The organism is Mesorhizobium sp. f-mel, from assembly GCF_053850215.1.
Window position 1 is genome coordinate 341509 of the sequence record NZ_JBSPTO010000001.1, and the last position, 230686, is coordinate 572194.

The following is a 230686-nucleotide window of genomic DNA, read 5'->3' on the forward strand; positions in this document are numbered from 1 at the left end:
TCGGCATCGACGGAATCAGCGCGCTCTTTGTATTCCTGACTGCGTTACTGGGCTGGATCTGCGTGCTCGCCTCGTGGGTCGCGATCGACCGCAAGGTGAAGGAGTTCATGGTCAGCCTGCTGGCCATGCAGGCGCTGATGCTGGGGGTGTTCTGCGCGCTCGACCTGTTCCTGTTCTACGTCTTCTGGGAGGCGATGCTGATCCCGATGTACGTGATCATCGGCGTCTGGGGTGGCGACGGCCGGGTCTATGCGGCGTTCAAATTCTTCCTCTACACGCTGGCGGGCAGCCTTCTGTTCCTGATCGGTGTCATCGTGCTCTATTTCCACGGCGGCGAGACTTTCGACATCCTCGCCCTGACGGCGCAGGATTTGCCGTTCCGGGTTCAGTCCTGGCTGTTCTTTGCCTTCCTGGCCGCCTTCGCAGTCAAGGTGCCGATGGTCCCGGTCCATACCTGGCTACCGGACGCCCATGTGCAGGCGCCGACGGCGGGCAGCATCATCCTCGCCGGAGTGCTCCTGAAGATGGGCGCCTACGGGTTCCTGCGATTCTCGCTACCGATGCTGCCGGAGGCGTCGCTGCATTATTCGACGCTAATGCTGGCCCTTTCGGCGCTTGCGATCGTCTATGGCGGGTTGCTTGCCTTGGCGCAGGATGACCTCAAGAAGCTGGTTGCCTATTCCAGCATCAGCCACATGGGCTTCGTGACGCTGGGAATTTTCACGTTGAACCTCCGTGGGCTCGAGGGCGGCATCCTGCAAATGTTCAATCATGGCGTAACGACGGGCGCGTTGTTCCTGTTCGTCGGTCTGATCTACGAGCGGACCCATACCCGCAGCATCGCGGATTATGGCGGGCTGATGAAGGCGGCGCCGGTCTATACCGCGTTTCTTGCGCTGTTCACCCTGTCGTCGATGGCGCTGCCGGGAACGAATTCGTTCGTGGGCGAGTTGCTGGTGCTGTCGGGCGCGTTTGCGGCCAATCTGGCTGTCGGCGCCGCCGCCGTTGTGGGTGCTCTGCTGGGCGCGGCCTACCTGCTTGGCATGTACAGGAAAGTCGCGCTCGGTCCGGCCAGCGTCGGCGCGCGGTTCAAGATACGCGACGTGAACGCCCGCGAGATGGTGGCGATCCTGCCACTGGCCGCCTTTGTGCTCTGGGTCGGGCTCTATCCGAAACCCTTTCTCGACATCATCGACGCATCGGCGAAGCATCTGCTGGCGCAGGTGCACGGCAGGGGGGACGGCCCATGACCGACGCCGCGCTCTACCAGTCGATCCTTGCGAGCCTGCCCGAGATCGTCGTGGTCACCGGCGCCTGCAGCCTCCTGATCCTGGGTCAGATTGTGCCAAAGGGGCCGGGGCATTTCCTCGTCTGGGCTTCCGCTGCAACCGTGCTGGTTGCGGCCCTGGCGACACTGTTACTGGCGGGCGAGGTGCGGCCGGCCTATTCGGGCATGTTTATCGCCGACCGCTTCGCGGTCTTCTTCAAGATGGTGTTCTACCTTTCGACCATCCTGACGTTCCTCCTGTCGCGAAAATATGCCGAGATCGAGGAGATCGCGTTGAGCGAATACTATGTCCTGCTGCTCTTTGCGCTTTCCGGCATGATGATCATGGCCTCGGCAACCGATCTTCTGTCGATCTATGTCGGCCTTGAGCTGATGGCGCTCTCGACCTATGTGCTTACCGGCTTCCTCAGGAAGGAGCGGCGGTCGAACGAGGCGGCGCTGAAATACGTGGTTCTCGGCGGGGTCTCGACAGGAATCTTCCTCTACGGCGTCTCACTGATCTATGGGATCACCGGTACGACGCAGCTGGACGGGATGGCTGCGGCGGTGATCGGCGACCCGCTCGATCCCGGATTGCTCCTGGCGGTGGTCTTCATCGTCGCGGGGCTGGTCTTCAAGGTCGGCGCGGTGCCGTTCCACATGTGGGTGCCGGACGTCTATGAAGGCGCGCCGACGACAATCACGGCCTTCATGTCGGTCGCCCCCAAGGCGGCGGGGTTCGCGGTGATCCTGCGCGTGTTCCTCAACCCGCTGGTCGCCGCTTCCGACGCCTGGATCATCGTCGCGGTGATCGCGGTGGTGACGATGGCGCTCGGCAGCTTCGTGGCGCTGGTGCAGGACAATTTCAAGCGCCTGCTCGCCTATTCCAGCATCGCCCATGCGGGCTTCGCGCTCTTCGGCGTGGTGGCGGGTGGCGCCGACGGGATTGCCGGCGTGATGCTCTACCTGCTGATCTACGCCTTCATGAATCTCGGTATCTTCGGCATCGTCATCATGATGCGGAATGGCGATTTCTCCGGCGAGGTCATCGAGGACTACGCCGGCTTCGCCAAGTCGCATCGCGGGTTGGCGCTTCTGATGCTGCTCTACCTGTTCTCGCTCGCCGGCATTCCGCCGACAGCCGGGTTCTTCGCCAAGTTCTACGTGCTGGTGGCGCTCGTCGAGCGGGGTTTCGTCACGCTGGCGGTGATCGCGGTGCTGCTGAGCGCCGTCGCCGCCTACTTCTACATCCGCATCGTCATGGTGATCTACATGCGCGAGCCGGAGCGCGCGTTCGAGCCTGCCCTGACGCCGTCCGTCCGCGCCACGCTCGCCTTGACCGCCGCCGGCACCATCGGCATCGGACTGTTTCCGGCGTGGTTTCTGAGGCTTGCCCAGAGTTCCGTGTTCGGCGGTTGACTACGATTGGATTTGCAATGAACCGGCCAACCGAATACTCTTGGCGCTACGAAAGGATGCCCTAGTCGCTGCACGAGGGCCGCACCGCCGGCCAGAAGATTGGTCGGTCGCAGCTTGAGCAAGCCCTCGGTGGGTGACCGGGGCAGCGCGACATGACTGGAATGGAATTCCTGCCGGTTCTCTTCATGGTCGCCGGAATTGTCCTGGTGGCCGTGGCGACGCTGTTCGTCTCCTCGCTCCTGCGCCCGTCCAACCCCTATCCCGCGAAGAACATGCCCTATGAGTGCGGTATGGACCCGGCCGGCGAGGCCGCCGGGGGCCGCTTTAGGGTGCAGTTCTTCATCCTAGCAATCCTGCTGGTGGTGTTCGACGTCGAGGCGATGTTCCTGTTTCCCTGGGCCGTCGTGCTGAAGGAGATCGGGCTCGTCGGCTATGTCGAGATGTTTGTCTTCATGCTGCTGCTTATCGTGGGCTTCGCCTACGCCTGGCTGAAAGGAGCGCTGGAATGGGAGGAGTAGGCGAAACGATTCGCGACAGCGTGCTGTTCACCACCGCCGACAGCGTCATCAGCTGGAGCCGGCGGTCGGCGCTCTGGCCCGAGACCTTCGGGATTGCCTGCTGCGCCATCGAGATGATTTCGGCCGGCTGCGCCCGCTACGACCTCGACCGCTTCGGCGTGGTGTTTCGGCCTTCGCCGCGCCAGTCCGACGTGATGATCATCGCCGGCACGGTGACGCGGAAGTTCGCTCCGGTCGTGCGCCGGCTCTTCGACCAGATGCCGGAGCCACGCTGGGTCATCGCCATGGGCACCTGCGCGATCTCGGGCGGGGTCTACAACACTTACGCCGTGGTGCAGGGGGCGGAGACTTTCGTGCCGGTGGACGTGCATGTGCCCGGCTGCCCGCCGCGGCCCGAGGCACTGATGCATGGCATCCTTCTGCTCCAAGAGAAGATCAAGAGGTCCCGCGCGCTGGCCGGGACGCCTCTGGATCGGGTTGCAGCCTCATGAGCGTGGAGACGTCCCTCATCCGCACCCTGATCGCGGAACGTTTCGGGGGGGAAATCGAGGAGCTTGGCTTCTCGCATGGGGTTCACGCTTTCGCCTCACCGCCTGACATGATCGTCGAGCTTTGCCAATTCCTGAAGGGCCATCGGGCGCTGCGGTTCGATTTCCTGTCCGACATCTGCGGGGTCGACCATTATCCCGAAACGCTGCGCTACGAGGCGGTGTACCACCTCTATTCGCTGCCGAACAAATGGCGCGTTCGGATCAAATGCCGCCTCGGCGATCCGCCGCGGGTCCCGTCGGTGACGGGGGTCTGGCGGACCGCCAACTGGCACGAGCGCGAGGCCTGGGACATGTATGGCATCCAGTTCGAGGGCCATCCCGACCTGCGCCGGATCTACATGTGGGAAGGCTTCGAGGGCTTTCCGCAGCGCAAGGACTTTCCGCTCCGGGGCTACAAGGATACGCTGAACCCGTTTGGCGCGGAAGGCCCGCCGCCGACGCAGCCCGATCTCGCCACCAAGGACATTCCATAGGGAGGCCGTTCGACGCCGGGAAGTGAGATGACCGAAGTCACGGAACTGAGCAGGCCGGCAGGTGAAGCGCTCGACACAAAGGAGGTGCTTCTCAACCTCGGCCCGCAGCATCCCAGCACGCATGGGGTGCTGCGGCTCGTCCTTGAGCTGGACGGCGAGTATGTCGCGCGCGTGGACCCACACATCGGCTACCTCCACCGCGGCACCGAAAAGCTGGCCGAGAGCTTCACTTACACCCAGATTTTTCCGCTAACCGACCGGCTCGACTACCTCTGCCCGCCCTCGAACAACCTCGCTTTCGCTCTAGCGGTGGAGAAGCTCCTGGGCATCGAAGCGCCGATCCGCGCGCAATATATCCGCGTGCTGATGGCCGAACTCGCGCGGATCTCCGGTCACCTCCTGATCACCGGTGCGTTGCCGATGGACCTGGGCGCCATGACCGCGTTGGTTTACGCCATGCGCGAGCGTGAAATGATCATGGACCTGTTGGAGATGATCAGCGGGGCGCGGATGCACACCTCCTTCTGCCGCGTCGGGGGTGTGCGCGAGGACCTGCCCGGCGGGTTCTTCCCCAAGATCAGGGAGTTCTGCGGCATCTTCCCGAACCGGATCCGCGACTATGAACGGCTGGTCGAGAACAACCGGGTGTTCCTGAAGCGCACGCAGGGGATCGGCGTGATCTCAGCCGAGGACGGTATCGACCTTGGCCTGAGTGGCCCGAACCTGCGGGCCTCGGGCGTCGACTGGGACATCCGCCGCGACGAGCCTTACGAGATTTACGACCGGCTGGCTTTCAACGTCATTACCCGCGATGAGGGTGATTGCTACGCGCGCTGGCGATGCCGCGTCGAGGAGATGCGCGAGAGCGTCCGGATCATCGAACAGTGCCTCGACCAGATGCCCGAGGGGCCGTTCCAGATCGACATGCCGACAATCGCTTTCCCGGTGGACAAGGACAAAGTGCACTGCTCGATGGAGGCGCTGATCCAGCATTTCGACCTCTCGGCCTATGGCTTCAAGGTGCCGAAGGGCGAGGTCTATTCGGCGATCGAGGCGCCAAAGGGCGAACTCGGGTTCTACATCATCAGCGACGGGTCGCAAAAACCGTTCCGGATGAAAGTGCGGGCGCCGTCATTCGTCAACCTTCAGGGACTGTTCGGGGTCAGCAATGCCCGCTACCTGGCGGACATGATCGCCGTGCTGGGCAGCTTCGACCCTGTGATGGCCGAGGTAGACAAGTAGCAGGGGATTTGACGCGATGAACATGCGCGAAAAGATCGAGGCGGCGGCGGCGCGGTATCCCGACCGGCGCTCGGCGATCATGCCCGCGCTTCTGATCGCGCAGAAGGAACATGGCCACCTGCCCGGCCCGGTGTTGGAAGAGGTCTCCGACATCCTCGGTGTCGAGCGGGTCTGGGTCTACGAATTGGCGACCTTCTACACCCTCTTCCACACCGAGCCGGTGGGCCTGTTCCACCTGCAACTCTGCGACAACCTCTCCTGCATGCTGTGCCGATCCGAGGACCTGCTGAGGCATCTGGAGACTGTGCTGGGGATCGAAAAGGGCGGCACGACCCCGGACGGGCTGTTCACGCTTTCGACCGTCGAATGCCTCGGCGCTTGCGAGATGGCCCCGGTGATGCAGGTCGGCGACGACTATCACGGCGACCTCGACATTGCGCGGATCGACGCGCTCTTGGACAGGCTGCGCGCGGCGGCGGGGCAAACGACTGGCGCCGAACTCGCCGCCGCAGGACCGCCGGGTGAGTAGCCGCCATGTTCGAACCGGTCCTTCTCAGAAACATGGACGTGCCGGATGGCCATCTGCTTTCGAGCTATGAGGCCGGCGGCGGCTACCAGGCGCTGGCGAAGGCGCTGCGCGAGCACACGCCCGACGAGATCATCGACCTCGTCAAGCAATCGAACCTGCGCGGTCGCGGCGGCGCCGGATTCCCGACCGGGTTGAAATGGAGCTTCGTGCCGAAACGGGCCGACAAGCCGAAATACCTGTGCTGCAACGCCGATGAGGGCGAGCCCGGCACGTTCAAGGACCGGATCATCATGGAGCGTGATCCGCACCAACTGATCGAGGGCATGGTGATCAGCGCCTACGCGATCGGGGCGGAAACCGCCTATGTCTACATCCGCGGGGAATACGTGCTGGCGATCCACCGGCTGAAGCAGGCGATCGCCGAGGCCCATGCGAAGGGTTATCTGGGAACACGGATTCTGGGCTCGGATTTTAATTTCGTCGTGCACATCCATTGCGGCGCCGGCGCATATATCTGCGGCGAGGAGACGGCGATGCTCGACTCGCTCGAAGGCAAGCGGGCGCAGCCCCGTCTGAAACCGCCATTTCCGGCGGTCGCGGGGCTCTACGCCAGCCCGACCGTGATCAACAATGTCGAGACGCTGGTCTGCGTGCCGCATATCGTGGCGCGGGGGCCGGACTGGTTTCGCAGCATCGGCCCTGACAAGAGCCCCGGTCCGAAGCTTTATTGCCTCAGCGGGCACGTGCGGAACCCGGGCCTTTACGAACTGCCGATGGGCATATCGCTGCGTGAACTGGTCGAGGACCGCGCCGGCGGGCCGCCGCCGGGGCGCAGGATCAAGGCGGTGATCCCCGGCGGGGTCTCGGCGCCGCTGATCCCGGAGCGCGGGCTGGATGTCGGGATGGACTTCGACTCGCTGGCTGCGGTCGGCTCGATGCTTGGCTCGGCTGGAGTGATCGTGATCGACGACTCGACCTGCATGGTCAAGGTCGCCACCCGGATCATCGAGTTCTTCCACCACGAGTCCTGCGGGAAATGCACGCCTTGCCGCGAAGGGCTGAACTGGGTGGTGAAAGTGCTGCGCCGGGTCGAGGCAGGGCAGGGCGCGCCGGACGATCTGGAACAGCTGGAAGCGCTCTGCAAGGGCATTTTCGGCAACACGTTCTGCGCTCTGGGCGACGGCGCGGCTATGGGGCTGCGGGCGGCACTGGCGCATTTCGAGCATGAATTCGTCGCCCATATCGAGGAGGGCAGGTGCTCGTTTCACTAAGGAGCGCGCAGGGAGAAGGCCGCAAGAAGTCATGGTTAGCGTCACGATCGATGAACAAACGCTGGAAGTGGACGCAGGCTCTACGGTGCTGCAGGCTGCCGAGCGTTTGGGCATCGAAATCCCGACCTTCTGCTATCTGAAGCGGCTGCCGGCGCTGGCCTCCTGCCGCATGTGCCTAGTGGAGATCGAAGGGCAGCGGCGGCTGCAGCCTTCCTGCGCCACCGCGGTCACCGACGGCATGGTGGTGCGGACTAACACGCCGCTGATCGACGAAACGCGCTCTTCCATGCTCGACATGCTGCTTGCCAACCACCCCCTCGACTGCCCGATCTGTGACAAGGGCGGCGAGTGCGAGCTTCAGGACATGGTGATGGCATACGGGCCCCGGGAAAGCCGATTCCGCGATGCCAAACGTGTGTTCCACTCCGAGGACATCCGTCTCAGCCCCGTCATCATCATGAACGTCAACCGCTGCATCCAGTGCCAGCGCTGCGTCCGGATGTGCGAGGACGTGGTCGGAGCGGTCGCCTTGGGCACCATCGAAAAAGGCATGGATACCGCCGTCACCGGCTTCGAGGGCAGTCTCGCGAGTTGCGACCAGTGCGGCAATTGCGTCGAGGTCTGCCCGGTCGGCGCGCTGATGAGCTTCCCCTATCGCTACAAGGCACGGCCCTGGGATCTGGTCGAGACCGACACGGTCTGCCCGCATTGCGGCACCGGCTGCCAGCTCACCGTCGGCGCGCGCAAGGGCGAGTTCATGCGGGTCCGCTCGAAGTGGGAGCATGGCGTCAATCGCGAAACGCTCTGCGTGCGGGGGCGCTTCGGCCTCGACTTCGTCGGGAGCCGGGACCGGATCAAGCGGCCGATGATCCGTCGTGACGGCGCACTGGTTCCGGTTTCCTGGGACGAAGCCGGGGACTACCTGCGCCGGCGCCTGTCGGCCGTCGAGAGCAAGGCTGCGGGCGGGCTGGCCTCGCCGCGCCTGCCCAACGAGGTGCTTTATCAGTTCCAGAAGCTGATGCGGACGGTATTCCGGACCAACAACATCGACTGCTCGTCGCGCTGGTCCACGCCCTTCGAGACGCTCGGCCCGTTGGTGGCGGGCTTCTACAGCCGCGCGCCGCTGGAGGAGGTGATCGGCAACGACTGCGTGCTTGTCGTCGGTGGCAACGTGACCGACGAGAACCCGGTCACTGAATACCTGCTGCGAGACGCGGCGCGGCGGAGGCAGACCAGGTTGCTCATGCTCTCGGCGAGGCCATCCCGGCTGGACACCGATGCCCGAGCGGTCGTTCGTGTTGCTCCGGGCGCTGAGGCTGCGGCCCTTGCCGCAGTGGTGGCCGGTCTCGTGGCGGCGGCCGGCCAAGCCTTGCCGAGCGAGGTTCTTGCGGGCGTCGGCGCGGCAACCGGCTGGGCACCAGCGACTACCGGCAGCGACGGGCCGGACCGTCTAGCCGCTGCGCTGCTGGACGGCGGGAGCGTCGCTGTGCTTGTCAGCGCCGACCTCCTGAGGCTTTCCGAAGCGCGCGCAACGCTGCAGCAGCTCACCAACCTGCTGCGGGTTCTCCGCGTGCTCGGCAAGGGCCCGGCGATGCAGTTCCTCTTCGACCGAGCCAACCAGCTGGGCGCCTGGGACATGGGGGTTCTGCCGGCGGCCCTGCCGGGGCTGCGCCCGGTCGGCGATCACACGGCGCGCACAGCTCTCATACGGGCCTGGGGCGCCGAAATTCCGCCTGAGCCGGGCGCGGATCTCGACGCAATGCTGGCGCTTTGTGACAAGGGGCGGGTAGGCGCGCTTTATATCGTCGGAAGCGACCCCCTGATGACCTATCCCGACCGGGGATTCGTCAAGCGGGCGCTTGATGCCACCGATCTCCTGATCGTGCAGGACACCTTCCTCACCGATACCGTGGGTCTGGCCGATGTCGTCCTGCCTGCGGCGGGTTATGGAGAGGAATCCGGCACCTTCACCAACAACGAGGGCCGGATCCAGGCGGTCCGCAAGTTCCGCGAACCCGCCTTCGAGGCGCGGGGCAATCTGGCGATCTTGGACTTCGTCGCAGCGCTCCGCAACCAGGCAATGCAACCGTCGATGCAAGGCGAAATCTTCCGCGAGATTGCCCGGCTGGTTCCGGCCTACCAAGGGCTGACGCAGGACGGGCTTGGCGCTGACGGAGCATTCACCACGGCGGACCCGACGCCGCCGGCTGGCGAGTTCTTCGCCCCTCCGCCTAACCCGAATGCGGCCGACCGGCTCATGTTGGTCACCGGCAACTGCCTGTTCCACAATGGATATCTTTCCGAACGCTCGGAGATCCTAAATACGGTGGCGGATGACCCGTATGTTGAGATGAGCGCGTGGGACGCCGCGCAGCTTGGCCTTTCGGATCGCGATCAGGTGATCGTACGATCCACCCAGGGCGAACTGAGGGCGCAGCTCAAGGTCAATAGGCATTTTCCCGGGGGGCTCGTGTTCGTGCCGGAAAACTATAGAGACCTGCGTCTCAACAGCCTTATGCGGCGGGGCGAATACCCTTGTCCGGTGGAGGTTCAAAAGGCGCACGCTGCCTTCGCCACCGGAGTCGAGGCGCGCCCTGAAAGTCGCGGCCGAGGCATTGCCGAGCTTCCGGGCAGTTCACCCTAATCGGCTCCCCCGGGTTTGTATCCTCAGTGATAAGGGGTCCCGGCAATGTAATCGCTCAACGCTTGCTCGGTACGGAGCAATTCGTCGAGCCGGTGCTTGACCACGTCGCCGATGCTCACCACGCCGACAGAAGCGTCGCCGTCCATGACCAACACATGGCGCGTGCGTCGGTCGGTCATGAGCGACATCACAAAGGGCAGCAAATCCTGTGTCGAACAGGTCACCACACTGCGGTTCATGATGTCGGCGACCCGCATTGTGGGCGCCTCGATTCCGTATTCAGCCACCGCATAGCAGCAGTCCCGCTCCGACAGCGTGCCCAGGCATTCCCCGGGCGAACTGCTGACGACCACGAATCCGATGTTGTTGTCCCGAAACAGCCGCAGGACTTCTACGACCGTCTGATCTGGTGTGACCGAGATGAGCTCGGGAGATTTGGTCTTCAAGATTTGGCAGACAAGCATCTGAGCCTCCTGTGCTCCGGCTTGACGGCTACCGCGCGTTCACGTTCGGCGGATATTCCGCCACCAGTTGTATCCCTGCGGCTCACTCGTCTCGACCAGCACGTCCTGTTCGGTGTTCAGACGCGCCGCGACCACACCGCCGCCGGTCGTCGCCTTGCCCGGTTTGCCGAGCAGATCGTCACGTCCGACCACCAGGTCACGCGAGGAAAAACTCGAGAATTCGTACTCTTGGCCAAGCGCGATCGCGTCGGCCGGGCAGGCGTCCTCGCACAGCCCGCAGAACAGGCAGCGGGCCATGTCGATCTCGAATTTTGCTGGATGCCGGTTGCCCTTCTCGTCCTCGTAGGGAATGACTTCGATACAGTCGCAGGGACAAATCCGCGCGCAGAGCTCGCAGGCCACGCACTTGATCTCGCCCTCTTCGTCGCGCGTCAGGAAGTGATGCCCGCGGTAACGCGAATAGGGCAACCATTTTTCCTTGTCAGGATACTGCATGGTCACGGATCTGGAGAACATGTAGCCGAAGGTCAGCGCCAAGGCGCCCGCTAGATCGGCGAAGAATGCCCAGCCGATCCATGTTCCACGTATGTGCAGTGCGCGCGACATCGCCGCCTCGCTTGGAGTGGCCCTCAAAGGAAAGCAACTCCTGTTACTATTATGTTCGCCAGTGACAGTGGAAGCAAGACTTTCCACCCGATCGCCATCAGTTGGTCGTATCGATAGCGCGGGAAGGTGAAGCGGAACCACATAAACACATAGAGAAAGAACGCGACCTTGAGCGCAAACCAGAGGAGCGGCGGCAACGGGATCAGCACGCCGTTCCAGCCGCCGAAGAACAGGATGACCGACAGGACCGACACCAGCAGCATGACGGCGTATTCGCTGACCATGAAGAACGCAAAGCGGATGCCGCTGTATTCGGTATGGAACCCGGCCCCCAGATCGCCTTCCGCCTCCGCCAGGTCGAATGGAATGCGCTGCGCTTCGGCCAGCCCGGCGACGAAGAATACGAAAAACCCGACCGGTTGGTAGACGATGTTCCAGACATCGGCCTGCGCCCGTACGATCTCGAGCAGGCTCATGGATTGCGCCAGCATTACCACGCCGATGACCGCGAACCCCATGGGGATCTCGTAGCTGATCATCTGCGCGCAAGTCCTGAGGCTGCCCAGGACCGCGTATTTGCTGTTCGCGGCCCAGCCGCCGAAGATGACGCCATAGACCTCGATCCCGATCACCGCGAAGACGAAAAGGAGCGCCACGTTCATGTTGGAGACGTAGAGCGTGATCTCGGCGCCGAGGACCGAGACGCTTTCGCCGAAGGGGATCGCGACGAACACCACGAAGGGCGGGGCGAGCGCCAGGATCGGCGCCAGTTTGAACAGGAAGCGGTCGGCTTCGGCCGGGATGTGGTCCTCTTTGGTCAAGAGCTTGATGCCGTCCGCCACCGGCTGCAGCAGCCCGTGCCACCCCACGCGCATCGGCCCCATCCGCTGCTGGATGTGCCCGGCGATCTTGCGTTCCACCCAGGTCAGCGGCAAAGGCAGCAGCAGCAGGATCGCAATCAGCAACGCGACCTTGAAGGCGATCAGGCCAAGGGCGACGACAAGTTCCATAATCCGCGGCTACTTGTTCATCGGGTTGAGACTTACGATACTGAGCACTGCGCTTGTCCGGCTTCGCGGAAACGACAGTCTGCCGGCGGCGACGCAACTTGTGCAATGGTATCACAGTCTTACCGTTGCTGGCCATGGTGTGTGTCGCTTGGCGCTCAAACGGGCCCGCACATCGAGCAATGGCACGCAACGACGGGACCAGATGGCCCCAGCGCCTAATACTGAACGCCTCCACAAACAGCCCCCTTCTTACCGTTCAACAACGGCATTCGGCACGAGACACATTCCTAAGGGCCAGAACGCAGGGCACTGAACCGCTTAATCGGTGCAGGTGACGCTCCCCCACTAAAGGGCAATCCGAACGAGTTGCCGCCCGCCCGGCCAAAAAGAGACCGACAACGCAGACGAGAAATGGGGAAATCTCGGCAGCGCCATCGGTCCAACGGACCAAAGGCGAGGAGGGTTTGGTGCATTGTCGATGCTATCGGTCATTTCCTGACTGACGACCCGCTTCCTCAGCCGCGATGGGAACAAAAGCCGCGCTACAGCCCATCGACCCGTCAGAGCACAAAAACCCGGTTGGCAAGCAGCACGATCCCGAGCTAACGATCTGACAGGCATCCCTACAGCAGAGGCCAACAGAAAGATGGTATCTCAGGACACTGCACGGCCGTGCGGCGATCGGCGGTGTTTCGGATACTGCGAGGTGCTCCGTCGCAGATTTGGATTTAAGCCATTTTGTGACGGTATTGTTGACGGTATTCGAAGGAACGCCAATTAGAATTCTATCGCATAATCAATAAGCTATGAGGGCAGTAGACAATCGAGTGGGAGTAGGGGCAAACGGCGGCGATAGCGCAGATTCGGCGCCCAGTTGGTCTCCGTTCGATGTTGGCTGCTCTTACGGCTCTCATCTTCCTGTCCAGCGACTAGACTATCTCGAGCCCGGTCGGAGCCGGGTGTAAAGAGGCATTACCGTCGTGGGGGAGCTACGGCGTACTCTGGCGTGCAAATCGGCTGATTTGGTCTGCGCCAAAGCCGCTTGGCGAGTCCTGCTTGAGGTCTCGACATGACCCGCTCCGGACCTTTGTGTCGATTCGTCGGAAGGGCTGCAATAAAGTGGATAGCGGACTTGCAGGCAGGTAACCGCGAGGTCCCTGGCACCGTGAAGGATGCATAATGCAGTCAGGCTGCTTGCCGTCCCATTTGCGGTCGCCGCCTGAGGCGGAAGACGCCTTCTGACGCACCACCAATCTCCAACGGGGTTGATCCGGACCTGGTGCCGCGACATGTTTGGTGTGAGATCGGAGCGGCGTTTGCTTCAAAAGCCGCCGCCTTCGTTCTCGACGTCGTGGGCCAGGAGAGGTTCATGAGTGCTCTAGCCCAGTGCCGAGCGTTGCTGGCCGCGTTTCTCGCGAGTGTCGCCGCCTTCGTTTCGACATCGGCGCCCGCCCAGGACCGCGCAGCCGAGCGTGCGGCCATGATCGAGACGATAAAGGGACACGCCCGCTCCGCGGCATACAGTATCGATCCGGCGGTGCTCAAGACAATGGGAACCGTGCCGCGCGACCGTTTCGTACCCGAGGCGCAGCGCGGCGCGGCCTATCATGACCGGCCCCTGCCGATCGGGCACGGTCAGACGATCTCGCAGCCCTTTATCGTCGCGCTTATGACCGACCTGATCAATGTCCGGCCTGGCGACACCGTCCTCGAGATCGGCACCGGCTCAGGCTATCAGGCAGCCGTCCTGTCGCCCCTCGCCGCCAAGGTTTACTCGATCGAAATTATCCCGGAACTGGGCAAGAGGGCAGCGGCACGACTTGCGGTGCCCCGCTTCGACAACGTTCAGGTGAAGGTGGACGACGGCTATTACGGCTGGCCTGAGCACGCGCCCTTCGACGGCATCGTAGTGACCGCGGCTGCCAGCCATATCCCGCCGCCGCTTGTCGAGCAGCTCGCTGAAGGAGGTCGGATGGTCATCCCCGTGGGAGGCCCCTTTGCAACCCAGTTTCTCATGCTCGTCGAGAAGCGACTAGGCGGAGGCATCACGACCCGGCAGCTTCTGCCGGTGAGCTTCGTTCCGCTGCGGGGAGGTCCCTCCCGGTGAGAGCGGGCCGCATGCTACCAGTCGGTCTCATTTCGGCAGCGGTTCTCGGTTACGAATTGCTGCTGATGCGATTGTTTTCGATCGTTCAATGGCACCATTTTGCCTACATGATCATCAGCATCGCGCTCTTGGGCTTCGGCGCGAGCGGTACGTTCATTGCGCTCGCCCAGCGCTGGCTAGTGGAGCGGTACCCGGCTGCTTTCGCGGCGTCGGCAGCGCTGTTCGGCATGACCGCGGTAGCCAGCTTCGCCATCGCCGAACGTCTGCCGTTCAACGCGCTCGAGATCATCTGGGATCCGCGGCAGCTCGGTTGGCTCGCGGCCAGCTATGCGCTTCTGATCCTGCCGTTCTTCTTTGGCGCGACCTGCGTCGGCCTTGCTTTCTGCCGCCATCCCGGACAGATCGGACGCGTCTACGCCTTCGACTTGGCCGGCGCAGGGATCGGTGCGCTGGGTATCGTCGGGCTCCTGTTCCTGGTCTTCCCATCTACGGCGCTGCGTTTCGTTGCAGCACTGGCATTCGCGGCGGCTGCCCTTGCCGCGTTCGGCATGGTCCGCCATCGGTGGCTCGCAGCGGGCGGCCTTGGATTGGCAGCGGCGTTCGTTGCAGTATCGCTACCGCCGTCCTGGGTGGCCCCCGAGCCGCATATGTCGCAGTATAAGGGCCTCCGCATGGCCCTGGAGGTTCCGAACGCGCGGGTGATCGAGGAGCGGTCGAGCCCGCTCGGGTTGCTGACGGTTGTCGAGAGTCCGACCGTCCCCTTCCGTTACGCGCCTGGCCTCAGCCTAGCCAACACCCAAGAGCCGCCTGCGCAACTCGCCGTCTTCACCGATGGCGACAGTATTGCGGCGATTACCGCCTATGGAGGCGATCCGGCGAAGGTCGCCTATCTCGACCGGACAACGGCGGCGCTGCCGTACCGCATCCTCGAGCGGCCGCGGGTACTAATCCTCGGCGCCGGGGGCGGCGAGCAGGTGCTGCTGGCGCTGCGCGCCGGGGCCGATACGGTGGATGCGGTAGAGGTCAACCCGCAAATGATCGACTTGGCTCGGAATCGCTTCGCCGACTTCGCTGGCGGTATCTTCAGCCGACCGAACCTGCGCTTGCATTTGGCCGAGGCGCGCGCTTTCGCTGCGACTGCCGGCGAGCGCTATGACCTGATCCAGATGCCGCTCCTTGACTCCTTCAGCGCGGCCGCGGCCGGCGTGCAGAGCTTGCATGAAAACTACACCTATACCGTGGAGGCAATGCGGGATTACCTCGCAATTCTCAGACCAGATGGTGTCGTCGCTATCACACGATGGCTGCGCGTGCCGCCGCGTGACAGCCTTAAGCTGTTCGCCACCGCCATAGCAGCGCTCGAGGCGGAAGGCGTGGCCGAGCCGGGCCGGCACCTGGCGCTGATCCGGAGCTGGAATACCGCTACTTTGCTCGTCGCCAAGTCGCCCGTCAAAGGCGAAGACATTGCGGCCATTCGCAGCTTCGCGGCCGAGAACTTCTTCGACATCTCTTGGATGCCAGGCATCTCCGCGAGCGATGTGAACCACTTCAACCAGCTCGATCAGGAATATCTCTACGAGGGAGCCCTCGCCCTCCTCGGCCCTGAGTGCGCCGACTTCATCGAGCGCTACAAGTTCGCCATCGCACCGGCCACCGACAATCGGCCCTATTTCTTCGACTTCTTCCGCTGGCGCGCCCTGCCTGAACTCCTAGCCCTGCGCACCCAGGGCGGGGCAGCGATGCTCGACTGGAGCTACCTGATCCTCGTGACGACTCTGGTCCAGGCTGCCATCCTCAGCGCCGTCCTGATCCTCCTGCCGCTATGGATTCGCAGACACGCGCTCGGGAAAGCTTTGCACCGGCTGCGTTTCGGGCTCTACTTCCTTGTTTTGGGGCTAGCCTTCCTCTTCATCGAAATCGCCTTCATCCAGCGCTTTGTGCTGTTCCTCGGTCATCCGTTCTACGCTGTCGCTGTCGTGCTTGCGGGCTTCCTCGCCTTCGCCGGTCTCGGTAGCGCCGTTGCCGCACGCTGGGCAGCGGCTGTCGGGCGCGGATCGGCGGTGCGCGGCATCGCCCTCGCTGTCGGGGTTATCGCGGTCCTGGCTGCCACCTACCTTCTCGCGCTACCCTCAGTATTCGAAAGGCTGCTGGCGTTCCCGGACGCCGCGAAGATCGCGATCGCGCTCCTTCTCATAGCGCCGCTCGCTCTTTTTATGGGCATGCCGTTTCCACTCGGCCTCGGGCATGTCGGCGCGCGTTCGGAAACATTCATTCCCTGGGCGTGGGGAATCAACGGCTGTGCGTCCGTGCTGAGCGCGATTCTCGCCACGCTGCTTGCAATGCATATCGGGTTCTCCGGCGTCGTGATGATCGCCATGGTCCTTTATCTTGTCGCCCCAGCCTTGCTTGCAAATCGGTTCCGAACCACGATCCCTTTCCGGTCGTGAAGTTCTTCACGCCTAACCGGGGCGCCATCGACGATCTACGCACTTGACCCCGAATTGGTTGCCGAGGTGCTCGCCTTCGTCCCGACGGCATAACGCTGGTCACTCAATGCAATGCGTTTCGCCAGCCGCGCCGTCCTTCATGAAGGCCGCATCCACGAGATCGGCCCGCCCGGCAAGGTCTTCGCCAGCTCTAACACGCCCGAGCGCCGCCCACTTCCTCGGCGTCAATTAACCCGGTTCACTCAAGCAGGGCAGGGCTTGACCCAACCCCAGTTGTTACTCGATTTCGACCTCAATATCGCAACAGGTGGCGGAAGCGGATCTTGACCGGGCTGGATGCGTGTCGTCTATCTGGCCCGCTCGATACGCTGAGCCTGGCGCTACCTTCCCGGCAGGCTCAAAACAAGGGTGGGGCCTATTCGGAGCTCGCCACGGGTGCGACCAGCGGCGTGATGCGGCGGATCGCGACGCGCCGGTTCTCGCGTTCGGGCTCCTGGGTTTCAACCTTCAGGTACTGCTCGCCATAGCCCTGCGTCTCCATGTTCTCGGGCGCTATGTCGAAGACGTTGGTCAGCGCGGTCGCCACCGCCTCGGCCCGCTGGTCCGACAGCGCCAGGTTCGCCACCTCCGCCCCGACCGCATCGGTGTGACCCTCGATCAGGAAGGTCTCGCCCGGGTTCTCCTTGAGCAGGCGCTGCATGGCCTCGGCGACGCCTTCGAGCTTGCCGATCTCGCTCTCCGGGATCTGGGCCGAGCCGAACTCGAAATTGATGATATCGAGATCGATGCGCCTGACCTTGTCGCGGATGCGCGCCGAACGCCGGACCTCGTCAAGCGAGTAGGTGCGCTCCACCTGCTCGACCGGCGGCTGGTCGAGGAATGTATAGTAGTCTTCGGGGTCCTCAACCCATTCCGCGTCCAGTATGTAGTCGCGAACCGGAATGTCGAGGTCGAGGGGCGGCAGGTCGAGGCCGGGATCGCGCCATTCCAGCACCTCGTCGTAATAGTCGTCTTCGACATAGACGAGGACGATCTCGCGATCGTCGGGCAGGATCTTCACACGGCGGACGACATCTCCCCAGCGGTTGCGGATCGTGACGATCCGCGTCCCGTCGGGACGGACCACAACCTCGCGCTGCCGGCTGCGCGGCAGTTCCTCGTAGTAGACCTCGCGCGCGTCGATGATGAAGCGCTCCTCGCGGGGCCGCTCTATGAAATAGGTGTTGTCGGTTCGGAAGATGAAGCGGTTGTTGACCTCGCGCACGAGTTCCGCGCTCTGCGGAACCTCGGGACGCTCCCTGCGCGGGCGTTCGATGCGGCGGCCTTCCTCGGAGATGACGGAGCCGATTTGCACTGGATCTCTCAAGGCTCGCGCCTGCGCCGCGGCGTCGCTTTCGGGCAGCCGCTCGGCCCTGGCCCGAGCGGGCTGATCCGGCTCGGCGCCGCCCGGCTTGCGCCTCACCGGCTTTTCCTTGGCGCTGTCGAAGAGCCTGGCGGCGTTTTCGGGACGACGCATCGCCGCTTCGCGCTCCTTGCGCCGCTTCACGCGCTCCTCGGTGATCGCCGGCTCGGGTTCGGCGTTGCGTTGTCTGGCGGCTTCGCGCTCCTTGCGCCGCTTCTGGCGTTCCGTGGTGATCGCCGGCTCGGGTTCGGCGGCACGCTGTCTGGCGGCCTCGCGCTCCTTGCGCCGCTTCTGGCGTTCCTCGGTGATCGCCGGCTCGGGTTCGGCGGCAGGCCGTCTGGCGGCCTCGCGATCCTTGCGCCGCTTCTGGCGTTCCTCGGTGATCGCGGGCTCGGGTTCGGCGGCACGCCGTTTGACGGCTTCGCGCTCCTTGCGCCGCTTCTGGCGTTCCTCGGTGATCGCCGGCTCGGGTTCGGCGGCACGCCGTTTGACGGTTTCGCGCTCCTTGCGCCGCTTCTGGCGTTCCTCGGTGATCGCGGGCTCAGGTTCGGCGGCACGCCGTTTGACGGTTTCGCGCTCCTTGCGCCGCTTCTGGCGTTCCTCGGTGATCGCGGGCTCAGGTTCGGCGGCACGCCGTTTGATGGCTTCGCGCTCCCGCGCCGCAGGTCGCTTGGCCCGCTCGCGCTGCGCCGGCCTTTCTGCCTGGGGAGTCCGCTGCTCGTCGCGTTTGGCCCCCTTTCTCTTCTTCCTGCGCAGCAGCTCTTCCTCTTCGGACGACTGGGCTTGGGCCAGAATGACGGGTGCCGCGAGCGGCTGGGCGTCGCGCGAAAGTGCGGGAAGCGGAGCAGGTGTCAATGTGAGGCCGACCGTGGCACCGACAAGAATCCGAAAATGGCGTTTCATCTGGACAATGATTCCGTAGAACAGTCCCTTGCGCATCCCCAACCTTGAAACAGGTAAGATTGTTCCCAATCGGTCGGTTGCCGGGCGCTTCGAGGCGTTTTTCCGTCGAGAATATGTCCAGGGCGCGGCGCTTCATCGGCCGCAGCCGGGAATGGCGAGAAGCGCGACACTTTTGATGAGTTTCACGGGACCGCTGTCGATGATCATCGATCGTCAAGAACGAAAAACAATGTTGGACCTCTGCGTACGGCATCGCGGGCGACACTGGAAAATGCCAATCTCGCACCCACGTCCAAGCGACCTTTGTATTTCAGGAAGCTCGATGACGGTCAGATCTTTGATAATGATCGGCCGACCCCGTTCTATTATGTTCGCCCGCAGCGACGTCGAACCGCTAACCCCTGTGTGGTCCTTGCAGCGAAGCAACACGAAGGCCTGCCAACGGGTCGGAGAGGCGACCGACAGGGTCACCCCGATGTTGGTCCGGAATTGGCGCTCGTTGCTCTTTCCGATTGACCTCCTAAAAATCGGCGCGGGAAGGTCGCAGAAGAGTGGATAGCTGCAGTCCGCTTAGGCCGGCTATGTATCGTCTGAGGTCAGCTGGAAGGCGGACCTTAGTCTCTTAGACCGAAACGCCAAGAGTTATCGAATGAGGGCAACAGCCGCGTTCAGGCGAGGTTGAGGATGTCATCGCGGTGCGGCAAGCGTGCGGCTCTCATGTACAACTTCAGGGCTCCGAATCCGGGTTAACGGCGTAGTTCGCCGAGGATTGCGGCGAGGTAGTCAGTGCTCCACCCTGCCTTTTTGCGTCTGAGTTTGATGGAGCGCTTGTCGCTGACGGCTCTGACCAGGTTGAGAGCGAAATGGCGCACGATCGCCATGTTGAGAGCGCCGTAGCCTTTTCTGAGACGCGACTGGTCGTCGTTGAAGACGACGTCGAGGGTCCAGTGCAAAGCGTTCTCGACCAGCCAGTGGCCGCGCACGGCATGAGCGGCCCGTTCGGCCGTCAGTTCGGCGGAGGCGATACAGTATCGCGTGTCGAAGCGGCTTTTGTCCTTCAGCCCGATGCGCGAGCTGACGCGCACGATGGTTGTGGCGCCTGGCAGGCGCAGTTCGCCGGGAAAGCGGCGCTGGCCTTCGAGTCAGCCAGTCTCGCGCGAGACGGTGACGGTGCGCTCCTCGATGTCGCCATGGCCATTGTCGAGATCGACGAAGCCCCATGGAATCAGATCAACCGCAATCCCTAAAGCCCGTTAACCCGAGTTCGCAGCCCTGTGTCCAACTTCCCCGAGATTGCTCCCAGCGGTTGTCGGTGCTAAATTTGGTAGAAGCAGCCGCACTGATGTGTCCGAGTGCGCCGCCCGCCGCCGCCGATGTGTTCTTGGAGTGGCCTAAAGAGTGGCAGGGTTTGGAGACCGGGACGATGAGCTTGACGCGCCGCGATGTCTTGATCGCCGGGAGTGTAGGGTTTGCCGGGGTTTCGCTCTTCTCGCTGCAGAGCGCGCGTGCGAACGATGAAGCGCTGGATCTCGTCGAACAGCTCACCGGACGGACGGCCACGGTGTCGGATCGCCTGCACCTGATAATGCCGACGGACTTCCCGACCGGCTATACCGTGCCCATGAGCCTTTACATCGACAGCCCAATGACTGAGGCCGACCATGTGAGGCAAATGCGCGTGTTCGCGCCGCGGAACCCGCTTATCGAAGTCGCCAGTTTCCATTTCGTCCCCCAGCGCAGTCTACCTCGCGTGTCGACACGCATCCGTCTTGCCAGACCGCAACATGTCGTCGCTGTTGCCGAAATGAATGACGGCAATTTGCTGATGACCACGACGTGGGTCCGTGTCGCCACGGATGGATGTGCCTGAGATCGGAGAGAGACAGTGACCACCCCGACACCACGCGTGATCGTGCCGAGCGCCGCGGCGAAGGGAGAGATTTTTCAGGTCAAGACCATCATCAGCCATGAGATGGAAACGGGGCTACGCCATGATGATCAAGGCAATGTAATCCCGCGCAGGATCATCAACAAGTTTGTCTGCCGCTACAACGAAACCGTGGTGTTCAGTGTCGATCTTCACGAGGCGATTTCGGCCAACCCATTCTTCGAATTTTCCTTGCGCGCGACGGAGAGCGGCCGGCTCGATTTTGTCTGGGAAGAAGACGGCGGTGCCGTCTATATGTTGTCGCACCAGTTCACGGTCGGTTGAGGTGGCGACGCAATCGAGCTGCGCGAATTATGGCGTGACAAGTTGAGTGGGAGCGTGACCGGAAAACTGCGAAACAGACGGGTATTCAGCATGCGCCCCGTCGCGAGATCTGCGATTGCCACGGGCCTCGTGCTGCTCTTCAGCCAATCCGACGCGGCGGCGGGGGCCGATCAAGGCGCTCAACTCGCCGCGACCTGTGCGTCCTGCCATCGCCTCGATGGCGGCGGCACAGGCATTCCCAGCATCATCGGGCTTGGTGAGGAGAGGCTCACCAACGCCCTGCTTGCCTACCGGGCGAGCGAGAGTCCAAATCATATCATGCACGCTATCGCGCTGTCGCTCAACGACGAGGAGATCGCGAGCGTCGCGCGCTATGTCGCAGCGCAGGGAAAGTAACGCGCCATGAAATCCTGGACGCGTCGCGAGTTCGGCCGCCTCACCGGAGCAGCGTTGCTAACGGCGCTCAACCAGCCGAAGGCGCGGGGCCAGGCCAAGGCACGTGTCGTCGTGATCGGCGGCGGCATCGGCGGCGCAACGGTCGCCAAATATCTCGCCGCCAGCGCCACGGCTATCGAAGTGACCCTGGTTGAACCGCGGCAGAGCTACGCGACCTGTTTCTTCAGCAATCTCTATCTCGCCGGGCTGCGCCCGTTCGAATCGCTCAGTCATGGTTATGAAGCGCTGGCAAGACAATATGGCATCACCGTCATTCATGAGTCCGCCGCGGCGATTCACCCGGCGGCGAAAACCGTTGCGCTGAACAACGGTTCGAAGCTCAGCTACGACCGTCTCGTTGTTGCGCCAGGCATCGCATTCAGGGATCGGGCGCTTAAGGGCTATGACGAAGCGGCGATGGAGATCATGCCGCACGCCTGGAATGCAGGGCAGCAAACCAGGCTGTTGCGCCAGCAACTGGAAAGCATGGAGGACGGCGGGCTATTCGTCATCGTCGTTCCGCCAAACCCGTTTCGCTGTCCGCCCGCCCCCTATGAACGCGCTTCGCTCGTCGCATCATATTTCCGGCTGAGCAAACCCAAAGCCAAAATCCTGATCCTCGATGCGAAAGACAGCTTCAATGCGCAGGACCTGTTCCAAGACGCTTGGAACCGCCACTATCCGGGAATGATCGAATGGCTGCCGGCCCAGTTCACTGGCGGGGTCACGGCGGTCGACGCGAAGACCCGGTCGGTGATCACCGCGGGAGCAATATTCAAGGCCGCGGTGGCCAATGTCATCCCGGCGCAAATGGCCGGGCGCTTGGCGCAGCAGGCAGGGCTCGCCAATCAGTCGGGCTGGTGTCCGGTCGATCCGGTCACCTTCGAATCGGCGCTGCAGCCCGGCGTCCATCTGGTCGGCGACGCGATCATCGGCGGGGATATGCCGAAATCCGCCTTCTGCGCCAACAGCCAGGCCAAAGCCTGCGCCTTTGCCATCGCGGCCGATCTCACCGGATCAGCGCGTTTCCCGGCGCATTTGTTCAACACCTGCTACACCTATCTCGCCCCCGACGATGCGTTCAGCAACGCCATCAGCTTCAAGCCCGTCGACGGGAAGCTCAAGAGCGTCATCAGCTTCGTCAGCAAGGTCGAGGAAAGCGCCGAGGTCCGCCGGCAGGCTGCGCGCGCGGCGGAAGGCTGGTATGACGCGTTCACGCACGACGTGTTTGGCTGAAACGAAACTCAACTCCGCTCGACGGCCGGGCCGGCCATTGCGGAAATGCCGGCACCATTCTGGGTACGCTCCGCCTTGGCGCCGTATCGTTGCTCCGGGATCAGCGCTGGAACAGGATCGGGCAGCCGCTCCAGCCGCAGCGAATTCACCACCACGAGGATGCTCGAGCCGGCCATGACCGCCGCCGCAAGGATTGGCTGCAGAAGTCCGAATGCTGCGAACGTCAGCGCGACGAGGTTGTAGCCGAACGCCCACATAAGGTTGGTCAAGATGGTCCTGCGGACCGCGCGGGCCACGTCGACGATCCAGGGTAGCATCCACAATCCGTCCGCAGGCAGCACGAGCCCCGCAGTCTCGCGGGCGAGATCGGTGGCGGAGCCGACGGCGATACCGACATCTGCGGCGGCCAGGACCGGCCCGTCATTCAGTCCATCGCCGACCATCGCCACCGAACCGTGGTCTTGGCGGAGCCGATCCAGGGCCAGCCGTTTGGCCTCCGGCGAATGGCCCGCTTGGACGTCCTTGATCCCAACCAGGGCCGCGATCCGCTCCGCCGCTTGCGCCAAGTCGCCGGTCAACAGCGTGGCGTCGAACCCGCGCTCACGCAGGGCCGCGATCGCGGCCTGCGCCTCGGGAAGCGGTGAATCATCGAGCGACAGCACGGCGTGAACCTGCTCGCCCCAACCGACATAGACTACTGAATGACCGCTCGCCTCCAGCGACCGCGCACGCTCGGCCAGCGACGGGGGAAGCGGCCAGCCCAGATCATTCATCAATCTGCCGTTCCCTGCCGCCACGGGCCGGCCTTCGGCGCTGCCGCGGACGCCACGGCCGGGAACCGTTCGGACATCGCGGGTGACGAGCGGCGTGATGCCCCGCTGAGCGGCGGCTGCCGCGATGGCCCGCGCCAGACCATGCTCGGAAAGGCGCTCCAGACCGGCGGCGCGCGCCAGTACTTCGTCGATGCCGACCTTCTCGCAGTCGACGCCGACGAGACGCGCTTTGCCCGCCGTCAGAGTGCCGGTCTTGTCGAAGGCGAGCAGCCGGACACGCGCGAGGGTCTCGAGCACGCCGGGGTCGCGGACGAGGCAGCCGTGCCGCGCCAGCCGGCCGATGCCGAGTGATGTCGCCATCGGAGCAGCGAGGCCGACGGCACAAGGACAGGCAACCACCAGTACCGAGAGGCCAATCAGCAACGCCCGATCGAACGGCAACGACTGCGCCCAGTAAACGATCGTCAGCCCGCCGAGGGCGAGGACGAGCGGCACGGACACGCCAACGACACGATCGGCAAGGCGCTGGGTTGGACTGCGACGGCCCAGCGCTTCGCGCACCGACCGGCAAATCCGCGCCCAGCGGGTTGCGGTTCCGTCACCGCTGCTTTGGATCAGGAGCGGGCCGTCGATATTGATGCTGCCGGCGATCACCTTGGAGCCGGCGCCCTTTGTCACTTGCCGGCTTTCTCCGGTAATCACGGCTTCATCGGTGTTCGATTCGCCCTCGACAACCACGCCGTCGACCGGAATGCGCTCGCCTGGCCGCACCCGCACCAGCATGCCGGCCGATACCTCCCGCACCGGACGGCGGATCTCTGCCGCGCCATCGACCACGGTCGCGCTCTCGCTTTCTGCGGCCAGAAGAGGTTCGAGGTCGCGCGCCGCCCTGGCGCGGCCAACAGCCTCAAGATAGCGGCCAACGGTGAATAGCATCAGCACCATCACGGCGGTGTCGAAATAGACATGCGTGCTGCCCTCGAACACGGCAAATGCCGAATAGAGGTAAGCGGCAGCGACGCCAAGCACGATGAGTGCCGACGACGTCACTCGTCCCTGAATGCCATTGAGCCACATTTCGCGCAGATAGGGTCCGCCGAGAATCACCACCGCCGGCGTCGCGAAGATCCAGAGCAAAAGGTGAATCCACGGCAGCACGCCCGCATCGACGCCGGTGAACGCGTCCGAATAGAGGAGGAGGCTGAACATCATGATATTCATGGAGAGAAATCCTCCCACGCCGAGCTGGATCAGAAGCCAGGCGGCTTCCCACTCTTCGTGTCTGCCGCTCTTCACCTGAAAGGCGATGCAACAGCCGTAGCAGCAGAACGCGCAAGCCTCACCGTTGAGCCTGCGCTCCATCGGGCGCAGGCCGACGGGCAGCGAACAATGGCTACAGAGGATATCGCCATGCGCAGTCATGCGGGATGTCCGCCCAGCCAGGCGAGGCCGATATGCGCGTCGGAAGGCAGGAGACCACGGCCGAGCGTGATGAGACCGAACAAAAGAATAAAGCCGCCGGCCAGCCGCACGCCACGCCGCCGCCAGGCTGGCCCGAGTATCCGGCCGACGCCGCCCATCATCAACATCGCGGGAAAGGTTCCCAGTCCGAACGAGGCCATGATGAGAAACCCGGGAAGCGCTCCGGCGGTGCTCGCCGCCTGGGCGGCGAAGGCATAGACCAGGGGACATGGCAGGAAGCCGTTGAAAACGCCAAAGGCGAGCGGTGCGGCGCTGCTCGGTGCCGTCAACAGAGCGCGCAGGGACAATGCAAATGTGCTGCCGCCAAATCCGATCGCAAGGCGATGAAAGACCTGCAGCAAACCGAAGAACTGCAACGCCATGGCGATCATGAGCAGGCCCGCGACGATCGCGAGAATTCGTTGGGCGATGTCGAGGGAGCCGTTCAAGAGCGGCGCCGCCGTTAGACCTTGCGTGGTGCAGATAACCTGACCGATCGCACCAGCGAGCCCGCCCAGAAAGCAATAGGTTGTCAATCGGCCGGTATTATAGAGCAGGTGGCGAAGGGCGGTTGCGCCTCCGCCTCGCTGATCGCGGCCCAGCGCGCAGGCGAAGCCGCCGCACATGCCGATGCAATGAAAGCTGCCTGCAAATCCAGCGGCGAAGATCACGAGGTAGTAGATCATTGGCGTTTTCGCAGCGCCGCGTCCGCGCCGCTATTGCCGCACAAGATAGACAAGATAGATGATAAAGCCGACGGTGCAGCCGCCATAGATGAGGAAGCCGAGCATCTGCGGCAAGCCGGCGTCAGCGAGCTTGAAGATGGTGTCCTGTAGCATCCGCTGCTCCTATGTCAGCCGAAATAAAGACGAAGCACGTTTGTCGCCATCTCGAAGGCCAGGAAAAGGAGGTTCAATGCGGCGACTCCAAGAAGAATTCTGGCTACCAACATCTCCATCACTCCTGCCTTACCAGCCTTGCGACAGTCTTCTTAGAACAGACGGCCGGGACCGAGCCCGCCCCAATAGACATACATGTAATACAGCCCCCAGGCGAACAGCAGGCAGTAGACGACGAGAAGCCATATGGGAATGAATCCCACACGCGCCTGTATCAGGCCGCCGGCATAGTCCTCCAGTTCAGGATGCGAGCTTTGACGCACTTCCAGTTCCGGATGCGTCGGGCTCTCCGGATCGCTGCTCTGCAGATCGCTCATTTTCCATTTCCCTTTCAAAAAACCCGTTGGCGGCTTTGTCGGTGCCGCTCAACGCGCCGGATAGGACGCCCCAGATGAACAAGAACAGGGCCGCCAGGCTCATCATCATGGCGCCCGCATAGGGTCCGGTGACTTCAAAACCGAGCATGGCTATCCTCCTGCGGGTGCCTGTTCCTCGCCAGGTGGCGCTGGCGGGCCGGACGCCGGCACCGACGGATCGGGCACATAGGCTCGCTCAGGCTTGTCAGCGACCAGTTCCAAATCGTTCAGCGCCGCGCGGGCCTCCTTCTTGATCGAGAGCGGCTGCAGCGAGAGCGGGTCTTTATAGGCGGAAAGCGCCACCACGAAATAGGAAAGCGCCCACCGGTCCTCGTCCGGAAAGGAATCCCGATAGGACGGCATCGGCGTGCCGCTGAGGCCGGTAGTTATCGTCCGGAAGATGTCTTCGACGGCCGGGCCAGACTTGAACTGGCCGCTGGTGAGGTCGGCCGGCACGATGGCGAACCCGGTATCATCCTTGAGGCCGGCAGCCTTCTCGCCGTCGCCCTTGCCACCTTGGCCGTGGCACTCCCAGCACTTCGCCACCTGCCAAACCTCCTTGCCACGGTCCAGCATCGTCTGCGACGGGGTCGGCGGGCGCCCGATATACAACGGTGGGCCAGGCGGTTCCTCGACGAAGAAAGCGTAAGGACTGGCGGGATCGGAACGGTCAACCGCTAGCTCATACTTGATGTACTGGATCACCGCCAGCCGATCGTTGAGCGGCAGTTCGTACCAAGGGGGCATTGCCGTGCCGCGAATGCCGCGAGTAATGGTGCGCAGCATGTCGCCGTCCGTGGGCAGGGGCTCCTTTGTCAACCTGAACTTGAAGACTGCTGAGGTGAAGTCCCTGGGCCGCTGGTTAAACATAAAGGTGGCGGCCGGCCCGTTGCCGTCGCCTTTGGCACCGTGGCAACCGATGCAGCGGCGCTCATAGACTTCCTTGCCATAAGCAATCCATTCCTCGGAGCGCGGCATCGTCGCATCCATGACCTCCAGGCTTTGCGGCTCGAAAAGATCGCGCCATTTACCCCGGTTCGTGCCGAGCTTCTGGACGTAGGAAACGAGCGCCGCCACCGATTCCGTCTCCGCCGCGATGCTGACGGTTTCTCCTGTGTATTCGTCGTTCGGCGTCAGGATGATCGGCTTTCTTTCGCGCGCCTTCAGCGGCACGAACAGCAACCCGTACGCATTCGGCGTCAGCTGGATCGCTTGCTGGCTGTCGAAGTCGAACAGGTCTTTGGTGACCTCTGTCCTTTCCAGGGTCCGATTGCCAGCGCCGTCGTCAACGATACGGACGGCTGCATCGGGTTCGTGGAAGAGGCCGCGATACGGCGCCATTATCGAGTCCGGCACCAGCATCCGCGGATTGTAGAAGTGCGCCAGGTGCCATTCGTCGCTGTATTTCAGGCCGACGCGCGTCAGGTCCGGTCCAATCCGGCGTGTGCCTAACAGGTGCGGCACGTCATAGGCGTATTCGCCCGCCTCGCTGACCGGTCCCCAGCGGCGGATCTCGCCGGTCACTGGCCGCACGAATTGCGAATGGCAGTACCAGCAGCCTTCGCGCAGGTAAATGCTGCGGCCGCGACGCTGCTGCTCGGTGTAGTCCGTCGCCTCTGAAACCGTCCATTTCAGCTGGCCAAAATCCGTGCGCACCACCGAGGTCACGCGCGTAGTTCGCGAGGACGGCTCCACGAAGGGCAGCACGCCCTGCGTGATCACCGCAAGGGTGATGCAGAAGACGCCGGCGAACAGCGCGAAGAAGCGAACGTTCACTGCGCGGGCCCTCCCGCCGGGGCCGGGATAGGCGCCTCCACCGGCCCGCGGACGCGTCGCGCCTCAGCCGCCGGGCTGGTCAGTGCGGTCAGCATCAGATTCACCACCAGCAGCGACATACCGATATCCATGCTGATGCCTGCCAGGGTCCGCGCCAGCCAGTAGGGCTTCACCCAGACGAGCGAGTCGAGCCATTCGACCCCATTCATCCATTGATAACCCTGCTGCAGCCCGCCCGCTGTGAGGACCAGGCCCATGGTCGCGATGCCGACGGTGATCAGCCAGAACGACCAGTTGCCGAGCTTGAAGGACCAGAGTTCGCGCCCGAACAGCCGCGGCCAAGTATAGACGAGGCCCCCCATCGCCCAGACGACGAAGGTGCCGAACACGGTGAGATGCGAATGCGAGATGACGAAATCGGTGAAATGGGTCGGCTGCTGCAGCTGCCGCAGCGCCTCGGTCGAGCCCTGGAAGCAGCCGACGAGATACATGAGCGAGCCCATGATCAGGAACTTCGCCGGCAAGTTCCTGCCGAACTCATGCCACTTGCCCATCATGGTGCCGAAGAAGTTCACCAGCACCGTCCACACCGGAATGATCAGCAGCATCGACGTGACGACGGCCAAGGTCTCGGCCCAGTCCGCGATCGGGCTGTAGAGGTAATGGTGGATGCCGACGAACGGGTAGAACAGTGCCAGGGACCAGAAGCCTACCAGCGAGAGCTTATGGGCATAGAGCGGATTTCGCGCGCTGATCGGCAGGAAATAGTAGATGATCACGTAGCCCGCGGGCGTTAGCCATAGCCCGACGATGTAGTGGAGATAGAGGCCATGGAAGGCGGCGCTGTTGATGCCCGAGATCGTGTACGGCAGGATGAAGCTTCCAAGCACGAAGTTCATCGTCGTCCACACGAAAGTAGCGATCAAGTACCATAGCGCGACATAGATCGCCGGCTCGAGTCTTCGACTGATCGTGATCAGGAACTGCGCGGTAGCAACAGCCACCACGATGAAGAATGCGACCTTCGCGTAGAGCGGAAGCTCTCCGGCTTCCAAACCGTCACTGTCGCCGATCAGCAAGCCGATCAAACCGGCGAGGGTTGCGACGTTCCAGACCCATGCGAGAAGAACCGACCACTCCGACCATATCACCCGCACCCCCGACAGACGCGGCACGAGATAGTAGCAAAGGCCGATGAAAAGCGTCGAGAAGGCGCCGAAGATGACACCGTTGACGTGGACCGGGCGCAGCCGGCCGAAGGTGAGCTCGAGGTTTCCCGATCCAAGATAGTCGGGATAGTTGAAGGTGCTCGAGATCAGCACGCCGACGGATGGCGTCACCGTCAGCCAGAACATGCCGAAATAAAGCCAGGTCCGCACGACCCGGTTGTCGACCAGCGCATCCAGGTCCACATTCGCGAAGTTGCCGCGCAGCTTCATCCCCGTCTCTGGCAACGCATAGACCTCCCCGCGCGGTTCCCGGGCCGCACGACTGCTTCAACCCCACCCATCGAGGTGTCATCCCGATGGACGCGCTCCCGTGAAGCCGATGCCCCGGCTATCGACGAGACTAGTACTTGCCTGGCACCAACACCGAGCCGGTGTTCGACCAGGTGATGTACGCCTCGAGCGCCTTCATCGCCTCCGATTCGGGATCGATCTTCTCGCCCTGGTTCGGTTTCTCGATGCACCAGTTGATCATGTCGCGCAGTGTCGCGAACTTGGCCATCGACTGCTGGAACTTCGGGAACGCCTGCGGGTGGGTATTGGAGGCCATCGGATGGCACATGGCGCAGGCCCACCCGGTGGTCGATAGCTTGACGCCCAACTGCTCCGCCATCGCCGCATCACCGTGGAACAGGAGGTCTCCCTTCCTGACCTCCTCCATGAACGCTTCTTGATAGAGTTTCAGCTGCTTTGGCGTCACCGGGTCCTTGTTGGCACTGGCCGGCCCGACGACGACGGCAGCTGCGACGGCTGCTCCGGCGACGGTGGAACGCCTCAGAATGCACAGGAATGTCGATGTGTTTATCATAGCCACCACCCTTTATGGATTTGCCCACGGGTATTGATTGTCGGCGATGCGTGGCCGTATGACCTCCTCAATGCTCTTGTCGTGGTCCTCCGGCGACTGGACGAACACCTCCTTGCGCCCCCACATGATGTACTCGACATCGACCTTGTCGTCGGCGTTGACGTTCACGGTTTCCCAACCGACCCCGTCGAACGGATCGCCCGGATCGACACGGATCATCGGCTTGGTCAGCTTTGGCACGCCTTCCGGCGCATACGGCCAGGGCCAGGAGGTCGCCAGCATGCCGATCGAGCGCATGCTGCCGATCTCGTTGTAGAGCACCTGGTGCACGTGACCGTGGATGTTGGTGACCTTTGTATAAGGCTTCAGCACGTCATTCACTTCGCGCCAGTCGCGTACCCAGAAATTCCAGGGCGGGTAGTACTCGTACAGCGGATTGTGGCTGAAGATGACGATCGGCTTGGACTTATCCCAGTCGGCGAGTGTCTTCTGCATCCAGTCGAGTTGCTCGCGGCCGACACCGGCCCACGCGCCGGCAACCGTGCCGTCGAGGGTAGCCATGTGGCCCATGCGCTCCTCTGGCGTCATCTTCTTCGCTGTCCAGTAGTCCGGTCCCCGGCTGACCGTATCGAGCCCGATGAAGCGCACGCCTTTGTGATCGAAGGTCCAGTTGGGTTGGCCGAACAACTCGCCCCACTTCTTGCCCATATCCAGATACCAGTCATGCTCGCCCGGGATGTAGTACTTCTTGATCTTCAGATCCTTGAGGAGCTCAACGCCAAGCTCAAGTTCCTCGATCTTTCCGAGCTGGGCCAGGTCGCCGCCGAAGATCAGGAAGTCGGCCGGCGGATCCATGGCCTGGACCTCTTGCACCGCGCGCACCACCTTGTCGACGAAGCGCGTGTTGAGGGATCTTTCATAGAGATGGGTGTCCGAAATCCAGGCAAACTTGAAGGGCGCTTCGGCGGCGTGAGCGACGTCGATAGTGTTGAGCAGCGGCCACCACGCGAAGGTCTGGCCGACGGAAGCAGCGCCGAACAGCAGCGATCTGTGAATGAAGGTGCGGCGGGTGATTTGGAGCGAGTCGTCGGGGCGAACTCCAGGCGGCTGCAGCACCGCATGCATTTCGCGCCGAATGCGGTCAAGCTCGTCAGACATCACGGTTCCTCCTCAGTGCAGACCGTTTCTTAAAGCGTCGGTCTTCTCGCAGGAGCGCGACCCTGTTGAATCAGTGGGTCGCAAATTTTCTTTATTTTTTCAGTTCAACCGTCAGACTGGTGGCCTTATTCTCCTCTACCTTTACGGGCTGCTCGATGGGCCCGGTGAAGGGGTGGATCGCCACGAGTTTGTAGTCGCCCGGCGGAACATCGGTTATGCTGAACTTGCCATCGGCGCCGGTGACCGCGTAATAGGGATTGTCCACCACATAGACCCAGCCTTCCATCCAGCCATGCGCGTCGCAGTCGACGCGGACAGTGCCGGCCCGCTTCAGTTCGACGGGTATCCGCTGGCCCTTATTGGGTAGCGCCAGGTTGAAGGCGGTTCGCTTGCCATAATAGCCGTGGGTGTTGTGGAGCGTTGGGTCGCTGTTGATCACCTCCAGCGAACCGGCGGGTATCATCTGAACCGCGGGCTCAAAGCGACATTTGAGGTTGTTAAGCTCAGGCGGCTTTCCGGGTTCCGGCCAGGCCTTTCCCTGTGCCACGTCGACCAGCTGCACCGCCGCGTTCAGCACGGCCTGATCGCTGCCGACTTCGATCAGCGGCTCTTCGCGGGGGTCGCCGCACACCTCGATATCCTTGGTGGGGATGATCTTTGTTGTCGGCACGTCGCCGCGGTAGACGATCGTACCCTCGATCGTTCCGCCTCCCGTGACCGGACCCACTTCGTAGGCTTGCGCAGGCGCGGACATCATCGCAACGACAGCGATCGCCGCCAGCCCGCTCATCAATTCGCGAATGGTCATAGACGCCACCTCCTTCATTAGGTTGAGGGGCAACTTTTAAAAATAGGGCCAAACCAGCACCATGTCTAGCCATTCAGCAAAAAAATATGATATGGTTCGGCAGTTTAGGCGAGTTTGCTAGTTGCAAACGTCGCGGGGTTTGGAGCGTCTTTCTCGAGGTACCGGAGGTACTTGATGAGCCGACGGCATGAACTCCTCGCTCCGGGCCTACGGTCCCCGATATCCCGGTTCTGCATCATATTCGCAGCGGCCCTGTCGATCTGCCAACCGCTCGCGCGGAGTGACACGCCCGTGACGGTCGGCGGCTCATTCACGCTTACGGCGCCGGACGGAACGACGGTCACCGATGAGACTTATCGCGGCAAATGGCTGCTGGTTTTCTTCGGCTATACTTCTTGTCCCGACATCTGTCCGACGACGCTGTCATCAATCGCCGCCGCGATTGAGGAACTCGGCCCCGACGCCGCAAAACTGCAACCGCTCTTCATCACTGTCGATCCCGAACGCGACACGCCTGAGGTGATGGGAAGCTTTACCGCGGCTTTCGATCCGCGCATCGTGGGACTGACCGGCAGCCCGCAACAGATCGCTGCGGTTTCGGAGGCATATGGCGCCTACGGTGTGGCGCGCCAGGACGAGGCGGGCGGTGACGACTACCTAATGGATCACGGCACCCACATCTACATCATGAACCCACAGGGGCAATTCGTGGAGGGGCTAGACTCTGACACACCAAGCAGCGGCATTGCCGCTACGTTGGGTGAACTGGTGCGATGACACCAGCCCTGGGATGACGGAGATCATGGTTATGCAGTTGATCGATCCATAGAAAGTTGTCATCCGGAAGGAGAGCGACCATGCAAAGACATACAAAGGAAGCTTCGGAGCTTAAGGCATTGATCCTCGGGGATCTTCATAAGGAGCCGGGATGCGAGCACGTCACTGATTTTGTGATTCAGCGGCTCGAAACCAAGGAGAACGGGGCAAACTGGACTGTCAAATATCTGGATCCTAATCAAGATAAGGTCTGTGAGACGATTCTGATAAACATAGCGCGAATGTTGCAGCTCAACTTCGACCTTCCTGAACGCGGGTCGTGAGGAACGATGCGAGCGGGATCGGCGCGCATCGCGCTTTGAAGTAATTCGTATGCAAGCAGGGGAATCGGGCGATGGCGGAACTCACAGCGTTGCACACCGGCAAACTTGGCGGCGTAAAGAACGTCATTGCGTCGCGGCGATTTGGACCTCCGATGACCGGAGATGCCGGCGATATGGCCGATGGGCAAGGCCGTATCTTGGAGCCAGGCAATATGAGGTATGACGGTTTCTTTGCAGATGCGATCGCGCGTCTGCAGGAGGAACGGCGCTACCGTGTGTTCGCGGACCTTGAGCGCCTCGCCGGACGCTTTCCCCATGCCGTGTGGCATTCCCCGCATGGACCGAAGGACGTCGTGATCTGGTGCTCCAACGACTATCTCGGGATGGGACAACACCCAAAAGTGGTCGCCGCCATGGTGGAGACTGCTACCCGCCTGGGAACGGGGGCCGGCGGGACGCGCAATATCTCCGGTACCAGCCATCCGCTCCTAGAGCTCGAGAGCGAGCTTGCCGATCTTCACGGCAAGGAGGCGGCGCTGGTCTTTACGTCCGGCTATGTTTCGAATCAGACTGGCATCTCGACCATCGCCAAGCTGATCCCCGGTTGTCTGATCCTGTCCGATGCGCTCAACCACAATTCGATGATCGAGGGCATCCGCCAGTCCGGTACGGAGAAGAGCATCTTCCGCCACAACGACGTCGATCATCTCGAGGAATTGTTGAAGGCGGCGGGTCCGGACCGGCCAAAACTCATCGTCTTCGAAAGTCTCTATTCGATGGGCGGCGACGTCGCGCCAATCAATCGCATTTGCGAAATCGCCGATCGTTACGGCGCAATGACCTATCTCGACGAAGTCCATGCTGTGGGCATGTACGGCCCTCGCGGCGCCGGCATCGCCGCGCGCGAGGGCGCCATGAACCGGATCGATGTGATCGAAGGCACGCTCGCCAAGGCCTTCGGCTGCCTCGGCGGCTATATCACGGGAAGTGCTGTGCTGATCGATGCGGTTCGTTCCTATGCTCCGGGTTTCATCTTCACCACCGCGTTGCCGCCGGCGATCTGCGCCGCGGCCACAGCGGCGATCCGGCATCTGAAAACCTCGCAGTGGGAGCGCAAGCGCCAGCAGGACCGCGTCCGGCGGGTCAAGGCGGCGCTGGGTGCCGCTGCGCTGCCGGTCATCCTGAGCGACACCCATATCGTTCCTGTGGCAGTCGGCGATCCGGCGCATTGCAAAGCGGCGAGCGACCTGCTGCTGAGCGATCACGACATCTATATCCAGCCGATCAATTATCCGACCGTGGCGAAGGGTACTGAGCGGCTGCGCATCACGCCGACACCTTGTCATGAGGACATCATGATTGATCGGCTCGCGGCAGCTTTGTTCGATGTCTGGAATCGGCTCGGGCTGCCACGGGGCAATCTCGCCTGAGCGGCCGAATGAAGCTTCGCCGTTCCCCGAAGATTAGGTCTTAAGGATCAAGGAAATGGCTGCCAAGGAGATCATGTTTTCGTTCGAGGCTCGCGACAGAATGCTGCGCGGCATTGACACCCTGGCGAATGCGGTGAGCGTCACGCTTGGCCCGCGGGGGCGCAACGTCGCGATCGGCAGGGAGCACGGCGCGCCGCGGGTCACGAAGGACGGCGTGACCGTCGCCAGGGAAATCGAACTCGACAACAAGTTCGAGAACATGGGCGCCCAGATGGTGCGCGAGATTGCAACAAAAACCTCCTATCAGGCCGGCGACGGCACGACCACCGCCGTCGTGCTCGCGCATGCGATCGCCCGGGAGGGCGCCAAGGCGGTGGCCGCTGGCATGAATCCCATGGACCTGAAGCGCGGCATCGATCTCGCGGTCGAAGCCGTCGTCGCGGAACTCAAAAACAATGCCACGAAGGTCACCTCGAACGTCGAGATTGCGCAAGTCGGCACCATCTCGGCCAACGGCGACAGGGAGATCGGCCGCTGCCTCGCCGACGCCATGAAGAGGGTCGGCAATGACGGCGTGATCACTGTCGAGGACGGGACGTCGCTCGAAACCGAACTCGAATTCGTCGAGGGCATGCAGTTCGACCGCGGCTATATCTCGCCCCATTTCATCACCAATCGCGCAAAGATGCGGGTCGAGATGCAGGATGCCTATGTCCTCATCAGCGAGAAGAAACTGTCCAGTCTGATCGAAATACTGCCGCTGCTGGAGAAGGTGGTGCAGGCCGGCAAGCCGCTGCTCATCATCGCCGAGGATGTCGAGAGTGAGGTGATGGCGGCGCTGGTGGTCAACAAGTTGCGCGGCGCTCTCAAGGTTGCAGCCGTGAAGGCGCCGGCCTACGGAGACCGCCGCAAGGCGATGCTGCAGGATCTCGCGCTGATGACCGGCGCAACGGTGATCTCGGAGGATTTGGGCATCAAGCTCGAGCATGCTTCCCTCGATATGCTCGGGCGCACCAAGAAGGTGATGATCGACAAGGCAAACACCACGATCGTCGGCGGCGCCGGCAAGCGGGAAAGGATCGAGGCCCGCATCGCCGAGATCAAGCTCGAGCTTGCGGAAACCACCTCCGATTTCGACCGCGAGAAGCTCCAGGAGCGGCTGGCCAGGCTCGCCGGTGGCGTCGCCGTTATCTGGGTCGGCGGTGCAACCGAAGTCGAGGTCAGAGAGAAGAAGGATCGCATCGATGACGCGATGAACGCGACAAGAGCCGCGGTTGCAGAGGGCATTCTCCCCGGCGGTGGGGTCGCCTTGCTGCGCGCCGGCAGGGCGCTCAAGAAGCTCAAGGGCAGCAACGAGGACCAGCAGGTCGGCATCGCGATCGTCAGGAAGGCGATCACCTGGCCGGCTCGGCAAATCGCGATCAATGCCGGCCTGGAAGGCTCGGTCGTCATCGCCGGGATCCTCGAAAACGACGATAACGCCTATGGCTACGATGCCCAATCGGGCGTGTACGGGGATCTGGTGTCAAAGGGCATCATCGACCCGGCCAAAGTGGTGCGAACGGCGCTCCAGGGCGCAGCCTCGGTGGCAGGCCTCCTCATCATGACGGAGGCCATGGTGGCCGAAGTGCCTGGCCCGCCGCCGCCGGAGCTTCCCGGTCACGAGCATCATCATCACGATATGGATTTGGATTTTTGACCGCTTCGCGGTCGTAATCTGGGCTCGCGGCAATCAACAATGATCTCGTCCGCTATCGAGGTGAGACAAATCGTCGAGGATCACGGTATCCAAGGTCGGCTCATGGCGCGAAGTTGCCGACCGAGATGGGTCAAAGTGGCACAATTTGCCATCTGGAGCCGGAGCGAAGTCAACAGAAATGCGGCCATTGAGAGGAATATCTCTAGGTCGCAACCACCGTGACAACTTATATCATTTCTCGGTGATGCGGCCTTATATCCGAGGTTTTGTAACAATTTGCCCGTCTCCCAACAATCGGAGCCAATTGCAGATCTGTCTCGTTGGCCAAACTCAGTTAATGCCCGAGACTATCGCGCTTGAACATGACGCGATAGCTTCTGGCTGCCTTTACTAAATATCCGGCTGCTGCGCTTTCACCGGCCGGACTTTCCGCTGACGGAGGTCAGGGCCATGAGCAAGCTTCGCGCGTCCGGCCAGATATGTCTGTCGGCGCTGCTCGGCAATTCACCTCGTTTCTCCATCTCATAGATCGTGCTGTCAGCGAATGGGACGATCAACCTGAGTTCATGCCGCCTTATGGTCCGTGGCAGGCCCGTCAGAACCGTTGCGGGACCGGAGCAGCCCACCGGATCGCTGTCCTCATCCTCGTGATTGGGCATCAATCGAGTGGGAGTAAGGGGCAATCGGTCGGCGCTATTCGGCGAGCAAGGCCAGATCATTGCAGTCGGCTGTTGTGTCGCAGCACGAGGCCGACTGCGCCCAGCAATGCGTCGTTCTCTGTGTGCTTGCCCACAATTATCCGCGTGCGCAGGGCGGGCGCGACATCGCGGGACTTGATGAGCGTGTGGCGTTCATATGACGCGATCAGCGGTGCCAGGAGAATATCGCCCGCCAAAGCCATGCGGCCCCCGATAATGATGAGTGGCGGATTGATCACCGAGCCGATCAAGCCAAGACCACGGCCGGCGAACTCGGCGGTGTCCTCGATCATCCGCAGCGCCCCGACGTCGCCCTGTTCGGCCATCATGATCACCTCGTCCATCGTGACCGGCCGCCGCACGATGCGCGAAATCTGCTCGAGCGGCCGGGCAAAGCTCGCATAAAGCTCGAGGCATCCGCGATTGCCGCACCGGCAAAGATCGCCGCTGGGATCAACGCTGATGTGCCCGAATTCACCGGCGCCGCCGGCGATGCCAGTCACCAGCCGGCCATGCTGGACAATGGCCCCGCCGACGCCCAGATCGATCTTGAACAGCACGAAATCATCTTGGCCGACAGCCGCGCCCCACATCAGCTCCGCAATGGCCGAGCAGTTGCTCTCGTTATCGGCGAAAATCGGCTGTTCGAGAACCGGCCCGAACACATCGCGGATGTTGACCCCGGCCCAGGTCGGAACAATACTCGCACGCTGCACCACTCCTTCGCGGCTGACAGGGCCCGAGACGGAAACCCCAACCCCCAGGAGCCCCGCCATCGGCAGACCGTTCTCTTCGTAGCATTGGGCAATTGCTGACTTGGCGAGCTGGGCCGCCTGTTGCGGTTGGTAGTCCAGACCCATGGGGATAGTTTGTTCGGTAATGACAGAATGCGAGACGTCGGCGACGACGCACCGCATCTCATCGAGGCCTAGGTGGATCCCGATGCAGGTGCCCGCAGCGGGATTGAGTGTCAATGTCGTCGCAGGCCTGCCGATACCCCTGATCCCATCATGGTGGGTCGAGGATTCGATCACCATTCCGGACTTTCTCAAGCCATTGAGCGCGGTTGAAACCGTCGACCGCGCCAAACCGGTGATGCGGGTAATTTGCGACGCAGAAAGCACGCCGCGCTCACGTAGACATAGAACGATCAGGCTCTCCGGTGATGCGGAGGGTCTGTCGATCAGCCAACTTCTAAGCGAAGGTTTGTTCATGATGAGCACAAAGGACGTTGACTGATAGCTCAAATATGTCATCTTGGAAAGAACGGAGATTACTGCATCTCCGTCTGCGACGAGCTCAAATTGCGTCCACAGGCGGTCGATACGAACCGTAACATCACATGGGAGTGAAACGATGGAATACCTGAGGACGGCCCTTGCGGCCGCTACGGCGTACACCTTTGTTGCGGGAGCCGCGTTCGCAGAGCCCAAGACCAACCTGTTGCATCAATGGGCGACCGGATCGGACGCCCAGGCTATCGCCAAGCTCGGCGAGATGTTTACCGCCAAGGGTGGCACCTGGCAGCAGACCTCCATCGCGGGCCACACGGCCAACACGCTGGCGAAATTGCGCGCCGACGTGATCGCCGGCAATGCACCCCCCGCGGTGCAGCTCAAGGGACCCGAGATCGCCGAATGGAACGAGACCGGCATCACAGCCAATCTCGACGAACTGGCGACAGCGGAAAATTGGGAGAAGGTCGTCGCTCCCGAATTGCTGCCGGTGATGAAGCCGACCGGCAGCTGGGTAGCGGCGCCGATGAACATCCATCGCATCAACTGGCTGTGGGCATCGCCGAAGGTCATGCAGGAAGCAGGCGTCGCCGAAGTGCCGAAGACATGGACAGACTTCAACGCCGCCTGCGACAAGATCGTGGCGTCAGGCAAAATCTGCATCTCGCACTCGACCGCCGACTGGACCGATTCGACGGTCTTCGAGGTCGTGGTCTACGGAATGGATCTCGATCTCTTCAAGAAGGCCTTCGTCGAGGGTGACGTCGAGGCAATGCGCAGCGACGGCATGGTCAAGGCCTTCGAGCAGTTCCGCACGATGACGACGAAATATATGGACCCCGGCATGAACGGGCGCGACTGGGATACCATGTCGCATCTGGTCGGCCGCGGCGAGGCCGCTTTTCACATCATGGGCGACTGGACGCTCGGCCTGCTCACGGCCGGCGGCTTCAAGGAGGGCACCGACTATGTCTGCGCCCAGGCGCCGACTGATTGGGGCAAGCCGGGCTTCATCCTGAATTCCGACTCGGTCGTGTTCTTCCAGCAGAAGGATCCGGACTATGTCGAGGGGCAGAAACTGCTCGCCAGCACCATCCTATCGCCCGAGTTCCAGACGATTTTCAATCAGACCAAGGGCTCGATCCCGGCCCGTCTCGACGTCGATCTTTCGAACGGCTTCAACCCCTGCCAGCAGCTCTCCCAGAAGGACCTGCAGGCATCGATCGATGGCGGCACGCTTGTCCGTTCGATGGCGCATAACATGACGATCCCGCAGAAGGTGCGCGGTGCGATCATGGATACCGTCACTGAATTCGTCGCGACGCCGGATATGACCGCGCAGGACGCAGCTAGTGCCATGGCTGATGCGGCCGAAGCGCAGATGTGAAGAAGCTGCCGATGATGGCCGGGCGCCGGCGCGCCCGGCCTGACTTCGCCGGAGCAGCCGATGTCCACACATGACCTGACTGTACCGGTTGCGTCTCCCGCAACCCCGTGGCGGGAGCGCCTGGGCACGATGGTGCCCATTCTGGTGCTGGCGCCGTCGCTTGCGGCGAGTTTCATCTACGTCTTCGTCTTCACGATTTGGACGCTGTATCTCTCGCTCTCCAACTCGTCGCTGATGCCGACCTATTTGTTCGTCGGTCTGGACAATTATGCTTCGCTCTGGGCGAACCGGCGCTGGAACATCGCCTATACCAACCTCTTCCTGTTCAGCGGCTTCTATATTGTCGGCTCGATGGCCATCGGACTGCTTCTGGCGATCCTGATCGACCAGCGCGTTCGCGGCGAGGCGGTTTGGCGTACCATCTTCCTCTACCCGCTGGCGGTGTCCTTCATCGTCACCGGTACGGTGTGGAGCTGGCTCTACAATCCCGTCGACGGCATCCAAGCCTTCGTGCGGGGGCTCGGCTGGACCGACTTCAGCTTCGCCCTGACGGCCAACCGCAACACCGCGATCTATGCGGTGATCATAACCGGTATCTGGCAGTCGTCCGGCTTCGCAATGGCGCTTTTCCTGGCTGGCCTGCGGTCGGTCGATCCGGATCTCGTCAAAGCAGCCCAGATCGACGGTGCGTCGGTTTCCCGAACCTATCGGAAGGTCATCCTGCCGACGATCGCCCCGATTTTTTTGGCGGTGGCGGTCATTCAAATCCAGTTCGCCATCAAAACATTCGACCTGGTGGCGGCGTTGACGCGGGGCGGGCCAGGTGTGTCCACTACATTCCCGGCGATCTACGTCTACGACCTGATGTTCCAGCGCGGGCAGATCGGCGAGGGTGCCGCTGCGGCGATGATGATGCTCGCCGCCCTTGCGGTTGTGCTGGTGCCCTATTCCTTGTGGATCGTTTGGCGCAGGCGGGCGGAGGGCCGCAATGGCTGAAATTGCCCCCAACCCCCGGCATGATCCCGAAGCGGCCGCGGCTACGCGGCGATATTTCTGGAACCGCTTTCTTACCTATGCGGTGCTGACGCTTTTCGCTGTCATCTACCTGGCACCGCTGCTGGTCGTGGTCTTCAACTCGTTGCGGGAGCAGTCGGAGATTGCCCGCAACGGCCTCATCTCGCTGCCGCGCAGCTTCCGCCTCGACGCGTGGGCGGAGGCTTGGGGTACCTACTGCGTCAGCGGCACCTGCGAAGGCATGAAGCGCAATTTCTTCAACTCGCTCTGGATGACGATTCCCGCGACGGTCATCTCCACGCTTCTCGGCGCCATGAACGGCTATGTGCTGTCGAAATGGCGCTTCAAGGGCTCGGAAATTCTGTTCAATCTGATGCTGCTCGGCGTCTTCATGCCCGGCCAGATCTCGCTGATGCCGTGGGCGTTCCTGCTCGGCAAACTCGGCCTAACCAATTCGACATACGGGCTGGTCTTGATTCACGTCGTCCAGGGCATTTCGTTCACGACCCTGTTCTGCCGCAATTTCTACGTCAGCATACCGGACGACCTCATCAAGGCGGCACGCATCGACGGCGCCGGCTTCTGGCGGATTTTCCGCAAGATCATCCTGCCCCTGTCGCCGCCGATTTTGATCGTCACCGTCATCTGGCAATTCACGGGCATCTGGAACGAGTATCTGTTCGGGGTCGTCTTCACCTCCGGCCAGCAGCAGCCGATTACGGCGGCATTGGTCGCGCTCACTGCCGGCGGCACGACCGCCCGTGCTTACGATGTGATGAGCGCAGCCGTGCTGATCGGCGCGCTGCCGCCGTTGCTGATCTACCTGTTCGGTGGAAAATACTTCGTGCGCGGCCTGACGCAGGGCGCCATCAAATGAGGCATCGCCCATGTCCGCGCTGATGATCCGCGACCTTCACAAGAGCTATGGCGGCCTCGAGATTCTGGCCGGGATCAATCTCGAGGCGCGGACCGGGGAATTCATCGCCCTTGTCGGTCCCTCCGGCTGCGGCAAGTCAACCTTGCTCGCCATGATCGCCGGCCTGGAAACCGTCACGTCGGGTGAGATCTGGATTGGCGACCGGCTGGTGAACTCCGTGCAGCCCAAGGACCGCGACATAGCGATGGTGTTCCAGTCATACGCCCTATATCCCACCATGACGGTGCGCCAGAACATCACCTTCGGCATGGAAAGCCGAGGCGTGCCCAAAGCGGAGCAGGCAGAAGCGGTAAAGCGGGTTGCCGCACTCCTGCAGATCGAGCAGTTGCTCAACCGCAAGCCCGGGCAATTGTCGGGTGGCCAGCGGCAGCGCGTTGCGATGGGGCGCGCCCTGGTACGCGACCCGAAGCTGTTTTTGTTTGATGAGCCCTTGTCCAACCTCGACGCCAAGCTGCGCGTGGACATGCGCACCGAAATCAAGAAGCTTCACCACCGCGTCGGCAAGACGACTGTGTACGTCACCCACGATCAGGTCGAGGCGATGACGCTCGCGTCCCGCATTGCGGTGATGAACCAGGGCTCGGTGCAGCAGTTCGACACGCCGAAGCGGATCTATGACCGGCCGACCAACATGTTCGTAGCCGGGTTCATGGGATCGCCGGCGATGAATTTCATCCCCGCCCGGCTTACCGGCACAACCAGCATCGCGGTGCGCGCTGCTGACGGCAGCGACGCCACTCTTGCCCTTGCCGCTCCGCTGCCTGTCGGTGCGCCAAAGGACGTGGTGCTGGGTGTTCGGCCCGAACACATCTACCGCTTCACGACCGACTTGAAGTCGCGCAAACCGGCTGTGCAGTCGATGCAGGCGCCCGTCGAACTGGTCGAACCGACCGGGGCCGAGACACTTGCCGTCCTCAGGCTAGGCGACCTGGAGATCACTGGCCGTTTCGAGCCGGATGACGCTCCCATCATGGGCGAGACGATAACGCTCGGCATCGACATGTCGCGCGCCTGTCTGTTCGATCCAACAACCAAGGCGCTTCTGTGATCTGATGTCCAAACAATTCGCGACTTATCCGAGCTTGACCGATCGCGTCGTGCTGATCTCCGGCGGTGCCTCCGGGATCGGGGCCGATATGGTCCGTGCTTTCGTGGCGAATGGCGCCCGCGTGGGCTTTCTCGATGTGCAGGATGAACCCGCGGAGGCATTGGTGCGTGAGCTCAGCGGTGCCGGCGGGCGAGCTCCGGTGTACCTCCATTGCGATGTGACAGACGTCGCTGCGCTGCAGGCGTCGGTAGAAGGCGTGCGCGCGCGGCTTGGTCCGGTCGCCGTTCTGGTAAACAACGCTGCCGATGATCAGCGCCATGCTGTTAACGCGGTGACAGCCGAATATTGGGATCGCAGCTTCGACGTCAATCTCCGGCATCACTTCTTCGCCGCGCAGGCGGTGCATTCGCATATGAAGGAACTCGGCTTCGGCTCGATCATAAATTTCTCTTCCATCGCATGGCGTTTCGGGGCGGACCAGATGGTGGCTTATGCCACCGCCAAGGGCGCTGTGGTGGCGCTGACGCGCGCGCTGGCGCGGTCGTTCGGATCCGACAACATCCGCGTCAATGCAGTCGAGCCCGGCGCTGTCATCACCGAGCGGCAGCGGGAGTTGTGGTTCAAGACGCAGGACGCGATCGACCAGACGGTGCAGCGGCAATTGATCCGCCGCGTACTGCTGGGCGAAGAGATTGCACGGACCGTGCTCTTCCTTGCCGCCGATGACAGCCGCATGATCACGAAGCAGTCCATCGCAGTGGATGCGGGTCTGCGCTGATGCGATCGCTTCCACATCTTTCAAAGGGACTACCAAATTGATTCTTCGTCTCGGCCTCAATCCTTACGGACTGACCTACCATCTCGGCTTGCAGGGCCGCGGTACGCCGCGGCACAATCCGGATGGGGCGGGGCTGGAAGGCTTCATAGCGCTCGCGCAGGAACTCGGCGCACGCACGCTCGAGATCTACGAACCGTGGTTGACCGATTTGCCGGACGCCGAGGTCGTCGAACTGCGCAGGCGTCTGACCGCGCTAGACATCGTCCCGGTGGTAAGTGGCGGACTTCTCGTGGCAGGTCCGTTGGACAACGCATTTCGGGCTGCGCGCCTGCTCGAGGCGACAACGATCCGTATCGCACTGACCCCAGTCCTGTGCGGCGACCGCAACGTCTGGGGCGCGAAATGGAGCGAGTTCAACGCGACGATCCGCGCTGCCTTGACGGAATGGGGACCGCGTGCGGCGGCTGAGGGCCGCGTGCTCGGCATCGAGAACCATCAGGATTTCGGCAGCGACGAACTGGTCGCGTTCTGCGAACTCGGCGGGCCCGGTGTGGGCATCACCTACGATACAGGCAACGCGTTCCCTGTCGGCGAGGCACCGCTTTCCTTCACCCGGCGGATCGCGCCGCATGTCCGCCACGTTCACCTCAAGGACTATCGCGTGCAGTTCACGGATGAGGGCTACCGTCTGGTCCGCTGCGCGATCGGCGATGGCGCCGTGCCATTCGCCGAACTGGCAGCCATCCTCGCCGAGCACCATGATACGCTGACGGCCGTGCTCGAGCCAGGCGCGCTGGAGGCCCGTCACGTTCGCTGTCTCACCGACGACTGGTGGAACGGATATGCGCCGAAGACCGCGCGCGAGTTCGCGGCCTGCCTGAGTGCTGCGCGCGTGAACCGTCTTGCGGACGACGCCGACTACCGGACGCCATGGGAGCGCGACGATGACGGCGCGCTCGTTTCGTATGAGCTCGACATGATCCGGCGCAGCGCCGCCAACATGAAGAAGTTCGATTTCATTGCAATGGAGAAATCAGCATGACTGCCCGAGAACTCAGCGGCCTGACTGCCTTCGTGACTGGCTCGGGACGCGGCCTCGGCCGTGTGATGGCCGAACGCTTGGCCGAACTTGGCGCAAACGTCGCGATTCACGATCTCGATTGGACCCGGCCATCCCAATATGGCGAATTCGCAGACCTCGGCGAATCCGCCAGGGGTTTGGAAAAGCATGGGACACGAGTGACCGCGGTCACAGGCAACATCGGCGACAAGCAAGCCGTCGCCGAAATGAAGAGGAAGATCGAGGCGGACCTCGGCGATGTGCATGTTCTGGTCAACTGCGCCGGCGGCGACATCGGCGCCAAGGGGGTAAAGCCCAGTCCCAACAACGCGCTCGACATCGACTATGATGACATCAAGGTTCTGACCGAGAACAATCTTATCGGTACGATGCTGGTCTGCCAGGCGTTCATTCCGCCTATGGTCAAGCGCGGCTCAGGCTCGGTGATCAACATTGCCTCGGCGGCAGCGCATATCGGATGCTCGCCGGAGGTGGTCTACTCCACGCTTAAGGCTGCCGTCGTCCATTATACGCGCTGCCTCGCCAAGGAATTGATCGACGATGGCGTGCGCATCAATGCGGTGAGCCCCGGCGCCACCAAGACGGCACGCTTCCAGGCGAGCCGCGTCGTCGATCCGGAGCGTATGGACTCAAGCAAGAAATCGCTGAACCGATATGCCGAGCCCGAAGAGATCGCCGAAGCGGTCGCCTTCCTCGCCGGTCCGCGCGCGCGCTTCATCAATGGGCAGGTCATTCGCGTCGATGGCGGTTTCACCATCTTCCCAGGTTAAAGCGCGGCCGTTCACACCGCGAACTGTCGGGCTGAGCGCACCCCAATGAACAGGGCCACGACGGCCCATTGCCGACCTTACTTCGCCGCTGGGTTGCGACGTGCTCGCGGAGCCCAGGGATCGACGGTGAATTTCGGCAACACGACAATTCTCTTGGCGACACGCTGACGTTACAGCCCGCCTGTATGCACCCACGCAATGGCTCAGATTTGTCTGGGTTCGGTCTACTCGGCGCCCTGAGAAGGCGAAGATTTCCGGATCGAGGCGCTTGGGCCACCGTGCGCCTGGGCAGAGCGAACCGGTGCGGTCTTTAAGCTCAAGAGGCGCAACATTAGAGGTTGGGGGAACAGATGAGGCAAGAGAACGACATTCAGAAGTTGGTGCGCACGCTGCGTGCTCGAGCACCTGATGATGCGGCTGAATTGCTTGCCGGAGAGCCTCCCGAGTTCATCCGGGACGCACTAAGGTTGTTGCCGGATGGGCACGCCCGGAAGGTGGCGGAGCATTTGCCACCGCAAATGAGGCCTATCAAACCCCATACCGACGGAAAGGATCTCGCGATCCCCGAGGCCATCGTCGAGCTGATGGACCCGATCCCCGCCAGCGTTGCTGTCGGGACGACGGTAGCCGCCGCGGTCGAGGCCGTCAGGCGCGCGCAGGTGCCGACCGAGTTGACTTACCTCTACATCACGGACGAGGGCGATAAATTGGTTGGCCTGGTGGTCTTGCGCGATCTGATGCTGAGCGAGGCCGACGCGACGGTGGATCAGATCATGCTGGCAAGTCCGTTCGCCCTTCACGTCGATATGCCTTTGAGCGAAGCCTGCAAGGCGGCGGTACGCCGTCACTACCCTGTCTATCCTGTGGTGGACGCGGAGAACCGGCTGCTCGGGCAGGTTCGCGGCTGGCGGCTGTTCGAGCAGCAAATCATCGAGATTTCTGCCCAGCCTGGCCAGATGGTGGGTGTCCAGAAGGAGGAGCGTTCTTTCACGCCGCTGTTTTCAGCCTTCTTGAAACGTCATCCGTGGCTGCAGCTCAACCTGCTGACGGCCTTCATGGCGGCTTTCGTGGTCAGTTCGTTCACAGGCACGATCGAGAAGATCGTCGCATTGGCGGCGTTCCTCCCGGTGCTGGCCGGGCAGAGCGGAAACACCGGCTGCCAGGCGCTGGCTATTACGCTGCGTGGTCTCGCCCTGGGGGATGTGGACAAACGACCGAAGCTGCACTTGATTCTGAGGGAGGGGGTGCTCGGGATCGCCAACGGCTTGCTCGTCGGTCTGGTGGCGGCTGCGGCCATGTGGTTCTACGCCTCGCAGCAACCGGAGTCGGCATCCCAGGCGCCGATGCTGGCACTTGTGATCCTGCTCGCCATGTCCGGATCGTGCCTCATGTCCGGGATCTCCGGCGTGCTGATCCCGTTGGGCCTGCGGCGGATCGGCGCCGATCCGGCCGTGGCTTCCGCGATCTTCCTTACCACGGTGACCGATATTGTAGGCATGGGCCTGATGCTGGGGCTGGCCACTACGCTCGTGCTGTAGTGGGTCGCGCCCGCGGACGCGTGCCGACATGAAGGATGGCGTTGGCGGGATCACCGCCGTGAGGTTGTAGGGGCTTTGAATGGTGGTTGAGCAGGTTGGGACACAGACGGATTTTGCGCGCCGCTTGAGCGCCGGGCTGGGCGTTCTGGCCCAGGAACTGACCGCAGGTGTGACGACGGCTGGCGTAGCGCTGCCAATGTGCATCTCCTCCGGCGTCCTTGCCCTTTCGCCGCTCGGCGAGGATCGGGTGGCGGAAGGCGCGCTTGCCGGCGTCATCGCGGCCATTGTCGGCGGCATCGTCGCTTCCGTGTTTCAACGGTCGTCCTTCGTGACGACCATGCCCAGCAACTCACTGATCCAGGCCAGCCTGCTGGGATCCCTGCTCGTCGCTCTCGACGGCAACACGACCCAGGCGCTGCTTGCCTTCGTCGGATGCGTGATGCTGGCCGGCTTCTGGATGATCTTCATCGGGGCGACCGGACTCGCCCGAATCGTCAAGCTTGCCCCCCACCCGGTTGTCGCCGGGTTCATCTCGGGCGTTGGCATCCTGATCATCAAGAGTCAGACCCCGGTGCTTCTCGCGGTCTCGTCCTGGAGTGGGGTCGCAGCGGCAGATTTCAGCCTCGCCACTCTGACAAGACTTCCCTTCGGTCTTGCGCTGATCGCGACCATGGTGGTGATCACGCGACATGCACCTAGGATTCCGGCGCTGCTTGCCGGCCTGCTGATCGGCTATCTGATCTACCATGCTGCCCGTCTGTGGGCGCCCGGCATTGAGCTCGGCCCCGTTGTCGGCACGATCGATCTGGGCGGTTGGGCGCCGATAGGCCTACACGACGCTGCCATCGCACTCCGGCTCGGGTTCGGAGATGTCTGGTGGACCCTGATCGCCGGCTCGTTGACCCTGGCGATCGTGGGAACGCTTGACACGGTCTTCACCCTGCGCACGGCGCGCAATCTGGCTGACATTCAGATCGGTCCGGACCGCGCCCTTGTCGGGCTGGGCATCGCCAACCTTGTCTCCCCTATTATGGGCGGGCTGTTCGTCTCCACGTCAGCCTCGCTGACTGCCGCCAACCATCGTGCCGGTGGGCGCACGCGCGCCTCGACATTTGCGAGCCGGGCGGTGCTGCTTGCGGCCATCCTTGCGTTCCCGGGTCTGATCTTCTCGATGCCGCTGGTTGTGCTGGCCGCCATTCTGGTTTTCGTTGGCATCAATACCATAGACCGTTGGGCGCTGCGGACCGCGCGCCAGGCACTCTTCGGCAAGGATGCGACGGGCCGCATCCAGGCACAGCGCAATATCGGCGTAGTCGCTACGGTGGCGCTCGCCACAGTGCTTGGCCAACCCGTTGTCGGCGCCGTGGTCGGCGTGGCGCTGGCCTGCATCGTCTTCATGATCGAAATGAACCGGCCCGTGGTGCGGCGAAAGGAGATAGTCGGCAAGACGCGCTCCAGGCGCATCCGTTCCACAGCTCAGAACGAGTTGCTGGCGGCCCACGAGCGGGAGCTTGCAGTCTTCGAGCTGCAGGGGGTGCTATTCTTTGGCAATGCCGATGAGCTCGCGGAGGAGATCGACCGGCTGCCCATCGCCGTGCGGGTGATCATTCTCGATTTCCGCGCCGTCAGCGACATCGACGCCTCCGGCGCATTGACATTGCAGCAGATCGCCGCTCGGTGCGCCAGGCGTGGTCAGCGGTTGTTCTTCAGTGACCTCAAGGATGCCCAGGTTCTGGAGGAGTGCACGTCGCAACCTAATGGACCGAATATCTACCCCGACCTCGAAACAGCGCTGGAGCGCTTCGAAGAGGAAATCGTGCAGCGGACCGACAGTGCAGCCCGCTCCGTGATAGAGGTGCCACTCGAACGCACCGATTTCGGCATGACCACGCAGCCGGAAGATTTGAAGGTGCTGATGAGCTATCTCGACCACGTCGAATTCCCGAAGGGCGCAGTGCTGTGCCGCGCTGGCGATCCGGCGGACCGACTATGGATGCTGACGCGCGGCTGTATCAGCGTCTGGGTAATTACGCCTGGCGGGCGGCGCCGGCTGGCGAGCATCGGGGCTGGATGCACAGTGGGCGAAATGGGTTTCCTGACCGAGCGACCACGCTCGACGGACGTGATCGCCGACGAGGATGTTGTTGCCTATAAGCTGACCTCGTCGGCGTTCAACAAGATAACAAAGGCTAGGCCGCACATTGCGCAGGCCGTCCTGAGAAGCATCGCCCGCCAGCTCTCCGACCGCTTGCGCAACGCGACGGAAGACCTTCGGATGAGCTACATGTGACACTTGATGCGTCAGGCGGCGACCAGATATGCGCAGAATCGCGCAAACAATATTGATCTTGTCGGCTGCGCGATCCACGGCTGATTATGATTTGGCTTAGTTGCCGTTTGTAGCGAATACTTGCTCGAAGTCCAGCAACGCTGAGAAGATGCTTGGCCAACCAGGGTAGCCGAAATGCGAATGAACCCGATAGTTTGTTGCGCAGCTGCAACAGCTGCTGAAGACTCGGAAGGTTTTGTGACAGTTCTGTCGCTTTTTTTCGTGCAGGCGTGCTAGATCGCTGCACTAGTCGGGTTGGGGTGGGTTTCTCGGCATGCATTCCTCGTTTTCAATGATCTTCGGCTTCGCCGCGGCGCTGCTTTGCACCGGCATATCGCCGGCCGGCGCACAAGGTCTCTATCCGGCCTATGACGATGCTTTTTCAGCCCGCATCGCCAGTCCGGCCGACAACGGAACGCTCGCCCAGTTCGTCACGGTTGCCGTCAACGCCGGGCAGTACGATCAGGCGATCTCGTCGGTCGAGCAGTATCTCATCAAATATCCCCGCGATGCCCGCGCCCGGCTTGCGGCCAGCCGGTTGTACTATCATGTCGGCTCCTATGAATTGGCCCGGCGGCAGGTGCAGTACGGCATCGAGGTCGGGGGCCTGTCCGCGGCTGAGCAGCAGGAAGCTGTTCGCCTGCTTGCCCGCATCGAGCGCGCGTTGCGTGGCGTCACCTGGGAACTCGCCCTGACCGGCGGCGTGTTCAGCGCATTCACCGATTTTGAGCCCGGCGGGGCCCAGGACGACGACAGCTTCGTCTCGCCCTATGGGCGGGCGGAAGGCTTTGTGCGATGGGACCTCGGCACGCCAAGTGCCGACGCTCTCGTTCTTTCAGGGTCGTTGACGGCGACACAGCGTTTTTTCACGCCAGACCTGTCGGTTCCGGGTAGCAAGGAGACTTTCATCCACGGCAACGCCGCGATCACCTGGGACAAGGGGCTGCCCAACAGTGGGATCGATTCGCTGCGCCTGCTGCTTTCGGCCTTTACCGTTACAGATCGTTTCGACAGCGATATCCACGAAACCGGCATCGGCCTCAGTGGACGCTTTCTTGTGCGCCCGACCGTCGAGACGACGCTTTTTGCAGGCGGCGGCTACATCGATCTAAGCGCCTCGCAAGGCATTTTCGCCGATAGCAGGGTCTTCTATGAGGCAGGCGGCAGCTACCGCTTCCGCAATGGCCAGGCGCTCGGATTGCGCCTGGTCGGCTCGAATGACTTCGCCTCCGGATCTGGCGAAATCGGCCACAGCTACATGGGCGAGATCCGCTACGGCGGCCTGTTGATGAACGTACCGGATCTTTTCGCATGGTCGCACCAGGTCGCCTTCTCGGCCGGCCACAGCGACACTCCCGATCTGTCCGTTGGCATCGGCACAAATATCAAGAGCGACTTCTGGCGCATTGCCTCGGAAAGCGATTTTCAGCTCACGGAGTCGCAGAAGATCAGCGTCGATCTCGCCTATCGCGAAATCAACTTCGACATTGCCAGCCGCGACCGAAAATCGTTCGAAATGCTCATGAGCTACACGTTGACGCTCAATTGAAAGAGGCCGCGATGAGGACCCCGTACCGTCAGATCGCCATTTTTGTCGCCTGCCTTGGCTTTGCGGCACCATCCGCCGCTGAAACGATCGGGTCGATGACGGCCTACCAGACCAACATCGTCCGTAATGACAGCGGGACGATGAGTGTCGGTGCCGGCGTCGAACTCGGCGATCAGTTGCGCAGCAATCCCACTGGTCTTGGAATGTTGGTGTTCCGGGACGAATCGAGCGCCAAGATTGGTCCGAACACCAGCCTGACGATCGATGAATTCGTCTACAATCCGGGCTCCGGATCGGGAAAGATCGACGTCGGGATGAACAGCGGCCTGGCCCGTTTTTATGGCGGCCAGATTTCCAAAGGCGGCGTCATGCAGGTTGCGACGCCGCATATGGTGCTCGGGGCCAGAGGCGGCATCATCGAAGTGCTGGTGGCAGCCGGCCAGACCGTCGGCATACTGCGCGCCGGCCGCATGACCTGCACGATGAATGGCAAACGGCTGGTCATCACCAACCCGGGCTACGCCTGCACATCGGAAAATGGCAAGCTGCTGACCGGCTACGGCGGAATCGACACGTTCCCGATATTGGACAGCATCGACCGGATAGCCGGCACCGGTCTGCCAGGCGCACCGGGTCCTGGATTGGACGTAAGCGCGATTTGTGCGTCGGCACTCGGCGGCTCGCTCAAAGCCTGCGAGTCCACTAACGGCGCATTGCCAGGCGTGGTCATGGAGTTCCCCGACAGCCTAACGCCACCCGTGGGCGGCGGCGGGGATAACGGTGGGTGTGAGGGTGAGGGTTGCTGCTATCCAGACTGCAGGTAGACCCGCCCGACCGGCATGAGCCCCGTGTTCGATTGGCGGCAAGCTGCCAGGCGCAAAATATCCGGTCTCGTGGTCGTGCTCTTGCTGCTCGCTTGCCATTTGGCTTTCGACGGGCCGCTGTCGCGCCTGCGCGAACGCACGTACGACTTCTACCAGTTTCTCGCCCCGCGCCAGGCGACGAGCAATCCTGTCGTGATCGTCTCGATAGACGACGCCAGCCTCAAGGCACATGGGCGATGGCCTTGGAACCGTGGCCTTTTGGCTGATCTGGTCGATGGCATCAGCGGGTCTGGTGCCGCGGTGATCGGGCTTGCGCTGGTGCTGCCCGAGGCCGACACCTCGCCTGACGGTATCGCCGGAGACAAGCGCCTGGCAACGGCGCTGTCGAAAAACCGGACGGCGCTTGCCGTCAGCCTGGGCAACGAGGCGACGGTTTCAGAAGCAGTGCCCAAAGCCGGCTGGTCGATTGTCGGGCAAGTACCCGACACACTTCCCGGCTTCACCGGCCTGACCGGCTCGCTTGCCGAATTCTCGAGCGCCGCTGCGGGTCTCGGCGTAATTCGCACCTTGCCCGATACCGACGGCGTACTACGCCATGTGCCGCTGCTCTGGCTCCGAAATACGGCTCAAGGCGTTCAGCTCTGGCCGTCCTTCGCGCTCGAACTCCTGCGCCTCTACGCCGGAGAGAACGGCTACGTAGCCCGGATGAATGCCGCCGGGTTTGACGCGCTCAGGATGGCCGGGACCATCGTGCCACTCGAGCCGCAGGGCAGCATCCGCCTCTGGGAAACCGACACCAATACGCCGCGCATATCTGCCGGTAGTATTCTTTCGGGCCGCGGCGATCCGCTGCTGCGGAACGCCATCGCCATTGTCGACCTGTCGGCCGTGGGATTGACGCAGTACCTGCCAACCCCGACGCGTCCGGCGCGACCAGGCGTGGACATCCACGCTGATGCAATCGGCCAGATGCTTGCCGCGCGCTTTCTTGCAGAGCCAACGCAAGCGCGTACGCTGGAGCGGCTGTGGTTGGTCCTCAGTGGCATCGTTTTCATCGGACTTTCGGGAGTTCTCGCCCAGCGTGTCATGCTTGGCGCCCTCGCTCTGGCGCTCCTTGTTGCTATGCCCTTCGCGTTCGGCGCTCTCGAATTCAGCCTGCAGGGTAAGCTCTACGACCCACTACAGCCGGCGCTTGCGACGATCCTCTTAGCAGGCTTCGAAGGCTATGTCCTCTACAGGCGCAGCGAGCAGCGCCGGTCCACCCTGGCTCGGCAGTTTTCCCAATATCTGTCGCCCTCCGTGGTGCAGCGCCTCGCAAATTCGGATACCGAAGCGATCCTGTCCGGAGAGAAGCGCGAGATCACAATCCTGCTGAGTGACATACGCGGCTTCACGGCGATGAGCGAACAACTCGATGCACAAGAAATCGCAAAGGTGGTCAATCACTTCCTCGGCCTCGCGACCGATGAGATACTCAAGCGCGACGGGACCATCGATAAGTTCATGGGCGATGCCGTGCTAGCCTTCTGGAACGCGCCGCTTGACCAGCCAGATCATCGCGAGCGTGCGCTCGAAGCGGGGCTTGCCCTGATCGAACGGGTGAAGCGCGAAAACGCCGCGTTCACCGCGCGCGGGCACCCCTCTATCCAAATCGGCGTCGCCATCGAGACTGGCATCTGCTCCGTAGGGAATTTCGGCTCCGAACGGCGCTTCGATTACACCGCGATCGGCTCGCCGGTGAACCGCGCGGCACGGCTCGAGTCAACCACCAAAAAGCTGAGGATCCCTCTGGTGCTTGGTCCCGGATTTGCGCAAGGAGCATCGATGCCGGTTGTGCAGGCAGGCGCCTTTGAACTCCAAGGCTTCAAGGGCGAGGTGTCGATTTTCACCGTTCCGGAGATACACCCCTCGTCACAATCCGCCAAGGAAGTCGTGTGATGTTTGGCACCGGTTCAACTCGCCATCTCATTGGCCGGCGAGCGAAAGCCAAGGGCGGCGGAAATACGATGGGCGGCCCGGGCTACCATATCGCCCAGTTCGCTTATGCGCTCTTCCGGCACCCGGTTTTCCGGGGCAGCGATGTTCAGCGCCGCGATTATCTTGCCCGGTGCCACGAACACCGGTGCGGTGATCGAAATCAGATCGTCGTTGATCTCGCCGCGACTGACGAAAAACTTCGCCTTGCGGATTTGCTCGAGCCCGCCCCTTAGAAGCCGAGGATCGGTCACAGTTTTCTTGGTGAAGCGCTTCAACGGGCCGGAAAGAATAGCCTCGCGCTCCTCATCATCCATATGGGCCAGGAACGCCTTGCTCGAACCGGCATGTAGCGGACGCCGGCGGCCGACAATCGCATTGACGCGAAGGTCCCGCTTCGGCTCCCATTTGGCGACGCAAAGGCTTTCCTGGTCATCGCGGATTCGCAGCTGGGTGGTTTCGCCGATCTCCTGACCGAGTTCTTCCAGAACAGGGTTTGCAATGCGGATCAGGTCCATCTGTTCGCTGGCGGCGTGGCCGAGCATCAGCGCGGCGAGGCCGAGACGATAGCCTTTTCCATCCGATGACCGCGCCAGCAGACCGCGTCGCACCAGCGTCTGCAAAAGCCGGAAAGCACGTGCCTTGCTGTCGCCGGAACGCCGCGCGATTTCGGAAACGCCAAGATCGGCCTCTCCGGCCACAGTCTGCAGCAAGCTGATCGCGCGATCGACGGAATCGACTGTGTACCGGGTGTCTGCCTGATCGGTCATTTCTCGTTTCCTCGCCAAAACTCTCATGCTGAAGCCTAAACGAGAAAATTTGTCTCGTCTAGTGAAACAACGGTTTATCTGTATTGACAAGCGGAGGAGCTTTAGTTTCAACTCGCCGTCAGGAAGGAGGCCGGCACCGTCAGCGGATCCTAGGCTGGGCTCGATGATGGCAAGCGGCAGCAGAAAAGAACTCCTCCGACGGACCTATCCAGAGTGGACACGGAGAGAACCAATGATGAACCGGACAATATCGCGCCGTGCGCTGATGCAATGGGCGCTCGGGGGTGCCGCTGTCTTGCAAGGCATTAGCTGGACGGGGCTTGCCCAGGCCGCGGCAAATGGCCAGCTGCGGATCGGCATGGCTGCTCCGCCGACGACGCTAGACCCGCATCTGAAGAGCAATGCGCCGAACAACGCGCTTGCCACCCACATCTACGACACGCTTGTCATCAACGACGAAAAATCGATCTCCAGACCGGGGCTCGCGACGGCCTGGCGCGTGGTCGACGACACCCATTGGGAGTTCGACCTGCGGCCCGACGTGCGCTTCAGCGACGGCGAGCCGCTCACCGTAGACGACATCGTCGTCTCATTCGACCGGGCCAACACCATCGAAAGCACGGCGTCGTTCCGGACCTACACGCGCAACATCAACTCGATCACCTCGCCCCAACCCGGCAAGCTTCTCATCGAAACCAAACAGCCGGAGCCGCTTCTGCCCAACTCCCTCAGTCGCATTCGCATCATCCGCGCCAAGTTCAAGGATACCCCTAGCGATCAGTTCAACAACGGCACCGCGGCGATCGGCACGGGCCCGTATGTGCTGAAGGAATATGTTTCCGGCAACCGTGTCGCGCTTTCCGCCAATCCAAACTACTGGGGACCGAAGCCTGCTTTGCCGGACGTCGAGCTCCGCATCGTCACCGATGCCGGCGCGCGGCTTGCCAACCTGCTCGCCGGCGATCTCGACCTCGTTGAACAGGTGCCCTACGAGGGTGTTGCTCGCGTCGAAAAAGACGAGCGCTTTCACATCATTCGCGGCGTCTCGAGCCGGGTCGTCTTCTTCTCGTTGGACACGTTCCGGGACGTCACGCCCTTCATCACTGGCAAGGACGGCAAGCCGCTCGACCGCAACCCGCTGAAGGATCTGCGCGTGCGGCAGGCGCTGTCCATGGCGATCGACCGCAGCGCCATTGTGGAGCGCTTGATGCAGGGCAATGCCATTGTCGCTTCGCAGTTTCTGCCTGCCGGAGCCCCGGGCACCTCGGCTGCTATCAAACCCGTTCCATTCGACGCTGCAAAAGCCAAGGCCCTGCTCGCCGAGGCTGGCTACCCCGAGGGCTTCCGACTGACGATCCACGGGCCCAATGATCGTATCGTCAACGATTCGAAGATCGTGCAGGCCGTGGCCCAGATGTTCTCCCGCATCGGCCTGGAAGTCAGCGTCGAGGTCATGCCCTGGTCGGTTTATGCCGACAAGGCGGATGCCCATGAGTTCAGCATCAATCTGGACTCCTGGGGCGTCAACACGGGCGAAACCTCTAACCCGATGACAGCGCTGGTCGCGACGCAGAACCCGGATGCCGGTATGGGTATTGCCAATTCGGGCCGCTACTCCAACCCCGATCTCGATGCCAAACTGGCTGTGGCGAAGCGGACGCTGGACGATGCCAAACGCGAAAAGATGCTCTCGGAGCTCAGCGAGATCGTCTTCAACGACGTCGCTGTGATTCCGATGCACCACGAGGTCCTCGTCGTGGCTGCCCGGAAGGACCTTCAGTTCACGACGCGGGCCGACCAGTATACGCTGGCGATGAATGCCAAGACTGTCTGAGGAGTTGTAGACTTGACGAGCATCGCCACGGGATCCGTCGCGGATCGCGGTCGCGCTACATACGATCTTGGCGCGACCGCCATCTTTGCTTCCAAATCAGACCCACGCTTCCACTATTGCCTTTATGTACCGCCCGCGGTTGGGGAAGGCGCCCAAGTCGACCTGCTGGTGGCCGTCCATGGCACTGGCCGCACCTCGTTCCTGGGTTTCCGCGACGCGTTCGCCGAGTTCGGACGCTGGAACGACTGCGCCATCTTGTGCCCGGTGTTTCCAATGGGCGTTCTCGGCGACGACGCCCGCAGCGGATACAAATACATGATCGAGGGCGACATCCGCTACGATCAGGTGCTGCTCGCCATAGTCGAGGAAGTTGTCGCGAAATACCGTCAGGACTGGACCCGCTTCGCCATGTTCGGATTTTCCGGCGGCGGGCACTTCACCCATCGCTTCGCCATCCTCCATCCCGACAGGCTCTGGGCGGCGTCGATCGGTGCGCCAGGCTCGGTGACCTTGCTCGATCCCACGCGGGACTGGTGGGTGGGCATTCGCGACCTGGCGGAGAAGTTCGGCATTACCTTCGACGCCGCAGCGCTGGCAAAAGTGCCGGTCCAGATGATCGTCGGTGATGCCGACCTGGAGACCTGGGAAATCACGCATGTCCAAGGCAGCACCCATTGGATGCCGGGCGCCAACGATGCAGGACAAACGAGGCCGGAACGCCTCAGGACGTTGTGTCGATCGTTCGAGGAAGCCGGTGTGCGCGTACGCTTTGATTTGTTGCCCGGGGTATCCCACGAACGCGACGCGGTTCTCGATCCGGTCAAGGATTTCCTGGCCCAGGCGCTCAAGGAACGACGGAACGCCTCAAGATGAACGCAATGATCGTTGCGCCGCAGCCGGAGGCGGTCGAGGCGGGCGCGCTGGTGCTCAAACGCGGCGGCAACGCCGTCGATGCGGCGATCGCCTGCGCTTTCATGCAAGGCGTCGTCGACCCTCAAATGGCCGGCATCGGGGGGTTTGGCTCGATGCAGGTCTACATGCCGCGACGCGGCGTGCATGAGGTGCTTGAATTTTACGCCAGGGCGCCGCTCAAAGCATCGCCCGAAATGTGGAGCGACCTCCTGGTCGGCCAGTCTCGCGATGGCTTCGCCTTTCTGCTGGAAGGCGGCATCAGCGAGATCGGCTACCTCGCCGTCTGCACGCCGGGCAGTATCAAGGGTTATGCCGAGGCGCTGGGGAGATATGGCACTTTTGAATGGGCCGACGTCGTCGCACCCGCCGCCACGCAGGCCAGGCGAGGCTTCATGGTCCGCCCGCATGTCCACTGGTATTGGTCGCAGGACGGCGTCGATACCGGCGAAGTGCGGACACTTGACAAGCTGCGCTTCAGCAACACGGGGCGCGCAATCTATTTTCGCTCTGACGGCACGGTGAAGCTGCCAGGTGACGTCGTCGTCAACACCGATCTCGCTCAAACGCTCGAGCGCATCGCGGCGGCCGGTCCGGACATTTTCTACAAGGGCGAGATCGCCGAAGAAATCGCCGCCGACATGGCCGCCAACCGAGGCCTCATCGGGACGGATGATCTGGCGTGCTACGAGCTCTCTACCGCGCAACCGCTCTGGGGCGAGTATCGCGGCTACGATATCGCGACCAGCCCGCCGCCCGCCAGCGGCATATCCATGCTGCAATTGCTCCACATCCTCACACATTTTGATGTTGGAGCCATGGAGCATGGCGGTGCCGAGCACATCGTCCTGCTGGCAGAGGCGATGAAGCGCATGACCATCGACAAGGACCGCCACCTCGGCGATCCTGCCTATGTTGACGTGCCGGTCGGGCGGTTGCTGTCCCGCGATTATTGCGGCGGGCTTGCCGCCGAGATTAAGGCTGGGCTGCGCGCCAGGATCGAGCGCGTCGACGACCGGTCGCCGCGCGAGACGACTCATATTTCGGTAGTCGACCGGGAGGGCAACGCCGTCGCCTTGACCCACACGCTGGGCAGTCCTTCGGGGGCGATCACCGATGGCTTGGGTTTCATGTACAACGGAACGATGAGCCGCTTCGACCCAAGGCCGGGCAGGGCCGGATCGCTGGCTCCCGGCAAGCGGCGGGCCAGCTCTGCGGCGCCCACCATCGTCTTCAAGGACGACCGGCCCGTGATCGTCATGGGAGCGCCCGGCGGCAGCTATATCGCGCCGTCCATGGCGCAGGGCCTGATGAACCTCATTGATTTCGATATGAGCATGCCGGAAGCGGTGGCCGCCCCGAGGATCGTGGCGGTGTCGAATACAATCGACGTCTCCAATCGCATTCCGCGCTATGTCACTGAAGAAATCGAGGGCAGGGGCTACGAGGTGAAGCGCTCCTGGCAAAGTTACGCTTTTGCCGCCCTTCACGGCATCCAGATCGAAGACGGAGTTTGCCGCGGCGGTGCCGATCCGCAGCGCGACGGCATGGCGATGGCGGTGCCGGCGTGATGTGCCGCGCACAGACGACCGACGAGCCTTTCCGGCAATCAGGCTGGAGAGCGATGCCATGACCGCAGCCGTCGTGCGCCGGCTGCTCCAGGCCGTGATGGTCATGTTCGCCATGACGGTCATCGTCTTCATCGCGATCAACGTCATCGGCGACCCCGTCGACATTCTGATCTCTCCCGACGCCGACCAGATCGAGCGCGCGCGCGTCGTCCAGGCCCTCGGGCTCGACCTGCCGCTTTGGCAGCAGTATCTCCGCTTCCTCTGGGCGGCGCTGCATGGCGACCTTGGCGAGAGCTACGTCTACAACGAGCCGGCGATCAGGGTGATCCTGGAGCGACTGCCGGCGACGCTTGAGCTGGCCGTCGCTGCCATCCTCATCGCCATCGTCGTCGGCGTGCCGCTCGGGCTTTATGCCGGGCTGCGGCCGGACGGCATCTTGAGCCGCGTCATCATGACCGTCAGCATCCTCGGCTTCTCGCTGCCGACCTTCTGGGTCGGGCTGGTGCTGATCATGTTTTTCGGCGTGCAACTCGGCTGGTTGCCGAGTGGTGGGCGCGGCCAGACCGCCGAACTGTTCGGCGTCCAATGGGCGTTCCTGACCAAAGACGGCCTTGCCCACCTGATCCTACCGGCGGTGAACCTCGCCTTGTTCGACGCCTGCCTCATTCTACGCCTGACGCGCGCCGGCGTCGCCGAAGTCCTGCCGCTCGATTTCGTCAAGTTCGCACGGGCCAAGGGCCTCAAAGAAACGCGCGTGATCGGCGTCCACGTCTCGAAGAACATCATGATCCCGGTGGTGACCATCATCGGCCTGGAGTTCGGCTCTATCGTCGCCTTCTCGGTTGTCACCGAAAGCGTCTTCAGCTGGCCGGGCATGGGCAAGTTGATCATCGACAGCATCAACGTGCTGGACCGTCCGATCATCACTGCTTACCTGATGGCGATCGTCGCCTTCTTCGTCATCATCAATCTCGTCGTCGACCTGACCTATACGGCACTCGACCCGCGGGTGCGGCTCCAGGGCGAGGGATCGTGAGATGAGCATCGACACCTTGCCGCCGCCGATGCCGGTCGAGGCCGAAAAGGGTGACGAGGCGCCGTTTCAAGTGCTCGTGCGGGCATTCTTCCGCTCGCCCGCCGCCGTTACCGGTTTCGTGCTGCTGACCGCGATCATCGGGCTGGCGCTGCTTGCGCCGCTTATAGCGCCGCAAAATCCCTACGACCTGAACCAGCTCGACATCATGGACAGTCGCCTGCCGCCCGGCTCGCAATCGATGACGGGCATGACGTTCTGGCTCGGCACCGACGACCAGGGTCGTGACATGCTTTCCGGCATCATCTATGGCCTGCGCATATCGCTCGGCGTCGGCGTCAGCTCGGCGCTTTTCGCAGCGCTGTTCGGCGCCTCGTTGGGCCTGCTCGCCGCCTATGTCGGCGGTCGGACCGAGACGGCGATCATGCGCATCGTCGATCTGCAACTCTCCTTCCCCTCCGTTCTCGTTGCGCTGATGATCCTCGCCTTTCTCGGCAAAGGAATCCTCAACGTTGTACTCGCTCTGGTGATCGTCGAATGGGCGACCTACGCGCGTGCCGCGCGCGGCACGGCGCTGGTGGAGCGGCGCAAGGAATACATGGAAGCAGCGGAGTCGCTCGCTATTCCACGATGGCGCATTCTGTTCGTCCATCTGCTGCCCAACTGCCTGCCGCCGCTGATCGTGATCGCGACGGTGCAGGTGGCGCGCGCCATCTCGCTGGAGGCGACCTTGTCCTTCCTTGGCCTGGGTGTGCCGATCACCGAGCCCAGTCTCGGCCTGCTGGTCGCCAACGGCTACCAGTACATGCTCTCCGGCATGACCTGGATCAGCTTCTATCCGGGCGTAGCGCTGCTGATTACCGTGGTTGCGATCAACCTCGTCGGTGATCGGCTGCGCGACGTGCTCAACCCGCGGGGGCGCGAATGAATGAGACCGTACTCGAAGTCCGCGATCTCAGGACCCATTTCGGACAAGCAAAAGCCGTCGACGGCGTCTCGTTCAGCGTCGCGCGCGGCGAGGTTCTGGGTCTCGTTGGCGAAAGCGGGTCCGGCAAGTCGGTCACTGGCTTTTCCATCATCGGCCTGGTCGATCCGCCCGGGATGATCGTCGGCGGTCAGATCTTCTTCAACGGCCGCGACCTCACCCGCTCCAGCCGCGAGGAGATGCGAGCGCTGCGCGGCCGCCGCATGGCCATGATCTTCCAGGATCCGATGATGACGTTGAACCCGGTCCTGCGCATCGATACGCAGATGATCGAGGCGGTGCAGGCGCATGAAAACGTCTCGCGCACCGAGGCCAGGGCGCGGGCGCGCGACGCGCTCGGTATGGTCGGGATTCCGAGCCCGGACGAGCGGCTGCAGGCCTATCCGCATCAGTTTTCCGGCGGCATGCGCCAGCGCGTCGTTATCGCTATCGCGCTGCTGCACCAGCCGGACTTCATCATTGCCGACGAGCCGACCACCGCGCTCGATGTGACGATCCAGGCGCAGATTCTCGCCGAGATGCAAAAGCTCGTGGCGCAGAACAACACGTCGCTGATCTGGATCACGCATGATCTCGCCGTCGTCTCGCGGCTCGCCGACCGGATCGCCGTGATGTATGCGGGCCGCATCGTCGAATCCGGTCCGGTGTCGGACGTTCTCGCCCGTCCGCTGCACCCTTATACCGCAGGTCTGATCGACTCCATTCCCAGCCGCAACCAGCGCGGCGAGCGGCTTCGGCAGATCCCCGGAATGGCGCCCAGTGTTGCGCGGCTGCCGACCGGATGCGCTTTCGCCCCGCGCTGCGCACGTGCCGATGCGGTGTGTGCCCAGGCGGTGCCGCTGTTCGCTGCTGGCCCGCGCGAGCACCGTTGCGTCCATCCCTTGCCGGAGCTCCGCGTATGATCTCCTCGACTCCGGTTGCGGCAAACATTCAAAGCTCCTCACCGGGTTCTGGCGGGATGGCGCCGCTGATCGAACTGAACGAGATTTCTCACAGCTTCGGCACGCGGCCCGATCTCGCTGCTCGTTTGGCGATCTCGCTCAAACTTGCCAAACCGGCGGCAAGGGTGCAGGCGATCGACGGTGTCAGTCTCGCCGTTCGCAGGGGTGAGGTTCTGGGCCTCGTTGGCGAGTCGGGATGCGGCAAGTCCACGCTGGGGCGGATCGTCGCCGGCATTGTGTCGCCTACCAGGGGATCGGTATCGTGGCGCGGCAAGGATATGAAGGCGCTCCCGCCGTCCGAGCGGCGTGAAGCCAAGCTGCGCGTGCAGATGATATTCCAGAACCCCTATGCCTCGCTCAATCCGCGCCGCAAAGCGGCCGATATCGTCGGCGAGGCCCCGCGCGTTCACGGGCTGGTCGGCGGCGATCTCGGCACCTTTGTCGATGAACAGTTCCGACGTGCCGGCCTCGATCCGGCGTTGAAGCACCGCTTTCCGCATCAGTTTTCCGGCGGTCAGCGCCAGCGGATCGGCATTGCGCGCGCGCTCGCCGTGCAGCCGGAATTTCTCGTCTGCGATGAGGCCGTTGCCGCTCTGGACGTCTCGATCCAAGCGCAAATCCTCAATCTCTTCATGGACCTGCGCGAGAGGCTGAACCTCACCTACCTGTTCATCAGCCACGATCTCGGGGTGGTCGAGCACATCTCCGATCGGGTGGCGATCATGTATCTCGGCCGCATCGTCGAAGAGGCCCCGTCCGAGGAGATATTTGCCCGGGCCAACCATCCCTACACGCAGGCGCTTCTCGCCGAGGTGCCGCGGATCGAAACCACCAAACGCGGCTTTGCCGCGATCAAGGGTGAATTGCCGAGCCCGCTCTCGCCGCCGAGCGGCTGTCATTTCCACCCGCGCTGCCCGCACGCGATGCCTCGTTGCCGGACCGAAGCGCCGCGACTGAAGGTGGTTGCTGCCGGACACAAGAGCGCATGCCACCTCAATGACGCTGCCGTCTGAACGCCTTGGAATTTTTAGAGATGACCGACCTCCAGGCGTTCCAGTCCGTGACCGATGACATGGTCCTCTGCCGCGACGTCATGGTGACGATGCGCGATGGGGTAAGACTGGCGACCGACATCTACCGACCGGCAAGGGGAGGCCGCGCGCTGGACCGGCCAGCTCCCGTCATCATTGAGCGGACGCCTTATGGCAAGGCGATGGCGTCGCGCGCCGAGCTCGAGGTCGGTATGACCGAACCGATGGATCGCGCGACGGTCGCCGAGCATTTCGTGCGCCATGGTTACATCGTCGTTTATCAGGACTGCCGCGGCCGCTACGGCTCGGAAGGCGAGTTCGTCAAATATCGCTCCGAAGGTCCGGACGGCTACGACACGCTTGCATGGATCGCAGCCCAGCCCTGGTGCAACGGCCGGATCGGCACGATGGGCCTTTCCTATGCCGCACATACCCAAATGGCGGCGGCGTGCCTTGCGCCACCGGCTCTTGCTACCATGATCCTCGATTCCGGCGGGTTCTCAAATGCCTTCACCTGCGGCATCCGCCAAGGCGGTGCGTTCGAGCTGAAACAGGCGACCTGGGCCTACCGGGAAGCCCGCGAGAGCGCCGTTGCCGCCGGCGACGAGTTGGGCCAAAAGGCGCTCGAAGCGGAAAACCTGCATCGCTGGTTCGGCAAAATGCCGTGGTCGGAGGGACGTTCGCCGCTCCGCTGGGCTCCGCAATACGAGGCCTATCTGCTCGAGCAGTGGCGGCACGAGACCTTCGACGATTTCTGGAAGCAGGTCGGCATTCATGCGGCGGGCTTCTACGATGCCATTCCCAACATTCCGATCGCTCTGATGTCGAGCTGGTTCGACGTCTATGTCCCGACGACGTTCGAAAATCTGGCTGGCCTTGCCAGCAATGGCAAACGGCCGCTCGCCTTGATCATGGGTCCGGGCTTGCACGGCGACCGCAATCTGACCTTTGCCGGCGACGTCGATTTCGGACCGACCGCTCCGCTCGGCGGCAATGTGGCGGCGAGCTGGCTGGAGTTTCGTCGCCGCTGGTTCGATCGCTGGCTGAAGAGCGGGCCGGAGGGCGATCTCGACGAGGAGCCGATCCGCCTTTTTGTCATGGGCGGGGGAAAGGGCACGAAAAATGAAACGGGCCGTCTCGATCACGGCGGCCGCTGGATCAAAGCCAAGCGGTGGCCGCTGCCCGAGGGGACGGAGCAAAGCTATTATCTGCACCCCAACGGCAGGCTCTCGGAGGCCTTTCCTGCGGCCGACGCCGTCGCGCTGACCTATGATTTCGATCCCGCCGATCCCGTCCCGACCATCGGCGGGGCGCTGACCAGCGGTCAGCCGATCTTCGCCGGCGGCGGCTTCGACCAGAGAGAGGACCACAGGTTCTTCGGCTGCCGCAATTTTGGCTTGCCGCTTTCCGCCCGTCTCGATGTCCTCTCCTTCGAGACCGAGCCGCTTGCCGACGATTTGACCGTGCTCGGACTGGTGGCGGTGGAGCTCTGGGCGGCGACCGATGCAACCGACACCGACTTCACGGCCAAACTGATCGACGTCTATCCACCGAGCGCAGACTATCCGACGGGCTTTGCCCTGAACCTGACAGACGGGATTTTCCGCTGCCGTTTCCGGCATTCATTCGAAAGAGCCGAGCTCGTGAAGCCTGGGGAGATCATGCGGCTTCGCATCGAGTTATTTGCGACCGCCAATCTGTTCCGTGCCGGCCATCGGCTGCGGCTGGACATCTCTTCGAGCAATTTTCCGAAGTTCGACGTCAATCCGAATACCGGTGCGCCGGCTGGCCTCGGCCGTAGCCGGCAAGTGGCGCGCAACACGGTTTTTCTCGATGGGACGCGGCCATCGCGGCTGATCGTGGAGAGATTATGAGCAAATCGGGCGGCTCTAAGCCCTGCACAATAAGCTTGCGCAAAGATAGGCTGCTGTGGGGGTATGGACCTCAGTCGTATCTGGCCAGAAAGCGTCCGACGGCGGCGAGGCAATCGTCCTTCTCCTCGACATGCGGCATGTGGCTGGAATTCGGGAAGACCATACCTTCGACGTCGGGAATATGATCGAGAAAGGGCTGGACGCAGGCTTCGGTCGCTTCGTCGTAAAATCCGCGGAACGCCAAGGTCGGCGCCTCGATCAGATGCAGGCGGTCGACGATGGTCCAGTTCCGCATGGTACCGATGACGTGAAATTCATTGGGCCCGTTCATGGTGTGATAAACCGTCGGATCCGCGTCGATGGCCGCAAATGTCCGGGCGACCTCCGGCGGCGTCGGAAGGACACGGCAGACGTGGCGATCATAGAAGGCTTTGGTTGCCGCAACATAATCCGGGTGATCGGTGGTTCCGGCTGCCTCGTGCCGGTCAAGCGCACTTTGCACATCGGCCGGCAGCCCGGCGCGCAATTGCAGCGCGCCATCCACCCATAGCGCCATTGAGGCCAGCGAATTGGCCAGGATCAACGCCTTGAGCCCGGCGGGGCGTCGCACGGCATGTTCGGCCGAGAGTATGCCGCCCCAGGATTGGCCGAGCAGGGCGTAACGGTCGGCAATGCCAATGTGAGCGAGCAGCGCATCGAGTTCGCCCAAAAAGAAATCGACGGTCCAGAAGTCGCCGCCCTTGTCGGGCAGATGGGTCGATTTGCCGTTACCGATCTGATCGTAGTGGATGACGGCCCGCCCGGTATCGGCAAGCTCCTTGAACGAATCAACATAGTCATGGGTGCAACCCGGCCCGCCGTGAGCGACGACCAATGGCAACTTGCCCGAGTCGAGATCTCCGATTACGCGGTACCAGGTGCGGTAGCCCTTGTAGTCGCTAAATCCTACGGTGGTCGCATGTGTCGTCACAGTTCCAAGCTCCGCGTCATGGCGCGGCAGGAACCAAAGTGACGGACCCTCCCAAGCCTTATTTTGCGGCCGACGGTACTAAGTGGCCCGGTGCATTTACAGCTAGCACTATTTATAGGTTTGCCCTGGCAGGGGCCGGTGGCCCTCAGGCGGAGAGCCTCAATGCTCTGGCTCCAGCAGCCGGTAGTGGGCAGCCAGCGCGATGGCGTGGAAGCGGTTGCGCGCGCCAAGCTTGCGTGTCGCCGCGTTGAGATGCAGCGTTGCAGTCGGCACCGCGCGGCCAATCTCGCGCGCGACCTGCTTGGCCGTCAGTCCGGCGGCGGCGAGGCGCAGGCACTGACGCTCGCGCGACGTCAGATGGACATATTGGCAGGTGCGGATTCCGGCATCGAAACCGGCATAGACGGAGTCATGCAAAAGATGGCCCAGATCGCCGATTTCGGCGATGAACTGCCTTGCTTCGGCCTCGAACCCGGTCTCGGGGTCGGCGCGGATCGCGGTGAAGGTGGCCAGGTCCCCGCCGGCAAGACGGATGGGCACGGTGACACCGCAGGTCATCCTGGTGTCGAGCAGATAGCTGATCACGGGATCATGCTTGGACCGAAGCACGTGCTGCATGACGGTGCTCTGAACGCCTTTGTGTGACCAGAGGAACGGCCTCGATACGGCGAGCGCTGCTTCCTGCACGGGGTCAAGCTGATAATACCCGCCTTTGCACCAGAGATCCTGCATGTCGAGCGGCACGTTGTGCAGAGCCATCAGCGAGGGCGTGATCAGGTCGCCCTCATGGCTGACGGGCACAGGCGTATAGTCATAGATAAATGAGGTGAAACCGACGGGCTCCAGCACATCGGTCGCCACCGCCATGGCAGCGTCGATGCTCATTCCTGTTCGGAACCGGCTCTCTAGATCGCCTGAAAAGCCCTGCATCGGGCAAGCTTACTCGCTGGCCATTGCTTGTCAAATAGCCATGTCGTTCGAGTGCTCAACAAATAGGCTTAAGGCTGGCCTCTCCGACCTATCTATCTTAATAGCTATCCTGTCTGGCTTCGCTGGCCGTAGTCTTTTGCGATTGGGCGAAGTAGTGCAGACCACCCGCAACCCAAGATCATTTCCAGCCACGCCGCGGTCGATGATTGCGTCTAGCCTGGCAAGTCGACACGCTTTCCACGAGGAACACAACCATGCGACCCCAAAAGGCACTTGCAGCGTTGATACCCGGCCTGGCTCTGCTCGGCATGACAATAGTGTCACCGCCGAGCAGTGCCTTGGCCGCGGAAGGCAAGCCCGGCGGCACGCTGCGCTTGCTGGCCAACGCCGCCGCCGGCACCGCCGATCCGCACATCAATTACACGCTGCAGTATTTCCAGATGACCTATATCCTCTACGATGGTCTCGTGACCTACAAAAAGGCCGGGGACAAGACCGGCTTCGAGGTTGTCGCGGATCTCGCCGAAACCCTGCCGCAGGTCGAAAACGGCGGCAAGACCTATGTCTTCAAGCTGCGCAAAGGCATCAAGTTCGCCGACGGATCGGACGTCACCAGCAAGGATGTGGTGGCTTCGTTCCAGCGCATCTTCAAGATCAGCGGGCCGACGGCTGGGACCTTCTACAACGGCATCATCGGCGCCGATGCGTGTTTGAAAACTCCCGCCACATGCACCCTCGATGGCGGCCTGTCGGTTGACGACACAGCCGGAACGATCACCTTCAATCTGGTTCAGCCGGATGCCGAGTTCCTGCAGAAGATCGCCATTCCGCACGCGGCGATCCTGCCGGCGGGCGCGCCGCTCAAAGATGCCGGCACTGATCCGATCCCGGGCACCGGGCCGTACATGATCGCGAGCTATGACCCGAACAGGCTGATGAAAATGGTACGCAACCCTCACTTCAAGGAATGGAGCAAGGAAGCCCAGCCGGCAGGGTATCCGGACGAGATCGACTACGAGTTCGGCCTCACCGACGAAGCGGCGGTGACTGCGGTCGAGAACGGGCAGGCGGACTGGATGTTCGATCCGCCGCCGGCGGATCGTCTTGCCGAACTCGGCACCAAATATGCCAAGCAGGTCACGGTTCATCCGCTGACGGCGATGTGGTATGCGCCGATGAACAACAATCTGGCGCCGTTCAACGACATCCGTGTTCGCCAGGCGGTGAACTTCGCCATCGATCGCGCCGCGATCGTCAAGCTCTTTGGCGGCAGCAATCTGGCGCAGCCGGCCTGCCAGATCCTGCCGCCGGGCTTCCCGTCATTTGCGCCTTATTGCCCATTCACCGCCACTCCGGGCGAAAAGTGGTCGGCGCCGGATATGGATAAGGCCAAACAATTGGTTGCTGAATCGGGAACTGCAGGTCAGGAGGTAACGATCATCGCCGAGGACACCACCGTCTCGAAGGCGATCGGGGTCTATCTGCAGGACGTGCTCAACCAGCTCGGCTACAAGACATCGGTCAAGCCGATCTCGCAGAATATCCAGTTCACCTACATCCAGAATACCAACAACAAGGTGCAGATCTCGATCTCGCAATGGTTTCAGGATTACCCGGCGCCATCTAATTTTCTGGAAGTATTGTTCAGCTGTGCCTCGTTCACGCCGGGCTCGGACGCTTCGGTCAACATTTCCGGGTTCTGCGACAAATCGATCGACGCAGCGATGGCCGAAGCAGAGACTGCCACCATCGCCGATCCGGCCAAGGGCGCAACACTCTGGACCGCTATCGACAAGGCGGTAACGGACAAGGCCCCGGTCGCCGTGCTGTTCACACCAAAGCGGGTCGATCTCGTCTCTTCCAGGGTGAAGAACTTCACCTTCAGCCCGCAGTTCTACTGGATCGTCAGCCAGTCCTGGGTGGAATGATCTCCTAGAGCCAATGCGACGGAGCGCCACCGGCTCTCCGTCGCATTTCCTTTTCCGCCGGATCAGCGCATCTTTCAGGTTGAGATTTTTCCTAGGCAATCCTGTTCATGGTCAATGTCATTGCGGACCAGCCTGCCGCCCCGGTCCGCCAGACCGCCGATGGCCCATGGCGCACGGCATGGCGCAAGCTTAAAGCCGATCGTTCGGCAATAGCGGCGTTCGGTGTGCTCGTCGTGATTGTGATCGCCTCGCTGGCGGCGCCGCTTTATGCGCAATATGTCGCCCACACCGATCCGTTTGTGACCAATCTCAACGGCGAGATCCTCGTCGATGGGATGACCCAGCCGGTGTTACAGCCTTCCACCGAAGGCCTTGGGCTCGGCATGACGCCGATTGGGCCTACCTGGCGCATCGGCCCGTACCTGCTCGGCGCCGACAATCAGGGCCGTGACGTCGCGGCGCGACTGCTTTACGGCGGGCGGGATTCGCTGTTGATCTCGGGTGCTGCAGCGGTGCTGTGCCTCGTCCTGGCGACCTTTCTGGGGGTTGTTTCCGGGTTCTTCGGCGGCATTGTCGATGTCTGCCTGTCGCGTATTCTCGACGTGCTCTGGGCGTTCCCGGTTTTCCTGTTGGCGATTTCGCTGTCTATCGTCCTGATTGCGCAGAGCATCCAGATTGGTCCGTTCGAAATCCGCTCCGGCAGCCTGTGGCTGCCGGTGTTTATCATCGGCATCGTCTATGTGCCCTATGTGGCACGGCCGATCCGTGGCCATGTCCTGACCTTGATGCAGGCCGAATTCGTGGCCGCGGCGATCGGGCTTGGCGCGTCGCCCTGGCGCATTCTGCTGCGAGACATCATGCCAAATGTAGTGACGCGCATCATCGTTTTCGTGCCGTTGATCCTGGCACTCAATATGATGACGGAATCCTCGCTGTCGTTCCTGTCGATCGGCGTGCAACCGCCGGATGCCAGCTGGGGCACGATCATCCAGGACGGTCAGGGCCCGCTCTATTCCAGGCCGATCGTGGCGCTGGCACCCGGGCTTGCCATTGTCATCACCGTACTTGCTCTCAACATTCTGGGCGACGGCGTGCGCGACGCGCTCGATCCAAAATCCTCGCCGAGGGGCATCTAGTGCTTGCCGCGCTGAGTTTCCGGCTCGGCCAGATGGTGCTGGTCATGTTCGGCATCAGCGTCGTCGCGTTCCTGATCTTCTTTGCCACGCCCGGCGCCGATCCCTCGGCCCGCATTGCCGGCCGCAATGCTTCCCAGGAGACGTTGGTTCAGGTCCGCCACGATTTCGGTCTCGACCGGCCATTGCCAGTGCAATACGGGCTGATGATGAACCGGCTTTTCGTCAGCCGCGATCTCACCTCCTTCGTCAATCGCGGGCAGCGCGTAATTCCCGCGGTGATAAGCGCCATTCCGGTTACGCTGTCGTTGGTTGGCGGCGCCGCGGTGCTGTGGGTGCTCGGCGGACTGATTGTCGGGGTGATCGCCGGGGCGACGCGCGGCACATTCATCGACCGGGCGCTGATGATCTTGAGCCTGATTGGAGTGTCCATTCCGGTCTTCTGGCTCGGCGAGGTCGCCAATCTTCTGACACAGAGCCGTTGGCACGAGACCTGGCTGTTTTCCTGGGTTCCTCCGCTCGGCTACATCCCCCTGACAAAGGATCCCTGGGGCTGGTTCAAGGCGCTCATTATTCCGTGGTTCACGCTGGCAACCCTTTATGTTGGCCTCTACGGACGGGTGCTGCGGGCAAGCCTGATCGAGATGATGCAGGAGGATTTCATCCGCACCGCGCGGGCCAAGGGGATCGGCGAGCGGCGGGTGTTGCTGCATCACGGCCTCAGAACCTCACTAGTGGCATTCGTCACCATGTTCGGCCTCGATTTCGGTGCGCTGGTCGGTGGCGGTGCGCTGTTGACAGAAGTGGTCTTCGGATTGCAGGGCGTCGGAAAATTGACTTATGAGGCACTGCAGACCCTCGATCTGCCTATGATCCTTGCCACGGTGATCTACGCCTCCTTTTTCGTGGTCATGGCAAACTTCGTCGTCGATACCGTCTTTGTCTTTATCGACCCGAGGGCCCGCGATGTCCGTTGACGCTCCCCTTCTCGTCGTCGAGGGTCTCACGGTATCCTTCCGCAGCGACGCGGGCCTGGTACGGGCAGTGGCAGGCGTCTCGTTTGCCGTCGAGCAGCGGGAGATCATTGGGGTCGTCGGTGAGTCCGGTTCCGGCAAAAGCCAGACCTTGCTCGCCATCATGGGGCTGATCGACAGCCCCAATGCCGTTGTCTCCGGTTCAATCCGTTTCATGGGACAGGAACTCATCGGGCTCAACCGGCGTGCACTCGATGCCATTCGCGGCCGTCAGATCGCCATGATCTTCCAGGATCCGATGTCAGCGCTCACCCCGGTGCACACGATCGGCAACCAGATCGACGAGCAGGTGCGCGCGCATGAGAAAGTGTCGGCGCGGGCGGCGCGGGCGAGGGCGGTGCAGTTGCTGGACGCTGTCGGCATTGCGAACCCTGATCGGGTCGTCGACTGCTATCCGCACCAGCTCTCCGGAGGCATGCGCCAGCGTGCGGTGATTGCGATGGCGCTTTCGTGCAATCCGGCGCTGCTCGTCGCGGATGAGCCGACCACGGCCCTCGACGTGACCGTGCAGGCGCAGATCCTCGAACTGATCGAACGGCTGCGCGACCAGTTCGGCTCGGCGGTAATCCTGGTCACACACGATCTTGGCGTCGTTGCCCAAGTCGCGGATAGGGTCTTGGTCATGTATGGCGGACGCTTCGTCGAGGAGGGCCGCAAGAGCAGCGTGTTCCAGACGCCACTGCATCCCTACACATGGGGACTGTTCGGCTCGATCCCGCCGATGGATGGCGAGCGTCCGGCACGGCTCGCCGCCATTCCGGGAGCTCCCCCGTCCCTCTCCAACCTGCCGAAAGGCTGCGCCTTCGGGCCTCGTTGCGCCTTTCACCACGATGCCTGCATTGTCCAGCCCCCGCTTGTCGGCGGGAACGGCCATCGTGCTGCTTGCGCATTGCCGGAAACCAGCCGCAAACGATTCCATATACGCGAGGTTGCCAGCATCGAGACGCCAGTATGAGCGGCGTGCTGCGGGAGCGCCCGCTGCTCCGGACCAGCGACCTTTCTAAACACTATCGCGTCGGCCGCTCGATCTTCCCGGCGCAGCGCCGGACGGTCCAGGCGGTCGACACGGTATCGCTCGATATCTGGCCCGGGGAAACGCTTGGCATCGTCGGGGAGTCCGGTTGTGGCAAATCCACTCTCGGCCGATGCCTGGTGCGCCTGACCGACATCACCTCCGGTTCGCTGGAGTTCGAGGGCCGCGACATTACCGACGCGTCCCAGCGCCAACTCCGTCCGTTGCGGCGGCAGATGCAGATGGTCTTTCAGGATCCGAGCGCCTCGCTCAATCCGCGCCGGCGCGTCGGCGATCTGCTGGCCGACCCGTTCCGCATCCATGAGCGCCTCTCGGCCATCCGAAATGGCGGACCGCGTCGCCGAGCTTCTGCGCCGGGTTGAATTGTCCCCCGAGCACGCGTCGCGCTATCCCCACGAATTCTCGGGCGGCCAGCGCCAGCGTATCGGCATTGCTCGCGCGCTGGCGCTCCGGCCACAGTTGATCGTGGCCGACGAGCCGGTCTCGGCGCTCGACGTTTCGATCCAGGCCCAGATCGTCAATCTGCTCGCCGATCTGCGCGAGGAGTTCAACCTGACCTATGTATTCATCGCCCATGACCTCTCCGTGGTGCGTCAGATTTCGACGCGAGTGGCCGTCATGTATCTGGGATCGATCGTGGAAAGCGGGCCGACCGATCTGGTCTTTGCGACACCCAGGCACCACTACACTGCGGCACTCCGTTCCGCGGTGCCGATACCTAGTGTCGATCGGGCGCGGCGTGGGCGGCTCGTCCTGAAGGGTGACCTGCCGAGCCCTATGAACCCACCCTCCGGGTGCCGGTTCCACACCCGTTGCCCGGCCTCTACCTCCACGTGCCGCAACGAGCGGCCGCTTCTGCAGAGCACGGGAGACGGTCGCCTGGTTGCTTGCCACCATCCAGGGGGCGGGTAAGGCGCGGGATCTCGGCGGGAAAACAGGTGGAAGGCTGGGACCCCGAAGAGTCCGACGGCGATTGTGTTTGAGGAACAAATTGTCCCTCAAAAACAATCGACTGGGAGTGATTTTTGCCCGTCCGGGCGTTCCGCAAGCACGCTATAGCGCCACGTAACCCACTGATTTAGAATAAATCCGGGAGAACGGCGGGCGAACCGAGCAATGGCTCGGCGAGAGAAGGAGGCCTGCGATGATCCGGCACTATCTTCGTGTCATGGGCGGAAGCCGTCTCGCGGTGGATGTCGGAGGGGATCCCTCCAGTCCCGCCCTATTGCTGCTGCACGGCTTTCCCAGTTCAGCGCGCACGTTCCGGCGTCTGGCCCCGATGCTCCTCGACGACCTGTTCGTCATCGCTCCCGATCTTCCGGGGTTCGGGGAGTCCGATGTCCTCGCCTCGACCTCCTTCGAAGCAATGGGGAAGGCAATCCTCGAAGTCCTCGACCACTTCTCCGTCGGTCCCCGCTTCATCTATCTTCACGATTTCGGCGCGCCAGTCGGCTTTCATGTCGCGATGTATGCGCCCGCGCTGGTGACGGGTCTGATCATCCAGAATGCCAATGCTCATACCAGTGGGTTCGGCCGCCAATGGGCAGATACCATCGCCTATTGGTCGAACCCCACCGCGGAGAATGAGGCCGCCGCCACCGCTCATCTGACCTGGGAAGGGATGCGGTATCAGTATGTCGGGGGCCTGCCCGACGATATTGCAAAGTCCATCGCTGCCGAAAACTGGGATGAGGACTGGCGCGTGATGAGCCTGCCGGGACGGCTCGAGGCACAACGTGCCCTCGTGGCGGACTATGGAAACTATGTGCGCCGCTTCGCAGAGATCCAGAGCTATCTGCAAACCTACCAGCCGCCTGCACTGATGGTGTGGGGTCGCCATGACCCCTTCTTCGAACTCGCCGAAACCATGAGTTGGATCGAGGCGCTTCCCCGTATGGACGCCCACATCCTCGACGCTGGTCATCTCCTGCTCGAAACCCGTGCGGAAGCGGCAGCTCACCTGATCCTTGATTTCATCAACAGGGAAAAGGGCCGGTCCAGGTGAATGGGTCACGGTGTCGGACTTGACCGCCGTCAGCAAATTTATTTGTTTTGGTTTCAATACTAAGCAGGCGCGGCAGTGCCGAGAGCTACGGCCAGGACATCAGCAAGGCCACGGCCGGCGCTGCCGTCGATGTCGAGGCGCGGATTGTAGATGGCGACCTCGAGCCCGACCGCCTTTCCGCTCGCCAGGATGATCCGGAGCGCCGCCGACAGTTCGTCCCACGACAGCCCGCCCGGTACGCGGAAATCGACCGCCGGCATAATCGCATCGTCGAGACAATCGGCGTCGAGATGGATGAAGAAGCCGTCGAGTTCCGCCCGCGTCAGGTGGCCAACGGCCGCCCGGGCGGCGGCTTCGACGCCCAGGCGGCGGATGGCGTGCAGATCGTAGGCCATGAGCTCCGCTGGCAAAGGCTGGCTGCCGAATTCGGCCTGGTCTTCGTGGTCGCGAAATGCGAGGGCGACAGCGTCCTCGGGTCGCACCAACGGGCGGCGACCCTCCAGGTCGGTCAGCAGCGCCGGCCCGTAGCCGGTGACGAAGGCCAGGTCCATGGACGCGCCTTCGCCATTCGGCTCGGCCTCGGGCTGGAAGAAGTCGGCGTGGCCGTCGATGAAGAACAGGCCGTAGCGGCCGCGCCGGCGCAGCGCGAGCATCGGGCCCAGCACGATCGTACAGTCGCCGCCCAGCACCACCGGGAATTCGCGCGCATCCAGCACCTCCTCCACGGCGTCGGCGAGCTTGGGCGACCACGCCGCGATCGCGTTGGCATTCAGCGTCAGGGTGGCAGGGTCGGGCTTCGGGTCTTTCGGCGGGACGGCCAGTCGCCCGGCATGGCGCGCATGGATGCGGTCGGCGAGGCCCAGTTCCAGCAGCCGACCGGGCAAGGCCTCGACGCCGTCGGTCGCGAGACCCAGCGAAGAAGGCGCTTCAAGGATGGCATAGGGTCGGGTCGGCATCAGATGCTCCAGATATGGCGAATAAGAACCGGCGCTAGGCCGGCGGTCTCTGCCACTGAGCGCTGCGTGCCGAGGCTGCCCGTCTCACGGCCACATAAGCGATGCTTTTGCGGCCAAAACTCACCTCGCAGCCGACGTAGCCTCGGTACGCAACACCTCTCGGTACGCTTCAGGCGCCACGCTCTTCGACGTTGTCTCCGGCACCGCTGACGGTATTTTTCTCGTCAGTTCGATCGCGTTGTTTTCGCCGGAAGTCGCACCACTCGGGCAATTGATACCGAAAGTGGACAAAGCCGAGGAAATTTCAACCCGCCCAATTCCCTTTTGTCAAAACCGCAAATTCTGACTGTGGAAGACAGTTCTTGGTGCGTCGACGTGGTGTTGCTGCAGCATGTGGCGATGAACATCTCGGACCTGGCGAGGCCCTAGCGCGAGTTACGCCGTGCTGAAGTCAACTGTCGTCTATCAGGCTGGAAACAGAAATGCGGCAGCGGGATCGAAAAAAATCTGCTGTCTGCTCGAGGCGATGCTTTCCTGTGCTTCCGCCATGTCGGATGTCGGCCTGACGTCGATCTCCTGACCGGCGGCCGTTCGCGCGATGACGCGTCGCCGCTCGCCGAAGAAAGCGGTGTCGACGAATTCGACCGCAAGCCCGGCAGTGGCCGGGCCGGGTCTCAGCCGAAACGCTTCCGGCCGCACCATCAGCCTGGTCTTCTGGCCATGGCTGAAGTCCTGATCGATCCTGACGCCCGAGACAACCGAGCCATCGGCCAGGCGGATCGTGGCGGAGCCGTTGATGGTTTCAAGATGCTCGGCTGGCAGGAAATTGGAATTTCCGATGAAGCTGGCCACGAATTCGCTCGCCGGTCTCAGATAGAGGTCCTCACCGGTGCCGATCTGCTCGATGCGCCCTTCCCGAAACAGGGCGATGCGATCCGAAAGATGCAGGGCCTCGTCCTGATCGTGGGTGACGTAAAGGATCGTTACGCCGGTTTCGCGATGGATGCGTCGTATTTCGGCCTGGATTTCCTCGCGCAGCTTCTTGTCGAGCGCCGAAAGCGGCTCGTCCATCAGAAGGATCGGCGGATCGTAGGCCAGCGCCCGGGCAAGCGCCACGCGCTGCTGCTGTCCGCCGGAAAGCGCGCCAGGATATCGGCCGCCGAAACTCTCCAGCCGCACCAGCGACAGCATCTCGGCGACTTTTCGTTTGACCTCGGCGTCCGGCCGGCGGCGCACGCGCAACGGAAAGGCAACGTTCTCGGCGACGGTGAGATGCTGGAACAGCGTGTAGCGCTGGAACACCATGCCGATATTGCGCTTGTGCGACGGCACCGACAGCAGCGACCTGCCCTTGAAAAGAACGTCGCCGGATGTCGGATGCTGAAAGCCGGCGATTGCGTAGAGCGTCGTCGACTTGCCAGAGCCGGATGGGCCGAGAAAGGTCAGGAATTGGCCCCTGGGTATATCGATCGTGACATCGTGCACGGCGACGAAGCTGCCGAACGCCTTGCGCAGGTCGCGAATGGAGAGGAAGGGTTCGGTCATTTCGACAATTTCCGCCGAATGAGTGCGGTTACGATCATCAGGCTCAGCGTCAGGAAAACGAGGAGGCTGGAGGCCGCGGCGATGACCGGGCTCAGATCCTGGCGCAGGCTGCCCCAGATCTTGACCGGCAAGGTCTGCAAGGTGGGGCTGGCCATGAAGATCGCGACCACCACCTCGTCCCATGAGGCGAGGAAGGCGAAGATCGCCGCCGAGAAAATCCCGATCTTGATCGCCGGCAAAGTGACCCGGAGCTTTGCTTCGAATGGGCTTGCGCCGCAGACGATCGCCGCATCCTCGATGGATTTGTCAAACCCTTCGAGTGCCGCGGCGATGGGAATGATGGCGAAGGGGAGTGCCAGGACTGTGTGTGCGATGACGAAGCCTGCCGTGGTGCCGCCAAGCCCGATCCGCAGGAAGAATGCATAGATGGCGATGGCGAAGACCACGACCGGCAGCACCATTGGCGTCAGCAGAAGGCCGCGAAGCGTGTTGCGCCCGCGAAACTGTCCCCTGACCAGGGCGAAAGACGCCAGGAGCCCGATGGCGACGGCAAGGATCGCAGCCATAGTAGCAATGCGCGCACTGGTCAGCGCCGCTTCGAGCCAGGCCGGATCGGCGAAGAGCTCCTCATACCATTTCAGCGTCCAGCCGGGCGGCGGAAAAGCCAGCCACCGCGACGATCCGAACGACAGAAGCACAATGAAGACCACCGGCAGTAGCAGAAACGCGGCAACCAGGCCGGTGAAACCGAGAAGTGCTGCACGCAGCCAGCCCAGCCGGTCGTAGTCGAGCAGCATCTCAGATGCCTCCTGTCATGCGCTTGGCGCCGACGAGGCGCAGCTGCAGCGCGTAGAGCGCCATGGTAACCAAAAGCAGGATGAAAGCCGCCGCGCTTCCGAGCCCCCAGTTGAGCAAGGACTGGATCATCTGGGCGATCATTGCGGCGAGCATCATGTTGGAAGTGCCGCCGAGCAGCGTCGGTGTCACGAAATAGCCGAGCGACATGACGAAAACCATCAGGCCGCCTGCAGCTATTCCCGGAAGCGACAATGGCAGCAGGATGCGGCGGAAGGCCTCGAAGGGGCTCGCACCGCACAGAGCGGCGGCGCGCAGCGTCATCGGATCAATAGCGCGCAGGGTTCCGACCAGTGGCAGTATCATGAAGGGCAGCATGATGTAGACCATGCCGATGGTGACGCCGGTCAGGTTATTGATCAGCGGCAGCGGCTCGCTGATCAGGCCGATATCCATCAGCGTCCGGTTGATGACGCCGGTGCGTTGAAGCAGCACCATCCAGGCATAGGTGCGGGTGAGCAGATTGGTCCACATCGACAGGATGATGATGCCGAAGACGATCGAGCCGAGGGCAGGCGGCATGATCGCCAGCATCCAGGCGACTGGAAACGCCACGATCACGGTGACGGCGGTGACGACGGTGGCGACCAGAAACGTATTGAAGAAGACTCGCGCATAGGTGCCGTCGCCAAACAGGATTGCGTAGTTCTGCAGGCCCGGTACGGGTTCGGTTACGCTGCGCAACAGCAGCGCAACAACCGGCACCACGAAGAACAGGGTGATGAGGGTCAGCGCTGGCACGGCGCCGCCGACGCCATCTGGCCTTCGGAGGATTGGCTGTCGATGAAGCAAATTGCCCGACATGGCGATGATCCCGCAGCTCAGGCGGGACGCCTAGCGACGCCCCGCCGGTTCATGGGTGAGGTCGGCGGCTATTTGGCCTGCCAGGCGTACCAACGCTCCGCGATCGTGTCGCGGTTTTCAGCCCAGTAGTTCATGTCGAGGTTGATCTGCCCGTCGACATAGGCGTCCGGCAACGACTTGACGACATCGGCCGGCATTTCGGCCTTGGCTGCCTTGTTGATGGGTGCGTAGCCGCTTGCTTCAGCAAACATTGCCTGGCTTTTCGGGCTTGTCGCTGTGGCCAGGAATTTCATGGCGCTCGCCTTGTTCTTCGAACCCTTGGGGATGACGAGCACGTCGGCGGCGGTCATGTTCTGATTCCAGGATGCGCCGACATCGGCGCCGTCCTGCTTGAGGGCGAAGACACGTCCGTTCCAGAGCTGCCCGAAGGCCGCTTCACCGGAGGCGATCAGCTGTTGCGACTGCGCGCCGCTATCCCACCAGACGATTTCCGACTTGATCGTGTCGAGTTTCTTGAACGCCCGGTCGAGGTCGAGGGGATAGAGCTTGTCTGCCGGCACGCCGTCGGCCAGCAGTGCGATTTCGATGACGCCCGGCGCCGACCATTTATAGAACGTGCGTTTGCCGGGAAATTTCGTCAGGTCGAACATGTCGGCCCAGCCCGTTGGTTCGCCCGACACTGCCCCTTTGTTCCAGGCAAGAACGAAGGAGTAGTAGAAGCTGCCGACCGCATGGTCGGTGGTGAAGCGAGGATCGAGATCGGCTTTCGGCACGACGTTGAAATCGATCGGCTCCAGCAGGCCGTCCTTGGCCGCCTTGATGGCGAAATCCATTTCGACATCGACGACATCCCAGGCGACGCTGCCGCCTTCCACCATGGCCTTCAGCTTGCCGTAGTCCGTCGGGCCGTCCTGCAGGACCTTGATGCCGGAACTCGCTTCGAACGGAGCAGCCCAGGATTTGGTCTGCGCTTCCTGGGTGGTTCCGCCCCAGCTGGTGAACACCATCTCATCGGCGTGCGCGGCAGTGGCTGCCAAGAATCCGGCCAAAATGCCGGTCAAAATCAGTTTCATGTCATTCTCCTCTGTTGGTTGCTTGGTTTCTTGTTGTTATGAAATTGCGCGATCGCGGCGCTGCCTCATCGCATGACGAACGGATCCGGGATCGGCTCGTCGGATATCCGTATCCAGACGGATTTCGAACGCGTGTAATCGCGGATGGCGTCGAGCCCGCCCTCACGGCCGAGCCCCGACTGACCATAGCCGCCGAACGGCACGAGCGGCGAAACGGCGCGGTATGTGTTGACCCAGACGACGCCGGCATGGATGTCGCGCGCCATGCGGTGCGCCTTGGCGAGATTGGTGGTGAAAACGCCTGAGGCCAGGCCGAACGGCGTATCGTTGGCAAGCGCCAGGGCTTCAGCTTCCGTGTCGAAGGTGAGAACGCTGAGCACCGGACCGAACAATTCCTCCCGCACGCAAGGCAGTCCTGTGTCCTCGGCGTCGATAATGGTCGGTGCGTAGTAGAAACCGCGCGGATGCTCGTCGGGCCTTTTTCCGCCGGTGACCAGCGTCCCGCCCTTGGCGAGGCTCTCGGCAACGATCTTCTCGATCCATTCCCGCTGGCGTGGCGTGGCCAGTGGTCCCATTTCGGTGGCCGGATCCTGCGGATCGCCGATTCTGATGGCCTCGGCCTTGTGCTTCAGCCTGTCCAGGAACTCGCTCTTTATCGACCGCTCGACAAGCAGTCGGGAGCCGGCGACGCAGCTTTGTCCAGAAGCCGCGAAAATCCCGGCCACGACCGCGTTTGCCGTACTGTCCAGGTCTGCGTCGGCGAAAACGACAACAGGGCTTTTCCCGCCCAACTCCAGCGTCGTGTAGGCGAGATTATCCGCCGTGTTGCGGACGACCGCACGAGCGGTCGAAGGGCCGCCGGTGAAGGCGACGCGTGAAACCAGTGGATGACTTGTCAGGCGCCGGCCGCAATCGTGCCCGAACCCGGTCAGTATGTTGACGCTTCCGGCGGGAAATCCGGCCTCGTGAACGAGTTCCGCGAAGGCCAGCAGCGGCGCTGGGCCGTCTTCCGAAGCTTTCAGGACGACCGTGCAGCCGGCCGCCAGCGCCGGGCCGAGCTTGACGGCCGAAAGGAAGAGTTGCGAGTTCCATGGCACGACGGCAGCGACGACACCGATCGGCTCGCGGCGGATGGTGACATCCATATCAGCCTTGTCGATAGGCACATGCGAGCCTTCATGCTTATCGGCAAGCCCGCCATAGTAACGGTAGTAGTCGCCGACATAGGCGATCTGGGCGCGGGTCTCGCGGATGATCTTGCCGGTGTCGCGCGTCTCCAGTTCCGCCAGGCGGCCGGCATTGGCGACGACCAGCTCGCCGAGGCGCACCAGCAGCTTGCCGCGCGCCGTCGCCGTCAGCGATGTCCACGCGGCGGAGCGCAGCGTCCGGTGCGCCGCCTCGACGGCGCGGTCAACATCGGCCTCGGTTGCGGCGGGCATCGTCGCCCAGGGCGCTCCGGTGGATGGATCAATGCTTTCAAAGGTGGCTGTCGGCGTATCGAACGCCCCATCTATGAAGTTCCTGAAGGCCGCAAGGGTCATTGCGGCCTCCCATGCCGGAAGGCCGGCATCACCCTGTCGACAAACAGCTGCAGCGACTTTTTCTTGCGCTCGTGTGGCAGGCCGCTGTCGATCCAGATCGAATATTGGTCGTAGCCGAGCGCCTCGTACGCCTTCAGCCGGGTGATCACCTCTTCGGCTTCGCCGATAACCAGGTGCTGTCGGATCTTGTCCGGCGCATATTGCGGCATGGCTGCGATCTCGTCGTCGGTGAGCGCCTCCAATATGCCTTGACGAACAGGCTTCTTGTTCTGGAACCAGGCGCCGAACTGGCAGTAGAACAGCGACAGGTCCTTCGTCAGCTGCTCCGCATCGGCGGCGTCCTCGGCAACGAATGTGTGCATCAGCAGCATGATGTCGGGGCGGGCCATGTCCGGATGCGCTGCGCACGCCGCGTTGAAGCGTTCCATCAGGCTGGTGACTTCGCCATCGCCGGAGGCGAGCGGCGTCACCTGGACATTGCAGCCGTTGGACACGGCGAAGTCGTGCGAGTTGGGATCGCGCGCCGCCACCCAGATCGGCGGGTGCGGTTTTTGCACGGGCTTGGGCGACGAGGTGGTCGATGGAAACGACCAGAACTCCCCGGACATCTCGAAGTCGCCTTGCCAGAGGCCCTGGATAGCGGGGATGATCTCGCGCAGGCGCTGGCCCGCGCCCCAGGCGTCGAGCCCCGGGAACAGGCGTTGGTATTCATAGCTGTAGGCGCCGCGCGCGATACCGATGTCGAGCCGGCCGCCCGTGATGACGTCGGTCATGGCTGCTTCGCCGGCAAGCTTGATCGGATGCCAGAACGGCGCGATGACCGTTCCTGTGCCGAGCCGGATGCGCTTCGTCCTGGCGCCGAGATAGGCGATGTTGATGAACGGGTTTGGCGAGATGGTGAACTCCATGCCGTGGTGTTCGCCGATCCAGGCCGTCTCGAAGCCTGCCGCCTCGGCCATCAGGACCAGTTCCTCAAGCTCGTCGATGAGCTCGGCATGCGGCTTTGCCGAGTCCGAGCGTTCCATATGGACGAAGAGCGAGAACTTCATATCTGTTCACCCGGATTAGAAGTGTTCATGGGTGCCGGCTTGGCGAGCGGACGGACTTCACCTTCGACCTCGTTGCCGACATAGACTCCAAACGCATCCTCCCGACATTCGCGAACGTAGCGGGCAAGCATCGAGCGCACAGCAGCGTCGGCGATGTTCAGTCCGGCAATCCTGTCGATGTCGACGAGCTGGACCTGGCCATCGCTGGAGTGGGGCGTGTCTGCCGTGCCGCGGTAGTAGACATGCGTTCGCGATGGGCTTGCTGCGTCGTCCCAGACCGCAAACAGGAACCCGAGATGAGCCTCGATGGCCTGCGCAGCGAGGCGTCCCCTAAGGCTTCGTGTATCGCCGGACGTCCCCAGTCCTCGGCCCGCCGGCAATTCGAAAAAGCCATCGACAGTTTCGAAGAACAGCACGCGGCCTTCATCTTCGAGGATAGCGCCGACCTCCATGTCGGGTGGCGCGGCCGCCAGCGCTTCCTGGCTGAGACCGGGCGAGACATAGGCGCCACGGCAATAGCCGAGGGGCTGCGATGAATTGTGGGAAAATTCGCGAACGCGGCCGATCAGGATCGAATGATCGCCGGCGTCGACCAATTGCTCCATGTCACAGTCGAACGTCGCCACCGATCCACCGAGCAGCGGGCTGCCGGTCGGGCCGAAGCGCCATTCGACAGCCGAGAACTTATCCTGCGATTTTGAAGCGAAGACGCCGGACGCGGCTCTCTGTTCCTCCGAGAGCACGTTGATGGCGAAGCACTTCGACGTCGAAAATACAGGATGACCCAGCGCTTTCTTGGCGATGCAGACCAGGACAAGCGGCGGATCGAGCGAAACGGATGTAAACGAATTGGCAGTAAAGCCTCGAGGCTCCCCTTCCGGCCCGATCGCAGTGACGATGGTAACGCCGGTCAGGAAGGAACCGAGCGCCCGCCTGAATTCGCCCGCGTCGAAGGCTGTGTCCATCGCCGGTAGCTCTGATGTGCTTGTGCTGTCGTTGCTCTCGAGAAAATCGACAATGCGCCGTGTGACCGCGTCAGGCGAGGCTATGGCCATCATGTGTCGTTCGCCCTCCAGAACGACGCAGCGACCGCGCGGCGCGAGGCGGGCCATCGCTGCCGACATCGCAGGTGAAGAATTCCTGTCCTGCGAGCCGGTCATGAACAGGGCCGGCACCGCGAGACCCGAGAGACGGTCGCCATGCGCCGCATCCGCATGGGCGAAAAGTCGATATGTGCGCGCATAGCCTTCGCGGTTGACGCTTTGCAGTGCCGCGCGCGTCGTCCTTGCGGCCTCTGCCAAGCTGTCGGGGACCGGATTGCCGAACCAGCGCGCGATCGTTGCGTCCGTTCCTGACGGGTTTTTCGCGCCGTTTAATTCGGCGGCGCGTTCGCGCACCGCCTGCGCAAGGGCCGCCGGGCGGCGAAAGACCGCGTTGAGCGACACGAGGCTGCGGACCCGTTCGGGGGCACCGAGAGCGATTTCCTGCCCGACCAGCGCCCCCATTGAATGGCCAACGATTGAGACGGCATCCAGGCCAAGGTGATCAAGAAGCCGGATCGCCTGTTCGGCATAGTCGGCAAGGCTGGCGTTCTCGGGCGGTAGCGGCGACCGGCCGTGTCCCAGCATGTCGATCGCGATCACATCCCATTTGCCCCTCATCAGCTCGATCTGGGCGCCCCAGGTCGCCGCGTTCATGCCGACGCCGTGAATGAGGAGGACCGGCGCGCCGGATCCGGCACGGATGAAGCCGGTGCCGTCAGGCGCCGTTCCGCGATGCCAGCCAGGCTCCGTCAGCTCAGCCATGCAGGTCGCCGACCTCCTTGAGATCCTGGTAGCGGTCACCGATGCGATGATGCGGTCGTCCGCCGATCGAGGCGCCAAGCGCCACCACCAGCTCGTCCGGCGCCGGTGCATCGCCGATCTGGAAATGCACTGTCAGGTAGTGCGAACGTAGGCCTTCATCGTTCTTGTCCATGAGCGGGATCATGATGGGTGTGTTCGGCCCGCCACGGAGGTTGGTGAAGGCAAGATAGGTCTTGGCGCCGACGGCACGCCGATAGTGGTTGCCGAAATGCAGCGTGTGGATGAGCGCGGAGGCATGCTCGATCTCGCCCGAAGTGCCGCATATTGCGGCCTTGCCGTAGCCTTCGATCGCTTCGCCGGATCCCGCGACCGCGAGAATTTCATGGGTCAGCATCTCCCCCAAAACCGGCGCATAGGCGCGGATCTCGGGAGAAAGGTCCTCGGTGAAACCGCGCCCGGCCCAGGGATTGTCGAGCACTGCCGCCACGCCGATCAGGCGCAGCGCTCGGGGAGCCACCTTGCCGCCTTCAATCAGCGTGTTCTCGACATAGGTGACGATCTTTCGGATGGCCGGCTTCATCGAATCCTCGGTGGTGGATCGGGTCGAGACATCCGGAAAAGTTCCTTTTGCCTCGGCAATCTTATGGTATACCATACTACTGAAAACCAAATCCCTTGTCAACGGATCGTCGAATCTGTTTCTTTGCGGATACTGGGAGTAGAAGAATTGGCCGACGACACGCTCAGGATCGAACGATCCACCAAGACGCTCAGAACACTGGCGCTGGAGCGCATGCGAGACGCGATCATGGGGTTTCACTTCCAGCCCGGCGAAAGATTGGTCGAACGGCCGCTTTGCGACCAGCTCGGCGTCAGTCGCTCGGTGGTGCGCGAAGTTCTGCGGCAGTTGGAGACCGAGGGGCTTGTCCAGATGATACCTGGCCACGGACCTGCCGTGGCCCGGCCAGATCTCAGCCGCACCGACGAGATTTACGAACTGCGCGCTCTGATGGAGGGCATCGCAGCGCGCGCCTGTGCGCTCACGGCGACGCAGGACCAGATCGCCGCGCTTGAGGGCGCATTGGATGTGCTGCTCACGGCGTGGGCCTCAGCCAATCCGATCGAGGTGATGCGGGCGACTACAAAATTCTATGAAGTGCTTTTCGATGCCGCCGACAAGCGCATCGCCTGGGAGATCGTCCAGGGTTTGAACGTCCGCATCAACCAACTGCGTTCCATGACCATCGCTTCGGTGAATCGTCGCGATGCCGCAATCGCTGAAATGACCGACATCATGAACGCGATCAAGTCGCGCAACGGCGATGATGCCGAAGCCGCGGCCCGGCGGCATGTGGAGCAGGCGTGGCGAATTGCGCAACAGACCCTTCGCGATAGCTGAGGCAGAAACTTCACATTAGGGAATCGCCCGTCGCCCTCGCATTGACGCACTGCAGGCATTCCAACACGCATCCAACCCGATGACATAGCAGCAACAATGGCGTTGTTCCTGATAGCGCACTCTGGGTTTGCTGGTGTGGATGCTATTTCGAGCGTATTCTCTTCCTTAGGAACAAGCCAGGTCGACCTCGATTGGCGGTCGCTTGCGCTCGGCCGCTCCGCTCGGGAGGAGCCTCTGATTGCGATGGCGCGCTTTGCTCACCTTGCCCTTCTCGCCGTCGCCTTGGCATTATTGCCTGGAATTGCGCTGGCTGGGGAGCCTTTCGTCCCGAGCTGGATCAAGAACGATCCTGCAGCCAAGACAGTGGCCATAGAGATTGTTGCCGATTGGAACCAAGTCGAGCGGTATCGCAGGGACAACATCCGGACCGACATTATTGACTTCAACGGTTACTGGGGCGGCAATCTCACCATCGTCGTGCCAGCAGAATGGTCGGTAGAGATCGAGTTCATCAATGGCTCCTCGTCTTTCCGGCACAGCCTGATGGTGACCAGGGTCTACGCTCAGTCAGAGATGCCAGTGAAGTTGACGGCCGAGGATGCTATCTGGGGGGTGTACACCGATCCGCCGGAGGGAATTAAAATCAATGAGCGGAGGCAACTCAACTTTGTTGCGCAGCAGGCCGGGAACTATTTCCTCGCCTGTGCCAGACAAACGCATCTGATGGACGGACACTGGATCGGTTTCGAGGTGAGAGACAGCATCGAACAGGCCGTGGCAATCATAGACGAAACCAATTTTCCGCAGGAGCAGCCTCTAGGGCGCCCTTAGGGGCTATGCGAGCTAGCCGCGCATTATGGCGTGGTCGTGGAGATCAATGCAAATCCAAGGCGGCTTATCTGGAAACTCGAGAGTATTGGCGTGCCCGAGCAGGTTAGAACTGCTTCTGCTTGCCAAGCCACCAGCGAGGCAGCGCTTTCGTCACTACTTCAGCTGCCCTATGCCACAAGGGCAATTCTGTACGGCCTGGTCGTTCTGGGCGCTGTCATGGCGCTGCGCGAACGGCGGCTGCAATGAGAAAGGACGGGACGATGAGTGCGACGGCGATAAGTAAAGGGGCGCCGACATCGGCGGACGATTTTCTGACCGGGCTGAAGGGGCAGCGCGTGCTGGTGACGGCAGGTGCCGGCGGTATCGGCTTGGCCATTGCCGACACGCTGTCGCGGCTCGGCGCGCGCATCGTCGTTTGCGACGTTTCGGACGAGGCTCTGGCCGCTGCTCCGGACAAGATCGCCCTAGTTGCCGCAGTCAAGGCCGATGTCTCGCGCGAAGACGACGTCGACCGGCTGTTCGAGACCGTGAAGGAAAAGTTCGGCGGCCTCGACGCGCTGATCAACAATGCCGGCATCGCCGGGCCGACCGGCGGCGTCGATGAAATCGATCCGGCGGACTGGCGGCGCTGCATCGACATCTGCCTGACCGGCCAGTTCCTGTGCGCCCGGCGTGCCGTGCCGCTGATCAAGGCGGCGGGCGGCGGCTCGATCGTCTCGATGTCATCCGCCGCCGGCCGCCACGGCTACGCTTTCCGCACCCCCTATTCGGCGGCCAAGTTCGGCGTCATCGGTTTCACGCAAAGTCTCGCCAAGGAACTCGGGCCGCACGGCATAAGGGTCAACGCCATCCTGCCCGGCATTATCGAGGGACCACGCATCGACAAGGTCATCGCCGACCGGGCCAGGCAGCTCGGGGTTTCGAACGAGGAGATGACGCAGCGCTATCTCCAGAACATCTCGCTGCGTCGCATGACCAGCCCCTATGATGTCGCCGCGATGGTCGCCTTCCTGCTGTCCGATGCGGGCATCAACATTTCCGGCCAGTCGCTCGGCGTCGACGGCAATGTCGAAACGCTTTGAGGAACGGACATGATGAAGGTAGCAATTGTCGGCAGCGGGTTCATCGGACGGGCCTGGGCGATCAGCTTCGCCCGCGCCGGCCATGATGTGCGGATGTGGGACCAGTCGCCGGCCGCGACGGCCGGCGCGCACGATTACATCGCCGGCGTGCTGGGCGACCTCGCCGCGAACGATCTGCTGCGGGGACAGGCAATCGACGCCGTGCTTGATCGCATCGCCGTGGTGGCGGAACTGGGCGAGGCGCTGGCCGATGCGGTCCATATCCAGGAGAACACGCCCGAAAACCTCGACGTGAAGCGCGAGGTGTTCTCCCTGATCGACGCACTGGCCGGTCCGCACGCGGTGATCGCCAGTTCCACCTCGGCGTTGCTGCCGTCAAAATTCACCGACCATCTGCAAGGGCGGCATCGCTGCGTGGTCGTGCATCCGATCAATCCGCCCTATCTCATCCCGGCCGCTGAAGTCGTGCCGGCGCCATGGACCTCCCCCGAAGCGGTCGAAAGGACTCGCGCCTTCCTCGTCGCCGCGGGCCACGCGCCGCTTGTGATGAAGCACGAGCTCGACGGTTTCATCATGAACCGCCTGCAGGGCGCGCTTCTGGAGGAAGCTTTTCGACTTGTCGCCGACGGCTTTGCCAGCGTCGAGGATGTCGATATCGGCATTCGCGATGGGCTGGCGCTGCGCTGGTCGTTCATGGGTCCGTTCGAGACCATCGACCTCAATGCGCCGGGCGGCGTGCGCGACTATGTCGAGCGCTATCAGACGATCTATGCCAACATCTTTCCGCAGATGCTGCGTCGCGTCGACTGGGCGGGCGAGGTCATGGCAACCGTCGAGGCCGACCGCCGCAAGCGGCTGCCGCGGGAAGAACTCGTCGAACGGCAGGTATGGCGCGACCGCCGGCTGATGGCGCTGGCAGCGCACAAGAAAAAATCGGATCAGGAGTTTGGAAGATGACGGAAACAAGCCGCAAGCCCGGCGCCCAGCAGACCAAAGGCAAGGTGATCATCACCTGTGCGGTGACCGGGGCGATTCACACGCCGACCATGTCGCCCTTTCTGCCGATCACCCCGGACCAGATCGCCTCCGAGGCGATCGCGGCGGCGGAGGCGGGTGCGGCGATCCTGCACCTGCATGCCCGCGACCCCGAGACCGGCAAGCCAGACCAGACGCCTCAGGCCTTCGCCCGCTTCCTGCCGCGCATCAAGCAGGCCACCAACGCCGCCATCAACATCACCACCGGCGGCAGTCCCTACATGAAGGTCGAGGAGCGCGTGCGCCCGGCCGCCGAGTTCAAGCCCGAGGTCGCCTCGCTCAACATGGGTTCGATCAATTTCGGGCTCTACCACCTCGTCGACAAATACGAGACCTTCAAGTTCGACTGGGAAAAGCCGCATCTGGAAGCGACGCGCGACCTTGTCTTTCGCAACTCGTTCAAGGATATCGAATACATATTGGCAACCTGCTACGACAACGGCACGCGCTTCGAGTTCGAGTGCTACGACATTGCCCATCTCTACAATCTCTCGCACTTCGCCGATCGCGGGCTGGTGAAGCCGCCGTTCTTCGTGCAGTCGGTGTTCGGGCTGCTTGGCGGCATCGGCACCCACCCCGAGGACGTCGCCCATATGAAGCGCACCGCCGACCGGCTGTTCGGCGACCAGTTCCGTTGGTCGGTGCTCGGCGCCGGCGCCAGCCAGCTTCGCATCGCTGCGCAGTCGGCAGCCCTTGGTGGCAACATCAGGGTTGGCCTGGAGGACAGCCTGTGGGCCGGCAAGGGTAAGCTTGCCAAATCGAACGCCGAGCAGGTGGTACTTGCCCGCAAGATCATCGAAGGCCTCGGCATGGAGGTGGCGACGCCCGACGAGGCGCGCGAGATCCTGTCATTGAAGGGCGGCGACAAGGTCGCGTTCTGAGGCGGCTCGCCTGTCGCCGCATGGTGGCGCCGCTGGGGTCAACCGTCGATGCAGAAGGCTTTCCCTGGAATGCCCTCGTCTACGACGGCCGGCTGGTGCGTTATGCGCCCGACGGCAGCGTCGATCGGATCATCGACATGCCCGTCAAGAAGATCACCAGCGTCATGTTCGGCGGACCGAAGCTCGACACCCTTTACGTGACCTCGATGGCGAAACCGCCGCTGCCGCGCTTCCCCGGCGACGGCGTTCTGCGCGGCAGCCTGTTCGCCATAACCGGCCTTGGCATCAAAGGCGTCGCGGAACCGCGCTTCGCCGGATGACGGCGGCAGCAAAAGAGGATAGAGGCGAACAAAGAAACGAGCGCTTGCTCGATTTCTACATGTTGACGCAATGCGTTTCGGCGATCTCGTCCATGGGTCGATGGCGGCCACCTCGTTTCATCGCTGTGAGGTTTCCATGAATTTCGACATTCCCGCCCGCACCGAAGATTACCGTGTCCGCATTGCCGACTTCGTCGAGCAGGAGATCCTGCCGCTCGAGACCGACAAGGCATCCTATGACGCGCACGGAAATATCGCCTTGCCGCTGCTGGAGGCACTCCGCGCCAAGGCGCGGATGGCGGGCCTGTGGTGCCTGCAGCTCAAGCCCGAAACCGGCGGAGCCGGTCTTGGCAAGATGGACATGGCGGTCTGCTACGAGGAGATGAACCGGTCGATCTTCGGACCCGTGGTGTTCAATTCGGCAGCGCCCGACGATGGCAACATGATGGTTCTGGAGGCGCTCGGCACACCGGCGCAAAAGCAAAAATGGCTGAAGCCGATTGTCGAGGGCAAGGTGCGCTCGGCCTTTGCCATGACCGAACCGCACCCCGGCGGCGGCTCTGATCCTTCGATGATTATGACGCGTGCTGAACGGCGCCGCGACAAATATGTCGTGACCGGCCGCAAATGGTTCATCACCGGCGCGGAGGAGGCCAGCCATTTCATCCTGATCGCGCGAACCTCGGACGACCCGCGCCATGGTCTGTCGGCCCTGATGTTCCACAAGGACCAACCGGGCTGGCGCATCACGCGCCGCATCGAGATCATGGGCCCGGAGGAGCATGGCGGGCATTGCGAGCTGGAATTTGACGGGCTCGAAATCCCTGTCGAAGACATGCTGGCCGGCGAGGGCAGGGGCATGAAGGTGACGCAGGTGCGGCTCGGCCCGGCGCGGCTTACCCACTGCATGCGCTGGCTCGGATTGTCCAAGCGCTGCGTCGAGATCGCGCGCGCCTACGCTGCCGAGCGCCATAGTTTCGGCCAGCGCCTCGCCGACCGCGAAAGTGTCCAGCTGAAGCTCGGCGACCTCGCAATGCGCATCGAGATCGGCCGCATCCTGGTGATGAAGGCAGCGTGGGAGCTGGACCGCGGTGGCTTTGCCCGCAAGGACGTGTCGATGGCCAAGGTCCAGGTCGCCAACGTGCTGCATGACGCGGCCGATGTGGCGATCCAGATCAATGGCGCGCGGGGCTATTCCAAGGACACGGTGCTCGAATGGATTTACCGCTATGCTCGCCAGGCGCGGCTGGTCGATGGTGCCGATGAGGTCCACAAGATGGTGCTGAACCGTTTCCTCAACGAGGAAGAGAGGGGCTTCTGGCGCTGGACTGTCGAAGGCGAGGCATAAGGGACGCGCGCTCAGGAGGAAAGATGGCGCAGCCGTTGAATGCGGACTTCGATCCTGCGGCATTGAAGGGTTTTCTCGCGAGCCGCTTCGGCGATGCCGCAATGTCGCTCGAGCGGATCGGCGGCGGACAGTCCAATCCTACCTATTTCGTGGACTATGGTGCGCATCGCATGGTGCTGCGCAAGAAGCCGGCCGGGCCGATCCTGCGCGGGGCGCATGCCGTCGATCGCGAATTCCGCGTGCTTGAAGCGCTGGCACCGACCAACGTCCCCGTGCCCGGGCCGGTGCTCTATCACGACGGTGCCGAGTTGCTCGGCACGCCCTTCTACCTGATGGAGCGGCTGGATGGTCGCGTCTTCCACGATTGTTCGCTGCCTGGCCTTTCGCCCGCCGAGCGACGCGGCATCTATTTCGGCATGGCAGAAGCGATGGCCAAATTGCACGCCGTCCGTCCCGACGAGGTCGGTCTCGGCGACTACGGCCGGCCCGGCAACTATTTCGAGCGCCAGATTGGCCGCTGGACCAGGCAGCTCAGGGAATCGCCGAGCGACACAATTCCGGCACTCGAAGCGGTCGCCGACTGGCTGCCGCAGCATATGCCCGCGGATGATGGGCGCGTGTCGATCGCCCATGGCGACTTCCGCCTCGGAAATCTGCTGTTCCATCCCGACAAGCCGCAGGTGATCGGCATTCTCGATTGGGAGCTGTCGACGATCGGCCATCCGCTCGCCGATCTCGGCTTTTGCTCGATGACCTGGCATTCGGCCCCGGACGAATATGGCGGTATCCTCGGCCTCGATCACGAGGCACTCGGCATCCCCAGCCAGCGCGAATTCCTCGACCATTATTTCGCCCATGCCGTGCCCACCGCGCCCCTGCAACGCTTCCACCTGGTTTTTTCGCTGTTCCGTTTTGCCGTGATCTTCGTCGGCATCGCCGACCGGGCGCGGGAAGGCAGCGCGGCGTCGGCCGATGCCGCCAGCACGTCGCCTCTCGCCGGCCGCTTTGCCGTACGCGCTCAAGAGATTATCGACGGGGCAAGACCGTGGAGCGCCGCCTGAGAGGAGCGTCCGGGCCCAGGTCCTTTTCCTACACGCGGTGTCAGCAATCCAATCCCAGAGGCTTTGCGAACGCTGGATCACGACCGGCGGACAGCGCTTCGTCGGCTGGCGACCAGCTTCAGCCAAGGCGCCAAATGGAAGGCGCTCATCAGCAAGTACATCATGACCATTCCGCTCAGCGGCGACGCATCTTGCGCCGCCGAGCAGATCATGTCCGCATCACCGGTGACGGCCGTCAGCAGCGCCATCATTGCGAAGGTTGGCGCGGCTGCCAGGGATAGCCAGTCGGCCGCGCCGCGGGCGGCGACATTGTCGCTTGGGAAATCGGCAGATCCGCTGCCTGCGGGCGGCATCTTCTGCGTGTGGTTGGAGTGCAGTGTCATCGGACGTCAGCCCTGGCCGTACTCGTCGTGGCGGCGCCACCACACGCCCGTTTCGTTACGCCCTCGGGGCGCGCGGTCGAGCCACTGATACATGCCCCAGAGGCCGTCCAATCCGCGCGCATAGGTGGAATAAGCGTGATAGACGACGCCGTCCTCGATCACGAACGCGCTCATGCCTGGCCTCTCGCGCGTGTACGTGGCCATGTCTGTTCCGCTCATTGCAGCGAACGTCTCGGAGCCGTCGGCAGTCGTACGCGAGGGTATCTTTGCGAGAGGTGCCTCGCGGACATAGTTGTATTCGATGCCTTCCTCGCGCTGCTGCTCCTCGGTGAACGAAACGTCGAAGTCGAAATTGAAGTCGCTGCCGTGTGAGGACGCCCAGGGGAACGTCCATCCCATTCGCCGCTTGTACGCCTGCAGCTTCGCGAGCGGTGCCCGCGATACCGCCGAAAGCGTGACGTCGTGGTTGGCCAAGTGGAGGACGAAGCCGTCGAATCCATCCGCGATCGCTGAGCAGGCCGGACAGCCCGCCGTGTAATCGGGCCCGAACATGAAGTGGTAGACGAGGAGCTGCGAGCGTCCCCTGAAAAGGTCTGCCAGTGAGGCGCTGCCTTTATCGGTCTCGAATCGGTAATCCTTGTCGATCCGAACCCAAGGCAATGCCTGCCGCCGCCGCGCCACCTCATCGCTTTGGCGCGTGAGCTCCTTCTCCGCCTTGAGCAGATCAAGCCGCGCCGCCAGCCACTCCTCACGTGTTCCGCTTCTGTGTGTCGGCATCGTTCGTCTCCTTCCTCGATGTTCGCACCGTTTTCGATACGGCGCGTTTCGATACAGCGCGCTGGCTGTTGGTCCTGAGATAGATTAGGACCGGACATCGAATGGTGAGAGTTACAAACGTGACGGGATTCCGATGGACTCGCTGATCACCGCTGCGGCGCGCGCCCTCGCAACGGGTGATCCCCTCGGCGCTTTGAAGCGGGTCGCCCTGCGTGACGATGCGCCTGCGCTTGCTCTGCGCGGCATCGCGATGGCGCAGCTCGGCGACCTCGTTCGAGCAAAGGCTCTTCTCAAAAGTGCTGCGCGCGCCTTCGGTCCGAAAGAAGCCGTCGCTCGCGCGAGGTGCGTCGTCGCCGAAGCCGAGATCGCGCTCGTCTCGCGCGACCTCGGGTGGCCGGCGAAGGCACTCGACGCCGCGCGGGCGACGCTTGAAAAGCACGGCGACCGCTTTAATGCCGCGCATGCGCGCAATCTCGAGGCTCGGCGCCTGCTCCTGATCGGACGCCTCGATGAGGCCGAGAGCAGGCTGGCCGGGTTCGACCCGACAACGCTCCCACCCGCGTCGAGGGCCGCCCACGAGCTGGTGATTGCGGGGCTCGCGATTCGACGCCTCCGGACCAAGGCGGCGCGCGTTGCGCTCGCGCGGGCCGAGCATGCCGCCCGCGAGGCGGACATCCCGGCGCTGACGGCAGAGGTCGAAAGCGCATCCCTCGTGATGAACACGCCCGCGGCGCGCCTGATCGCGCGTGGTGAGGAGCACCCGCTCCTGCTTGAGGAGGTCGAAGCGCTGCTGGCGTCGGGAGCGCTCGTCGTCGACGCCTGCCGCAATGTCGTGCGGGACGCCGGCATTATCGTCCCGCTCGCGACGCGCCCGGTCTTGTTCGCGCTTGCCCGCACGCTGGGCGAAGCCTGGCCCGCGGACGTGCCGCGGAGCACGCTCGTCGCCCGCGCGTTCGGCGGCAAGCACGCCGATGAATCGCATCGCGCCCGGTTGCGGGTCGAAGTCGGTCGGCTTCGCGTGGAGCTGCGGTCACTGGCGGATGTGAGCGCGACCAAGCGAGGCTTTGCGCTTAAGCCGCGCCGCCCACGCGATGTGGTGGTTCTGGCACCGCCCGTCGATGAGCAGCATGCAGCGGTGCTCGCCTTCCTCGCTGATGGCGAGTCGTGGTCGAGCTCGGCGCTCGCAATTGCGCTCGGAGCCAGCTCGCGCACCGTGCAGCGATCGCTCGAGCAGCTTGCGGCAGCAGGCAAGGTGCAATCGTTCGGTCGCGGGCGAGCGCGCCGTTGGATGACCCCGCCCGTGCCGGGATTCCCGACAATCTTGTTACTCCCCGGCTCACTATCTGGCTACTAGTGTCGGGATAATTCAACAGATCTGAGCCTGGAGGAGAAGCATGAAACGATCTGCAGCCGAAGTCCTCCGCGAATATGGACCCTTTCCGGGTGTCGACCAGGTGGCTGGGGTTACGTTCGACGGTCAGCATGTCTGGTTTGCGTCCGGAGACAGGCTGAACGCCTTGGATCCTGCGAGCGGGAAAGTGGTTCGCGCGATTGAGGTCGCCGCGCACGCAGGAACGGCCTTCGACGGTCAGCACCTGTTCCAGATCGCCGAAGATCGCATCCAGAAGATCGATCCCAACACAGGCCGCGTGCTCGCCACGATTCCGGCGCCAGGTGGCGGCGGCGACTCCGGGCTCGCCTGGGCCGAAGGCTCACTTTGGGTGGGGCAGAATCGCGGTCGCAAAATCCATCAGATCGACCCGCAGACAGGGGCAGTTCTTCGCACAATCGATTCCAACCGGATCGTCACAGGGGTCACCTGGATCGACGGCGAACTCTGGCACGGCACCTGGGAAGGTGACGAGAGCGACGTCAGGCGGATAGATCCTGAAACCGGAAAGGTCCTGGAGAAGCTTGATATGCCCCCTGGAACAGGCGTGTCGGGGCTGGAGTCCGATGGTGGCGATCAGTTCTTCTGCGGCGGTGGAAACAGCGGCAAGGTGAGAGCCATCCGCCGGCCCAGGCGAGGCTCCGAGGAGCGTTCATGAAGCTGAGCCCACCGTTGCAACAGTTCGACGATGAAGCTGAGGACATCCCGCGGCAGGGAAAACCATGATCAGAAAGCAGCATCCGCTGAAAGGGCCGAACAGGTTCAAGCTCGGCGTCTTCTCGATGAACGCCGATGGCGGCCTGGCAATGACCACCGTTCCCGAGCGCTGGCGCGCCCGCTGGGAAGACAACCTCAATGCTGCCTGCATCGCCGATCGCGCCGGCCTGGAGTTTCTGCTGCCGATCGCGCGCTGGCGCGGCTTCGGCGGTTTGACGCATGTGCGGGAATGGTCGTTTGAAACTTTCACCTGGGCGGCGGGTCTCGCCGTCGCGACGGAGAACATCGGTCTGTTCATGACGGTGCATGTGCCGCTGGTTCATCCGCTGCAGGCTGCAAAGGCGCTGGCGACCGTCGACCACATCTCCAACGGGCGTGCCGGCTTGAACATTGTCTGCGGCTGGAACCCGGACGAGTTCGCCATGTTCGGGCAGACGGTCGGCGACCGGAGCTACGATCAGGCCGAAGAATGGATCAACATCATCGAGCGTGCCTACCAATCCAGGGAGCCGTTCGACTTCGGCGGAGAGTTCTATGATCTGAAGGGGGTTGTCAGCCGCCCGCCAAGCCTGCAGGCGCCGCGCCCGGTGACCATGAACGCCGCCTTCGGCGCACCGGGGCGCAACTATGCGGCGCGCCACTGCGACTATTTGTTTTCGACTTTTTCCGAAATTGCCGATGGCCGCGCGCATGTGGTCGACATCACCAACCGAGCAGCTGAAGTTGGACGCGAAGTCGGCGTCTATACGGTCTGCCACGTCGTCTGCCGCGAGACCCAGCAAGAAGCCGAGGATTATTACCGGCACTACGCGCTGGAATGCGCGGACGAAGGCGCGGTCGACGAGCATATGCGCAAGAAGAAGGAATTCGCGAACTCCCACGACGCGAAGGCCTTCACTGAGTATCGGCAAAGGTTCGCCGGCGGTGCTGGAACGTTTCCGCTCATCGGCACACCGGAAAAAATCGTCGACGATCTCACTGAAATCATGGACCAGGGTTATTCCGGCGCCGCCCTCACATTCGTCAACTACACCTACGAATTGCCCTTCTTCTGTGACCGCGTGCTGCCGCTGATGCGCCAGGCCGGGCTTCGCGTAAATTGACGCCGGCGGCCGCCACTCCGACGACATGGGCGGATGGGCACGACGCCATCAATCCGCGCGCCTTCAAGCAGGCGATGCGGGCGGTGGCGGGCCCGGTCGCCATCCCCGCGTCGGAGCACGACGGGATCGGCTTTTGCGGCATCACGGCGACGGCCGTCCTGGTCAGTCCACACGCGGCGCACTACTCGACCCAGTCTTACGCTGAGGTTCGCAACAAGGTGTTTGCCGATGTCGCATCCGTCCTGCGCGGCGGGAAGCCGCTATATCCGGTCAACCGGATATGACTGCTCTGCAATTAGCTCAGCCCGGCTTCGGCTTGTCGCGGCGCTCGACGATGTAGATGTGGTCGGCCGCCAGCACCACATCGCCATGCTGGTTGATCACCTCGCAGCGCTCGATGACGCGACCCGACTCCAGCCGCTTCGGGTCGTCTTCCTTGGCCGAGATGGTCGTGCGGGTCCTGATCGTGTCGCCGATGAACACCGGCTTGATGAAGCGCAACCTGTCGTAGCCATAGGAGAAGGCGACTGGATTGACGACGCTTGCCGTCAGTCCGACGCCGACCGAAAAGACCAGCGTGCCATGGGCGATGCGCTGGCCGAACGGCGTCGTCTTCATGAATTCGGCGTCCATATGGTGTGGAAAAAAATCGCCGGTATGGCCGGCATGAACGACGAAGTCGGTCTCGGTGATGGTGCGCCCGCTGGTCATGCGCGACGAACCGATCTGATAGTCTTCGAAATAGACAGTCTGCTCCATGTCAGGGCCTCGCCGCGATTGGTGTTGCCGGCGCCGCGCTCGATTGGTAGGCGGCCTCGACCAGCGCCATCGTGCTCCAGCCGTCTTCGACGGAACTGACGAGCTCGGTGTCCTCGCCTGATGCATAGCGCTGCACATTGGCCATGCGGCCGACGAAGGCGTCGGGAAACCATTCGCCGATGAGTGGCACAGCAACCCAGTCGGAGCCGCCCTTCGGATAGATTTCAAGGATGTCAGGCTCGCCGCGCGGATAGTCGAGATTGAGCCCGAGTTTGAGATAGGCGGCGCCCTCGGTGCCGCAGATGCGGAATTCGCAGGCCTGATGTTTTCGGCCGAATTTGTGATCGTGGTTGATCGACAGCGCGCATCGCACAATGTCGCCATAGTCGAGGATCGCGCTGGTGCGCGTTTGCGCGACCTTGTGGCCGGGATGGCCGAGCGTCTTGGCGTGAACGCCCCGGGGATCGCCGAGCAATTGCCGGATCAGGTCGAGATAATGGATCGAATGCATGGCGATCTCGACGCGCGGCGCCTTCACCAGAAACTCCCAGAGTTGCCACGGCGTCGCCAATGCCAGCCATGCATCGAAATCGACCACGTCGCCCAGCCAACCCTTGGCGATCGCATCCTTCAGCGCCAGCATCATCGGCGCGAAGCGGAGCTGGAAGTTCACCGCCGCCTTCAGTTTTTTGGAGCGGCAGATTTCGAGGATTTCGGTCGCCTCGCTGAGATCGCTGCCCATCGGCTTCTGGATCAGCGCCACTGCACCATCTGGCAACGCCCTGAGCACGCCGGCATGATGAGCCGGCGGCGTCGCCAGGTCGAAGACGGCGTCCTTGATCGCTGCGGCTTCCCCGACCGACCGGTAAGTGGCGACGCCCCATTTCTGCGCCAGTCTTTCCGCCTTGGTATGGTCGGGATCGAAAAGCCCGGCGACCGGAAAGCCGGCTTTTCCATAGGCCGGGAAATGCGCATCGCCGGCGATCGAGCCGGCGCCGAAAATCACGATCGGCCTCGGCTTCGATGGCTTCGCCCAGGACTGGGAGAGCGAGTGAGGATCGAAAACGCCGTCAGTCATGATGGAAGACTTCGTCCATCGATGCCCACCACTCGCCCTCCTTGCGGGTCGGCAGCGGCTCCTGGCAAGGCATGCACAGCGCCCACCATTCCTGCGTCTTGGGATCGGCGGCCATCTTCGCCATGTCGGCGGCATAATCGGTGCCGTGGTATTCGAAAGTGCTGAACAAAAGGTGCTCCGGCTCCTTAAGATAGATCGAATAATTCCTGATGTTGCAGGCGGAAATCATGGCAAGCACGTCAGGCCATACGGCAGCGTGAAGCCGCACATACTCGGTGACCTTTTCCGGCTTGAGGCCGAGCACCATTCCCATCCGCTGCATGTCCGGCTCCCTATTTTGTTATTTCGGTGGTGAATTCCGCAATGCTCTTCGCCATGACGGCATTCCAATCCCAGTCGATGCCGATGCCGGGCTCGTCCGGTGCCAGTGCTTGGCCGTCCTCGATGCGCATTTTCTTGCCAGTTAGTTCATCGAGCTGGGGAATATACTCGACATATCGGCCGTTCTGAATGGCGCAGGTCAGGCTGACATGCAGTTCCATCAGGAAATGCGGGCAGACCGGGATATCGAATGCCTCGGCCGCATGCGCGACCTTGAGCCACGGCGTGATGCCGCCGATGCGGCCGACATCGACCTGCACGATCGAGCAGCCGCCTTTTTGCATGTATTCGCGGAAATGCCGGATCGAATAGAGCGACTCGCCGATGGCGATCGGCGTCGACGTCGCATTCGACAGCCGCACATGGCCATCGATGTCGTCGGCCGGCAGCGGCTCCTCGATCCAGGCGAGGTCGAGATCGCGCAGTCGCTCCGCCCGGCGGATCGCCTCGTCGACAGAAAAGCCCTGGTTGCAGTCGGTCATGATCTCGTAGGATGAGCCGACTGCTTGGCGCACCGCGGTCAGCCGGGCGAGATCCTCGGAGCCGTGCGGCTTGCCGATCTTGACCTTAGAACCGCGAAAACCCTTTGCCTTGGCGGCGAGCGCGTCCTCGACCAGCGCCTCGGTCTCGATATGCAGCCAGCCGCCCTCTGTGGTGTAGAGCGGGCAGCGGTCCTTGGCGCCGCCGGCCAGCTTCCACAGCGGCAGGCCGAGCTTCTTTGCCCTGAGATCCCACAGCGCCGTGTCGATGGCCGCCAGCGCGATTGCCGTGATGGCACCGATCGTCGTCGCGTGGGTGGCGAATTCGAGCTCGTGCCAGATCGCCTCGATCATGTCGGCGTCGCGGCCGATCAGCCGCGGCGCAAGGTGGTCGGCCAGGAGCCGCATCACCGAGGAGCCGCCGGTGCCGATCGTGTAGCTGTAGCCGGTGCCGACCGCGCCGTCGGCGTCGGTGATGGTGACGATCGGCGTTTCCTGGCTGACAAAACTCTGGATCGCATCAGTGCGCTTGACCTTCGGCACCAGGTCGACCATCCGCAGTTCGGCTTTTTCGATCTTTGCCATGACGTTAACCTCGCAATGTCCTGCCGGTATCGGCAGAAAACAGATGGGCCTGCGACAGGTCCAGGCTCATTTTCACGCGGTCGCCCGCCTTTAACTGTTTTGGATTGACCATACGCGATACCCAGACACCGCCGTTGAATTCGGCGAACACCAGCGTCTCGTTGCCGAGCGGTTCGGTGACGATCATCGGCAACTCCGGCTGATGACGTCATCGAACTTGCGTGACAGATCGGCAGCAGAAGAATCGCCTGCATCAATTGCGAGCAGCGCCACACCGGCTGATAAGCCGTAACAGCCTGTCATTTGATTCCTCTCGAGGGTGCGTCCGGGACTCGTACCGATCCAGTTGAGCTTTATTCATATATAAACAAAATATTCATGAAGGCGTCAAGTTGAAAGTTCTTCCGGAAGCAGGTCATTGTGCATATATGAAAGGCGAAATTCACCGGGAAGTGACTATGGCAGGCGACGAGGACGACGACCGTTATCGCGCCCCGGCGCTCGACAAGGGGCTCGACATCCTCGAGCTTCTGGCCGGCGTCGACGGCGGCCTGACGCAGGCGGAAATCGCCAAGAAACTCGATCGCAGCCCCAACGAATTCTATCGCATGCTCGACCGGCTGGTGCGACGCGGCTACGTCACGCGGCCAGACGGCGACCGTTATTCGCTGACCCTCAAGCTGTTTGGCCTAGCGCAGCTGCACGCGCCGGTGCGGCGGCTGGTTTCCTATGCGACGCCGCTGATGCGTGAACTTGCCGAAACCTCGCAGCAGGCAAACCAGCTCGTCGTCTTCGACCGCGGTTCCGCAGTGGTGATCGCACAGCAGGAAGCGCCGGACTACTGGGGCATTTCGATTCGCGTCGGCTCGCATATCAGCCTGTTCGACACGGGATCCGGACATGTGCTGCTGGCGTTCCGCTCGCCGGAAGAGCGGCAGATGATGATCTCCGAGCATCTGCGCAGCACCGACAAGCCGCCTCAATCGCCGGAATTCTTTGCCCGCCTCGACCAGATACGTGAACGCGGCTACGAAATGATGGCGTCAATGCAGACCGCCGGCGTATTCAACCTGTCGACCCCCGTTCTCGGTTCGGACGGCAAGGCAATCGCAGCACTATCGATCCCCTACATAACCCTGGTCAACGCACCCAAGGCGCCCGATATCACCAGGACGATAGAGCTGTTGCTGGCGGCGACCGAAAAGCTGTCGCAACTGGCGGGATCAACGGTCAAGCAGGCGAAGTAAATTCTTATTTGAATGAAAAATTTCTCCGTGAGATGATTCGAAACGCCGGAGGAGGAGAGCGTTGTCATGATCTTCGACACCCATCTGCACCTGATCGACCAGTCGGCGCTGCGCTATCCCTGGCTCTCCGGCGTGCCGGCACTAAACCGCGATTTTTCCCACGACGAATATGCAGTCCAAGCTCGCCGGGCCGGCATAGAGGGCGCATTGCACATGGAAGTCGATGTCGATCCGGCCGATATCGAGGCTGAGACCAGCCATGTGAAGGCGCTGTCGCAACAGAAGGACAGTTTGCTGAGAGGGGCGATCGCATCGTGCCGTCCGGAAGAGCCGGACTTTGCCGCCTATCTCGAGCGTCAGAAAGCCAATCCCTTCGTCAAGGGTTTTCGGCGCGTACTCCACGTCATGCCGGACGAGCTTTCGGAAGGCGCGCTGTTTCGCGAAAACCTCAAGCGGCTTGCTGGCACCGGGCTGACATTCGATCTCGTTGTCCTGCCGCATCAAATCCCTAAAGCGATCGCACTCGCCGATCTCGCGCCTGGCGTCCAGTTCGTGCTCGACCATTGCGGCGTGCCCGACATCAAGGGCAGCAGTGAGCATCCCTGGCGCGAGCATATGGCGGAGATTGCGCGGCGCCCGAACGTCGTCGGCAAAATTTCCGGTGTGGTCGCCTATGCGGAGGCTGGATCGTGGACTGTCGAAACGCTGCGTTCCTATGTGGAGCACACCATCGAATGCTTCGGCTGGGACCGCGTCGTGTGGGGCAGCGACTGGCCGGTCTGCACGCTTGGCGGCGGGCTTGCGACCTGGGTGGCGGCGACGCACGCGCTGCTTGCCGGTGCAAGCATCGATGAGCGGCAAAAGCTGCTCTCCGGCAATGCGAAGCGGCTTTGGAGTTTGTAAGCGGCTTCAGATCGTCGCCGACATGTGCCTCTCGCGGCCATAGAGCGACACAAGCAGCACGATGACCAGGCCAAGTGCCGTCTGCACGGTCGAGGGCCGGAAGCCGAGGCCGATCAGCAGCGTGAGTTGCCGCGGATCAGGCTGTTCATGTTCTCCTCCATTTAAGCTGTTTCAGGCTCCTCAACCGGCAGCGCCGGGTGCCGGGAAACTCTCCAGAAACAGGCGATTGAGATCGGCGACGACACGGCCGGCATGGTGCTTTTCGGCCAGGCCGAGATTGATGCGATCGGACGCGGCCTGCTGGAAGGCCATGTAGCCGTCGTGCCGTGGCCTGACCCAGGAACCTTCGAGGGTGGCGCGGGTGTTCATGTAGAAATTACCGGCGGCTGCGTTGACGGCTGCATCGTCCCAGGCTGCGGCATGGCCGGGCTGGCCGCCGGCCGACGCATAGGGGCCGCGCTGCACCTCGCCGCTGGCGATCCAGTAGGCAAAGTCGATGGCCGCCTGCTTCGCCTTCGAAAAGGCCGACACGGCAATGCCGGTTCCGCCGAGCGCCGAGCCGACCGGACCGGCATTGCCCTCAGCCGGAATGTCCGCGAAGGCAAGGCGGTTGCTCCGAAAGCCGGCGATGGCATAGGAGACATAGCCATAGATCAGCGGCGCGCAGGCGATCCGTGAGCCGGACCTGGCCATTTGCTCCAGGATGTCGATCGGGTCCATGCCAAGGCAGGCCGGATCGACGAGAGCCGCGACCTCGCGCATCATCTCGAAAACGCGGCTGCCCATGTCAGGATTTACGTGGCCGCCAGGCTCTTCGACGGCGGGCCGGCCGAAATTGCCGGATAGCGTGTAGAACACCATCAGCGAATGCGGCGGCCTCATCGGCAACAGGACACGACCTTGTCGCGCCAACTCGAGCATCTCGGCCCAGTTCGCCGGGGCGGCAGAAAGCATGTCGGGCCGCCACGCCTGCACCTGACTCGCCGTGTCGATCGGAAACGCCCACTGCCGGCCTTGCCAGTTGTAACTCGGATAGGAGCGGCCGACGCTCCCCGCCGCCAGCGCCGCGCGCTCCGCTTCGCGGCCAACGATATCGAGCGGCGCCAAACAATTATCGGCGGTGATCTGGCCGACATGCGGGTGATCGATGACGATCAAATCGTAGGCACGGGCCAGTTCCTCGACCGGAAAGGATTCGAAATCCTGCAGCGAGCGCTTATCCCATTCTATGTTGACGCCGGTGCGGTGCTTCCACAGCGCCGAACAGGCGATCATCGGATCGTAGCCGCGCGGGTGACTCCAGGTCATGCCTTCGAGCATCACGTCGCTCACAATCCGAACTCCTTGCGGATCTTTGCGCTGTGCTCGCCGATGCGTGGCGCAGCCCGCTCGACCTTGGCGCGGACGCCATCGACCCTGAGCGGCGAGCGCGTGGTGAGGATCGAGACGTCATCCTCGCGCGTCACTGTCTGCAGCATCTCGAGCACCTGAAAGCCTTCGCTGGCCATCATTTCCGGCCAGGTCAGCACCTTGGCGCACCAGATATCGGCGGGCTCGAGGATGGCAAGCCATTCGTCGACCGTCTTCGTCGCGATTTTTTGCGCGATGATTGCCTTGATCTCGTCGCGGGCGGTGAACCAGGTCGACGGCTGATCGCGATAGGGCGCAAGCTCTTCGAGCCCCAGCAGATCGGCGAGCTTCGAGATCGGCGACATCGCGATCGCCAAATAGCCGTCCTTCGCCGGATAGACGCCGTAGGGCGCCGACAGATAGGCGTGGGCGCTACGGAAGGCTGATCGCCGCGGAAGGCGGCGGCCGTCATTGAGATGCGTGGTCAGCACCTCGAACTGGAAATCGACCAGCGCTTCGAGCAGGCTGGTCTCGACATGGCTGCCAGTGCCGGTCACGCCGCGCCGCACCAGTGCGGCAAGGATGCCTTGCGCGGCGGCGGAGCCCGCCAGCATGTCGGCAATCGCCAGGCCGAAGGGCACCGGCCCCTGGTCCTCGTCGCCGTTCAGCCACATCACGCCGGAGCGGGCTTGCGCCAGCAGATCCTGCCCGGGCCGCTTGACCCAGGGGCCTTCCTCGCCATAGCCGCTGATCGAGGCATAGACCAGGCGCGGATTGATTTTGCGCACCGCCTCAAAGTCGAGGCCCAGGCGCTCGATGACGCCGGGGCGGAAATTCTGGATCAGCACGTCGGCCTTGGCCAGCAGGCCGCGCAGCGCCGCAAGGTCGGCCTCGTCCTTGAGGTCGATGGCAAAGCTTTCCTTGGCGCGGTTGATGGCGTGGAAGATTGTAGAGTCGCCGCCGATCTCGGTGTCGCTGAGATAAAGCCGGCGCGACAGGTCACCGCCATCCGGCCGCTCGATCTTGATGACGCGGGCGCCAAGGTCGAGCAACCTCAGCGAGCAGTAGGGCCCGGACAGGAACTGGCTCATGTCGACGACGACGAGCCCGGTCAGCGGCAATTCGGCAGTGGCGGCCATCGCCTATTTCTCCGTCTTCCCGGCGAAATCGGCCGGATTGCTGTAATTCACCGTCTGCAGGTGCTCGCAATAAAGCACAAGCTCTCCTTCGCGATCGCCAGTGCCGACGTACCGTGGAACAGCGAATTGCATGATCTATCCTCGCGTCAATCTTCTTTTGTAAATATACTTTTCACATATGGGATTGCCTTGCAAGCGTGAACAGGCGAAATTTCGCGCGAATCCGCGGCGGCCAATGCCGGCGGAACAAGGGAGAATTTATGCGGAATGCCTGTCTGGTTTTCGTTGGCAGCCCCAACCGCGAGGCGCCTTATTTTCGCGGCGCGCGGCGTCGGACTCTACAGTTTCGACGAGGAGACGCTGGAGACGAGGAAACTGACTGGGACGGGCGACGTCGACAAACCGACCTTTCTGTCGGTGACGCCGAACGGCTCCCACATCTATGCCAACTCCGAAGTATTCGCCTGGCGCGAGGGCGTGGTTCTCGGCCTACCGCTTCGACAGGCCAACCGCCGCGCTTTCCTACATCAACAAGCAGCCGACCCTCGGCAGCATCACGGCGCACAACACCATCGCGCGACGGGACGAGGCTCCTGGTCGCCAATTACGGCATGGGCGAAGGCGGTTCCGATCGCTCGGTCGTGGTCTATGGGCTGCGCGAGGATGGCGGCCTGACCGCGCCGTTGTCGAGCGTCGCCCACAAGGCGGGCCTGACACAGCCCGTCAAGAACGCCCTCATGCTCACAGCGTCACCGAGACGATCGACGGTGGCGTGGCGATTGTCGCCGATCTCGGCATCGATCGGCTTGTCTCGTACCGCATCGGGCCTGATGGCAGTCTGACCAGACTGGCGGAGCAGGCGCTTGCGCCCGGCGCCGGCCCGCGCCATGTGGCGCTGCATCCGCTCGGGCGCTTCGTGTTCGTCATGAACGAACTGGATTCAACGATCGTGTCGCTTGCGCTCGACGATGTGCCAGGAAGGCTCTCGGTCATCGACACGAAACCGGCCGTGCCGGCCGCGGCGCGCGACGGCAATCATTGCGCCGACATCCAGATCTCGCCTGACGGCCGCTTCCTCTACGGTTCCAACCGCGGCCATGTCAGCGTTGCGGTGTTTTCGGTTGACCAGGAAACAGGCACGCTTGCGCTAGTCGATCACACGCCCTGTAGGGGTGCCACGCCGCGCAATCTGGCGCTGACGCCCTCGGGCCGCCACCTCCTCTCCGCCAACCAAAATGCCGATCGCATCAATATTTTTGCCCGCGACGCCGCCACGGGCCGGCTGGCCGACACCGGGCGATCCATCGATATCGGCACGCCCATGTGTGTGAAGATCGTGCGTTGAAAGCCATCGGTCTCGTTCCAGCAGCGAAGGGCTGCACGATCCTGTGATTTCGGCTGAGCCATCAGCGTGATAGCTTCCAGTTGTTTCCGCTGCGGAGTCGTCATGCGTACCAAGCTGCTAGAAATCACCCTTGCTATGCTACTGCTGTCCGGCAGCGTTCCAGCCAGCCATGCGGAAGTGGCCGAGCGGCCGTCGCCTTCGGGTGGGGTTCTGTCTCTGCTTCCGCCTCCCCAGATCTCTGATCATTCGATCGTAATCGCGGGACGTACGCTGAACTATCAGGCAAAGGCCGGCACTCTCTCGTTGCTATCCGGTAAGGGCGACGTCACGGCGGAAATTTTTCATGTCGCCTACACGCTACGTCCCGAGCCAAGCCGGGAACCTAAGCCCCGGCGTCCCGTTACCTTCGTATTCAATGGAGGTCCAGGAGCGGCTTCCGCCTATCTGCATCTCGGCGCGCTCGGTCCCCGCGTGATGGCGACGGCGGATAATGGAAGTTTTCTCCCATCGCCGCAGAGGCTTTTGGACAACCCGAACACATGGCTCGACATGACCGACCTGGTCTTTGTCGACCCCGTCGGAACGGGTTACAGCCGCGAAGCACCCGGGACCGAGGCGCGCAGCTTCTGGGGCGTCAACCAGGACGCCGCCTCGATGGGTGCCTTTATTCGCTTCTATCTGGCACAGGCGGGCCGCACGGCGTCACCGGTGTTTCTTGCTGGCGAAAGCTATGGCGGGTTTCGGGCTGCACTGCTCGCCAAGACGCTTCAGGATGATATCGGCGTCAGTCCTCGCGGCATCGTGCTCATCTCGCCGGCGCTCGAATTCACGCTCGTGCGCCCAGACGAGTTCCAGCCGCTCCACTGGGCGCTTGAGCTCCCGTCGCTGGCGGCGGTGCGCCTGCGCAGCGAAGGCGTCACCGGTTCCGAGCTGCACGAGCGATTGGCCGATGTCGAACGCTATGCCCTCGGCGACTATCTTGTCGCGCTTGCCAGCGGGCTGGAACAGGGTGGGCGCCTGGCGAGCCCGCGCGTGGCCGAAATCACCGGCCTGCCGCTCGAACTCGTCAAACGAAACTTTGCACGCATTCCCACCGAACTCTTCGCCAAGGAGTTTGCGCGGGCAAGGGGCAATGTTCTCAGCGCCTATGACGGCACGATCGAAACGGCGGACATCGCCCCGGAAAGTCCAAGGCCTCGCGGTCCTGATCCGGTCCTCGACCGAAGCGTGCCGGTGCTCACTTCCGCCTTTGTCAGCTATGTGCGTGAGGAATTGAAATTCCGCACTGATATAAGCTACCGTCTTCTCAACCGTGAAGTCAGCGGCAATTGGGATTACGGGACGAGCCCGACGCGTCAGGGCTATGTCGGCGTGATGGATGACCTCCAGCAGGCGCGAGCGCTAAACCCCGGCCTCGGCGTTTTGATCGTCAACGGCTACACCGACCTGGTGACACCCTATTTGGCATCCCGCTACCTTGTCGGCCAGATTCCTTCGCTTCCTGGCGCAAAGCCGATCCGCATTGACCTGCTGGAAGGCGGCCACATGATGTATTTCAGGCCAGAGAGCCGGCGCGCGCTGAGAGAGGCCGCGTCCGAGCTTTATCAAGTGCCGAAATGAAACGGTTGAACCCGCGTACAATGGTCCAGATGAGGGCGTAGCCGCCTCGACGGATAACGCAACACGAACCGGAGAGGCGAGCAACGATGACATCTCAGGATGCAGAACTGACCTGGCTCAACCCGCCACCGCATCATGCTTTTGCCGACAGCACCGTGCATGTGCGCACCGGCAAGGAAACCGATTTCTGGCGTGAGACGTTCTACGGCTTCTGGCGCGACAATGGCCACCTCCTGTACCAGCAGGTCGAGGGCGACTTCAGCGCCGAGGTCACCGTCAAGGGGGACTACAAGGTGCTCTATGATCAGGCCGGTTTGATGGTCCGGCTGAGCGAGACGCACTGGGTCAAGGCCGGCATCGAGTTCACCGACGGGCTGGCGTATTTTTCTGTCGTCGTCACCAATGATGCTTCCGACTGGTCGTTGGTCAGCATCCCGGCTGGTCCGGACGGCGTCAGGATCCGGCTGACCCGCCATGCCGAGACAATCCGTGTTCAGTATCTTGATGCCTCCGACCATCACTGGAAGCCGGTGCGGCTCGCCTATTTCCCGCCCTCGAAAACAGTCGATATCGGCATGATGTGCTGTTCGCCGCAACGTGAAGGTTTCGAAGTCACATTCAGCGATTTTTCGGTCGGCCCGGCGATCTCGAGGGAACTCCATGACTGATGCGTCCCAGGGCATGCGGGCCAATCCGACTTTTACGATCTGACGGTCTGCCTCAGAACACGAATGGTAGGGCCTGAATCGCCAATCCGCCGCACTAGAATCCGTACCACACCAGAATCCGTAAGGGAGAAGCTCCATGACATCAGACGTGGCAGTTATCGCAGGAGCAGGGCTGGGGCTGAGCGCCTCGCTTGCACGTCTTCTCACCAAGGAGGGCTTTCGCGTGGTCCTGGCTGCCCGCAACCTCGGCAAGCTGAGCACGCTGGTCGACGAGACCGGCGCGCTGGCGGTCGAAACGGACGTTGCCGATGTCGCGTCGGTCGAAAACCTGTTCGACGTCGCCGACAAAGCCGGTCCTCTGTCGCTTGTGGTTTTCAACGCCAGCGGCCGCGCCCGAGGACCGATCGCCGACCTCGATCCCGAATCGGTCAAGCAGGCGTTGCTAGTCGGCGCCTATGGCGGGTTCCTGGTCGGCCAGCAGGCTGCGCGCCGGTTGCTTTCCCGCGGCTCCGGCTCGATCCTGTTCACCGGCGCCACCGCCAGCGTCAAGGGGTTTTCGGGTTCGGCCGGCTTTGCCATGCCAAAGTTCGGCCTGCGCGGACTGGCCCAATCCATGGCCCGCGAACTTGCCCCGAAAAACATCCATGTCGCGCATTTCATCGTCGACGGCGTGATCGCGCCGAACGAGCCCGGCCAGAATAGGCCCGGACAGGCCAGCGAACCCGACCGGCAGGACCGCCGGCTATCTCCGGATGCGATCGCCGAAACCTATCTCGCAATCCACCGGCAGCATCGCAGCGCCTGGACTTGGGAGCTCGAACTCAGGCCATGGATCGAGAATTTCTGAGCGTCGGCCGCACTGCAATTCGCGTATATGATTGCCATGATGCCTTCGTGCCATGGAACACCCGTTCGGACGTTATTTGCCTGCCGGCCGCCAAACGCAGCGCTGACTTTCTTCCATTGGCGTCGAGATTGGATCGACCATTGCTTTGATCGCAACGACCTGCGTGTCACCGTAAGGCCTGATCCAAGCCTTGAGGCAGGAGGAGGTTGACCATGGCCAGGATTGTACCCGTGCTCGATCTCAGCCGTCTCGAACAGGGCGCGTCGCAGCGTCGGACCTTTCTGTTCGACCTGCGCACGGCGGCCCGCGATGTCGGCTTCTTCTATCTCAGCGGGCATGGAATTTCGGCTGTTGAGATCGACGAGGTGCTCGACGCCTCGCGTCGGTTCTTTGCCTTGCCGGAAGCCGACAAGCTGGCCATCGAAATGGTCAAATCCCCGCAATTCCGCGGCTACACGCGCAGCGGTGGCGAACTGACAAAGGGCAAGGCCGATTGGCGCGAACAACTCGACATCGGCGTCGAGCGTCGACCCATACCACAGGGGCCGGGCATTCCTGCCTGGACGCGGCTGCAAGGGCCGAACCAATGGCCTTCGGCCCTGCCGGAACTCGAGCCGGCGCTGCTGGCATGGCAGGCCAAGGCGACGGCGGTGGCGATCCGCCTGCTGAAGGCTTTCGCGCTGTCGCTCAACCAGGCCGAGGACGCTTTCGATCCGATCTATAGCGGTGAGCCCAACCATCGCATGAAGATCGTGCGCTATCCCGGACGCGACGCAACCGGTGGTGACCAGGGCGTCGGCGCGCACAAGGACGGCGGCTTCCTGACGCTCCTGCTCCAGGACGACAACCGGGGGGCTGCAGGTCGAATATGACGAAAGCTGGGTGAATGTGGATCCCATTCCCGGAACGCTGGTGGTCAACATCGGCGAGCTCCTCGAACTGGCATCGAACGGTTATCTCAGGGCGACCGTCCATCGTGTCGTCACACCGCCGGCCGGTGTCGAGCGAATATCCGTTCCTTTCTTCTTCAGCGCCCGGCTCGATGCGACGATCCCGCTGCTCACACTGCCTGAAGAACTGGCTGCCGAGGCGCGCGGACCGGCGAGCGATCCGGACAACCCGCTGTTTCGCGACGCCGGAACCAACGTGCTGAAAAGTCGCCTGCGCTCGCACCCCGACGTGGCGCGCCGATATTATGCCGATCTCCTTGAGACGAGGGCGTCATCTGTCTGAAAACGTCAGAGCAAATAGAACAGGAATTTTCGTCATCCCGCCGGCTTTTGGAATTTTGTTCGTCGCCAACACGCCCAAACAAGCTCAAACAGGTAAGACCGTTCGACGGTTTCCTCCCATTCCGCTGAACGGCGTTCCCCTCTGAAGGTTGTAACCTTCATTTTGGCCGGGCCGATTCGAGCCCGGCCTTTTTTCCGCGCTCTCTTGGCGAATGCGTCAGGGCCGATTCTTCAAAAATTAGCTTCCCGCCAACGACAATCCACGGGCGCGTTCGCACAGCAGGGCAAGCAACTCGCTGCGCCGCGTTTCCGCTGTGTCGACTGGCAATACGAAGCAAAGGGTCTTGTTGATGGCGCCGTGGCCGTCGCGGATAGGCGCGGCCATGCACCACGTGAAGCGGTCGGCCAGAGCAGCGGTCTCGCTGAAACCTTGCTGGCGGGCCAGGGCGACATCGCTGAAGAATTCGGCTGGCGCAATGACGCGGCCGTCAGGCAGCTTGTAGTCGCCAGGCGGGATGAAGTCCTTCACCTCTTCCTCACTCATATGGCCAAGCAAGAGCCGCCCGGATGCCGTCCACGGGATCGGCACCTCGACCCCGACATCGCTTGAAATCCGGAAAGGGCCGGAAGAGTCACGACAATCGAGAACGATGTATTTGTTCCCGCGCAGGCCGCACAGCTGCACGGTCTCGCCTGTCTCAGCGGCCATCTTGTCCAGCGTCTCGATGATGCGCCGGTAGTGGGCGTTGTGATGCGAGTAGGCCCAGCCGAACAGATGCATAGCCCGCCCGAAATAGACGTAGCCTTCCGTCCCGACATTTTCGAGCATTTCGGCTTCGAGCAGGCTGTTGACGATTTCGTAGGTGGTCGAACGCGGTGCGCCGATCATCTTGGCGATGTCGCCAACGCGCATCGGCGCGCGGTGTCGTAAAAGCGCTTCCAGCAGCATGATGACGCGGTCGATGCCGCGGCGCCGTTCGCCATTACGCCGCTGGGCGCCGGCTTCCGTTTCGATCAGACCAGTGGCGCTATCGCTCATGTCGGCCGCATCCGCGTAAAAATCAATTCGGCCCTCGTCTCAAGACGCTTGAAAGATGTCAAGGCTCAGTCTAGCATCCGATTTGTCCGATATACAGACATGCTGTCTGAAATATCAGACAATAACGAGCCAGGCGCAGAAATTCTGACGAAAAAACAGGCGGTTTCCGGATGCGGCAACCGGCGAGCTTTTTCGTCCGGACCCCGCACGTCCAGGCCTAACCTCAGAAGGGAACAATCATGACGAAATTATCGTTTTTCGCATCCGCCAGCGCCCTTTGCTTCGGTCTCCTCCTGAGCCTCGGCGCCGGCTCGCAGGCCAATGCGGCCGCCAAATGCATCAAGGGCGACCGCAAGGCGCCGTACACGATCGGCTGGGCCAACATTTATTCAGTGCCGACCTGGATGAAGCAGACACAGGGCACTATCGAAGCCGAAGTCGAGGCGTTGAAGAAGCAAGGACTGGTCGACAAGCTTGTCGTGACCGACGCCCAGGGCGACGCCAACGTTCAGATCCAGCAGATCCAGTCGATGATCGATTCCGACGTCGACGCCATCATCCTGATTGCCGGCTCGTCGACCGCGCCGGCGCGTGTGCTGGCGGACGCTTGCGCCAAGGGCATCGCCATCATCAACTTCGATAGCCTCGTCGACACCGACCAGGTGACCGCCAAGGTCAACACCGATTCCGCCCAGTGGGGCGATCAGGCGGCCAAGTTCCTGATCGACGCGATCGGCGGCAAGGGCAAGATTCTGATCCTCAACGGCCCGGCCGGCGTTTCGGTTAGCGACGATCGGCGCAAAGGCGCTGACGCGGCGCTTAAGGCCCATCCTGACGTGACGGTCCTTGCCGAGACCAACACGCCCTACAACGTCGCGCCTGCACAGGAAGCCGTCACCAGCCTGCTGTTCGCCAATTCCGAGATCGACGGAATTCTGTCGCTCGGCGGCGCCTTGTCGGCGGGTGCGGTACTAGCCCTCGACAAGCAGGGCCGCGAACAGGTGCCGATCACCGGCGAGAATGCCCGTCAGTTTCTCGAACTCTGGAAGGAAAAGGACCTCAAGAGCTGGGCGACTATGCAGCCGAACTGGCTCGGCGCCTTCGCCGCCTACACCGCCGTCCAGGCGCTGGAGGGCAAGGACGTGCCGGCTTTCGTCAAGATCCCGCTGCCGGTGATCGACAATTCCAACATCGATCAGTACCTCGGCCGGGCGGCCGATTTTCCGGCCGACGGCTACATCTATTCGCCCTACGACGAGGAGCTGTTCAAGAAGCTGCTGGCTGAACAATAAGCCTGAAAGGTCGCAGAAATTGGTGGCCACGGCTCCGCTTCTTGCCGCGCGGGGGGTGTCGAAGTCCTTCTTCGGCAACCCCGTCCTGCGCGACGTGTCCATCGCTCTCCAGCCGGGCCGCGTGCATGCGCTGCTCGGCGAGAACGGCGCCGGAAAGTCGACGCTGATCAACCTCTTGTCCGGTGCCTTGCGCCCGGACGGGGGGGTGATCGAGGTCGATGGCCGCCCGGTGTCGCGCATGACTCCCGCCTATGCGCAACAGGCGGGGATCGCGGTTGTCCAGCAGGAACTCAGCGTGACGGCCAGCCTCTCCATTGCCGAGAACATCGGCCTTGGCGCCTATCCGCGCCGGTTCGGTTTGCTCGACTATCCCGAACTCGCCGTGCGGGCCAGGGCAGCATGCGATCTTGTCGGGCTTCACGAACCGCTCTCGATACCGGTCGGACATTTGTCGCTTGGCCGCCGGCAGATGGTGGAGATAGCCAAGGCGCTTTACCGCCGGCCGCGCGTGCTCATTCTCGACGAACCCACTTCGTCGCTTTCGGCAACCGAAACGAAAGTCCTGACGCAGTTGCTGGAGAGGCTGCGCGGCGAGGGCATCGCTATTCTCTACATTTCGCACCGGCTGAACGAAGTTATGGCGCTGTGCCAGCATGTCACTGTCCTGAAGGACGGCACCTGCACGGCGGACCGCACGCTGGAAGGAACCGACGCCAGCGGACTGGTACGGCTGATGGTCGGCCGCGATCCCGGCGACCTCTTTCCGCATTGGCAGCCTTCGGCATCGGCTGCCAGCGCCATCTCGGTTCGCAATTTTTCGGCCGGCCTGATGCGCGATGTCGATCTCGACATCAGGACGGGCGAGGTGCTCGGCATCGGAGGCTTGGTTGGGCAAGGGCAAGAAGATTTGCTGCTCGGCCTCTACGGTGCCATTCCGGCGAGGACGGCATCCGCGACCGTCAACGGTGCTTCGGGTCTGCCCGCCGGTGTGCCGAAGGCCAACGCGCTTGGCCTCGCCTATGTCCCGGCCGACCGCAAGCGCGAAGGCCTGCACCTGATCCATTCCATCATCACCAACATGATGCTGCCCGCTTTCGCAAGACTGCCGGCGCTGAAGCTGCGCAGCCGCCGTGCCGAGCGTGAGACGGCAAGAGGTCTTGCCGTCCAGCTTGCCATCAAGGGCGACCTCGGCCGGCCGGCACAGGCCCTGTCGGGCGGCAACCAGCAGAAGGTCGCGCTGGCGAAATGGATGCCGCACGACCCGCTTGTGCTTCTCCTCAATGACCCGACACGCGGCGTCGATGTCGAGACCAAGCGCGAAATCTATATGATGCTTCGCAACTTCGCCGCCGCCGGCAAGGCGGTCGTGCTGCTCAGTTCCGACACACCCGAACTGGTGCACCTTTGCGACCGCGTCGCGGTGGTCCGGGAGGGCCACATCGTGGCCATGCTCGAGCGAGGCGCACTGAGCGAGGAAGCGATCGTTTCCGCCGCGATGGGCGCCGAACAGCGCAAGGTGGCGGCATGAGTACGGTGGGCTCCTCAAGGCAAACCGGCGCTCTCTACTGGCCGGTTCAGCTGCGCCGCAATGTCGGCGTGCGGGGCCTGTTCGCCGTGGTCATGGCATTCCTCGTCGCCTATGGCGTCCTCTTTCCCGGCCTCTTGACCGGTTCCGGCTTCGCCAAATTCACCCAGAGCTGGTTTCCGCTGGCGCTGGTCGCCATGGCCCAGGCGATCCTCATGCTTACCGGCGGCATCAGCCTAGCCATCGGCGCAATGGTCAGCCTGGGCGCGGTGATCGCCGCGACGATAATGACTGGGCCGCTGGGCGTAGCCGGCGGTGCCGTTGCGGTGGCGCTGACCGGTCTCGGCATCGGTGCCGCGACCGGGTTGATCGTCGTAAAACTTCGGTTGCCGGCGATCGTGGTGACGCTCGCCGGCTCCTTCATCATCGGCGGTGCTGCGCTGCTCATCCTGCCGAGACCCGGCGGCGCCATTCCGGAGTGGCTGTCGGACCTGCTTGCCGGCAACACGCCCGCGGCCTTCGTGCTGCTGGTGCTCATCGTCCTTCTGTGGAAGCTCTATCTCGCCACGCCGCTTGGTTTGAGCCTCTATGCCGCCGGCGAGAATCCGGTCGGCGCCTACCGCTCCGGCGTGCCGGTCGACGGTGCCCGGATCGCCGCCTACGCGATCAGCGGTCTGCTTTGCACAGGCGCCGGCCTGTTCGTCGCCGCGCAAACGGGTTCGGGCGATCCGGTCATCGGCACGGCGTTCACGCTGAATTCCATCGCCGCCGCCGTGCTCGGCGGCATCGGTTTCCTCGGCGGGCAAGGCACGATGCGCGGCGCTCTTGCCGGCAGCCTGCTGCTCAGCCTGATGATCAGTGTCATGTTCTTCCTCGGCTTCACGCCGGTCGCCCAGTATGTCGCCCAGGGCCTCATCATCATCGGGGCGGTCGCCATCCCGCAATTCCGCAAGGTGCAGCAATGACAGCATGGAAAGAGACCGTTGGCGGCAGACGCGCCCTGACAATCCTGCGCAGCCGGCCCTTCCTCACCGTCGCCATCGTAGCAGGGGTGTGGATCGCTGCGAGCTTCGCTTCACGTGGCTTCGGCGCCTATGGCCATTTGCGCTATCTGGTCGAACTGGCCGCGGTCATCGGCCTGGTTGCGGCGGGCCAGACCTTTGTAATTATCGCCGGCGGCATCGACCTTTCCGTCGCGGCGATCGTCACAGTGAGCGCCGTCAGCCTGCCGCTGCTGTCGTGGCAGGCGGATCCGACCGGGCTCACCGCCGTCCTTGCCGTCCTTGCGTTGACGACGACCATCGGTCTGGTGAACGGGCTAGGGGTGGCGCTGTTGCGCGTTCATCCGATGATCATGACCCTGGCAATGGCGACATTCCTGCAGGGTCTGCTGATCATCATCGCCGGCGGCAGCGCCGTGACCGCCGAAAACCCGCTGGTTCGATGGCTCGGCAATGCGCGGCCGGCCGGTATTCCCGCAGGTGTGCTCTTGTGGTTGGCCTTCTCCGTGATCGTACTGACCGCAATGCATGCCACATCCTTTGGAGCACGGCTCTTCGCCATGGGCGCCAACCCACTCGCCGCGGCACTCTCCGGCGTTCCCGTCGCCTCGACCACCCTGGCGGTCTACGGCATCAGCGGCTTCACTTCAGGGCTTGCGGGCGTGCTGGTGCTCGGCATGAACGGACAGGGCTATGTCGGGATCGGCGATCCCTATCTCCTCGCCTCGATTGCCGCCGTGGTTCTCGGCGGCACCTCGATCCTTGGCGGGCTCGGCACCTATGCCGGCACCGTCCCCGGCGCCATCCTGCTGGTCACAATCACGGCTCTGATCACCGTCGTCAACGCATCGCCCGGCTGGCGCAGCATTCTGTTCGGTTCGCTGATCCTTGGGCTGCTGCTTCTCTCAGGCAGGGAGCAGGCCCGCCGATGACATACCGTCCAGCCGGTAGATGCGCCTTGCATTGCCGAAGAACAGCGCCGTCTGCTCGTCTGCGGAAAGCTCGCAGGCAATGGCCTTGAAGCTGTCATATACCGCATCGAACGACGCGTGCAGACCGGCCACCGGGAAGTCACTGCCGAACATCGCGCGCCGCGTGCCGAAACAGTCTATGCAATGCATGACAACCGGCTTCAGGCTGTCGAGCGTCCAGTCATGATCGTAGGCGACCAGATCCGATATCTTGATGGCGACGTTGTCACACTGGGACAAACGCCGAACTCCTTCGCGCCACGCCCGCATTCCGTCGGAATCGCGATCGATCGGGCTGCCGCAGTGGTTGAGGACAAAGAACTGGTCCGGATAGGCCGCTGCAAGGCGCGCCGAACCGGCGAGCTGGCGCGGAAACACCATCAGATCGAAAACCAGCCGATGGCCGGCAAGCAGGGACAGGCCGGCCCGCCAGCCCGGATCGTCCATGATGCCGTCACGGGCAGCGAAACGGCGGGCAGGGTCAGGATCCCAGCTCAGTATGTCGCGCACGCCGACGACACGGTCGAATGCCGCCTGCGCCTCGACCAGTGCCGGCGCATGGCGGTTCGCCAGCGGGACGTGAACGACGTAGCGGGCGGCCACGCCACGCGACTTGTCGAGCGTTTCAAGCCACCGCGTTTCGCCGACGCAGTCATCCCCGGCCCAACCGGCTTCGACATGGATGGTGGCGACGACATTGTGCCGGCTGGCGTCGCGCAAATAATCCTCTGGAAGATAGTTTCGCCGCAAGGGGCCAACCTCGCCCAGGCCGCCGCGTTCGCCAGCCGTTGTAGCGAGCCAGGGGTGCCGGCCGAGGCCGAGATCCCAAAGATGATGGTGGGCATCGATGATCGGTCCGGAGTAAAGCTTTGGCACGCATCTCTCTCATGCTGTGGCCGGCATCGGAAATCGATCCGGACTTCATCCTGCGAACGCGAAAGGACTAGCATCGGATGACCGAAAACTCACCCGTACTGTCGCTCGCGACCCGTGAAAAGTTCCTGCTTGATGATTGCATCCGCGGCGTGCCGCCCGGCACCTTCGGGCTGGACAGCAGCCTTGTCGCATCTGAGCGCTGGCATCCGGCTGATGGGCGCATGTCGCTGCCGGTGCTGACCCTCGACGAGGAGGCCTTCATCGCCAATCGTGACCTGTTTCTGCGCTATGCAGGTGAACATGGTGCCATGATCGCGCCGCATGCCAAGACCCCGATGGCGCCGGACCTTGCTCGATCGTTGGTAGAGGCCGGAGCATGGGGCACGACCGTCGCGGATATCAGACAAGCCGCGGTGATGCTCAGGGCCGGCCTCACACGGCTGATCATCGCCAACGAGGTTGGTGGATCAGGCGGTGCGAACCGGCTCGCCGCGCTGGTTGGCGCCTGGCCAAGCGTCGAGCTCTTCGTCTTCGCCGACTCTGCCGTCGCCGTGAATGCGCTCGCCGAAGCCTGGCGGTCCAATGCGATGCTGCCGCCGTTGCGCGTGCTCGTCGAACTCGGTGCGGGGAGGGCAGGCGCGCGGACTACTGGCGAAGCTGAGGCGATCGCCGATGCAGTTGATGCAGCCGGCGGACGACTGCTGATTGCCGGTGTCGCAACCTACGAAGGTGCCGCGGCGCAACCCGACTCCGGCCGCGCCGAGGAGGTGATCTCCGACTTGTTGGCGATGACCGCCGACATGTTGCTGCGGCTTCGCGCCCGCGTCGGCGGCGCTGCGCCGCTGGTCGTCACGGCCGGCGGCTCGGTGTTCTTCGACAAAGTGGTCGCCGCGCTTTCGCCCGCCGTTTCCAGGGACGGCAATGCGACGCTGGTGTTGCGCAGCGGCGCCATCTTCTTCCACGACCATGGCATCTATGATCGCTCGCTTAGCGCACTCGATGCTCGCAAGGGCTTTGCAGTCGGCGGCGTTGGTGTTTCCGCACGAAACTCGTTTCGTCCGGCTTTGCGCCTATGGGCCGAAGTGCTGTCGCGGCCGGAGCCTGGCCTCGCGATATGCGGCATGGGTATGCGCGACGTGTCGTTCGATCAGGGTTTCCGATGGTGCTCGCGGTCTTCCGGGCCGGCAAGCCGCTGCCGGTACCGCACGCCGAGGTCTTCAAGCTCAACGACCAGCACGCCTTCCTGTCGATTGCACCCAGCGACGACATTGCCGTTGGCGACATCATTGAATTCGGCATCTCCCATCCCTGCACCTGCCTCGATCGCTATCGCGTGATCTTCGGCGTCGACGCGGCCGGCCATGTCCGCCACGCCTTTCCCACCTATTTCGGCTGACCGGATCTTGCGGCGGCCCCAAGAGAACCTCGAAAGGATCCAATATGATCAAGTATTTCCAGTCCGGCTCCCGCATGTCGCAGGCGGTCGTCTATGGTGGCCTCGTCCACATCGCAGGCCAAGTGGCTGACAATCGCAAGGCCGGTATCGAAGGCCAGACCAGCGATGTGCTCTCAAAGATCGAGGCGCTCTTAGTCGAGGCCGGCAGCAGCAAGTCGAAGCTTGTGGCGGTCAACATCTTCCTGCCGCAGATCGGCGACTTCGACGCCATGAACAGCATCTACGATGCCTGGGTGGATCCTCAACGCCTGCCGGCGCGGGCTTGCGTCGAGGCCCGTCTCGCCGACCCCGATCTCCGTATCGAGGTCACCGCGGTTGCCGCCGTCTGAGTTGTCGCCATGCACACCGGCCTCACCCATACGCTCGACTTCGACCGGGACGGCAAGACATCAGGCCATCTCAGCATTCCCTTCTCGATAGACCGTTCGCCCTATTTCCAGGTCAAAGTCCCGATCTGCCTCATTCGCAACGGCGAAGGTCCGTCACTGCTTCTGATGGCCGGCAATCACGGCGACGAATATGAGGGCGAGCTGTCGCTGGCAAAGCTGATCCGCCGGCTCGATCCCAAGCAGATCAAGGGCCGCGTTACCATTCTGCCGATGGCGAACGCACCGGCGGTCATGGCCGCCAAACGCTGTTCGCCGCTTGACGGCGGCAATCTCAATCGCGCCTTTCCCGGCGATCCGTTGGGCACCCCGACAAGCCGGCTTGCCAATTTCCTGGAGACGGAACTGTTTCCCCGCCACGACGTCATCTTCGATATTCATTCGGGCGGCACCTCGATGGAGCATCTTCCCACGGCGCTTGTCGAGCGCAATACCGATCCCGACCGGCAGGGTCGCGGGGTTGAGCTGATGCGGGCGCTCGGCATGCCGTATGGGTTCGTGGCCGACAACGGCCGGGCCTCGCCGACCTCCATGGGCGCAGCCCGCCGGGCCGGTGCCATTGGCGTCAGCGGCGAGTTCGGCGGCGGCGGCACCGCCACAGTCGACACGATGGCGATTACCGCTCGCGCGATCGACAGTCTGATGATTACCCTCGGCGTGGTCGAAGCGCCGGTCCTTGCGCCTGAGTCAAAGCCTTCGGCGCCGACGCGACTGCTCTCGCTTTCCCGGCACAGTCAGGGCCTGTACGCCACCCGCCGCGGCTGGTTCGAACCCGCCGTCAGGCTCGGCGACGGCGTGACCGCCGGACAATTGGCCGGCTGGTATCACGACTTCGAACGGCTCGATCTTGCCGAGGAAGCCCTGCATTTCGCCGAAAGCGGTATCGTACTTTCGCGCCGGCTGCACACGATGTGCGAGGCGGGAGACTGCCTCTTGCAAGTCGCCGAACCGGTGGAAGGCTGACGGGAGCCCAATCGGCGTCTTCACGGCGCCATTGCAAAAACTGAGGATATTTCATGCAGCTTTCGATGTGGACCTATCCCTGGGATGTCCAGGATTTGGGCTTGGAGATGGTCGAACGCGATCTGTTCGAGCGTGCCGGGCTCAACATGATCAGCTTGGCGACCTCCTATCATGCCGGTCGGTTCCTGCAGCCGCGCAGCCCGCGCCGCAAAGCCTATTTCCCGGAGGACGGCACGATCTACTTCAAACCAACCACCGCGCGATGGGCCGATCTCGTGATCCAGCCCAAGGTGGCGGACGTGATCACGGAAGGTGGCGACGTTCTGGCCGAACTTGTCCAACGGCGCGAGGCAGGTGGCCTCCAGGTGTCGTGCTGGACGGTCTGCCTGCACAATACCCGCCTCGGCATGCTTTATCCGCAGGCCGTCACTCGCAACGCCTTTGGCGACCCCAATTATTACAATCTCTGCCCATCGCATCCGGATGCTCGCGCCTACGTCCGCGCGCTGGCCGCGGATATCACGCATACTTACAAGCCGGACAGAATCGAACTTGAAAGCCCGTCCTTCATGGGCTTTGCCCATGAATACCATCACGAGAAGGACGGTGTCGGGCTGACGCCGGAAGACGATTTCCTTCTGTCGCTGTGCTTCTGTCCGTCCTGCCTCGCGCGTGCGGCCGGTGCCGGCATCGAAGGCGAGGCGGCGCGTGAGCTCGTCAAGCAGTGGATTGCCGAGGCGTGCGAGCGCGCGGTTCCTGAACGGCGCTTTCCAGAATTTCCCGCAAGTGGCCTCGACACCTTTCTGCCCTGGCCGCAACTCCATGCCTATCTGTTGTGGCGGTTCGAGCCGGTGACCAGTCTTGTCGCCGAGCTGCGCGAGGTTGCCGACCCGGAGACACGTGTCCTCATCATCGACCTCAAAGACGGCTGGCTCGGCGGCTGCGATCTGGCAGCGCTCGGCAAGGTCTGTGACGGGGCGATCCTGTGTGCCTACGACATGCAGGCCGGCGATGTCGCAGGCCTGATGGCGGCCGGCCGTACCGCGCTCGGAGCAGAGAAATTCCTCGGCGCCGGCTATCGGCTCTTCTATCCGGAAATGGCGGGCCCTGAAATCCTCGCCGCCAAGGTGAAACCGGCGCTGGCGCCGGACGTCGACGGTATCAATGTTTACAATTACGGCCTTGTTCCCGCCGCAAGACTCGATTGGGTGCGTGCAGCACGAGCTGTTTGAAGAATCGATCCGTGTGCCGCAGTCTAGCTGTCAATCCAGGTCCGGTCCTCGAACCGTGAACCTGGGAGCGGGACTGCCGGCTTTGCCGTAAGCGATCCATATGCGCCTGCCTCCCCCCTACGTCGCGTGGGCGGCAGATGCAGAAGGGTGCGGGACCGAAAAGCCAGGTGGCGTCACATGACAGCCGACGCCCTGTTGTCGCCGGCAGCGGAATCCGGCTTCGTGTTCGGCCTCGGGCTTATCTTTTCCCTCGGCCCCCAGAACCTCATGTTGATCCAGGCGGGGCTGACCCGCAGCCACCCCTTTACGGTCGCTTCCACCGGATACGTCTCGGAAATCGCTTTGGTCACCATGGGAATTGGCGGGCTTGGAACGCTGCTGACGCACCATCCCGCAATCTCCAGTGTGCTGCAGGCGGTAAGCGCCATATTCCTCGCCTGGTGGGGCGCGCGCACCTTGCTCAACATCAGCCGGAAACGCAGGACGGCGGCCGCCACAACAGGCGGCAAGTCCCGATCTCGGGCGATCGGATCGATGCTTGCCGTTACCTGGCTCAATCCTCTGGTTTGGCTCGAGGCGATGTTTCTCGTCGGCATTCTCTCGTTCAGCTACGGCAGCGAGGAACAGGCGGGGTTCGCTGCCGGGTTCCTCACGGCTTCCCCAATCAAGTTCTATGGCTGGAGCCTGGCCGGGGTGAGCCTGTCTCGCCGCTTAGACCGCCCGATCTACCGCAAGCGGATGGACGCGATCGCCGGTCTCGTTCTGATCCTGGCAGCCCTTCTCCTGGCCGCAAACATCCTGAACGGAGCTTGAGCGATGACCGTCAGACCGACTATAGCGCCGTGTTTCGCCAGACAGCACAACGCATCGTCTTCAGCGCATATGCCGCACAAGATAGGGTTCGACCAGGGCGCGTATTTCCGCAGCGGGCGCCGCTTCTCCGGCAGCACGCAGCGCCCGTTCGTAGCGCGCATAGTCGTCGACCGCGCATTCGAAATCACGGCGCGACAGCCCCTCCTTGATCAGCGCCCTGCAGACGGGTCCGGCATCCGGATAGAGGTCCAACGTCCTCAGATAAATCGAGCGCGCTTCATGGGCGTTAGTAGCCTCCAGCCTCTGGCCGATCCGCAACGCGAGATCGATCAGATCGCGACGCACTTTTTCAGCGGCGGCGAGCGACCAGAAGCTGGCTCGCTCATGCAGAAACAGCGGACCGGGGAATGCGAGGAAGAGCGCCTCCGCGTCCGGGCGCAGTCCCGCCGCCTCGCCATTGGCTGTCGTGACGGCCTTGAGCCGCGCATCCCAGTCGGCGAGGTCGACCCAGACCTTGTCCGACGCGAGGCGAAGCTTGCCTTCCCGCTGAACAATGAGGTCGATCCGCCCGAGCAGCTTGCGCAGCCGATGCAGCGCCTGCTCGCACGCCGCCCGCGCCTGGTCGCCGTCGAGGTCGGGCCACAGCCAGTCCTGAAGGGTCTCCAGCGAGCAGGTGTTGTCTTTCGAGATTGCCAGCACCCGCAGGATGTCGAGCGCCTTCGTCGGTGGCTTGGCGCCGAGATTAAGAGGGTTTCCATCGAGTTCGAGCCGAAAGCCTCCGAGAACGTGGACCTTGAGCGGCCATGGCCAGGCCGCGGGCCGCCGCTGCGGCGAGTCCAACCGGCGTTCCGCGATCAGCGACCGGCAAAGCTTGGGCTCGATGCCGCGCTCAAGCGCATCGCCAAGCAGTTCGGCGAGCAACTCCGGAAAATTGAGGAGCACCATTGGCCAGCTGATGTCGCGCAGCGCCTCCATGAAGACTTTCAGCCGGTCGCCATAGTGTGAATCCCCGTCCCACAGGCTCTCCAGCGCGGCCGCGGCCAGGATGCATATCTCCGTACGCTTGCGGGCGCCGCCCTCCAGCCGCGGTAGCAGGTCCCTGAGTAGCGCGGCGGCTTCGCGCGGCTTCCTGTCGGCCAGCAGCACCTGGAACTTCGTGATATAGTGCGCCCAGCGCTCGACCATCGGCTCGTTGGCGGCCTCGCTCGCTGCCATGAAGCGCTCGCAATCCTGATAGGCGGCCGCGAAATCGCCTTGCCTGGCATGAAGCGTAGCGTAGCAATTGGCTACGATGGCGACCTGCGTGCTGAAACGGCTGTCGGCGATCTCGGCCAGGCGCTCGACCACCTGGGGCAACTCGGCAAAGTCGTTGCGGAACTTCATCTGCATCTGAAGATGATAGAGGCCACCGAACTCCACGCCCTTGAGCGACTCGCGCTCACCGATCGCGATCGCCCCCCGCAACGCCGCTTCGGCCGAAGGATAGGGAAAACCCCTTCTCTTGTAGGGAAAATAACGGCCGCTCTTGGCGCCAAACTCGACCAGCCACATACCGAGGACCCAAGGCAGCACCTCCTTGTCGCTCAAATCCTCGACAACGCTGTCGACGGCCTTCGTGAACAAATCGGCCCGCATGATCGATACCGAATGCTCGATCAGGGATTCGCTGGCAAGCAGCCGCAATCCGCTCGGATCGTGATCGGGATTCCGGGTCAACCGCTCCAGCAGTTCGGTTTCCAGCTTTTGTCCGGCCGGGCTGTTGGCATAGTACTCGTCGCCGAAATTCAGCGCCCGCACCATGCCGATGCGCACCAGCATCGCTTCCTCGGAAGGCAGTTCCGGCAGGCCGCGCTCAATGATTTCGAATGCCCGGCGGGTCCAGGCCGAAAGACCCTCGTAGGTTCGCCAACTGTCCGACTTGACCAGAACCGCGCGCGACACCGTAAGACAAAGCCCGCGCCGATCGTCGGCCTCGCCAAAGGCATGCCAGGCCTTTGACAGCCAGTGCTCTGCCGCTGCGTCATCCGGCATGTGGGCCACGCCCAGCCAATAGAAATGCCAGCCGTTCATGAACCCTTCCGGCAACCGGCCGGCCCATTCGATAAAGGTTGTCCGATGTCCCTGCGCCAGCACGGCCTCCGCCCGGCTCAGCATGAGCTCGCTCGCCCGGCCCCAGTCCTCTGCCTGCAAGGCGAGGTGTATGGCTTCGTCATAACGACCGGCGTCCGCGAGGACCTTTGCCGCCCTTTGTTTGAGCGACTTCTGCTCTTCTGGCGGCACACGCTGCGCGAAGCGTCGGTCGAGGAAGTCCCGCAAGAGGTCGTGCAGGTGGAAGACGTCGCGGCTGTTTTCCGTTCGCGTGACCAGCAACTGCCGCTTGTAGAGCCTGCCGAGCAGCTTCCCCGCTTCGCCCGACCCGATCATCACGTCCGCCAGTTCGGCGCTGATTTCGGGCAGCAGATTGAGTTTCAGCAGCATATCCTGGTCGGCGGCGGGAAGGGAAAGGAAGAAATGACGGCCGAGAACGTCCGACAGCGCGTTCTGCCCGCCGGGTGCTGTCCCTTTCATGTCGTCGGGTCCAACCGCCGAGCCGTGGTCAGCGAGGAGAAGCAGCCCGATCGCCCAGCCGCGTGCCGCTTCGACATCGACTGAAGCGGCGCCGTGCTTTGAACGCAGCTTGACGAAGTCGCGGGCCTCCGATGCCGAGAATTCGAGCGCCCAGCGGTCGATAACGGCCATTTGGCCTTTGAGAACGAGGTCGCCCAGTTCCTCCTGAGGCAGCGTGCGTGAGACGCAGATGCAGCGGACCGTGTCAGGAAGTTCTCGGAACATCACGGAAAGCACCGCCCGGAATTCGGGCGTGTCGGCGTCGTGCAAATCGTCGAGGACCAGAATGGTGCCGGGCTTCAGCCGCGCGAAATAGGCCCTGAAGAAGCGCCTGGCGAACTCCTTCGGCTGCTCGGCATATTCGACGCCGAAGACCGGCATGTTCCCAACCGCGGGGGAGGCGAGTGACTGCGCCAGATATTGAAAGAAGCGCGCAATATCCTGGTCGCCCTCGTCGATGCGGAACCACACATGCTGCGCCCGGACGCTTTCGAGATAGTCGATGACCGCGGTCGTCTTGCCGTAGCCGGCCGGCGCGGCCACCCAGCATATGGTTGATCGCGATGTCCGATCGATCGCCGCGAGAATGCGGTTTCGCCTCAATATCCTGGCGCTGCGCGGCGCCGCCAGCTTGGCGATCCGACCAGTGCCCGAGAGCGGACGTCTCGCATCGGCTTCGATGGCGTCTAGGGCGGTCATGGGCGCTCCCGCTCGACCAATCCTCGGACGCCGGTCGTGCCGCCATGACCATTCCGTCGCCCAGATTGGCCTTAGCGTAGCGCAATCATGCGACAATTCGAAGGGGCTTCGCAGTGAAGCGGCAATGGCTGATTCTAGGCGTCGACTGGATGCCTGCGCGATCGCGAAATCAAGACGCGGAGGAGAGGGATTGGGCGACCGGTCGATCCCGCGCTCGGTCTTCGACCGAATGCGGTAGAAATATCAGGTCATTGTAATTCCCTGATTCGCGAGATCATGGGCTGCTTGGCAGTTCTTTCCAAACTCACGAGCTCATCGTGCGCGGCAGCATCCTCGCACATCGGTACGGGTCACCTAGTTTCCCCGCAGCTGATTTTCCAGTTTTCGCGAGCTTGCCTAGTTTTCAATCATGCGACCTTCTACGCCTTCCTTCTGGACAGCCATACGATAACCGGTGACCCGCAGCAGACATTAGGAACGGCAGAGACGCGCTATTACCGGACTTTGTACGGCTCGGCGGCGCACGCTTGGGCGCGGACATCGTTCGAGCAAAGTTAAGTCTCGTAGTAGTGAAGCTCGAGCAGCAGGCACCCGGTTTGCGACCGGAACGGACCGTGATAGACGCCGGGCGGCCGGCAAGCGTAGGTGTTCGGGGCAAAACTCAGCGACGGCTCTTCGCCTGAAGATCCGCCGACGATGAGATCTCCCGATAAGAGATAGATCTCTTCCCAGTATTCATGCACGAACGGCACCGTCGTATAGGCGCCCGGCGCAAACCTCAGCAGCCGCGTGCGGTGCCCGGTCTTGCCCGCGTCGTCAAGCCGGCCGGCAAGGATCTTCTGCTCGATGTCGGGCGGGTAACCAGGCGGCGAATGCCAGCCCTCCCCGGTCATGTCGATCGTGTGAAATTCCTTGTGCTCCTTGCGGATCGGCATGGCAAACCTCACGCGGCAACCAGAGCGGCGCGGTCGACTTCATCTTCCAGCGAATAGCTGTCGAGCATGTGGTCGACGAGCTGGGTACAGCGGTCCCAGTCGAAGGTACGGAAGCTGTGCCCCTTGGTCACGAAGGTGGCGCCGGCATAGAACATCTCGTACTGCGTGTGGCGCGAGGCGAACTCTGAGCCGATCGCATCCCAAGCCAGCTTGAAGAATTTTACCCGGCCCTTCGACGAACTGACCGGCGATTGCTGTGTCTTTTCGATCAGACTGCACAGCTCCGGATCGGCGAAATCCTGGACTGAAGACGGCAGCATGATCAGCCCGCCGCCCGCCAGGTCACGCAAGGCGAGGATTACCCCGGCATAGAGTTGCTGCGTCAGCACTTGAGCCGAATAGAGCGTATGCGCGTCGGGCACGAAATACGCGCCATACATGCGGCCCTTCACCTCCATGGCGTGTACCAAGGCGTCGACCATGGTGTTCTGCGCTGCAAGCACTCCCAGCATCTCGCGCACCTGCGGAAAGTTAATGACGCCGTTGGTCTCGGCGATGCGCCGGGCGATGCCGACAAGGAAGCGCATCTTCACCATCAGGCGGATCTGCGCCTGGTAGTTCTGGAAGACATGCGCCGGCGTGGCATGGAACTGCCGTTGGCACATGGCGATGTCCCCGTTGATGAAGACGCGCTCCCAGGGAACTTTCACATTGTCGAAGTAGAGCACGGCATCGTTCTCGTCGAAGCGGCTGGCCAGTGGATTATCGAAGACACTGGCGGCGCTCTCCTCGTAGGATTTGCGCGACAGGATCTTTAGCCCGCCGGCATTCATCGGCACGGCGAAGGACACAGCATAGGGCTCGTCGCCCTCACGCAGCGGCTGGATGCAGGTGACGAACACCTCGTTTGCCATGATGCCGCCGGTCGCCAGCATCTTGGCGCCGCGGATTGTCAGGCCTGCTGCGTCCTGGTCGACGACGCCGGCGGTGAGGAAGCGGTCTTGCTGCTCACCCGCGGACTTCGAGCGGTCGGCCTGTGGATTGATGATGACGTAGGTGAGATACAGTTCGTTGTCTCGGGCGTAGCGGTAATAATCGGCGAGTGCCCCGGCTCGCGTCTTGTCATAGGCCTCGAAGACCTCGATCCCCATGAACATGCCGGAAATGCAGGAGGCGACATGGTCTGGGGCGCGGCCAAGAAAGCCATAGTGGAGCTCCGTCCAGGCTTCCAGCGCCGTGCGGCGTTCGACGAGCTCGGCATGGCTGCGCGGCAACTGCCAGATGCGATTGGCCCGCTGCCCGCCGCTTTCGGGAACTTCAAAGGTCATCAGCGCCCGGTTATCCGGCCGCGCCTGGAAGTCGTAGAGCATGCCGACCGACCGGATCGTCTGACGGAAGGCGGGATGCGCGGTGACGTCGCCGGCCGTCTGCCCGTTGATATAGACCTGCCTGCCGTCTCTCAGCATCTCGATATGCTGCGCTCCAGTCTTGATCATCTTACCCTCCGCGATCAGTAGTGGATGTCGAGCGGCCAAAGCGGCGCCGCAAACTCCGTTGGCTGCAGTGATGCGTAGCGCCCCTTGCCGAAAACCAGCGGTTGCCGGTCGGCGAAGGACCGAAAATGCTTAACCCTGGCGATGAACAGCACGTGGTCGCCGGCTTCGTGCCTAGCCCACGGCTCGCAGTCGAACAGCGCCGCCGCGCCGGGCAGCACCGGGGCGCCAGAGCGGCCTTGCTCGAACCGCATCCCCTCCCACTTGTTGGAAAGCGGCTTGGCGAAGCGGTTGGAAATGTCCTTCTGGTTTTCCGAGAGGACGTTGACCGTGTAACTGGCGGCATTCTCCCAGAGCGGTAGGCCGGCTGAACGACGGTCGATGCTGAACAGTACGAGAGGTGGATCGAGAGACAGCGAGTTGAACGAGCTGATCGTCATGCCGAGCTGCTCGCCATCGGCCACACAGGTGACGACGCAGACGCCGGTCGGAAACTGTCCCAGCGCCTGGCGGAACGCGCGCACGTCGAAAGCCGTTTCCCTGTGGATGATCATGCCCGGCCCTTTCGGCACCGATCTGTTAAATCACGATAATCAATTCACCAATTCCGTTGACCAACTGCCATGCGAACGCCGCGGCCTTCCCTTACTGCGCCGCCACCGCCGGACTGCGCTCGGTTGCAACCGAACCCCAGCCTGCCGCGATCGGCAGCCGCAACGCGACGAGCGTCCGCGCCAGATGCTGGGCGACGGCTGCGGCCGCCTGTTCGGGCTGTCCGTGGCGTATGCCCTCGACGATCGCTGCGTGCTCGGCAAGCACGCTGTCGCCGCGTCCGCCGGAGATTGTGATAGCGCGCACGCCCATCCGCAACTGGCGGTCCCGTAGGCTCTCATAGAAGTCGGCGAGCACCGGATTGCCGGCGGCGCGCACGATCGTACGATGAAAGTCCCGGTCACATTCGATGAACGCAACGGTGTCGTGCTGCACCTCCACCTGCCGGGCGATCAGCCTGTCGAGTTCCGTCGCAAGCATGTCGCCGAAGCCGGCCGCCTGCCGCGCGCACCACTCTTCCACCAAGCCGCGCGCCTGCATCACCGCTTCGATCTCCGTCTCGGTGATCGGCGGTACATAGGCGCCCTTTTTCGGCACGATCTGCAGGAGGCCGTCTGCTTCGAGCCTCAACAGCGCCTCGCGCACCGGCGTCCGCGACGTTCCCGTCTCGCGGCAGACCTCAGCCTCGGTAAGGAACGTGCCCTCGCGGCTAGGCAAGTTCAGCACATGCTGCTTCAGCCAGCGGTAGACGACGTCCTGCGCAGCATCGGCGCGTTGACCTATGGCAGGGCGTTGTGATTGATAAGGGCTGGACATAGACAGATTGTATACATGTTGTCGACCATAAGATCAAGCTAATTTTCGACCCGGCTGCGCCAATCGTGAAAGTCCAGAATGGCGCCACGCCAATCGGGGGTCTGGTCCCCAGCGAACCCCGAAGCCGGCAGCAGGCTGAGAAATATCGCCGCTGCCCTCAAGATGTTTCGGCGAGCAGAAAAACCCGACAGCACGGACCAGTTCCTGGGCCGATAGGCTCCGACGAAATCCGTAAGGGTCACTGCACGGCGTTTTCGCATCGCGACTCTCCCGCGTCCCAAGCGCACGGTGACGCTTGTCACTCACAGCGCCATCATAGGGCAGGTGCGCTTACGGATCGCTTACGCATGCGCCGTGGCTCGAGCTATTCGCCTTACCGTTGCGAGCTGTCGTTTGCTGCTGTGCCTGAGTCTCGGCGATGTAACCGGCGCGAACAGCCAATCGCTCAATTGGACGGAGCGCTCTCGAGCCGTTGTCGCGGCTCGCTACTACTTGCGACAAAGTTGCGCCAGCCGCCGAAGGCCGAGATATCGGCTGCAGCCGACAGTCCGGCGGTCTCGGCCAGAAAGCCCTTGGCCGACGTGCCGTCGGCGAGTTCGACTGTCCCTATCCCAAGCGGAGGCGGGATCGCAGCGACGAAGCGCCCGAAGGCGTCGGGGCTGAGCCGCCAGATCTCGACATCGATCCTCATGCCGCCATTGCCGACCCGGACGAGCCCAGGCTTGGGTACAGACTGGCCGGCGAGTGCGTAAAGCCTGTAGGCGGACGCTGTCTTCGCCGCTCTCGAAAATCGCGCGCCGAGATCCCTTAGCTGGCCGTTGAGCGGCATCCCCGAAAGATGCGCGCCGACGACTGCGAGTTCGATCATGTCGGTATCGGGTTGGAAGGTTTTGGCGGGGGAGGCGGGCATTGTCCAGCCTGTCGCGCCAAGGCCGAGATCGCTTGCTTGATGGAGGTCGCGGGCGAGCGCTGCCGTTAGCGCGTCCTTGCCGGCGGCGGCAAACAAGGTGACGCTCATCGGCAAATCGTCGTCGCGTTTTCCCGTCGGCACGGCGATGCCGCTCATGTCGAGTAGATTGACGAAATTGGTGTAGGTGCCGAGCCGGCTGTTGGTGACGATCGGGTCGGCCAGAACGGCCTCCAGCGAATAGTGTGTCGGCGCGGTCGGCACGCAGAAGAGGTCGACCGAGGCGATGACCGGCGCGAGCCTGGTCTTGTAAGCCTGTAGCGCATAGAGGCCTTTGAAAGCATCCGCTGCGGAAAGTTTTCGCGCCCCGCCGATGATCTGGCGCGTCACCGGGTGCATGGCTGCTTCATTCAGGTCCATGAAATCCGCAATCGCCGCATAGCGCTCCGCCAACCAGGCGCCTTCGTAAAGCAGGTTGGCAGTGGCGTAGAAATCGCCGAAGGGGATTTCGACCAATCGGCAGCCGAGCTGTTCCAGGGTCCGCAGCGCCGTTTCGAATCCCGCCTGCATGGCCGCATCGCCAAAAAATTCCCGGTCCGCTTTTGCCGGAACGCCGACAGACAGCACGGGTGGGCGCGGACCGAGCGGCGGCGCCGCGATAGCGCGCGAATAAGGATCTGCGTCGTCCTTTGCCGCCGCGGCCCGGAAGACGCTGTGGGCGTCATCGACGGTGAGCGCGAAGACGGAGACGCAGTCGAGCGTGCGGCAGGCCGGTACGACGCCGGCGGCAGAAAGCGCGCCGACGGTCGGCTTCAGCCCGACGATGTTGTTGAGGCCGGCGGGAATACGGCCGGATCCCGCGGTGTCGGTGCCGAGCGCAAACGATACGATGCCACGCGCCGTCACCACGGCCGAGCCGCACGAGGAACCGCCCGGCACCAGTTTCGGATCGATCGCGTTTCTGGGGACCGGATAAGGTGTGCGCACGCCGACGAGGCCGGTGGCGAATTGGTCGAGATTGGTTTTTCCGACGACCAGCGCGCCGGCCGCCCTCAGACGCGCGACGACGGTGGCGTCTTTCGCCGGCAAATAGGCATATTGGGCGCAGCCGGCCGTGGTCGGCATGCCGGCAACATCGATGTTGTCTTTGACCGCGAACGGCGCGCCCCAGAGCGGCTTTGCCACGGGATCGAATCCGCCGAGTGCCTCGGCTTCGGCGAGCAGCTCCGCCTTGCTCGCCAGATGGATGAAGATGCCGGGATCGTCCGCTTCCGAAATGCGCTGAAACACGGTTTCAATCACGGCTTTAACCGACATGCCGGAGGCATAGGCCGCGTGCAGGCTGCCGATATCGAAGCGGATGTCGTTCATTTCGCCTCGCCCAGAATGACCACCGGCAAATTCCACTGGATCAGCACGACGCAGCCGTCTTTCGTCCACACCGAATGCTCGGTCCCGACCGGGTTCAGGATCACGCTTCCGACAGGATAGTCGCCGTTCTCGTCGCTCTGGGTGCCTTCCAGCACGACGATGGTTTCCAGCCCGACATGGCGATGGCGCGGCACGCCGGCGCCGGGCCGATAGTTCAGGATCGCGACGGACGGTTCGGCCGGTCCGCCCTTGAGCAGCCAATGCACCGTGATGCCGTCGCGAAAATGCTCGAATGCAAGATCACGCCGGGCCCCGTGGATGAGAGCCGGATATGCAATGTTAGGCATCGGCAATTCCCTTGAGCACCTGGTCCGTCGTCGCCGTCCAGCCGACGATCGCGCCCTGCGCCCTGATCATGGCCAGCGCGGCCGCCTTGAACTCCGGAAAATAGCTCTCCGTCGCATCCTCGGCCAGCAGGCATTCATAGCCGCGGTCGTTGGCTTCGCGCATCGTCGTCTGCACACAAACTTCCGTCGTGACCCCGGCAAATACGAGTTGCTGCATACCGAGCCGCTTAAGGTCCTCACCGAAGCTGGTGGCGTAGAACGCGCCCTTGCCGGGTTTTTCGATGACGATTTCGCCAGGCAACGGAGCAAGCTCGTCGAGGATCGCCGTTCCCGGCTCGCCGACGATCAGCACACGACCCATCGGGCCAGCGTCGCCGATCCGGATCGACGGATTGCCGCGATTGCGCTTGGCCGGCGGCAGATCCGAGAGATCAGGCCTGTGGCACTCCATCGTGTGGATCACCGGCAGGCCGGCAGCGCGGAACCCCTCGATCAGCTTCTTAACCGTCGGCACGATCGCCACCACCCGGCTGACGTCATTGCCGAGGCCGGCGCCGAAGCCGCCCGGCTCGGCGAAATCGCGCTGCATGTCGATGACGACCAGCGCCATCGCCTCGGGCTTGAAGGCAAACGGAAACGGCAGCGCATCGATCTCCGCCATCAATGATGTCCGGCCATGTGTTCGCCGATCGTCTGAACGCTCGCCTGCGCGATCGGCGTCTCATAGACCAGCGCGCCATCGGACATGACGAAAATGCGGTCTGAAAGTTCAAGCAACTCGTCGAGATCTTCCGACATCAGCAGCACCGCCGCGCCGGCGTTGCGCGCCTTCATGATGCGAGCGCGGATTTCGGCGACGGCGGAGAAATCGAGGCCGAAGCAGGGATTCGACACGATGAGAAGATCGACCTCGCCGGTCAGTTCGCGGGCGAGCACCGCGCGCTGCACATTCCCTCCGGAGAGCGACGAAATCGGCGAGGCGAGCGAGGCCGTCTTGACCTTGAACTGCTCGACCAGGCGCGTCGCGTAGTCCCTGATGGCACCCATCCTGATCCAGTTGATCGGCTTGCCGGCCTCGTTCAGGTCGAAGGTCCGGAAAGCCATGTTTTCGGCCACCGTCATCCTCGGCGCACAGGCATTGCGCAACGGCTCCTCCGGGATGAAGCGCACATTGAGCGTGCGGGCCTCGGCGCGGCTGGCGCCATAGGGCGATCCCTTCACCAGAACGTCGCCGGCATCACGCGTACGCTGCCCGGCAAGGACTTCCAAAAACTCCTTCTGGCCGTTGCCCGATATACCGGCGACGCCGACGATCTCGCCGGATTTCACATCGAGCTCGCCGATATTGATGGTCTTCAGGCCGGTACGGTCGGGCGCCTTCAGTGCCCTCACCGTCAGTACCTGCCTGGCATCGACCGGCACTGGAGCGCGCGAGTCGAGCGCGGCAATCGGCTGGTCGCCGATCATCATCGCCGCCATCTGCTTGTGAGACAGCTCCGATACTTTCCCGGTTCCGGTCAGTCTGCCCTTGCGCAGCACCGTGATGTCGTCGGCAAATGCCGTCACCTCGTGGAATTTGTGCGAGATCATCAGCACGGTGAGATCGCCCGCCTTGGTCATGTCGCGCACGAGGCCGAGCACTTCCTGCGCCTCGCCGGGAGTGAGCACCGACGTCGGCTCATCCAGCACCAGAAAACTGCGGCCGAGATAAAGCTGCTTGATGATTTCGAGCTTTTGTTTCTCGCCTGCGGCGAGTTCCGCCACTTTGCCGTCGAGCCGCAGCTTGAACGGCATCCGCTCCATGAATTGGGCAAGTGCGGCGCGCTCCTTGCGCCAGTCGATAATCCCCGGCACCTTTTCGCGCGAAATGACCAGGTTCTCCGCACCCGTCAGCGACGGGACGAGGGTAAAATGCTGGTAGACCATGCCGAGGCCGAGCGCCGAGGCGTCCTTCGGACTGGCGATCCCGACCTCGCGGCCGTCGACCAAGATATCGCCGGCGGTCGGGTGATAAAAGCTCATGATGCATTTGACCAGCGTCGACTTGCCCGCGCCGTTTTCGCCAAGCAACGCATGAAACGATCCCGCCGGCACCTTGATTGAGACGTCGTCGAGCGCGGTGAAGGCACCGAAGCGCATGCTCATGCCGATCGTCTCGACGCCGACGGCCTTCTTGCCGCTTTCACGCATCACGACACCCTCATGGCAACTGGGCGACGAAGGACGCCGAATTGGACACCGCGCCGAACACGCCGCCTTGCATCTTGATCATCTTGATCGCGGCGAGATGATTGCCGTGGTCGGTCGCCCCGCAGCAATCCTCCAGCATCACGCATTCGAAGCCGCGGTCGTTGGCTTCGCGCATCGTCGTGTGCACGCAGACATCTGTGGTGATGCCGGTGAGCACGATGTTTTCGATGCCGCGCTGGTTGAGGATCAGCTCCAGGTCGGTGGCGCAGAACGAGCCCTTCCCCGGCTTGTCGATGATCGGCTCGCCTTCGGCCGGATAGAGGTCGGGGATGATGTCCCAGCCCGGCTCGCCGCGCACCAGGATGCGCCCGCAAGGTCCGGGGTCGCCGATGCCGGCATTGATGCGGCGCGAGCGCCAGCGCTTGTTGGCCGGCAGGTCGGCGAGATCGGGCCGGTGGCCCTCGCGCGTGTGGATGATGGTGTAACCCTTTGCCCGCATGGCAGACAGCACCGAGCTGATCGGCTCGATCGGCGCCCGCACCAGCGACAGGTCGTAGCCCATATGGTCAACATAGCCGCCCGGACCACAGAAATCGGTCTGCATGTCGATGATGATCAGCGCTGTGTTGTCGGTCCGAAGCTCGCCATTGTAGGGCCATGGATAGGGATCGGCGTCGATGTAGCGCTGCGTGACCTCGGCTCTGGCGTTCATTGAGCAAAACTCCAGTCTGGAAACGTCATTTGGTGATCGACAGTTCGCCCGGCGCGCCGGCGAGCGAACGGCTCGGCGACGAGGTGGCGATCATGATGACGAGGGTGAGAATGTAAGGGGCGGCGTAGAACAGATAGTAGCCTTGCGTGACGCCGACCGATTGCAGCGCCGGCCCGAGCGCGCCGGCGCCGCCGAACAATAGCGCCGCAGCAAAGCAGCCGAGCGGGTTCCAGCGCGCGAAGATGACCAGCGCCACTGCCATCAGCCCCTGGCCCGACGAAATCCCTTCGGTCCAGCTGCCGGGGTAGTAGAGCGACAGATAGGCGCCGCCGATGCCGGCCAGCGCGCCGCCGATGCCGGTGGCGATGAGGCGCACGGTGTTCGGGTTGAGGCCCATGGCGCGTGCGGCGTCGGAGCTGTCGCCGACCACGCGCACGATTAACCCGGCCCGGGCGTTGCGGAAAGCCCACCACAGAAACACCGCAAGTGCTGCGCCGATCAGGAACAGCACGTTGACGTTGAGCGCCGCTTGTACCTGCGGGACATCGGACCAGCCGCCAAAGGGGATGGCCGGCAGGTCGGGCGCCGAGGGCTGGATGAATGGTTTACCGAAGAAGAAGGCGAGACCCGAGCCGAACAGCATCAGCGCAATGCCGATGGCGATGTCGTTAACGCCACGGAACTTGCAGATCCAGCCGTGGAACAGGCCGAAACAAAGACCGGCGGCGGCGGCGGCCAGCAGACCGAGCCAAGGCGAGCCGGTCATCACCGCCACGGCATAGGCGGTCATCGCGCCGAACACCAGCGTGCCTTCGAGACCGAGATTGATGCGCCCCGAACGTTCGGTGATGGCTTCGCCCAGCGATACGAAGATAAAGGGCGTCGAGACGCGGATGGCGCCGCCGAGCATGGCAAGCGGAACGCCCCAGAGGCCGATCTCGGTCGCGTCCATCAGGCAGTTCCCTTCAAGAGATCGGGCCTCTGCCAGAGGTCGGGATTGAAGGCCTTGAAGCGGCCGTAGAAGGTTTCGCTGAACAGGATGACGACGAAGAGCATGCCTTGCAGCACCAGCACGGTGGCGTCGGGCAGATCCATGCGGCGCTGGATCAGCCCGCCGGAGGCGTCGATGCCGCCAAGCAGGAAGGCGACCGGAATGATGGCGAGCGGATTGTGGCGGGCGAGAAAGGCGACGAGGATACCGGTATACCCATAGCCGGCGGCGAGCGAGGCGTTGGCGCTGCTTTGCACGGCGGCGACTTCCAGCATACCGGCAAGGCCGGCGAAGCCGCCGGCCAGCGCGGTGAACCCGACGATCAGCGGTCCGACGGCAAGCCCCTGCACCTGGGCTGCCCTGACATTGCCACCGGCGATGCGGGCGGCGAAGCCCCAGCGGGTCTTTTCGATCAGCAGCCAGGACAGAACGCAGGCGATGACGCCGACGACCAGGCCCCAATGCACGTCCATGCCCGGAATGTTGTCGATGCGGTAGGCCTCCGCCAGCGACTCGGTCGAGGGTTTGTTGAGCGAGGCGGGATCGCGCAGCGGCCCTTCCACCAGATGGTTCATCAGGGCGATGGCGATATAGGCCATCAAAAGGCTCGATATGGTTTCGTTGACGGCACGGTAGTGGCGTAGCGCGCCGACGGCACCGATCCAGATGCCGCCGGCGGCCAGGCCCGCCACGCCCATGGCAAGAATAACGAAAAAGGCGGGGACGCCGTTGGTGGCCACGCCCATGGCAGCCGCGGCAACACCGCCCAGCACGATCGCGCCTTCGCCACCGATGACGACGAGGCCGAGCCGGGCCGGCAGCGCTACGCAGAGTGCCGCAAGCAGCAAGGGTGCGGCCCGCGACAGCGAGTTCTGGACCGAGAACCACGAGCCGAAGCCGCCGCGCCACATCGTTTCATAGAGCTGCGCCGGCGATTTGCCGACCAGCGCGATGAACAGGCTGAACAGGGCCATGCCGACAATCAGTGCTGCGAGCGGAATGACGAAGGCTTCCGCCCGCCGGGCGATCCATTCGAGCGCCGTCGGATAGCCCCGGGCGCCGAGCATCACTGGCACGCCCGCACTGCTCACCGTGTCTGCCATGGCCCCCGTCTCCGACATGGCCCCCGTCTCCGATCCATGCTCAAGCGGTCGAGCCGACGACACCCTCGACGAGATAGTCCATGCTTTCCAGTTCGATCGCGGCCTCGACGAAGGTCTGGCCCTCGGTTGCGACGACGTCGCCCTTGTTGTTCTTCAACGGCCCCTTGATTACCGAAAAGCCGCCCTTCATCATTTCGGCGAGCGTGCCGTCGAACTGTGCGCGCGCCGCCTCGCTGACTGCGGGGCCGAGCGGGCTCATCTTGACGAAGCCGTCGGCCAGTCCGCCGCGCGTAAAATTGGGCAGCGGCTTACCGGCCACGAGGTTGTCGACGAACATCTTGTAGACCTTCGCCCAGTTCCATTCCGCGCCGGTCAGATATTTTTCGGGCGCCAGCAGACTCTGGTTGGCATGGTAGCCGCAGACGAAGGCGCCGCGTCCCGCCGCCGTTTCGACCACCACTTTGGGGCTGTCGACATGGCAGGTGATGACGTCGGCACCCTGATCGACCAGTGCATTGGTGGCTTCCGCCTCCTTGACCGCCAGCGACCACTCGCCGGTGAAGATCACCTGGCAGGTGATGGCCGGGTCGACCGAGCGTGCGCCGAGCAGGAAAGAATTGATGTTGAGCAGGACCTGCGGAATCGGCTTTGCCGCGACGAAGCCAAGCTTCTTGGTCTTGGTGGCGTGGCCGGCGGCGACGCCGTTGAGATACTGGCCCATGCCGATATAGCCGAAATAGGAACCGGCATTCATCGGATGCTTGTCCTTGTTCCACATGCCGCCGCAATGGCGGAACTGCATGTCGGGGAATTTCGCGCACATGGCCAGCATGTGCGGATCGAAATAGCCGAAGGAGGTCGGGAAGATCAGCGAGGCGCCGTCGAGGTTGATCATCGATTCCATCGTCTTCTGGACATCGACCGTCTCGGGGACGTTCTCCTCCTCGACCACGGAGATGCCCTCGATGGTCTTCAATGTGGCGGCACCCTCGGCATGCGCCTGGTTGTAGCCGTAGTCGTCCTTCGGTCCGACATAGATGAAGCCGACAGTGACGGCAGCGGCGAATGCCCTGCTGATCGGGAATGACGCCGAGGCCAGACCGAGCGCCGCTCCGGCGGCAGAGGTCTTGAGCAGCTCGCGGCGGCTAAGCATGAATCTCTCGGTCATGTGAATGCTCCCTGTTGGACCCTTTCCGGGTCGATTAATTCCCTTCTCGTAAAAGTGCATGCAATCGCTGTGCCATTTCAAAAGCTGGAATTTATCCAATTAAATCAGTTGGCGTGCCGATTTGCCGTGCTCAATCGAAAGGCAATTGCATGCACTTTTTGCCTTTCAATTAGCCAGTTTGACATCTAGATTAAAATAGAGGCATAGAGGACGCGCCCGAGTCGAAACTTCCGGCGAGCCACCTGCCGCACGGCCGGGGAAAAAGACTGGACGGAGGAGAATTGTCGGGGAAACGCAGCTTGATCAGGTCGGGCACGACCGTCGATCAGATGGTGAGGGCGATCGGCGACCGGATCGTCACCGGCTTCCTGCGCCCCGGCGAAAAGCTCGACGAGGCCTCGCTGGCTGCCCGTTTCGATGTCTCGCGCACCCCCGTCAGGGAGGCGCTTGGTCGGCTGAGCGCCATGGGGCTGGTCGAAAGGCGGCCCAACCGGGGCGCCACCGTCGCCGTGGTGACGCAGGAGCATCTTGCCTCGATGTTCGAGAGCATGGCCGAGCTTGAAGCGATCTGCGCACGGTTTTCAGCCGAGCGCATGACCACGGCCGAGCGCCGCGCGCTCGAAATCGAGCACCAGGCATCGGCGCGCCTCGTGCAACTGGGTGCGGAGGAGGACTATGAGTATTTCAACACCGAGTTCCACACCCGGCTCTATCGCGGCGCGCACAGCAAGCACATCTATGAACTGACCGTCATGACGCGCAGCCGGTTGGCGCCGTTCCGGCGCGCGCAATTCATGCTGCCGGGCCGCCTGGCGAAATCCTGGCAGGAGCATGACGTCATCGTTACCGCGATCATGCGCGGCGACAGCGCTGCCGCAGGACATGCAGCCAAGGATCACGTTTCCATCGTCAGCGAGGCGAGCGCCGTCTTTGCTGCGGTCGACCCGATGAAGCCGGCGGCGGATTCGATCGGGATGCCTTCCTAGCAATCAGGCAAACTGCCCAATCCGTCGGCGATGCGATGATTTTCGCGTCACTCGTGCGAATGCTCGAAGCCGCACAGCTCCACAAACGCCGGCCTTTTGGCACAATTCGGCTTGGCATGCTCCTTGCTTCGCTGATGGTGTGCAGAGCGTCTAGGGTTCCGGCCGCGACAAAGCGGTGCTGGTCCAAGAGATGCGACCGCCAGGGATGCACTGAGGCATCCGGCGGAACACGGCGGGCCAAAATCCCGGGAGAACCCTGCACGGGTTTGCTGGCGCGAACCTCTCCCGGATGCGCGCTCCGTAAGCCCCAACATAAAGTCCGGACGCAATCCGGATCGCGAACAGGGGTACGCAATGCTTCGCAAGCTGGCCGCAATCATCCTAGCCGCATCACTCAGCCTTCCCATCGTTTCCGCCGCCGATGCGGCGCCCAAGAAAGACTTCAAGATATGCTGGTCGATTTATGTCGGCTGGATGCCGTGGGGCTATCTCTCCGATAGCGGCACCATGAAGAAATGGGCTGAAAAAAACGGCATCAATGTCGAGATCACCCGCATCAACGACTATGTCGAAAGCATCAACCAGTATACGGCCGGCGGTTTCGACGGCTGTTCGATGACCAACATGGACGCGCTGTCCATCCCCGCAGGCGGCGGCGTCGACACCACCGCTTTGATCATCGGCGACTTCTCCAACGGCAACGATGCCGTGATCCTCAAGGACAAGGCCGCGCTCGCCGACATTGCCGGCCAGAAGGTCAATCTCGTCGAGCTCTCCGTCTCGCATTACCTGCTGGCGCGGGCACTGGACACCGTCAAGCTCGCCGAGAAGGACATCACGGTTGTCAACACCTCCGACGCCGACATGGTCGCCGCCTATGGCACCAGCGATGTCACCTCGGTTGTTACCTGGAACCCGCTGGTTTCCGAGATCGTCGCCATGCCGGGTGCGCACAAGGTTTTCGATTCCTCGCAGATTCCCGGTGAGATCATCGACATGATGGTCGTCAACACCGAGACGCTGAAGGACAATCCGGCATTGGGCAAGGCACTGGTCGGCGCGTGGTACGAAGCGATGGACCTGATGACCTCCGACACGCCGGAAGGCAAGGCAGCCAAGGAGGAGATGGCCAAGGCGTCCGGCACGGATCTCGCCGGTTTCGACGCGCAGCTCGCCTCGACGGCAATGTTCTTCGACCCGGCCAAGGCGGTCGAGTTCACCAACGGCACCGAATTACCGAAGACGATGGATCTGGTCCGCAACTTTCTGTTCAGCCACGGCATTCTCGGCACCAACGCGACGAGTGTCGACATGGTCGGCATGAGCTTTCCCGACGGATCCACGCTGGGCGACGCCAAGAACGTCAAGCTGCGTTTCGATCCAGCCTTCATGGCCGAGGCCGCAACCGCAACGCCCTGACGCGACATGCTGGCCAAGGGAATGAGTGCCAGGGATGAAGTCTCCGAGACGGGCGGGGAGGGCGCCACGCGCCCTTCCCGGCCAGGGCCGAAGGTGCGCCTTCGCATGATCAATGCGAAGGTCTCGCGCGGTAGCGCCTTGTCCCTCGGCGGCTTGCCGTTCTTGTTCGTGGCGATCGCCTATCTCGTCGCCTCGGCGCAGCGGCTGGCCGTCAATCCCAGCGACAAGCTGCTGCCTTCGCCGCCACAGATGTGGTCGGCCATTCTTGACCTTGCGACGGTTCCGGACAAGCGCTCGGGCGATCTCATCCTGTGGGTCGACACCTATGCCAGCCTTCTCAGGCTGTTCGCGGGCGTCGGCGTGGCCACGTTCGCCGCGCTTTCGCTCGGCATCGCCATCGGCTTCATCCCGCGGGTGCGGGCCTTTCTGCTGCCCTTCGTCACCGTCGTTTGCGTCATCCCACCGCTGGCGCTGCTACCGATCCTGTTCATCGCGCTCGGCCTTGGCGAAACGGCCAAGATCACGCTGATCGCGGTCGGCGTCGCGCCCGTCATGGTGCGCGACATCGCCAACCGGGTGATGGAGTTGCCACCAGAGTTGGTGGCCAAGGCGCAGACACTTGGCGGCAACAGCTGGACCATGGTCTTGCGGCTGGTGCTGCCGCAAGTCATGCCGCGCCTCATCACTTGCGTGCGGCTGGCACTCGGACCGGCCTGGCTGTTCCTGATCGCCGCCGAAGCCATCGCGTCGACAGAAGGGCTGGGTTACCGCATCTTCCTCGTCCGCCGCTATCTCTCGATGGACGTGATCCTGCCCTATGTCGCCTGGATCACGCTGCTTGCCGTCATCACAGATTGGCTGCTGGTGCGCCTTTCGCGCGCGATCTCTCCTTGGGCGCATCCGGTGGAAGCCAGATGAGCCGCATCGTCGTCCATGGGCTGGAAAAGAGCTACGGCGATGCCCGCGTGCTCGAGCGGGTCAACGTCACTGCCGAAGCCGGCGAATTCCTGTCGCTGGTCGGCGCCAGCGGCTGCGGAAAATCGACGTTCCTGCGTATTCTGCTCGGTCAGGAGCAGCAGAGCAGTGGTGTCGTCATCGTCGGCGATGGCCCGATCGTACCCGAGCCGACGCCGCAGCGCGGCATCGTCTTTCAGCGCTATTCGGTGTTTCCGCATCTGACCTCCATCCAGAACCTGCTGCTGGTCGAAGACTTTCGCTCGGGCGGGCCGTTTGGCCGCGTCTTCGGCGCCAGGCGCAGAAATGCCAGGCAAGAGGCTGAAGCCATGCTGGCGCGGGTCGGCCTTGCTCATGCGCGCGACCTTTATCCCGCATCGCTCTCAGGCGGCATGCAGCAGCGGCTGGCGATTGCGCAGACCTTGCTCGGCCGTCCGCAGATCCTGCTTCTCGACGAACCGTTCGGGGCGCTCGATCCCGGCATCCGCGTCGAGATGCACGAACTGCTCACCGAGCTCTGGACCGAGCACGGCATGACGGTGGTGATGGTCACCCACGATATCGGCGAGGCCTTCAAGCTCGGCACCCGCGTGCTGGTCTTCGACAAGGTGCGCCACGATCCGCAGTTCCCGTCCGCTTACGGCGCGACGATCACCTACGATCTGAAGCTCGATCGCAAGACCCGGGCTTCCTCTCATCATTTGGCCAAGGTGGCCGCGATGGTCGGGACGACCCGGCCGGATCCAGCAATGGCGACGACGGCGTCGTAACGGAGACCGTGAATGTCCAGAAATATCCCCGAACGCAGCCACCGCCGGGCAGGGCTCGTCGCCCGGGCGGCGAGGGAACGCCTTCACCACCCCGATTTCGACGCGCGCGGCACGCAGGGATGGAAGTCGATCGAGGCCGAGGGCAAGCTACCGGAAAGCGGCTGGCGCAAGGAGCAGCAATGGGCGCTCGACATGGGCCTGCCGGGATCGGAGTCGATCGTCGACAAGTCGATCCCGACATTCGCGCGCGGCGAGCTGCCGCATTTCGCCGGCATCAACACCTTTCTCAAGGCGCCCTATGTCGAGAATGTCCGCGATGTCGGCAAATATGATGCTGCCGTCATAGGCATCCCTTTCGACAGCGGCACCACCTACCGGCCCGGAACCCGCTTCGGGCCGCAAGGCATTCGTCGCATCTCGGCGCTCTACACGCCGTACAATTACGAGCTCGGCGTCGACCTGCGCGAGCAGATGACGCTGTGCGACGCCGGCGACGTCTTCACCATTCCCGCCAACCTCGAAAAGAGCTTCGACCAGATCACCAAGGGCGTGAGCCATGTCGCCTCGTCCGGCGCGCTGCCGATCATGCTGGGCGGCGACCATTCGATCGGCTTTCCCTGCGTGCGCGGGATTGCCGACGTGACCTCCAAGCGCATCGGCATCATCCATTTCGACCGCCATATCGACATCCAGGAGAAGGATCTCGACGAGCGCATGCACACGACGCCCTGGTATTGGGCGACCAACCTGCCGAATGTCTCGGCGACCAATCTCGTGCAGCTCGGCATCGGCGGCTGGCAGGTTCCCCGCTACGGCGTAGCCGAGGCGAGGAAGCGCGGCACCAACGTGCTCACCATTGCCGACATCGAGCAGATGGGACTTGAGAAGGCGGCGGAAATCGCACTCGAACTCGCATGGAAAGACACCGACGCCGTCTACATCTCCTTCGACGTCGACAGTCTCGATTGCGGTTTCGTGCCCGGCACGGGCTGGCCTGAGCCGGGCGGCTTCCTGCCGCGCGAGGCGCTCAAGCTGCTTGGGCTGGTGACTGCGCCCGGCATCTGCGGGCTGGAAGTGGTCGAGGTTTCGCCGCCCTACGACACCTCAGACATCACGGCGCTGTTCGGTGTGCGTGTCGTCGTCGAAGCGCTCGGCTCGATGGTCGCCCACGGTAATCTCGGCAAGCACAAATCCATCATCGACAAACCGGTGAGTTTTTGACCATGCATGACGATCACCACCGCAGTCACGATCATGGCGATGGCCATCATCATCACGGGCCGAACGGCCATCATGACCATCCGCACGCCCTCGGCCACAACGGGCCGGCGGGCAGGCCGCTGCAATGGCAGACGCCGCATCTGCCGCCCGACCAGGCTCACGAGCCGCCGGTTGATCCAGCGACGGTCGACCTTGATCTTGTTGAAACCGCCTTCCTCGAAGGCTTTGCACGGGCGCCGGACCCCTCCAGCTTTCTGCGTCTGGCCGGCATACCGTTTGTCGGCGAGATGGCGGATGGCGTCCGGCTTCATCTTCTCCGCGTCGAAACCGAGGATCTGGTCGATGTCGGCGCGGTCATGCCGCTCGTCGGCGGCACCGGCGTCGCCTATCACCCGTTGCCGGCCCGCCTGACATCGCACCGCCGCCGCCTCGTTTTCATCTATCACGATGGCAATGTGCAAAAGCCGCTCGGCTTCGCCGCGGCGCGCATCCTTACAGACCGTTCCGCCGCTTCGCAATTCGCCGTTCCCGGGCACTGAAACCAGAACCCGTCACTCCAATCGAACAGGTACAACCATGAAAGCATTTGCAAGACTTGGCATCTTTTCAGCTCTCGCCGCCCTGACGCCGTCGCTGGCGTTTGCCCATAGCGGCGGCGCTCACGTCCACGGCTTTTTCGCCGGGCTTGAACATCCGCTCCTCGGCATGGACCATCTGCTGGCCATGGTCGCGGTCGGCATGATTGGCGCCCGGTCCGGTGGGCGCAGTGTTGTCCTTGTGCCGCTGGTCTTTGTCTCGGCCATGGTCGCCGGAGCCTTGCTCGGCATGGCCGGCATCGGCCTGCCTTCGCTTGAAACGGGCATCGCGCTGTCGCTGGTGGTCTTCGGCGCCATGGTCGGCCTTGCCAAGCCGCTGCCGCTGGCCGCCGCCGCGGCGCTAGCCGCCCTGTTCGGCCTCTTTCACGGCAACGCCCACGGCCTCGAGATTCCCGAGAGCGCCGGCGGCATCGCCTATGCCGCCGGTTTCGTGCTCGGCACATCGATGCTGCATGCGATCGGGGTGTTGACCGTCTTCAAGCTCGCCCGTTGGCCGATGACGGTCCGCACCGCAGGGCTCGCCACCTCGCTGGTTGGAATGGCCATGGCGGCCCAGACCTCCTGAGTGAGGCGATCAACGCAGGCAGTCGGCAAACAGAACTGGAATGCAGATGAGCCGGAAATTGTCGATGAGGCTGCGGCGCATCCGCGATTTGCTGTACCAGATCCTGAAAATCCGGGCCGAGCGGCTTTGAGGGGCGCGGTTTTCGCGTCCCTCCGGTCGAAATGAGCGTCAGAACTCGAGCGCCTGCCTGAGCGTCGGACCGCTCCTGACGCGCAGATCGAGGTCGGCCTCGATATGGTCGATGTGATGCAGCATCAGCGCGCTGGCGCGTTCGGAATTGCCATTTTCCAGCGCCTCGAGGATGTTCATGTGTTCGCTATGACCGCAGCTCGACACGCCCGAGCGGCCGTAGAGCGCGATCACCAGCGATGATCGCGCCACCAGTTCTTCCATGAAGCGCTGGAGGATCGCATTTCCTGCAAGCGAAGCCAGCAGCAGGTGAAAATCGCCCGAAGCTTTGATTTCCGAGCGTCTTGCATTTGGTCCGCGTTCGGCAATGAAGCGGCCCTCTTCATCGAGCTGCGCCTTGAAGGCAGTGACATGCGCCGGCGTCATCCGCCCGGCGGCGGCGATCGCTATGCCGGGCTCGATCAGCCGGCGCGAAGCGAAGACCTGACGCGCTTCCTCCGGCGACGGGTTGGCGACGAAGGCGCCACGATTGCGCTCGGTCCGAACCAGGCCTTCGAAGGAGAGCATCTGCAGTGCTGCGCGCGCCACGGTGCGGCTGACATCGAACAGAGTGCCGACCTCGCCTTCCGACAGCTTGGTTCCGGGCGCCAGCCGGCGATCGACGATTGCGTCGCGCAACTGGTCGCGGATCGCCTGGGCGCGATCCTCGTTGGCACTGTCGACAGCAGGGAAAGTCTGGTCGGCTATATTCATGATGATAGTCCCTGCACCTTTCTACCCTGAATCGGGTCGGTTGCAGAGGGCTAAAGTGAATACGATGTCAGGGAAAGATTGCATACGATTTTTGCGAGGATCGCCTGCTATCGCCTATATTTTGTGCATAGCACAAGAGTGCCGTTTCGACGGGCGGTCGCATGCAGTCCCGATTTACCCAACGGATCAACCGTTTGAGGCCGATGCAGGGCAACTGGCATGCATGATGCTTTGCTTAAGTTGAGCAGAGAGGAAGCCGGATGTCCAAAGCCGCCGAAATCGACATCGTGTCCGTTTCGAAGATCTATGGCGCCACGACTGCCGTCGAAGACATCAGCCTGAAAATCCCCGCGGGAACTTATTGTTGCCTGCTCGGCCCGTCCGGCTGCGGCAAGACGTCGACGCTGCGCATGATTGCCGGGCACGAGAGCATATCGAGCGGCGACGTGCGTCTCGGCAACACAGTAGTCACCGACCTGCCGCCGGCCAGGCGCGGCACCGCCATGATGTTCCAGTCCTACGCGCTGTTTCCGCATCTCGACCTGGTCGACAATGTTGCGTTCAGCCTCAAGATGAAAGGTGTCGGCAAGGAGGAGCGCCGCGCCAAGGCGCTCGTCATGCTGAAGCTGATGCAGATGGAAGCCTATGCCGGCCGCCGCCCGGCGCAGCTTTCGGGCGGACAGCAGCAGCGCGTCGCCCTGGCCCGCGCGCTGATCACCGACCCCGAGGCACTGCTGCTCGACGAACCGCTCTCGGCACTCGATCCGTTCCTGAAGATCCACATGCGGGCCGAACTGAAGAAGCTGCAGACGTCGCTCGGCATCACCTTCGTCCATGTTACCCACAGCCAGGAGGAGGCCATGGCGCTCGCCGACCTCATCGTGGTTATGAATGACGGCCGCATCGAGCAGGCGGCGCATCCGCGCGTCGTCTTCGAGCGACCGGCCACTGCGTTCGTCGCCCGTTTCATGGGCGATCATAACGTCGTCTCCGGCCGCGTCAGCGGCAGCCGCGACGGCATGGTTGTCTTCGATGTGCCGGGGGGCGCCTCGCTAGCGGCCAGCGGGCAGGGCAGGGCGATCGGCGAGCCGATCGATATCGCCATTCGAACCGACCACGTGCGGATCGGCGACCCGCCGGCCATGGGGCTGGGTTTCGCCGGCATCGTCTCCAATATCGAATACCGCGGCTCGACCGTGAAGCTCTCGGTCAATGGCGCCGGCATCGAGGATTTTACCGTGATCGTCGACGACACCAGCTTCTTCGCCAAGCCGGTTGCCGTCGGCGACGCCGTGCCGATCGCCTGGGACACCGAGGACGCGATCGTCCTTGGCCGTCTCGATTCCTGAACCAGAACAACCAATCCAAACAGGGGAACTGACATGACCAACACCACCGACAAGAAGACAGGAATTTCCCGCCGCTCGCTGCTCAAGACAGGTGCCGCCGCCGTCGGTTTTGCCGCCGGCTCCGGCGTGATCACCGGGTTCCCGACGATCTGGGCGCAGAACCCGATCACGCTGCGCCAGTTCGGCACCGGCGTGTCCAACCTCAACGCCATCGCCGACAAGTGCAAGGCGGACCTCGGCATCACGCTGGAGATGACGGCGACCGATTCCGATGCCGCCGCTCAGCGCGCGGTGACCCAGCCGGACAGCTACGATATTGCCGACATCGAATACTGGATCGCCAAGAAGGTGTATCCGTCCGGCGTGATGCAGCCGATGGATGTCAAGAAGCTGAAATATTACGACAAGATCGTACCGCTCTTCATCACCGGTAAGCTGACGCCCGACAGCGTCATTGCCCAGGGCACCGCGCCGCATACGGTCGGCTTCGTCGAGGCACAGGACGCCAAGACCTTCGCCAAGCAGCCGACCCAGTGGATGACGATGGTTCCGACCATCTACAATGCCGATACGCTCGGCATCCGCCCCGACCTTGTCGGCCGCGACATCACCACCTGGGCCGACATCATGGATCCGGCCTTCAAGGGCAAGGCCGCCATTCTCAACATCCCGTCGATCGGCATCATGGATGCGGCGATGATCATGGAAGCCATGGGCAACATCAAATATGCCGACAAGGGCAACATGACCAAGGAGGAGATCGACAAGACGATCGACTTCCTGATCAAGGCCAAGCAGGACGGCCAATTCCGGGCGTTCTGGAAATCGTTCGACGAGAGCGTCAACCTGATGGCTTCAGGCGAAGTGGTCATCCAGTCGATGTGGTCACCGGCCGTCGCGGCGGTCCGCTCCAAGGGCATCGCCTGCAAATACCAGCCGCTCAAGGAAGGCTACCGCTCATGGGGCGGCGGCCTTGGCCTTGCAGCGCATCTCAAGGGCGCTGAGCTCGACGCCGCCTACGAATATATCAACTGGTACCTGTCCGGCTGGGTCGGCGCCTATCTCAACCGCCAGGGCTACTACTCGGCCGCCATGGACACGGCCAAGCAGTTCATGTCCGAGGACGAATGGGGCTACTGGGTCGACGGCAAGCCGGCCAAGGGCGACATCATGGCGCCGGACGGCAAGATCATGGAAAAGGCGGGCGCCGTGCGCGACGGCGGCTCCTTCGTCGAGCGCATGGGCAAGGTCGCCTGCTGGAACTCGGTCATGGACGAGGACCGCTACATGGTGAGGCGCTGGAACGAATTCATCGCGGCGTAACGCAACCTCTTCCCTTCTCCCCTTGTGGGAGAAGGTGGATTGGCGGGCAGCGCCAAGACGGTTGAGGGGTGTTGGACGGATCGCCGTCGGGCCAAGCTGGAGCACCCCTCATCCGACCGAGCTTCGCTCGGCCACCTTTTCCCACAGAAGGGAACGCAGCCTCAGTCGCGTCGCCGACCTAGACCGAGATGTTGATGACCGTAGCGCTCGAACAATCCACTCACGTTAAGTCCGCAGAGCTGGCCAGACGCCGCCGCGTCTCGATCGGCGCCGTCGCCCCCTATCTCCAGGCGACACCGCTGGCGCTGATCCTCGGCGCGTTCCTTTTGCTGCCGATCCTGATGATCGCCGTGGTCTCCTTCTGGGACTACGACTTCGCGGCGATGTACCCGGATTTCCTGACCACCAACTATTCCGACACGCTCGGCTCCTGGGTCACCTGGAAAACCTATCTGAATACGCTGAAATACGCCGCCATCGTCTGGGCGCTGACGCTGTTCGTCGGCTTCTGGGTCGCCTATTTCCTCGCCTTCCATATCAGGACCACAGCCATGCAGATGGTGCTGTTCCTTGTCTGCACCGTGCCGTTCCTGACCTCCAACATCATCCGCATGATCTCGTGGATTCCGGTGCTTGGCCGCAACGGCCTCGTCAACTCAACCCTGGTTCAGATGGGGCTGATCCCGAAGCCGATTGAATGGCTGCTCTATTCCGAATTCGCCGTGGTGCTGGCCATGGTGCATCTCTACGCGCTGTTCATGGTGACGCCGATCTTCAACACACTGATGCGCATCGACAAGTCGCTGATCGAGGCCGCGCGTGACGCCGGCGCTTCCGGCTGGCAGGTCCTGTGGAACGTCATCATTCCGCTCGCCAAGCCCGGCATGGCGATCGGCACCATCTTTGTCGTGACGCTGGTGATGGCCGACTTTTCGACAGTGCAGGTGATGTCCGGCGGGCAGAGCGCATCCGTCGCACTGATGATGAAGAACCAGATGTCGCTGCTGCAATATCCGGCAGCGGCCGCCAACGCGGTCGTGCTCCTGGTGCTGGTGCTGTTGATGGTCGCCGGCATCCTGCGCATCGTCGATATTCGCAAGGAGCTGTGAGGCGATGAGCCGGGAGAAACGCACCTTTGAATTCTACGTGCTGGCTGCCTTCTTCGCCCTTTTCGTGCTGTTTCTCTACGGCCCGCTTTCAGCGATCCTGATCCTGTCCTTCCAGGGCGAGAATGGCGGGCTGACGTTTCCGCTGAACGGCGTTTCGCTGCACTGGTTCGCCAACCTGTTCGAGCGCCAGGCGGTCGGCGATTTCGGCGGCAGTTTCAAACGCTCCTTCATCCTTGGCCTGATGGTGATGATCGTGACCGTCGGCGTGTCGCTGCTTGCCGGTCTTGCCTTCCGCCAAAAATTTCGCGGCGCCACCGCATTGTTCTATCTGGCGGTCGCCAGTCTCGTCGTGCCGTCGATCATCATCTCGCTCGGCATCGGCGTCGTCTTCCAGCAGATCGGCTTCCGCCCCGCTTGGTATACATCCGCCTTCGGTTCGCATCTGACATGGACCTTGCCCTTCGGCGTGCTGATCATGTTCGCCGTCTTCAACCGGTTCTCACCGGCCTATGAGGAAGCCGCGCGTGATCTCGGCGCGTCGTCCTGGCAGACCTTCGCGCATGTCGTCCTGCCGATGATCGCGCCTAGCCTGATCGGCGTCGGCCTGTTCGGTTTCACCCTGTCCTATGACGAGTTCGCCCGCACGCTGATGACCTCGGGCACGTTCAACACGCTGCCGCTCGAAATCTACGGCATGACGACGAATGTCACGACGCCGGTGCTCTATGCGCTGGGCACCGTGACGACCGTGTTTTCCTTCCTGGTGATCCTGCTGACGCTCGGCGCAATCATCTATGTCGGCCGTCGCCGGGCGCGTATTTGAGAACCGCAGTGCAAATCCTCGTTGTCAATCCGAACACCACCGCCAGCATGACCGAAACCATTGCAGCGGCGGCGCGGTTGGTCGCCGGCGCCGAGACGGAAATCGTCGCCGTGACCTCGTCGATGGGGCCAGTTTCGATCGAAGGCTACTACGACGAGGCGCTCGCGGTGCCGGGCCTGCTGGTCGAGATCGCCGCGGGCGAACGGTCGGGCGCGCAGGCCGCGATCATCGCCTGTTTCGACGACACCGGCCTCGATGCCGCGCGCGCCATGGCCAACATGCCGGTCATCGGCATTTGCGAGGCAGCACTCAGCACGGCCTCGTTCATCGCCCAGCGCTTCACCGTCGTCACCACGACCGAGCGCTCGCGGGTGCCGGTCGAAGGGCTGGTGCAGCGCTACGGCATGGCCGGGCGGGCGCGCGTGCGCGCCGCCGACGTTCCGGTTCTTGCCCTCGAAGACCCGGCGTCGGACGCGATCCTGAAACTGCGCGGCGAGATCGCGCGCGCGCTCGAGGAGGATCGCGCCGAGGCCATCGTGCTCGGCTGTGCCGGCATGGCCGACCTCGCCGCCGAGCTGCAGCGGGAGTTCGGCGTTCCGGTCATCGACGGCGTCGGCGCGGCGGTCAAGCAAGCCGAGGCACTCGTCGCGCTTGGCCTGTCGACGTCCAAGCGCGGCGCCTATGCAAACCCGCTCGCAAAGCCCTATCGTGGCGCATTGAAATCCTTCGCCCCCGGTTCTGTTGCCGCCGAGTGATCGCAATGCGCCGAACGATCAGAACGCTCGCACTTGAAGAAGTGGAAATCCTCGTCGACTGGGCGGCAGCGGAGGGCTGGAATCCCGGCCTCGGCGATGCCGTGGCGTTCCAGGCAGCGGATCCCGAGGGCTTCATCGGCGCCTTCGTCAATGGCGAGATGGTCGCCGGCATTTCGGCTGTGGCCTATGGCGGCGATTTCGGCTTCATCGGCCTCTACATCTGTCGGCCGGACAGGCGCGGCGAGGGCCATGGCAAGGCGGTCTGGGACGCCGGCATGGCGCGGCTCGGCAACCGCACGATCGGCCTCGATGGCGTCGTCGAACAGCAGGCCAACTATCGCAGCATGGGTTTTGCGCCGGTCCACCGGACGATCCGGTTCGTTGGAGCGCCGAATGTCCCGGCAGCCACCGACAGCGGCATTTGCGTCATAGGCCCGGAACTCATCGCGGATGTCCTGGACTATGACCGCCGATTCTTTCCGGCTTCGAGGCGATCCTTCCTGAACCACTGGCTGCGCCCGCCGCACATGGCACTTGCGATCCTCGAGGAGGGCGCCATTGCGGGGTACGGCGTCGCGCGCCAGTGCCGGGACGGTTGCAAGATCGGTCCGCTCTTTTCCAACAGCCTGGACGCGGCAAGCCGTCTCTTTGTCGCGCTAGCCAACTCCTCCGGATCCGGAAATGTCCATCTCGACGTTCCCGAGACCAGCGGACAATTTGCAGCTTTGCTGTCGTCCGCCGACCTTCAGCCGGGCTTCGAAACGGCTCGAATGTACAAGGGAAAGGCGCCGCAGCTCGCGCAGTCAGGGGTCTTTGCGATAACGACCTTGGAGCTTGGTTGAGACATCGACTAGCGGCCCTCATCCAGCCGGTCGCGCAGGATGCTTAGGGGAAGCAGCATGTTTGGCGCATGCCGCATCAGGCCGTGAAGCGGTATCGGCGACGGCGGCGCAAATGGCAGCGGTAAATCCTGAGGCTTTGTTCCATCAGCCCAATCCGCGAGCACCTTGCCCATGGTCGTCGTCATGGCAATGCCACGTCCGTTGCAGGCAAAGCCCGCGATCAGGCCAGGCCCGAGATCCACGAGGTGCGGAAGGAAGTCGGGCTCGACGGCGGCCATCCCCGACCAGCTGTAGGCGAGCGGCGGGATTTCCGGGAGATCGAGGTGTTTTGCAAGCCGACGCCAGATCGCATGCGGCACCCGCGCGTCGGCGCCGGGACCAAGACTATGCATGCCGCCGGTTATCAGCCGGTTTTCGCTATCGAAGCGGACGGTGAAAAGATTGCGTCTGGTGTCGCCGACGCCTTGCCCGCCTGGAAGCAGGTAAGTGCGGTATTCGCGCGGCAGCGGAGCCGTCGCGATCTGGAAGATTTTCAGAGGAAAGTAGGTTCGCTGCAGCGCGCGGTTCAGTGGTCCGCCATAGGCGTTGGTGGCAATCAGCACCTTTCCAGCACACACCGAACCCGATTCCATCTTCAAAGCCCAGCCATCCCCGTTGCGATCGATCGATGCAACGCGCGTATGCTCGAAGATGCGGGCTCCGGCCTTTTCCGCCGCGTCAGCGAGGCCGCGTGCGTATTCGACCGGATTGAGGACACCGCCCGACGGGTCCATCCAGCCGCCGGGATAACCCCGAATGCCGGTCAGATCTTCGGTTTCCTGCCTGTCCAGCGTAACAGTCGCTCTTCCGCGTCTTGCCCATTGTTCGGCGCGCGACCTGGTTTTTTCGAGAGCGGCCTGCGAATGGGCCGGTTGTATCCATCCGCTCTGGTCTGCGTCGCATTCGATGCCGTGCCGCCTGATCAGGTCGAAGACGAGGTCGGCGCTGCCGGTGGCGAACTCGACAAGGCGTTCGCCGCGTTCGGGTCCGAGCTCGGCAGCGATATCGTCGGGGTCTCTTTTCGCGAAATTCGGCACGACGAAGCCGGCATTCCTGCCGGTCGCGCCCCAGGCGATGATTTCCGCTTCGAGGACGGCGACCGAGATGCCTTTTTCGGCGGTATGCAGCGCGGTGGAAAGGCCTGAGAACCCGCCGCCGACAATCGCCAGGTCGACATCGAGTGCGCCTTCGAGGGTAGGCCGGTCACGGCGATTGCGGCTGACGGCGTGCCAGAGAGAAACGCCGGAAGACCCGGCAACCTCGATCATGACGCTGTTCCGCTCTCACCCGTAGCCACTCGGACACGCTTGCCGAATCTTGGCCGCCACGGCCTGTCGCCAAACAGGCCGTTCGGCCTGACCAGAAGAATGACGCACAGCATCACGCCGATGGCGACGATCTGCAGCGAGGCGGCGCGGGCCTGCTGTTCCGGCGAAAACAACACGCTCGTTAAGGCTCCCGATCCGGCCCATATCGCCCAGACAAGAATGCTGCCGATGACGGCGCCGATGTTGCTGCCCGAGCCGCCGACGATCAGCATCACCCAGACCTGGAAAGTCAGCGCCGGCAAATAATTGTCCGGAGCGATGAAGCCGGTGAAATGCGCGTGCAACGCGCCGGCCAGTGCCATGATGGCACCGCCCACGGCAAAGGCCTGAACGCGGTAGAAGCGTGCGCTTTTCCCCAGGGATATCGCTGCCCGCTCATCCTCGCGAAGCGCCTTCAACACGCGCCCCCACGGGCTGCGCGACAGATGCTCCAGCGCGAGATAGGCGATCAGCGTCACCACCGAAACGACGGCAAGGTTCGACAGGTTGAACAGCAAAGGCGTTTCGGCGAGGCCGCCGAAAGGACGCGGAATGAAGCCGATGCCGAACGGGCCGCCCGTCAGCTTCTGGGCATTAAGCGCCACCAGCTGCACGACGACGGCAACGCCGAAGGTGGTGATCGCCAGATAGTCCGATCTCAGGCGCAGCGTGGCAATGCCGGTAATCGCGGCGGCGATGCCGCCCACCAGCATGGCGCCGAGCCAGCCGACAAGGATCGGCAGGCCGAAGCCGCCCAGGCGCGCAGCATCGTCGGGCGTGGTCAGCAGTGCCGACGTGTAGGCGCCGATGGCAACGAAGCCCGCGAGTCCGACATTGAAAAGGCCGGTGAGCCCCCATTGCAGGTTGAGCCCGAGCGTGACGAGCGAAAAGATCAGTGCGGTCGTCAGGAAGAAAGCGCCATAGCCGAGCAGATCCATCAGCGTTCTCTCACTCCGAAAAGGCCGATAGGCCGCACGAACAGCACGGACATCAGGATGATGAAGGAGACGGCAGCGCGCCATTCGGCGCCGACCAACTGCACTGCGCCGGCTTCGGCCATACCGATGATCAATCCGCCGAGAACAGCGCCAGGCACGCTGCCGATGCCGCCGAGGATGGCGGCCGCGAACATCGGCAGCAGCATGTCGAAACCCATGAATGGACGGATCTGGATGAGAATGCCGATCATCACGCCGGCGACGCAGGCTAGCGCTCCGCCAATGATCCAGGTGACGCGCACGATCTTGGCGACGTCGATGCCGACAATGCGCGCCAAGGCCGCATTCTGGCTCAGTGCCTGCATGGAACGGCCGGTCTGGGTGCGGGTCATCAACAGATGCACGCCGAGCACGAGCACGGCGGTCAGCAGCAGCAGCGCGATCTGGTCGGGAGTGACGCGAATGCCGAAGCCGACCGGCATGGCGATCTGGATGGCCCGGCTGAAATAGGTCGGACGCGAGCTGAAGATGAATTCGAGCAGGCTTCTCAGCGCCATCGAGGCGCCGAAGCTCGCCATCACCACAATGATCGCCTGGCCCTTGGCCCGCAGCCGCGCGAAAAGCATCATGTCGAGCAGCAGCGCCAGCAGGCCGGTGATCGCCATGCCGACGATTACCGCGGCGATCAGCGGCCAGCCGAAGGACAGGGGAGCCATCGGCGCGATCTTGCCGAACATCGCGCCGATGGCGCCGACGACGGCGAGCGTCGCATAGGCGCCCCAGGCCATGAAGTCGCCATGCGCGAAGTTCGAGAAGCGCAGGATCGAATAGGTGAGCGTCACGCCGATGGCGCCGAGGCCGATCATCGAACCTGCCAGCAGTCCGTCGACGACAAATTGCAGGTTCATGCCGCGCTTCCTTTGCCCGAGTGCCGGTCTCTTCCGGGATCGAGACGGCGCTGACCAAGATAGAGTTCGGCGACGACCGAATCGTTCCAGAGCTCGGAGGCGACGCCCTCGTGCCGGTCCTTGCCCTCGACCAGCACATAGGCGCGATCGCCGATGGCAAGTGCTGCCTTGGCGTTCTGTTCGACCAGCAGAATGGTGACGCCGGATTCGCGTATACCGGCCAGCATCTCGAATACCATCGACACGATTTTCGGCGACAGGCCGGCCGACGGCTCGTCGAGCACCAGCACCTTGGGATGAACGATCAATGCCCGGGCAACGGCCAGCATCTGCCGCTGTCCGCCCGAGAGGTTTCCGGCGGCGGTTTTGCGCTGACGGACGAGGTCGGGAAAGGCCGCATACATTTCCTCGATGCGCGCAGGGGTCTCGCGCGGCATCAGGATGCCGCAGGCAACCTTCAGATTGTCCTCGACCGACATCAAGGGGAAGATGTTTTCGGTCTGCGGCACGAAGGCAAGGCCGAGGCGGACCATGATATGGGCGGGCGCCGCGGTGATATCCTTGCCGTCCAGCAGGACCGTGCCGCCGGTGATCGGGACAAGGCCGGCGATCGCCTTGATCAAGGTCGACTTGCCGGCGCCGTTGGGGCCGAGAACGACAACGATCTCGCCCTTGTCGACGGTGATTGAGGCGCCGCGCACGATCGGGACGCCTGGCTCGTAGCCGGCTTCGAGATCGCGGACATCGAGAACCGTTTGGCTCATGCCGCGCCTCCGAGATAGGCCTCGATGACGCGTGGATCGCGCGCCACCTCATCGGGCGTGCCTTCGCACAGGAGCTGGCCGCTCGCCATGACTAGCACCCGGTGGCAGAGCCGCGTCACCATGTCGATATTGTGCTCGATCAGCAGGAAAGTAATGCCGCGGGCGTTGATGTCGCGGATGCGATCGATGATGACTTCGAGCAACGTCGCATTGACGCCGGCCGCCGGTTCGTCGAGCAGGATGATCGCCGGGTCGGCCATCATGACGCGGGCGAGTTCGAGCAGCTTGCGCTGGCCACCGGAAAGCACACGCGCCGGCTCGTGCGCCAGGCGGGCGAGCGTGACGAGCTCGAGCAGCTCGATGGCTTTCGTCTCGGCCGCCCGCTCCTCGGCGGCGACCCGCCGTGGCGTCAGGAAATTGGCGAGCAGTCTTTCCCCGGCCTGCCCCTGCGCGGCCAGCATGACGTTTTCGATCAGCGTCAGGTTGGGCAAGGGCCGGGGGATCTGGAATGTGCGGCCAAGGCCGCGGCCGATGCGGCGATGCGCTGCCTCTCCCGATACCAGTGTGCCGTTGAGAAGGATGTCGCCACTGGTCGGCAGGATGCTGCCGGCCAGCAGGTCGAACATCGTCGTCTTGCCGGCGCCGTTCGGGCCGATGAGGCCGAGTATTTCACCCGGCTGGACGTCGAACGAGACATTGTTGACCGCGACGAGGCCGCCGAAGCGCCGGACGACGTTTCTGGCCGTCAGAACCGGCGTACGGGTGTCCGCCCGCTGTTGTGCGATTGTGTCACTCATGGAACCCTCGGGCCGAAAGCGATCGTCGCCGCCTTCTGGTTTGATTTGTGATCACACTTGCTTTGATCACGCTATTCGGCTTTAATTTCTTCCGCAAGCCGAAAACGGGCCAAGAGCGGGACTGCCCATGCAGAAGGCCGTCATCGAAAAGAACAACGAGGTGGTCGCAGCCCAGCTTACGCCAGTCGGCCGCGAAACCGTGCAGGATCGCGTCTATTCGGAGTTGCGCCGGGCCTTGATCGGCGGCCTTTTCGAGCCGAGCCAGGTTTTGACGATCCGCGGCCTCGCCGACGCGCTGGTCACCAGCACCATGCCGGTGCGTGAGGCGCTCGGACGGCTGATCACGGAAAAGGCGCTGGAGGCGCTTCCCAACCGTTCCGTGCGCGTGCCGCCGATCACGCTGGAGCGTATCGACGATCTCTTGCGCGCCCGCTCCCTGATCGAGGGCGAAGCGATCGCGCTGGCCGCCACGCGCATGAATCCGCGCCAGATTGCTTCGGTCGAAGCCATGCTCGGCGAGTGGGACGAGATGCGGGCGTTAAAGCACAAAAAGGATATCGACCGCGAGGCGACGCTCAACCAGAGCTTCCACTTTGAGATCTACCGTTGCTGCGGCTCCGCCGTGTTGATCCCGATGATCGAGAGCCTGTGGCTACAATCCGGACCCTGTATCCGCGTCGCCATCTACGCCTTTTCGGATGCCGGCGAGGTCGATACCGCCCACTATCACCGCAGCATTGTCGCAGCGCTTGCAAGGCAGGATGCCAAAGCAGCGCGCGAGGCGCTGGTGGCCGACATCAGCCGGCCCTTCGCTTTCCTGCGCGACAAGCTTCAATCCGCCAATAGGAAAGATTGAGGGCATGACGCTTGCCATCAGCATCGCCGAGCCACGCTCAAAGCTGTCCGTGACGGCGCTTCTGTTGCCTGAAAAGGCGCCCGAGAACGCTGCTTTCCTGCTGGCCTATCTCGAGCAGCCGCGCGTCGTTGCCGGCATCCACGCGATGTGGACAGGGCCGGAAATCTCCTGCCCGGTTCCATCAGCGGATATTGAGGGCCAAGCCTATGCCAGGCCGTTGCCGGCGGAGAATGCAACGTTGACGCCGCAGCCGGGCGACATCGTGCTATCCTACGTGCCGCCGCGCATGTGGGGCGGCAGTCCGAATGCGATATTCGACATCGGCCTGTTTTATGGCCAGGGTGCGCGTCTGCTGTTCCCGATCGGCTGGCTTGCCGGAAGCGTGGTCGCGCAGGTGCGTCCCGAGGAGCGCGACCGGTTCGCCGTCGCCTGCGGCGTGATCCGCCGCAACGGCGCTTGCGAAATCACCTTCACCCGGGTGGAGATCTGAATGGCTGAGAGCGACGACAGTTTCGAACTTTTCGACCTTCGCGTCGAGGCGGTTATCCCCGAGGGCAAGCCGATCTATTGCGGCGCCAAATCAGGCGATTATTTCGAGCTCAAGGGCGAGATGCTGTCGATGCCGGCGGGGCAGGGTTTTTCGATCTATTCGATATCAGCTGTGTTGCCGCTGCTCGCGGCAAAACAGCGCCCGACCCACAGGAACGACTGGATGACGTCGGATGCCGAGATCGCCTGTCCCGATCCCAATTGCGCCAGCCGGCTGAGGATCATCAGGACTGGGAAGCGGCGGTTCAGCCATGCCGAGACCACGGCGGTGCCGCTGCCGAAGGAGAATGACCAGAGATGACCGAAAAGTCCTTCGAGCTCAGCCCGGGCTATACGATCTCGCGCGTCATTCGCGGCGGCTGGCAGCTTGCCGGCGGACACGGCGCAATCGACCGCGAACAGGCGGTGACCGACCTGATCGCCACCTTCGACGCCGGCATCAGGACCTATGATTGCGCCGATATCTATACCGGCGTCGAGGAACTGATCGGTGCGGCGCGGCTGCGGCTGGCCAGTGAGCGTGGTCTCGACGCCGCCACCAAAATGAAGGTGCACACCAAGCTGGTGCCTGACTTGGAAAGGCTTGCGAATATCAGCCGCGACTATGTGAGAGGCATCGTCGACCAGTCGCTGCGGCGGCTGAAGACCGAACGGCTCGATCTCGTGCAGTTCCACTGGTGGGATTATGCAGTGCCCGGTTACGTCGATGCGATGGGCTGGCTCAACGACCTCCGCTTGGAGGGCAAGGTGCGCAACGTCGGCGCCACCAATTTCGACACGCCGCATTTGGCCGAGATCCTAGCGGCCGGCGTGCCGCTGGTCAGCCAGCAGCTGCAATATTCCGTGCTCGATCAGCGGCCGGCCAACAGCCTTGCAACACTTGCCGGCCAGAACGGCGTCAGTCTCCTCTGCTACGGTTCGGTGGCGGGCGGCTTCCTCAGCGAGAGATGGCTTGATGTCGCCGAGCCGCAGACGCCGCCGCTCGAAAACCGGTCGCTGGTCAAATACAAGCTAATCATCGATGATTTCGGCGGCTGGGATCTCTTCCAGGAACTGCTGTGGGCATTGAAGGCGGTCGCCGACCGCCACGGCGTCGACATCGCCACCATCGCCAGCGCCTGGGTGCTGGAGCAGCCGCAAGTGGCGGCCGTCATCGTCGGCGCTCGCAACCAGGCGCACGCCCTTGCCAATGCCGGGATCATGGACGTCGCGCTCGATGCCGAGGACCGGGCGCGGATCGCCGCAGTGATCGCGCAAAGCAGCGGGCCTCTGGGCGACGTCTATACATTGGAGCGCGACCGCCACGGTCGCCATGGCTCGATTATGCACTACAATTTGAACGCCGGAAGAAAATGAGCTCGGCCATGAACGAGAAGCCCTCTCTGCTTTCACGCGCAAGCGCAGAGATCGTCGATCTGCATCGCTTCTTCGTCGACTGGTTCGACAGGGCGAGCGCCGACAGGGTGGATTTCAGCCGCTTCGAACGCGTCATGGGTGACGGCTTCTGCATGGTCGCGCCGAGCGGGCAGGTCCTCGATCGTAAGGCGGTGCTCGATCATATCAAGGCAAGCCGCGCCACCTGTGACGGCGATTTCGCCATCTCGATCGAGGATATCCGGGCCGGCTGGCAGGCCGGCGACACGATCGTCATCAGCTACGTCGAGGCACAGCAGCGCGCCGGCAAGCACAGCCGTCGTCGCTCGAGCGCCGTTTTCACCACCAGTTCATCGGCGCCCAACGGCGTTGAATGGCGGCATCTGCATGAAACCTGGCTGCAGATGCCGGAAGGCTGAACAGGCTCAAGACATGAATTGAACCAGAGTCGTGTGACGAAAGGGGAACAACAATGACAAAGATGATACTTCTGATCACCACCGCGCTAGCTCTGCTGACGGCAGCAGGTGCAGCGCAAGCCGCCGATTGCAAGATCACCGTTGGCCTCGTCATGGAACTGACTGGCCCGGCCGGCGAATACGGCCAAGCCGGCGCCAAATCGGTCGAGATGGCCTTCCGCGATATCAACGCCGCCGGCGGCGTTCGCGGTTGCGATCTCGCGACCGACACGCGCGACAGCCAGAGCCAGGGCAACATTGCGGTCGACGCCGCGACCCAGCTTGTGCAGGTCAAGAAGGTGCCGGTGATCATCGGCGGCATCATCTCCTCGGTGTCGATCCCGATCCTGACCTCGGTCACCGCTCCGGCCAAGATCGTCCAGGTGTCGCCCGCTTCCTCGTCGCCGACGCTGACGGCGCTCGGGCGCGACGGCAAGACCAACGGCATCTTCTTCCGTACCATCACCTCGGATGCGCTGCAGGGCGTCGCCGCCGCCAAATATGCCATCGACAAGGGCTTCAAGAAGCTGTCGGTCATCCACGTCAACAACGACTTCGGCGTCAACATGGTGGCCGAATTCTCGCGCGCCTATAAGGCGCTCGGCGGCACCATCGTCTCCGACACGCCTTACAATGAAAAGCAGTCGAGCTATGCCTCGGAAGTGACCGCGGCGATATCAGGCGAGCCGGACGGGCTTTATCTCGTCAGCACGCCTGTCGACGGCGCAACCATCGCCCGCACCTGGATTTCGCAAGGCGGCGTCCAGAAATTTCTGCTCAATGACGGCATGAACAGCCCGGACTTCATCGAATCCGTCGGCGCCGATTACCTGAAGGACGCCTATGGCACTTCGTCGGGCACCAGCCCGACCGCATCGACCGAATATTTCACCAAGAACTACAAGGAATTTTCCGGTATCGAACCATCGAACCCGGCAGCCGACCGGTCCTATGATGCCGGCGCCATCGTCGGGTTGGCCATAGCCATTGCTGGTTCCGAGGATCCGGCCAAGATCAAGGACGCGATCTACAAGGCGGTCGATCCGGCCGGCACGCCGATCTATGCCGGCAAGGACGAGTTCGCCAAGGCGCTCGGCCTGATCAAGGATGGCAAGCCGATCCGTTACGAAGGCGTCATCGGCCCGGTCGCATTCGACAGGTACGGCGACATCACCGGCCCGTTTCGCCTCTGGAAGATCGTCGACGGAAAGGTGACGACCGACGGCGAGATGACCACGGATGACGTCAACGCCCTGCAGGCGAAGCTTCAGTAAGGCGCCTATGTCTTGTCCGGCATCATTTCACTAGGGTTGATGCCGGACACTTGCATCGTCCCGTTTGTTGCCCGGGCATGCGCCCGGTTGGTTGGGGATGGAAACGAACACCGCTCTGGCCGCCGGCATTATCCAGGGACAGGCGTAATAATCGGCAATGCGGTTTATGACCCCGTCGATCGCTTCGATCCGAACCGGATGGGCTGGTTTCCAACCGCCTTCGCCGCGGTGGAGCACGAGCAGCACCGCTTCGCCATCGATCTCGCCAGTCATCATCTTCCAGGTCATTTGGGCGTTTTCATACTCGACAAAATAGGGCGATTCCAACAACTGGCCCTTGAAGCAATCCGCGACCCGCAATTGGGCATCGGCGCTGGTCAACGCCCGCACGCCATCCCAGTCACGGCGATTGAAAAGCTCGACATAGCGGTTGAGCAATTTTGAAAGCTCGGCATTGCGCTGGGACTCCGAACGGACGTCTGGTTCGTTTGGCAGCATCGCCAGCTTGGAGCGTCCACGGCTCAACGCCGCCTTGACGCCACCCACGGTCGAGCCGACGAGGCCGGCGATCTCTTCCAGCGAATAGTCGAATACATCCTTGAGCAGGACGCAGGCGCGTTCCTTGGGCGGCAGGTGGATCACCAGCCGTTCGATCGCGCGATCGGCGCCCTGGCCCGGCGGCTCGACCGGCAGGATGATTTCGTTTTCGACGAAATTGGCCTCCGCACGCTCGCGCGCTTGTCTGCTTCGCAGGAAATCGATGCAACGATTATGCGCAATGCGAAACAGCCAAGGGCGAAGAGCGCTCGGATCGTCAAGCTTCTCGATCTTCCGATAGGCTTCGAACAGGGCCTCCTGCATGACGTCTTCGCCGTCGAGCGTCGAACCTGTCATGCGTGCACAGTAGCGGTGCAGCCGTCCGCGCAAATGTGCGACCGTCTCCAGGAACGCGGCGTAGCGGACGTCAAAAAGCCCGGTTGGATCGATTCTTGGCTGCATCTTCATGGTATCAATATCCAGAGACGGATCACCGTGGGATATAGGTCAGCGTGATGACGCCGTTCTTGAACCGGTGCGTGTTCACAAGCTCCAGCTTGACCAGGGACGGGTCGATATCCTCGAAAGCGCGTTTGCCATGGCCCACACGGGTGGGCACGATGGAGAGCTGATACTCGTCGACAAGCTTGTTGGCGAGCAGCGTCTGGTCGAGATTGCTCACCCCATATTTCAGTATGTCCCCGCCGGCCTGCTGCTTGATCCTAGCGATTTCGGCGGCGACATCACCCTCGATCAGCGACGCGTTCCAGCTCACGTCTTTGAGGCTGCGTGATGCGACAAGCTTCTTCAGCCCGTTCATGCGATCCATATACTTGCTACCCTTGACCTGCGGCCAGCGCGCCGAAAACATTTCATAGGTCACGCGACCGAGCAGGAAAAAATCCGCCTCGCCAGCCTTTTGGTAAGAATGCTCCCTGGCTTCTTCGTCGAAGAAGGGCGAAGCCCAGTCCATTGGTGCCTCGATGACGCCATCCAGCGAGATGAAGCTGCCCACGATCAATTTTCTCATTGCACGTCTCCGGTTGCGCAGCAGGCCTTCCCGTCATGATCGAGAACCGGCGAACGAACCGGTCCCTCGATCGTGACAAGGCACCCGATAGCTAAGACGTTCCCGGTTCGATTTTGGATACGCGCGTGAAGATCGTTTGAACTAATACAGCGGCTTGGCCATGTGCCGGGGCGACGGCCATTCTGTCGTGATCCCGGGCTGCACCGGCCGCTCGAGATAGGTCGACAGAACCACGTAGCTTCGTGTCGAGGTGACGCCGGGCGTTTCGTAAAGCCGCGACAGCAGGCCTTCGAGCGCCCGAGTGTCCTCGGTGCGGACCTTGATCAGCATGCATGTGTCGCCGGCCACCGAATGAATCTCCTCGACTTCGGGGTGCTCGGAAATCGCCATCAGTTCGGGGGTCTTTCCCCAACCCTTGGTGTCGATGTGCACGAAAGCGAGCAACGGCTTGCGCACCGCCTTGGGATCGATGATCGCCGCGGTGTTGCGGATGGCGCCGCTGCGCCGAAGCCGCTTCACCCGTTCATGCGCTGCCGGCGGCGACAGGCCGACGCGATCACCGAGCTCGGCATAGCTGATCGTGGCGTCATCGACCAGAACGCCTAATATCTTTCGGTCGGTTGCGTCAACATCGCGGGCAGCAGGCCGGTTCTGCGGAACGCCATCTGTTTCTTCATCCATAATGAAGTTCCTTATTGATACAGAATTTAATACGGCGATTATCACCGCATGTCGAACAGTGATCAAGTCGCAACTTTGACGGCAAGGCCTCCTATCCCGGCGCTCGCTTATCTGCTGACCGGGTGCATAGGCGTGATCGGCTCCAACTCGCTGGTCCTCGGTCCGATAGCACCGGCAGTGGCCGGGTCGTTTACGACGAGCGTGCCGGCCGTCATGATCGCGTCCGCTGCGTTCGGTCTTGGCACGTCGGCAAGCGCCTTGTTCCTGGCGCGCTATATCGATCGGCTCGGCGCCCGCCGCATGCTGCAAGGGGCGTTGCTGCTGCTGGCGATAGCACTTGTCTCCAGCGCTGCCGCGCCGACGGTAACGACGCTGGTTGCGGCCCAGCTTCTCGCCGGCATCGCTGCCGGTGTCGCCATGCCGGCAATCTATGCCAGCTCGGCCGCGATTGCGCCGCCTGGCCGCGAAAGCGGGACGATCGGCGTCGTGCTGACCGGATGGACCCTCAGCATGGTGGCCGGCGTCTCATTATCGGCGGTGCTTGCCGACCTCGTGCATTGGCGCGCTGTTTTTGCGGCGGTAGCGGTCCTTGCGGCGCTCGCATTGACCGGTCTTACGCTGACGTCGCTGAGCGATGTCAGGAAAAGCGGCCCGGCGCCGACGCCGCTCGGCGCTTTGGCGGTGCCCGGCATAGTGCCGCTTCTGGTCGCCTGCGGCGCCTTCATGACCGCCTTCTACGGTGTCTACGGCTATCTCGGCGATCATCTTCACAATGGCTTGGGACGGCCGGTCAGCGCCAACGGCTTGGCCGCGCTCGCCTATGGCGCCGGCTTCGGCATGGCGGCGCTTCTCGACGGCGTGATCGATCGGCTTGGCGCGCGACGCGTCATGCCGTTCGCCTATCTGCTCGTTGCGGTCGTCTATGTCGCGCTGGCCGCGGCAGGCGGCAGCTTCCATCTGACCATCGCGATGGTGGCGGCCTGGGGTCTTGCCAATCATTTTGGACTGAACGTCCTGGTGATGCGCCTCTCGGCGCTCGATCCGGCGCGGCGCGGCACGATCATGGGTCTGAACAGCGCCGTGACCTATAGCGCGGTGTTTGTCGGAACCACGGCCTTCGGACCGCTTTATTCCAGCTTTGGTTTTGCGGCATCGGCCGTGGTCGCAGCGTTGCTCATGCTGGTCGCGGCCTCAGCGGCGGTGTGGCGTTCGCCGCGGTCCGTGTAGTCGCGGAGCCACGCGGCTGATCGAGACGTTCAATCCCCAGGCGGTCAAGGTCTATGAGCGTCGGGGTTATCGGCCTTTCGGCGTGCTTCCCGATCTTCCCGTCGGCCGCAGCCGCGTCTTCCTGTAGAAGAATTGTCGGCTTGATTAGCCGGCGAGGCGTCCGCCGCGCATCGGCTGTGGCACACCAGTGGTGGTCGGGAAGCTGATCGGCAGGCCCCTGAGCACGCGAACCGCAAGGAAGGCAAAGCATTCCGCCTCCACCGCGTCACCCTTCCAGCTGAGCGCCTCCGCCGGCACGGCTTCGACACCGGCACGGCTGGCGAGCATGGCCATGATCGTCGGGTTGTGGCGGCCGCCACCGCTGACAACAAGCCGCTTCGGCCGGTGTGGCAGGAGGTCGAGCGCTTTGCCGACGGCGGCGGCGGTGAAGGCCGTCAGCAGTGCAGCGCCATCCTCAGCGCTCATCCCATCCGCCATGGCTGCGCCGAAGTCGAACCGGTCCAGCGACTTTGGATAGGGCTTGGCCAGATAGGGATGCTGCAAGAGCTTGGCCAGCCGCGCTTCGTCGACAGTGCCGGCGCGGGCCAGCGCGCCGTCGCGGTCCATTTCGCCGAGCCCTTTGGACTTGATGAAATCGTTCAACGGCGCATTGGCCGGTCCGGTGTCGAAGGCAACGACATTGTCCTTGCCATCCCACCACGTGACGTTGGCGACGCCGCCGAGATTGAGAACGGCCGTGTCGCCGCTGGCGTCGGCATCGCGTAGCAGCGCGGCGTGATAGGCCGCGGACAGCGGCGCCCCTTGCCCGCCGGCGCGCATGTCGGCCGAGCGGAAGTCGTAGGCAATTTTTGTATCCAGGATGGCATGCATCAACTCGCCATCGCCGAGCTGGCGGGTCTGGCCGGGCCGGCCGACTTGCGGAGCACGATGCAGCACGGTCTGGCCATGGAAGCCGACGACCCCGATATCGGCCATCTTCAATCCATAGCTTTCGACCAGGTCCTTGACCGCCGCTGACTGGGCGCGCGTCAGCGCTTCTTCAGCTTCGCGAAAGATCGCCGGCTCCGGTCCGGTGAAATTCCACACCCTGGCCTGATCCAGCGTCTCCTCCAGCAGGGTCCGGATCGACCTGGGGTAGGGTGCCAGCGTGTAGGTGCCGAAATCCGCGATCCGCTCGCCATCGGTCTTGATCAGCGCGACGTCGATATTGCCGTCGAGGACGGTGCCGGTCATCAGGCCGACGGCCCAGATTGGCTGGTCACTTTTCGCAATCATGATTTGTTAGGCTCCATTGGCGAGATCGCCGACCGATTGGCGAAGCGATTCCGCTGTTGAATGATGTGTCGGATGGATCCGTTTGGCGAGCAAGGTCCATGCCTTGCCTTTGTCGAGGTCGATCCACAGTCCGATGCCGGTAAAGCGGTATGCCCGACCGTCCCTGCACAGCCGGCCGCCGCCAGCCCTCATCCTCACACAGGCTTTTCGCCTATCGCCTTTCGCAGGAATCCTCCCGCATTGTCGAGGGCTTGCCGCGCCTCTTTGACGCTCATGCCGGTGATTGTCACCAGGATCGCCAGCTTCACGTCTTTGCCGGTCTGGTCGAGCGCCTGTCGTGCCTGCTGCGCTGTGCAGCCGGTGGTCTGCATCACGATCCCAACCGCCCTGGCGACGAGTTTCTTGTTGCTGGGATTAAGGTCGACCATCAGGTTCTGATAGCTCTTGCCGATCCGAATCATGCTGGCTGTCGTCAGCATGTTGAGAACCAGCTTTTGCGCGGTTCCCGACTTCAGCCGGGTCGAGCCGGCGAGAACCTCGGGGCCGACAAACGGAGAGATGGCAATGTCGGCAATGCCGGCAATGGTCGATCTGGGATTGCAGGAGAGCGCCACTGTCGTCGCTCCCACCTGCTTTGCGTAGGTCAAACCGCCGATCACATAAGGCGTGCGGCCGCTGACCGCGATGCCGACCACCACATCGTCGGCGGTCAACTTGATGTCCTGCAGTGCCTTCATGCCTTGTTGCGGATCATCCTCGGCGCCTTCCGCAGCCCGCATCAGCGCTTTGGGGCCGCCCGCGATCAGGCCGAGCACCATGTCCTCGGGCAGACCGAATGTCGGTGGACACTCCGAGGCGTCGAGAACTCCCAACCGGCCGCTCGTGCCGGCGCCGATGTAGACAAGCCGCGCGCCTTTTTGAAACGCACTAACGATCCGGTCTACCGCGGCAGCGATTTCCGGAATGACTTTCTCGACAGCGGCCGGAACGCCGCTGTCCTCGTCATTGATCTTGCGCAGGATCTCGATGGTTGGCAGCAGGTCGATATCCATCGTCTTCGGGTTCCGGTCCTCGGAAACCAACCGTTCCAGCTCCGACATCAACTCCTGTTCGCTCATCCGCTTGCTTTCAAAGTTCTTACCGTCGGCAATAAGTAATGTGATGCGGCGCCAAGCGTCGACCAGTACCAGCAGTGACGGACCTTCACTCGCTCCAAACAAATGTTGACAAGACCGTCTGTAGTTGATCAACGTCAGCCATGAATTCGACGGACCGGGTGAGACGATGGACAACCTTGGAGCACAGGAACAGGCGGTTCTGGATCTCATCGCGGCGAACCCCTTCGCCGGCCAGCAGGACATAGCGACCGCGCTCGGCATTGCCCGCTCGACCGTCGCGGCCCACATCGTGCAGCTCGTCAACAAGGGCTACATTCTCGGTCGCGGCTATGTGTTGCCGGCCTCCAAGCGCATGATCTGCATCGGCGGCGCCGTCCTGGACCGCAAGTACCACGCCAAGAAGGATCTGATCTTCGAGACGTCGAACCCGGTCGACGGTTATCGCAGCTTCGGCGGCGTCGCCCGCAACGTCGCCGAGAACCTTGTCCGCCTCGGCGTCAACGTAAGCTTCGTCTCGATTGTTGGCGACGATGAAACCGGGCGTTCGCTGGTGCGGCATCTGCGGGATCTCGGCGCTGACGTCAGCCAGGTCATCACCACCACGGAGCGGCCGACGGCGGAATATGCGGCCATCCTCGATCTCAACAACGATCTCGTCCTCGGCATCGCTGACATGGAGATTTTCGATCTGTTTTCGCCGTCCTATCTCGACCGTTTCTGGCCGCATCTTGCTTCGGCGACATGGGTGTTCATCGACTGCAACCTGCCGGCCGCAACGATCGCCGCGCTGATGTCGCGCAAGCAGGGCGCGCGCTTCAAGCTCGCCGTCGACACGGTGTCGTCGCCGAAATCGGCGCGCCTGCCGAAGGACCTGACCGGCATCGACCTCTTGTTCACCAACCACGACGAGGCCAACATGATGCTTGGCATCATCGATGCCGACAAGCGGCTGAAGCCGAAGGAGGCTGCGGCCGCTTTGCGCGACGCTGGCGCCAGCGAAGTGATCGTGACCATGGGCGCGCATGGATTTGCGGTGGCGACCGAAAATGGTGTGTCGACGATGCGCTCCGTCCCGGCCCGCGCCGTCGATATCACTGGCGCCGGCGACGCGATGATTGCCGGCACCTTGTACAAGGTGCTTTCGGGAGATCCCGTTCCTCACGCTGCGCGCACCGGCGCGCTGCTCGCCACGCTGACCACCGAGAGCGAATCCAGCGTTCATCCCGATCTGTCGCCGCGCTTCCTCACCGCCGGCATGTACCGCATTCCCGCCTGAACGCGAGCCAACCCTGAAAGCGAAATGACGATGAAACCTTCCCTTCTCCACCTGAATGACAAAGTCGCCGCAGCACTCCGGGAAGGCCGCGCGGTGGTGGCGCTGGAATCGACGATCATCACCCATGGCATGCCCTATCCGGCCAATCTGGAGACAGCGCGCGGCGTCGAAACCGTGGTGCGCGAGAACGGTGCTGTGCCTGCCACGATCGCGGTGGTCGCCGGCAAGATCAAAGTCGGGCTCGATGACCGTGAGCTGGAGCAGCTGGCAGCGGCAAAAGACGTGGTCAAGGCCTCCGGGCGCGACCTCGCCGCCATCATGGTGGGCGGCGGCTCGGCCGGAACCACGGTTTCGGCGACGATGCGGATCGCCGCACTCGCCGGCATCGGCATTTTCGCGACCGGCGGCGTCGGCGGCGTGCATCGTGGCGCCGAGGCCACTTTCGATATCTCGGCCGACCTGACCGAACTCGGCCAGACCGGCACGACCGTCGTCTGCGCCGGCGTAAAATCGATCCTCGACATTGCAAAAACGCTGGAATATCTGGAGACCCAGCGCGTGCCGGTGATTGCCTGTCAGAGCGACGATTTTCCGGCCTTCTATACGCGCTCCAGCGGACTGAAAGCCGATCACCGCCTCGATACGGCCGAGGACATTGCGCAGGCCATGCTGCTGCACGAGCAGATCGGCTCGGGCACCGGCATCCTGGTCGCCAATCCAATTCCGGAAGTGGATGCGCTCGATCCGGCCTTCATCGACGGCACGATCACGGCAGCGGTGGCAGAGGCCGAGAAACGCGGCATCGGGCGCAAGGAACTGACGCCGTTCCTGCTCGCCCGCATCAACGAGCTTTCGCAGGGTCGCAGCCTGAAGGCCAATATCGCGCTGGTCCGCAACAACGCCGCGCTTGCCGCCCGTATTGCGGTGGCGCATGCGCGGTTGAAGCGCATGGGCGGTTAGACTCAGCACCCGGCCAGCGCTACCGGCCGTCGATTTCCAGCCTCATTGGGGCGGCACGTCACGTATGGTAGCCCCCCGGTGAGAGGTCGAAGACCCGCCCGGTATTGAGGATATTGTTCGGATCGAACGCTGCTTTCAAGCGCCGCATGGCGGCGATCTCGGCATCGCTGCGCACCAGGTGCAGCCATTCCTTCTTGTCGAGGCCGATGCCATGTTCGGCCGAGACGCCTCCGCCGGCCGCAGCCACGCTGCGATAGATGATGTCATACGCCGCCGCCGGATCCAGGGTGCGAACCTGATAGTGCAGATTGCCATCGCCGAGGTGGCCAAAGACATAGATGTCGGCGTTGCGGTCGATGGCCTGGATCGCAGCTTCCGCTTCCTTCAGGAAAGTCCCCATCCGCGCCAACGGGATGCTGATGTCGACGCCGATCAGGCCTTTTATCGAAAACAGGAAGCGATTGGCGTCCTCTCGCACCGCCCAGAGTGCGCGGAATTCACGCGGTGACTGCGAGACGACCACGTCATCGATCATGCCGTCTTCAACGGCCTGCATCAGCACATCGGCAAAACGTTCGCCGTCGCGGTCGGGCTCGCTGCCCTGTATCTCGGCCAGCACATAGACGGGCGAGCCGACGGGCAGCGGCGCCGGCGCATCCATGCCGGCGACCATGGCGCCATAGAGCGGCGCGAAATTCACTTCATAGGCCGAGAGCAGGGGTCCGAGCTTCTGCCTGAGCAGCGCAAGCAGCGCGATCGCCGCGTCGAGCGACGCAAGTGCGCAGAAGGCGTTGACCTCGGTGGCCGGCTTCGGGTGCAGCCGCAGGCAGGCGCGCGTGACGACGCCCAGCGTGCCTTCGCTGCCAATGAAGAGCTGGTTGAGATCATAGCCGGAATTGTCTTTGGACAAGCCCTTGAGCGACGTCAGGATGCTGCCATCGGCAAGTACCGCTTCCAGGCCGAGCACCTGCGCGCGGTACATGCCGTAGCGCAGCACCCGGACACCGCCGGCATTGGTGGCGACATTGCCGCCGACCGTGGCCGTGCCGCGCGCGCCGATGTCGACGCCGAACAGCAAGCCGGCGGTATCGGCCGCGTCCTGCACCATCTGTAGTGGTGCGCCGGCCTCGGCGACGATCGTTGCCGCCTCGCGGTCGGGCGGCTCGATCGCCGTCATGCGCTCCAGCGACAGCACCGCTTCGCCGGGCTGGATGCGAGCCGCACCGGCAAGCCCGGTTCGGCCACCCTGGACGACCAGCCTCTGCCGCGCCTCGTTGCACAGGCGCAGTATGTTCGACACCTCGCCGGTCCTGCGCGGACGCAGCACGAACTCCGGCAGTGCGCCGGTCTTGCCGTCGGGATCTTCCCTGTAACGCGGTCCGGCCTCGTCGGCCGAAACGATCGCTGATCTGTCCAGCCGTTTTTCCAGCCGCGACAGGAGCTCGGCAACCTTCTGTGACATGGGGCTCACTCGTTCGCCCTGGGCGCTTCGGCCTCGGTGCGAACCAACTTGATGTCGGCTCCCGCCGCCCAGGCGCCGATATCTTCCCGGCGCAATGCCGCCGCCATCATGTCCGGAAACAAATCCGGCGTGCAGGCGAAGACCGGAATGCCAAGTGCGGCAACCGAACCTGCCATTGCCGGATCGTAGCCGGGCCGGCCTTGGTCGGTCAGTGCCAGAAGCACGACGACATTGACGCCGGATCGAACCAGCGCTGCCAGCCGCCGCAGCAACTCCTGGCCATTGCCGCCCTCGTAGAGGTCGGTGATCAGCACCAGATGCGACTTGGTTGGCCGCTCGATACGGTCGGCGCAATAGGCGACGGCCTGGTTGATATCGGTGCCGCCGCCAAGCTGCACGCCGAACAGCACTTCGACGGGATCGCTGAGTTCTTCGGTAAAGTCGACGATGGCCGTATCGAAACAGACGAGCTTGGTGCGCACGACCGGCAGCGAGGCCATCACCGCCGCGAAGATCGAGGCGTAGACCACCGAGCTCGCCATCGAGCCGGACTGGTCGACGCAGAGAACGACTTCGTCAAGATCGACCAGCCGGCGCTGCTTGCGCATGAAACCAACCAGCTTCTCCGGCACGATGGTTTTGTGCTCGGGCTGGTAGTGGCGAAGGTTCGCCGAGATGGTGCGCTGCCAGTCGATATCGCGCGCACGCGGACGGTTGGTGCGCCTCGATCGGTCGAGCGCGCCGCGTATCGCCTCGGCGGTCTTCTGCTCCAGCTTCTGCATCAGCTTGGCGACGATGTCGGCGATGATCGTGCGGGCGATGTCCTTGGTCTTGGCCGGCATGACCGAGCGGAGCGAAATCAGGTCGGCGACCAGGTTGACGTCGGCCTCGATCGCCTTGAGGAACTCCGGCTCCATCAGCATCTGCTTCAGGTCCAGCCGTTCGAAAGCGTCCTTCTGGACAATCTGAACGACCTGCGCGGGAAAGAAGGACCTGATATCGCCCATCCACTGTGCAACGCGCGGCGCCGAGCGGCCGAGTCCGCCGCGCCGCTTGCGCGGGTCGCTGGCTGCGCTGTCGCCATCGCCGTAGAGAGCATCGAGCGCCGCCGAAAGCCGTTTGTCGTCGCTGGAAAGCGACGGCGATGCCTCATCGGCGGCGCCGATCGCCAGGCGCCAGCGGCGCTCCCTTCCGCCATCGGCTGTGAGTGGGCCGGCCTCGTTCATTTCGCCCTCGTCATCCATTGCCGTTTCCTCCCGTGAGCAATGGTCCAAGCAGCTCCAGGTGTCGGCGCCACGCCTCGCCGCCATCCGGCGTCGGCGTCAGGCCGGCCGGCAAGCGCGCGGCGCGGCCGAGAACTGCCTCGATCAGCCGCCGGCGCTCCATGCTGTCCAGATTGGAAAAGACGCGGCGCAGCAACGGCAGGTGCGCGATGAAAGCATCTTCGTCGAGCGATTTAAGCCAGGAATCGACAGCGCAGCGCAGACCTTCATCATAGATCAGCCGTTGACCGGCTGTGCTGAAGAAGCCCTCGAAGAACCCTGCCGCTTCAGCGACCGGCGTGCCCGGCGACAGGCGTCGCCCGAGCAGCCCGGCCGCGGCTTCGGCGGACAGCCGGCCGGCTTCGTAGAGCAGGTGCGCGGCGCATCCGGCCAGCAGCGCCGTCGACCGCGACCCCTCCAGCACGGCAGCCAGCCCGTTGCGCCATCCGTTCAGCACGTCTTGCCCGGGCTCGATCAGCCTGATCGCCTCATCGGCCTTGCGCATCGCGCCAACCAGCGTCGCGGCCGCCTGCTCATCCAGATCGCGTGCCGCATAGGGAAGCGCGATCGCAGCTTCGACGATCAGCCGCTCCATGAGGCCGGACAGCCGGTTCGTTTCCGTTTTGCGGGCCTCCCCGTAGCGGATGATGTCGGCGAGCGGCGGCATCGACGCCAGAATCTCCAGGCATTCGCTGCTGCGCGCCGCTCGCGCCTCCAATGCCGCGAGACCTGCAGTCGATGCTTCCGACAGGCCTGCCGTGATGGCGCCCTGGACCAGTACCACAAGAGTATCGAGGGTTGCTGCGGCTTCGATCATCTGGATCAGGCGGCCGTTGGCAGCTTTTTCGATGGTCGGCCCGTAGATCAGGTTCTCCACCAGGCGAACGGCATATTCCGGCTCCCAGGACAGGATCCACCGCTCGCGAAAGGTGCCGCGGCTGCGACCGGCGTCCGTCAACTTGCCCCAATGCACACCAAGCACGTTCAGCCGATGCAGCAATGTCGAACGAAACAGCCCGCTGTCGCTTCGCAGGTCGACGGATAGTTCCCGCTCCAGCGCTTCAGGTTTCAGCCGCGCCGCCTTCTGGTTGCGCTGCAGATCCTCGATCAACGGCGCCAACGGCGTGTCGGGTGGAATTTCGCCGACGTCCGCACCCAGAAGCAGCTCGGCCTCGACCAGGGTCCACAGCAACGCTTCGCCATTGAACAGAGCCGCAATTGCGGCGTCGCGCAATTCCTCAAACCCGGGTTTCGGCCGCTCGCGAATCGCGGCGAGCGTGCGGGCGAGCCGCTCCGCTTCGATCATCGAAGCGGTCGAGACCAGGTGACCCTTCACCCGCAGCACCGCTGCAATCATTGCAAGCCACAAGGTTGCTGCATCGCGCCGGCCGCGCGTGCGCCAGAGATGCTTGCACCAGCCGGGTGCGACGACGCCTGCACCATAGCCGTAGCCCAGCGCCAGACGCGGTCCCGTCCACGGCGCCCATGTCATCGTGCTCTTGCGCCTTGCAATCCCCTTGAGCAGGGCTTGATCGTTTTTCTGCGTGTGTGTCGCCTGCAGTGCCGGCACATGCCACGCCCCGCAGACGACGGCGATAGGTCCGTCGAATTCCTTGCGCGCCGCCGCGATTTCGAACCGCATATGCGCTTCGCGCTGGGCCTCGAACTGCGCGATCGAGCCTTCACCATCCCTTAGCGTCATCATCGCGTCGGAGATGGCGGCGAATATGGGACCTGGTTCCGGATTCTGCTCGATGATGTCCGACCACCAGCTTTCGCCATCCTCATAGCCGGCGGCGTGGGCCAGCGCGCCTATCGGATCACGCCGATGCGGAGCCACATCATCACGCTCGCTTGATTCCTTCGCTTCGTCAGCATCAACTTTTTCCGCGACGTCGACCGCCGCTTCCGACAAGCGCGCCGACGACGGCAGGTCGATGAATCGCAACGCCGCCTTCTTGCCCACGGCCCAAAGGACCGCCTGATATTCGGGCGAGAACTCGGCGAAGGGCCAGAAGCTTGTCGAAGCCGGATCCTCCTCCGGATAGCAAAGCAGTGCCACCGGCGGCTGCATTTCCGGGCGGGCCAGCAAAGGCAGCAGCGCGGAGGCGTCGATCGGCCCCTCGATCAGCACGGCGACCGGCTGCAAATCCTGCAATGCCTGCGCGAGGCTGTCGGCGGAACCCGGCCCGTGATGGCGTATGCCGAAATAGGCGATCTCGCGCTGTCCCACGGCGTCAGATCGCTGCGTTCAAGGCCGCGTAGTAGCCGGCATAGTCCGGCCGCTTCTTCAGCACTGTTTCCAGGTATTCTTCCAGCACGACCTTGTCCTGTACCGGGTCTTTCACGATCGCGCCGACAAGGCTGGCGGCAAGACCTTCGGCGCCGAGCTTGCCGCTGTCGAACCACGCCGCCTGGCTAAGCCCGCCAACCATCGTCGCGATCGCCTCGGCGGTCGACAGCGAGCCCGAAGGCGTCTTCAGCGTCACCTTTCCGTCGGCGGTCGCACCGGAGCGCAATTCACGGAAGATGGTCAATACCCGGGCTATCTCCTCGCCGACATTTTTCGGCACCGGCAGCTCGAGCCCGCCGGCCATCTCATCGACCCGTTTGGAGACGATCGCCACCTCTTCGGCCATGTCTTCCGGCAAGGGCAGAACGACGACATTGAAGCGACGCTTGAGCGCCGAGGAGAGTTCATTCACACCTTTGTCTCGGTTGTTTGCCGTGGCGATGATGTTGAAGCCGCGCTGGGCATAGATCGATGTGTTCAATTCCGGGATCGGCATCATCTTTTCTGAAAGCACGGTGATCAGCGTGTCCTGCACATCCGACCCCATGCGCGTCAGTTCCTCGAGCCGGCAGAGCTTGCCGGTCTGCATGGCACGGTAGAGCGGCGTCGGCACCAATGCTTCCTGGCTCGGGCCCTTTGCCAGAAGTTGCGCATAGTTCCAGCCATAGCGGATCTGGGTCTCGTCGGTGCCGGCCGTGCACTGCACGATCAGCGTCGAGTCACCCATGATGGCGGCGGCGAGATGTTCAGACACCCAGGACTTGGCCGTTCCGGGAACGCCGAGCAGCAACAGCGCGCGGTCGGTGGCGAGCGTTGCCACCGCGGTCTCCATCAATCGGCGGCGACCGACATATTTTGGCGTTACCGGCGTGCCGTCGCCGGCCTTCCCGCCCAGCAGATAGGTCAGCACAGCCTGTGGCGAGAGGCTCCAGCCGGCAGGCTTTTGCCTGTCGTCACCGCGCGCCAGCGCCTGCAATTCAGAGGCATAGGCCTGCTCGACCGGGAGACGGATGGCAGCGTTCATATCTATTCTCCGGATTGATCATGTGTCGGTTCTAGACTGATGTTCGGCCAGCGCCGCGTTGAGACGCAGGACGCTGAGTGATGGGGCCGCGGGCGGCATACCGGCTGCGACCACCTCGTCGATCAATTTTGCCGCTGTGGTCGCTGTGGCAAGAAAGCCAAGCGATTCCAGTATATCGTCGGCGCCCCGCCGCACGGCTTCGTCGTTTCCCGCAACGGCGGAACGCAACCCCGCAAGAGCCGACCCATTCGAGAGATCGTCCCATTCCAGCCAGCCAGCATCAATGCCTTCCGCAAGATTGATCGCGCTGAGGTAATTTGCTTGCTTGAGGATCAGCCGGACGAGGGCTCGTTTTCTGCGACTGTCCAGGCGCGGCGTGAGGTGCAGTACGAACAGCGCCGGTTTGCCGCCATCCGCGACAAGTGTATCCGCCATCTGCGTCACCGCAGCGTCGCTGCCTGAAGCGGCGACCATTCGTGCGATTAGGACGTCAGCGTTGTTGTCGGTGCCGAATTGCCAGGCTCCTATGAATTCGGGTTCCGTAGTGCCGAACCGTGCGGCAAGGTCGACCAGATTGCAGGTCTCGAACAATTCGGCGCGGCGCTTTTCCTGCGCTGGGGATTTCAGTTTCGCCGGCGTGTAAGTTGTCCGGCGGCGGATGAAGCCGGATTTGCCTTCGCTGATGAAGGCGGCGAGTTCGACTGCGGGGTCATCCGCCCCGCCTTCGCTTAAGTGGCCGTGCTCTCCCAGCCTTGCCAGCAGCCGGCCAGCCAGTTCGCGCACCTTGCCGGACCTGTCGGCGGAGAGGCTTTTAAGGAACGGCGCGTCCTCAGGATTCAGGTCGAAGCGCATGAGTTCGATGAGCGCAAGCCTGACCTCGGCCGGCTCGCCCGATGCCTTGGCCTCGATCAACATTCGAGCCGAAGCCGATTCAGTGCGTCGCATGTCTGCCAGCGCGATGCGTCGCGCGGCGGGATAGAATTCATCCCAATTTTCCGCCGTCAGTTTCTCTAGTGGGGCATGTCTCTCCCCGTCGAAGCTTGCTTGCCAGTCGATCCAGGGAGCGTAGTCGTCCGGACTGTTCTGATCCGAGGGCATCCAGTCCATCGGATGGAGGACAAAGCCGCGGCTGGCGACAAGCGTCACCACGCGCGTCTTGCGTCTCGAGTCGACGGCGTGTTTCAGAGCGGCTCTCAACAGCGGCCGCAACCGCTCCGGCAGCATAGGGAGCGAAAGCCTGGGCAGCGGTGGACGGCGCTTGAGTGTCTTCGGCGCCGCAGGCCGCAGGGCGACGTCGAGCGCTTGTGCTGCGACTGCAAGGAGTCGGCGCTCCTGCTCGTCGGGACTTGCACCGCCGGCGATGGTCTTCCAGGCGGTCGGAGCCAGATCGAAAGCGGCGCCGCCGGTGATCCAACAATCGCGCATTGTCGCCAGGCCTGTTTGCTCGCCCTCGTTCACGACAGGTCAAGCCTCCCGAACCCGCTTTGCGCCGCCAGAAGGTCAAGCCGGGCGCCATCCCAGAGCGCTGCCGTGGCGGCAAGGTCGAGGCCGAGCAATGTTTGATTTACCGCGCCTGCGATCGGCAAGGCGATCCCTTGCGGATCATCCGCGGCCTGCCACCAGCCTGTGCCCCGGTCGTCGACCAGGATCGCACCAGGCGGCAGCATGATAGGACAATCGGCAATCCAAGGTGCAGCATCCTGATAGGAAGCATGCGTGGCGAGTGGGTCCTTTGCAGCGCCGAAGCTGAAATCAGGCCACGCGCCGGATATCACTTCACCCATGCGCTCCGCCACCAGTGCGCGGAGCGGCTTGCGTGATGGATAGAAGACCAGCCGGGCATCGAAACGATCGCCCGGAGCAAAAGCGTTGGACCGGCGTCCGGCAGAAGCCGGAAAATAATCGAGCAGCACGGCAAATTGCGGGGTAGTGCTCTTCAGATCAAGCAGCCAGGTCGAATGGCTGACGAGACCGTCACGGCGGCTCTCGATCTTCTCGCCCAGAACTTCCCAGAAGCTTTCGACCTGTCTTGCATCGGGATTGGCCAGAACCTGTTCGCGGGTCTCAGACGTCGATACGAGGCGCTTCAGCTCGGGATCGTCAGGCGCCGACCGCCACGCCTTGGCCAGCAGCACAAGCTTGCCGAGCTCGCGGATCGCCGCATCCGGTCTTTCTTCGCTGCGTAGCGCCATCAGCCGCGATGGGATCTCGTCGATGCGACCGGCAAGCGCGGTTGCCTTCATGTCGACCAGCCGCGCAGCAATCCGGCGGCAACGGTCGCTGCTGCCGTCGATAAAACCCGAAAGGCCAAGCCGCAACTGGTCGGCGACCCATTGGTCGAGTTCATCTAGCGCCGCCGACACTGCTTGTCGTGTGTCTTCCGCCCGCTTGCGCTGCGCTGCCTCACGACGCTCCACCGCCGCAACGTCTTCGACCGCGGCGCTCTGGTCCGTCCGTGCGGCTTCATCGATGCTCTTGGCTGCCGCGCCGGATGTCGACTGCGCTGGCGGTGGCGTCGTCTTCCTGCGCCGGCGGAGCCAGTCATTCACCCATTCCGGTATCGATTCAGCGGCTGCAAAACTGGCTGGCGCAGTGGCGGCAATCCACATCAGGGCCAGCGTGTGCTTGCACGGGAATTTTCGCGACGGGCAGGTGCATTTGTAGCCGTGGTCGCCTGTGTCGATCACCACCCGATAAGGATTGGAGCCGGAGCCCTGGCATTCACCCCAGATGAGCGCCTGCTGCTCATTCTTTTCCAGCCGCGGCCAGCTCGATCGTTTGGTTAGCTTGGAGGCGGCGCTCAGCGACGCCTGATCGGGGGCAAGCGCCTCGATGGTCTTCAAATCGAATTCCAAGCCGCGCCCCTCGTGACTCGAACCAAACGCCTGTCGCCAGGATAGATAGCCGTTTGTGAAGAATTATTGTAGCTCTCGTGAAGCGAAGATCGATACTTCTCGATCTTATCCTTATGCGGCCGAATTCACCTGATCCGCAAGCGCGGTCCACCGCCATTTCGGCAGGCAGAGGATTTTCAGCAAAACGGCGTTTGGCGTCGGCCAGCCCAGTTATGCGCTCAGATGGACGGGAGCAGGTCTTGGCGGCCCATGCTGCAACTGGTTCGATCACCGCGGCGGGCCGGATACCCCTGACAAAGGGCCGGCCCATTCAATTCGATGCATTCACCAGGGGAGTCCCCGCAAGGGGCTGAGTCGCGGCGCAGTGACCCGTGGAACCTGAACCCGGCATCGATCCAAATGAAGGGCACCCCTGCGACTGAGCCGGTCAGCCTGGCGACAAACAATTCGGCTCCGGTCGAATGTTTGGATCCCAAATGATTAGGAACGGTCCGGCGCCTACTTCGGGCAGAAAATTTTGATAGATCGGGCTTTTGTTGTCTATGATTTTTGGCGGTTCCGGAGTATTAATATTTCGTCCTGAGTTGCTGAATTTGGGAGGGGATAATGAACTTCAAGCTGAAGTCGGTCCGTAAACCTGCGGACACTGAGGCCGGAGCTCTTGAAGCTTGGGCAGCGCCAGTGAGCGGGGACAAGATTGCCGAGCGCATAACCCCTGCTCCGGACGGACCTCCCTCGAAGATTTCCGAATTGGTTCGCCGGCGCATTGTCATTGGAAAAAGCAAGGACAGCATCGCACCGCCCGTCGAGAACGGTCTCGAAACCGTGTTCAACGCGGACGAGAGAACTCGTATCGTTTCCACGGATCAATATCCTTGGAAATTGATTTGTGCGCTCGAGATCGACGCAATGACCGGAACTTATGTAGGCACCGGATGGGTGGTAGGACCGCGCACACTGATTACGGCCGGGCATTGCGTGTTCGACAGTAAGCAAATGGGGGGCTGGGCTCGCGAGATCAGGGTCACGCCGGGTCGGGATCGAGAGCGCCGACCATTCGGCTCCTTTGTCGCAAGACGTTTTTCGACGCTCAATCTCTGGACCGAAAAACAGGACGCCGACTACGATATTGCGGCGATCCATTTGGATGCAGATCTCTTTCCCGCGACAGAAGCATTTCGGGTCGGGGCGTTGCCTGACGAGGAATTACAGGACTATTTGATTAACGTTTCTGGTTATCCGGCCTCGCCGGGGGGCGGCACGGAACTTTACTGGGCGAAGAACCGGATCCGCGCCGTCACGACGCGTCGGATATTTTATGACGTCGACACGTCGGGAGGGCAGAGCGGTGGTCCTGCCTACGTCTTCCCCGACGAAAACGCGCATCCAGTTGTAGTCGGTATCCATGCCTATGGCGAAGGCGGCACGCCCGGCAGCATTGCTATGCGAGTAAATTCGGCCCCCCGCGTTCTGCCTGAAGTTGTCGAGCAAATTGAGGCTTGGCGAGGTGGAGACATGGAGACTAGCTAACTGGCCGTTGTATGCTGATGGGCGATGACGAGAAGATTTTGCATCACGGCCGAGTCGTTCGTTCAAATGGTGAAGGCGTCTCGGGAGCGCTTGTATACGTCACGACGGGAACGGCACCGACCCCCGAAATAGCCATCCGCAGTGACGGTGCGGGCCACTTTGGAATTGCGTTGCCACCTGGCCATTTCAAGCTGCAGGCACGGACGGTGGATGGAAAACTTGGAGTGACCACAATCGTTACGGGGCCGGAAGCGAGCAGCTTCGAGATCAGCATTGCAGATTGACCGACGTCAAAGGACGCTGGTCGAACGAGGGAGAGAAACCGATGAGCGACCAGAAAAATCCATTTCCCGAAACCGAGGCTGCTCCGCGGCCAGCGACCGACATCCCTGACTCTGAACTTGCCAAAGAGATTAGCAATGCTAGCGACGAGGACCTGCACGGCGATCCGGACGATCCAAGTCCGCAGCCTTCGCCAGGTGAGGCAGCATCGATATCGGCATGGCGGGCTGCGAAATCTCTACTAACACTCCGTTCACAGGTAAATAGCCTCGCCCCGAGCCGTTCGAAGAAGAGCGACGGCACGATTGGTGACCCCAGCCATCGGTCGCGAGCATCTGACCACAATCCATGGGTCAAAGACGGCACGGCAGGTGTAGTGACTGCAATGGATATCACGCACGATCCGGACCATGGCTGCAGCGCTGAGGCCATCGCAAACGCGATTACGCAAGCTAGGGACTCACGTGTAAAATACATCATATGGAATCGGAAAATCGCCAACTCTTCTGCGGTTGGCGGTGTGCCGGCATGGAGTTGGCGGAACTATAGTGGCAGGAACGGACATACGCATCACATCCATGTGTCTGTGAAACCCGAAAAAGCAACTTATGACAGTGAGACCGCATGGAATTTACCCCCATCCCTGACTGCCTAGCATCCAAAATGAAGGCCACTCCGAACGACCGTGATGGAGGTTCCAGCGGACGTTGCCAAAGCGTAGTTCGTCAGGCGCTTGCGGTGGGGCTTTTCTAGCCACCAGTGCTGATCAGTATCGGTCTCCCGTTTTGACTTCAAGCAGCTTTGAGTTCCGTAATATTTGCTTCTGCGCAACGAACGTCGCGTTCAATGTTCTCCTGTCGATATGCTGAAGGGTGGAATTGAGGGAAGAAAGTTTCGTGCGCCGTGGCCCATGTTCTATTGTGGATGAGGGGCAGCGGCTTGGAAATCGTTTGGGAGCTGAAGAAGGGCTAAGCGAATGGCTCACGTTACATTCATTCACGGGATCGGCAACAAACCCAACGTGAATGCGCTGCATGATATTTGGCTGCGCAACCTTGCCGAAGGTCCCGAGGGCCTAGACCTGAATCTAAGAGGCGTCACTTCTTCAATGGTGTATTGGGCGGACGTTCTTTACAGCGAGCCCGACCTAAATGTCGCCGCTTATGAAAGCGCCGCCGCATCCCCGATCGAGGAGACTTTTGCCAACGCTTCAACTGGCGTGCCTGCTGCGGAGAGTGCGGATGAGGCTGCGTTCCTAGTGGGGGTGGCCGCAAAGATTGGTGGAACATTGGCAGCGACGGAGGCTGTGGAGGCGATCGCGCCGGACCGCATGCAAGAAGGCGCTGCCTACGAAAGAGTGCCTCTTCCCTGGCCTGTCAAAAAGATCTTTCTCGAAACCTTCCTGCGCGACGTACACCATTATCTCTTCAATACGCAGCACAGCCCGCGGCCGGGAGCCACATACCGAATCCAAAATGAGATCCGGCAGAGGTTTGTCGCGGCGCTGCAGGCTCCTGTCGATGATGGGACCCATATCGTTGTGAGCCACAGTATGGGCACTGTTATCGCCTACGATTGCCTAAAGCGCGTCGACGATTGCGCCCGCGTCAATGGGCTTGTCACAATTGGAAGCCCGCTTGGGCTGGACGAAATTCAGGACAAGCTACAACCAGGCTGGACGCGGGCCGACGGGTTTCCGAGTAAGAAGGTCAGCGGGTCATGGTTAAATGTCTTCGATAAGCTCGATCCGGTTTGCGGCTTCGATCCGTTTCTGGCAAACGATTTTAGAGCAACCGGATTGGCAAAGTTAGAGGATCTCGAGGTATCGAATGAGGGAGCTTGGCGCCACTCTATCGTCAAGTACCTTCGCGCGCCTTCGTTCCAGAAGTCACTGAATGAGATGCTGAGTCTTTGACAACGCACGCGTTCGATTCCGAGATATGCAGTTCGCTGGCAAACGCGTTCGATGTCCGATCGCAGGAGCGCAAGATGTCTTTCCCTACCGTCTCATTGAACCGCCCGCTGTTGGCGCGCGATATGGAAATCTAGATCGTATGACAATCAACGTCAGGCGGTCTGCAGACATCGGCAGAGGCCGGTGCGCGGTTCGCAGTTGGCCAACCAAGTTGCATGCCTTTGGCATTCCTCCTTCGCTACACACAAGTTCGCTTGGTGACAGCCGCCTTACCTCCAGCATTCGCCGATTGGGTGAAGGCTCCGATCGCGCGATCTCGCAGAGGTGGGGTTTGTTGGAGTTTAGGTACATCTGTTGGCGCGGGTTTGGCCCCTGAGCCATGGTACGCGACACAATTCTGGTCTCGTGAATGCAGAAAGATCTGAAACTGCTGCGTGGGCAACGTTTTGTAGTTCAGAAGCACAACGCGGCTCTTGGGACCAAGGCTAAGTACTGCAAGGAAAGGTAGAATGATGGTTGTCAATCCAAGGGCATTTATCCAGAGCGCAGAACTTGGGACGTTTGACCCGGCAGACATAGAATTGGGTAAGGCTGAAACGGAAACTGCAGCACTCAATCTCGACAAGTTACCAGACGGGGTTGTTTCCGGAACCACGCTCATCGACTTTTCAGCAGTACCTAGCATGGCGGTCCGGGCTGGTGTCTCGCTCTCTATGCTTTTTGCCAGCCGGGTCGCGACAAAGGCGATGAAGCAAGAGGATGATGAGGACGATTGGCTCGCCTCATATACGTCCAATCTTGGGCAGTTAGGCTTTTCGCTTGCTGGTTCGGCGATCATTAGTTCAAAATTCAAGAAAACCGGCTTGAGGGTTCACAAGGCAATAATTCCGTTCCTGACGGTCGCCTTTGGCGGCGCGGCCGTAGGCCCGATCATTCTGGCGGGCCTTCGAAATCTTCAAGAGGCCGATGCCGGCTCCCCGTGGATAAATCTTTTGGATCGCGAGACGCGTCGGTTCAAGGCACGAGAACTCCACTTCGCGGCGGTCAGCAGCAACGAAACCGACACCAGCATTCGCTATGCAATCGCACGGTTAAACGTTGCTCTCAACGAAACGAATATTCTATTTTTCAAGTTGACTGAGGCGGAGGCCGACTTCGAGAGTTCGACAACAACAATGTCTGCGAACAATAGCCTTTTAGCGGCGATGGAGCTCGATCTGCGGATACGCCTGGGCGCGTTGACGAAGGCGCATATTGCAAGTGCGGAACTTTAGTGGCTCGCTTTCTGAATGGGTCTCCAACTAAGCGACAGGTCTTCCTAATCGACGACTCTTTGATCCGGCCTACGGTGGCCGCAGATGTCGGCCTCAAGCACGGCATCCCCGAAGTGTTGTTCAAAAAAAGGAGTTCGTTCCTTCGGCGGCATCGAGGTTTCCACGCGCTGAGAACCCGAAGGCGTATGGCGCAGGGGAGAGAGGAAAGAGCCAAGCTCAAGCAAATGGTGAAAGCTGCTGGCTGAGCAGATGAGCAGATGCTTGGACAATTTCTTAGGTCTTATGGACATCGCACGAACGTTGGAACCGGATGCCTAGCGATGCGGTGTGGGCAACTTGGGGGACGTCGAGCGCACCAAGCTCCTTTCGACGATCACGCGAACCAGCGCTGATAGGACACCTTCTCTTCTCTGCTTTCGCAGCCCTACAAGGCGCTGGATGCACAGTGTCGGAGCAGGTACGTAAGGATGAAGGCCAGTGTTTATCAATCGTGCCATTAAAAATCCATTCGGCACTTGACCCGGATCGAAGGTACCTTTCTCAATCCACAACTCATGGCTCGGCACATAGCTCATAGCTCCGCAAGGTTTTCTTCCTGCTGCTTTAAGGCTTCATCCTTCCTATTAGATGCGTAAAGTCCGATTGCATACCTGAACATGAATCCGTCATCATCTAAAAAGTATCCCCGGGCTTCTTCGAATGCCTCAATGGGCCGCCCCAACAGCGGCCCCTTTCCTTTGGACCAGCCCTGGGTGATGCTGTTCGATGCCCAAGCACGGAAGCACGGAAACTCCAGACCCGAGAAATGCTTTTTGGCGCCGCGGCTTCGGATCAAGTGGAAACTCGCATACGCCATGTCGCGGCAAAAGTTTCACCAGATCATTGTCCGGTTTTCAAGATCACCAAACTACGGCCGACTTTGAGAGCGCGACAACCGCAATCAGCGTCAGCAACTTCCTCGTCGCGGTGCTTGGGCCAAAGCTGCGCGATTGCGGCATCATAATCCCACTCGCCTTTGCCACTTCGTCATAGTAGTATTTTTCATGAACGCGCGTGGTTAGCAATTTCCGCAGGGAACAATGCGTGTCTCAGTTCGTCGTGGGCTTGTCGCAATCGTCTCTTCATCCCGGCACCAACGATTTCGGTGCGCCCCGGAAACGCATTCACCATCTCATGGTCTCGAACGTGACGCGGTCGGATTGTGGGCGCAGCCGCACGTGAAACAGAAGAATGACGGGAGCGTTCTTTGAAACTGAGGTTAAGCGGGCCGGATCTGCGAAAGATCAGTGACGCCATCATTAATACATACGGTGGTTCTCCCAACGCGCTCGCCTTACTTAACCGCGCCGTTACCAGCTATTTTCCGAACCGAACCGTTTACACCTACATTACCGTTGCCTCACCTTTTGACTTGCAGGTTGCGGACCTGCTTGTGGCGGCAAACGGCCAAGGCTGGCTTCCGGGCCTGATTGGCTCTATTCAGCAAGACCAGCCCGACTCAGAAGAACTGCAGGACGTTCTGCGAGACAGTCTTTTGACGGTGTCCGCGCGGCAGGTTCGGGATTTCGTGGCTGGTGGCGGTGACCAGACTGAGAAGTTTCAGGCCGAACTCCAGCAAATCCTGCCGGGAAAAGGGACGACGCTGAATCTACAAGCTCTGAACCGGCGCCTCCGAAGTGTCTGCCGCATTGACTATGCCGACCTCAATCCCCCCGGCGTTGCCACGGGCTTCTTGGTGGGCCCCGATCTGGTGCTCACGAATTGGCACGTCGTCGAGCGCCTGGAGAAGGCGCCTGCGGCCGCGAAGCGGCGCCTCGCCGGCGAGTTGCGATTCCGTTTCGACCTGATCGACCGCGCGGCTGCGGAAGATGCCAGAGGCCGGGCCAGTTCGGCAAGCCTCACCAATGGATCGCCGGTGCTGAGGTCCAGTCCGCCAGGAGGCATAGAGATTCCTGGCGGCAAGGGCGAGCCTGGGATGAACGAACTCGACTATGCGCTCATCAGGCTGGCCGATAATGTCGGCAACGATCCCGTCTCGGGAGCGATGCCGGGAGAGATCCGCGGTCACATCCAGCTTCGCGACTCCATGCCGCAACCGGTGACTGACAATGCGCTGATGGTGTTGCAGCATCCCATGCGCGGCGAGCTGCAATTTGCCATTGGCACGGTGCTGGGTCCGAACCAGATCGGCAGCCGCACCAAGCATACGGCGGCGACGCAAAAGGGCTCGTCAGGGTCACTGGTACTGGACGCGTATCTTGCGCCATGCGCGCTGCATAACGCTACGCGCTTTGGAACTAAATTGGAGCAGAAACCCTACAACACCGCTGTCCCGCTCAGCCACATCGTGTCCGAGCTAAAGAATGGTGGCATCACCGAAATCCTGCAGGAGTAGTCAAATGCTCACCTCCGAGCAAATAACAAGGCTGCACCCACTCATTGTCACGAATTTTGAGGGAAATTCTCAAGATGAACGGTTCGCAAACTTTTCTTACTTTAGAGTTGGATTTCCCCTCGGAAAGGTAACAGCCGCTAACAACTTGTTTGATACAAAGGTGCGGGATTTCCTGCAATCTTTGGATGGAGAACACGTCTACAAAGCCCTGAACGAGTTAAAGCTGGAGTATCCAGACAACGGCGAACTGGAGGGCGCGATCGACGACATCCTCAAGGAACTCACCCCCCAACCGCCCCCCCCACCTCCCGAGCCGCGACCGGGACAACAGCCGCCTCCGATTCTGAAGCTTCTGGTGGCCAACGGCAAAATGGAAGCGAGGTTCGCACCTAACGTCAAGAAATATCTCCAGGACGTTATGGATGGTTGGCAAATCACCGGGACCTGGGAAATCGGTACTTTGATACCCGACGACATTGACAAGAACGCGGTTCTCGTCGCGTTGCTGGCCAACTTCGGCGCGCAGAAGGGTGTCACAGACCCGCCGTTGAGCACCGTTCAGTTGGCGTTGCAGAAACTCGCTCCGCCACGCAGGGTGGTGCTTGTTTCACTCACTCGCGGCGCCTTTCAATGGGCACAGGAGAGAATTAGAACTCTTAATCTGAAGGATGTTGTCGAAACCGAATCCTTTTTTGACGAAGACGGAAACCCAATCTTCTTCGGCGGCCCTTCTCGTGAGGCCGAAGTTGAATTTCGCGTGAAGGATATCGGCTTGAAGTTGTCCTCAATCTACGCACAGGCAATTAGCCAAACAGATCCAAATTCGGTGGCGGCAATGACCGAGCGTCCACCGGCCGTTCCGATCGTCGTGTTGGGCGAACCAGAGGGCTCACAGCCGGCAGAGGTAACAGCTTCGATTCAGGATCTTGTGACAGCGCTAAAGAAGAGCGGGGTCGGATACGACTATTGGGAAGATGGCTGGCGAAACGGAAGTCCGAAACCGACGGGCCTTCTCGTCAAGGACCCGATTTTCATCCGCACAGTCGGCGCAGCGGAAACGAGCACCGCGCAAGTCGCCCTAGATCTGGGAAAGGCGCTTCGATCGGTATTCGACTCCGGGGAAGCGGTGGTCGACCTTCTTTTGGGCTGCCGCCAAGTTCTTTGGCGTCCGGCGGGCCCACCTTGGAAGCTTGCCGGCGATGCCTCCGATCTGGGTCGTGCCAGCGATGATCTTGACAATATTGAGACGCCAATCACTCCACCGGACAAGTTCGTCAATTGGCTGAAGCGGTTTGTTGCGCCCGATGCCGTGGTTTTTCATGAGGCGCTGGGCGAACAACGTCCGCCCGGTCTCATTCGCATGCTGCGCGAGACGATTACAGAAAGCCTGTCCGTGCCCGATCGAAAAGCATTCGTCCGCTTGCGGGCATTCAAGGAATTGCCGAATTTCGGGGACGACCCTCTGACCATAGTTGCGGTCGACGATCTTCCGGTCGCGGCCGGCGTCGATCTGCGCAAGAATGTAAAGTCTCGCTTTGATCAGTTCAGCTTGAAGATCGACCATATCCTCGAACAGAAGCGCCTCGAGACAGGTGGCCCTGCGGTCATTCGGATCGCTATCTTGACCCAGGGACTGAAGTTGTCCCGGGGCAACCGTGCCAATCAGATCGACATTCCGCCCGGATGGAAGCCGCTTCGTGTCCGCACAGGCGGCCCCAAATATTTTCGCGCTGACAACAACGACAAGAAAACCTTGGTCAAATTGATGACGCAATTGATCAAGGGCAGTGAGCCTTCCGGGCCAAAACAATGACTGCGAAACCCTATCCCGGCTTACGCAGCTTCACCCAGGAGGAAGCCTCGCTCTTCTTTGGTAGAGAGGTGCAGGTGCGTCAGCTGCGCGACATTCTTGCGGTTCGCAATTTGGTGGTTGTGCTTGGCGGGTCTGGGAGCGGAAAATCCTCCCTGGTGCGCGCGGGCCTGCTCCCGAAGCTCAACAGCACGGCGCCCATTCCCAAACGCAGCGGCGCTTGGTACCCAATCGAATTCCGGCCTCGCACCAATCCGACCGAAGAGCTGTTCGAGGCAATCTTTTCCCAACTCTTCCAGCCGCTATTGAAGGCGCCGCCGGCTCCCATCGAGGCCACAGAATCAGGCAGCAATATTCAGGCCCCAACGGCAGTCGGTGCGGAAAGCCTCAGGCGTCTTGAAGCCGTCAGCGTAGCGCTGGGAATCTCCCCTGCCCTCCAAGTCGGCGAGGATGTCGAAGCGCGGTGCAAGAAAAGGCTACAGGAACTTCTGATCAGCGATCAGATCTTCGACATAGGATCGCTGTTCGAATTTGCCGAGCAATCAATCGTAGCCCTCGACGAGCAGCTCACCGCCGGACCGCGCTCCGGAAAGGCCAATCTCCTGATCCTGATCGATCAGTTCGAGGAGGTCTTTTCGCTCCCAGCCGAAACGAAAGATGCCGGATTGAACTTGGTTATGTCGCTGGTGACCAGCATCCAAACATTCCGCCCGGCAAATTTATTTCTGATCGCCACGATGCGAAACGAGTGGTTGCACCGTTGCAGCGAGATTCCGGGAGTGGCCGAGGCTATGAATGGCTCGACCTATCTCATTGACCTGGTAGCGGATTCCGAGATCAGAAACATCATAGTCGAGCCGGCCCGCGCGGTGCTGCGCGCGGCAAATTTGGATCCGGGACCGCCCGGTCTCGGACCATTTGCTGAAGAGACGTTGGACGAACTACTGAAAGCCTTCAACGACATCGCCGCTGTGCAGCATGAATCGGATCGTCTTCCGCTGCTGCAGCACCTGCTGCCGCTGCTGTGGTCCGAGGCGACTCAGCGCAGCAGCACGGACAAAGCTTCCTTCTCAATCGAGCCTGGGCACCTCGACGCGGTGCCGGGTTGGAACTCAGAAAGGCGGCTTGCGGGCTGTCTGAACGCGAACGCTGGACGGGTCCTCGACGATGCCGTGGCAGTGGCGAGCAAGTCGGCAAGAATTGTCACGGCGGAAGCACGCCAGCTGATGCAAGCCGCATTTTCCAATCTCGCCGTCCTCGACGAGCAGGGGATCGTTCGTCGCCGGTTTGCGAGCATCGAAAAGATGCTTGACTCGAGCGCCCTGGTTGAACGGCAACCAGAGAATCGCGAGTCCATTCAGAAGGGACTGGTGGATGGGCTGGCAAAGTTCGTGGCGGCTACACTGATCAACTCCAAGAAGACCAGTGACGGTCAATCGTTCGATATCAACCACGAAGCGCTGGTTCGAAACTGGCAAACTTACGCCCTTTGGGTTGACCAAGGTAGGTCGCTTAAGACCCGATTGCGGTCGATTGACGAACAAATACGGCCCGCTCAAGCCTGGAAGAAGGGGGTTCTCTCATCGATCAGGCGCCGGCTCAACGACTTTTTCTCCGCGGCCGATCTGAAGAGGGCCTCCGATCAAATCGGAACGGAGACGGCCGACGAGGTCCTCAGCAATGTCTTTGGTCCGCACGCTACCTTCAGCCGATCATGGGCAGGCGATGCCCTTCACGACAATGACAATGTCGCGCGCGAGCATGGCGGTGTCAAAGACGTGGCCCTCGAGCGGGACCGAGTCGAAGAAGTGGCGCGCATCGAAGATCGGGCCAAAGACGCCGAACGATTTAGAAACAACCCACTGAATCGGTATCGCCCGGTGTTGATAGTTCTGGCGCTAGCGGGCGTAGCGATCTTAGGTTTTAGACAAAAAGCAACATTAGAGAGAGAGAAGGTCCTGAACGATGTTAGGACGACGCTCCATCTACAAACGCTTGCTAGCGACACAATAAAGCTACCTGTTAACGATCCAAAATACAGAGCGGAGTTAGATAGAAATAAAATTGAGAGCTTTGCTGCATTTATAATTGCATTAAAGAAAAATAAGGAAGACCAGGACCTGCAGCCAGAGCTTCGTAAAGCTCTAACAGAGGCGCTTTTCGACATTGAAGGAAAGTGGCGATTGGATCTCGGCGGCAAGATCTGGCTTCGACCCTCGATGACAGGAAACACTGGGTTGCGTCCTGAGGATGCGCCCTGCATAGATCCGGGCAGAGAAAAATCCCTTCGGATCTCAACCGACGGAACGGTTGCTTGGGTTCCGATTCTGCAAGGCAACAGGCAACTCTGGCGGCCAAGCATTCAAATCGTCGGCGGAACTCTCCGCCCACTGGACTCGAATCTGCAGGACCAACATGGAGAAGAGTGGCAGCCCGGATCTGTGGTCTGCATGTCGCCAGACGGAAGCTGGCAACTACAATGGATGGTCGCCCTGCAAGGCGGCGCACCTATCGCTCAGTGGCCTGCCATCAGAGCCATCGCCGTGAAAACTTTGCCCAAATCACCGACTCGCGACGCCAGTCAGTTCGTAGCTATTGGGTCGAATCGGTTTTTCGTCGATGGTGATCGTAGCAAGGACATTTACCCCGATCTGTTCGATAAGTTCCCTGACGTATTGTCAGCTGTGCGCGACCGAACTTCTAATCCAAGAACTTCTAATCCGATCAAATTCGTTCAGGACGGACATTGGGTTGGCTTTCAAATCCTAACGGGCGACGGAAAATCTTTTACGTTGTGGACGGCTGCGGGGGTAGGTGATTTCCAGCAAGCCGCGCCCCGAGACGTCAGCGATTGCGTCAAACAATCAGGTGAAACCGGCTGCATAATTGGCCCGGTGAAGTATGAGGAAGACGAGTATAACATCGTTGTCACATCGAACAAGCAGATTAGCGGAAACCCAGATTGCGATAAAAAGGGAGTAGTTTGCCCTACTTCGTTTCAACTACGCTCTGCTGACAAGGAGCAGATAGTTCGTGCTGAACTTAGAGATTTTCGGTCGACACAGATCAAGGGTGGAATGATTACGTCGGATGGCTACCTGATCCTGAAGGACGATGCAGGGTCATTTTGGCAATACTTATTAGATGGCTCGAAACTGGCAGACCTTCAAAAAAATAGTTGGAATAGCGCGGACGTGAGCCAAATAGAGTGGAGCGATGCCTGCAAAAATTTGCACTGTAAAGTTGGTAACGTGGAGGCGAAATAGAGCGGTGGGAGGGTCGTTTCAAGAAGCTGGCGAGACTGCTCTCTATTACGGACCATGGTCTTTCGAAAGCGTCGGACCAAATTGGATTTGAAACTTCGATTCTGGTTTGATTTCTGAAATTTGCCGATCAAGCCGTTCAAGTGACACGTCCGCTATCAGCTGATGGGCCAGCTTGCAGGCGAGCGTTTCCGTCGCCACGAAACTCCCGCATTCCGACATTTTGTTGACGGGCGAGCCTCCTAAGCAGACGTTGAAATAGGCGCAGCTTTCTTGGCAAAGCGTTATCCCCTGCCAGATGTCGTGCAGCATGCTACGAAACACCGGCTCTGCGAGCACGTCCTCAAGCCGGGACTGTGGCAGGCGGCCGATAACATAGTCGCTATAGCCTTGATGCGACAGCCCGGCGAGCTCCGGCGAGAAGGTGAATAACTCTCCTCCCCTCGCGACGGTCAGCATGGCGAAAGGCATGTTCTGAGAATTTGCGTTCAGGTGGCCGAAGGCCGGATGCTTGAGCATGGCCAACATGTTCCGGTACTCACGAATCCGCAATGGTGGGTCAGCGCTCTCGCCTGATTCCAGCACAACCTCGAAGAACGCACGGAAGTCCTCGATCACACCTGGCCGGGCCAAACTCGATGAGGCATTCGCACCCTCGACCTCCTCGATATTGAAGCCGAGGTCGGTGACCCCTTCATCATGGAAAAAAGCGATTAGTTGGCGCGCATGCGGCAAGGTTGCATTTGTAATGACGCAGATGACACGGCTCGATACCCCGCGTTGCATGAGCTTGCGCAGCCCACGGAGCGCCGCAGCGTGGGTTCCCCTGCCCGAACGCGTGCGGCGGCGTGCATCATGTAGGAAGGCCGGACCGTCGATGCTCACTCCGACGCGTACGCCGTGTTCCAGGAAAAAATCGCACCAGGCGTCATCGATCAACATGCCATTGGTCTGAATGGCGTGAGGAACGGTCAGACCTGGAGGGGCCACCGCCGCGATTCTCGCAAAGGCTTCGCGATACCAGGACTGTGAAACGACAAGCGGTTCCCCGGCATGCCATACGACGGTGAAATCTGGAGCGTTCAACTCTGCCTCAAAAACGAAGCGCGCCGCAGCAGCGACTATGTCGTGGTTCATGATTCGGCGATCGTGCCGGAGCGGTAGGTAGCAATAATCGCAATCGACGTTACAGAACGCGGTCGGCTGCATGATTAACAGTCGCGTGGCGCCAGTCAGCTGCCGGCTTTCAAAAGTTGCTCCAGCCATTGAACCAGTTTGGGAAGTTGGGGAAGTTGGGGAAGTTTTGGAAGTTTTGGAAATTGGGAAAGTTCGGGAAATTGGGAAAATTCGGGAAATTCGGGAATTGCGCGAGATGAGTTGCGGCGTTGTCCTCTGACAACGTCTCGTGACCGATGGCCTCGAGATAGCGAGCCCGAATTTCTTCGAGTCGCGCAATGGAAAGGGACGGTACGGCATTGCTGGCACTTGCCTGCGAGCTGCCGTGGCCAGATATCGCGGCGAGCGCGATCAGAAGAGGAAGACTACGTGCGCTTTTCACTCTTCCAAGCTCCAGCGGATATTCACTTGCGAGCAGGTCCGTAGCCAACACGTGTTCCGCTATTATAGCGGTTTATTCCATATAAGGTAGAGGGATTCGACGGAAGGCACGGCCTATATCCGCCCCTAATTCATAATTTCTGTCGCGCGTGGTCTTCATCGTGTGAAACGTTTAGTTGCTAGCTGAGATCGAGATGCACCTCAGCGCAGAGACGATAAAATCTATTAGGCTGCTTCTTCCCATCGTCGATTAGACGCTTTATCGTAAGCAAAGATAATTCGGTTGCGATGCGGCACGTGCTTCCGTTGGTCTATGCGTCCATACCCTATCTGCCGTTCATCACGACAACCACATCAGTCGCGGTCGCTTAGCGGGTGCTCGCGCAAACTTTCATGGAGGAGGCATAATATGGAGAACAAAATAGGTACTTCCGGCCCATCCGATGGCAACGGCTTCGATCAAGAGTTGCTGATCAGCGAAAGCGAACTTGAAGCCGCAAGGTCCGAAAGGGAAGGAGCGGCATGGTGGCTGCAGAACATTGAGGATGAGATAGCGAACAACGAGACCGAGTCAAACATACTGCACCGGGCATCGAATACGCCGATCTCAGACCGGGCATTCAACCTGATTATTGAATTTGAGGTGTCGAGCCAGGCCACCTATGAGGCGAAATATCGTGGCGCGATCTGGCCGCAGGGCGCCTCGGGGGTCACAATCGGGATCGGCTACGATGTCGGGTACGTAACCAAGACGCAACTCAGCGCCGATTGGCAGAACGCAATCTCTGCAGGCTCGCTTGCGGCGTTGGCCGGCGTGGTCGGGATCAACGGCAATCTCGCGAAAGCGGCTGCGGCACGACTGAAGGGGAAGGTCGACGTCCCATGGAAAGCGGCAATCTCGGTTCATCGCGGCAAGGTCATGCCGCGCTGGGTGGGCCTAGTCGAAGATAGTCTGCCAAACACAAATATGCTTGATCATAATGCGCTCGGAGCTCTTGTTTCGCTAACCTACAATCGGGGCGCCTCGTTTCAAAAGGACGGAGATCGGTACGGGGAGATGCGCAACATCCGGGCGCACATGGCGAACAAGGCATTCTCCAGAATCCCTAACGAATTCCGGTCTATGAAACGAATATGGCCGACCGTTCCCGGTCTGCAGATGCGGCGCGAACGAGAAGCTCGCCTGTTCGAGCTCGGCGCTAGGGCTTAGAACCGCGAAACCTTCCGGCTCCCATCCCGAACGAAAAGATTGTCACATGCGCGAGTCATCGAATACGACAGAGACAAAAGCCGGGGTAAGCGGCAAGGCAGTCGCCCAGTTGCGGCGGAACTTTTTCGCTCCAGGACGAAGCCAGGTGGAGTCGGCCTTAGAAAGCATGGGCGTGACGGAAGCTGCTCTCGATGACGAGTTCCAAGGCGCCGTCAGCCCCGATCCAATGGATCGCGTCGTCGCCGCGCGCGAGGCGATGCGCCGCATCGTGAGGGATCGCTTCGGCGGCGATGCCGCGATGATGAAGGCTGTCGACGGCGTTGCGATCACCGGCGAAGAGGCAATCGCCGTTTTAGAGGACAAGTCGGCGACGGATTTTGAATCGGATGACCAAGGCGATGCGCTTGAGACGATCGTCGCATTCGATGGTTCACGACCGTCCTTTTTGGTCCGCGACGGGACCATTGATTTTGCTTCCTCATACAACACGGAGAATTGGGCCGCCCGACTCAAACCGCATGGGGAGCGCATTTCGGCAGTAATTGACTGCGTCGGGCGTGTGGAAATCGACGAAGATCTCGTCGGCACTGCTTTCCTTGCCACCCCAACGCTCGCCATTACCAACCGCCACGTGGCGGACATCCTCGCTCGATTCGAAAATGGCAAAATCCGAACTCGGCCGAACGCATTTGTTGATTTCGGCCGAGAGGCAAAGGACAACGGCTCCCGCGACAGACGAGAAATCAAGGGAGTGATCTTCGCAGGCTTGCAACCGATCATTGGTCCGATTGACCACAGCAAGTTCGATCTTGCCGTTCTATATCTCTCAGCGTCTAAGCTGGTGGGAAATGAAGCACGTCGTTACCTAGACCTGGGCGGAGTATCGCCGGACGACTTTGCCTTCGCTGGTGCGATTGCCACGATCGGCTATCCCACTGATCCCAGCGGAGCGGTGCCCACGCAATTGAGGACCGAGTACGCTGATGTGCTGGTCAAGCTATTGGAAGGAGACGGCGGGGCTAAGCGTTTCGCTCCGGGCCTGCCGGCGAGCGGCGATGGGCTGGCGGCGTGGACGGCATCACATGACGCTACGACGTTGAAGGGCAATTCGGGCGCGCCGCTGCTAGTTATAGGCAAGCACCCATCGACGCCGGCGACTGCGGCTGGGCTTCATTACGGCGGACGCTGGAATGGGCCGCGCACGAACTGGGCACACCTGCTTGCTCTAACAGGCGGAGCTGTGGGCTATTGCGGGAAGTCCTTCGGCGAATTCTGTTCCCGGGAGGGCATTCGGCTAGTTCTCTAGATGTTTAGCCCCGTCAATGCGCAGCGTAGTCTTTAGATGCGCCAAGCGGCTGTAGAATCGTAAAAAACCTTCTCCGGCTTAACCGAGATATGAATATGTTTGTTGTGCGGGTTCGAGCCCGAATACGGCCGCCACGCCCATGATTTTCCTCCGCCGATCGCCTCGGAACTTGCAATTCTGCGATTCCATATAATGTACTTTATGCGCGGATCCTTCGCCGACCGAAAGCTCTCAGCGAGCATTTCCGCGCTGCAACCGTTCCTTGGATCGTTGGTCACGTCTATCGCGGTGACTACTCCCATTGCACCGTCGTGCACCCACGGATTGTGATCCGAGTTTCGCGTCTGATGTGCCCCGTCGCCAATCGAGCCGTCGCTCGCCCGGCTCCGATTCGGTGCCCTGGCGTTGATTTGGCTAATGAGCGTTCGTAGGCTTTCTGCAACTCGCCAGCTTGAAACTGCTTCCGTGACATCGTCGCCCATCCTCTGGCCGAGGCGCTCGATGGTCTCCGCGGCCTCGTCATCTCCCCCATTTGGAGTGGGCCGGCGATGATCGGAATCGATCGAGCCTGGTGTCGAGACCGGTTCGGCACGATTATCGCCCAGCACGAACGTTCTGAGAGGCAAATCTTTCAGTCCTACGTCGCCGTTTTTGCTAGTGAGATTGCTCGGAGTGACCATTTTGGTCGCGCCGCCGAAACGCGTTTCGCTCGACGCATGAAACAGGGTGTCGGCAAGCACGACGCGACCACGCTTGAGGTCGGTCAGAGAGAAACCGACAGCAGCCCCGGCGCTATACGTCAGGTCGTTGCAGCCGAAAACATAGGTTAGCAGATGCTTTCGGAGCCTGTAGTGGCCTCCTGCACGAATGACGTTCGCCTCCAGCAGATATGCTTCCTTGGAGGCTTCGGCGATTGCACAGGCCTCGCTGGCCGCGAGCAATAATCTCGTACTCAGCGTTTCGCCTTTGATATCGGCAAGGAGCTCGTTAACGGCAACCGAAAGCGTCGCTGCCCGTGCTCTCAAAAACTTTTGTGACGACGTCGCATCGCCTGCCTCCGGCGCGGCTTCGACGACCTCGCCTTTTTCGTTGAGATTTTCACCGTCAGCGACCACGGGTTCGGCGGGCGGGACCACAGCCGGATCTTCATCGAGCGCCGCCAACGCAGAAACCTTAGCCTTGGCAACCAGGAGGCGCTGTAGTGTCCCAACCAGGTTTTTATCGTCCATATCGAGCGTGGCCGACATCGCACCGTCGACGGCGATAGGCTCAAGGTCATGAGCGATCAATTGCCCGAGCAAGGCAGGTCGAAGTGCTCCGACAACGTCGACCACTCGACCTTTCCAGGTGGTATCGGCCGCAAAGTACGACAATAGGTTGGAAACCGCACCAATTGCGTTGGTCAGTCCACCGATACCGCCAGCGAACTCAATGCTCTCCGTCTCCTCGACCGGCTCCAAATCAAAAAGCAACGAGTCCAGCGCTTCTTGCAAACTGCTCATCCGCCGAGACATGATCCGCCAGTCTGCGATAGCCGACACAACGGAACTGTCGGCCACCAAAATGGCGGCATTTGAGCCGCTTCCAACCAGCGATTTCACGCGTTTAGCTATATCGGCCGCGATGCCGCGAAGCGCGCCCATGGCGAGCAAATGCACTTCGAAATCTAATTTATCGTCAATGTCCAAGCCGCCCTGTATCTCACCTGCGGGATCGGGGTCCGCACCTGCAGCATCTGGCGGATCCGCTGGCGGCAGTGGTTCTTCAGTACCTTGCGGGTCATCGATCGGCATGGCGTCAACTCCTGGTATGAATGCAACCCGCGGCACATCGCCTGAGTATCAACGTTCGCCGAACTCTCGCAAGTATTTTGGAGCCACCGTCGCTAGCTCCTTCGGGGCTGAGGTCGCCGCCGACCCTGAGTCGCTGAGTCAGCTGTCTGATACAGGCTTCACGAAGGTTGAGATCGCCGATTATCGTTCCGCGGTTTGTTACCGGAGGTTTCTATGACGCGATGGCAACGACCTTCGTGGACCGCTGCTGGGCGGCGGTGACGCTCCCAGTTGGGCAACGGATGGTAAAGCCGCGCTCGCTATCGTTGTTGCCGCGTATCAGTCGGCACGGAACGCGGCGCTTGACTCCGGCGGCGGTTTGTGAAAAATTTTGCATCGTCTGATAAAAATATCTCAGGGCGGAAATGGTTGGTTTTGGAAACGGCCTCCTGCGCGACGATGAAACCAGTATGGCGACACGTGCCGCCTGGCTTCATTATGCTGGCGGCCTGACCCAGTCGGAGGTTGCCAAGCGACTTGGCCTGACCAGCCTCAAGGCGCATCGCCTCATCACCAAGGCCAATCAGGAAGGGCTGGTCAAAGTCTATATCGATGGCGAAGTCTCGGAATGCGTCGCGCTTGAAGATGATTTGTCCAGCCGCTACGGCCTCGATTATTGCGAGGTCGTCCCCGACTTCGATGGCGAAGACTTGCCGCTCAAGGCGCTTGGCATTGCCGGCGCGCAGTTCCTCAAGCGTGAAATCGAACGCGGCGAGGACACGCTGATCGGCGTCGGTCATGGCCGCACGCTTGCCGCCTGCGTCGAATATCTGCCGCGCATATCGGCCGAAAAGACCCGTTTCGTTTCGCTGCTTGGCGGCCTGACGCGCAAGTTCTCGGCCAATCCGCACGACGTCATTCACCGTCTGGCCGAACGGACCGGCGCGGAAGCCTATGTGATGCCGGTGCCGATGTTCGCCAACACGGTCGAGGATCGAACCGTGCTGCTCGGGCAGAAAGGCATCAGCGAGGTCTTCGATCTCGGCAAGGCCGCCGGCCTGCTCATTGCCGGTATCGGCACCGCCGAGCGCGAGGCGTCGCTGGTCGCCACCGGCATGATCGAAAAGGGTGAAATGGAGGAGATCCGCCGCAAGGGCGGCGTCGGCGAACTGCTCGGCCATTTCTTCGACGATGCTGGAAAAGCGGTCGAGACGACCCTTTCCAACCGGGCGCTGGCGCTGGCGCGCGAAGACATCAGCAATCGCAGGATTGTCGCCGTTGCCGGCGGCAAGGTGAAGGTTCGTGCCATCAAGTCGGTGTTGGAGGGCCGCTATCTCAAAGGCCTGGTCACCGATGAGCGGACGGCGCGATCACTCGTGGAGCAGACGCCGGTCGGGTAGCCGGCAACCATTCGATTGAAACTACCCTGTGGAGGAGAAGACAAATGCATGAGAAAGAGAAAGACCTGATCGACGCGTTCCTGCGCGGACAAGTCGATCGTCGTGGGCTGATCAAAGGCCTCGGCGCAATGGGCCTTGCCGCCGGCACCGCCGGCACGCTGCTCAATCTGGGGCAGACCCGCGCACTGGCGGCGGATTTCGACTGGCAGGCGCACAAGGGCAAGACCATCAAGCTCTTGCTCAACAAGCATCCTTACGCCGATGCGATGATCGCCAACCTTGAAAACTTCAAGAAGTTGACCGGCATGGAGGTTGTCTACGACGTCTTCCCGGAAGACGTCTATTTCGACAAGGTCACCGCTGCGCTGTCGGCCAGCTCGCCTGAATACGATGCCTTCATGACCGGCGCCTACATGACCTGGACCTACGGCCCGGCCGGCTGGATCACCGACCTCAACGAGTGGATCAAAGATCCGACCAAGACCAACGTGAACTATGCCTGGGACGACTTCTTGCCCGGTGTCAGGAAGTCCTGCGCCTGGAACGGCCAGCCCGGCGGAGTGCTCGGCTCCGATGACGCCAAGCAGTGGTGCATTCCGTGGGGCTTCGAACAGAACAACATCACCTACAACAAGGGTATGTTTGACAAGGTCGGCGTCGGCGTTCCCGGCAGTATGGACGAGATGGTCGCTACGGCGGCCAAGCTTACCAAGGATGTCGGTGGTGGCGTCTACGGCATCGGCGTGCGCGGCTCGCGCTCCTGGGCGACGATCCATCCCGGCTTCCTCTCGGCTTATGCCAACTTTGACCAGAAGGACCTGAATGTCTCGGCCGACGGCAAATTGTCGGCCGCGATGAACACCGCCGAATCCAAGGCCTTCCACAAGCAGTGGGTTCAGATGATCCAGGAGAGCGGCCCCAAGGACTGGTCGACCTATACCTGGTATCAGGTCGGCACCGATCTTGGCGCCGGCGCCTCGGCGATGATTTTCGACGCCGACATCCTCGGCTACTTCATGAATGGCGGCGACAACAAGATGGCAGGCAAGCTCGCCTTCTCCGCCTTCAAGGCCAATCCCGCCGCCAAGGCGCCGACGCCCAACATCTGGATCTGGTCGCTGTCGATGTCCAATTTCTCGAAGGATAAGGACGCCACCTGGTACTTCATGCAATGGGCATCCGGGCCCGAGCATGCACTGTTCGGCGCGACCAAGATGGACTTCGTCAATCCGGTCCGTCAGTCGGTCTGGAACGACGAGATGTTTCGCGAGAAGCTGAACAAGAGCTACCCGGGTTATGTCGAGATGTTCGACGTCTCGGCGCCCGGCGCGAGCATCAAGTTCACACCGCAGCCGCTGTTCTTCGATCTCACCACCGAATGGGCGGCGACGCTGCAGAAGATGGTGGCCAAGGAAGTGCCCGTCGACGAAGGCATCGACATGTTGGCCACCAGCATCGATGGCCAGCTCAAGGAAGCCGGGCTCGGCTAAGTCCTGGCGAACGGCTGGCCCGCTTTTGCGGGCCAGCCGGCCATTCCACTGCGAAGCGGCGCCTGGAGCATCGGACCCAAAAGTGGAAACCGGTTTTGGGAAAAACCGATGCTCAAACACTGGCGGTGCCGCCACTCGCCCAACCGGCCGCCTAGCTCCCTGGGCGGCCGGCAGGGCGAAGCAACAGAGATGATGGAACAGCACGATGACTGCGGCAACAATGCAAAGAAACAAGCCTTCCGGCTTCAGGATCAGCAAGAGGGTGCTGCCCTATGTGCTCAGCCTGCCGGCCTTGCTCGTCTGCATTGGTATCCTGATCCCGTTCTTCACATCGGTCGTCTATTCGTTCCAGCGCTACCGGCTGAGCCAGCCCTGGGCGCGTCAGTTCAACTGGGGCGACAATTACATCTCTTTTTTCACCGACCCGAAGTTCTGGAACACGCTGGAGATATCGCTGCTCTATGCCGGTATCACCGTCCTGCTCGAACTGCTTCTCGGTCTCGGCATCGCCATGCTCTTGCAGAAGCGCTCGACGTTGAACAACTTCATCTCGATCATGCTGCTGATGCCGCTGATGACGGCGCCGGCGCTTGCCGCGCTGATGTGGAAGCTGATGACCAATCCCGGCTTCGGCGTGCTGAGCTATCTCGCCAGCCTGATCGGACTGCACGATTTCCGCTGGGCCTCGTCGCCGTCGACCGCGCTTTTCACCGTGGTCCTTGTCGACATCTGGGTCTACACGCCCTTCATCATGATCCTGCTGCTTGCCGGCCTGCGCAGCCTGCCGACGCAGCCCTTCGAGGCGGCAGCACTTGACGGCGTGCCGAGGAGTTTCGTGTTCTTCCGCATTACCTTGCCGATGCTGATGCCCTACATCCTGACGGCGACGCTGTTCCGTCTGCTTGATTCCATCCAGCAGTTCGACATCATCTATGCCATGACCCAGGGCGGTCCGGGCGACACGCTGACCGTCTTCCAGGTCGAGGCCTATCTCAACTTCTTCCAGTCGACCAATGTCGGCCGCTCGGCAGCGCTGATGATCATCCTGTGGGCAATCACCTATTTCCTCTCGAATATCTTCATCAAGAATTGGCTGCGGCTGCGCGAACGCGCCCGCGGCCAGGCATAGGAGGCTGAGATGGAACACACCTCGCTTCTCGAACGCATCCTGCGCGGCATAGCGCTGACACTGGTCGTGATCTTCTTCATGTTCCCGATCGTCTGGATCCTAATGATGTCGTTCCAGACCAACGAAACCATCTTGCGGATTCCGCCACAGCTTGTCTTCAAGCCGACGCTGGCCAACTACACCGCGCTGATCACCGGAAAGCTGACCACGGCGGCCGGCACGCTCGACATCGCCTTCATGCGCAACCTCTGGAATTCGGTGTTCCTGTCGGTCACCTCGGTCGCCGTCGCGCTGCTGCTCGGCGTTCCGGCGGCCTACGCCTTTGCACGGCATAAGTTTCGCGGCTCGGAAGACATTGCCTTTACGCTGCTGTCGTTCCGGTTCGCGCCCGCGCTGCTGGTGCTCCTGCCGCTCACCCTCTATTTCCAGAAGCTTGGACTGGCCAACACCTATATCGGACTGATCTGGGTCTATCAGCTGATCTGCCTGCCGCTGATCCTATGGATCGTGCGCGGCTATTTCGAGGACATCCCGGCCGACATCGAATATGCCTATCGCATCGCCGGCCATTCCTGGTTCGCCACCTTCCGCAAGATCGCGCTGCCGCTCGCCGGCCCGGGCATTGCGGCTGCCGGCCTGCTCGCATTCATCTTCGCCTGGAACAATTTCGTCTTCGCGCTCGTGCTCGCCTCGGCCGACAAGCAGCCGGTGACAGTCGGTGCGCTGGCCTTCATCACCTCCTCCGGCATCCAGTATGGCCAGATCTCGGCGGCGATCGTGCTTTCGATCACGCCGACGCTGGCGCTTGCCCTCTATGCGCAGCGCTATCTCGTCGAAGGCCTGTCGCTTGGCGCGGTAAAGGGATAGTTCTCATGGCCAGCCTCGAACTGCGAAACGTCGTCAAGCGCTACAAGAGCCAGACTGTCCTCGACAATCTTTCGCTGACCGTCGCCGACGGCGAAACCCTGGTCCTGTTCGGACCGTCCGGCGCCGGCAAGACGGTGCTGCTGCGGCTGGTCGCCGGTGTTATCGACCCGGACGAGGGAAAGATATTCATCGGCGGCGAGGACATGACCGATCTTGACGCCGAGTTCCGTGGCGTCGGCATGGCGTTCCAGAATTTCGCACTGTTTCCCCATATGACCGCGTTCGACAACATCGCCACGCCGCTTCAGGCCAAGCGTTCGTCGCAAAGTGTGATGAAGGCGGGCGTCGAGAGCGTCGCCAAGCTGCTCAAGATCGGCCATGTGCTCAGCCACAGGCCACGGGCGCTGTCCAACGGCCAGAAGCAGCGTACCGCGCTCGCCCGCGCTCTGGTCGGCTCGCCGCCGGTTCTCCTGCTCGACGACCCCTTGCGCAACGTCGATGCCAAACTGCGCTTCGAAATGCGGCTCGAATTGCCGAGGCTGCTGGCCGACCGTGGCGCAACCGTCGTCTACGTCACCCAGGACTACAAAGAGGCCATGGCGCTCGGCGATCGCATCGCGGTGATGTCGCAAGGCGTCATCAAGCAGCTCGGCACACCCGAGCAGATCTATCGTGAGCCGGCGAACATCGAGATCGCGCGGCTGTTTGGCGACCCGACCATCAACCTGCTCGACGTCAAGCCGTCGCGCGATGCCAAGGGCATCTATGTCGGCCTGTCGAATGTCCAGGTTCATCTGACGGGTGCCTATGATGCGACGGTCGGCCGCGACTGCGTGATCGGCTTACGGCCCGAAGCCCTGAGCTTCGTCGACGAAGGAACGCCCGCTGCCATTCCGGTGACGGTCGAGGCGGAGACGCCGCTCAATGAAAAGATCGTCACGCTGGTGCGCACCGTGCGCGGCCGTGAAATCCTGGTCTCCCGGCCGGCCGGAACACCGGGTCAGACCGAGGGCAGGGCTCATATCGCCGTCGACGGCAAAAGCGCCCTGCTGTTCGATCATGCGAGCGGCAACAGAATCGGCGCCAGGAACGTCGTCAATTTGCGCAGCGGAGAAGCGGCATGATCCCGAGCGCACTCACCATTTCCGGCGTCGATAAGTTCTACGGTCCGATCGACAGGGGCGTGCACGCCGTCCAGAACCTGACGATGGAAATCGGCAGGGGCGAGATCGTCGCATTGCTCGGCTCGTCCGGCTGCGGCAAGACCTCGACATTGCGCATGATCGCCGGTTTCGAGGAGGTCTCGCGCGGCACCATCTCGGTTGCCGGCCGCAAGGTGCACACGCTGCCTCCGGTCAAGCGCAATGTGGCGATGGCGTTCGAGGGCTATTCGCTCTATCCGCCGCTGACCGTGCGCGAGAACATGGCGTTTGCGCTGAAGGCGGCCAAACTGCGGAAAAGCGACGTCGATGCGAAGGTTGCCAGCATCGCCAAGCTGCTCGAGATCGAGGACATTCTGGAGCGCTATCCAAGCTCCATCTCCGGCGGCCAGCAGCAGCGCGCCAGCCTCGGCCGGGCGCTGATCCGCGAGGCAGATCTTCATCTGCTGGACGAACCGATGGGCCAGCTCGAACCGCAACTTCGCGCCGTGCTGCGCGGCCGCATCAAGCACTTCATCAAGGAGCGCGGCTTGACCGCGATCCTGGTCACCCACGACCAGACCGAGGCCAATGCGCTTGCCGACCGGATCGCGGTCATGGAAGGCGGCGTGCTGCAGCAATTCGACACGCCCGACATGCTCAAGCAGCGGCCGGCCAACCTGTTCACCGGCACCTTCGTCGGCGAGCCGCCGATGAATGTCTTCGAGGCCTATGTCGGCACGGCTGCCGACAAGATCAATCTGCGGCTGCCCGACGGACTTTCGCTCGACTATGACAAGGACGCGTTCAGCGGCTCGGTTCGCGACGAATTGCTCAAACGGCAGCGGGTCGTCATCGGCATAAGGCCTTACGCGGTTCGCCGCTCGAAGGACGGCGTGCCGGCAACGGTTTCAGCCAACCAGTGGCTCGGCGACCAGACGCATATCGCGGCGGATTTCGCCGGCGGTTCGCTCGTTCTGGTCGAACATGATCGGACCCGGCTGGAGCTTGGCGCGCCGATCAATATCAGCATCGATCCGAAAAACCTGCACGTCTTCGATCAGTCCAGCGGCATGGCCATTTCGCACGGCATGGAGCTTGCCTGATGCGGGATGTGCTGATCGGCATCGACGCCGGCACGTCTGTCATCAAGTCCGTCGCCTTCGACACGGCGGGCAGGCAGCTCGCGGCCACGGCGTTGCCGAACCGGTATGAGACCTTGCCGGGCGGCGGCGCCGAGCAGGATCTGGCGCGCACCTGGGCCGATACCGTGACCACCTTGCGCCGGCTTGCCGACAAGGTGCCGGACCTTGCCAGCCGCACCATTGCCATCGCCGTGACCGGGCAGGGCGATGGCACCTGGCTGATCGACAAGGAGGGTGAGCCGGTCGCGAAGGGCTGGCTGTGGCTCGACGCGCGCGCTGCCGCGATCGTCGAGGAGATCCGCGCGCGGCCCGATGACCGGCTCCGTTTCGAAAAGACCGGCAGCGGGCTGGCCGCCTGTCAGCAGGGGCCGCAGCTTGCCTTCATGAAGCGCAACGCGCCTGACATGCTTGGCAAGGCGGCGACGGCATTCCATTGCAAGGATTGGCTCTATTTCAACCTGACCGGGGAACGCGCCACCGATCCGTCGGAGGGGACCTTCACCTTTGGCGACTTCCGCACTCGTGGCTATTGCGACGATGTGCTTGAGGTGCTCGGCGTCGCTGATCTCAGGCATCTGCTGCCGCCGATCGTCGACGGCACCAGGCATAGCGCCGGCCTCTCGGCGACGGCTGCCGAGGGGACCGGGCTGCTTTCCGGTACGCCGGTGGTGCTGGCCTATGTCGACGTGGCCTGCACCGCGCTCGGCGCCGGCCTGCTCGACCGCGAGCGCAAGCCCGGCTGCTCCATCATCGGCTCCACCGGCATGCATATGCGGCTTGCGGAGACACCGGACGAGGTGCTGCTAAACGAGGCGGCGACCGGCTACACGATGACGATGCCGACGCCCGGCGTCTTTGCGCAGATGCAGTCGAACATGGCGGCGACACTCAACATCGATTGGGTCCTTAGCCTCGCCTCCGGCATTCTCGCCTCGCAAGGCATTACGCGCACCAATGGCGAGATGATCGCGCTGGTCGATCAGTGGATATCCGTATCCGAGCCGGCCTCGCTGCTCTATCAGCCCTACGTGTCGGAGGCCGGCGAGCGGGGGCCGTTCGTCGATGCCAATGCCAGGGCCGGTTTCGTCGGCATTTCGTCGCGGCACGGTTATGCCGACATGGTCCGCGCCGTTTTCGAGGGGTTGGCATTCGCGTCGCGCGATTGCTACGCCGCCATGGGGCCGCTGCCGAGCGAGATCCGGCTGACCGGCGGTGCGGCCAGAAGCCCGGCTCTGCGCAAGATCCTGGGCGCTGTCGTCGGCGCCGACATTCGCACCAGCCAACGCGAGGAAGCCGGTGCGGCGGGCGCCGCGATGATCGCTGCGGTTTGCGTCGGTCAATACAGGTCGATGGACGAATGCGTAGGCGAATGGGTCACGCCGCTGCTTGGCGCGGCGGAACCGCGCGACCGAAAACTTGCCGCGATCTATGAGCGGGTGGCTCCGTCCTACACATTGGCGCATGAGGCGCTGCGGCCGGTCTGGCGGTCGATGGCCGCATCCAGGGCAAACTGAGAAGTCGAGCATGCGTAAGAAGATTGCAATCATTGGCGACCGCTTCATGCTTCCCGAAGTGTTTCGCGAGAAAATCGAGAAGGCCTGCGGCGACAATCTCGACATTCGCACCCTTGAGGCGGCCTGGCCCGACGAGCCGATGGAATTTGGCGATGCGGCGCTCGGCCTCGACAAGGTCAAGGAGTATTTTGGCGATCCGGACGAGGTGGTCGATTTCATCGGCGACGCCGAGATATTCGTCACCCAGCTTGCGCCGCTCTCCGAGATCATGATGCAGCGCCTGCCCACACTCAAACTGGTTGCGGTCTCGCGCGGCGGCCCGATCAACATCGACATGGCTGCCGCCAAGGCCCACGGCATCACCGTCGTCAATGTGCCCGGCCGCAATGCAAGTGCGGTGGCCGAGTTCACCATCGGTGCCATCCTTGCCGAGACGCGGCTGATCCGGGTCGGGCACGAAGCCTTGCGCAAAGGGGAATGGCGCGGCGATCTCTACCGGGCCGACCGCACCGGCCGCGAGCTCAACGAAATGACCGTCGGCGTCATCGGCTACGGCAATATCGGCACCAAGGTTGTCCGCCTGCTGCGCGCGTTCGGCTGCCGCATTCTGGTCACCGATCCCTACGTGCAACTGAGCGCCGAAGACCGCAATGCCGGCGTCGAACTGGTCGCGCTCGACGATCTCCTGTCCCGCTCCGATGTGGTCACGCTTCATCCCCGGGTGACTGAGGAGACCCGCAGACTGATCAACAAGGACACCATCGCCCGAATGAAGCCTGGGGTGATCTTCGTCAACACGGCGCGCGGGCCGCTGGTCGACTACGACGCGCTTTACGATGCGCTCGTCTCAGGCCATATCGGCAGCGCGATGCTGGAGACGTTCGCGGTCGAGCCGGTGCCTGCGGACTGGCCACTGCTGCAGCTTCCGAACGTCACGCTGACGCCGCATATCGCCGGCGCATCAGTGCGCACGGTGACCTATGCGGCCGAGCAGGCGGCCGAAGAGGTGCGCCGCTTCATCGCCGGGCTCCCACCGGTCAATCCATGCTGAAGGTCGCGGCAGCCATGAAACACAATCCAGGCACCGAGGACCCGGCGAGATGAGCGGCGCCACTGAAATCGTCGACCTCTTCGTTATCGGCGGCGGTGTCAACGGCGCCGGCATCGCGCGCGACGCAGCCGGCCGCGGCTTGTCCGTCATTCTGTGCGAGAAGGACGATCTGGCCGAAGGCACCAGTTCGCGATCGGGAAAGCTCGTCCATGGCGGCCTGCGCTATCTTGAATATTACGAATTCCGGCTGGTGCGCGAGGCGCTGATCGAGCGCGAAGTGCTGCTTGAATCCGCTCCACACATTATCTGGCCGATGCGCTTCGTGCTGCCGCACAGCCCTGACGACCGGCCGGCATGGCTGGTCCGGCTCGGCCTGTTCCTCTACGATCATCTCGGCGGCCGCAAGCGGCTGCCGGCCACCCGCACGCTCAACCTGCGCACCGCGCCCGAAGGCGCGCCGATCAAGGATGAGTTCAAGCGCGGTTTCGAATATTCCGATTGCTGGGTCGACGATGCCCGTCTCGTCATCATCAATGCGCTCGATGCCGCTGAGCGCGGAGCCAAGATCCTTGCCCGGACCGCCTGCATCGCCGCCCGCCGTGAAAACGGCCTGTGGTCGGTCGAGATGCGCGACAGCCGAACCGGCGTGACGACAACGGTTCGGGCACGGGCGCTGATCAACGCCGCCGGTCCCTGGGTCAACGACATCATCAACCGCGTGGCCGGCCAGAACTCCAAACGAAATGTGCGCCTGGTCAAGGGCAGCCACATCGTCGTGCCGAAATTCTGGGAGGGGCGGCAGGCCTATCTCGTCCAGAACAACGACAAGCGCGTGATCTTCATCAACCCTTACCAGAACGATCTTGCGCTGATCGGTACCACCGACATCCCCTATGACGGGCGGCCGGAAGATGTGAAGGCTGATGGCAGCGAGATCGACTACCTGATCAAAATCGTCAACCGCTACTTCAAGCGCGAACTTGCCCGCGACGATGTCATCTACTCGTTTTCCGGCGTCCGGCCGCTCTATGACGACAACGCCGACAACCCCAGCGCGGTAACGCGCGATTATATTTTCGAGCTCGACGCATCGGCAGGGCAGGCGCCGTTGCTCTCCGTCTTCGGCGGCAAGATCACCACCTTCCGCAAATTGGCCGAGCACGCGCTGGATAGGATCGCCCCGTTCTTTCCGAAAATGGGCACGCCATGGACATCGAAAGGCTATCTGCCGGGTGGCGATATCGCTAATGCCGACTTCGAGCAGTTTCTCGGCGATCTCGGCCGCGAATATCCCTGGATGCCGGCATCGCTGGTCAAGCATTATGGCCGGCTCTACGGCACCAGGACGCGCGTTCTGGTCGGTGCGGCCAGGTCAGTCGCCGATCTGGGGCGGTGCTTCGGCAATGATTTTTTCGAACGCGAAGCCAATTATTTGTTCGAATATGAATGGGCGCTGACCGCTGCCGACATTCTCGAACGGCGCACCAAGCATGGGCTGCATCTGTCCGCCGCAGAAAGAGCCGCCTTCGAGGACTGGTGCGCGAGCCGGCTGGTGAAAGCAAGCTGATGGCCTTTACGCTTTCTCTCAACACCAATCCGCTGGTCAACCGTTTCGCCGAACCGGACGATCTGATCGATGCGATCGCTTACGACATCGGCATCCGGGACGTGCAGCTCACGCATGAATTCGTCAATCCCGGCTGGCCGGCGGCGACGATCTCGAAATTCATCCGCCTGTTCCGCAACGCGCTCGACCGCACCGGCGTGCGCGTGACGTCGGGGATGACCGGCCCTTATGGGCGGCTCAACCATTTCGGCCATCCGGACGCCGATGTGCGCCGCTACTATGTCGATTGGTTCAAGACCTTTGCCGACATTTCGGCCGAGCTCGGCGCGACCGGTATGGGGACCCAGTTCGCTATCTTCACGCACAGGGATTTCGACGATCCCGAGCGCCGCGCGCGGCTGTTCGACATCGCGCTGGAATGCTGGCGCGAGGTCGCCGAGCACGCCAAAGCGGCCGGTCTAACCTATCTGTTCTGGGAGCCGATGTCGGTTGGGCGCGAATTCGGCCATACAATCGACAGCTGCCGGGTACTGCACAACGAGATCGAGGCAGCCGGCATGGCCATCCCGATGAAGATGATGGTCGACATTGACCATGGCGACGTGACGTCGAGCAACCCGGCCGACATCGACCCCTATGCCTGGGCCGAAGCCTTCCCCAACGTATCGCCGATCATCCACGTCAAGCAGTCGTCGATGAACAAGGGCGGTCATTGGCCGTTCATCGCCGCCTACAACCAGGACGGCCGCATCACGCCGGAAAAATTCCTGGGGACGGTTCGCCGCGGCGGCGGCGTCGACAACGAGATCTGCCTCGAACTGTCGTTTCGCGAACGCGAGCCGGTCGACCACCAGGTCGTCGCCATGATCCGCGAGTCGGTCGACTACTGGGCGCCGTTTATCGAGACCGGCAGGGCGGCGATTTTGCCACGAACAGAGTAGAATCGGCGGGGGAAATAGCTTTGAACGAATCCCCCTCACCCGGATTGCCAACCGAATTGCAAATGCAATTCGGGGCAATCCGACCTCTCCCCGAGGGGAGAGGAGTTCGCCGGCACTGGTGCCGACCTCTTCTCCCCAGCGGGGAGAAGGTGGCCGCGAAGCGGCCGGATGAGGGGGAGCCTCGCATGCGAGGGCAGGAGTGCTTGGTCAGAACTCAGCCGAATTTCGGATCGAGACTGCCCGACTTGTAGCGCTTGGCCATTTCCGAGACCGGCAGCGGCTTGATCTTGGGAGCGTTGCCGGCGGTGCCGAACTGCTCGAAGCGCTCCTTGCACAGCTTCCTCATGGCGGCCATAGCCGGCGTCAGATACTTGCGCGGGTCGAATTCGCTCGGGTTCTCGGTCAGCACCTTGCGGATCGCGCCGGTCAGCGCCATGCGGTTGTCGGTGTCGATGTTGATCTTGCGCACGCCGTGCTTGATGCCGCGCTGGATCTCCTCGACCGGCACGCCCCATGTCGGCTTCATCTGGCCGCCATATTTGTTGATGATCTCCTGCAGCTCTTCCGGCACCGAGGACGATCCGTGCATGACGAGGTGCATGTTGGGCAGGCGGCGATGGATTTCCTCGATCACGTTCATGGCCAGAACAGCGCCGTCCGGCTTGCGCGAGAATTTATAGGCGCCGTGGCTGGTGCCCATGGCGACGGCCAGCGCGTCGACATGTGTGTCCTTGACGAACTGCACCGCCTGTTCCGGATCGGTCAGCAACTGGTCGTGGCTGACAGCGCCTTCGACACCGTGGCCGTCTTCCTGTTCGCCGCCGCCCATCTCCAGCGAACCGAGCACGCCGATCTCGCCTTCGACAGAAACACCGCCCCAATGCGCCATGTCGACGACGCGGCCCGTGATGCCCGAATTATAATCGTAATCGGCCGGCGTCTTGCCGTCCTCTTTCAGCGAGCCGTCCATCATCACCGAGGTGAAGCCATACTGGATCGCGGTCACGCAGGTGGCCTCGTTGTTGCCGTGGTCGAGATGCATGCAGACTGGAATATCTGGATGGATCTCGACCAGCGCGTCGATCAGCTTGGCCAGCACGACGTCGTTGGCATAGGCGCGGGCGCCGCGGCTCGCCTGCAGGATAACAGGCGATTTGGTCTCCTCGGCGGCCTCCATGATGGCGAGGCCCTGTTCCATATTGTTCATGTTGAACGCAGGCACGCCATAGCCGTGTTCGGCGGCATGGTCGAGCAATTGTCTCAATGTGATGCGAGCCACCCAATAGTCTCCCGTATTTGATTTCAAGCCTATGGTTGCGAGCCGTTCGTTCGTCGTTCAGCCCACTGATGCTTCTGGCCGGATTTCCGGAGAACCGCAACCTTTGGCCATGCCGCCGGGGAGCAATTCTTGTTACAGGACAGCAATCAGAAGCGAGTAATATCCCAAATAAATGTAACATCATCACAAAAAATTTGGCGCATGCGCGATTTACTCTGTTATAATGGTTTTTGGGCTCGCCTTTCCGCCACGGCGGATTCGCAGCGGACCGGATCAGGAAACAGGCTGGACTATGAAGAGCGACGGCCGGCGGCAAGGCATCATGGATTTTCTGATGGACACTGGCACGGCCAGTGTCGATGAGCTTGCCTCGCGCTTTGGCGTGTCGAAGATGACCGTCCATCGCGACCTCGACGAGCTTGAGGAAAGCGGCTTCCTGCGCAAGGTGCGCGGCGGCGCCTCGATCCAGCCGAGCGGCCTGTTCGAAAGCGATTTCCGCTACCGTCAGAAGCAGGCCGGTGAGGAGAAGCAGCGCCTGGCGGCTGCCGCCGTGGCGATGATCGAACCGGGCCAGACGGTGATCATCGACGACGGCTCGACGGCCGGCGGCATTGCGCGCCACCTTGCGGATCTCCGCCCACTGACGGTGATCTCCAACAATCTGGCCGTCATCCAGGATCTGGCAGGCGTTGGCGGGATCACCCTGATCGCGCTCGGCGGCCAGTACAGCAAGAAGTTTCACGGCTTCTTCGGCCTGCTTGCCGAGGACACGCTGAGATCGTTGCGCGCCGATGTGGCCTTCCTGTCGTCGTCTGCCATCCACGCCGCTTCCGCCTTCCACCAGGACCAGGAAGTGGTCCATACGAAGCGGCTGATGATGGCCGCGGCCGCGCGTAAATATCTGCTGGTCGATCACGGCAAGTTCGGCCGCACGGCCCTGCATTTCCTGACCGATCTCAAGGCGTTCGACGCCGTCTTCACCGGTTGTGAACTGGGACCGCAGATGCGCGAGGCGTTGGATGGCGCCGGTGTTTCGCTAACACTAGTCGAGAAGGACTAGACCATGATCCCGAAAAGTGGGAACCGGTTTTCGGAAATGATCATGGTCAAAGAAGAAGATAGAGCCCCATCCCGCTACGCGGGATGGAACAGGCTCTAGAAGGAGGACGCATGGTTTACTGGGTCGGCACAAGCTGGAAAATGAACAAGACGCTTGCAGAGGCGACTGAATTCGCCAAGGCGCTGGCGGGGTTCGTCCCCGGTTTCGACGACCGTATCCAGCCCTTCGTCATTCCGCCCTTCACGGCGGTCCGCGAGGTCAAGAATGCATTGGCGACGACACGGGTCAAGGTCGGTGCGCAGAATATGCATTGGGCCGACGCCGGAGCCTGGACCGGGGAGATCTCGCCGGTGATGCTGACGGATTGCGGGCTCGACCTCGTCGAGCTCGGCCATAGCGAACGGCGCGAGCATTTCGGCGAGACCGACAGTGCTGTCGGCCTGAAGACCGCGGCGGCGGTGCGGCACGGGCTGGTGCCGCTCATCTGCGTCGGCGAGACATTGGCGCAACGCAACAGCGGCCAGACCGATGCGGTGCTGGCCTTGCAAGTGCATGGCGCGCTGCAACACCTCGAAGGCCAAGCAATGGCGGCGACGATCCTGTTTGCTTACGAGCCGGTCTGGGCGATCGGCGACAAGGGCATTCCGGCAAGTGCGGGCTATGCCGATAGGCAGCAGGCGCTGATCAAGAAGATCGCCGGCGATCTTCTGCCGTCCATACCGCCGGTGCTTTATGGCGGCAGCGTCAATCCGCAAAATGCCGCCGAGCTGATCGGCCAGCCTCATATCAACGGGCTGTTCATCGGCCGCTCCGCCTGGCAGGCGGAAGGTTATATCGACATCCTCGGACGTGCCTCGGCGGCGATCTAGAGCATGATCCCGAAAAGTGGAATCCGGTTTTCGGGATCATGCTCAAACAAAAGATAGAGCCCCATCCCGATTCCATCGGGATGGAACAGGCTCTAAATCAATCGAACAAGGAAAGGATACGACCATGAAAATAGCCATTGGAGCCGACAGCGCCGGCAAGCCGTTGCTCGACGTCATCGCCGCGCATCTCGCCACCAAACCCGGCCTCGCCGTCAGCGACCTCAGCCAGGCAGGCTACTATGCCGACCTGTCGCAGAAGCTCGCCCAGACCATCGTCGACGGCGAGAACGATCGCGGCATCCTGTTTTGCGGCACCGGCATCGGCGTTTCGATCTCAGCCAACAAGGTGCCCGGCATCCGCGCCGCACTCACCCACGACACCTACTCCGCCGAGCGCGCTGTGAAATCCAACAACGCTCAGATCATCACCATGGGCGCCCGCGTCATCGGGCCGGAACTGGCCAAGTCGATCGTCGACGCCTGGCTCGCATCGGAGTTCGACGAAAAGGGACCGTCGGCCGGCAATGTCCAGGCGATCGACAGGCTCGATGCGGCGAAGCTGGGCTAAGCCAGGCTTTTCCGTATAGCGCTGATGACCGTGACTGCCGATGCGGCGCCAGGATCCATATGTCCGAGCGACCGCTCGCCAAGCCGCGACGAGCGACCCTTCGCGGCGATCATGTCCTTGGTCGCCTCCGCACCCCGTTCGGCTGCTTGAAGGGCGGCTGCTAGGCTTTCGGACAGGGTCTTGCCGGCGGCATGGGCAGCGGCGGCGGCTTGCGAAGCCGGCACCCAGGCGTCGACCATCGTCTTCTCGCCGATCTCGGCCTTGCCGCGATCCTGGATGCCTTGCGCCATCGTCTGGAACAGGGCGATGAAATCGGCACCCGCCAATGTCGCCTTGCCCTTGACGGCGGCCGCACCACGCATGAAGGCCGTCGCATAGAGCGGGCCTGACGAGGCACCGACGGCATTCAGGAACGATTTCGCCGCGGTGTTGAGGAGAGCCGTCGGCTCGATCGCCGAAAGGTCCAGCGGCGCCAGCGCATCGCGCACCGCGCCGAAGCCGAGCGCCATGGCGATGCCATGATCGGCGTCGCCGATGACGCCGTCGAGCTGACAGAGCCTATCCTTGTCGGCATCGATCGCCACCGCGATCGCATCGAACATTCTTTTCAAGCCGGCCGTATCGATCGATGTCATGGATGCTACTTTCAGCCGGCGCGGAACATGGCGCAGTCGCAAGGATGGTCGAGCATCGTCTGCAATTCGGCGTCGAGATGCATCAGCGTCACCGAGGCGCCGGCCATTTCGAGCGAGGTGCAATAATTGCCGACCCAGGTCGCGTGAACCGACACTCCGATGTCATCCAACCGATGCTTCACGCACCGGTTCATGATGTAGAGCTCCATCAGTGGCGTCGAGCCGAGCGAATTGACGAGCACGGCGACCTTGTCGCCGCGTGCCGGCGCCATTTCGTCGAGGATCTTGTCCAGCATCTCGTCGGTGATCTCGTCGGCAGTTTTCAGTTTCCCGCGCGCGGTGCCCGGCTCGCCATGAATGCCCATGCCGATCTCCATCTCGTCCGGTCCGATCTCGAAATTCGGCCGGCGGGTCTGCGGCAGCGAACAGGGCGACAGTGCCACGCCCATGGTAAAGGTGTGATCGTTGGCCTTCCTGGCGATGCGCTCGCATTCATCGAATGACAGCATCCGGTCGCAGGCTGCACCAGCGGCTTTGAAGATGAAGAAATTGCCGGCGACACCACGCCTTCTGCGTCTCTGGTCTCGCGGCGCCGATGCCACATCGTCAGTGGTCAGCACGGTGCGCACCTCGATGTCATCCATCGCCGCCATCTCGGCGGCCATGTCGAAATTCATCACGTCGCCGGCATAATTGCCGTACATGAACAGCACGCCGGCGCCGCCGCTGGCCGCCTTGGCGCATTCGAGGATCGGGTCGGGCGGCGGCGAGGCGAAGACATTGCCGATCGCGGCCGCGTCGGCCAGCCCCTTGCCGACGAAGCCGAGGAATGTCGGCTCGTGGCCGGAGCCGCCGCCGATGACGAGGCCGACCTTGCCCTGGCGAGGTCCATCGCGGGCGATAATCGAGCGTGGGCTGCCCGCCGCGCTTTTGAGATGGCGGGGATGCGCAGCCAGGATGCCTTCCAGCATCTCATCGACAGTGCGGTTGCCGTCGTTGACGATCTTCTTGGTCTGCACCTGCATCCTCCCGAGTTTCGTATTTTCGCAGATAGTACAGCGTGTTACCGGGATTTCTACCCGGCGACGGACATTTCAGCGGCGATACGTTCCCGCGCGGCCAGGATCTGCATGCAGGCATTGGCTGCCTCTTTGCCCTTGACCTTGAAGTGCTCGAAGAAGTGATGGTCCGCGCCGTCATGGTAGTTGTGCGAAAGCAGGGACTTTTACCGCCGCGCTGAGAACCTTGACGACGTTCCGACCTGATCGCCCTTGAGGGCAAGGGAGGAGCTGATAACTTGCAGCGTTAAATCGCGATCAGGGGCAAGGCAGGCAGCAGCTTGTCCAAGGTGATGGGAAATTCACGCACCCGCACGCCGGTCGCGTTGTAAATGGCGTTGGCGACTGCAGCCCCCGCACCGCAGACGCCGAGCTCGCCGAGGCCCTTCGCGCCAAGTGGATTGGCCTTGTCGTCATGCTCCTCGAGGAAGACGACCTCCATGTCGGGAACGTCGCCGTTGATCGGGACGTGATACTCGGCAAGGTCGTGATTGACGAAGTGGCCGTAGCGCCGGTCGAGCACCGTCTGCTCCATGAGCGCCGCACCGATCCCCCAGGTCATGCCGCCGATGATTTGCGAGCGCGCGGTCTTGGCGTTGAGTATACGACCGGCGCCCATCACAGCCAGCATCCGGCGCATGCGGATCTCACCGGTATCGCAATCGACTGCGACCTCGGCGAAATGTGCTCCATAGGAATGCTGCGAGTAAGCCTTGTATGACTGGGTGGCGGCGCCGGCGGCTACGGAGCCTTCGGCCTCGAACCCGTCGGGAGCGATCCGCCGGATGAGGTCAGCCAGGCCTGCCGACTTCTGGCCGACCCTGACCTCGCTGTTAGCAAAGCTTGCCTCGGTGGCGTTCGTACCACGCAACGGTGAGGCCTCGCTCGACTGCGCCGCCTCCAGGATTCGTTCCTTGAGGGCATTACAGGCATTGTGCAGCGCCGAACCCGCGCTCGCGGCGCCCCAGGACCCGCCTGAGCCGGCGGTCCGCGGGAAGCGGCTGTCGCCAAGCTCCACTTTGATGGACGAGATCGGCAGTCCGAGGCTGTCCGCTGCGATCTGGGTCAGGATCGTATATGAGCCGGTCCCGATATCCGTCATGTCGAGCCGCGCCGTCACCCGACCGTCCCGGTCGATCGCAACCCGCGCCGTCGCCGCGCCGATGTAGTTCGGACGGATCGCCGCCGCCATGCCGTAGCCGATGAGCTTGCGGCCCTCTCGGGTGCTGCCCGGCGTCGGGTTTCTCCGCTGCCAACCGAAACGGCGGGCGCCTTCCTCCATGCAGGCGACGAGGTTGCGGGTGGAGAACGGCACGCCGCGCTCAGGATCCTGTACCGGTTCGTTGCGGATCCTGAGTTCGATCGGGTCCAGGCCGAGCCGCTCGGCGAGCTCATCCATGGCGCATTCGAAGGCCAGCATGCCGGGCGCTTCGCCCGGCGAGCGCATCCATTCGCCACGGTTGACATCAAGCGGAACCAGTCGATGGCGGGTGACACGGTTCGGCGCCGCATAGAGCGAGCGGGCAAAAACGGCCGTTTGCTCGCAGTACTCCTCGAAGCTGGACGTTGCCGACCAGACGTCGTGCGCGATCCCGGTGAGCCGCCCGTCGGCGGCCGCGCTGAGACGTACCTGTTGGATCATTTCTGCGCGGTGACCGGCATTGGCGAACATCTGTTGTCGCGTCAGCGCGATCTTCACGGGACGCTGCAGGACCTGCGCTGCAAGTGCGGCCAGGATCGTATCGGCGTGGGCAATCAGCTTGGAGCCGAAGCCTCCGCCGATGAACGGGCTCACGATGCGCACGCGCTCGGGCGGGATGCGGAGCGTGCTGGCGACCCCCGCCCGGAAATTCGCTAGGGTTTGCGCCGATGTATGGATCGTCAGCTCGTTGCCTGACCAGGCGGCGAGCGTCGCATGGGGCTCCATCGGATTGTGATGTTCGAAGGGCGTCCGGTAAGTGGCATCGATCCTGACCGGAGCCGCCGCAAAGGCGCTCTCGAAGTCGCCGATCACGCTGTCGGTCTCGAAGCCGGCATTAGTCCGCTTTGGTGCGTAGGCGTCGGCCACATGCGCCGGCAGATCGTAGAGGCCCGGCTCCTCGTCGTAGCGCACTTTGATGAGGCCGGCAGCAGCGCGTGCCGCCTCGAAGGTCTCTGCAACGACCAGCGCGACGGGCTCGTCGTAATAGCGCACCCGCTCGCTGTTGAGCGCGGGCCGGGCGCGGGTGAAGACCCCCGGCACTGTCGGCGTGACCGCCGGGCCGAAATCCGGTTGAGCCGGCGCATTGCGGTGCGTCATGACGAGCAGCACTGCCGGCGCCCGTTCGGCTTCGGCCGTGTCGATCTCGGCGATGCGCCCCTTGGCGACAGCGGCGCCGAGAATATAGCCATAGGCTGCACCCTCCAGCGCATTCTCGTAGGCGTAGGTGGCACCGCCTGTCACTTTGAGCGGACCGTCGATGCGATCGATTGGGCGCCCAATGATGCCGGTGCGTGTTTCGGAAGGACGGTTCCCTGAGGTCTTCGTCTCTGTCATCGTGTCACCTCACGCACTTTCGACGGCAGCAGCGAGCGTGTGCCGCATCGTCCGTTTCGCCAGCGGGATCTTGAAATCATTGCCGCCATGCCCGACGGCTCCGGCGAGCGCGGCTTCGGCCGCATCGGTAAAGGCGCCGTCGGACGCCGCGGTTCCTGCGAGCGTGCGCTCCGCCTCCGTTGCGCGCCAGGGCTTCGCTGCCACGCCGCCCATGGCGATCCGAGCGCTTCGGATACGATCGCCGCTTTTCTCGACGATTGCTGCCACCGACACCAGGGCGAAGGCGAAGGAGGCACGGTCGCGCACCTTGCGGTAAACCTGCCGGCCGGGCGGCGGCGGCGGCAGGGTGACTGCGGCGATCATCTCGCCGTGGCCGAGCACCGTCTCCACATGAGGCGTCGCCTCGGGCAATCGATGGAAATCGCCGATCGGGATCTCGCGGGTCTCATCGCCGGGCGATATGGTCTCGATCCTGGCGTCGAGCCCGGCCATGGCGACCGCCATGTCGGAGGGATGGACCGCGATGCAGGCTTTGCTCGCGCCAAGTACGGCGTGCATGCGATTGAAGCCCTGAAGCGCCGCGCAGCCCGAACCCGGCTCGCGCTTGTTGCAAGGCATGTTGCGATCGTAGAAGTAGGGGCAGCGTGTGCGCTGCAGGAGATTGCCGCTGGTCGAGGCCTTGTTGCGTATCTGGCCGGACGCTCCCGCCAGCAGCGCTTGCGTGAGCATCGGGTAGCGTGACCTCACCCGTGGATCGGCGGCGAGATCGCTGTTGCGGACCTGGGCGCCGACCCGAAGCCCGCCTTCCGCCGTCTCCTCGATCCGATCGAACGGCAGCCGGCTGATGTCGACGAGATGCGCTGGGCGCTCGATCTCGAGCTTCATCAGGTCGAGCAGATTGGTGCCGCCGCTGATGAACTTGGCGCCCGGCCGGGCCGCAACCGCGGCGGCTGCCTGCTCGGCATTTGCCGCACGTTCATAAGTGAAGGACTGCATTGCTCACGCCTCCTCTGCCGCGTCGCGGATTGCAGCGACGATGTTCGGATAAGCGGCACAACGGCAGATGTTACCGCTCATCCGCTCGCGGATCTCGGCATCGCTGAGAGCGACAGAAGCCGCCGCCACGTCCGCGCTCGCGTGGCTCGGCCAGCCGGCCCTGGCCTCGCCCAGCATACCGACCGCGGAGCAGATCTGGCCCGGCGTGCAATAGCCGCACTGGAAACCATCGCGGGCGACGAAGGCGGCCTGCACCGGATGCAGCCGGTCACCCTCGGCAAGGCCCTCGACCGTGGTGATCTCGTCGCCTTCATGCATTGCGGCAAGCGTCAGGCAGGAATTGATCCGGCGCCCGTCGACCAGCACCGTGCATGCGCCGCACTGGCCGTGGTCGCAGCCTTTCTTCGAGCCGGTGAGACCGAGATGGTTGCGCAGGGCGTCGAGCAGCGTCGTCCGCGGGTCGAGTTCGACGGCAAAATCCTTCGCGTTGATCCGCAGGGTCATCGGCATCGTCGGTACCGGCGTGGGCGAGGCAGCCGCCGTGACGCTGTCGGCCGGCTCGGCGTCAACTGGTATACCGGTAGCCAGGAGCACGCCGGTCGCCACCCCGCCCTCCAGCACCATCCGACGAGTCGGCCCGCTCCTGTTGTCTGTTCTGGCCATGCATGATCTCCCAGTCGCAGTTCTGTCACTCATCGACACTGGAGGTGGGGGTGCGGCCGGCGGCTTTCTTTCAAGAAACCGGCGGCAATGTCAGGATTCCGGAGAAGAATTCACCCGATAGGCCCGAGGCGTCATCCCCCTGAGACGCCGGAACGTCGTGGTGAAGTGGCTTTGGCTTGAAAAGCCGAGCCGAAAGGCAATGCTACCGATCGACAAACCCGTTTCGCGCAGCAGCATCTCCGCTCGCCGCACGCGTTCCTCGATCACATAGGCATAGGGTGCAAGGCCGGTCGTCGCTTTGAAACGACGCGCAAAACTGTCAACGGCCATGCCCGCGACGGCTGCCAGCTCGCTTAGCGAAACGTCGGAATGCATATGTGCATCGATGTAAGCCCGAACTCGACCAAGCGCCCGACGGCTGAGGCAGCCGTGACGCAGAGAAGGATGTTGATCCCGGTTCAGAATGGCCACGCGGAGGCTGACGAGGGCGACCAGATGCTCGACATAGGCAGTGTCCGGCTTGTGGCCGAGTGCCATCTCGTCGCGAAGCGAACTCAGCAGCGTCGCGATCACCGCGTCTTCCTTGTTCACCAGGATCGGCAAATCTCTCAGGCGTTCGCATCCGGGAAGCCCGATATCGGGATCGATCCATAAGGCTGAATAGGAGAGGTTTACATCGCGATAGAAGCCGAGCCGCTCCGCGCCTGCGGGGACGAAGGTGAGGGCTCCGGGACGATCCATTCCGTCGTAGAGGGATCTTGCCTCGTGCCGGATAGATGTATGGGACGTTCCGCCTTCTTCGGTCAGCACGATCAGATGATGAGGGGCTGTCCAGCGGAGTTCCGCCTCCCGGCACGCCCACCGCCGATTGTCGAATACAATCGAGGAGCTGCCCCACGACGCGGTCTGCAGGGTCTCCGATTTCTCTTCCTGGCTCCGAACCCGTCCGTTACCAAGCAACGGTCTGAATGACATCGCGGCATCCCGCTCGCTGGTTCACTCGCGGAGCCTCAGCTCCGGCTTGAGCGCTGTGCGCCGCCCCGCCGCTACGCATACGGCGGCTTATGTGGGACAGGCATCGTGCGTTGGTAACCGCGCCGTGTTCAAGAAGTCGTGAGATCAGGAAAATCCAGCGCGCCTCCTGTCAATCACTGAGCCCATCGCGAATGGCGCAGAAATAGCGATCGGTTCCGACCTGTCCGCCCTTGAGCGCAACTTCCAGCCCATCGATCGTCTTGACGCGCGAGTGGGCGACGCAGAGCGGCGAACCTGGTGAGGCGGGCAGCGGCATCCGCACCGTCAGCGCATCGACGCCCATCTGGCCGAGGGCATGGCTCGACGTGTCGCCGCCGGCGATGACGACGCGCTGCAACTTTTGTTCGATCGTCAGCTCGCGAAGAAGTTCGCCGAGGCCGCGACCAAGCTTGTGGCGGGCGCCTGCCTGCCGGTCGATTTCGGCGCCGCGGTCGGCTGCTGGTCCAAGCGCCGTGTAGAGGACGACGCTGCGCCCGGCCTCCAGACTGGCGCGACCGCTTGCTGCCGCACGAGCGATCGCCTTGTCGGAATCCTCTGAGACCAGTTCGACAGGGTCCACCTCGACCCCGTCGAAACCGTCCGTCAAAGCATGCCGGATCTGTCGTTCCGTTGTCGGCGAACAACTGCCCGAGACCACCGCGATCCGGTCGGCCGCGCCCGGCGGCGAAAAGCTGGGCTCGGCACTGACGGTATGGTTCGAAGCCCATTCGGCCAGCAGCGCATATTCGATCCCGGAAGAGCCGACGACGAAATAGCCGCCCTGCGAGCGAACGCGCCATATCTCCTTGCCGGCAAGCGCCTGAGTCTCGCGGCTGTCGACGTCCAAAAGCACGATATCGCTGCCATTTTCGGTCAGCCGATCGAACACTTCCGATCGGGACGCTGACTGCAGCGTCGCGAGGTCGACCAGCCCCGAGGTGAGGTCTGTCTGGCGCGACAGATGGATCAGCAAATCGGATTCATCCATCGGCGTGGTCGGATGGCGGCTCATCACGGGATGGCGATCAATACGGAAGTATTTTTCGCGGTAGGCCGCGAACAGATGGCCGAAGGCGGTGTAGCGCTTGAGCTGCGGCGCGCCGACCACCAGCGGCACGCTGTCTTGGCTGAACACCGAGCGGCCAATCTCGATCGCCCGGCCGATGCTGCCGATCGCCGGGCTGGAATCGAAAGTCGAGCAGACCTTGTAATGGCAGATCTCGGCGTTCAGGGTCTTCAGCCAGGCCAAGGCGCCCCGCAGATGCGTGTCCATCCATTGCGGCGTCTCGCTTCGGCTAGTGCCGGCCAGGCCGACTACACGGCAATGCCGGAACCGCGAAAGCAGGGCCTCGTCGGGCTGGCGCATGAACAGCACGGTCGGCACGCCGCCGAGCTCGAGCGCCTCCATGACGTCGGTCGAGCCGGTGAGATCATCGCCATAGTAGCTGAGAAGCAGATTTTGCATGGGTCAGGCTGCTTTGCCGTCGCCGAATTTCTCGATCGATCCCGCCAGTTCGGGATGGGTCAGCGCGAACTCCGCCAGCGGGATACCATCGACCGCCGCCTGCCAGGCTTGCTGCACGGCGCGCACGCCGGCACCCGGCCCGTCCGGATGGCTGACGATGCCGCCGCCGCAGAGATAGAGAAGATCGACCGTTCGGCCGGTTCGCCGGTAGGTTTCGGGGGCCTGTCCGCCCCACTGGCCGGAGCCGGCGACCGGCAACGCGCAATCATCAGGCGAAAAGATCGGCGTGGTCACCGCCTTGAAGGATTCGACGAATGACCAGTCCGGCTCCCAATATTTCGAGGCGATGCCATTGATCTGGAATTGATCGACGCCGAGCAGCCGCCAGAACTGCTGCCAGACCTTGAAATTCATGCCAAGCCCGGGGTGACGGGTGAGGATATCCCAGCCGTTACGGTGAGCGTGGATCACCAGGCTGGAACGCTTTCTGAGGAAGGCCATGCCGCCGAAACCAACGGAATTGATGTTGACCACGGCGCAATTGCCGCTGGCCTTCGCCACCAGATCATGGTTTCGCAGCATCTCGTCAGGGTCGGCATGCGAGATGCCGAAGGCATACATCACCTTCTTGCCGGTCTTCTGCTCATGGTCGAGGACAAGCGGCATGATTGCCTTGACCCGCTCCGACAGAGGCGAATAGGCCGGGCTCATCAGCTTCTCGTCGTCCTTGATGAAATCGACGCCGGCGGCGATCAGCTCACCTACCATCTCCGCCGTTTCGTGCGGCCGAAGCCCCAGCGCCGGCTTGACGATCGTCCCGATGATCGGGCGGTTCTCCACGCCGGTCAGTCGGCGGCTGCCGGTGACGCCGAATTGCGGACCAGGATGGGCGCCACGATAGTCCTCCGGCAGTTTCATGTCGACGACGCGAATGCCGGACAGGCCCTTGATCGAATAGGCGCCGCCGATGGCGATGGTCATCAACGCCGAAAGGTCTGTGCCGATGGCATCCAATGGAAACGCGATGTCGACATCCGCGCGCCTGAAAGGCCCGTCACCGGTTTCGGGAAGGGACGGGCGATCGGCGTCCGGCAGATGCCGTATCGCCAGGACGCGTGCAGCCACCCGCGCCTTGAGCTCTTCGGTCTCGCCGGGCAGCGCGACGAAGGTTCCGGTCGACTGGTCGCTGGCGATCTTGGCCGCCAGCGCCTCGATGCTCGCCGAGGTCTCGATGCGATAGGTGAGGGTAATCATAGTTCGAAAAAATTTCCCTGATCTTCGAAATCTGGTATAATGAGTACATAAGCATTGCAAGCGATATCCTGCCCGGGAAGGCATTCTGGAATCATGGGTGACAATGCTAAATAAACACCGGCCAAGGGAGTGATTCGCGACGATGAACCGTTCGGAGCCGATCGTCCGGCGCAAGCTTTCCGACGAAGTGTTTTTGAGGCTGAAGCGCCTGATTACCAGCGGCGAATTGCAGCCGGGCGACGACATGCCGTCGGAGCGCGAGCTGATGGAACGCTTCGAGGTTGGCAGGCCGGCGATCCGCGAAGCGATGCAGGCGTTGAGCAATATGGGTCTCGTCGCGATCTCGCATGGCGAGCGGGCGAAAGTGCTTCAGCTGACCGCCAAGTCGATCATCAAGCAGGTCGACGGCGCGGCCAAGATCATCCTGTCGTCATCGAAGGACACGCTGGAGCACCTCAAGAACGCCCGCATCTTCTTCGAGCGCGGCATGGTCAGGGAGGCCGCCGAAAAGGCCACAGCAGAGGACGTTCAGCGGCTGCGGGCAACCGTTGCCGAACAGCGGAGCTTTCGCGGCGATTCCGAGGCCTTCATATCCGCGGACATGAAGTTTCATACCCAGATCGCGGCAATATCCGGCAACCCGATTTATGTCGCGGTCAGCGAAGCGATGCTTGGCTGGCTGAAGGAATATCACACCGAGATGCTGATCTGGACCGGCAAGGAAAACTTCACGCTGACCGAGCACGAAGAGATCATCGGGCGCATCGAGCAGAAGGATGCGGACGGAGCCGAGAAGGCGATGATCAAGCACCTCGAGCGCTCACGCGCGCTCTACGTGATGAATTCCGGCAACTGATTTCACCCGATTCGGGTGATCGCGTAAGGCGGCATCACAAGGTGGCGTCGTTCGAACCCGGAGATATCAACCGTCACTTCGCTCGCCGTCAGATTCGCCAGCCACATGACGGTCTGGCCCGCGGGAGAACGGCCGGCCAGCGTGAGCACCCGCGTCTCATCGCTAGTCCTCGCCGCTAAGTGCCTGAAGCCGGCCAGTTCGCAAAGCCCCTTGATAGCTTCGAAAATCGGCCGGGGTTCACCTTCGCCGACGGGTTCCCCGGATGCCGCCAGGACGCCGAACGGTCCGGTGAAGCTGGACAGCGTGAGCATCTCCAGCCCGGCCGGCGCGACGCGCGCGGCATAGCCGATCGTCCATGCTGCCGCGAACATGCCGGCATGGCGAGGATCCCGGTCGGCCATGGCGATGCGCTGACGGTGCGGATTGGCTTTGGGCGCACCGCCATAGGGGTTCTGCCGCATGGCGATGGTCGACGGGCCGATCCGGTAGTGTTTTGGCCCGAAGATCGCCCGCACCGATGCGGTGATGAAAGGCAGCGCCTCCAGCGATTGCATGACGCTGAGATCGTCGGCGGCGTGCACGATCGGGCATGTGCAGTGGGTGACGAAATCGAGCAAGTCGGTGGGAACGCGCTTGCGGTTCAACTCAGTGAAATAGCTGAACATGCCGCCGCCGAGGCGGATATCGGGAAAGGCACGCCGCGCGGCGGCATAGACCTCCTCGAGCGGCGGACATTCAGGCCATGCGCTGCCCGGCGGCGTCGACTGCCGGTCGACCGAGGGCGAAACGGCGATGGCCGAGAGCTTCAGCCCGGCCTGTCGCACCGCATCGGCGACGCCTGAAAGCTCAGCGTCGAGATCGCCAACGCAGGAAACGAAGAATTCAAGCGTCGTCTCGACCGGGCAGGCTGCGGCGAGCCGGGCATAGGACTGCAAGGCTTCGAGGCCGTGGCCACGCGTCGGGTCGTAGTGGAACGTCAGCTGTTGCGGGCCAAGCGCGGACAGCGTCGGAAGGTTTGCCAGCGCCGCCTCGACCTCATCCGGGTAGATGATCACGCCGATATCCGGTAGTGCCGGTCCGGCTTCGCCGAGCTCGGCGCGGACGTATTCGGCGGCTGTTGCGGCAGCCGGCGCCTTCACGTCGCCTGAGATGCGCAAGCTGATTGTCTGGCGCAGAGTCTCGCCGGCAGGCAGCACATAGGGCCATGGCAGCGCGAGCGGCCGGACATAGGTCTTGTAGGACGCGTCCGACCAGTTGCGTTGGTCCTCCATCTCGAACACGTCGCCTTCCATCCGGCATTCGGCGGTGACGCCGGGCCGGACCTCATGGGTGATCGCCCGCAAATCCTTGAAAGGCTGCCAGGGGTCTATCAGCTGCGGAAGCTTCGTTTCCATCACGCTGCCGTCGGTGTGCTCGACGGTGATCGGGCTGCCGGCCAGGCCGGCGATCGGATGCAGGATGCAGAAGCCGCAGCGATTGGTCTCGAAATCGTCTTCGGGACGCGCGCTCACGTCGAAAACCAGCTGGCCGTCGGCGGAACCTTCGATCGTCGCGCGAAAGTCGAGCCGGCTTCCCTTTGGTCCGACGCAACTTGCCGAATAGCTGACGGAGAAAGTGTCGGCACCCTGGTCAATGACTAAATCCGTGAGCGCCGGCTCGTAAGTGCCCCAGTCGCGGTCCCTGATGACATAAGCGATGGTGCGCAGCACTTCCGTGCCGCCGTGGCGCATGGTGCGCAGATTGCCGTTGACGAAGTCGGCGCTGAGTGCGCCGGCGCGCAGCCTGACCGGCTCGGCCTCGACCGCGCGCGTGCCATAGAGGAGGAAGGCGTCGGCGGTCATCTCAGCAAAGTGTCGAGCTGCACCGGCTCACGGCTCGCAGCGCCCGCATAGGCGGCCTCGACCAGCGCCAATGTCCTGAGATTGTCCGCACCCGAGGTTGCCGGCTCGGTCCCGTTCTCCAGGCAATTGACCCAGTGCTTTTGGATGGCGACGACGCTTTCCTGGATGTTGTGCCATGGTCGCGATGCCCATGGCAGCAGCGGTGGCGAGACGTCGCTGACCGCCGTTCCGTTCCTGCCGGTGACGGTGAGTCGGTAATCCTGCTCGAGCCGGATCGTGCCGCCGCTGCCGTCGATCTCGACCAGCGTCTGCGGAAACGGCTCAGTAGCGAGCTTGGTCGCATAGCTGCAATCGACCACAGACGTTGCGCCGCTCTCGTGGTCCATTAGCATTGTAGCGACGTCCTCGCCGGCAATCTCAGGATTAATGCGAGCGGTTCGTGTCGTGATCGTCGAAACGTCGCCCAGCAGAAAGCGGGCAATGTCGAGACTATGGATGCCGAGGTCCTCGATGATGAAGCGCTTTCCCGTCGCCAGATAGGGCTGGCCGGAAAACACGTCATAGGCCGAGCGGAACGAGATCCGCCCGAAGAACGGGGTGCCGATGTCACCGTTGTCGAGCACGGCGCGCACCGCCTGGATCGGCGACTGCCAGCGAAAATTCTCATGCACCATCAGCGGCACGCCGGCGTCAGAGCAGGCCTTCGCCATGGCCTTGGCATCGGCAAGCGTCGGCGCGAACGGCTTTTGGCAGATTGCCGGAACGCGATGCCGCGCCGCCATCTCGACAAGCGGACGGTGGCTCGGCGCGGTGGTGGCGATATCGACGAAATCCAGTCTTTCGGCGGCAAAAAGTGCTGCCGCGTCGGTATAGCGCCGCGTGATGCCGAACTGGTCGCCGACTATCTTGAGCCGTTCCGAATCGCGGTCGCAAATGGCGACGATCGAGGCGCCGGCGATGTCGCGCCAGGCGTGCATCTGGTTGACGGCAAAGAAGCCGCAGCCGATCAGCGCTCCACGCAGTTCCGCCGCCATCAGCCCGCCTTTGCCATCTGCATTAGCGTCACGCGGCTCTGCAGCCGGCGCTGCGCCTGGTCGACGACGACAGCGACGATGATGACAAGGCCCTTGATCACCATCTGCCAGAACGAGCTCACCCCCATCATGACCAGCCCGTCGGAGAGAATGCCGATGACGAAGGCACCGACGATGGTGCCGCCGATCGTGCCGCGGCCGCCCGACATCGACGTGCCGCCGAGCACCGCCGCTGCGATGGCGTTGAGCTCGAAGCTCTCGCCGGTCGCCGGATGCGAGGCCATCAGCTCGGACGAGATGATCAGGCCGACGACCGCCGCGCAGAAGCCGGAGAACATGTAGACGAACATCTTCACCATGTTGACCCTGACGCCCGAAATCCGCGCCGCCCGTTCGTTGCCGCCGACGGCGAAGATGTGGCGGCCGAGCGGGGTGTATTTGGCGAGATAGGCCGCCCCAAGTGCTACGACGACAAGTATCCATATCGAAACCGGCAGGCCGAGCAGCCGGCCGGCGCCGAGGAAGCCGAACCCAGTCGTACCCAGATCGGGCTTGCCGACAAGGTTCGGGAAGGTGCGGCCATCGGACGACAGCAGCGCCAGGCCGCGTGCGACATAGAGCACGCCGAGCGTGGCGATGAACGGCGCGACATTCAGCCTGGTGATCAGCAATCCGTTGACGGCGCCGATCAATATGCCGACCGCCAGCGTGATCAGTGCGATTTCGAAGACGTTGAAATAGATCGTATAGCCGACCTGCAGGTCGATGCCGTTGAGCACGAGATAGCCGGCGACCATGCCGCACAGGCCGACAATCGAGCCGACCGAGAGGTCGATGCCTCCGGTGATGATGACGAAGGTCATGCCCATGGCGAGGAAGGCGTTCAGCGCCACGTGCTTCGACATCAGGATCAGGTTGGCGGCCGACAGGAAATTCGGCGCCGCGATCGAGAAGAAGATCAGGACGGCGATCAACGCAATGAACGTCCTCGCCTTCATCAGCGTCAGCAGGACGGAGCCGCTCGAGGCGGAGGCAACTGAAGCCTTGGCCGGGATGTCAGTCATGGGCGTGGCTCTCCGTGTGCGGGACCGGTCCGTGGCCAAGCGCCGATGCGGCGACAAGTGCCGCCTCCGTCGCCTCGGCGCGATCGAACATGCCGGTCAGTTTTCCATTGCTCATCACCGCGACCCGGTCGGACAGCGCCATCACCTCGTCGAGATCCGAGGTGGCGAAAAGTATGCCCAGTCCGTCGCGGGACAGTTTGCGCATGGTGCGGAAGACGTCGGCCTTGGCGCCGACATCGATGCCGCGGCTCGGTTCATCCATCAGCAGCACCTTGGGTCCGGTGAGCAGCGCCTTGCCGATGACCACCTTCTGCTGGTTGCCGCCCGACAGCGACGAGACCTCGTGCGCCGGATTGGCGACCTTGATCGCCAGCTCCCGCACCATCTGCGTCACCGCCTGGTTTTCCTTGGCGCCACGGATATGGAACAGGCGGACAAACCGCGACAGGCTGGCCAGCGTAAGGTTGCTGGCGACCGAGAGGATCGACACCAGCCCTTCGCGCTGGCGGTCCTCGGGGATCAGCGCCAGCCCGCGCCGGATCCGCCGTGTCGTGTCGCGCTCTGTGATCTTTTTGCCGGCGATGAAGATCGTTCCGGTGGCACGGCCATGGCGTCCCATGATGCAGTCGAACAATTCGCTGCGTCCGGCGCCCATTAGGCCGTATATGCCGAGAATCTCGCCGGCGCGCAGCGACAGCGAGACGTGATCGACCGCAAGCCCGCCGGTCACGCGCGGCAGGCACATGTCCTCGGCCCGGAATATCTCTTCGCCCGGAACATGGCCGTCGGCCTTGGCGAAGTCCTTGGCGTCCGAGCCGATCATCTGCCGCACGATCCATTGCGTGTCGACGTTTTTCATCCTCTCCTGGCCGGTGATCCGCCCGTCGCGCAGCACGGTGATGTAATCGCCGATGCGGATCAGTTCCTCGAGCCGGTGCGAGATGTAGACGATCGCCACGCCGCGCGCCTTGAGGTCGGCGATCACCTTGAACAGGATCTCGACTTCCGCCGCGCTCAGCGCCGAGGTCGGTTCGTCCATGATCAGGATGCGCGCATCGAGCGAAACCGCCTTGGCAATCTCGACCAGCTGCTGCTGGCCGATACGCAAATCCTCGACCAGCATGTCCGGCCGGATGCCGGCTTTCAGCCGCTCGAGGAATTCCGCCGCGCGGCGCTCCTGTTCTCGGCTGTCGATCTTGCGGAGCCGGTTGGTGATCTCGCGGGTGGCAAAAATATTTTCTGCGACCGTCAGGTTGCCGAACAGGTTCAGCTCCTGAAACACCATGCCGATGCCGCGATTCACCGCGTCCCCGGATGAGGAGAAGGAAACCTCTTCGCCCTCCAGGATTATGCGGCCGAGCGTCGGCTGTTCGACGCCGGCGATGATCTTCATCAGCGTCGATTTGCCGGCGCCGTTTTCGCCGACCAGCACGTTGACCGCGCCCTTGCGCACCTCGAAATTCGCGCGCTTGACCGCGACGGTGCCCGAATAGACCTTGGAGACGTCTTCCAGCGTCAGGATGACATCGTGATCGGTGGCGGCAGTCATGGCTTCGGCCCGATCTCTGCCTCCGCCGGCGTCACCAGCGGCAGGTCCTGGCCGCTGCCGATGACATAGGCGCCGACAACCCTAACGCTCCGGCCCTCCAGCGCTTCGCGCGGCAGCTTGGAAAGCACTGTCTTGTCGGCGTAGGTGTTGAACGCCTTGCCGAACTGGGCGAAGTCGATCTGGTTGGTGAAATCGTTGAACTGGATGAAGTCGAGACTGTCGCGTAGCGCGGTGCCGCGCATTGCGGGTCCGATCTGCACCCGCGCATCCGCCTTGCCGTCGCCGTCGGCATCGACATCCATGGTTGCCGCGCGTGACTGTGTATTCGCCGCAACAATCTTGCCTTCGAGGCGAACCGAGAAGGTCCATGGCGAATTCGCCTGTTTCTTCGGATTGCCAAACTTGGCGCCGGCAGCCGCTGGATCGGCTTTCGCCAGGGCGTGAACCTCGGGAAATGGCCCGGCCTTCTGCTGGAGATAGGGCACCGCCTTGGCAGCCCAGATATCGCCGACCATCTTGTCCGCATTGAAGGCCGGAGGTTTGCCGCCGTTTTCCGCTGACGGTGTCGGCAGGATCTTGCAGGCGGTCAGGCTGAGGCCGACGGTCACGGCAAGGAGCGGCGCGGCGAGGATCGAACATGTCGGCTTGTTCGGCATGGCGGTCAGGGCACCCAGTAAATGGAAGCAAGGGACGAGCCGGAAGCTCGTCCCTTGCGATTGATGTTACGCCGGCTCAGTTGGTCAGCGCGAAGGTTTCCAGCTTGGCGGCATTGTCGCCATTGATCAGGACGCAGTCCATCAGCTGCTTTTCCTCGGCCGGAGACTTCTTGTTCTTGATGAAGTCGTTGGCCTGCTCGACTGCCATCTGCGCCTGCGCATAGGCCGGCTGCAGGACTGTGGCCTTGATGCCGCCTGAAGCGATCGAATCGCGCACGTCATTCGATCCGTCGAACCCGACGACGATGACATCCTTGCGGCCGGCGGCGGCAAGGGCGGCATAGGCGCCCATCGCCATCGTGTCGTTGCCGGAGATCACGCCCTTGATGTCCGGGTTAGCCTGGAGGATCGATTCCATCTTGGAATAAGCTTCGGTCTGGCTCCAGTTGGCCGACTGCTGCGCCACCATCTTCAGGTCCGGATAGTCGTCGATGACATCGTGATAGCCCTTCGAGCGAATGCCGGCATTGGTGTCGGATTCCTTGCCGACCAGCTCGACGAAATTGCCCTTCTCGCCCATCAGCTTGACGAACTCCTGCGCGCCGAGTTGGGCGCCCTGATAGTTGTTGGAGACGATCTGCGCGACGGCGACGCCGGTGGCGTTGATCTCGCGGTCGATCAGGAAGGACGGAACGCCCGCGTCCTTGGCCTTCTGCACGGCGGCGACGGTGGCGTCGGCGCCGGCATTGTCGAGGATGATCGCCTTGGCGCCGCGGCCGATCGCTGTGTCGATCAGCTCCGACTGCTTATTGGCGTCGTCGTCATGGACAAGCACCAGCGTTTCATAACCGAGTTCCTTGGCCTTGGCTTCCGCGCCGACGGCTTCCGCCTTGAAGAACGGGTTGTCGTGCGAGGGCGTGATGATGGCAATGAGATCCGCCGCATAGGCGGGTGCGGCGGTGCCAAACGCCAGCATGCCGGCAAAAGCCACAAGTGTTATTCTGCGAGTGAGTTTCATGATTTCCTCCCGTTTGAAAAAGCCCTGATCAACTCAGGCCACTGTCTGCGTTTCAATTCGCCAGGCGGCACAAGAGATCGCGGATCGCCTCAGTTTCAAAACCGTTTGCCGGCTTCCTCTGAACGGATCGTCGCGCCTCCCAGTCCCCGGCCTCCTCCGCTCGCCCAAGCCTCGAATTCCCTGGCGAGGCCTGGGTTGGCCCGAGCTTACGAACAGCTAAGCCAACTGGTATGATGAGTCAATCACTAATTCAGATGATATGTACCCGCCTCAGGTGATGCGCTGAATGCTCGCTGCAATCTCTTCCGGCTCGAAGACCCGCTTCCAGTCGTCACGCATCAAAACCGGCTTGCCGAACTCGATGGCCTTGTTGCAGGCATCGGAGAACACGCCCTTGGTCTCGCCGAAGATGACGGCGCCGAGCACGTTCATGTGGCCAAGCAGGAAGTCGAGTGCGGCCTGCTGGTCGACCCCGCGCGCGACGACCTCGTCGACCGCTTCCTTCATCACGACCAGCAACGAGGCGCAGACAGTCTCCGAAAGGCCGGGTTCGAGCAGCGCCATTTGGTCGACCGTGACGCGATGCGACCGCATGACCGGGGCCCAGATGATCTTGGCGATCGCTTCGCCCTTGGCGAAATCTTCCTCCGGTCCCTGCATCAGCGCGCTGACCATATGCTGCTTGGCCCTGACGCCGCCGAAATAGTCCTTCTTGGCCGCCATATCGGTCTCGTCGTTGAAGATCGGCGGATGGCAGGGATGGGTGACGAAATAGGTCAGGTCCGGCCGCTTGGGCAAATGGCCGGCGAAAGGTGCTGCGGCGTCCAGCACGACGACCATAGTGCCGGCAGCAAGCTTGCCCTCGATGCTGGCCGCCACCTTGCCGATATGGGTGTCGGGAACCGCCAAGATGACCACCTCGGCGCCATCGAGGGCTTCGTCGGCGCTGACCGCGTCGATGCCCAACCCCGTCTTTAGCCGCTCGCGGCCGACGTCGCTTACCTCGACATGACGTATCGTGTAGTGAGAGCCGCGAAAATTGGTCGACAGGCGGTAACCCATTTTGCCGCCGGCACCAAACAGCGCTATCGTTGTCATCTAGCCGTTACTCCTGATCTCGAACGATGGCCCGGCCGATCGTCATCTAATCAACTGGTATAATCACACTACCACGGCTTGGCAACTGGGATAGGAATCGAATGCCGGCCAGTTACGGTGGGTCCCTTCGCCGGTGCCGTAGGTTGTTATCATCGCCCACCGCATTGACGGACGATCGTCTCGCCTTAGCCCGCCTGCCGGCGAGGCGAGCACCAGGATGTCACGCAGAAATCGGCCGTCATCAAAATGCCGGCTGTCAGAGACGAGCTACTCTGGATGAGACGCAAGCCGCGCCCTTGCTGCGGATGGGGCAATCAACGGCTGGACTCTCGGTTATCCGCTGATACCGCTTTAAAAAGTCAATGAAGCCGGATCATCAGCGTCCGGGAAACATCGCCTTCAAGCCTTCGCGCGAGGCCCTGGCGACGCCGCGCTCCGTGATCAATCCGGTGACCAGCCGCGCCGGCGTCACGTCGAAGGCCGGATTTGCCGCGGGCGTCGTATCCGGCGAGATGCGGACCTGCGCAATCTCGCCATTCGCGGTCTTGCCCCAGACCAGCGAGACCTCGTCGCTGGAGCGCTGTTCGATCGGGATTTCGGCCAGCCCGTCACCCACCGTCCAGTCGATGGTTGGCGACGGCAGCGCGACGTAGAACGGCACGTCGTTGTCGGCCGCGGCCAGCGCTTTCAAATAGGTGCCGATCTTGTTGCAGACATCGCCATCGGCGGTGGTGCGGTCGGTGCCAACGATGACCATGTCGATCTGGCCGCGCTGCATCAGATGGCCGCCGGCATTGTCGACGATCAGCGTATGCGGCACGCCATGGCCGGCCATCTCCCATGCGGTCAGCTGAGCGCCCTGGTTGCGCGGGCGTGTTTCGTCGACATAGACGTGAACGGGAATGCCCGCTTCCGTTGCCAAATAGATCGGCGCCGTGGCGGTGCCGTAGTCGACGGTGGCGAGCCAGCCGGCATTGCAATGGGTCAGGATGTTGACCGGTTCTCCCGGCCGCTTGCGCACCGCGATTTCCTTGATGATTTCAAGTCCATTAACGCCGATGGCTCGGTTGAGGCCGACATCCTCGTCGGCGATTTCTCCGGCGCGCCGGTAAGCAGCCTCGGCGCGTTGTCCAGATGGAAGCGGCCGCAGGAAACCTCGCATCTCATCGAGCGCCCAACGCAGATTGATCGCGGTCGGGCGCGTTTCGTGCAAGACCTCCCAGATGCCGTCGAGTGCTGCATCGGATGGATCGTCGGCCATCTGCATGGCGACGCCATAAGCGGCGGTGACGCCGATCAGTGGCGCGCCGCGTACCCACATGTCGCGGATCGCCGTCGCGATGCCGGCAACC

203 protein-coding genes, 6 pseudogenes and 1 riboswitch (2 of these 210 running past the window's edge) are annotated in these 230686 nt (G+C 62.4%); of the genes and pseudogenes, 120 read left to right on the forward strand and 89 right to left on the reverse strand.

Features of this window, described 5'->3' with window-relative positions:
- From ACWUKX_RS01615 to nuoG, 9 genes are all read left to right on the forward strand, one after another.
- On the forward strand, positions 1-1250 hold the 3' portion of the coding sequence (locus ACWUKX_RS01615; protein ID WP_456003220.1) for an NADH-quinone oxidoreductase subunit M. It extends 226 nt beyond the left edge of the window; only the last 1250 of its 1476 coding nucleotides appear in the window; its start codon lies beyond the left edge, outside the window; the stop codon is at positions 1248-1250.
- The gene (locus tag ACWUKX_RS01620; RefSeq protein ID WP_455838524.1) at positions 1247-2686 is read left to right on the forward strand and encodes an NADH-quinone oxidoreductase subunit N; all 1440 of its coding nucleotides are present in this window, start codon (positions 1247-1249) and stop codon (positions 2684-2686) included. Before ACWUKX_RS01615 ends, ACWUKX_RS01620 begins: the two co-directional genes overlap by 4 nt.
- Before the next feature lie 152 nt (positions 2687-2838).
- Positions 2839-3204 carry an NADH-quinone oxidoreductase subunit A gene (locus tag ACWUKX_RS01625; RefSeq protein ID WP_023800384.1) on the forward strand — a complete coding sequence of 122 codons (366 nt, stop codon included), beginning with the start codon at positions 2839-2841 and terminating at the stop codon, positions 3202-3204.
- Entirely contained in the window at positions 3192-3695 is a 504-nt protein-coding gene (locus ACWUKX_RS01630; RefSeq protein ID WP_027152448.1) for a NuoB/complex I 20 kDa subunit family protein, read from the forward strand. The genes ACWUKX_RS01625 and ACWUKX_RS01630 overlap by 13 nt, the downstream gene beginning before the upstream one ends.
- Positions 3692-4228 (forward strand): NADH-quinone oxidoreductase subunit C, encoded by a 537-nt coding sequence (locus tag ACWUKX_RS01635; protein WP_456003223.1) that lies wholly within the window; start codon positions 3692-3694, stop codon positions 4226-4228. The genes ACWUKX_RS01630 and ACWUKX_RS01635 overlap by 4 nt, the downstream gene beginning before the upstream one ends.
- A gap of 27 nt (positions 4229-4255) precedes the next feature.
- The gene (gene nuoD / locus ACWUKX_RS01640; RefSeq protein WP_455838526.1) at positions 4256-5470 is read left to right on the forward strand and encodes an NADH-quinone oxidoreductase subunit D; all 1215 of its coding nucleotides are present in this window, start codon (positions 4256-4258) and stop codon (positions 5468-5470) included.
- 16 nt (positions 5471-5486) lie between these two features.
- Positions 5487-5999: an NADH-quinone oxidoreductase subunit NuoE gene (locus ACWUKX_RS01645; protein ID WP_455838527.1), complete on the forward strand. Its 513-nt coding sequence runs from the start codon at positions 5487-5489 to the stop codon at positions 5997-5999.
- Positions 6000-6004: 5 nt separating this feature from the next.
- Positions 6005-7270 carry a complex I 51 kDa subunit family protein gene (gene nuoF, locus ACWUKX_RS01650; RefSeq protein ID WP_455838528.1) on the forward strand — a complete coding sequence of 422 codons (1266 nt, stop codon included), beginning with the start codon at positions 6005-6007 and terminating at the stop codon, positions 7268-7270.
- A 31-nt stretch (positions 7271-7301) separates the two neighbouring features.
- A complete protein-coding gene (gene nuoG / locus ACWUKX_RS01655) occupies positions 7302-9914 on the forward strand; it encodes an NADH-quinone oxidoreductase subunit NuoG (RefSeq protein WP_456003225.1) in 2613 nt (870 codons plus the stop codon).
- Positions 9915-9937: 23 nt separating this feature from the next.
- On the opposite strand, the gene ACWUKX_RS01660 is transcribed toward nuoG, so the two are convergent.
- From ACWUKX_RS01660 to nuoH, 3 genes are read right to left on the reverse strand one after another with little or no spacing between them, the layout of a single operon-like run.
- Entirely contained in the window at positions 9938-10378 is a 441-nt protein-coding gene (locus ACWUKX_RS01660) for a CBS domain-containing protein (RefSeq protein ID WP_065007029.1), read from the reverse strand.
- 39 nt (positions 10379-10417) lie between these two features.
- Positions 10418-10984, reverse strand: coding sequence for an NADH-quinone oxidoreductase subunit I (locus ACWUKX_RS01665; RefSeq protein ID WP_128345626.1), 567 nt, complete (start codon positions 10982-10984; stop codon positions 10418-10420).
- A gap of 23 nt (positions 10985-11007) precedes the next feature.
- Entirely contained in the window at positions 11008-11994 is a 987-nt protein-coding gene (gene nuoH / locus ACWUKX_RS01670; RefSeq protein WP_455838532.1) for an NADH-quinone oxidoreductase subunit NuoH, read from the reverse strand.
- A 1369-nt stretch (positions 11995-13363) separates the two neighbouring features.
- Between nuoH and ACWUKX_RS01675 the strand changes: the two genes are divergently transcribed.
- Positions 13364-14101, forward strand: a complete 738-nt coding sequence (locus tag ACWUKX_RS01675) for a protein-L-isoaspartate(D-aspartate) O-methyltransferase (RefSeq protein WP_029354979.1) — start codon at positions 13364-13366, stop codon at positions 14099-14101.
- Positions 14102-14112: 11 nt separating this feature from the next.
- Positions 14113-16548 carry a spermidine synthase gene (locus ACWUKX_RS01680; protein WP_456003229.1) on the forward strand — a complete coding sequence of 812 codons (2436 nt, stop codon included), beginning with the start codon at positions 14113-14115 and terminating at the stop codon, positions 16546-16548.
- Positions 16549-16963: 415 nt separating this feature from the next.
- Here ACWUKX_RS01680 and ACWUKX_RS01685 read toward each other — a convergent pair whose 3' ends face one another.
- Both ACWUKX_RS01685 and ACWUKX_RS01690 read right to left on the reverse strand, forming a co-directional pair.
- Complete coding sequence (locus ACWUKX_RS01685) at positions 16964-18853, reverse strand: OmpA family protein (RefSeq protein WP_456003232.1); 1890 nt, start codon at positions 18851-18853, stop codon at positions 16964-16966.
- Between the two features lie 746 nt (positions 18854-19599).
- A pseudogene (locus ACWUKX_RS01690) lies at positions 19600-20061 on the reverse strand (ISAs1 family transposase); the annotation flags it as partial.
- 215 nt (positions 20062-20276) lie between these two features.
- Here ACWUKX_RS01690 and ACWUKX_RS01695 point away from each other — a divergent pair.
- The 4 genes from ACWUKX_RS01695 to ACWUKX_RS01710 are packed head-to-tail and all read left to right on the forward strand — an operon-like array spanning position 20277 to position 22736.
- On the forward strand, positions 20277-20723 hold the full coding sequence (locus ACWUKX_RS01695) for a thiosulfate oxidation carrier protein SoxY (RefSeq protein WP_456003234.1): 447 nt from the start codon (positions 20277-20279) through the stop codon (positions 20721-20723).
- A 15-nt stretch (positions 20724-20738) separates the two neighbouring features.
- Entirely contained in the window at positions 20739-21065 is a 327-nt protein-coding gene (gene soxZ, locus ACWUKX_RS01700) for a thiosulfate oxidation carrier complex protein SoxZ (protein WP_456003236.1), read from the forward strand.
- 54 nt (positions 21066-21119) lie between these two features.
- Positions 21120-21461: a c-type cytochrome gene (locus ACWUKX_RS01705; protein WP_456003238.1), complete on the forward strand. Its 342-nt coding sequence runs from the start codon at positions 21120-21122 to the stop codon at positions 21459-21461.
- Positions 21462-21467: 6 nt separating this feature from the next.
- The gene (locus ACWUKX_RS01710) at positions 21468-22736 is read left to right on the forward strand and encodes an NAD(P)/FAD-dependent oxidoreductase (protein WP_456003240.1); all 1269 of its coding nucleotides are present in this window, start codon (positions 21468-21470) and stop codon (positions 22734-22736) included.
- Between the two features lie 8 nt (positions 22737-22744).
- Here the strand turns inward: ACWUKX_RS01710 and ACWUKX_RS01715 are convergent, their stop codons facing one another.
- The 9 genes from ACWUKX_RS01715 to ACWUKX_RS01755 all read right to left on the reverse strand — a co-directional run bounded on the left by ACWUKX_RS01715 (position 22745) and on the right by ACWUKX_RS01755 (position 31983).
- Positions 22745-24871: a heavy metal translocating P-type ATPase gene (locus ACWUKX_RS01715; RefSeq protein ID WP_456004054.1), complete on the reverse strand. Its 2127-nt coding sequence runs from the start codon at positions 24869-24871 to the stop codon at positions 22745-22747.
- A 56-nt stretch (positions 24872-24927) separates the two neighbouring features.
- Entirely contained in the window at positions 24928-25656 is a 729-nt protein-coding gene (locus tag ACWUKX_RS01720) for a sulfite exporter TauE/SafE family protein (protein WP_456003242.1), read from the reverse strand.
- Positions 25657-25686: 30 nt separating this feature from the next.
- On the reverse strand, positions 25687-25809 hold the full coding sequence (locus tag ACWUKX_RS01725; protein ID WP_268929141.1) for a hypothetical protein: 123 nt from the start codon (positions 25807-25809) through the stop codon (positions 25687-25689).
- A gap of 152 nt (positions 25810-25961) precedes the next feature.
- Positions 25962-26186, reverse strand: a complete 225-nt coding sequence (locus tag ACWUKX_RS01730) for a hypothetical protein (protein WP_065007038.1) — start codon at positions 26184-26186, stop codon at positions 25962-25964.
- A 150-nt stretch (positions 26187-26336) separates the two neighbouring features.
- Entirely contained in the window at positions 26337-28001 is a 1665-nt protein-coding gene (locus tag ACWUKX_RS01735) for a cbb3-type cytochrome c oxidase subunit II (protein WP_456003244.1), read from the reverse strand.
- Positions 27998-29440 (reverse strand): cbb3-type cytochrome c oxidase subunit I, encoded by a 1443-nt coding sequence (locus ACWUKX_RS01740; RefSeq protein ID WP_456003247.1) that lies wholly within the window; start codon positions 29438-29440, stop codon positions 27998-28000. Before ACWUKX_RS01740 ends, ACWUKX_RS01735 begins: the two co-directional genes overlap by 4 nt.
- 130 nt (positions 29441-29570) lie before the next feature.
- Complete coding sequence (locus ACWUKX_RS01745; protein ID WP_456003250.1) at positions 29571-30035, reverse strand: c-type cytochrome; 465 nt, start codon at positions 30033-30035, stop codon at positions 29571-29573.
- A 12-nt stretch (positions 30036-30047) separates the two neighbouring features.
- Positions 30048-31193, reverse strand: coding sequence for a metallophosphoesterase family protein (locus ACWUKX_RS01750; RefSeq protein WP_455849944.1), 1146 nt, complete (start codon positions 31191-31193; stop codon positions 30048-30050).
- Positions 31194-31284: 91 nt separating this feature from the next.
- On the reverse strand, positions 31285-31983 hold the full coding sequence (locus tag ACWUKX_RS01755) for a hypothetical protein (protein ID WP_456004056.1): 699 nt from the start codon (positions 31981-31983) through the stop codon (positions 31285-31287).
- 309 nt (positions 31984-32292) lie between these two features.
- Between ACWUKX_RS01755 and ACWUKX_RS01760 the strand changes: the two genes are divergently transcribed.
- The 4 genes from ACWUKX_RS01760 (at position 32293) to groL (ending at position 36230) form a co-directional block, all read left to right on the forward strand.
- The gene (locus ACWUKX_RS01760) at positions 32293-32778 is read left to right on the forward strand and encodes an SCO family protein (protein ID WP_456003253.1); all 486 of its coding nucleotides are present in this window, start codon (positions 32293-32295) and stop codon (positions 32776-32778) included.
- Positions 32779-32858: 80 nt separating this feature from the next.
- Positions 32859-33101, forward strand: coding sequence for a hypothetical protein (locus ACWUKX_RS01765; RefSeq protein WP_456003255.1), 243 nt, complete (start codon positions 32859-32861; stop codon positions 33099-33101).
- Between the two features lie 212 nt (positions 33102-33313).
- Positions 33314-34531 carry a 5-aminolevulinate synthase gene (gene hemA, locus ACWUKX_RS01770; RefSeq protein WP_456004058.1) on the forward strand — a complete coding sequence of 406 codons (1218 nt, stop codon included), beginning with the start codon at positions 33314-33316 and terminating at the stop codon, positions 34529-34531.
- Between the two features lie 55 nt (positions 34532-34586).
- Positions 34587-36230, forward strand: a complete 1644-nt coding sequence (groL, locus tag ACWUKX_RS01775) for a chaperonin GroEL (protein ID WP_456003257.1) — start codon at positions 34587-34589, stop codon at positions 36228-36230.
- 715 nt (positions 36231-36945) lie between these two features.
- On the opposite strand, the gene ACWUKX_RS01780 is transcribed toward groL, so the two are convergent.
- Positions 36946-38175 (reverse strand): ROK family transcriptional regulator, encoded by a 1230-nt coding sequence (locus tag ACWUKX_RS01780; protein ID WP_456003258.1) that lies wholly within the window; start codon positions 38173-38175, stop codon positions 36946-36948.
- Between the two features lie 109 nt (positions 38176-38284).
- Between ACWUKX_RS01780 and ACWUKX_RS01785 the strand changes: the two genes are divergently transcribed.
- The 12 genes from ACWUKX_RS01785 to ACWUKX_RS01840 all read left to right on the forward strand — a co-directional run bounded on the left by ACWUKX_RS01785 (position 38285) and on the right by ACWUKX_RS01840 (position 53356).
- The gene (locus ACWUKX_RS01785; protein WP_456003260.1) at positions 38285-39550 is read left to right on the forward strand and encodes an ABC transporter substrate-binding protein; all 1266 of its coding nucleotides are present in this window, start codon (positions 38285-38287) and stop codon (positions 39548-39550) included.
- Between the two features lie 60 nt (positions 39551-39610).
- Positions 39611-40546, forward strand: coding sequence for a carbohydrate ABC transporter permease (locus ACWUKX_RS01790; RefSeq protein WP_287091874.1), 936 nt, complete (start codon positions 39611-39613; stop codon positions 40544-40546).
- Positions 40539-41441: a carbohydrate ABC transporter permease gene (locus ACWUKX_RS01795; RefSeq protein ID WP_127208056.1), complete on the forward strand. Its 903-nt coding sequence runs from the start codon at positions 40539-40541 to the stop codon at positions 41439-41441. Before ACWUKX_RS01790 ends, ACWUKX_RS01795 begins: the two co-directional genes overlap by 8 nt.
- A gap of 10 nt (positions 41442-41451) precedes the next feature.
- On the forward strand, positions 41452-42549 hold the full coding sequence (locus ACWUKX_RS01800) for an ABC transporter ATP-binding protein (protein WP_065007049.1): 1098 nt from the start codon (positions 41452-41454) through the stop codon (positions 42547-42549).
- Positions 42550-42553: 4 nt separating this feature from the next.
- Complete coding sequence (locus ACWUKX_RS01805; protein WP_456003262.1) at positions 42554-43327, forward strand: SDR family NAD(P)-dependent oxidoreductase; 774 nt, start codon at positions 42554-42556, stop codon at positions 43325-43327.
- 37 nt (positions 43328-43364) lie between these two features.
- The gene (locus tag ACWUKX_RS01810; RefSeq protein ID WP_456003264.1) at positions 43365-44369 is read left to right on the forward strand and encodes a sugar phosphate isomerase/epimerase family protein; all 1005 of its coding nucleotides are present in this window, start codon (positions 43365-43367) and stop codon (positions 44367-44369) included.
- Positions 44366-45178, forward strand: a complete 813-nt coding sequence (locus ACWUKX_RS01815; RefSeq protein WP_095484126.1) for an SDR family NAD(P)-dependent oxidoreductase — start codon at positions 44366-44368, stop codon at positions 45176-45178. The genes ACWUKX_RS01810 and ACWUKX_RS01815 overlap by 4 nt, the downstream gene beginning before the upstream one ends.
- A gap of 350 nt (positions 45179-45528) precedes the next feature.
- Complete coding sequence (locus ACWUKX_RS01820) at positions 45529-46716, forward strand: magnesium transporter (RefSeq protein ID WP_456003266.1); 1188 nt, start codon at positions 45529-45531, stop codon at positions 46714-46716.
- A 79-nt stretch (positions 46717-46795) separates the two neighbouring features.
- Positions 46796-49006 carry a SulP family inorganic anion transporter gene (locus ACWUKX_RS01825; protein WP_456003268.1) on the forward strand — a complete coding sequence of 737 codons (2211 nt, stop codon included), beginning with the start codon at positions 46796-46798 and terminating at the stop codon, positions 49004-49006.
- 313 nt (positions 49007-49319) lie between these two features.
- Positions 49320-50594 carry a tetratricopeptide repeat protein gene (locus ACWUKX_RS01830; RefSeq protein WP_456003270.1) on the forward strand — a complete coding sequence of 425 codons (1275 nt, stop codon included), beginning with the start codon at positions 49320-49322 and terminating at the stop codon, positions 50592-50594.
- Positions 50591-51418: a FecR family protein gene (locus ACWUKX_RS01835; protein ID WP_456003272.1), complete on the forward strand. Its 828-nt coding sequence runs from the start codon at positions 50591-50593 to the stop codon at positions 51416-51418. The genes ACWUKX_RS01830 and ACWUKX_RS01835 overlap by 4 nt, the downstream gene beginning before the upstream one ends.
- Before the next feature lie 15 nt (positions 51419-51433).
- Positions 51434-53356, forward strand: a complete 1923-nt coding sequence (locus ACWUKX_RS01840; protein WP_456003275.1) for a CHASE2 domain-containing protein — start codon at positions 51434-51436, stop codon at positions 53354-53356.
- 14 nt (positions 53357-53370) lie between these two features.
- Here ACWUKX_RS01840 and ACWUKX_RS01845 read toward each other — a convergent pair whose 3' ends face one another.
- A complete protein-coding gene (locus tag ACWUKX_RS01845; RefSeq protein ID WP_456003277.1) occupies positions 53371-54273 on the reverse strand; it encodes an IclR family transcriptional regulator in 903 nt (300 codons plus the stop codon).
- A 121-nt stretch (positions 54274-54394) separates the two neighbouring features.
- Here ACWUKX_RS01845 and ACWUKX_RS01850 point away from each other — a divergent pair, with 121 nt between their 5' ends.
- From ACWUKX_RS01850 to ACWUKX_RS01885, 8 genes are read left to right on the forward strand one after another with little or no spacing between them, the layout of a single operon-like run.
- Positions 54395-55996, forward strand: a complete 1602-nt coding sequence (locus ACWUKX_RS01850) for an ABC transporter substrate-binding protein (RefSeq protein WP_051695391.1) — start codon at positions 54395-54397, stop codon at positions 55994-55996.
- Positions 55997-56008: 12 nt separating this feature from the next.
- Positions 56009-56869 carry a hydrolase gene (locus ACWUKX_RS01855; RefSeq protein ID WP_065007058.1) on the forward strand — a complete coding sequence of 287 codons (861 nt, stop codon included), beginning with the start codon at positions 56009-56011 and terminating at the stop codon, positions 56867-56869.
- The gene (gene ggt / locus ACWUKX_RS01860; protein ID WP_456003279.1) at positions 56866-58476 is read left to right on the forward strand and encodes a gamma-glutamyltransferase; all 1611 of its coding nucleotides are present in this window, start codon (positions 56866-56868) and stop codon (positions 58474-58476) included. The genes ACWUKX_RS01855 and ggt overlap by 4 nt, the downstream gene beginning before the upstream one ends.
- Positions 58477-58534: 58 nt before the next feature.
- The gene (locus ACWUKX_RS01865) at positions 58535-59512 is read left to right on the forward strand and encodes an ABC transporter permease (RefSeq protein ID WP_127208009.1); all 978 of its coding nucleotides are present in this window, start codon (positions 58535-58537) and stop codon (positions 59510-59512) included.
- Between the two features lies 1 nt (position 59513).
- On the forward strand, positions 59514-60437 hold the full coding sequence (locus tag ACWUKX_RS01870; RefSeq protein WP_456003281.1) for an ABC transporter permease: 924 nt from the start codon (positions 59514-59516) through the stop codon (positions 60435-60437).
- On the forward strand, positions 60434-61396 hold the full coding sequence (locus ACWUKX_RS01875) for an ABC transporter ATP-binding protein (RefSeq protein ID WP_456003283.1): 963 nt from the start codon (positions 60434-60436) through the stop codon (positions 61394-61396). The genes ACWUKX_RS01870 and ACWUKX_RS01875 overlap by 4 nt, the downstream gene beginning before the upstream one ends.
- A 56-nt stretch (positions 61397-61452) precedes the next feature.
- Positions 61453-62448 carry an ABC transporter ATP-binding protein gene (locus ACWUKX_RS01880; protein WP_029355029.1) on the forward strand — a complete coding sequence of 332 codons (996 nt, stop codon included), beginning with the start codon at positions 61453-61455 and terminating at the stop codon, positions 62446-62448.
- Between the two features lie 20 nt (positions 62449-62468).
- Positions 62469-64340, forward strand: a complete 1872-nt coding sequence (locus ACWUKX_RS01885; protein ID WP_456003285.1) for a CocE/NonD family hydrolase — start codon at positions 62469-62471, stop codon at positions 64338-64340.
- A 70-nt stretch (positions 64341-64410) separates the two neighbouring features.
- Here ACWUKX_RS01885 and ACWUKX_RS01890 read toward each other — a convergent pair whose 3' ends face one another.
- Positions 64411-65310 carry a proline iminopeptidase-family hydrolase gene (locus ACWUKX_RS01890; RefSeq protein ID WP_456003287.1) on the reverse strand — a complete coding sequence of 300 codons (900 nt, stop codon included), beginning with the start codon at positions 65308-65310 and terminating at the stop codon, positions 64411-64413.
- A 159-nt stretch (positions 65311-65469) separates the two neighbouring features.
- Positions 65470-66195, reverse strand: a complete 726-nt coding sequence (locus ACWUKX_RS01895) for an autoinducer binding domain-containing protein (protein WP_456003289.1) — start codon at positions 66193-66195, stop codon at positions 65470-65472.
- Between the two features lie 299 nt (positions 66196-66494).
- Here ACWUKX_RS01895 and ACWUKX_RS01900 point away from each other — a divergent pair, with 299 nt between their 5' ends.
- The 6 genes and pseudogenes from ACWUKX_RS01900 to ACWUKX_RS01925 all read left to right on the forward strand — a co-directional run bounded on the left by ACWUKX_RS01900 (position 66495) and on the right by ACWUKX_RS01925 (position 73373).
- Positions 66495-68168 carry an ABC transporter substrate-binding protein gene (locus ACWUKX_RS01900; protein ID WP_456003291.1) on the forward strand — a complete coding sequence of 558 codons (1674 nt, stop codon included), beginning with the start codon at positions 66495-66497 and terminating at the stop codon, positions 68166-68168.
- Between the two features lie 107 nt (positions 68169-68275).
- A complete protein-coding gene (locus ACWUKX_RS01905; RefSeq protein ID WP_456003294.1) occupies positions 68276-69304 on the forward strand; it encodes an ABC transporter permease in 1029 nt (342 codons plus the stop codon).
- Positions 69304-70278 (forward strand): ABC transporter permease, encoded by a 975-nt coding sequence (locus tag ACWUKX_RS01910; protein ID WP_456003296.1) that lies wholly within the window; start codon positions 69304-69306, stop codon positions 70276-70278. Before ACWUKX_RS01905 ends, ACWUKX_RS01910 begins: the two co-directional genes overlap by 1 nt.
- Positions 70268-71290: an ABC transporter ATP-binding protein gene (locus ACWUKX_RS01915; protein ID WP_456003298.1), complete on the forward strand. Its 1023-nt coding sequence runs from the start codon at positions 70268-70270 to the stop codon at positions 71288-71290. The genes ACWUKX_RS01910 and ACWUKX_RS01915 overlap by 11 nt, the downstream gene beginning before the upstream one ends.
- Positions 71287-72280 (forward strand): annotated as a pseudogene (locus ACWUKX_RS01920) (ABC transporter ATP-binding protein). Before ACWUKX_RS01915 ends, ACWUKX_RS01920 begins: the two are co-directional and overlap by 4 nt.
- Before the next feature lie 232 nt (positions 72281-72512).
- The gene (locus ACWUKX_RS01925) at positions 72513-73373 is read left to right on the forward strand and encodes an alpha/beta fold hydrolase (RefSeq protein WP_456003300.1); all 861 of its coding nucleotides are present in this window, start codon (positions 72513-72515) and stop codon (positions 73371-73373) included.
- Between the two features lie 59 nt (positions 73374-73432).
- Here the strand turns inward: ACWUKX_RS01925 and ACWUKX_RS01930 are convergent, their stop codons facing one another.
- The 9 genes from ACWUKX_RS01930 to ACWUKX_RS01970 form a co-directional block, all read right to left on the reverse strand.
- Positions 73433-74329: an arginase family protein gene (locus ACWUKX_RS01930; RefSeq protein ID WP_456003302.1), complete on the reverse strand. Its 897-nt coding sequence runs from the start codon at positions 74327-74329 to the stop codon at positions 73433-73435.
- 465 nt (positions 74330-74794) lie between these two features.
- Entirely contained in the window at positions 74795-75874 is a 1080-nt protein-coding gene (locus tag ACWUKX_RS01935) for an ABC transporter ATP-binding protein (protein ID WP_456003304.1), read from the reverse strand.
- Complete coding sequence (locus tag ACWUKX_RS01940) at positions 75871-76671, reverse strand: ABC transporter permease (RefSeq protein ID WP_456003306.1); 801 nt, start codon at positions 76669-76671, stop codon at positions 75871-75873. The genes ACWUKX_RS01935 and ACWUKX_RS01940 overlap by 4 nt, the downstream gene beginning before the upstream one ends.
- 1 nt (position 76672) lies before the next feature.
- The gene (locus ACWUKX_RS01945; RefSeq protein ID WP_456003308.1) at positions 76673-77533 is read right to left on the reverse strand and encodes an ABC transporter permease; all 861 of its coding nucleotides are present in this window, start codon (positions 77531-77533) and stop codon (positions 76673-76675) included.
- 68 nt (positions 77534-77601) lie between these two features.
- Entirely contained in the window at positions 77602-78606 is a 1005-nt protein-coding gene (locus tag ACWUKX_RS01950) for a polyamine ABC transporter substrate-binding protein (protein WP_455838908.1), read from the reverse strand.
- Between the two features lie 65 nt (positions 78607-78671).
- Entirely contained in the window at positions 78672-80147 is a 1476-nt protein-coding gene (locus tag ACWUKX_RS01955) for an aldehyde dehydrogenase (protein WP_456003310.1), read from the reverse strand.
- On the reverse strand, positions 80144-81196 hold the full coding sequence (locus tag ACWUKX_RS01960) for an LLM class flavin-dependent oxidoreductase (protein ID WP_456003313.1): 1053 nt from the start codon (positions 81194-81196) through the stop codon (positions 80144-80146). Before ACWUKX_RS01960 ends, ACWUKX_RS01955 begins: the two co-directional genes overlap by 4 nt.
- Positions 81193-83001, reverse strand: a complete 1809-nt coding sequence (locus ACWUKX_RS01965; protein ID WP_456003315.1) for an alpha/beta fold hydrolase — start codon at positions 82999-83001, stop codon at positions 81193-81195. The genes ACWUKX_RS01960 and ACWUKX_RS01965 overlap by 4 nt, the downstream gene beginning before the upstream one ends.
- Entirely contained in the window at positions 82994-83581 is a 588-nt protein-coding gene (locus tag ACWUKX_RS01970) for an amino acid synthesis family protein (RefSeq protein WP_456003317.1), read from the reverse strand. The genes ACWUKX_RS01965 and ACWUKX_RS01970 overlap by 8 nt, the downstream gene beginning before the upstream one ends.
- Before the next feature lie 147 nt (positions 83582-83728).
- Here ACWUKX_RS01970 and ACWUKX_RS01975 point away from each other — a divergent pair, with 147 nt between their 5' ends.
- From ACWUKX_RS01975 to ACWUKX_RS02015, 9 genes are all read left to right on the forward strand, one after another.
- Positions 83729-84400: a GntR family transcriptional regulator gene (locus tag ACWUKX_RS01975; protein ID WP_287104553.1), complete on the forward strand. Its 672-nt coding sequence runs from the start codon at positions 83729-83731 to the stop codon at positions 84398-84400.
- Positions 84401-84496: 96 nt separating this feature from the next.
- Entirely contained in the window at positions 84497-85231 is a 735-nt protein-coding gene (locus tag ACWUKX_RS01980) for a sulfocyanin-like copper-binding protein (RefSeq protein ID WP_456003319.1), read from the forward strand.
- 30 nt (positions 85232-85261) lie between these two features.
- Positions 85262-85477 (forward strand): hypothetical protein, encoded by a 216-nt coding sequence (locus tag ACWUKX_RS01985; protein ID WP_287336642.1) that lies wholly within the window; start codon positions 85262-85264, stop codon positions 85475-85477.
- Between the two features lie 29 nt (positions 85478-85506).
- Positions 85507-86313: an SDR family oxidoreductase gene (locus ACWUKX_RS01990; RefSeq protein WP_456004061.1), complete on the forward strand. Its 807-nt coding sequence runs from the start codon at positions 85507-85509 to the stop codon at positions 86311-86313.
- 9 nt (positions 86314-86322) lie between these two features.
- Positions 86323-87270 (forward strand): 3-hydroxyacyl-CoA dehydrogenase, encoded by a 948-nt coding sequence (locus ACWUKX_RS01995; RefSeq protein WP_456003321.1) that lies wholly within the window; start codon positions 86323-86325, stop codon positions 87268-87270.
- On the forward strand, positions 87267-88229 hold the full coding sequence (locus tag ACWUKX_RS02000; RefSeq protein WP_456003323.1) for a 3-keto-5-aminohexanoate cleavage protein: 963 nt from the start codon (positions 87267-87269) through the stop codon (positions 88227-88229). Before ACWUKX_RS01995 ends, ACWUKX_RS02000 begins: the two co-directional genes overlap by 4 nt.
- A 20-nt stretch (positions 88230-88249) precedes the next feature.
- Entirely contained in the window at positions 88250-88549 is a 300-nt protein-coding gene (locus tag ACWUKX_RS02005; protein ID WP_456003325.1) for an SMP-30/gluconolactonase/LRE family protein, read from the forward strand.
- A gap of 136 nt (positions 88550-88685) precedes the next feature.
- Positions 88686-89897, forward strand: coding sequence for an acyl-CoA dehydrogenase family protein (locus tag ACWUKX_RS02010; RefSeq protein ID WP_456003327.1), 1212 nt, complete (start codon positions 88686-88688; stop codon positions 89895-89897).
- 23 nt (positions 89898-89920) lie between these two features.
- Complete coding sequence (locus ACWUKX_RS02015) at positions 89921-90958, forward strand: phosphotransferase family protein (RefSeq protein WP_456003329.1); 1038 nt, start codon at positions 89921-89923, stop codon at positions 90956-90958.
- A 77-nt stretch (positions 90959-91035) separates the two neighbouring features.
- Here ACWUKX_RS02015 and ACWUKX_RS02020 read toward each other — a convergent pair whose 3' ends face one another.
- Both ACWUKX_RS02020 and ACWUKX_RS02025 read right to left on the reverse strand, forming a co-directional pair.
- Positions 91036-91341, reverse strand: coding sequence for a hypothetical protein (locus ACWUKX_RS02020; RefSeq protein WP_455838919.1), 306 nt, complete (start codon positions 91339-91341; stop codon positions 91036-91038).
- Between the two features lie 6 nt (positions 91342-91347).
- Positions 91348-92118 carry a DUF899 domain-containing protein gene (locus tag ACWUKX_RS02025; RefSeq protein ID WP_456003331.1) on the reverse strand — a complete coding sequence of 257 codons (771 nt, stop codon included), beginning with the start codon at positions 92116-92118 and terminating at the stop codon, positions 91348-91350.
- A gap of 133 nt (positions 92119-92251) precedes the next feature.
- Between ACWUKX_RS02025 and ACWUKX_RS02030 the strand changes: the two genes are divergently transcribed.
- The 4 genes from ACWUKX_RS02030 (at position 92252) to ACWUKX_RS02045 (ending at position 95612) form a co-directional block, all read left to right on the forward strand.
- Positions 92252-93472 (forward strand): helix-turn-helix domain-containing protein, encoded by a 1221-nt coding sequence (locus tag ACWUKX_RS02030; RefSeq protein WP_456003333.1) that lies wholly within the window; start codon positions 92252-92254, stop codon positions 93470-93472.
- A gap of 40 nt (positions 93473-93512) precedes the next feature.
- Positions 93513-94166: a Vgb family protein gene (locus tag ACWUKX_RS02035; RefSeq protein ID WP_095518490.1), complete on the forward strand. Its 654-nt coding sequence runs from the start codon at positions 93513-93515 to the stop codon at positions 94164-94166.
- Positions 94167-94233: 67 nt separating this feature from the next.
- The gene (locus ACWUKX_RS02040; RefSeq protein ID WP_456004063.1) at positions 94234-95328 is read left to right on the forward strand and encodes an LLM class flavin-dependent oxidoreductase; all 1095 of its coding nucleotides are present in this window, start codon (positions 94234-94236) and stop codon (positions 95326-95328) included.
- On the forward strand, positions 95325-95612 hold the full coding sequence (locus tag ACWUKX_RS02045) for a hypothetical protein (RefSeq protein WP_456003336.1): 288 nt from the start codon (positions 95325-95327) through the stop codon (positions 95610-95612). Before ACWUKX_RS02040 ends, ACWUKX_RS02045 begins: the two co-directional genes overlap by 4 nt.
- 16 nt (positions 95613-95628) lie before the next feature.
- Here the strand turns inward: ACWUKX_RS02045 and ACWUKX_RS02050 are convergent, their stop codons facing one another.
- From ACWUKX_RS02050 to ACWUKX_RS02070, 5 genes and pseudogenes are all read right to left on the reverse strand, one after another.
- Positions 95629-96087 (reverse strand): MaoC/PaaZ C-terminal domain-containing protein, encoded by a 459-nt coding sequence (locus tag ACWUKX_RS02050; RefSeq protein WP_456003338.1) that lies wholly within the window; start codon positions 96085-96087, stop codon positions 95629-95631.
- 1 nt (position 96088) lies between these two features.
- Entirely contained in the window at positions 96089-97165 is a 1077-nt protein-coding gene (locus tag ACWUKX_RS02055) for a Gfo/Idh/MocA family protein (RefSeq protein ID WP_456003341.1), read from the reverse strand.
- Entirely contained in the window at positions 97158-97487 is a 330-nt protein-coding gene (locus ACWUKX_RS02060) for an L-rhamnose mutarotase (RefSeq protein WP_455849988.1), read from the reverse strand. The genes ACWUKX_RS02055 and ACWUKX_RS02060 overlap by 8 nt, the downstream gene beginning before the upstream one ends.
- A gap of 10 nt (positions 97488-97497) precedes the next feature.
- Complete coding sequence (locus tag ACWUKX_RS02065; RefSeq protein ID WP_456003343.1) at positions 97498-98610, reverse strand: mandelate racemase/muconate lactonizing enzyme family protein; 1113 nt, start codon at positions 98608-98610, stop codon at positions 97498-97500.
- Between the two features lie 4 nt (positions 98611-98614).
- Positions 98615-98815, reverse strand: a pseudogene (locus tag ACWUKX_RS02070) (sugar ABC transporter ATP-binding protein); the annotation flags it as partial.
- 253 nt (positions 98816-99068) lie between these two features.
- Between ACWUKX_RS02070 and ACWUKX_RS02075 the strand changes: the two are divergent.
- Both ACWUKX_RS02075 and ACWUKX_RS02080 read left to right on the forward strand, forming a co-directional pair.
- Positions 99069-99857 carry an IclR family transcriptional regulator gene (locus ACWUKX_RS02075; protein ID WP_455838933.1) on the forward strand — a complete coding sequence of 263 codons (789 nt, stop codon included), beginning with the start codon at positions 99069-99071 and terminating at the stop codon, positions 99855-99857.
- Positions 99858-99923: 66 nt separating this feature from the next.
- A complete protein-coding gene (locus ACWUKX_RS02080) occupies positions 99924-100760 on the forward strand; it encodes an amidohydrolase family protein (RefSeq protein ID WP_456003345.1) in 837 nt (278 codons plus the stop codon).
- A 180-nt stretch (positions 100761-100940) separates the two neighbouring features.
- On the opposite strand, the gene ACWUKX_RS02085 is transcribed toward ACWUKX_RS02080, so the two are convergent.
- From ACWUKX_RS02085 to ACWUKX_RS02095, 3 genes and pseudogenes are all read right to left on the reverse strand, one after another.
- Positions 100941-102080 (reverse strand): extracellular solute-binding protein, encoded by a 1140-nt coding sequence (locus ACWUKX_RS02085; protein ID WP_456004065.1) that lies wholly within the window; start codon positions 102078-102080, stop codon positions 100941-100943.
- 8 nt (positions 102081-102088) lie between these two features.
- Positions 102089-103249, reverse strand: coding sequence for a CaiB/BaiF CoA transferase family protein (locus ACWUKX_RS02090; protein WP_456003347.1), 1161 nt, complete (start codon positions 103247-103249; stop codon positions 102089-102091).
- A 3-nt stretch (positions 103250-103252) separates the two neighbouring features.
- A pseudogene (locus ACWUKX_RS02095) lies at positions 103253-103339 on the reverse strand (amine oxidase); the annotation flags it as partial.
- Positions 103340-103691: 352 nt separating this feature from the next.
- On the opposite strand from ACWUKX_RS02095, the gene ACWUKX_RS02100 reads away from it, so the two are divergent.
- The 5 genes and pseudogenes from ACWUKX_RS02100 (at position 103692) to ACWUKX_RS02120 (ending at position 108962) form a co-directional block, all read left to right on the forward strand.
- Positions 103692-104594, forward strand: a complete 903-nt coding sequence (locus tag ACWUKX_RS02100) for a lactonase family protein (RefSeq protein ID WP_456003349.1) — start codon at positions 103692-103694, stop codon at positions 104592-104594.
- A 102-nt stretch (positions 104595-104696) separates the two neighbouring features.
- A complete protein-coding gene (locus tag ACWUKX_RS02105) occupies positions 104697-106214 on the forward strand; it encodes a S10 family peptidase (protein ID WP_456003352.1) in 1518 nt (505 codons plus the stop codon).
- A gap of 86 nt (positions 106215-106300) precedes the next feature.
- Positions 106301-106882, forward strand: coding sequence for a DUF1349 domain-containing protein (locus tag ACWUKX_RS02110; RefSeq protein ID WP_029355116.1), 582 nt, complete (start codon positions 106301-106303; stop codon positions 106880-106882).
- Between the two features lie 136 nt (positions 106883-107018).
- Positions 107019-107729, forward strand: coding sequence for an SDR family NAD(P)-dependent oxidoreductase (locus tag ACWUKX_RS02115; protein WP_029355117.1), 711 nt, complete (start codon positions 107019-107021; stop codon positions 107727-107729).
- A gap of 212 nt (positions 107730-107941) precedes the next feature.
- Positions 107942-108962: pseudogene (locus ACWUKX_RS02120) on the forward strand (isopenicillin N synthase family dioxygenase).
- Between the two features lie 237 nt (positions 108963-109199).
- Here the strand turns inward: ACWUKX_RS02120 and ACWUKX_RS02125 are convergent.
- Positions 109200-110000: an IclR family transcriptional regulator gene (locus ACWUKX_RS02125; RefSeq protein WP_455838940.1), complete on the reverse strand. Its 801-nt coding sequence runs from the start codon at positions 109998-110000 to the stop codon at positions 109200-109202.
- Between the two features lie 239 nt (positions 110001-110239).
- Between ACWUKX_RS02125 and ACWUKX_RS02130 the strand changes: the two genes are divergently transcribed.
- Genes ACWUKX_RS02130 through ACWUKX_RS02145 form a run of 4 tightly spaced genes read left to right on the forward strand, consistent with a single transcriptional unit; the run spans position 110240 to position 114750 of the window.
- Positions 110240-111292, forward strand: a complete 1053-nt coding sequence (locus ACWUKX_RS02130; protein ID WP_455838941.1) for a substrate-binding domain-containing protein — start codon at positions 110240-110242, stop codon at positions 111290-111292.
- A gap of 19 nt (positions 111293-111311) precedes the next feature.
- Complete coding sequence (locus ACWUKX_RS02135) at positions 111312-112820, forward strand: sugar ABC transporter ATP-binding protein (protein ID WP_456003355.1); 1509 nt, start codon at positions 111312-111314, stop codon at positions 112818-112820.
- Positions 112817-113782, forward strand: a complete 966-nt coding sequence (locus ACWUKX_RS02140) for an ABC transporter permease (RefSeq protein ID WP_456003357.1) — start codon at positions 112817-112819, stop codon at positions 113780-113782. The genes ACWUKX_RS02135 and ACWUKX_RS02140 overlap by 4 nt, the downstream gene beginning before the upstream one ends.
- The gene (locus ACWUKX_RS02145) at positions 113779-114750 is read left to right on the forward strand and encodes an ABC transporter permease (protein WP_456003360.1); all 972 of its coding nucleotides are present in this window, start codon (positions 113779-113781) and stop codon (positions 114748-114750) included. Before ACWUKX_RS02140 ends, ACWUKX_RS02145 begins: the two co-directional genes overlap by 4 nt.
- Here ACWUKX_RS02145 and ACWUKX_RS02150 read toward each other — a convergent pair.
- Positions 114724-115665: an amidohydrolase family protein gene (locus ACWUKX_RS02150; protein WP_095518505.1), complete on the reverse strand. Its 942-nt coding sequence runs from the start codon at positions 115663-115665 to the stop codon at positions 114724-114726. The two genes, ACWUKX_RS02145 and ACWUKX_RS02150, sit on opposite strands and share 27 nt — an antisense overlap.
- Positions 115666-115742: 77 nt before the next feature.
- On the opposite strand from ACWUKX_RS02150, the pseudogene ACWUKX_RS02155 reads away from it, so the two are divergent.
- The 5 genes and pseudogenes from ACWUKX_RS02155 (at position 115743) to ACWUKX_RS02175 (ending at position 120515) form a co-directional block, all read left to right on the forward strand.
- Positions 115743-117061 (forward strand): annotated as a pseudogene (locus tag ACWUKX_RS02155) (alanine racemase).
- 44 nt (positions 117062-117105) lie between these two features.
- Complete coding sequence (locus ACWUKX_RS02160; RefSeq protein ID WP_036267438.1) at positions 117106-117450, forward strand: RidA family protein; 345 nt, start codon at positions 117106-117108, stop codon at positions 117448-117450.
- 9 nt (positions 117451-117459) lie between these two features.
- A complete protein-coding gene (locus ACWUKX_RS02165; RefSeq protein WP_456003364.1) occupies positions 117460-118470 on the forward strand; it encodes a succinylglutamate desuccinylase/aspartoacylase family protein in 1011 nt (336 codons plus the stop codon).
- A 53-nt stretch (positions 118471-118523) separates the two neighbouring features.
- The gene (locus tag ACWUKX_RS02170) at positions 118524-119702 is read left to right on the forward strand and encodes a hypothetical protein (protein WP_456003367.1); all 1179 of its coding nucleotides are present in this window, start codon (positions 118524-118526) and stop codon (positions 119700-119702) included.
- A 177-nt stretch (positions 119703-119879) separates the two neighbouring features.
- Positions 119880-120515 carry a LysE/ArgO family amino acid transporter gene (locus ACWUKX_RS02175; RefSeq protein WP_456003369.1) on the forward strand — a complete coding sequence of 212 codons (636 nt, stop codon included), beginning with the start codon at positions 119880-119882 and terminating at the stop codon, positions 120513-120515.
- Positions 120516-120575: 60 nt separating this feature from the next.
- Here the strand turns inward: ACWUKX_RS02175 and ACWUKX_RS02180 are convergent, their stop codons facing one another.
- The 13 genes from ACWUKX_RS02180 to ACWUKX_RS02240 form a co-directional block, all read right to left on the reverse strand.
- Positions 120576-123821, reverse strand: coding sequence for a hypothetical protein (locus tag ACWUKX_RS02180; protein ID WP_456003371.1), 3246 nt, complete (start codon positions 123819-123821; stop codon positions 120576-120578).
- Positions 123822-124375: 554 nt separating this feature from the next.
- On the reverse strand, positions 124376-124756 hold the full coding sequence (locus tag ACWUKX_RS02185; protein ID WP_455838950.1) for a cupin: 381 nt from the start codon (positions 124754-124756) through the stop codon (positions 124376-124378).
- Between the two features lie 8 nt (positions 124757-124764).
- On the reverse strand, positions 124765-126252 hold the full coding sequence (locus ACWUKX_RS02190; RefSeq protein WP_456003374.1) for a 4-hydroxyphenylacetate 3-hydroxylase family protein: 1488 nt from the start codon (positions 126250-126252) through the stop codon (positions 124765-124767).
- A 14-nt stretch (positions 126253-126266) separates the two neighbouring features.
- The gene (locus ACWUKX_RS02195) at positions 126267-126803 is read right to left on the reverse strand and encodes a flavin reductase family protein (protein WP_455838952.1); all 537 of its coding nucleotides are present in this window, start codon (positions 126801-126803) and stop codon (positions 126267-126269) included.
- A gap of 91 nt (positions 126804-126894) precedes the next feature.
- A complete protein-coding gene (locus ACWUKX_RS02200) occupies positions 126895-127617 on the reverse strand; it encodes a GntR family transcriptional regulator (protein WP_456003377.1) in 723 nt (240 codons plus the stop codon).
- Positions 127618-128062: 445 nt separating this feature from the next.
- Positions 128063-129895: an allophanate hydrolase gene (gene atzF / locus ACWUKX_RS02205; protein ID WP_456003380.1), complete on the reverse strand. Its 1833-nt coding sequence runs from the start codon at positions 129893-129895 to the stop codon at positions 128063-128065.
- Positions 129892-130242 carry a cupin domain-containing protein gene (locus ACWUKX_RS02210; protein ID WP_456003383.1) on the reverse strand — a complete coding sequence of 117 codons (351 nt, stop codon included), beginning with the start codon at positions 130240-130242 and terminating at the stop codon, positions 129892-129894. Before ACWUKX_RS02210 ends, atzF begins: the two co-directional genes overlap by 4 nt.
- Positions 130235-130903, reverse strand: a complete 669-nt coding sequence (locus ACWUKX_RS02215) for a cysteine hydrolase family protein (RefSeq protein ID WP_456003385.1) — start codon at positions 130901-130903, stop codon at positions 130235-130237. Before ACWUKX_RS02215 ends, ACWUKX_RS02210 begins: the two co-directional genes overlap by 8 nt.
- Positions 130903-132432 (reverse strand): ABC transporter ATP-binding protein, encoded by a 1530-nt coding sequence (locus ACWUKX_RS02220; protein ID WP_456004067.1) that lies wholly within the window; start codon positions 132430-132432, stop codon positions 130903-130905. Before ACWUKX_RS02220 ends, ACWUKX_RS02215 begins: the two co-directional genes overlap by 1 nt.
- Positions 132433-132442: 10 nt before the next feature.
- The gene (gene biuH, locus ACWUKX_RS02225) at positions 132443-133144 is read right to left on the reverse strand and encodes a biuret amidohydrolase (RefSeq protein WP_287336572.1); all 702 of its coding nucleotides are present in this window, start codon (positions 133142-133144) and stop codon (positions 132443-132445) included.
- A 25-nt stretch (positions 133145-133169) separates the two neighbouring features.
- Complete coding sequence (locus tag ACWUKX_RS02230; RefSeq protein ID WP_456003387.1) at positions 133170-134096, reverse strand: ABC transporter permease; 927 nt, start codon at positions 134094-134096, stop codon at positions 133170-133172.
- Entirely contained in the window at positions 134096-135202 is a 1107-nt protein-coding gene (locus ACWUKX_RS02235) for an ABC transporter permease (protein WP_456004070.1), read from the reverse strand. Before ACWUKX_RS02235 ends, ACWUKX_RS02230 begins: the two co-directional genes overlap by 1 nt.
- 76 nt (positions 135203-135278) lie before the next feature.
- A complete protein-coding gene (locus tag ACWUKX_RS02240) occupies positions 135279-136406 on the reverse strand; it encodes a BMP family ABC transporter substrate-binding protein (protein WP_456003389.1) in 1128 nt (375 codons plus the stop codon).
- Between the two features lie 299 nt (positions 136407-136705).
- Here ACWUKX_RS02240 and ACWUKX_RS02245 point away from each other — a divergent pair, with 299 nt between their 5' ends.
- The 7 genes from ACWUKX_RS02245 to ACWUKX_RS02275 all read left to right on the forward strand — a co-directional run bounded on the left by ACWUKX_RS02245 (position 136706) and on the right by ACWUKX_RS02275 (position 142917).
- The gene (locus tag ACWUKX_RS02245) at positions 136706-137392 is read left to right on the forward strand and encodes a GntR family transcriptional regulator (RefSeq protein WP_287097290.1); all 687 of its coding nucleotides are present in this window, start codon (positions 136706-136708) and stop codon (positions 137390-137392) included.
- 139 nt (positions 137393-137531) lie between these two features.
- Positions 137532-137646: riboswitch (guanidine-I (ykkC/yxkD leader) on the forward strand.
- 100 nt (positions 137647-137746) lie between these two features.
- Positions 137747-138811, forward strand: a complete 1065-nt coding sequence (locus ACWUKX_RS02250; RefSeq protein ID WP_456003391.1) for a putative urea ABC transporter substrate-binding protein — start codon at positions 137747-137749, stop codon at positions 138809-138811.
- Positions 138812-138916: 105 nt separating this feature from the next.
- Positions 138917-139729: an ABC transporter permease gene (locus tag ACWUKX_RS02255; RefSeq protein ID WP_456003393.1), complete on the forward strand. Its 813-nt coding sequence runs from the start codon at positions 138917-138919 to the stop codon at positions 139727-139729.
- Positions 139726-140535 carry a P-loop NTPase family protein gene (locus tag ACWUKX_RS02260; protein ID WP_456003395.1) on the forward strand — a complete coding sequence of 270 codons (810 nt, stop codon included), beginning with the start codon at positions 139726-139728 and terminating at the stop codon, positions 140533-140535. Before ACWUKX_RS02255 ends, ACWUKX_RS02260 begins: the two co-directional genes overlap by 4 nt.
- Positions 140536-140547: 12 nt before the next feature.
- The gene (locus ACWUKX_RS02265) at positions 140548-141756 is read left to right on the forward strand and encodes an agmatinase family protein (protein WP_456003398.1); all 1209 of its coding nucleotides are present in this window, start codon (positions 140548-140550) and stop codon (positions 141754-141756) included.
- Positions 141757-141758: 2 nt separating this feature from the next.
- Positions 141759-142295, forward strand: a complete 537-nt coding sequence (locus ACWUKX_RS02270; RefSeq protein ID WP_456003400.1) for a hypothetical protein — start codon at positions 141759-141761, stop codon at positions 142293-142295.
- Positions 142296-142332: 37 nt separating this feature from the next.
- Entirely contained in the window at positions 142333-142917 is a 585-nt protein-coding gene (locus tag ACWUKX_RS02275; protein WP_456003402.1) for a HupE/UreJ family protein, read from the forward strand.
- Between the two features lie 168 nt (positions 142918-143085).
- Here the strand turns inward: ACWUKX_RS02275 and ACWUKX_RS02280 are convergent, their stop codons facing one another.
- Positions 143086-143799: a GntR family transcriptional regulator gene (locus ACWUKX_RS02280; RefSeq protein ID WP_456003404.1), complete on the reverse strand. Its 714-nt coding sequence runs from the start codon at positions 143797-143799 to the stop codon at positions 143086-143088.
- 260 nt (positions 143800-144059) lie between these two features.
- On the opposite strand from ACWUKX_RS02280, the gene ACWUKX_RS02285 reads away from it, so the two are divergent.
- The 6 genes from ACWUKX_RS02285 (at position 144060) to ACWUKX_RS02310 (ending at position 150000) form a co-directional block, all read left to right on the forward strand.
- Complete coding sequence (locus ACWUKX_RS02285; protein WP_456003407.1) at positions 144060-145148, forward strand: ABC transporter ATP-binding protein; 1089 nt, start codon at positions 144060-144062, stop codon at positions 145146-145148.
- Between the two features lie 33 nt (positions 145149-145181).
- Positions 145182-146471 (forward strand): ABC transporter substrate-binding protein, encoded by a 1290-nt coding sequence (locus tag ACWUKX_RS02290; protein WP_456003409.1) that lies wholly within the window; start codon positions 145182-145184, stop codon positions 146469-146471.
- A gap of 194 nt (positions 146472-146665) precedes the next feature.
- Entirely contained in the window at positions 146666-147580 is a 915-nt protein-coding gene (locus ACWUKX_RS02295; RefSeq protein WP_456003412.1) for an ABC transporter permease, read from the forward strand.
- A gap of 4 nt (positions 147581-147584) precedes the next feature.
- Complete coding sequence (locus ACWUKX_RS02300) at positions 147585-148403, forward strand: ABC transporter permease (protein ID WP_456003414.1); 819 nt, start codon at positions 147585-147587, stop codon at positions 148401-148403.
- 8 nt (positions 148404-148411) lie between these two features.
- Positions 148412-149158, forward strand: a complete 747-nt coding sequence (locus ACWUKX_RS02305; protein WP_456003416.1) for an aspartate/glutamate racemase family protein — start codon at positions 148412-148414, stop codon at positions 149156-149158.
- Between the two features lie 5 nt (positions 149159-149163).
- On the forward strand, positions 149164-150000 hold the full coding sequence (locus ACWUKX_RS02310) for a GNAT family N-acetyltransferase (RefSeq protein WP_456003418.1): 837 nt from the start codon (positions 149164-149166) through the stop codon (positions 149998-150000).
- An 8-nt stretch (positions 150001-150008) separates the two neighbouring features.
- Here the strand turns inward: ACWUKX_RS02310 and ACWUKX_RS02315 are convergent, their stop codons facing one another.
- The 5 genes from ACWUKX_RS02315 to ACWUKX_RS02335 are packed head-to-tail and all read right to left on the reverse strand — an operon-like array spanning position 150009 to position 154753.
- Positions 150009-151307, reverse strand: coding sequence for an NAD(P)/FAD-dependent oxidoreductase (locus tag ACWUKX_RS02315; RefSeq protein ID WP_456003420.1), 1299 nt, complete (start codon positions 151305-151307; stop codon positions 150009-150011).
- Positions 151304-152287, reverse strand: a complete 984-nt coding sequence (locus ACWUKX_RS02320) for a branched-chain amino acid ABC transporter permease (protein WP_456004073.1) — start codon at positions 152285-152287, stop codon at positions 151304-151306. Before ACWUKX_RS02320 ends, ACWUKX_RS02315 begins: the two co-directional genes overlap by 4 nt.
- A complete protein-coding gene (locus ACWUKX_RS02325; protein WP_095520808.1) occupies positions 152284-153192 on the reverse strand; it encodes a branched-chain amino acid ABC transporter permease in 909 nt (302 codons plus the stop codon). Before ACWUKX_RS02325 ends, ACWUKX_RS02320 begins: the two co-directional genes overlap by 4 nt.
- Positions 153189-153956 carry a branched-chain amino acid ABC transporter ATP-binding protein gene (locus ACWUKX_RS02330; RefSeq protein WP_456003422.1) on the reverse strand — a complete coding sequence of 256 codons (768 nt, stop codon included), beginning with the start codon at positions 153954-153956 and terminating at the stop codon, positions 153189-153191. The genes ACWUKX_RS02325 and ACWUKX_RS02330 overlap by 4 nt, the downstream gene beginning before the upstream one ends.
- Positions 153953-154753, reverse strand: a complete 801-nt coding sequence (locus ACWUKX_RS02335; protein ID WP_456003424.1) for an ABC transporter ATP-binding protein — start codon at positions 154751-154753, stop codon at positions 153953-153955. Before ACWUKX_RS02335 ends, ACWUKX_RS02330 begins: the two co-directional genes overlap by 4 nt.
- A gap of 127 nt (positions 154754-154880) precedes the next feature.
- Here ACWUKX_RS02335 and ACWUKX_RS02340 point away from each other — a divergent pair, with 127 nt between their 5' ends.
- From ACWUKX_RS02340 to ACWUKX_RS02365, 6 genes are read left to right on the forward strand one after another with little or no spacing between them, the layout of a single operon-like run.
- On the forward strand, positions 154881-155609 hold the full coding sequence (locus ACWUKX_RS02340) for a GntR family transcriptional regulator (protein ID WP_287094275.1): 729 nt from the start codon (positions 154881-154883) through the stop codon (positions 155607-155609).
- 4 nt (positions 155610-155613) lie between these two features.
- Positions 155614-156099 carry a DUF3830 family protein gene (locus ACWUKX_RS02345; protein ID WP_456003426.1) on the forward strand — a complete coding sequence of 162 codons (486 nt, stop codon included), beginning with the start codon at positions 155614-155616 and terminating at the stop codon, positions 156097-156099.
- Complete coding sequence (locus ACWUKX_RS02350) at positions 156100-156459, forward strand: TIGR04076 family protein (RefSeq protein ID WP_287336540.1); 360 nt, start codon at positions 156100-156102, stop codon at positions 156457-156459.
- On the forward strand, positions 156456-157514 hold the full coding sequence (locus ACWUKX_RS02355; RefSeq protein WP_456003428.1) for an aldo/keto reductase: 1059 nt from the start codon (positions 156456-156458) through the stop codon (positions 157512-157514). Before ACWUKX_RS02350 ends, ACWUKX_RS02355 begins: the two co-directional genes overlap by 4 nt.
- Before the next feature lie 8 nt (positions 157515-157522).
- Positions 157523-157951, forward strand: coding sequence for a DUF4440 domain-containing protein (locus tag ACWUKX_RS02360; protein ID WP_095520816.1), 429 nt, complete (start codon positions 157523-157525; stop codon positions 157949-157951).
- A 53-nt stretch (positions 157952-158004) separates the two neighbouring features.
- The gene (locus ACWUKX_RS02365; protein ID WP_456003430.1) at positions 158005-159264 is read left to right on the forward strand and encodes an ABC transporter substrate-binding protein; all 1260 of its coding nucleotides are present in this window, start codon (positions 158005-158007) and stop codon (positions 159262-159264) included.
- Between the two features lie 30 nt (positions 159265-159294).
- Here the strand turns inward: ACWUKX_RS02365 and ACWUKX_RS02370 are convergent, their stop codons facing one another.
- The 3 genes from ACWUKX_RS02370 to ACWUKX_RS02380 all read right to left on the reverse strand — a co-directional run bounded on the left by ACWUKX_RS02370 (position 159295) and on the right by ACWUKX_RS02380 (position 161512).
- The gene (locus tag ACWUKX_RS02370) at positions 159295-160269 is read right to left on the reverse strand and encodes a sigma-70 family RNA polymerase sigma factor (RefSeq protein WP_456003433.1); all 975 of its coding nucleotides are present in this window, start codon (positions 160267-160269) and stop codon (positions 159295-159297) included.
- Between the two features lie 22 nt (positions 160270-160291).
- A complete protein-coding gene (locus tag ACWUKX_RS02375; protein WP_456003436.1) occupies positions 160292-160831 on the reverse strand; it encodes a dihydrofolate reductase family protein in 540 nt (179 codons plus the stop codon).
- A gap of 141 nt (positions 160832-160972) precedes the next feature.
- The gene (locus tag ACWUKX_RS02380) at positions 160973-161512 is read right to left on the reverse strand and encodes an Lrp/AsnC family transcriptional regulator (RefSeq protein WP_065008381.1); all 540 of its coding nucleotides are present in this window, start codon (positions 161510-161512) and stop codon (positions 160973-160975) included.
- Positions 161513-161560: 48 nt separating this feature from the next.
- On the opposite strand from ACWUKX_RS02380, the gene ACWUKX_RS02385 reads away from it, so the two are divergent.
- On the forward strand, positions 161561-162739 hold the full coding sequence (locus ACWUKX_RS02385) for an MFS transporter (RefSeq protein ID WP_456003439.1): 1179 nt from the start codon (positions 161561-161563) through the stop codon (positions 162737-162739).
- A gap of 144 nt (positions 162740-162883) precedes the next feature.
- Here ACWUKX_RS02385 and ACWUKX_RS02390 read toward each other — a convergent pair whose 3' ends face one another.
- Together ACWUKX_RS02390 and murQ are read right to left on the reverse strand one after the other, a co-directional pair.
- Positions 162884-164014 (reverse strand): anhydro-N-acetylmuramic acid kinase, encoded by a 1131-nt coding sequence (locus ACWUKX_RS02390; protein WP_456003442.1) that lies wholly within the window; start codon positions 164012-164014, stop codon positions 162884-162886.
- 194 nt (positions 164015-164208) lie between these two features.
- The gene (gene murQ / locus ACWUKX_RS02395; protein WP_456003444.1) at positions 164209-165132 is read right to left on the reverse strand and encodes an N-acetylmuramic acid 6-phosphate etherase; all 924 of its coding nucleotides are present in this window, start codon (positions 165130-165132) and stop codon (positions 164209-164211) included.
- A 166-nt stretch (positions 165133-165298) separates the two neighbouring features.
- On the opposite strand from murQ, the gene ACWUKX_RS02400 reads away from it, so the two are divergent.
- Together ACWUKX_RS02400 and ACWUKX_RS02405 are read left to right on the forward strand one after the other, a co-directional pair.
- Positions 165299-166408: a carbohydrate kinase gene (locus tag ACWUKX_RS02400; RefSeq protein WP_456003447.1), complete on the forward strand. Its 1110-nt coding sequence runs from the start codon at positions 165299-165301 to the stop codon at positions 166406-166408.
- A gap of 30 nt (positions 166409-166438) precedes the next feature.
- A complete protein-coding gene (locus ACWUKX_RS02405) occupies positions 166439-167368 on the forward strand; it encodes a pseudouridine-5'-phosphate glycosidase (protein WP_456003450.1) in 930 nt (309 codons plus the stop codon).
- 58 nt (positions 167369-167426) lie between these two features.
- On the opposite strand, the gene ACWUKX_RS02410 is transcribed toward ACWUKX_RS02405, so the two are convergent.
- From ACWUKX_RS02410 to ACWUKX_RS02435, 6 genes are read right to left on the reverse strand one after another with little or no spacing between them, the layout of a single operon-like run.
- On the reverse strand, positions 167427-168830 hold the full coding sequence (locus ACWUKX_RS02410; RefSeq protein ID WP_456003452.1) for an FAD-binding oxidoreductase: 1404 nt from the start codon (positions 168828-168830) through the stop codon (positions 167427-167429).
- A gap of 5 nt (positions 168831-168835) precedes the next feature.
- Positions 168836-170074 carry a VWA domain-containing protein gene (locus ACWUKX_RS02415; protein ID WP_456003454.1) on the reverse strand — a complete coding sequence of 413 codons (1239 nt, stop codon included), beginning with the start codon at positions 170072-170074 and terminating at the stop codon, positions 168836-168838.
- On the reverse strand, positions 170067-172325 hold the full coding sequence (locus tag ACWUKX_RS02420; protein ID WP_456003456.1) for a DUF5682 family protein: 2259 nt from the start codon (positions 172323-172325) through the stop codon (positions 170067-170069). The genes ACWUKX_RS02415 and ACWUKX_RS02420 overlap by 8 nt, the downstream gene beginning before the upstream one ends.
- Before the next feature lie 4 nt (positions 172326-172329).
- On the reverse strand, positions 172330-173409 hold the full coding sequence (locus ACWUKX_RS02425; protein ID WP_456003458.1) for an ATP-binding protein: 1080 nt from the start codon (positions 173407-173409) through the stop codon (positions 172330-172332).
- Between the two features lie 18 nt (positions 173410-173427).
- Complete coding sequence (locus ACWUKX_RS02430; protein ID WP_456003460.1) at positions 173428-174867, reverse strand: DUF5691 domain-containing protein; 1440 nt, start codon at positions 174865-174867, stop codon at positions 173428-173430.
- The gene (locus ACWUKX_RS02435) at positions 174864-176264 is read right to left on the reverse strand and encodes an SWIM zinc finger family protein (protein ID WP_456003462.1); all 1401 of its coding nucleotides are present in this window, start codon (positions 176262-176264) and stop codon (positions 174864-174866) included. The genes ACWUKX_RS02430 and ACWUKX_RS02435 overlap by 4 nt, the downstream gene beginning before the upstream one ends.
- A gap of 606 nt (positions 176265-176870) precedes the next feature.
- Between ACWUKX_RS02435 and ACWUKX_RS02440 the strand changes: the two genes are divergently transcribed.
- The 8 genes from ACWUKX_RS02440 (at position 176871) to ACWUKX_RS02475 (ending at position 188736) form a co-directional block, all read left to right on the forward strand.
- A complete protein-coding gene (locus tag ACWUKX_RS02440) occupies positions 176871-177794 on the forward strand; it encodes a trypsin-like serine peptidase (protein ID WP_456003464.1) in 924 nt (307 codons plus the stop codon).
- A gap of 17 nt (positions 177795-177811) precedes the next feature.
- Complete coding sequence (locus ACWUKX_RS02445; protein ID WP_456003467.1) at positions 177812-178078, forward strand: carboxypeptidase-like regulatory domain-containing protein; 267 nt, start codon at positions 177812-177814, stop codon at positions 178076-178078.
- 41 nt (positions 178079-178119) lie between these two features.
- Positions 178120-178731, forward strand: a complete 612-nt coding sequence (locus tag ACWUKX_RS02450; protein ID WP_456003469.1) for a hypothetical protein — start codon at positions 178120-178122, stop codon at positions 178729-178731.
- Positions 178732-179052: 321 nt separating this feature from the next.
- The gene (locus tag ACWUKX_RS02455; RefSeq protein WP_456003472.1) at positions 179053-179991 is read left to right on the forward strand and encodes a hypothetical protein; all 939 of its coding nucleotides are present in this window, start codon (positions 179053-179055) and stop codon (positions 179989-179991) included.
- Between the two features lie 509 nt (positions 179992-180500).
- Positions 180501-181265, forward strand: coding sequence for a hypothetical protein (locus tag ACWUKX_RS02460; protein ID WP_456003475.1), 765 nt, complete (start codon positions 180501-180503; stop codon positions 181263-181265).
- A 1246-nt stretch (positions 181266-182511) separates the two neighbouring features.
- Positions 182512-183660 carry a trypsin-like peptidase domain-containing protein gene (locus ACWUKX_RS02465; RefSeq protein ID WP_456003478.1) on the forward strand — a complete coding sequence of 383 codons (1149 nt, stop codon included), beginning with the start codon at positions 182512-182514 and terminating at the stop codon, positions 183658-183660.
- A 4-nt stretch (positions 183661-183664) separates the two neighbouring features.
- Positions 183665-185473, forward strand: coding sequence for a hypothetical protein (locus ACWUKX_RS02470; RefSeq protein ID WP_456003481.1), 1809 nt, complete (start codon positions 183665-183667; stop codon positions 185471-185473).
- The gene (locus ACWUKX_RS02475) at positions 185470-188736 is read left to right on the forward strand and encodes an nSTAND1 domain-containing NTPase (protein WP_456003484.1); all 3267 of its coding nucleotides are present in this window, start codon (positions 185470-185472) and stop codon (positions 188734-188736) included. The genes ACWUKX_RS02470 and ACWUKX_RS02475 overlap by 4 nt, the downstream gene beginning before the upstream one ends.
- Before the next feature lie 45 nt (positions 188737-188781).
- On the opposite strand, the gene grrM is transcribed toward ACWUKX_RS02475, so the two are convergent.
- Both grrM and ACWUKX_RS02485 read right to left on the reverse strand, forming a co-directional pair.
- A complete protein-coding gene (gene grrM / locus ACWUKX_RS02480; RefSeq protein WP_456003487.1) occupies positions 188782-189999 on the reverse strand; it encodes a cyclophane-forming radical SAM/SPASM peptide maturase GrrM/OscB in 1218 nt (405 codons plus the stop codon).
- Positions 189980-190339, reverse strand: coding sequence for a hypothetical protein (locus tag ACWUKX_RS02485; RefSeq protein ID WP_456003490.1), 360 nt, complete (start codon positions 190337-190339; stop codon positions 189980-189982). The genes grrM and ACWUKX_RS02485 overlap by 20 nt, the downstream gene beginning before the upstream one ends.
- Positions 190340-190699: 360 nt before the next feature.
- On the opposite strand from ACWUKX_RS02485, the gene ACWUKX_RS02490 reads away from it, so the two are divergent.
- Together ACWUKX_RS02490 and ACWUKX_RS02495 are read left to right on the forward strand one after the other, a co-directional pair.
- Positions 190700-191500: a hypothetical protein gene (locus ACWUKX_RS02490; RefSeq protein ID WP_456003493.1), complete on the forward strand. Its 801-nt coding sequence runs from the start codon at positions 190700-190702 to the stop codon at positions 191498-191500.
- Positions 191501-191546: 46 nt separating this feature from the next.
- Positions 191547-192806, forward strand: coding sequence for a hypothetical protein (locus tag ACWUKX_RS02495; RefSeq protein ID WP_456003496.1), 1260 nt, complete (start codon positions 191547-191549; stop codon positions 192804-192806).
- Positions 192807-192838: 32 nt separating this feature from the next.
- On the opposite strand, the gene ACWUKX_RS02500 is transcribed toward ACWUKX_RS02495, so the two are convergent.
- On the reverse strand, positions 192839-194599 hold the full coding sequence (locus ACWUKX_RS02500; protein ID WP_456003499.1) for a hypothetical protein: 1761 nt from the start codon (positions 194597-194599) through the stop codon (positions 192839-192841).
- A 404-nt stretch (positions 194600-195003) separates the two neighbouring features.
- Between ACWUKX_RS02500 and ACWUKX_RS02505 the strand changes: the two genes are divergently transcribed.
- The 10 genes from ACWUKX_RS02505 to ACWUKX_RS02550 all read left to right on the forward strand — a co-directional run bounded on the left by ACWUKX_RS02505 (position 195004) and on the right by ACWUKX_RS02550 (position 206821).
- Complete coding sequence (locus ACWUKX_RS02505; protein ID WP_095518157.1) at positions 195004-195978, forward strand: sugar-binding transcriptional regulator; 975 nt, start codon at positions 195004-195006, stop codon at positions 195976-195978.
- Positions 195979-196022: 44 nt separating this feature from the next.
- The gene (locus ACWUKX_RS02510; protein WP_456003502.1) at positions 196023-197468 is read left to right on the forward strand and encodes an ABC transporter substrate-binding protein; all 1446 of its coding nucleotides are present in this window, start codon (positions 196023-196025) and stop codon (positions 197466-197468) included.
- Positions 197469-197673: 205 nt separating this feature from the next.
- Positions 197674-198597, forward strand: a complete 924-nt coding sequence (locus tag ACWUKX_RS02515; protein WP_029355248.1) for a carbohydrate ABC transporter permease — start codon at positions 197674-197676, stop codon at positions 198595-198597.
- A 9-nt stretch (positions 198598-198606) separates the two neighbouring features.
- Positions 198607-199464: a carbohydrate ABC transporter permease gene (locus ACWUKX_RS02520; RefSeq protein WP_095518160.1), complete on the forward strand. Its 858-nt coding sequence runs from the start codon at positions 198607-198609 to the stop codon at positions 199462-199464.
- A 5-nt stretch (positions 199465-199469) separates the two neighbouring features.
- On the forward strand, positions 199470-200588 hold the full coding sequence (locus ACWUKX_RS02525) for an ABC transporter ATP-binding protein (RefSeq protein ID WP_456003506.1): 1119 nt from the start codon (positions 199470-199472) through the stop codon (positions 200586-200588).
- Positions 200585-201709 carry an ABC transporter ATP-binding protein gene (locus ACWUKX_RS02530; RefSeq protein ID WP_029355254.1) on the forward strand — a complete coding sequence of 375 codons (1125 nt, stop codon included), beginning with the start codon at positions 200585-200587 and terminating at the stop codon, positions 201707-201709. The genes ACWUKX_RS02525 and ACWUKX_RS02530 overlap by 4 nt, the downstream gene beginning before the upstream one ends.
- Positions 201709-203262, forward strand: a complete 1554-nt coding sequence (locus ACWUKX_RS02535; RefSeq protein ID WP_456003509.1) for an FGGY family carbohydrate kinase — start codon at positions 201709-201711, stop codon at positions 203260-203262. The genes ACWUKX_RS02530 and ACWUKX_RS02535 overlap by 1 nt, the downstream gene beginning before the upstream one ends.
- Before the next feature lie 10 nt (positions 203263-203272).
- Positions 203273-204313, forward strand: a complete 1041-nt coding sequence (locus ACWUKX_RS02540) for a 2-hydroxyacid dehydrogenase (protein ID WP_456003512.1) — start codon at positions 203273-203275, stop codon at positions 204311-204313.
- Positions 204314-204362: 49 nt separating this feature from the next.
- On the forward strand, positions 204363-205880 hold the full coding sequence (locus ACWUKX_RS02545; protein ID WP_456003515.1) for a glycerol-3-phosphate dehydrogenase: 1518 nt from the start codon (positions 204363-204365) through the stop codon (positions 205878-205880).
- Complete coding sequence (locus ACWUKX_RS02550) at positions 205880-206821, forward strand: sugar phosphate isomerase/epimerase family protein (protein ID WP_456003518.1); 942 nt, start codon at positions 205880-205882, stop codon at positions 206819-206821. Before ACWUKX_RS02545 ends, ACWUKX_RS02550 begins: the two co-directional genes overlap by 1 nt.
- Positions 206822-207035: 214 nt before the next feature.
- Here the strand turns inward: ACWUKX_RS02550 and fba are convergent, their stop codons facing one another.
- Positions 207036-208100, reverse strand: a complete 1065-nt coding sequence (gene fba / locus ACWUKX_RS02555; protein ID WP_029355262.1) for a class II fructose-bisphosphate aldolase — start codon at positions 208098-208100, stop codon at positions 207036-207038.
- 292 nt (positions 208101-208392) lie between these two features.
- Here fba and ACWUKX_RS02560 point away from each other — a divergent pair, with 292 nt between their 5' ends.
- From ACWUKX_RS02560 to derI, 3 genes are all read left to right on the forward strand, one after another.
- The gene (locus ACWUKX_RS02560; RefSeq protein ID WP_456003521.1) at positions 208393-209160 is read left to right on the forward strand and encodes a DeoR/GlpR family DNA-binding transcription regulator; all 768 of its coding nucleotides are present in this window, start codon (positions 208393-208395) and stop codon (positions 209158-209160) included.
- A 110-nt stretch (positions 209161-209270) separates the two neighbouring features.
- Positions 209271-210029, forward strand: a complete 759-nt coding sequence (locus ACWUKX_RS02565; protein WP_456003524.1) for a triose-phosphate isomerase — start codon at positions 209271-209273, stop codon at positions 210027-210029.
- A gap of 124 nt (positions 210030-210153) precedes the next feature.
- Positions 210154-210597: a D-erythrulose-4-phosphate isomerase gene (derI, locus tag ACWUKX_RS02570; protein WP_456003527.1), complete on the forward strand. Its 444-nt coding sequence runs from the start codon at positions 210154-210156 to the stop codon at positions 210595-210597.
- Here derI and dhaL read toward each other — a convergent pair.
- From dhaL to oiaX, 8 genes are all read right to left on the reverse strand, one after another.
- Positions 210594-211232: a dihydroxyacetone kinase subunit DhaL gene (gene dhaL / locus ACWUKX_RS02575; RefSeq protein ID WP_456003529.1), complete on the reverse strand. Its 639-nt coding sequence runs from the start codon at positions 211230-211232 to the stop codon at positions 210594-210596. The genes derI and dhaL overlap by 4 nt on opposite strands.
- An 11-nt stretch (positions 211233-211243) precedes the next feature.
- Positions 211244-212251 carry a dihydroxyacetone kinase subunit DhaK gene (locus tag ACWUKX_RS02580; protein ID WP_456003532.1) on the reverse strand — a complete coding sequence of 336 codons (1008 nt, stop codon included), beginning with the start codon at positions 212249-212251 and terminating at the stop codon, positions 211244-211246.
- Between the two features lie 286 nt (positions 212252-212537).
- Positions 212538-214826, reverse strand: a complete 2289-nt coding sequence (locus ACWUKX_RS02585) for a xanthine dehydrogenase family protein molybdopterin-binding subunit (RefSeq protein ID WP_456003535.1) — start codon at positions 214824-214826, stop codon at positions 212538-212540.
- Between the two features lie 9 nt (positions 214827-214835).
- Positions 214836-215822: an FAD binding domain-containing protein gene (locus tag ACWUKX_RS02590; RefSeq protein ID WP_456003537.1), complete on the reverse strand. Its 987-nt coding sequence runs from the start codon at positions 215820-215822 to the stop codon at positions 214836-214838.
- A gap of 3 nt (positions 215823-215825) precedes the next feature.
- On the reverse strand, positions 215826-216485 hold the full coding sequence (locus ACWUKX_RS02595; protein ID WP_456003540.1) for a 2Fe-2S iron-sulfur cluster-binding protein: 660 nt from the start codon (positions 216483-216485) through the stop codon (positions 215826-215828).
- Between the two features lie 90 nt (positions 216486-216575).
- Positions 216576-217460 carry a helix-turn-helix domain-containing protein gene (locus ACWUKX_RS02600; protein WP_456003543.1) on the reverse strand — a complete coding sequence of 295 codons (885 nt, stop codon included), beginning with the start codon at positions 217458-217460 and terminating at the stop codon, positions 216576-216578.
- A 169-nt stretch (positions 217461-217629) separates the two neighbouring features.
- Positions 217630-218964, reverse strand: a complete 1335-nt coding sequence (locus ACWUKX_RS02605; RefSeq protein ID WP_456003545.1) for a four-carbon acid sugar kinase family protein — start codon at positions 218962-218964, stop codon at positions 217630-217632.
- A gap of 3 nt (positions 218965-218967) precedes the next feature.
- Positions 218968-220218: a 3-oxo-isoapionate-4-phosphate decarboxylase OiaX gene (gene oiaX, locus ACWUKX_RS02610; protein ID WP_456003548.1), complete on the reverse strand. Its 1251-nt coding sequence runs from the start codon at positions 220216-220218 to the stop codon at positions 218968-218970.
- Positions 220219-220360: 142 nt separating this feature from the next.
- On the opposite strand from oiaX, the gene ACWUKX_RS02615 reads away from it, so the two are divergent.
- Positions 220361-221074, forward strand: a complete 714-nt coding sequence (locus ACWUKX_RS02615; protein ID WP_292508340.1) for a transcriptional regulator NanR — start codon at positions 220361-220363, stop codon at positions 221072-221074.
- A gap of 2 nt (positions 221075-221076) precedes the next feature.
- Here ACWUKX_RS02615 and apnL read toward each other — a convergent pair whose 3' ends face one another.
- From apnL to mtnA, 8 genes are all read right to left on the reverse strand, one after another.
- Positions 221077-222915 carry a D-apionate lactonase gene (gene apnL / locus ACWUKX_RS02620; protein ID WP_456003551.1) on the reverse strand — a complete coding sequence of 613 codons (1839 nt, stop codon included), beginning with the start codon at positions 222913-222915 and terminating at the stop codon, positions 221077-221079.
- Positions 222912-223949 (reverse strand): Gfo/Idh/MocA family protein, encoded by a 1038-nt coding sequence (locus ACWUKX_RS02625; RefSeq protein ID WP_456003554.1) that lies wholly within the window; start codon positions 223947-223949, stop codon positions 222912-222914. The genes apnL and ACWUKX_RS02625 overlap by 4 nt, the downstream gene beginning before the upstream one ends.
- The gene (locus ACWUKX_RS02630) at positions 223949-225013 is read right to left on the reverse strand and encodes an ABC transporter permease (RefSeq protein ID WP_036267445.1); all 1065 of its coding nucleotides are present in this window, start codon (positions 225011-225013) and stop codon (positions 223949-223951) included. The genes ACWUKX_RS02625 and ACWUKX_RS02630 overlap by 1 nt, the downstream gene beginning before the upstream one ends.
- Entirely contained in the window at positions 225006-226562 is a 1557-nt protein-coding gene (locus ACWUKX_RS02635) for a sugar ABC transporter ATP-binding protein (protein WP_456003557.1), read from the reverse strand. Before ACWUKX_RS02635 ends, ACWUKX_RS02630 begins: the two co-directional genes overlap by 8 nt.
- Positions 226559-227218, reverse strand: a complete 660-nt coding sequence (locus ACWUKX_RS02640; RefSeq protein ID WP_456003560.1) for a DUF2291 family protein — start codon at positions 227216-227218, stop codon at positions 226559-226561. Before ACWUKX_RS02640 ends, ACWUKX_RS02635 begins: the two co-directional genes overlap by 4 nt.
- A gap of 76 nt (positions 227219-227294) precedes the next feature.
- Positions 227295-228236: a substrate-binding domain-containing protein gene (locus ACWUKX_RS02645; protein ID WP_456003563.1), complete on the reverse strand. Its 942-nt coding sequence runs from the start codon at positions 228234-228236 to the stop codon at positions 227295-227297.
- A gap of 270 nt (positions 228237-228506) precedes the next feature.
- Positions 228507-229334 (reverse strand): phosphogluconate dehydrogenase C-terminal domain-containing protein, encoded by an 828-nt coding sequence (locus ACWUKX_RS02650; protein ID WP_287336506.1) that lies wholly within the window; start codon positions 229332-229334, stop codon positions 228507-228509.
- Positions 229335-229710: 376 nt separating this feature from the next.
- Positions 229711-230686 carry the 3' portion of an S-methyl-5-thioribose-1-phosphate isomerase gene (gene mtnA, locus ACWUKX_RS02655; RefSeq protein WP_095518180.1) on the reverse strand. 116 nt of this gene lie beyond the right edge of the window, so 976 of the gene's 1092 nt are visible here — the last part of the coding sequence; its start codon lies off the right edge, out of view; its stop codon occupies positions 229711-229713.

Coding starts and splice junctions, on each gene's coding strand:
- ACWUKX_RS02060 (WP_455849988.1), bottom strand. CDS start 97,487: ATGCAGCGGATGGGAATGGTGCTCGGCCTCAAGCCGGAAAAGGTCACC.
- ACWUKX_RS01710 (WP_456003240.1), top strand. CDS start 21,468: ATGAAATCCTGGACGCGTCGCGAGTTCGGCCGCCTCACCGGAGCAGCG.
- ACWUKX_RS02405 (WP_456003450.1), top strand. CDS start 166,439: ATGAAACCTTCCCTTCTCCACCTGAATGACAAAGTCGCCGCAGCACTC.
- grrM (WP_456003487.1), bottom strand. CDS start 189,999: ATGGCTGGAGCAACTTTTGAAAGCCGGCAGCTGACTGGCGCCACGCGA.
- ACWUKX_RS01850 (WP_051695391.1), top strand. CDS start 54,395: ATGATGAACCGGACAATATCGCGCCGTGCGCTGATGCAATGGGCGCTC.
- ACWUKX_RS02115 (WP_029355117.1), top strand. CDS start 107,019: ATGACATCAGACGTGGCAGTTATCGCAGGAGCAGGGCTGGGGCTGAGC.
- ACWUKX_RS02170 (WP_456003367.1), top strand. CDS start 118,524: ATGCAGCTTTCGATGTGGACCTATCCCTGGGATGTCCAGGATTTGGGC.
- nuoD (WP_455838526.1), top strand. CDS start 4,256: ATGACCGAAGTCACGGAACTGAGCAGGCCGGCAGGTGAAGCGCTCGAC.
- ACWUKX_RS02525 (WP_456003506.1), top strand. CDS start 199,470: ATGGCCAGCCTCGAACTGCGAAACGTCGTCAAGCGCTACAAGAGCCAG.
- ACWUKX_RS01745 (WP_456003250.1), bottom strand. CDS start 30,035: ATGATAAACACATCGACATTCCTGTGCATTCTGAGGCGTTCCACCGTC.
- ACWUKX_RS02340 (WP_287094275.1), top strand. CDS start 154,881: ATGCAGAAGGCCGTCATCGAAAAGAACAACGAGGTGGTCGCAGCCCAG.
- ACWUKX_RS02545 (WP_456003515.1), top strand. CDS start 204,363: ATGAGCGGCGCCACTGAAATCGTCGACCTCTTCGTTATCGGCGGCGGT.
- ACWUKX_RS01925 (WP_456003300.1), top strand. CDS start 72,513: ATGATCCGGCACTATCTTCGTGTCATGGGCGGAAGCCGTCTCGCGGTG.
- ACWUKX_RS02065 (WP_456003343.1), bottom strand. CDS start 98,610: ATGGCAAAGATCGAAAAAGCCGAACTGCGGATGGTCGACCTGGTGCCG.
- ACWUKX_RS02255 (WP_456003393.1), top strand. CDS start 138,917: ATGATCAATGCGAAGGTCTCGCGCGGTAGCGCCTTGTCCCTCGGCGGC.
- ggt (WP_456003279.1), top strand. CDS start 56,866: ATGAACGCAATGATCGTTGCGCCGCAGCCGGAGGCGGTCGAGGCGGGC.
- ACWUKX_RS02470 (WP_456003481.1), top strand. CDS start 183,665: ATGCTCACCTCCGAGCAAATAACAAGGCTGCACCCACTCATTGTCACG.
- ACWUKX_RS01620 (WP_455838524.1), top strand. CDS start 1,247: ATGACCGACGCCGCGCTCTACCAGTCGATCCTTGCGAGCCTGCCCGAG.
- ACWUKX_RS01900 (WP_456003291.1), top strand. CDS start 66,495: ATGCGACCCCAAAAGGCACTTGCAGCGTTGATACCCGGCCTGGCTCTG.
- ACWUKX_RS02425 (WP_456003458.1), bottom strand. CDS start 173,409: ATGAACGCTGCCATCCGTCTCCCGGTCGAGCAGGCCTATGCCTCTGAA.
- ACWUKX_RS02560 (WP_456003521.1), top strand. CDS start 208,393: ATGAAGAGCGACGGCCGGCGGCAAGGCATCATGGATTTTCTGATGGAC.
- ACWUKX_RS02235 (WP_456004070.1), bottom strand. CDS start 135,202: ATGCTCGGCGCCCGGGGCTATCCGACGGCGCTCGAATGGATCGCCCGG.
- ACWUKX_RS02290 (WP_456003409.1), top strand. CDS start 145,182: ATGACCAACACCACCGACAAGAAGACAGGAATTTCCCGCCGCTCGCTG.
- ACWUKX_RS02440 (WP_456003464.1), top strand. CDS start 176,871: ATGAACTTCAAGCTGAAGTCGGTCCGTAAACCTGCGGACACTGAGGCC.
- ACWUKX_RS02530 (WP_029355254.1), top strand. CDS start 200,585: ATGATCCCGAGCGCACTCACCATTTCCGGCGTCGATAAGTTCTACGGT.
- ACWUKX_RS02100 (WP_456003349.1), top strand. CDS start 103,692: ATGCCAACTCCGAAGTATTCGCCTGGCGCGAGGGCGTGGTTCTCGGCC.
- ACWUKX_RS02250 (WP_456003391.1), top strand. CDS start 137,747: ATGCTTCGCAAGCTGGCCGCAATCATCCTAGCCGCATCACTCAGCCTT.
- ACWUKX_RS02030 (WP_456003333.1), top strand. CDS start 92,252: ATGGACTCGCTGATCACCGCTGCGGCGCGCGCCCTCGCAACGGGTGAT.
- ACWUKX_RS01805 (WP_456003262.1), top strand. CDS start 42,554: ATGTCCAAACAATTCGCGACTTATCCGAGCTTGACCGATCGCGTCGTG.
- ACWUKX_RS02630 (WP_036267445.1), bottom strand. CDS start 225,013: ATGACTGACATCCCGGCCAAGGCTTCAGTTGCCTCCGCCTCGAGCGGC.
- ACWUKX_RS02175 (WP_456003369.1), top strand. CDS start 119,880: ATGACAGCCGACGCCCTGTTGTCGCCGGCAGCGGAATCCGGCTTCGTG.
- ACWUKX_RS01645 (WP_455838527.1), top strand. CDS start 5,487: ATGAACATGCGCGAAAAGATCGAGGCGGCGGCGGCGCGGTATCCCGAC.
- ACWUKX_RS01740 (WP_456003247.1), bottom strand. CDS start 29,440: ATGAAGCTGCGCGGCAACTTCGCGAATGTGGACCTGGATGCGCTGGTC.
- ACWUKX_RS01825 (WP_456003268.1), top strand. CDS start 46,796: ATGGTGGTTGAGCAGGTTGGGACACAGACGGATTTTGCGCGCCGCTTG.
- ACWUKX_RS01820 (WP_456003266.1), top strand. CDS start 45,529: ATGAGGCAAGAGAACGACATTCAGAAGTTGGTGCGCACGCTGCGTGCT.
- ACWUKX_RS01840 (WP_456003275.1), top strand. CDS start 51,434: ATGAGCCCCGTGTTCGATTGGCGGCAAGCTGCCAGGCGCAAAATATCC.
- ACWUKX_RS02285 (WP_456003407.1), top strand. CDS start 144,060: ATGTCCAAAGCCGCCGAAATCGACATCGTGTCCGTTTCGAAGATCTAT.
- atzF (WP_456003380.1), bottom strand. CDS start 129,895: ATGAACGACATCCGCTTCGATATCGGCAGCCTGCACGCGGCCTATGCC.
- ACWUKX_RS02025 (WP_456003331.1), bottom strand. CDS start 92,118: ATGCCGACACACAGAAGCGGAACACGTGAGGAGTGGCTGGCGGCGCGG.
- ACWUKX_RS02090 (WP_456003347.1), bottom strand. CDS start 103,249: ATGGCCGCCACTGCCGAATTGCCGCTGACCGGGCTCGTCGTCGTCGAC.
- ACWUKX_RS02215 (WP_456003385.1), bottom strand. CDS start 130,903: ATGGCGGAGATCGATGCGCTGCCGTTTCCGTTTGCCTTCAAGCCCGAG.
- ACWUKX_RS02125 (WP_455838940.1), bottom strand. CDS start 110,000: ATGAGCGATAGCGCCACTGGTCTGATCGAAACGGAAGCCGGCGCCCAG.
- ACWUKX_RS02500 (WP_456003499.1), bottom strand. CDS start 194,599: ATGCCGATCGATGACCCGCAAGGTACTGAAGAACCACTGCCGCCAGCG.
- ACWUKX_RS02105 (WP_456003352.1), top strand. CDS start 104,697: ATGCGTACCAAGCTGCTAGAAATCACCCTTGCTATGCTACTGCTGTCC.
- ACWUKX_RS02400 (WP_456003447.1), top strand. CDS start 165,299: ATGGACAACCTTGGAGCACAGGAACAGGCGGTTCTGGATCTCATCGCG.
- ACWUKX_RS02270 (WP_456003400.1), top strand. CDS start 141,759: ATGCATGACGATCACCACCGCAGTCACGATCATGGCGATGGCCATCAT.
- ACWUKX_RS02080 (WP_456003345.1), top strand. CDS start 99,924: ATGATCTTCGACACCCATCTGCACCTGATCGACCAGTCGGCGCTGCGC.
- ACWUKX_RS02535 (WP_456003509.1), top strand. CDS start 201,709: ATGCGGGATGTGCTGATCGGCATCGACGCCGGCACGTCTGTCATCAAG.
- ACWUKX_RS02075 (WP_455838933.1), top strand. CDS start 99,069: ATGGCAGGCGACGAGGACGACGACCGTTATCGCGCCCCGGCGCTCGAC.
- ACWUKX_RS02195 (WP_455838952.1), bottom strand. CDS start 126,803: ATGATCATCCACAGGGAAACGGCTTTCGACGTGCGCGCGTTCCGCCAG.
- hemA (WP_456004058.1), top strand. CDS start 33,314: ATGAGGTATGACGGTTTCTTTGCAGATGCGATCGCGCGTCTGCAGGAG.
- ACWUKX_RS01715 (WP_456004054.1), bottom strand. CDS start 24,871: ATGGAGCGCAGGCTCAACGGTGAGGCTTGCGCGTTCTGCTGCTACGGC.
- ACWUKX_RS02360 (WP_095520816.1), top strand. CDS start 157,523: ATGAACGAGAAGCCCTCTCTGCTTTCACGCGCAAGCGCAGAGATCGTC.
- ACWUKX_RS02330 (WP_456003422.1), bottom strand. CDS start 153,956: ATGAGCCAAACGGTTCTCGATGTCCGCGATCTCGAAGCCGGCTACGAG.
- ACWUKX_RS02385 (WP_456003439.1), top strand. CDS start 161,561: ATGTCGAACAGTGATCAAGTCGCAACTTTGACGGCAAGGCCTCCTATC.
- ACWUKX_RS01930 (WP_456003302.1), bottom strand. CDS start 74,329: ATGCCGACCCGACCCTATGCCATCCTTGAAGCGCCTTCTTCGCTGGGT.
- ACWUKX_RS01790 (WP_287091874.1), top strand. CDS start 39,611: ATGTCCACACATGACCTGACTGTACCGGTTGCGTCTCCCGCAACCCCG.
- ACWUKX_RS02015 (WP_456003329.1), top strand. CDS start 89,921: ATGGCGCAGCCGTTGAATGCGGACTTCGATCCTGCGGCATTGAAGGGT.
- ACWUKX_RS01875 (WP_456003283.1), top strand. CDS start 60,434: ATGAATGAGACCGTACTCGAAGTCCGCGATCTCAGGACCCATTTCGGA.
- ACWUKX_RS02390 (WP_456003442.1), bottom strand. CDS start 164,014: ATGATTGCGAAAAGTGACCAGCCAATCTGGGCCGTCGGCCTGATGACC.
- ACWUKX_RS01885 (WP_456003285.1), top strand. CDS start 62,469: ATGACCGACCTCCAGGCGTTCCAGTCCGTGACCGATGACATGGTCCTC.
- ACWUKX_RS01720 (WP_456003242.1), bottom strand. CDS start 25,656: ATGATCTACTACCTCGTGATCTTCGCCGCTGGATTTGCAGGCAGCTTT.
- ACWUKX_RS02275 (WP_456003402.1), top strand. CDS start 142,333: ATGAAAGCATTTGCAAGACTTGGCATCTTTTCAGCTCTCGCCGCCCTG.
- ACWUKX_RS01660 (WP_065007029.1), bottom strand. CDS start 10,378: ATGCTTGTCTGCCAAATCTTGAAGACCAAATCTCCCGAGCTCATCTCG.
- ACWUKX_RS01750 (WP_455849944.1), bottom strand. CDS start 31,193: ATGTCTGACGAGCTTGACCGCATTCGGCGCGAAATGCATGCGGTGCTG.
- ACWUKX_RS02505 (WP_095518157.1), top strand. CDS start 195,004: ATGGTTGGTTTTGGAAACGGCCTCCTGCGCGACGATGAAACCAGTATG.
- ACWUKX_RS02490 (WP_456003493.1), top strand. CDS start 190,700: ATGGAGAACAAAATAGGTACTTCCGGCCCATCCGATGGCAACGGCTTC.
- ACWUKX_RS02445 (WP_456003467.1), top strand. CDS start 177,812: ATGGGCGATGACGAGAAGATTTTGCATCACGGCCGAGTCGTTCGTTCA.
- nuoH (WP_455838532.1), bottom strand. CDS start 11,994: ATGGAACTTGTCGTCGCCCTTGGCCTGATCGCCTTCAAGGTCGCGTTG.
- ACWUKX_RS02475 (WP_456003484.1), top strand. CDS start 185,470: ATGACTGCGAAACCCTATCCCGGCTTACGCAGCTTCACCCAGGAGGAA.
- ACWUKX_RS02140 (WP_456003357.1), top strand. CDS start 112,817: ATGAGTACGGTGGGCTCCTCAAGGCAAACCGGCGCTCTCTACTGGCCG.
- ACWUKX_RS02615 (WP_292508340.1), top strand. CDS start 220,361: ATGAACCGTTCGGAGCCGATCGTCCGGCGCAAGCTTTCCGACGAAGTG.
- ACWUKX_RS01980 (WP_456003319.1), top strand. CDS start 84,497: ATGGCGTTGTTCCTGATAGCGCACTCTGGGTTTGCTGGTGTGGATGCT.
- ACWUKX_RS02110 (WP_029355116.1), top strand. CDS start 106,301: ATGACATCTCAGGATGCAGAACTGACCTGGCTCAACCCGCCACCGCAT.
- ACWUKX_RS02190 (WP_456003374.1), bottom strand. CDS start 126,252: ATGATCAAGACTGGAGCGCAGCATATCGAGATGCTGAGAGACGGCAGG.
- ACWUKX_RS01940 (WP_456003306.1), bottom strand. CDS start 76,671: ATGCTGCTCGACTACGACCGGCTGGGCTGGCTGCGTGCAGCACTTCTC.
- ACWUKX_RS02230 (WP_456003387.1), bottom strand. CDS start 134,096: ATGGACGCGACCGAGATCGGCCTCTGGGGCGTTCCGCTTGCCATGCTC.
- ACWUKX_RS02415 (WP_456003454.1), bottom strand. CDS start 170,074: ATGGATGACGAGGGCGAAATGAACGAGGCCGGCCCACTCACAGCCGAT.
- ACWUKX_RS01730 (WP_065007038.1), bottom strand. CDS start 26,186: ATGAGCGATCTGCAGAGCAGCGATCCGGAGAGCCCGACGCATCCGGAA.
- ACWUKX_RS02185 (WP_455838950.1), bottom strand. CDS start 124,756: ATGCCGATCCGCAAGGAGCACAAGGAATTTCACACGATCGACATGACC.
- ACWUKX_RS01630 (WP_027152448.1), top strand. CDS start 3,192: ATGGGAGGAGTAGGCGAAACGATTCGCGACAGCGTGCTGTTCACCACC.
- ACWUKX_RS01695 (WP_456003234.1), top strand. CDS start 20,277: ATGAGCTTGACGCGCCGCGATGTCTTGATCGCCGGGAGTGTAGGGTTT.
- ACWUKX_RS02595 (WP_456003540.1), bottom strand. CDS start 216,485: ATGGCCAGAACAGACAACAGGAGCGGGCCGACTCGTCGGATGGTGCTG.
- nuoG (WP_456003225.1), top strand. CDS start 7,302: ATGGTTAGCGTCACGATCGATGAACAAACGCTGGAAGTGGACGCAGGC.
- nuoF (WP_455838528.1), top strand. CDS start 6,005: ATGTTCGAACCGGTCCTTCTCAGAAACATGGACGTGCCGGATGGCCAT.
- ACWUKX_RS02335 (WP_456003424.1), bottom strand. CDS start 154,753: ATGAGTGACACAATCGCACAACAGCGGGCGGACACCCGTACGCCGGTT.
- ACWUKX_RS02650 (WP_287336506.1), bottom strand. CDS start 229,334: ATGACAACGATAGCGCTGTTTGGTGCCGGCGGCAAAATGGGTTACCGC.
- ACWUKX_RS02375 (WP_456003436.1), bottom strand. CDS start 160,831: ATGAGAAAATTGATCGTGGGCAGCTTCATCTCGCTGGATGGCGTCATC.
- ACWUKX_RS02510 (WP_456003502.1), top strand. CDS start 196,023: ATGCATGAGAAAGAGAAAGACCTGATCGACGCGTTCCTGCGCGGACAA.
- ACWUKX_RS02220 (WP_456004067.1), bottom strand. CDS start 132,432: ATGCGTGAAAGCGGCAAGAAGGCCGTCGGCGTCGAGACGATCGGCATG.
- ACWUKX_RS02600 (WP_456003543.1), bottom strand. CDS start 217,460: ATGTCATTCAGACCGTTGCTTGGTAACGGACGGGTTCGGAGCCAGGAA.
- ACWUKX_RS02640 (WP_456003560.1), bottom strand. CDS start 227,218: ATGCCGAACAAGCCGACATGTTCGATCCTCGCCGCGCCGCTCCTTGCC.
- ACWUKX_RS01960 (WP_456003313.1), bottom strand. CDS start 81,196: ATGAAGTTCTCGCTCTTCGTCCATATGGAACGCTCGGACTCGGCAAAG.
- derI (WP_456003527.1), top strand. CDS start 210,154: ATGAAAATAGCCATTGGAGCCGACAGCGCCGGCAAGCCGTTGCTCGAC.
- ACWUKX_RS01830 (WP_456003270.1), top strand. CDS start 49,320: ATGCATTCCTCGTTTTCAATGATCTTCGGCTTCGCCGCGGCGCTGCTT.
- ACWUKX_RS02260 (WP_456003395.1), top strand. CDS start 139,726: ATGAGCCGCATCGTCGTCCATGGGCTGGAAAAGAGCTACGGCGATGCC.
- ACWUKX_RS01795 (WP_127208056.1), top strand. CDS start 40,539: ATGGCTGAAATTGCCCCCAACCCCCGGCATGATCCCGAAGCGGCCGCG.
- ACWUKX_RS02605 (WP_456003545.1), bottom strand. CDS start 218,964: ATGCAAAATCTGCTTCTCAGCTACTATGGCGATGATCTCACCGGCTCG.
- ACWUKX_RS02210 (WP_456003383.1), bottom strand. CDS start 130,242: ATGCCTAACATTGCATATCCGGCTCTCATCCACGGGGCCCGGCGTGAT.
- ACWUKX_RS02350 (WP_287336540.1), top strand. CDS start 156,100: ATGGCTGAGAGCGACGACAGTTTCGAACTTTTCGACCTTCGCGTCGAG.
- ACWUKX_RS01755 (WP_456004056.1), bottom strand. CDS start 31,983: ATGAGCGGGCTGGCGGCGATCGCTGTCGTTGCGATGATGTCCGCGCCT.
- ACWUKX_RS02160 (WP_036267438.1), top strand. CDS start 117,106: ATGATCAAGTATTTCCAGTCCGGCTCCCGCATGTCGCAGGCGGTCGTC.
- ACWUKX_RS02055 (WP_456003341.1), bottom strand. CDS start 97,165: ATGACTGACGGCGTTTTCGATCCTCACTCGCTCTCCCAGTCCTGGGCG.
- murQ (WP_456003444.1), bottom strand. CDS start 165,132: ATGAGCGAACAGGAGTTGATGTCGGAGCTGGAACGGTTGGTTTCCGAG.
- ACWUKX_RS02240 (WP_456003389.1), bottom strand. CDS start 136,406: ATGACCGAGAGATTCATGCTTAGCCGCCGCGAGCTGCTCAAGACCTCT.
- ACWUKX_RS01765 (WP_456003255.1), top strand. CDS start 32,859: ATGCAAAGACATACAAAGGAAGCTTCGGAGCTTAAGGCATTGATCCTC.
- ACWUKX_RS01625 (WP_023800384.1), top strand. CDS start 2,839: ATGACTGGAATGGAATTCCTGCCGGTTCTCTTCATGGTCGCCGGAATT.
- ACWUKX_RS02540 (WP_456003512.1), top strand. CDS start 203,273: ATGCGTAAGAAGATTGCAATCATTGGCGACCGCTTCATGCTTCCCGAA.
- ACWUKX_RS02200 (WP_456003377.1), bottom strand. CDS start 127,617: ATGTCCAGCCCTTATCAATCACAACGCCCTGCCATAGGTCAACGCGCC.
- ACWUKX_RS02355 (WP_456003428.1), top strand. CDS start 156,456: ATGACCGAAAAGTCCTTCGAGCTCAGCCCGGGCTATACGATCTCGCGC.
- ACWUKX_RS02635 (WP_456003557.1), bottom strand. CDS start 226,562: ATGACTGCCGCCACCGATCACGATGTCATCCTGACGCTGGAAGACGTC.
- ACWUKX_RS02165 (WP_456003364.1), top strand. CDS start 117,460: ATGCACACCGGCCTCACCCATACGCTCGACTTCGACCGGGACGGCAAG.
- ACWUKX_RS02085 (WP_456004065.1), bottom strand. CDS start 102,080: ATGCTCGAAGGCATGACCTGGAGTCACCCGCGCGGCTACGATCCGATG.
- ACWUKX_RS02145 (WP_456003360.1), top strand. CDS start 113,779: ATGACAGCATGGAAAGAGACCGTTGGCGGCAGACGCGCCCTGACAATC.
- ACWUKX_RS02310 (WP_456003418.1), top strand. CDS start 149,164: ATGCGCCGAACGATCAGAACGCTCGCACTTGAAGAAGTGGAAATCCTC.
- ACWUKX_RS02020 (WP_455838919.1), bottom strand. CDS start 91,341: ATGACACTGCACTCCAACCACACGCAGAAGATGCCGCCCGCAGGCAGC.
- ACWUKX_RS01880 (WP_029355029.1), top strand. CDS start 61,453: ATGGCGCCGCTGATCGAACTGAACGAGATTTCTCACAGCTTCGGCACG.
- ACWUKX_RS01685 (WP_456003232.1), bottom strand. CDS start 18,853: ATGAAACGCCATTTTCGGATTCTTGTCGGTGCCACGGTCGGCCTCACA.
- ACWUKX_RS01905 (WP_456003294.1), top strand. CDS start 68,276: ATGGTCAATGTCATTGCGGACCAGCCTGCCGCCCCGGTCCGCCAGACC.
- ACWUKX_RS02590 (WP_456003537.1), bottom strand. CDS start 215,822: ATGCAGTCCTTCACTTATGAACGTGCGGCAAATGCCGAGCAGGCAGCC.
- ACWUKX_RS02380 (WP_065008381.1), bottom strand. CDS start 161,512: ATGGATGAAGAAACAGATGGCGTTCCGCAGAACCGGCCTGCTGCCCGC.
- ACWUKX_RS01815 (WP_095484126.1), top strand. CDS start 44,366: ATGACTGCCCGAGAACTCAGCGGCCTGACTGCCTTCGTGACTGGCTCG.
- ACWUKX_RS02450 (WP_456003469.1), top strand. CDS start 178,120: ATGAGCGACCAGAAAAATCCATTTCCCGAAACCGAGGCTGCTCCGCGG.
- ACWUKX_RS01995 (WP_456003321.1), top strand. CDS start 86,323: ATGATGAAGGTAGCAATTGTCGGCAGCGGGTTCATCGGACGGGCCTGG.
- ACWUKX_RS01635 (WP_456003223.1), top strand. CDS start 3,692: ATGAGCGTGGAGACGTCCCTCATCCGCACCCTGATCGCGGAACGTTTC.
- ACWUKX_RS01800 (WP_065007049.1), top strand. CDS start 41,452: ATGTCCGCGCTGATGATCCGCGACCTTCACAAGAGCTATGGCGGCCTC.
- ACWUKX_RS01675 (WP_029354979.1), top strand. CDS start 13,364: ATGAGTGCTCTAGCCCAGTGCCGAGCGTTGCTGGCCGCGTTTCTCGCG.
- ACWUKX_RS01965 (WP_456003315.1), bottom strand. CDS start 83,001: ATGGCTGAGCTGACGGAGCCTGGCTGGCATCGCGGAACGGCGCCTGAC.
- ACWUKX_RS02565 (WP_456003524.1), top strand. CDS start 209,271: ATGGTTTACTGGGTCGGCACAAGCTGGAAAATGAACAAGACGCTTGCA.
- ACWUKX_RS01935 (WP_456003304.1), bottom strand. CDS start 75,874: ATGACCGAACCCTTCCTCTCCATTCGCGACCTGCGCAAGGCGTTCGGC.
- apnL (WP_456003551.1), bottom strand. CDS start 222,915: ATGACCGCCGACGCCTTCCTCCTCTATGGCACGCGCGCGGTCGAGGCC.
- ACWUKX_RS02300 (WP_456003414.1), top strand. CDS start 147,585: ATGAGCCGGGAGAAACGCACCTTTGAATTCTACGTGCTGGCTGCCTTC.
- ACWUKX_RS02365 (WP_456003430.1), top strand. CDS start 158,005: ATGACAAAGATGATACTTCTGATCACCACCGCGCTAGCTCTGCTGACG.
- ACWUKX_RS02295 (WP_456003412.1), top strand. CDS start 146,666: ATGACCGTAGCGCTCGAACAATCCACTCACGTTAAGTCCGCAGAGCTG.
- ACWUKX_RS02035 (WP_095518490.1), top strand. CDS start 93,513: ATGAAACGATCTGCAGCCGAAGTCCTCCGCGAATATGGACCCTTTCCG.
- ACWUKX_RS02625 (WP_456003554.1), bottom strand. CDS start 223,949: ATGGCGGCGGAACTGCGTGGAGCGCTGATCGGCTGCGGCTTCTTTGCC.
- ACWUKX_RS02495 (WP_456003496.1), top strand. CDS start 191,547: ATGCGCGAGTCATCGAATACGACAGAGACAAAAGCCGGGGTAAGCGGC.
- ACWUKX_RS01955 (WP_456003310.1), bottom strand. CDS start 80,147: ATGACCCTTGCGGCCTTCAGGAACTTCATAGATGGGGCGTTCGATACG.
- ACWUKX_RS02455 (WP_456003472.1), top strand. CDS start 179,053: ATGGCTCACGTTACATTCATTCACGGGATCGGCAACAAACCCAACGTG.
- ACWUKX_RS02005 (WP_456003325.1), top strand. CDS start 88,250: ATGGTGGCGCCGCTGGGGTCAACCGTCGATGCAGAAGGCTTTCCCTGG.
- ACWUKX_RS02130 (WP_455838941.1), top strand. CDS start 110,240: ATGACGAAATTATCGTTTTTCGCATCCGCCAGCGCCCTTTGCTTCGGT.
- ACWUKX_RS02410 (WP_456003452.1), bottom strand. CDS start 168,830: ATGTCACAGAAGGTTGCCGAGCTCCTGTCGCGGCTGGAAAAACGGCTG.
- dhaL (WP_456003529.1), bottom strand. CDS start 211,232: ATGACATCGATCGATACGGCCGGCTTGAAAAGAATGTTCGATGCGATC.
- ACWUKX_RS02645 (WP_456003563.1), bottom strand. CDS start 228,236: ATGAAACTCACTCGCAGAATAACACTTGTGGCTTTTGCCGGCATGCTG.
- oiaX (WP_456003548.1), bottom strand. CDS start 220,218: ATGATTACCCTCACCTATCGCATCGAGACCTCGGCGAGCATCGAGGCG.
- ACWUKX_RS02585 (WP_456003535.1), bottom strand. CDS start 214,826: ATGACAGAGACGAAGACCTCAGGGAACCGTCCTTCCGAAACACGCACC.
- ACWUKX_RS01915 (WP_456003298.1), top strand. CDS start 70,268: ATGTCCGTTGACGCTCCCCTTCTCGTCGTCGAGGGTCTCACGGTATCC.
- ACWUKX_RS02050 (WP_456003338.1), bottom strand. CDS start 96,087: ATGGAGCAGACTGTCTATTTCGAAGACTATCAGATCGGTTCGTCGCGC.
- ACWUKX_RS02265 (WP_456003398.1), top strand. CDS start 140,548: ATGTCCAGAAATATCCCCGAACGCAGCCACCGCCGGGCAGGGCTCGTC.
- ACWUKX_RS01725 (WP_268929141.1), bottom strand. CDS start 25,809: ATGCTACAGGACACCATCTTCAAGCTCGCTGACGCCGGCTTGCCGCAG.
- ACWUKX_RS02515 (WP_029355248.1), top strand. CDS start 197,674: ATGACTGCGGCAACAATGCAAAGAAACAAGCCTTCCGGCTTCAGGATC.
- ACWUKX_RS01945 (WP_456003308.1), bottom strand. CDS start 77,533: ATGTCGGGCAATTTGCTTCATCGACAGCCAATCCTCCGAAGGCCAGAT.
- ACWUKX_RS02280 (WP_456003404.1), bottom strand. CDS start 143,799: ATGAATATAGCCGACCAGACTTTCCCTGCTGTCGACAGTGCCAACGAG.
- ACWUKX_RS02345 (WP_456003426.1), top strand. CDS start 155,614: ATGACGCTTGCCATCAGCATCGCCGAGCCACGCTCAAAGCTGTCCGTG.
- ACWUKX_RS02460 (WP_456003475.1), top strand. CDS start 180,501: ATGATGGTTGTCAATCCAAGGGCATTTATCCAGAGCGCAGAACTTGGG.
- ACWUKX_RS01785 (WP_456003260.1), top strand. CDS start 38,285: ATGGAATACCTGAGGACGGCCCTTGCGGCCGCTACGGCGTACACCTTT.
- ACWUKX_RS02000 (WP_456003323.1), top strand. CDS start 87,267: ATGACGGAAACAAGCCGCAAGCCCGGCGCCCAGCAGACCAAAGGCAAG.
- ACWUKX_RS02550 (WP_456003518.1), top strand. CDS start 205,880: ATGGCCTTTACGCTTTCTCTCAACACCAATCCGCTGGTCAACCGTTTC.
- ACWUKX_RS02010 (WP_456003327.1), top strand. CDS start 88,686: ATGAATTTCGACATTCCCGCCCGCACCGAAGATTACCGTGTCCGCATT.
- groL (WP_456003257.1), top strand. CDS start 34,587: ATGGCTGCCAAGGAGATCATGTTTTCGTTCGAGGCTCGCGACAGAATG.
- ACWUKX_RS02520 (WP_095518160.1), top strand. CDS start 198,607: ATGGAACACACCTCGCTTCTCGAACGCATCCTGCGCGGCATAGCGCTG.
- ACWUKX_RS02325 (WP_095520808.1), bottom strand. CDS start 153,192: ATGAACCTGCAATTTGTCGTCGACGGACTGCTGGCAGGTTCGATGATC.
- ACWUKX_RS02180 (WP_456003371.1), bottom strand. CDS start 123,821: ATGACCGCCCTAGACGCCATCGAAGCCGATGCGAGACGTCCGCTCTCG.
- ACWUKX_RS01865 (WP_127208009.1), top strand. CDS start 58,535: ATGACCGCAGCCGTCGTGCGCCGGCTGCTCCAGGCCGTGATGGTCATG.
- ACWUKX_RS01950 (WP_455838908.1), bottom strand. CDS start 78,606: ATGAAACTGATTTTGACCGGCATTTTGGCCGGATTCTTGGCAGCCACT.
- ACWUKX_RS01895 (WP_456003289.1), bottom strand. CDS start 66,195: ATGAGCATCGACGCTGCCATGGCGGTGGCGACCGATGTGCTGGAGCCC.
- ACWUKX_RS01680 (WP_456003229.1), top strand. CDS start 14,113: ATGCTACCAGTCGGTCTCATTTCGGCAGCGGTTCTCGGTTACGAATTG.
- ACWUKX_RS02315 (WP_456003420.1), bottom strand. CDS start 151,307: ATGATCGAGGTTGCCGGGTCTTCCGGCGTTTCTCTCTGGCACGCCGTC.
- ACWUKX_RS02370 (WP_456003433.1), bottom strand. CDS start 160,269: ATGAAGATGCAGCCAAGAATCGATCCAACCGGGCTTTTTGACGTCCGC.
- biuH (WP_287336572.1), bottom strand. CDS start 133,144: ATGAACGCCAGAGCCGAGGTCACGCAGCGCTACATCGACGCCGATCCC.
- ACWUKX_RS01870 (WP_456003281.1), top strand. CDS start 59,514: ATGAGCATCGACACCTTGCCGCCGCCGATGCCGGTCGAGGCCGAAAAG.
- ACWUKX_RS01970 (WP_456003317.1), bottom strand. CDS start 83,581: ATGAAGCCGGCCATCCGAAAGATCGTCACCTATGTCGAGAACACGCTG.
- ACWUKX_RS01665 (WP_128345626.1), bottom strand. CDS start 10,984: ATGTCGCGCGCACTGCACATACGTGGAACATGGATCGGCTGGGCATTC.